At 70.6% G+C, this 224,210-nt stretch carries 209 protein-coding genes, 3 pseudogenes and 1 riboswitch (2 of these 213 cut by a window edge); of the genes and pseudogenes, 118 read left to right on the top strand and 94 right to left on the bottom strand.

Going from position 1 to position 224,210, the window contains the following annotated elements; genetic code table 11:
- Positions 1-146 carry the start of a phage tail protein gene (locus SLV14N_RS15155; RefSeq protein WP_018089559.1) on the bottom strand. It extends 379 nt beyond the left edge of the window, so 146 of the gene's 525 nt are visible here — the first part of the coding sequence; the start codon lies at positions 144-146; its stop codon lies off the left edge, out of view.
- A 47-nt stretch (positions 147-193) separates the two neighbouring features.
- On the bottom strand, positions 194-2,065 hold the full coding sequence (locus SLV14N_RS15150; protein ID WP_263269636.1) for a phage tail sheath C-terminal domain-containing protein: 1,872 nt from the start codon (positions 2,063-2,065) through the stop codon (positions 194-196).
- A gap of 774 nt (positions 2,066-2,839) precedes the next feature.
- Here SLV14N_RS15150 and sucC point away from each other — a divergent pair.
- Positions 2,840-4,015 carry an ADP-forming succinate--CoA ligase subunit beta gene (sucC, locus tag SLV14N_RS15145; protein WP_208681362.1) on the top strand — a complete coding sequence of 392 codons (1,176 nt, stop codon included), beginning with the start codon at positions 2,840-2,842 and terminating at the stop codon, positions 4,013-4,015.
- Between the two features lie 20 nt (positions 4,016-4,035).
- A complete protein-coding gene (gene sucD / locus SLV14N_RS15140; protein ID WP_127152651.1) occupies positions 4,036-4,920 on the top strand; it encodes a succinate--CoA ligase subunit alpha in 885 nt (294 codons plus the stop codon).
- A gap of 119 nt (positions 4,921-5,039) precedes the next feature.
- Here sucD and SLV14N_RS15135 read toward each other — a convergent pair whose 3' ends face one another.
- Positions 5,040-5,924 carry a hypothetical protein gene (locus SLV14N_RS15135; protein ID WP_263269635.1) on the bottom strand — a complete coding sequence of 295 codons (885 nt, stop codon included), beginning with the start codon at positions 5,922-5,924 and terminating at the stop codon, positions 5,040-5,042.
- A 99-nt stretch (positions 5,925-6,023) separates the two neighbouring features.
- On the opposite strand from SLV14N_RS15135, the gene SLV14N_RS15130 reads away from it, so the two are divergent.
- On the top strand, positions 6,024-7,739 hold the full coding sequence (locus SLV14N_RS15130) for a DUF6350 family protein (RefSeq protein ID WP_263269634.1): 1,716 nt from the start codon (positions 6,024-6,026) through the stop codon (positions 7,737-7,739).
- A gap of 51 nt (positions 7,740-7,790) precedes the next feature.
- On the opposite strand, the gene SLV14N_RS15125 is transcribed toward SLV14N_RS15130, so the two are convergent.
- Positions 7,791-8,678 carry a hypothetical protein gene (locus SLV14N_RS15125; RefSeq protein ID WP_263269633.1) on the bottom strand — a complete coding sequence of 296 codons (888 nt, stop codon included), beginning with the start codon at positions 8,676-8,678 and terminating at the stop codon, positions 7,791-7,793.
- A gap of 245 nt (positions 8,679-8,923) precedes the next feature.
- Here SLV14N_RS15125 and purN point away from each other — a divergent pair, with 245 nt between their 5' ends.
- Both purN and purH read left to right on the top strand, forming a co-directional pair.
- Positions 8,924-9,571, top strand: a complete 648-nt coding sequence (gene purN / locus SLV14N_RS15120; RefSeq protein WP_093637092.1) for a phosphoribosylglycinamide formyltransferase — start codon at positions 8,924-8,926, stop codon at positions 9,569-9,571.
- A complete protein-coding gene (gene purH, locus SLV14N_RS15115) occupies positions 9,568-11,127 on the top strand; it encodes a bifunctional phosphoribosylaminoimidazolecarboxamide formyltransferase/IMP cyclohydrolase (protein WP_208681359.1) in 1,560 nt (519 codons plus the stop codon). The genes purN and purH overlap by 4 nt, the downstream gene beginning before the upstream one ends.
- A gap of 105 nt (positions 11,128-11,232) precedes the next feature.
- On the opposite strand, the gene SLV14N_RS15110 is transcribed toward purH, so the two are convergent.
- The 5 genes from SLV14N_RS15110 to SLV14N_RS15090 all read right to left on the bottom strand — a co-directional run bounded on the left by SLV14N_RS15110 (position 11,233) and on the right by SLV14N_RS15090 (position 15,645).
- Complete coding sequence (locus SLV14N_RS15110) at positions 11,233-11,622, bottom strand: peptidase inhibitor family I36 protein (RefSeq protein ID WP_208681358.1); 390 nt, start codon at positions 11,620-11,622, stop codon at positions 11,233-11,235.
- Positions 11,623-11,720: 98 nt separating this feature from the next.
- On the bottom strand, positions 11,721-13,148 hold the full coding sequence (locus SLV14N_RS15105) for a protein kinase (protein WP_263269632.1): 1,428 nt from the start codon (positions 13,146-13,148) through the stop codon (positions 11,721-11,723).
- Positions 13,145-13,945 carry an FHA domain-containing protein gene (locus tag SLV14N_RS15100; protein WP_263269631.1) on the bottom strand — a complete coding sequence of 267 codons (801 nt, stop codon included), beginning with the start codon at positions 13,943-13,945 and terminating at the stop codon, positions 13,145-13,147. The genes SLV14N_RS15105 and SLV14N_RS15100 overlap by 4 nt, the downstream gene beginning before the upstream one ends.
- Before the next feature lie 172 nt (positions 13,946-14,117).
- Positions 14,118-14,690, bottom strand: coding sequence for a hypothetical protein (locus SLV14N_RS15095; protein ID WP_208681355.1), 573 nt, complete (start codon positions 14,688-14,690; stop codon positions 14,118-14,120).
- A 196-nt stretch (positions 14,691-14,886) separates the two neighbouring features.
- The gene (locus SLV14N_RS15090) at positions 14,887-15,645 is read right to left on the bottom strand and encodes an RDD family protein (RefSeq protein WP_263269630.1); all 759 of its coding nucleotides are present in this window, start codon (positions 15,643-15,645) and stop codon (positions 14,887-14,889) included.
- Positions 15,646-15,886: 241 nt separating this feature from the next.
- Between SLV14N_RS15090 and SLV14N_RS15085 the strand changes: the two genes are divergently transcribed.
- The 4 genes from SLV14N_RS15085 to SLV14N_RS15070 all read left to right on the top strand — a co-directional run bounded on the left by SLV14N_RS15085 (position 15,887) and on the right by SLV14N_RS15070 (position 20,234).
- Complete coding sequence (locus SLV14N_RS15085) at positions 15,887-16,741, top strand: bifunctional methylenetetrahydrofolate dehydrogenase/methenyltetrahydrofolate cyclohydrolase (RefSeq protein ID WP_127152657.1); 855 nt, start codon at positions 15,887-15,889, stop codon at positions 16,739-16,741.
- A gap of 66 nt (positions 16,742-16,807) precedes the next feature.
- Complete coding sequence (locus SLV14N_RS15080; RefSeq protein WP_208681352.1) at positions 16,808-17,236, top strand: DUF3017 domain-containing protein; 429 nt, start codon at positions 16,808-16,810, stop codon at positions 17,234-17,236.
- A 422-nt stretch (positions 17,237-17,658) separates the two neighbouring features.
- Positions 17,659-18,777 (top strand): XRE family transcriptional regulator, encoded by a 1,119-nt coding sequence (locus tag SLV14N_RS15075; protein WP_263269629.1) that lies wholly within the window; start codon positions 17,659-17,661, stop codon positions 18,775-18,777.
- A gap of 464 nt (positions 18,778-19,241) precedes the next feature.
- Entirely contained in the window at positions 19,242-20,234 is a 993-nt protein-coding gene (locus tag SLV14N_RS15070) for a malate dehydrogenase (protein WP_127152660.1), read from the top strand.
- A gap of 95 nt (positions 20,235-20,329) precedes the next feature.
- On the opposite strand, the gene SLV14N_RS15065 is transcribed toward SLV14N_RS15070, so the two are convergent.
- The gene (locus SLV14N_RS15065; RefSeq protein ID WP_208681350.1) at positions 20,330-20,692 is read right to left on the bottom strand and encodes a hypothetical protein; all 363 of its coding nucleotides are present in this window, start codon (positions 20,690-20,692) and stop codon (positions 20,330-20,332) included.
- 151 nt (positions 20,693-20,843) lie between these two features.
- Between SLV14N_RS15065 and SLV14N_RS15060 the strand changes: the two are divergent.
- Positions 20,844-21,590: pseudogene (locus SLV14N_RS15060) on the top strand (Scr1 family TA system antitoxin-like transcriptional regulator); the annotation flags it as partial.
- Between the two features lie 88 nt (positions 21,591-21,678).
- Positions 21,679-21,954 (top strand): DUF397 domain-containing protein, encoded by a 276-nt coding sequence (locus tag SLV14N_RS15055; RefSeq protein ID WP_259670300.1) that lies wholly within the window; start codon positions 21,679-21,681, stop codon positions 21,952-21,954.
- A gap of 80 nt (positions 21,955-22,034) precedes the next feature.
- On the opposite strand, the gene SLV14N_RS15050 is transcribed toward SLV14N_RS15055, so the two are convergent.
- Positions 22,035-23,159, bottom strand: a complete 1,125-nt coding sequence (locus SLV14N_RS15050) for a hypothetical protein (protein WP_263269628.1) — start codon at positions 23,157-23,159, stop codon at positions 22,035-22,037.
- Positions 23,160-23,559: 400 nt separating this feature from the next.
- Here SLV14N_RS15050 and SLV14N_RS15045 point away from each other — a divergent pair, with 400 nt between their 5' ends.
- Genes SLV14N_RS15045 through SLV14N_RS15035 form a run of 3 tightly spaced genes read left to right on the top strand, consistent with a single transcriptional unit; the run spans position 23,560 to position 26,799 of the window.
- Entirely contained in the window at positions 23,560-25,407 is a 1,848-nt protein-coding gene (locus tag SLV14N_RS15045) for a hypothetical protein (protein ID WP_208681348.1), read from the top strand.
- Positions 25,394-25,768 (top strand): hypothetical protein, encoded by a 375-nt coding sequence (locus tag SLV14N_RS15040; protein ID WP_127152665.1) that lies wholly within the window; start codon positions 25,394-25,396, stop codon positions 25,766-25,768. Before SLV14N_RS15045 ends, SLV14N_RS15040 begins: the two co-directional genes overlap by 14 nt.
- Before the next feature lie 2 nt (positions 25,769-25,770).
- Entirely contained in the window at positions 25,771-26,799 is a 1,029-nt protein-coding gene (locus SLV14N_RS15035) for a hypothetical protein (protein WP_208681347.1), read from the top strand.
- A 49-nt stretch (positions 26,800-26,848) separates the two neighbouring features.
- Here the strand turns inward: SLV14N_RS15035 and SLV14N_RS15030 are convergent, their stop codons facing one another.
- Together SLV14N_RS15030 and SLV14N_RS15025 are read right to left on the bottom strand one after the other, a co-directional pair.
- On the bottom strand, positions 26,849-27,058 hold the full coding sequence (locus SLV14N_RS15030; RefSeq protein ID WP_208681346.1) for a DUF5988 family protein: 210 nt from the start codon (positions 27,056-27,058) through the stop codon (positions 26,849-26,851).
- Between the two features lie 168 nt (positions 27,059-27,226).
- Complete coding sequence (locus SLV14N_RS15025) at positions 27,227-28,129, bottom strand: PD40 domain-containing protein (protein WP_208681345.1); 903 nt, start codon at positions 28,127-28,129, stop codon at positions 27,227-27,229.
- A gap of 291 nt (positions 28,130-28,420) precedes the next feature.
- Between SLV14N_RS15025 and SLV14N_RS15020 the strand changes: the two genes are divergently transcribed.
- Positions 28,421-28,999 carry a carboxymuconolactone decarboxylase family protein gene (locus SLV14N_RS15020; RefSeq protein WP_208681344.1) on the top strand — a complete coding sequence of 193 codons (579 nt, stop codon included), beginning with the start codon at positions 28,421-28,423 and terminating at the stop codon, positions 28,997-28,999.
- Between the two features lie 48 nt (positions 29,000-29,047).
- Here the strand turns inward: SLV14N_RS15020 and SLV14N_RS15015 are convergent, their stop codons facing one another.
- A complete protein-coding gene (locus SLV14N_RS15015; protein WP_259670298.1) occupies positions 29,048-29,620 on the bottom strand; it encodes a Uma2 family endonuclease in 573 nt (190 codons plus the stop codon).
- Positions 29,621-29,722: 102 nt separating this feature from the next.
- Complete coding sequence (locus SLV14N_RS15010) at positions 29,723-30,529, bottom strand: hypothetical protein (protein WP_263269627.1); 807 nt, start codon at positions 30,527-30,529, stop codon at positions 29,723-29,725.
- Positions 30,530-30,743: 214 nt separating this feature from the next.
- Here SLV14N_RS15010 and SLV14N_RS15005 point away from each other — a divergent pair, with 214 nt between their 5' ends.
- The 6 genes from SLV14N_RS15005 to SLV14N_RS14980 are packed head-to-tail and all read left to right on the top strand — an operon-like array spanning position 30,744 to position 38,132.
- Positions 30,744-32,246, top strand: coding sequence for an aldehyde dehydrogenase family protein (locus SLV14N_RS15005; protein WP_208681341.1), 1,503 nt, complete (start codon positions 30,744-30,746; stop codon positions 32,244-32,246).
- A gap of 55 nt (positions 32,247-32,301) precedes the next feature.
- Positions 32,302-33,843, top strand: coding sequence for a GMC family oxidoreductase (locus SLV14N_RS15000; protein ID WP_262040821.1), 1,542 nt, complete (start codon positions 32,302-32,304; stop codon positions 33,841-33,843).
- Complete coding sequence (locus tag SLV14N_RS14995; RefSeq protein ID WP_263269626.1) at positions 33,843-34,976, top strand: glycine betaine/L-proline ABC transporter ATP-binding protein; 1,134 nt, start codon at positions 33,843-33,845, stop codon at positions 34,974-34,976. The genes SLV14N_RS15000 and SLV14N_RS14995 overlap by 1 nt, the downstream gene beginning before the upstream one ends.
- Positions 34,976-35,146: a hypothetical protein gene (locus SLV14N_RS14990; RefSeq protein ID WP_164764680.1), complete on the top strand. Its 171-nt coding sequence runs from the start codon at positions 34,976-34,978 to the stop codon at positions 35,144-35,146. Before SLV14N_RS14995 ends, SLV14N_RS14990 begins: the two co-directional genes overlap by 1 nt.
- Positions 35,143-37,137 (top strand): proline/glycine betaine ABC transporter permease, encoded by a 1,995-nt coding sequence (locus SLV14N_RS14985; protein WP_263269625.1) that lies wholly within the window; start codon positions 35,143-35,145, stop codon positions 37,135-37,137. The genes SLV14N_RS14990 and SLV14N_RS14985 overlap by 4 nt, the downstream gene beginning before the upstream one ends.
- Positions 37,138-37,139: 2 nt before the next feature.
- The gene (locus tag SLV14N_RS14980) at positions 37,140-38,132 is read left to right on the top strand and encodes an ABC transporter substrate-binding protein (RefSeq protein WP_208681337.1); all 993 of its coding nucleotides are present in this window, start codon (positions 37,140-37,142) and stop codon (positions 38,130-38,132) included.
- Between the two features lie 177 nt (positions 38,133-38,309).
- Here the strand turns inward: SLV14N_RS14980 and SLV14N_RS14975 are convergent, their stop codons facing one another.
- Positions 38,310-39,506, bottom strand: a complete 1,197-nt coding sequence (locus SLV14N_RS14975; RefSeq protein ID WP_263273158.1) for an IS110 family transposase — start codon at positions 39,504-39,506, stop codon at positions 38,310-38,312.
- A 232-nt stretch (positions 39,507-39,738) separates the two neighbouring features.
- Between SLV14N_RS14975 and SLV14N_RS14970 the strand changes: the two genes are divergently transcribed.
- A complete protein-coding gene (locus tag SLV14N_RS14970; RefSeq protein ID WP_263269624.1) occupies positions 39,739-39,951 on the top strand; it encodes a hypothetical protein in 213 nt (70 codons plus the stop codon).
- Between the two features lie 56 nt (positions 39,952-40,007).
- Here SLV14N_RS14970 and SLV14N_RS14965 read toward each other — a convergent pair whose 3' ends face one another.
- Complete coding sequence (locus SLV14N_RS14965) at positions 40,008-40,652, bottom strand: zinc-binding dehydrogenase (protein ID WP_311044685.1); 645 nt, start codon at positions 40,650-40,652, stop codon at positions 40,008-40,010.
- Positions 40,653-40,755: 103 nt separating this feature from the next.
- Between SLV14N_RS14965 and SLV14N_RS14960 the strand changes: the two genes are divergently transcribed.
- Positions 40,756-41,079, top strand: a complete 324-nt coding sequence (locus SLV14N_RS14960) for a helix-turn-helix transcriptional regulator (protein WP_259670294.1) — start codon at positions 40,756-40,758, stop codon at positions 41,077-41,079.
- A gap of 299 nt (positions 41,080-41,378) precedes the next feature.
- Positions 41,379-42,539 (top strand): serine protease, encoded by a 1,161-nt coding sequence (locus SLV14N_RS14955; RefSeq protein ID WP_263269623.1) that lies wholly within the window; start codon positions 41,379-41,381, stop codon positions 42,537-42,539.
- 85 nt (positions 42,540-42,624) lie between these two features.
- On the opposite strand, the gene SLV14N_RS14950 is transcribed toward SLV14N_RS14955, so the two are convergent.
- Positions 42,625-44,052, bottom strand: coding sequence for a PLP-dependent aminotransferase family protein (locus tag SLV14N_RS14950; protein WP_263269622.1), 1,428 nt, complete (start codon positions 44,050-44,052; stop codon positions 42,625-42,627).
- 46 nt (positions 44,053-44,098) lie between these two features.
- Here SLV14N_RS14950 and SLV14N_RS14945 point away from each other — a divergent pair, with 46 nt between their 5' ends.
- Positions 44,099-44,680 (top strand): carboxymuconolactone decarboxylase family protein, encoded by a 582-nt coding sequence (locus SLV14N_RS14945; protein WP_263269621.1) that lies wholly within the window; start codon positions 44,099-44,101, stop codon positions 44,678-44,680.
- A 113-nt stretch (positions 44,681-44,793) separates the two neighbouring features.
- Here the strand turns inward: SLV14N_RS14945 and SLV14N_RS14940 are convergent, their stop codons facing one another.
- Together SLV14N_RS14940 and SLV14N_RS14935 are read right to left on the bottom strand one after the other, a co-directional pair.
- On the bottom strand, positions 44,794-45,525 hold the full coding sequence (locus SLV14N_RS14940) for an isocitrate lyase/phosphoenolpyruvate mutase family protein (protein ID WP_263269620.1): 732 nt from the start codon (positions 45,523-45,525) through the stop codon (positions 44,794-44,796).
- Positions 45,526-45,616: 91 nt separating this feature from the next.
- Entirely contained in the window at positions 45,617-46,150 is a 534-nt protein-coding gene (locus tag SLV14N_RS14935) for a carboxymuconolactone decarboxylase family protein (protein WP_263269619.1), read from the bottom strand.
- A gap of 47 nt (positions 46,151-46,197) precedes the next feature.
- On the opposite strand from SLV14N_RS14935, the gene SLV14N_RS14930 reads away from it, so the two are divergent.
- Positions 46,198-47,673, top strand: coding sequence for a PLP-dependent aminotransferase family protein (locus SLV14N_RS14930; protein ID WP_263269618.1), 1,476 nt, complete (start codon positions 46,198-46,200; stop codon positions 47,671-47,673).
- Between the two features lie 49 nt (positions 47,674-47,722).
- Here the strand turns inward: SLV14N_RS14930 and SLV14N_RS14925 are convergent, their stop codons facing one another.
- Entirely contained in the window at positions 47,723-48,262 is a 540-nt protein-coding gene (locus SLV14N_RS14925; RefSeq protein WP_208681331.1) for a GNAT family N-acetyltransferase, read from the bottom strand.
- A 644-nt stretch (positions 48,263-48,906) separates the two neighbouring features.
- On the opposite strand from SLV14N_RS14925, the gene SLV14N_RS14920 reads away from it, so the two are divergent.
- The 3 genes from SLV14N_RS14920 to SLV14N_RS14910 all read left to right on the top strand — a co-directional run bounded on the left by SLV14N_RS14920 (position 48,907) and on the right by SLV14N_RS14910 (position 57,440).
- Positions 48,907-55,641: an Ig-like domain-containing protein gene (locus tag SLV14N_RS14920; RefSeq protein ID WP_263269617.1), complete on the top strand. Its 6,735-nt coding sequence runs from the start codon at positions 48,907-48,909 to the stop codon at positions 55,639-55,641.
- 196 nt (positions 55,642-55,837) lie between these two features.
- The gene (locus SLV14N_RS14915) at positions 55,838-56,233 is read left to right on the top strand and encodes a hypothetical protein (protein WP_208681329.1); all 396 of its coding nucleotides are present in this window, start codon (positions 55,838-55,840) and stop codon (positions 56,231-56,233) included.
- 16 nt (positions 56,234-56,249) lie between these two features.
- Entirely contained in the window at positions 56,250-57,440 is a 1,191-nt protein-coding gene (locus SLV14N_RS14910; protein ID WP_263269616.1) for a glutathionylspermidine synthase family protein, read from the top strand.
- Positions 57,441-57,562: 122 nt separating this feature from the next.
- Here SLV14N_RS14910 and SLV14N_RS14905 read toward each other — a convergent pair whose 3' ends face one another.
- The 5 genes from SLV14N_RS14905 to SLV14N_RS14885 form a co-directional block, all read right to left on the bottom strand.
- Positions 57,563-57,745 (bottom strand): hypothetical protein, encoded by a 183-nt coding sequence (locus SLV14N_RS14905; protein WP_263269615.1) that lies wholly within the window; start codon positions 57,743-57,745, stop codon positions 57,563-57,565.
- A 328-nt stretch (positions 57,746-58,073) separates the two neighbouring features.
- Positions 58,074-58,919, bottom strand: a complete 846-nt coding sequence (locus SLV14N_RS14900) for a helix-turn-helix transcriptional regulator (RefSeq protein WP_208681326.1) — start codon at positions 58,917-58,919, stop codon at positions 58,074-58,076.
- A 25-nt stretch (positions 58,920-58,944) separates the two neighbouring features.
- A complete protein-coding gene (locus tag SLV14N_RS14895; RefSeq protein ID WP_208681325.1) occupies positions 58,945-59,457 on the bottom strand; it encodes a DUF6879 family protein in 513 nt (170 codons plus the stop codon).
- Complete coding sequence (locus SLV14N_RS14890) at positions 59,432-59,662, bottom strand: hypothetical protein (RefSeq protein ID WP_263269614.1); 231 nt, start codon at positions 59,660-59,662, stop codon at positions 59,432-59,434. Before SLV14N_RS14890 ends, SLV14N_RS14895 begins: the two co-directional genes overlap by 26 nt.
- A 188-nt stretch (positions 59,663-59,850) precedes the next feature.
- Positions 59,851-60,207 (bottom strand): hypothetical protein, encoded by a 357-nt coding sequence (locus tag SLV14N_RS14885; RefSeq protein ID WP_263269613.1) that lies wholly within the window; start codon positions 60,205-60,207, stop codon positions 59,851-59,853.
- 193 nt (positions 60,208-60,400) lie between these two features.
- Here SLV14N_RS14885 and SLV14N_RS14880 point away from each other — a divergent pair, with 193 nt between their 5' ends.
- Complete coding sequence (locus tag SLV14N_RS14880; protein ID WP_263269612.1) at positions 60,401-61,741, top strand: tetratricopeptide repeat protein; 1,341 nt, start codon at positions 60,401-60,403, stop codon at positions 61,739-61,741.
- A gap of 40 nt (positions 61,742-61,781) precedes the next feature.
- On the opposite strand, the gene rocD is transcribed toward SLV14N_RS14880, so the two are convergent.
- Positions 61,782-62,987 carry an ornithine--oxo-acid transaminase gene (gene rocD, locus SLV14N_RS14875; protein WP_208681321.1) on the bottom strand — a complete coding sequence of 402 codons (1,206 nt, stop codon included), beginning with the start codon at positions 62,985-62,987 and terminating at the stop codon, positions 61,782-61,784.
- Between the two features lie 129 nt (positions 62,988-63,116).
- Positions 63,117-63,208, top strand: a riboswitch (ZMP/ZTP riboswitch).
- 42 nt (positions 63,209-63,250) lie between these two features.
- Here rocD and glyA point away from each other — a divergent pair.
- Positions 63,251-64,537, top strand: coding sequence for a serine hydroxymethyltransferase (gene glyA, locus SLV14N_RS14870; protein ID WP_263269611.1), 1,287 nt, complete (start codon positions 63,251-63,253; stop codon positions 64,535-64,537).
- A gap of 75 nt (positions 64,538-64,612) precedes the next feature.
- Here the strand turns inward: glyA and SLV14N_RS14865 are convergent, their stop codons facing one another.
- Entirely contained in the window at positions 64,613-66,154 is a 1,542-nt protein-coding gene (locus tag SLV14N_RS14865) for a cytochrome P450 (protein WP_263269610.1), read from the bottom strand.
- Positions 66,155-66,534: 380 nt separating this feature from the next.
- Between SLV14N_RS14865 and trpS the strand changes: the two genes are divergently transcribed.
- The 3 genes from trpS (at position 66,535) to SLV14N_RS14850 (ending at position 69,711) form a co-directional block, all read left to right on the top strand.
- A complete protein-coding gene (trpS, locus tag SLV14N_RS14860; RefSeq protein ID WP_109892187.1) occupies positions 66,535-67,545 on the top strand; it encodes a tryptophan--tRNA ligase in 1,011 nt (336 codons plus the stop codon).
- A gap of 181 nt (positions 67,546-67,726) precedes the next feature.
- On the top strand, positions 67,727-68,311 hold the full coding sequence (locus SLV14N_RS14855) for a 2'-5' RNA ligase family protein (protein WP_208681319.1): 585 nt from the start codon (positions 67,727-67,729) through the stop codon (positions 68,309-68,311).
- 362 nt (positions 68,312-68,673) lie between these two features.
- Positions 68,674-69,711 carry a YihY/virulence factor BrkB family protein gene (locus SLV14N_RS14850; RefSeq protein ID WP_263269608.1) on the top strand — a complete coding sequence of 346 codons (1,038 nt, stop codon included), beginning with the start codon at positions 68,674-68,676 and terminating at the stop codon, positions 69,709-69,711.
- Positions 69,712-69,754: 43 nt separating this feature from the next.
- On the opposite strand, the gene SLV14N_RS14845 is transcribed toward SLV14N_RS14850, so the two are convergent.
- Positions 69,755-71,188 (bottom strand): D-alanyl-D-alanine carboxypeptidase family protein, encoded by a 1,434-nt coding sequence (locus tag SLV14N_RS14845; protein ID WP_263269606.1) that lies wholly within the window; start codon positions 71,186-71,188, stop codon positions 69,755-69,757.
- 10 nt (positions 71,189-71,198) lie between these two features.
- Here SLV14N_RS14845 and SLV14N_RS14840 point away from each other — a divergent pair, with 10 nt between their 5' ends.
- The 7 genes from SLV14N_RS14840 to SLV14N_RS14810 all read left to right on the top strand — a co-directional run bounded on the left by SLV14N_RS14840 (position 71,199) and on the right by SLV14N_RS14810 (position 78,325).
- Positions 71,199-71,489, top strand: coding sequence for an SCO4848 family membrane protein (locus SLV14N_RS14840; protein ID WP_208681317.1), 291 nt, complete (start codon positions 71,199-71,201; stop codon positions 71,487-71,489).
- Positions 71,490-71,513: 24 nt separating this feature from the next.
- On the top strand, positions 71,514-72,854 hold the full coding sequence (locus SLV14N_RS14835) for a metallophosphoesterase (protein ID WP_263269604.1): 1,341 nt from the start codon (positions 71,514-71,516) through the stop codon (positions 72,852-72,854).
- A gap of 216 nt (positions 72,855-73,070) precedes the next feature.
- Positions 73,071-73,382: a hypothetical protein gene (locus tag SLV14N_RS14830; RefSeq protein WP_208681315.1), complete on the top strand. Its 312-nt coding sequence runs from the start codon at positions 73,071-73,073 to the stop codon at positions 73,380-73,382.
- 69 nt (positions 73,383-73,451) lie between these two features.
- The gene (locus SLV14N_RS14825) at positions 73,452-74,879 is read left to right on the top strand and encodes a hypothetical protein (protein ID WP_263269602.1); all 1,428 of its coding nucleotides are present in this window, start codon (positions 73,452-73,454) and stop codon (positions 74,877-74,879) included.
- 146 nt (positions 74,880-75,025) lie between these two features.
- Positions 75,026-76,168, top strand: a complete 1,143-nt coding sequence (locus SLV14N_RS14820; protein WP_263269600.1) for a S8 family serine peptidase — start codon at positions 75,026-75,028, stop codon at positions 76,166-76,168.
- Positions 76,169-76,449: 281 nt separating this feature from the next.
- Positions 76,450-76,956, top strand: a complete 507-nt coding sequence (locus SLV14N_RS14815) for an FBP domain-containing protein (RefSeq protein ID WP_263269598.1) — start codon at positions 76,450-76,452, stop codon at positions 76,954-76,956.
- Between the two features lie 409 nt (positions 76,957-77,365).
- The gene (locus tag SLV14N_RS14810) at positions 77,366-78,325 is read left to right on the top strand and encodes a hypothetical protein (protein ID WP_263269596.1); all 960 of its coding nucleotides are present in this window, start codon (positions 77,366-77,368) and stop codon (positions 78,323-78,325) included.
- Positions 78,326-78,377: 52 nt separating this feature from the next.
- Here the strand turns inward: SLV14N_RS14810 and SLV14N_RS14805 are convergent, their stop codons facing one another.
- The 5 genes from SLV14N_RS14805 to SLV14N_RS14785 form a co-directional block, all read right to left on the bottom strand.
- The gene (locus SLV14N_RS14805; RefSeq protein WP_093637218.1) at positions 78,378-79,151 is read right to left on the bottom strand and encodes a succinate dehydrogenase iron-sulfur subunit; all 774 of its coding nucleotides are present in this window, start codon (positions 79,149-79,151) and stop codon (positions 78,378-78,380) included.
- Positions 79,151-80,905, bottom strand: coding sequence for a succinate dehydrogenase flavoprotein subunit (sdhA, locus tag SLV14N_RS14800; protein ID WP_208681311.1), 1,755 nt, complete (start codon positions 80,903-80,905; stop codon positions 79,151-79,153). Before sdhA ends, SLV14N_RS14805 begins: the two co-directional genes overlap by 1 nt.
- 20 nt (positions 80,906-80,925) lie before the next feature.
- Entirely contained in the window at positions 80,926-81,405 is a 480-nt protein-coding gene (locus tag SLV14N_RS14795) for a succinate dehydrogenase hydrophobic membrane anchor subunit (RefSeq protein ID WP_018089153.1), read from the bottom strand.
- Positions 81,406-81,411: 6 nt separating this feature from the next.
- On the bottom strand, positions 81,412-81,792 hold the full coding sequence (sdhC, locus tag SLV14N_RS14790; RefSeq protein WP_026169539.1) for a succinate dehydrogenase, cytochrome b556 subunit: 381 nt from the start codon (positions 81,790-81,792) through the stop codon (positions 81,412-81,414).
- Between the two features lie 204 nt (positions 81,793-81,996).
- Positions 81,997-82,524, bottom strand: coding sequence for a 2-oxo-4-hydroxy-4-carboxy-5-ureidoimidazoline decarboxylase (locus SLV14N_RS14785; protein WP_263273155.1), 528 nt, complete (start codon positions 82,522-82,524; stop codon positions 81,997-81,999).
- Between the two features lie 393 nt (positions 82,525-82,917).
- On the opposite strand from SLV14N_RS14785, the gene SLV14N_RS14780 reads away from it, so the two are divergent.
- From SLV14N_RS14780 to SLV14N_RS14770, 3 genes are all read left to right on the top strand, one after another.
- A complete protein-coding gene (locus SLV14N_RS14780) occupies positions 82,918-84,642 on the top strand; it encodes a glycoside hydrolase family 20 protein (protein ID WP_263269590.1) in 1,725 nt (574 codons plus the stop codon).
- 615 nt (positions 84,643-85,257) lie between these two features.
- Positions 85,258-86,034, top strand: a complete 777-nt coding sequence (locus SLV14N_RS14775; protein ID WP_263273153.1) for an RNA polymerase sigma factor — start codon at positions 85,258-85,260, stop codon at positions 86,032-86,034.
- Positions 86,034-87,080, top strand: a complete 1,047-nt coding sequence (locus SLV14N_RS14770; protein ID WP_263269588.1) for a hypothetical protein — start codon at positions 86,034-86,036, stop codon at positions 87,078-87,080. The genes SLV14N_RS14775 and SLV14N_RS14770 overlap by 1 nt, the downstream gene beginning before the upstream one ends.
- 258 nt (positions 87,081-87,338) lie before the next feature.
- On the opposite strand, the gene SLV14N_RS14765 is transcribed toward SLV14N_RS14770, so the two are convergent.
- On the bottom strand, positions 87,339-88,214 hold the full coding sequence (locus tag SLV14N_RS14765) for a L,D-transpeptidase family protein (RefSeq protein ID WP_263269586.1): 876 nt from the start codon (positions 88,212-88,214) through the stop codon (positions 87,339-87,341).
- A 137-nt stretch (positions 88,215-88,351) separates the two neighbouring features.
- Here SLV14N_RS14765 and SLV14N_RS14760 point away from each other — a divergent pair, with 137 nt between their 5' ends.
- Positions 88,352-89,950 carry a methylmalonyl-CoA mutase gene (locus SLV14N_RS14760; RefSeq protein WP_263269584.1) on the top strand — a complete coding sequence of 533 codons (1,599 nt, stop codon included), beginning with the start codon at positions 88,352-88,354 and terminating at the stop codon, positions 89,948-89,950.
- Positions 89,951-90,131: 181 nt separating this feature from the next.
- Entirely contained in the window at positions 90,132-90,344 is a 213-nt protein-coding gene (locus SLV14N_RS14755) for a hypothetical protein (protein WP_026169541.1), read from the top strand.
- 27 nt (positions 90,345-90,371) lie between these two features.
- Here SLV14N_RS14755 and SLV14N_RS14750 read toward each other — a convergent pair whose 3' ends face one another.
- On the bottom strand, positions 90,372-91,073 hold the full coding sequence (locus tag SLV14N_RS14750; protein WP_208681307.1) for a FadR/GntR family transcriptional regulator: 702 nt from the start codon (positions 91,071-91,073) through the stop codon (positions 90,372-90,374).
- A gap of 133 nt (positions 91,074-91,206) precedes the next feature.
- On the opposite strand from SLV14N_RS14750, the gene SLV14N_RS14745 reads away from it, so the two are divergent.
- Positions 91,207-91,725 (top strand): gluconokinase, encoded by a 519-nt coding sequence (locus tag SLV14N_RS14745; protein ID WP_208681306.1) that lies wholly within the window; start codon positions 91,207-91,209, stop codon positions 91,723-91,725.
- A gap of 77 nt (positions 91,726-91,802) precedes the next feature.
- Positions 91,803-93,200 (top strand): GntP family permease, encoded by a 1,398-nt coding sequence (locus SLV14N_RS14740; protein ID WP_263269581.1) that lies wholly within the window; start codon positions 91,803-91,805, stop codon positions 93,198-93,200.
- 192 nt (positions 93,201-93,392) lie between these two features.
- Here the strand turns inward: SLV14N_RS14740 and SLV14N_RS14735 are convergent, their stop codons facing one another.
- On the bottom strand, positions 93,393-94,958 hold the full coding sequence (locus SLV14N_RS14735) for an FAD-dependent monooxygenase (RefSeq protein WP_263269579.1): 1,566 nt from the start codon (positions 94,956-94,958) through the stop codon (positions 93,393-93,395).
- A 38-nt stretch (positions 94,959-94,996) separates the two neighbouring features.
- Between SLV14N_RS14735 and SLV14N_RS14730 the strand changes: the two genes are divergently transcribed.
- A complete protein-coding gene (locus SLV14N_RS14730; RefSeq protein WP_208681304.1) occupies positions 94,997-95,689 on the top strand; it encodes a TetR/AcrR family transcriptional regulator C-terminal domain-containing protein in 693 nt (230 codons plus the stop codon).
- 61 nt (positions 95,690-95,750) lie between these two features.
- Here SLV14N_RS14730 and SLV14N_RS14725 read toward each other — a convergent pair whose 3' ends face one another.
- From SLV14N_RS14725 to SLV14N_RS14715, 3 genes are read right to left on the bottom strand one after another with little or no spacing between them, the layout of a single operon-like run.
- Positions 95,751-96,905, bottom strand: a complete 1,155-nt coding sequence (locus tag SLV14N_RS14725; RefSeq protein WP_208681303.1) for an acyltransferase — start codon at positions 96,903-96,905, stop codon at positions 95,751-95,753.
- Entirely contained in the window at positions 96,902-98,257 is a 1,356-nt protein-coding gene (locus tag SLV14N_RS14720) for an alpha-2,8-polysialyltransferase family protein (RefSeq protein ID WP_208681302.1), read from the bottom strand. Before SLV14N_RS14720 ends, SLV14N_RS14725 begins: the two co-directional genes overlap by 4 nt.
- Positions 98,257-99,234: a glycosyltransferase family 2 protein gene (locus tag SLV14N_RS14715; protein WP_263269577.1), complete on the bottom strand. Its 978-nt coding sequence runs from the start codon at positions 99,232-99,234 to the stop codon at positions 98,257-98,259. Before SLV14N_RS14715 ends, SLV14N_RS14720 begins: the two co-directional genes overlap by 1 nt.
- A 187-nt stretch (positions 99,235-99,421) precedes the next feature.
- Here SLV14N_RS14715 and SLV14N_RS14710 point away from each other — a divergent pair, with 187 nt between their 5' ends.
- From SLV14N_RS14710 to SLV14N_RS14665, 10 genes are all read left to right on the top strand, one after another.
- Positions 99,422-100,762, top strand: coding sequence for a DUF6716 putative glycosyltransferase (locus SLV14N_RS14710; protein WP_317633706.1), 1,341 nt, complete (start codon positions 99,422-99,424; stop codon positions 100,760-100,762).
- Positions 100,763-100,794: 32 nt separating this feature from the next.
- Complete coding sequence (locus SLV14N_RS14705) at positions 100,795-102,087, top strand: acylneuraminate cytidylyltransferase (RefSeq protein WP_208681299.1); 1,293 nt, start codon at positions 100,795-100,797, stop codon at positions 102,085-102,087.
- Between the two features lie 54 nt (positions 102,088-102,141).
- Complete coding sequence (locus tag SLV14N_RS14700) at positions 102,142-103,068, top strand: N-acetylneuraminate synthase family protein (protein WP_093637278.1); 927 nt, start codon at positions 102,142-102,144, stop codon at positions 103,066-103,068.
- A 29-nt stretch (positions 103,069-103,097) separates the two neighbouring features.
- Positions 103,098-104,306, top strand: a complete 1,209-nt coding sequence (locus SLV14N_RS14695) for a hypothetical protein (RefSeq protein WP_208681298.1) — start codon at positions 103,098-103,100, stop codon at positions 104,304-104,306.
- Between the two features lie 151 nt (positions 104,307-104,457).
- The gene (locus tag SLV14N_RS14690; protein WP_263273151.1) at positions 104,458-105,717 is read left to right on the top strand and encodes an amidohydrolase; all 1,260 of its coding nucleotides are present in this window, start codon (positions 104,458-104,460) and stop codon (positions 105,715-105,717) included.
- Positions 105,718-106,029: 312 nt separating this feature from the next.
- Complete coding sequence (locus SLV14N_RS14685) at positions 106,030-107,061, top strand: BMP family protein (protein WP_208681291.1); 1,032 nt, start codon at positions 106,030-106,032, stop codon at positions 107,059-107,061.
- 219 nt (positions 107,062-107,280) lie between these two features.
- The gene (locus tag SLV14N_RS14680; RefSeq protein WP_263269573.1) at positions 107,281-108,867 is read left to right on the top strand and encodes an ABC transporter ATP-binding protein; all 1,587 of its coding nucleotides are present in this window, start codon (positions 107,281-107,283) and stop codon (positions 108,865-108,867) included.
- A gap of 23 nt (positions 108,868-108,890) precedes the next feature.
- Positions 108,891-110,024 carry an ABC transporter permease gene (locus SLV14N_RS14675; protein ID WP_159489089.1) on the top strand — a complete coding sequence of 378 codons (1,134 nt, stop codon included), beginning with the start codon at positions 108,891-108,893 and terminating at the stop codon, positions 110,022-110,024.
- Positions 110,021-111,301, top strand: coding sequence for an ABC transporter permease (locus SLV14N_RS14670; protein WP_208681289.1), 1,281 nt, complete (start codon positions 110,021-110,023; stop codon positions 111,299-111,301). The genes SLV14N_RS14675 and SLV14N_RS14670 overlap by 4 nt, the downstream gene beginning before the upstream one ends.
- Complete coding sequence (locus tag SLV14N_RS14665; RefSeq protein ID WP_263269571.1) at positions 111,298-111,717, top strand: cytidine deaminase; 420 nt, start codon at positions 111,298-111,300, stop codon at positions 111,715-111,717. Before SLV14N_RS14670 ends, SLV14N_RS14665 begins: the two co-directional genes overlap by 4 nt.
- A gap of 130 nt (positions 111,718-111,847) precedes the next feature.
- Here SLV14N_RS14665 and SLV14N_RS14660 read toward each other — a convergent pair whose 3' ends face one another.
- The 4 genes from SLV14N_RS14660 to SLV14N_RS14645 form a co-directional block, all read right to left on the bottom strand.
- A complete protein-coding gene (locus tag SLV14N_RS14660) occupies positions 111,848-112,294 on the bottom strand; it encodes a GNAT family N-acetyltransferase (protein ID WP_263269569.1) in 447 nt (148 codons plus the stop codon).
- A 123-nt stretch (positions 112,295-112,417) separates the two neighbouring features.
- Positions 112,418-112,945, bottom strand: coding sequence for a GNAT family N-acetyltransferase (locus SLV14N_RS14655; RefSeq protein WP_336298245.1), 528 nt, complete (start codon positions 112,943-112,945; stop codon positions 112,418-112,420).
- Positions 112,923-113,522 carry a class IV adenylate cyclase gene (gene cyaB / locus SLV14N_RS14650; protein ID WP_263269568.1) on the bottom strand — a complete coding sequence of 200 codons (600 nt, stop codon included), beginning with the start codon at positions 113,520-113,522 and terminating at the stop codon, positions 112,923-112,925. The genes SLV14N_RS14655 and cyaB overlap by 23 nt, the downstream gene beginning before the upstream one ends.
- A 15-nt stretch (positions 113,523-113,537) precedes the next feature.
- A complete protein-coding gene (locus tag SLV14N_RS14645; RefSeq protein ID WP_263269566.1) occupies positions 113,538-114,386 on the bottom strand; it encodes a helix-turn-helix domain-containing protein in 849 nt (282 codons plus the stop codon).
- Between the two features lie 488 nt (positions 114,387-114,874).
- Between SLV14N_RS14645 and SLV14N_RS14640 the strand changes: the two genes are divergently transcribed.
- The 3 genes from SLV14N_RS14640 (at position 114,875) to SLV14N_RS14630 (ending at position 116,611) form a co-directional block, all read left to right on the top strand.
- Positions 114,875-115,252 (top strand): hypothetical protein, encoded by a 378-nt coding sequence (locus SLV14N_RS14640; protein WP_263269565.1) that lies wholly within the window; start codon positions 114,875-114,877, stop codon positions 115,250-115,252.
- A 211-nt stretch (positions 115,253-115,463) separates the two neighbouring features.
- Positions 115,464-115,706, top strand: a complete 243-nt coding sequence (locus SLV14N_RS14635) for a hypothetical protein (protein ID WP_263269564.1) — start codon at positions 115,464-115,466, stop codon at positions 115,704-115,706.
- On the top strand, positions 115,706-116,611 hold the full coding sequence (locus SLV14N_RS14630; protein WP_263269562.1) for an MvdC/MvdD family ATP grasp protein: 906 nt from the start codon (positions 115,706-115,708) through the stop codon (positions 116,609-116,611). The genes SLV14N_RS14635 and SLV14N_RS14630 overlap by 1 nt, the downstream gene beginning before the upstream one ends.
- 122 nt (positions 116,612-116,733) lie before the next feature.
- On the opposite strand, the gene SLV14N_RS14625 is transcribed toward SLV14N_RS14630, so the two are convergent.
- Positions 116,734-117,033, bottom strand: a complete 300-nt coding sequence (locus SLV14N_RS14625; RefSeq protein WP_208681282.1) for a DUF6506 family protein — start codon at positions 117,031-117,033, stop codon at positions 116,734-116,736.
- 231 nt (positions 117,034-117,264) lie between these two features.
- Here SLV14N_RS14625 and SLV14N_RS14620 point away from each other — a divergent pair, with 231 nt between their 5' ends.
- From SLV14N_RS14620 to SLV14N_RS14610, 3 genes are all read left to right on the top strand, one after another.
- Complete coding sequence (locus tag SLV14N_RS14620; RefSeq protein WP_263269560.1) at positions 117,265-118,221, top strand: S41 family peptidase; 957 nt, start codon at positions 117,265-117,267, stop codon at positions 118,219-118,221.
- Between the two features lie 135 nt (positions 118,222-118,356).
- Positions 118,357-119,634 (top strand): thymidine phosphorylase, encoded by a 1,278-nt coding sequence (locus tag SLV14N_RS14615; RefSeq protein ID WP_263269558.1) that lies wholly within the window; start codon positions 118,357-118,359, stop codon positions 119,632-119,634.
- A gap of 97 nt (positions 119,635-119,731) precedes the next feature.
- On the top strand, positions 119,732-120,325 hold the full coding sequence (locus tag SLV14N_RS14610; RefSeq protein ID WP_208681279.1) for a Uma2 family endonuclease: 594 nt from the start codon (positions 119,732-119,734) through the stop codon (positions 120,323-120,325).
- 70 nt (positions 120,326-120,395) lie between these two features.
- Here SLV14N_RS14610 and SLV14N_RS14605 read toward each other — a convergent pair whose 3' ends face one another.
- Complete coding sequence (locus tag SLV14N_RS14605; protein ID WP_208681278.1) at positions 120,396-121,712, bottom strand: MFS transporter; 1,317 nt, start codon at positions 121,710-121,712, stop codon at positions 120,396-120,398.
- A gap of 95 nt (positions 121,713-121,807) precedes the next feature.
- On the opposite strand from SLV14N_RS14605, the gene SLV14N_RS14600 reads away from it, so the two are divergent.
- Positions 121,808-122,791, top strand: coding sequence for a LysR family transcriptional regulator (locus SLV14N_RS14600; RefSeq protein WP_202443589.1), 984 nt, complete (start codon positions 121,808-121,810; stop codon positions 122,789-122,791).
- Positions 122,792-122,956: 165 nt separating this feature from the next.
- Here the strand turns inward: SLV14N_RS14600 and SLV14N_RS14595 are convergent, their stop codons facing one another.
- Complete coding sequence (locus SLV14N_RS14595) at positions 122,957-123,772, bottom strand: alpha/beta hydrolase (RefSeq protein WP_208681277.1); 816 nt, start codon at positions 123,770-123,772, stop codon at positions 122,957-122,959.
- Between the two features lie 103 nt (positions 123,773-123,875).
- Between SLV14N_RS14595 and SLV14N_RS14590 the strand changes: the two genes are divergently transcribed.
- Complete coding sequence (locus SLV14N_RS14590; protein ID WP_208681276.1) at positions 123,876-125,036, top strand: adenosine deaminase; 1,161 nt, start codon at positions 123,876-123,878, stop codon at positions 125,034-125,036.
- Positions 125,037-125,177: 141 nt separating this feature from the next.
- Positions 125,178-125,450 carry a hypothetical protein gene (locus SLV14N_RS14585; RefSeq protein ID WP_127152735.1) on the top strand — a complete coding sequence of 91 codons (273 nt, stop codon included), beginning with the start codon at positions 125,178-125,180 and terminating at the stop codon, positions 125,448-125,450.
- A gap of 189 nt (positions 125,451-125,639) precedes the next feature.
- Here SLV14N_RS14585 and SLV14N_RS14580 read toward each other — a convergent pair whose 3' ends face one another.
- From SLV14N_RS14580 to afsQ1, 5 genes are all read right to left on the bottom strand, one after another.
- Entirely contained in the window at positions 125,640-125,852 is a 213-nt protein-coding gene (locus tag SLV14N_RS14580; protein WP_208681275.1) for a PspC domain-containing protein, read from the bottom strand.
- Positions 125,853-125,897: 45 nt separating this feature from the next.
- On the bottom strand, positions 125,898-126,413 hold the full coding sequence (locus tag SLV14N_RS14575; RefSeq protein ID WP_208687876.1) for a VanZ family protein: 516 nt from the start codon (positions 126,411-126,413) through the stop codon (positions 125,898-125,900).
- 105 nt (positions 126,414-126,518) lie between these two features.
- Positions 126,519-127,145 carry a hypothetical protein gene (locus SLV14N_RS14570; RefSeq protein ID WP_259670279.1) on the bottom strand — a complete coding sequence of 209 codons (627 nt, stop codon included), beginning with the start codon at positions 127,143-127,145 and terminating at the stop codon, positions 126,519-126,521.
- Positions 127,142-128,845, bottom strand: a complete 1,704-nt coding sequence (locus SLV14N_RS14565) for a HAMP domain-containing sensor histidine kinase (RefSeq protein WP_263273147.1) — start codon at positions 128,843-128,845, stop codon at positions 127,142-127,144. The genes SLV14N_RS14570 and SLV14N_RS14565 overlap by 4 nt, the downstream gene beginning before the upstream one ends.
- Before the next feature lie 86 nt (positions 128,846-128,931).
- Complete coding sequence (gene afsQ1 / locus SLV14N_RS14560) at positions 128,932-129,609, bottom strand: two-component system response regulator AfsQ1 (RefSeq protein ID WP_026169550.1); 678 nt, start codon at positions 129,607-129,609, stop codon at positions 128,932-128,934.
- 225 nt (positions 129,610-129,834) lie between these two features.
- On the opposite strand from afsQ1, the gene SLV14N_RS14555 reads away from it, so the two are divergent.
- Positions 129,835-130,632, top strand: a complete 798-nt coding sequence (locus SLV14N_RS14555) for a SigE family RNA polymerase sigma factor (protein ID WP_208681273.1) — start codon at positions 129,835-129,837, stop codon at positions 130,630-130,632.
- Positions 130,633-130,991: 359 nt separating this feature from the next.
- On the opposite strand, the gene SLV14N_RS14550 is transcribed toward SLV14N_RS14555, so the two are convergent.
- Positions 130,992-131,648 carry an ATP-binding protein gene (locus tag SLV14N_RS14550; protein WP_208681272.1) on the bottom strand — a complete coding sequence of 219 codons (657 nt, stop codon included), beginning with the start codon at positions 131,646-131,648 and terminating at the stop codon, positions 130,992-130,994.
- A 156-nt stretch (positions 131,649-131,804) separates the two neighbouring features.
- Here SLV14N_RS14550 and SLV14N_RS14545 point away from each other — a divergent pair, with 156 nt between their 5' ends.
- Complete coding sequence (locus SLV14N_RS14545; RefSeq protein ID WP_208681271.1) at positions 131,805-132,206, top strand: hypothetical protein; 402 nt, start codon at positions 131,805-131,807, stop codon at positions 132,204-132,206.
- Positions 132,207-132,340: 134 nt separating this feature from the next.
- On the opposite strand, the gene SLV14N_RS14540 is transcribed toward SLV14N_RS14545, so the two are convergent.
- Genes SLV14N_RS14540 through deoC form a run of 3 tightly spaced genes read right to left on the bottom strand, consistent with a single transcriptional unit; the run spans position 132,341 to position 135,636 of the window.
- Complete coding sequence (locus SLV14N_RS14540; protein ID WP_263269553.1) at positions 132,341-133,210, bottom strand: aldehyde dehydrogenase; 870 nt, start codon at positions 133,208-133,210, stop codon at positions 132,341-132,343.
- A complete protein-coding gene (locus SLV14N_RS14535; protein ID WP_263269551.1) occupies positions 133,203-134,633 on the bottom strand; it encodes an aldehyde dehydrogenase family protein in 1,431 nt (476 codons plus the stop codon). The genes SLV14N_RS14540 and SLV14N_RS14535 overlap by 8 nt, the downstream gene beginning before the upstream one ends.
- A gap of 7 nt (positions 134,634-134,640) precedes the next feature.
- Positions 134,641-135,636, bottom strand: a complete 996-nt coding sequence (gene deoC, locus SLV14N_RS14530; protein ID WP_208687874.1) for a deoxyribose-phosphate aldolase — start codon at positions 135,634-135,636, stop codon at positions 134,641-134,643.
- Between the two features lie 235 nt (positions 135,637-135,871).
- On the opposite strand from deoC, the gene SLV14N_RS14525 reads away from it, so the two are divergent.
- On the top strand, positions 135,872-136,495 hold the full coding sequence (locus SLV14N_RS14525) for a PH domain-containing protein (RefSeq protein ID WP_263269549.1): 624 nt from the start codon (positions 135,872-135,874) through the stop codon (positions 136,493-136,495).
- Positions 136,496-136,669: 174 nt separating this feature from the next.
- Here SLV14N_RS14525 and SLV14N_RS14520 read toward each other — a convergent pair whose 3' ends face one another.
- The 3 genes from SLV14N_RS14520 to SLV14N_RS14510 form a co-directional block, all read right to left on the bottom strand.
- On the bottom strand, positions 136,670-138,352 hold the full coding sequence (locus tag SLV14N_RS14520; RefSeq protein WP_263269547.1) for a phospho-sugar mutase: 1,683 nt from the start codon (positions 138,350-138,352) through the stop codon (positions 136,670-136,672).
- Positions 138,353-138,645: 293 nt separating this feature from the next.
- Positions 138,646-139,467, bottom strand: a complete 822-nt coding sequence (locus tag SLV14N_RS14515) for a purine-nucleoside phosphorylase (protein WP_018089217.1) — start codon at positions 139,465-139,467, stop codon at positions 138,646-138,648.
- A 155-nt stretch (positions 139,468-139,622) separates the two neighbouring features.
- Positions 139,623-140,060, bottom strand: a complete 438-nt coding sequence (locus tag SLV14N_RS14510; protein WP_018089218.1) for a gamma-glutamylcyclotransferase — start codon at positions 140,058-140,060, stop codon at positions 139,623-139,625.
- Positions 140,061-140,199: 139 nt separating this feature from the next.
- On the opposite strand from SLV14N_RS14510, the gene SLV14N_RS14505 reads away from it, so the two are divergent.
- A complete protein-coding gene (locus SLV14N_RS14505; RefSeq protein WP_127152744.1) occupies positions 140,200-141,645 on the top strand; it encodes an NAD(P)H-quinone dehydrogenase in 1,446 nt (481 codons plus the stop codon).
- 292 nt (positions 141,646-141,937) lie between these two features.
- A complete protein-coding gene (locus SLV14N_RS14500) occupies positions 141,938-142,924 on the top strand; it encodes a DeoR/GlpR family DNA-binding transcription regulator (protein WP_208681266.1) in 987 nt (328 codons plus the stop codon).
- A 91-nt stretch (positions 142,925-143,015) separates the two neighbouring features.
- On the opposite strand, the gene SLV14N_RS14495 is transcribed toward SLV14N_RS14500, so the two are convergent.
- Positions 143,016-143,570: a TetR/AcrR family transcriptional regulator gene (locus SLV14N_RS14495; RefSeq protein ID WP_093637338.1), complete on the bottom strand. Its 555-nt coding sequence runs from the start codon at positions 143,568-143,570 to the stop codon at positions 143,016-143,018.
- A 432-nt stretch (positions 143,571-144,002) separates the two neighbouring features.
- Here SLV14N_RS14495 and SLV14N_RS14490 point away from each other — a divergent pair, with 432 nt between their 5' ends.
- A complete protein-coding gene (locus SLV14N_RS14490; protein ID WP_263269545.1) occupies positions 144,003-145,187 on the top strand; it encodes an esterase family protein in 1,185 nt (394 codons plus the stop codon).
- A gap of 108 nt (positions 145,188-145,295) precedes the next feature.
- On the opposite strand, the gene SLV14N_RS14485 is transcribed toward SLV14N_RS14490, so the two are convergent.
- A complete protein-coding gene (locus SLV14N_RS14485) occupies positions 145,296-145,745 on the bottom strand; it encodes an SgcJ/EcaC family oxidoreductase (protein WP_263269543.1) in 450 nt (149 codons plus the stop codon).
- A 91-nt stretch (positions 145,746-145,836) separates the two neighbouring features.
- On the opposite strand from SLV14N_RS14485, the gene SLV14N_RS14480 reads away from it, so the two are divergent.
- A complete protein-coding gene (locus SLV14N_RS14480; RefSeq protein WP_208681263.1) occupies positions 145,837-146,325 on the top strand; it encodes a MarR family winged helix-turn-helix transcriptional regulator in 489 nt (162 codons plus the stop codon).
- A gap of 67 nt (positions 146,326-146,392) precedes the next feature.
- Here SLV14N_RS14480 and SLV14N_RS14475 read toward each other — a convergent pair whose 3' ends face one another.
- On the bottom strand, positions 146,393-148,162 hold the full coding sequence (locus tag SLV14N_RS14475) for a biotin carboxylase N-terminal domain-containing protein (protein ID WP_208681262.1): 1,770 nt from the start codon (positions 148,160-148,162) through the stop codon (positions 146,393-146,395).
- Between the two features lie 495 nt (positions 148,163-148,657).
- Here SLV14N_RS14475 and SLV14N_RS14470 point away from each other — a divergent pair, with 495 nt between their 5' ends.
- Positions 148,658-149,107 (top strand): hypothetical protein, encoded by a 450-nt coding sequence (locus SLV14N_RS14470; RefSeq protein ID WP_127155434.1) that lies wholly within the window; start codon positions 148,658-148,660, stop codon positions 149,105-149,107.
- A gap of 259 nt (positions 149,108-149,366) precedes the next feature.
- On the opposite strand, the gene SLV14N_RS14465 is transcribed toward SLV14N_RS14470, so the two are convergent.
- The 7 genes from SLV14N_RS14465 to SLV14N_RS14435 form a co-directional block, all read right to left on the bottom strand.
- Entirely contained in the window at positions 149,367-149,930 is a 564-nt protein-coding gene (locus tag SLV14N_RS14465) for a DJ-1/PfpI family protein (RefSeq protein WP_018089227.1), read from the bottom strand.
- A 51-nt stretch (positions 149,931-149,981) separates the two neighbouring features.
- The gene (locus SLV14N_RS14460) at positions 149,982-150,812 is read right to left on the bottom strand and encodes an MOSC domain-containing protein (RefSeq protein ID WP_208681261.1); all 831 of its coding nucleotides are present in this window, start codon (positions 150,810-150,812) and stop codon (positions 149,982-149,984) included.
- A gap of 99 nt (positions 150,813-150,911) precedes the next feature.
- Positions 150,912-151,523, bottom strand: a complete 612-nt coding sequence (locus tag SLV14N_RS14455) for a nucleoside triphosphate pyrophosphatase (protein ID WP_263269540.1) — start codon at positions 151,521-151,523, stop codon at positions 150,912-150,914.
- Between the two features lie 44 nt (positions 151,524-151,567).
- A complete protein-coding gene (locus SLV14N_RS14450; RefSeq protein ID WP_208681259.1) occupies positions 151,568-153,052 on the bottom strand; it encodes a penicillin-binding protein 2 in 1,485 nt (494 codons plus the stop codon).
- Between the two features lie 158 nt (positions 153,053-153,210).
- Entirely contained in the window at positions 153,211-153,339 is a 129-nt protein-coding gene (gene mmpB / locus SLV14N_RS14445) for a morphogenic membrane protein MmpB (RefSeq protein WP_018089231.1), read from the bottom strand.
- Between the two features lie 128 nt (positions 153,340-153,467).
- Positions 153,468-153,680, bottom strand: a complete 213-nt coding sequence (locus SLV14N_RS14440) for an acyl-CoA carboxylase epsilon subunit (RefSeq protein WP_018089232.1) — start codon at positions 153,678-153,680, stop codon at positions 153,468-153,470.
- 40 nt (positions 153,681-153,720) lie between these two features.
- Positions 153,721-155,310: an acyl-CoA carboxylase subunit beta gene (locus tag SLV14N_RS14435; protein ID WP_093637352.1), complete on the bottom strand. Its 1,590-nt coding sequence runs from the start codon at positions 155,308-155,310 to the stop codon at positions 153,721-153,723.
- Between the two features lie 131 nt (positions 155,311-155,441).
- On the opposite strand from SLV14N_RS14435, the gene SLV14N_RS14430 reads away from it, so the two are divergent.
- The 5 genes from SLV14N_RS14430 (at position 155,442) to hutH (ending at position 161,807) form a co-directional block, all read left to right on the top strand.
- Positions 155,442-156,380, top strand: a complete 939-nt coding sequence (locus tag SLV14N_RS14430) for a biotin--[acetyl-CoA-carboxylase] ligase (RefSeq protein ID WP_263269537.1) — start codon at positions 155,442-155,444, stop codon at positions 156,378-156,380.
- 217 nt (positions 156,381-156,597) lie between these two features.
- On the top strand, positions 156,598-157,752 hold the full coding sequence (locus SLV14N_RS14425) for an adenylate/guanylate cyclase domain-containing protein (protein WP_208681257.1): 1,155 nt from the start codon (positions 156,598-156,600) through the stop codon (positions 157,750-157,752).
- A gap of 180 nt (positions 157,753-157,932) precedes the next feature.
- A complete protein-coding gene (locus tag SLV14N_RS14420) occupies positions 157,933-158,733 on the top strand; it encodes an enoyl-CoA hydratase/isomerase family protein (RefSeq protein ID WP_208681256.1) in 801 nt (266 codons plus the stop codon).
- Between the two features lie 295 nt (positions 158,734-159,028).
- Positions 159,029-160,156 (top strand): diguanylate cyclase, encoded by a 1,128-nt coding sequence (locus SLV14N_RS14415; RefSeq protein WP_208687873.1) that lies wholly within the window; start codon positions 159,029-159,031, stop codon positions 160,154-160,156.
- Between the two features lie 106 nt (positions 160,157-160,262).
- On the top strand, positions 160,263-161,807 hold the full coding sequence (gene hutH, locus SLV14N_RS14410; protein ID WP_263269536.1) for a histidine ammonia-lyase: 1,545 nt from the start codon (positions 160,263-160,265) through the stop codon (positions 161,805-161,807).
- 25 nt (positions 161,808-161,832) lie between these two features.
- Here the strand turns inward: hutH and SLV14N_RS14405 are convergent, their stop codons facing one another.
- Positions 161,833-162,171 carry a hypothetical protein gene (locus SLV14N_RS14405; protein ID WP_208681254.1) on the bottom strand — a complete coding sequence of 113 codons (339 nt, stop codon included), beginning with the start codon at positions 162,169-162,171 and terminating at the stop codon, positions 161,833-161,835.
- A gap of 109 nt (positions 162,172-162,280) precedes the next feature.
- Here SLV14N_RS14405 and SLV14N_RS14400 point away from each other — a divergent pair, with 109 nt between their 5' ends.
- The 4 genes from SLV14N_RS14400 to SLV14N_RS14385 all read left to right on the top strand — a co-directional run bounded on the left by SLV14N_RS14400 (position 162,281) and on the right by SLV14N_RS14385 (position 166,607).
- Positions 162,281-162,619 carry a hypothetical protein gene (locus tag SLV14N_RS14400; RefSeq protein WP_259670277.1) on the top strand — a complete coding sequence of 113 codons (339 nt, stop codon included), beginning with the start codon at positions 162,281-162,283 and terminating at the stop codon, positions 162,617-162,619.
- 268 nt (positions 162,620-162,887) lie between these two features.
- Complete coding sequence (locus tag SLV14N_RS14395; protein ID WP_263273144.1) at positions 162,888-164,153, top strand: Ig-like domain-containing protein; 1,266 nt, start codon at positions 162,888-162,890, stop codon at positions 164,151-164,153.
- Between the two features lie 134 nt (positions 164,154-164,287).
- Positions 164,288-165,247, top strand: a complete 960-nt coding sequence (locus SLV14N_RS14390; protein WP_263269534.1) for a GNAT family N-acetyltransferase — start codon at positions 164,288-164,290, stop codon at positions 165,245-165,247.
- A gap of 85 nt (positions 165,248-165,332) precedes the next feature.
- Positions 165,333-166,607 (top strand): DUF2786 domain-containing protein, encoded by a 1,275-nt coding sequence (locus SLV14N_RS14385; protein ID WP_317633704.1) that lies wholly within the window; start codon positions 165,333-165,335, stop codon positions 166,605-166,607.
- A 66-nt stretch (positions 166,608-166,673) separates the two neighbouring features.
- On the opposite strand, the gene SLV14N_RS14380 is transcribed toward SLV14N_RS14385, so the two are convergent.
- Entirely contained in the window at positions 166,674-167,522 is an 849-nt protein-coding gene (locus SLV14N_RS14380; RefSeq protein ID WP_263269533.1) for a helix-turn-helix domain-containing protein, read from the bottom strand.
- 49 nt (positions 167,523-167,571) lie between these two features.
- On the opposite strand from SLV14N_RS14380, the gene SLV14N_RS14375 reads away from it, so the two are divergent.
- Complete coding sequence (locus SLV14N_RS14375; RefSeq protein WP_208681251.1) at positions 167,572-168,141, top strand: class I SAM-dependent methyltransferase; 570 nt, start codon at positions 167,572-167,574, stop codon at positions 168,139-168,141.
- 31 nt (positions 168,142-168,172) lie between these two features.
- Here the strand turns inward: SLV14N_RS14375 and SLV14N_RS14370 are convergent, their stop codons facing one another.
- Both SLV14N_RS14370 and SLV14N_RS14365 read right to left on the bottom strand, forming a co-directional pair.
- Complete coding sequence (locus SLV14N_RS14370) at positions 168,173-168,814, bottom strand: response regulator transcription factor (protein WP_263269532.1); 642 nt, start codon at positions 168,812-168,814, stop codon at positions 168,173-168,175.
- The gene (locus tag SLV14N_RS14365) at positions 168,811-170,139 is read right to left on the bottom strand and encodes a sensor histidine kinase (RefSeq protein WP_263269531.1); all 1,329 of its coding nucleotides are present in this window, start codon (positions 170,137-170,139) and stop codon (positions 168,811-168,813) included. The genes SLV14N_RS14370 and SLV14N_RS14365 overlap by 4 nt, the downstream gene beginning before the upstream one ends.
- Before the next feature lie 251 nt (positions 170,140-170,390).
- On the opposite strand from SLV14N_RS14365, the gene SLV14N_RS14360 reads away from it, so the two are divergent.
- Positions 170,391-170,945: a hypothetical protein gene (locus SLV14N_RS14360; RefSeq protein WP_263269530.1), complete on the top strand. Its 555-nt coding sequence runs from the start codon at positions 170,391-170,393 to the stop codon at positions 170,943-170,945.
- A 41-nt stretch (positions 170,946-170,986) separates the two neighbouring features.
- Here SLV14N_RS14360 and SLV14N_RS14355 read toward each other — a convergent pair whose 3' ends face one another.
- Positions 170,987-171,889 (bottom strand): phosphorothioated DNA-binding restriction endonuclease, encoded by a 903-nt coding sequence (locus tag SLV14N_RS14355; RefSeq protein WP_263269529.1) that lies wholly within the window; start codon positions 171,887-171,889, stop codon positions 170,987-170,989.
- Between the two features lie 156 nt (positions 171,890-172,045).
- Here SLV14N_RS14355 and SLV14N_RS14350 point away from each other — a divergent pair, with 156 nt between their 5' ends.
- The gene (locus tag SLV14N_RS14350; RefSeq protein WP_263269528.1) at positions 172,046-173,974 is read left to right on the top strand and encodes a sulfatase; all 1,929 of its coding nucleotides are present in this window, start codon (positions 172,046-172,048) and stop codon (positions 173,972-173,974) included.
- 246 nt (positions 173,975-174,220) lie between these two features.
- Positions 174,221-175,018 carry an alpha/beta fold hydrolase gene (locus tag SLV14N_RS14345; protein WP_208681246.1) on the top strand — a complete coding sequence of 266 codons (798 nt, stop codon included), beginning with the start codon at positions 174,221-174,223 and terminating at the stop codon, positions 175,016-175,018.
- A 61-nt stretch (positions 175,019-175,079) separates the two neighbouring features.
- Here the strand turns inward: SLV14N_RS14345 and SLV14N_RS14340 are convergent, their stop codons facing one another.
- The gene (locus tag SLV14N_RS14340; protein ID WP_208681245.1) at positions 175,080-175,814 is read right to left on the bottom strand and encodes an SDR family oxidoreductase; all 735 of its coding nucleotides are present in this window, start codon (positions 175,812-175,814) and stop codon (positions 175,080-175,082) included.
- On the opposite strand from SLV14N_RS14340, the gene SLV14N_RS14335 reads away from it, so the two are divergent.
- The gene (locus SLV14N_RS14335; protein ID WP_208681244.1) at positions 175,813-175,974 is read left to right on the top strand and encodes a hypothetical protein; all 162 of its coding nucleotides are present in this window, start codon (positions 175,813-175,815) and stop codon (positions 175,972-175,974) included. The genes SLV14N_RS14340 and SLV14N_RS14335 overlap by 2 nt on opposite strands.
- 118 nt (positions 175,975-176,092) lie before the next feature.
- Positions 176,093-176,911: a helix-turn-helix transcriptional regulator gene (locus SLV14N_RS14330; protein ID WP_263273140.1), complete on the top strand. Its 819-nt coding sequence runs from the start codon at positions 176,093-176,095 to the stop codon at positions 176,909-176,911.
- 191 nt (positions 176,912-177,102) lie between these two features.
- Here SLV14N_RS14330 and SLV14N_RS14325 read toward each other — a convergent pair.
- Both SLV14N_RS14325 and mgt read right to left on the bottom strand, forming a co-directional pair.
- Positions 177,103-177,573 (bottom strand): annotated as a pseudogene (locus SLV14N_RS14325) (nucleoside deaminase); the annotation flags it as partial.
- A 199-nt stretch (positions 177,574-177,772) separates the two neighbouring features.
- Positions 177,773-178,987 (bottom strand): macrolide-inactivating glycosyltransferase, encoded by a 1,215-nt coding sequence (mgt, locus tag SLV14N_RS14320; protein ID WP_263269527.1) that lies wholly within the window; start codon positions 178,985-178,987, stop codon positions 177,773-177,775.
- Positions 178,988-179,197: 210 nt separating this feature from the next.
- On the opposite strand from mgt, the gene SLV14N_RS14315 reads away from it, so the two are divergent.
- Together SLV14N_RS14315 and SLV14N_RS14310 are read left to right on the top strand one after the other, a co-directional pair.
- Positions 179,198-179,743: a DUF1707 domain-containing protein gene (locus SLV14N_RS14315; RefSeq protein ID WP_208681240.1), complete on the top strand. Its 546-nt coding sequence runs from the start codon at positions 179,198-179,200 to the stop codon at positions 179,741-179,743.
- Positions 179,744-179,956: 213 nt separating this feature from the next.
- Positions 179,957-180,856 carry a DUF4365 domain-containing protein gene (locus tag SLV14N_RS14310; protein WP_259670275.1) on the top strand — a complete coding sequence of 300 codons (900 nt, stop codon included), beginning with the start codon at positions 179,957-179,959 and terminating at the stop codon, positions 180,854-180,856.
- Between the two features lie 168 nt (positions 180,857-181,024).
- Here SLV14N_RS14310 and SLV14N_RS14305 read toward each other — a convergent pair whose 3' ends face one another.
- Positions 181,025-181,402, bottom strand: coding sequence for a DUF5958 family protein (locus tag SLV14N_RS14305; RefSeq protein ID WP_259670274.1), 378 nt, complete (start codon positions 181,400-181,402; stop codon positions 181,025-181,027).
- A 518-nt stretch (positions 181,403-181,920) separates the two neighbouring features.
- Here SLV14N_RS14305 and SLV14N_RS14300 point away from each other — a divergent pair.
- The 3 genes from SLV14N_RS14300 to SLV14N_RS14295 all read left to right on the top strand — a co-directional run bounded on the left by SLV14N_RS14300 (position 181,921) and on the right by SLV14N_RS14295 (position 183,252).
- The gene (locus SLV14N_RS14300; RefSeq protein WP_208681238.1) at positions 181,921-182,184 is read left to right on the top strand and encodes a hypothetical protein; all 264 of its coding nucleotides are present in this window, start codon (positions 181,921-181,923) and stop codon (positions 182,182-182,184) included.
- 323 nt (positions 182,185-182,507) lie between these two features.
- Complete coding sequence (locus SLV14N_RS38980; RefSeq protein ID WP_221174690.1) at positions 182,508-183,080, top strand: HNH endonuclease; 573 nt, start codon at positions 182,508-182,510, stop codon at positions 183,078-183,080.
- Positions 183,073-183,252 carry a hypothetical protein gene (locus tag SLV14N_RS14295; RefSeq protein ID WP_208681237.1) on the top strand — a complete coding sequence of 60 codons (180 nt, stop codon included), beginning with the start codon at positions 183,073-183,075 and terminating at the stop codon, positions 183,250-183,252. Before SLV14N_RS38980 ends, SLV14N_RS14295 begins: the two co-directional genes overlap by 8 nt.
- Before the next feature lie 148 nt (positions 183,253-183,400).
- On the opposite strand, the gene SLV14N_RS14290 is transcribed toward SLV14N_RS14295, so the two are convergent.
- Together SLV14N_RS14290 and SLV14N_RS14285 are read right to left on the bottom strand one after the other, a co-directional pair.
- Positions 183,401-183,682 (bottom strand): hypothetical protein, encoded by a 282-nt coding sequence (locus SLV14N_RS14290; protein ID WP_208681236.1) that lies wholly within the window; start codon positions 183,680-183,682, stop codon positions 183,401-183,403.
- A 273-nt stretch (positions 183,683-183,955) separates the two neighbouring features.
- Positions 183,956-184,201 carry a hypothetical protein gene (locus tag SLV14N_RS14285; protein WP_208681235.1) on the bottom strand — a complete coding sequence of 82 codons (246 nt, stop codon included), beginning with the start codon at positions 184,199-184,201 and terminating at the stop codon, positions 183,956-183,958.
- A gap of 340 nt (positions 184,202-184,541) precedes the next feature.
- Here SLV14N_RS14285 and SLV14N_RS14280 point away from each other — a divergent pair, with 340 nt between their 5' ends.
- Positions 184,542-185,285 carry a helix-turn-helix domain-containing protein gene (locus SLV14N_RS14280; RefSeq protein WP_208681234.1) on the top strand — a complete coding sequence of 248 codons (744 nt, stop codon included), beginning with the start codon at positions 184,542-184,544 and terminating at the stop codon, positions 185,283-185,285.
- Positions 185,286-185,288: 3 nt separating this feature from the next.
- Positions 185,289-185,759 (top strand): NUDIX domain-containing protein, encoded by a 471-nt coding sequence (locus SLV14N_RS14275; protein ID WP_208687868.1) that lies wholly within the window; start codon positions 185,289-185,291, stop codon positions 185,757-185,759.
- Between the two features lie 1,149 nt (positions 185,760-186,908).
- Here SLV14N_RS14275 and msrA read toward each other — a convergent pair.
- Together msrA and SLV14N_RS14265 are read right to left on the bottom strand one after the other, a co-directional pair.
- Complete coding sequence (gene msrA / locus SLV14N_RS14270; protein WP_208681233.1) at positions 186,909-187,574, bottom strand: peptide-methionine (S)-S-oxide reductase MsrA; 666 nt, start codon at positions 187,572-187,574, stop codon at positions 186,909-186,911.
- Between the two features lie 182 nt (positions 187,575-187,756).
- Positions 187,757-188,917 carry a hypothetical protein gene (locus tag SLV14N_RS14265; RefSeq protein WP_093637429.1) on the bottom strand — a complete coding sequence of 387 codons (1,161 nt, stop codon included), beginning with the start codon at positions 188,915-188,917 and terminating at the stop codon, positions 187,757-187,759.
- 202 nt (positions 188,918-189,119) lie between these two features.
- On the opposite strand from SLV14N_RS14265, the gene SLV14N_RS14260 reads away from it, so the two are divergent.
- Positions 189,120-190,280 carry a cystathionine gamma-synthase gene (locus SLV14N_RS14260; RefSeq protein WP_263269526.1) on the top strand — a complete coding sequence of 387 codons (1,161 nt, stop codon included), beginning with the start codon at positions 189,120-189,122 and terminating at the stop codon, positions 190,278-190,280.
- Positions 190,281-190,438: 158 nt separating this feature from the next.
- On the opposite strand, the pseudogene SLV14N_RS14255 reads toward SLV14N_RS14260, so the two are convergent.
- Positions 190,439-190,579: pseudogene (locus tag SLV14N_RS14255) on the bottom strand (RNA polymerase subunit sigma-70); the annotation flags it as partial.
- Positions 190,580-190,724: 145 nt separating this feature from the next.
- Positions 190,725-191,225: a MarR family winged helix-turn-helix transcriptional regulator gene (locus SLV14N_RS14250; protein WP_208681231.1), complete on the bottom strand. Its 501-nt coding sequence runs from the start codon at positions 191,223-191,225 to the stop codon at positions 190,725-190,727.
- Positions 191,226-191,536: 311 nt separating this feature from the next.
- Between SLV14N_RS14250 and ilvA the strand changes: the two genes are divergently transcribed.
- From ilvA to SLV14N_RS14235, 3 genes are all read left to right on the top strand, one after another.
- On the top strand, positions 191,537-192,742 hold the full coding sequence (gene ilvA / locus SLV14N_RS14245; RefSeq protein WP_208687867.1) for a threonine ammonia-lyase: 1,206 nt from the start codon (positions 191,537-191,539) through the stop codon (positions 192,740-192,742).
- A gap of 276 nt (positions 192,743-193,018) precedes the next feature.
- Entirely contained in the window at positions 193,019-194,110 is a 1,092-nt protein-coding gene (locus SLV14N_RS14240) for an ATP-binding cassette domain-containing protein (protein WP_263269525.1), read from the top strand.
- Complete coding sequence (locus SLV14N_RS14235; protein WP_263269524.1) at positions 194,107-194,985, top strand: ABC transporter permease; 879 nt, start codon at positions 194,107-194,109, stop codon at positions 194,983-194,985. Before SLV14N_RS14240 ends, SLV14N_RS14235 begins: the two co-directional genes overlap by 4 nt.
- Before the next feature lie 104 nt (positions 194,986-195,089).
- Here the strand turns inward: SLV14N_RS14235 and greA are convergent, their stop codons facing one another.
- Positions 195,090-195,587, bottom strand: coding sequence for a transcription elongation factor GreA (greA, locus tag SLV14N_RS14230; RefSeq protein ID WP_208681228.1), 498 nt, complete (start codon positions 195,585-195,587; stop codon positions 195,090-195,092).
- 331 nt (positions 195,588-195,918) lie between these two features.
- On the bottom strand, positions 195,919-196,329 hold the full coding sequence (locus SLV14N_RS14225; RefSeq protein WP_208681227.1) for a DUF4307 domain-containing protein: 411 nt from the start codon (positions 196,327-196,329) through the stop codon (positions 195,919-195,921).
- Between the two features lie 131 nt (positions 196,330-196,460).
- Here SLV14N_RS14225 and mca point away from each other — a divergent pair, with 131 nt between their 5' ends.
- Positions 196,461-197,333: a mycothiol conjugate amidase Mca gene (mca, locus tag SLV14N_RS14220; RefSeq protein WP_078885506.1), complete on the top strand. Its 873-nt coding sequence runs from the start codon at positions 196,461-196,463 to the stop codon at positions 197,331-197,333.
- A gap of 4 nt (positions 197,334-197,337) precedes the next feature.
- Positions 197,338-197,586 carry a hypothetical protein gene (locus tag SLV14N_RS14215; protein WP_208681226.1) on the top strand — a complete coding sequence of 83 codons (249 nt, stop codon included), beginning with the start codon at positions 197,338-197,340 and terminating at the stop codon, positions 197,584-197,586.
- 271 nt (positions 197,587-197,857) lie between these two features.
- On the opposite strand, the gene SLV14N_RS14210 is transcribed toward SLV14N_RS14215, so the two are convergent.
- Positions 197,858-201,139 carry a tetratricopeptide repeat protein gene (locus SLV14N_RS14210; RefSeq protein ID WP_208681225.1) on the bottom strand — a complete coding sequence of 1,094 codons (3,282 nt, stop codon included), beginning with the start codon at positions 201,137-201,139 and terminating at the stop codon, positions 197,858-197,860.
- A 146-nt stretch (positions 201,140-201,285) separates the two neighbouring features.
- Between SLV14N_RS14210 and SLV14N_RS14205 the strand changes: the two genes are divergently transcribed.
- The 4 genes from SLV14N_RS14205 to SLV14N_RS14190 all read left to right on the top strand — a co-directional run bounded on the left by SLV14N_RS14205 (position 201,286) and on the right by SLV14N_RS14190 (position 206,499).
- A complete protein-coding gene (locus tag SLV14N_RS14205; protein WP_208681224.1) occupies positions 201,286-203,328 on the top strand; it encodes a thioredoxin domain-containing protein in 2,043 nt (680 codons plus the stop codon).
- 115 nt (positions 203,329-203,443) lie between these two features.
- Positions 203,444-204,451, top strand: coding sequence for an NADP-dependent oxidoreductase (locus SLV14N_RS14200; RefSeq protein ID WP_208681223.1), 1,008 nt, complete (start codon positions 203,444-203,446; stop codon positions 204,449-204,451).
- A gap of 72 nt (positions 204,452-204,523) precedes the next feature.
- Positions 204,524-205,981, top strand: a complete 1,458-nt coding sequence (locus SLV14N_RS14195) for an amidase (protein ID WP_208681222.1) — start codon at positions 204,524-204,526, stop codon at positions 205,979-205,981.
- A gap of 23 nt (positions 205,982-206,004) precedes the next feature.
- On the top strand, positions 206,005-206,499 hold the full coding sequence (locus SLV14N_RS14190; protein ID WP_208681221.1) for a MerR family transcriptional regulator: 495 nt from the start codon (positions 206,005-206,007) through the stop codon (positions 206,497-206,499).
- Here the strand turns inward: SLV14N_RS14190 and SLV14N_RS14185 are convergent.
- Both SLV14N_RS14185 and SLV14N_RS14180 read right to left on the bottom strand, forming a co-directional pair.
- The gene (locus SLV14N_RS14185; RefSeq protein ID WP_208681220.1) at positions 206,489-207,115 is read right to left on the bottom strand and encodes a TetR/AcrR family transcriptional regulator; all 627 of its coding nucleotides are present in this window, start codon (positions 207,113-207,115) and stop codon (positions 206,489-206,491) included. The genes SLV14N_RS14190 and SLV14N_RS14185 overlap by 11 nt on opposite strands.
- Before the next feature lie 327 nt (positions 207,116-207,442).
- A complete protein-coding gene (locus tag SLV14N_RS14180) occupies positions 207,443-208,159 on the bottom strand; it encodes a hemolysin III family protein (RefSeq protein WP_208681219.1) in 717 nt (238 codons plus the stop codon).
- Between the two features lie 239 nt (positions 208,160-208,398).
- On the opposite strand from SLV14N_RS14180, the gene SLV14N_RS14175 reads away from it, so the two are divergent.
- Positions 208,399-210,240 (top strand): phosphoenolpyruvate carboxykinase (GTP), encoded by a 1,842-nt coding sequence (locus SLV14N_RS14175; protein WP_208681218.1) that lies wholly within the window; start codon positions 208,399-208,401, stop codon positions 210,238-210,240.
- A 300-nt stretch (positions 210,241-210,540) separates the two neighbouring features.
- Here the strand turns inward: SLV14N_RS14175 and SLV14N_RS14170 are convergent, their stop codons facing one another.
- Both SLV14N_RS14170 and SLV14N_RS14165 read right to left on the bottom strand, forming a co-directional pair.
- Positions 210,541-211,008 (bottom strand): hypothetical protein, encoded by a 468-nt coding sequence (locus tag SLV14N_RS14170; protein WP_208681217.1) that lies wholly within the window; start codon positions 211,006-211,008, stop codon positions 210,541-210,543.
- An 85-nt stretch (positions 211,009-211,093) separates the two neighbouring features.
- Positions 211,094-212,305, bottom strand: coding sequence for a pyridoxal phosphate-dependent aminotransferase (locus tag SLV14N_RS14165; RefSeq protein WP_018089282.1), 1,212 nt, complete (start codon positions 212,303-212,305; stop codon positions 211,094-211,096).
- Between the two features lie 162 nt (positions 212,306-212,467).
- On the opposite strand from SLV14N_RS14165, the gene SLV14N_RS14160 reads away from it, so the two are divergent.
- Positions 212,468-214,387 carry a P-loop NTPase fold protein gene (locus SLV14N_RS14160; RefSeq protein ID WP_208681216.1) on the top strand — a complete coding sequence of 640 codons (1,920 nt, stop codon included), beginning with the start codon at positions 212,468-212,470 and terminating at the stop codon, positions 214,385-214,387.
- A gap of 3 nt (positions 214,388-214,390) precedes the next feature.
- Here SLV14N_RS14160 and SLV14N_RS14155 read toward each other — a convergent pair whose 3' ends face one another.
- Together SLV14N_RS14155 and SLV14N_RS14150 are read right to left on the bottom strand one after the other, a co-directional pair.
- Complete coding sequence (locus SLV14N_RS14155; protein ID WP_208681215.1) at positions 214,391-216,058, bottom strand: amidohydrolase family protein; 1,668 nt, start codon at positions 216,056-216,058, stop codon at positions 214,391-214,393.
- Positions 216,059-216,252: 194 nt separating this feature from the next.
- The gene (locus SLV14N_RS14150; protein WP_208681214.1) at positions 216,253-217,542 is read right to left on the bottom strand and encodes an amino acid deaminase; all 1,290 of its coding nucleotides are present in this window, start codon (positions 217,540-217,542) and stop codon (positions 216,253-216,255) included.
- 175 nt (positions 217,543-217,717) lie between these two features.
- Between SLV14N_RS14150 and SLV14N_RS14145 the strand changes: the two genes are divergently transcribed.
- The 4 genes from SLV14N_RS14145 to SLV14N_RS14130 all read left to right on the top strand — a co-directional run bounded on the left by SLV14N_RS14145 (position 217,718) and on the right by SLV14N_RS14130 (position 221,770).
- On the top strand, positions 217,718-218,872 hold the full coding sequence (locus tag SLV14N_RS14145; RefSeq protein WP_263269523.1) for a sugar kinase: 1,155 nt from the start codon (positions 217,718-217,720) through the stop codon (positions 218,870-218,872).
- A gap of 73 nt (positions 218,873-218,945) precedes the next feature.
- Entirely contained in the window at positions 218,946-219,725 is a 780-nt protein-coding gene (locus SLV14N_RS14140) for an IclR family transcriptional regulator (RefSeq protein ID WP_208681212.1), read from the top strand.
- A 4-nt stretch (positions 219,726-219,729) separates the two neighbouring features.
- Positions 219,730-220,140 carry a RidA family protein gene (locus SLV14N_RS14135; protein ID WP_127152792.1) on the top strand — a complete coding sequence of 137 codons (411 nt, stop codon included), beginning with the start codon at positions 219,730-219,732 and terminating at the stop codon, positions 220,138-220,140.
- Positions 220,141-220,288: 148 nt separating this feature from the next.
- Positions 220,289-221,770, top strand: coding sequence for a GntP family permease (locus SLV14N_RS14130; protein ID WP_263269521.1), 1,482 nt, complete (start codon positions 220,289-220,291; stop codon positions 221,768-221,770).
- A 66-nt stretch (positions 221,771-221,836) separates the two neighbouring features.
- On the opposite strand, the gene SLV14N_RS14125 is transcribed toward SLV14N_RS14130, so the two are convergent.
- Positions 221,837-222,325 carry an ATP-binding protein gene (locus SLV14N_RS14125; RefSeq protein WP_263269520.1) on the bottom strand — a complete coding sequence of 163 codons (489 nt, stop codon included), beginning with the start codon at positions 222,323-222,325 and terminating at the stop codon, positions 221,837-221,839.
- Between the two features lie 267 nt (positions 222,326-222,592).
- Between SLV14N_RS14125 and SLV14N_RS14120 the strand changes: the two genes are divergently transcribed.
- From SLV14N_RS14120 to SLV14N_RS14105, 4 genes are all read left to right on the top strand, one after another.
- Positions 222,593-223,441 carry a helix-turn-helix transcriptional regulator gene (locus tag SLV14N_RS14120; RefSeq protein WP_263269519.1) on the top strand — a complete coding sequence of 283 codons (849 nt, stop codon included), beginning with the start codon at positions 222,593-222,595 and terminating at the stop codon, positions 223,439-223,441.
- 10 nt (positions 223,442-223,451) lie between these two features.
- Complete coding sequence (locus SLV14N_RS14115) at positions 223,452-223,643, top strand: hypothetical protein (RefSeq protein WP_263269518.1); 192 nt, start codon at positions 223,452-223,454, stop codon at positions 223,641-223,643.
- Between the two features lie 10 nt (positions 223,644-223,653).
- A complete protein-coding gene (locus tag SLV14N_RS14110; protein ID WP_263269517.1) occupies positions 223,654-223,845 on the top strand; it encodes a hypothetical protein in 192 nt (63 codons plus the stop codon).
- Positions 223,846-224,044: 199 nt separating this feature from the next.
- Positions 224,045-224,210, top strand: partial view of an ATP-binding cassette domain-containing protein gene (locus SLV14N_RS14105; protein WP_263269516.1) — the start only. 848 nt of this gene lie beyond the right edge of the window; the window shows 166 of its 1,014 coding nt (coding positions 1-166); its start codon is at positions 224,045-224,047; its stop codon lies beyond the right edge, outside the window.

The raw sequence follows: 224,210 nt of genomic DNA, 5'->3' as shown, positions 1-224,210 counted from the left end.
CCGTGCCGGTGCTTGACGACCTCGGTGGTGCGCTTCAGCGGGCTGATCTTGCTGATGCCCGCGACCGTACGACCGTCCCACAGGACCAGGAACTTGAAGTTCTTGTACGGGTCGAAGCGATGGGCGTTGATCTGAAACTCAGCCATCGGATTCCTTCACGTCCTCTGCGGTCACGTCCGGTGCCTGCGGGTGGTCAGACGTCGAACTGGCCGGCCATCTGCTGGATCTTGACGATCACGAACTCCGCGGGCTTGACCGGCGCGATGCCGACGACGACGTTGACGATGCCGCGGTCGATGTCCGCTTCGGTCGTGGTGTCCTTGTCGCACTTGACGAAGTACGCCTGGCGCGGGGTGCTGCCCTTGAACGCGCCCTTCTCGAAGAGCGAGTGCAGATACGCCGAGGCGTTGAGCCGGATCTGCTGCCACAGCTGCTCGGTGTTGGGCTCGAAGACCACCCACTGCAGACCGCGCAGCAGGCTCTCCTCCACATGCAGGGCGAGGCGCCGTACGGGCACGTACTTCCACTCGCTGTCCAGCGCGTCCGCGCCTTCGAGGGTGCGGGCGCCCCAGATCACCGGGCCGACCATCGGGAGGGTGCGCAGACAGTTCACCCCGAGCGGGTTGAGCAGGCCGTTCTCCCGGTCCGTCAGCCTGACCGACAGGGAGTGGACGCCGGCCAGCCGGGCCTCGGTGCCGGCCGGTGCCTTCCAGACGCCGCGCTCGCTGTCCGTACGGGCGATGACACCCGCGACGGCGCCGGACGGCGGGAAGGAGCGCAGCCGCCCGGTGAGCGGGTCGGTGAGCTGGAGGTGCGGGAAGTACAGGCCGGAGTGGTTGCTGCGGACGGGGGTGAAGGCGGCGATACCGGCGCGGGCGGCGTCCACACCGCTCCAGGCCGCGGGGGCGTCGACGAGCAGGAAGATCCGCCGCTCCCGGCACAGCCGCCCGGCCGCCGACAGCACCGTGATCATGTCCTCGGCGGACTCGTACGAGGCCAGCTCGGGCAGCGCCAGCAGATTGACGTCCGGGACCTCGCGCAGCGCCTGCAGACCGCTCTTGCGGGCCTCGCTGCCGATCAGGTCCCGCGGTCCGGGCGGCTCGCCGTCCTCGCCGCCGCACAGCGGGAAGACCGGCGGGTTGACGGAGGCCTCCAGGCCCAGGTCATTGGCGCATTCGCCGACGAACCGCACCACGTCGCAGGGGTCGGTGGACCCGGCCACGACCTGGATACGGCGGCCGAACGCGGTGACCTCGGCGCCCGCGAAGGCGTGCTTGCCCGGGGCGTCCGGCAGGGCGCGCAGCTTGTGCTCCAGCAGCAGCGCCAGCTCGGCGACCGTGCACGGCGGCTCCCCGTCGCAGTCCGGGTCGTAGAGGGTGAACTCCCGCTCCACCTCGCCGATCTTCACCGTCAACTCGACTTTCAGATCGGGGAGTTCGCGGTGGAAGGCCTTGGAGACGGTGCCGGAGGGGTCCGGGCGGCCCTCGCCGACGACCCGGACGCGGATCAGCGAGGAGCCCGCGTTGATCACCGTCTCGGCGAAGTGGCCGTGGCCGGCGTCCATGGACAGGCCGGCGAAGGACTCTCGGGCGGTGCCGTGGGCGTCCAGGACCTGGAGGTTGAAGGTCTCGCAGGGGGAGGGGTGGCCCGAAGCGCCCTCGGCGGGGGTGTCGTGGTCGACGGCCACCCGCAGGCCGGAGCCCCAGACGCCCGGCTCCTTGGCGTGCACCTCCAGTACGGGGCACTGACTGTGCCCCTCGGTGGACTCCAGGGTGACCTGGGCCTCCTTGCCGCTGTCGGCCTTGGTGACCCGGACGATCACGGCGACGGTGCCGCCGTTGCCGAAGAACTGGTGGACGGCGTACGCGACCGGGCTCTGCGAGGTCAGACCGCCGAAGCGGCGCTCGAAGTCGGCGAAGCTGGTGATCTGCACCGGCTGGTTGAGCGGTCCGCGCCGGGTGTGGCCGACGAAAGCGGTCACGGATGTGGTGACGGTGGTGATGCTGCGGATGCTGCTGGGAAGCTCTTCGACATAAACGCCGGGATAGGTCGTATGTGTCGGCATTCCCCCTCCAATCCCTTCGGGCACCGAGTGTGAGGACACCAAGAAATCGAGAAAGGGGGAGGGAGAGCGGATGCGGGAGGCCTCGCGGCCGCCCCTGCCCGCGGCCGCACATCCCCCCACTACTCATCAAGTTCCCCCGTCTGCACCCGGTGCAAAGCGATCTGCCGACCGACCTGCACGGGACCAAGCCCGAAGCTTGTGACTCCTGATGCGTAAGTATGCGTAAGTGCTCAACTGCTCAACACAGTGTCCGCAGACGGGAGTTGAAGGGTCAAGAGGCCTTTCCGGACAGCGCCTGCGGAGGTCCTGTGCGCGGGAGTCGCAGCTTCTTCCCAAACGGATTCCCGTGTCACCGGAACCGAAATCACCTGAGACGGGGCGCACGGGGGCGTACCGGGAGGGGATCGCGAACCTTGCGCGACGCCGGAGTGCACGGCGAGTGACAACGGGGTCGGCCCCCGGACGGGGCCCGGGGGTGCCTCCCGCCACATAAGCCCTCGGGACGGAGGAAAACCACCCGACAACATGCGGAAATCTCAGGGAGGCGTAACTTGGCCAAAAGATCTGTGATGGTAATCACCGCTGGAGTGTGATCTGCGATTTAGGGCCTCAGGTCCTGCGGCGATAACCTGCGGGACGGACATGCCGCGTATCCGGTCACCGTGTACGCCTCCCCTGTGACAGCGCCGTCACGTTGCCCTTCGCGGCACGCCCATCGCAGACAACGAACCGCGATCACTACGGCGATTCTGAGAAGACAAGGGACGGACGCGCGTGGACCTGTTCGAGTACCAGGCGAGGGACCTCTTCGCCAAGCACGGTGTACCGGTGCTGGCCGGTGAAGTCATCGACACGCCTGAGGCGGCCCGCGAGGCGACCGAGCGGCTGGGCGGCAAGTCTGTCGTCAAGGCCCAGGTGAAGGTCGGCGGCCGTGGCAAGGCCGGCGGCGTCAAGCTGGCCGGCACCCCGGATGAGGCCGTCGCCCGAGCGACGGACATCCTCGGCATGGACATCAAGGGCCACACGGTCCACAAGGTGATGATCGCCGAGACCGCGCCGGAGATCGTCGAGGAGTACTACGTCTCGTACCTCCTCGACCGCACCAACCGCACCTTCCTGGCCATGGCCTCCGTGGCCGGCGGCATGGACATCGAGGAAGTCGCGGCCACCCGCCCCGACGAGCTCGCCAAGGTCCCGGTCGACGCCAACGAGGGTGTCACCAAGGAGAAGGCCCAGGAGATCGTCGCCCAGGCGAAGTTCCCGGCCGAGGTGGCCGACAAGGTCGCCGACGTGCTGGTGACGCTGTGGAAGACCTTCATCGACGAGGACGCGCTCCTCGTCGAGGTCAACCCCCTGGCCAAGGTCGCCGGCGGCGAGGTCATCGCCCTCGACGGCAAGGTCTCCCTGGACGCCAACGCCGAGTTCCGCCAGCCGGAGCACGAGGCGCTGGAGGACAAGGACGCAGCCAACCCGCTTGAGGCTGCGGCCAAGGCCAAGGGTCTGAACTACGTCAAGCTCGACGGCCAGGTCGGCATCATCGGCAACGGTGCGGGTCTCGTCATGAGCACCCTGGACGTCGTCGCCTACGCCGGCGAGAAGCACGACAACGTCAAGCCCGCCAACTTCCTCGACATCGGTGGCGGCGCCTCCGCCGAGGTCATGGCGAACGGCCTGGAGATCATCCTCGGCGACCCGGACGTCAAGTCCGTGTTCGTCAACGTCTTCGGTGGCATCACCGCCTGTGACGAGGTCGCCAACGGCATCGTCCAGGCCCTTGAGCTGCTCAAGTCCAAGGGCGAGGACGTCAACAAGCCCCTGGTCGTGCGCCTCGACGGCAACAACGCGGAGCTCGGTCGCGAGATCCTGTCGAAGGCCAACCACCCGCTGGTGCAGCGTGTGGACACCATGGACGGCGCGGCCGACAAGGCCGCCGAGCTGGCTGCTAAGTAAAGGACGAGGACACAACAACCATGGCTATCTTCCTGACCAAGGAAAGCAAGGTCATCGTCCAGGGCATGACCGGTGCCACTGGCATGAAGCACACCAAGCTGATGCTCGGTGACGGCACCAACATCGTCGGCGGTGTGAACCCGCGCAAGGCCGGCACGAGCGTCGACTTCGAGGGCACCGAGGTACCCGTCTTCGGCTCCGTCGCCGAGGCGATGGAGAAGACCGGCGCCGACGTGTCCGTGCTCTTCGTGCCGCCGGCTTTCGCCAAGGCCGCCGTCGTCGAGGCGATCGACGCCGAGATCCCGCTCGCCGTCGTGATCACCGAGGGCATCGCGGTCCACGACTCCGCCGCCTTCTGGGCGTACGCGAAGGCCAAGGGCAACAAGACCCGGATCATCGGCCCGAACTGCCCCGGCCTGATCACCCCCGGCCAGTCCAACGCCGGCATCATCCCGGGCGACATCACCAAGCCCGGCCGCATCGGTCTGGTGTCGAAGTCCGGCACGCTGACCTACCAGATGATGTACGAGCTCCGTGACATCGGCTTCTCCTCGGCCGTCGGCATCGGTGGCGACCCGGTCATCGGCACCACGCACATCGACGCCCTGGAGGCGTTCGAGGCCGACCCCGACACCGACCTGATCGTGATGATCGGTGAGATCGGCGGCGACGCCGAGGAGCGTGCGGCCGACTTCATCAAGGCCAACGTCTCCAAGCCGGTCGTTGGCTACGTCGCGGGCTTCACCGCGCCCGAGGGCAAGACCATGGGCCACGCCGGCGCCATCGTCTCCGGCTCCTCCGGCACCGCCCAGGCGAAGAAGGAGGCCCTGGAGGCCGCCGGCGTCAAGGTCGGCAAGACCCCGTCGGAGACCGCGCGGCTGGCCCGCGAGATCCTCGGCGGCTGATTGCGCGACCGGCACCGCCGGACCCGTCCTGCGGCGCACTGCACCGGACGCGGGCCCGCACCCTCCGGGGTGCGGGCCCGCGGTCGTTCCGGGCGGGGCGCGCCCGCGTGCCGCACGCCTCAGCGGAGCTCGGGGGCCAGACGGGCCTCCCTGAGCCGCTTCCGTACGGCCGCGTTCCCCTGCTCCCGCGCCGCGCTTCTGCGCTCCCGTGCCGCGTTCCGCTGCTCCCGGGTGGCCGCGCCATGGTGCCGGGCCGGTGAGGCCCGGGTGTGCGGCGCGGTCGCCAGGGGCCGCTTCGGCGGCGGCGTCGAGTGGTCCGGGGCGAGGGCCATCATCACCAGCGTCACCAGCGCGAACAGCCCGGTCCCCCCGAAGGCCGCCCGGGTGGTCCGCCGGGCGCTGCGCTCGCTGCCGCTCCGTACGTGCTCCGCCGCGCGCGGCGTCACCTCCACCGCGGACAGCGGCCCGGAGAGCCGGTCCCGCAGGATCTCGCCCTGCCGCTCCGGCGGGTGCCCGTCGAGCCCCAGCTCCGGCAGCAGCGCGGCGATCCGCTCGCGCGCATGCGCCAGCCGCCCCGCCGTGGCCGGGGTGCTCGCCTCGATCTCGGCCGCGGTCGCGGCCGGCCCGAGCCCGACCCCGTCGTGCAGCAGCAGCACCCGGCGGTACGGGGCGGGCAGGCTCAGCAGGGCCGCCGGCAGCGCGCCGTCCGACGGCTCGGCGGCCTTCGACGGCTTCCGCGGTCCGCGGGCGGTGCGCAGCCCGGGACACAGCTGGTGCCACGGCGTCAGCGCGTACTCGTACACCGCCGCCCGCACCCACCCCGCCGGATCCGGATCCACCGCGACCTCCGGCCAGCGCTGCCAGGCCAGCCCGAACCCCCGCTCCACGGCCCGCCGGGCGAGCCACGGCCGCCCGGTGAGCAGATAGGCCTGCTGCATCAGCGCCGCCGCGTGCCGGGTGTGGAGATCGTCGAAGGCGGTGGCGGCCTGCTCGCGCTGGGTCATACAGAGCAGTGTGGAAAACCCGCACAACCGGCGCAGCGCGACACGTCGGGCATTTCGCCAGTACATGGCGGAAAGGTGTCTTGTTGGCAGCATGGCGGCGTGAGCCAGTTGATCGAGCGTGGCCCTACGTTGTCCTCGCACGGCCGGACCGCCGCACAGCGCTCCTCCGCGATCGGCGCGGCCTTCCTCGGCGGTGTGACGGCCGCCGGTCTCGGCCTCGGCGCGCTGACGGTCGCCGTGCTCCTGCTCTGGGTCGCCTCCCCCTACCCCGACAGCGGCCCCTCCCGGGCCCTGCATCTCGCCGCCGACCTGTGGCTGCTGGCGCACGGCGGCGACCTCGTACGCACCACCGCCCACTCCGGCGCCCCGGTCGCCGTGACCCCGCTGCTGCTCGCCGTCCTCCCGGTCTGGCTGCTCCACCGGGCCGCCCGCCACGCCCTGGCCACCTCGGTCGACGGTCCGCCCGGCCCGGTCCCGGCCACCGGCCGCGCCGCGGACCCCGCCCGGACGGTCGCCCCGCGCACCCTGCTGGGCGCGCTGCTCACCGGCTATCTGCTGATCGTGGCCGCCGCCTCGCTCTACGCCTCCGACGGACGCCTGCAGGCCGAGCCGCTCAGCGTGCTGCTGTGCGTACCGGCCACCACGGCCGCCACCCTCGCCGGCACGGCCTGGCGTCTCCTCCGTCACCCCGCCACCGAGCTGCTGCCCGCCAAGGTCCTGCAAGCCAGGTCCAGGGCGCCGCGCCGGCTGCGGGCCTTCCTCGGCGGCTCCCCGGTCGCCGCCGCCCGCCGGGGGACCGTCTGCCGGGCCGCCGGCGCCGCCCTCGGCGCACTGCTCGCCGCCGGCGGACTGCTCACCCTGCTCTCGCTCGGCCTGCACGCCGGCCGGGTGCACCACGACCTCCTCCAGCTGGCACCCGACTGGGCGGGCCGCGCCACGGTGCTGCTGCTCTGCCTCGCCCTGCTCCCGAACGCGGCGGTCTGGGGCGCCGCCTACGGCCTGGGGCCGGGTTTCACGGTGGGCGCGGGCAGCACGGTCGCCCCGCTGGGAACCTCGGCGCACCCCGCGCTGCCACAGCTGCCGCTGCTCAGCGGCCTGCCGGACGCCGGTCAGGGAAGCCCGCTGACCTGGGCGGTGGCCGTCGTCCCCGTGGCGGCGGGGGTGCTGCTCGCCCGTCAGGTGGCCCGTTCCGCGACCGCGCCGGGCTCCCCGGGCGCGCCCTGGTCCTGGTGGCCGACGGCATGTGTGGCGGCCCTGGGGGCCGGCGTCTGCGGCGTGCTCATGGCCGCACTCGCGGGCCTCGCCGGCGGCGCCCTGGGCACCGGCGCCCTCGCCGCCTTCGGCCCGAGCTGGTGGTGTACGGGCCTGGCGACCGTGGCCTGGACCGCCCTGACCGGCATCCCGGTCGCGGTCGCGCTCCGGTTCTGGTGGCTGCGCACCCCACGAGGGGAGACCGAGGCGGCCGGGCACGAGGCGGCCGGGCACGAGACGGCCGGGCCCGAGGCGGCCGGGCCCGAGACGGGGGCCACGAAGGGCGGGGGCGGCGATGCGGCGGACGGCGCGACGGGCGACAGCACGACGGGCGACGGCGTCACGGAGAGCGGCGCCCCGCAAAGCGGTGCCGCGCAGACCAGCGCCCCGGAGGACGGCGACGGCCTCAAGAAAGGCGGCCTCAAGAAGGGCGCCGGCCTCAAGAAAGACAGCGACGGTGCGGAGGCGCTGAGCGGTCTCGCCGCCGCCCGGTGCGGTGCGGTGGCGCCCGGTGGGGGCGCGGGGAACGGCGCGACCGGCCACGACGCAGCCGCAGACGCCTGACGGCCCAGCTCGGCCCGCCCCGCGTAGCGCTGCCCCGCGGAGCGCCGCCCCCTACTCCCGCGTGCTCAGCAGCGGCCGCAGCTCCTTGGGGAGCAGGTTCTCGCAGGACTTGCCGGCCGACTGCGTCAGGGCGTCGTTCACGCAGGTGAAGTAGTCGCGGTAGACGATCTGCACAGTGAAGGTCGCGGCCACCATCATCAGTGCCAGCGAAGCGGTCACCAGCCCCGCGATCGCGGAGGTGACCTGCGGCCGGGTGGAGCCGGGCGCGGACGGGGCGCCGCCGGGCCGGTCTCCCCGGTCGGGCTGGGCGCTGGGCGCGGGGCGGCCATCCATGGCGGCGGTGGTCGCCGCGGCGGAGGCCTTCGCGGGGGCCGGCTTGGCCCGCAGCGAGCTGATGCCCCAGTAGATCGCCAGCGCACTCAGCAGCAGGGCGACCTCCGGCAGGCTGAACAGCACGAAGAAGAACGACCACATGCCGGCGAGCAGCGCATAGCGCGCCCGGCGCTGCGCCGGGTCGGTGGGGTCCCAGCGCAGCCCGCCGGGTCCGCCGGGGCCGCCGGAACCACCGGGTCCGCCCTGCTGGCCGTTGCGGCCGCCGGGCCGGTTGCCGAAGCCGCCGCTCTGCCGGCCCGGCTGCCGGGGACTCCACTGGTTGCCCCAGCTGGGCGTCTGCTCGTCCTGCGGCTGCTCCTCGTCGCCGTCGCCGTCGCGGTCCTGGCCGGACCGGTGCGGTGCGGGGTGGCGCGGTCGCCATGCCTGGTCGGGGGTGCCGGCCGGTGGCGGTGCGAAGGGGTTGTCCTGCTCGGTGCCCGGGGTATCCGGGGTGCTGGGCTCCGGCGACGAGGACGACGACTTGCGCTCCCGCGGCAGCAGCACCACCCCGGGGGCGGTGGCGGGCAGAGGGAGCAGGAGGGCCGCGCGGCGGCGTCGGTCCGTCATCTGGAGTGCGTCTTCCCCTTGTCTCGTCCGCGCGCGGACCTCAGCGGCCGGCGCGCGGTTACCACGAACTGCATGCAGTCTTACGCCTGACGCTACCTCCCGTGCCCGCCCCCGTCCCGTGGGGGCCGCGCGGTGTGCCGGTATCGTTGCTGACGGTCGGCGCCTTCGTAGGGTTCCCCGGATCTGCGGTACCCGCAGTCTTGTACGACCACACAAAGCACGCGAGATCGGAAAAGAGCCCCGCCGTGGCTTCCTCCCCACCCCCCGCCCAGCCTGTTCGCCCCGCCCGCATCGTCGCCCTCGTCTCCGGTTCCGGGACGAACCTGCAGGCGCTGCTGGACGCCATCGCCGCGCAGGGCCCGGAGGCGTACGGGGCCGAGATCGTGGCCGTCGGCGCCGACCGGGGCGCCATCGCGGGCCTGGAGCGCGCCGCGTCCGCGGGGCTCCCGACGTTCATCTGCCGGGTCAAGGACTACGACAGCCGTGCGGACTGGGACGCGGCGCTCACCGAGGCGACCGCCGCGTACGAGCCCGATCTGGTGGTCTCGGCCGGCTTCATGAAGATCCTGGGCAAGGAGTTCCTCGCCCGCTTCGGCGGCCGCACCGTCAACACCCACCCGGCGCTGCTGCCGAGCTTTCCCGGTGCCCATGGCGTGCGCGATGCGCTCGCGTACGGCGCGAAGGTCACCGGATGCACCGTCCACTTCGTCGACGACGGTGTCGACACCGGACCGATCATCGCCCAGGGCGTGGTCGAGGTCCGGGACGAGGACGACGAATCCGCGCTGCATGAGCGCATCAAGGAAGTCGAGCGATCGCTGCTCGTCGAGGTCGTGGGGCATCTGGCCCGGCACGGCTACCGCATTGAGGGACGAAAGGTACGTATCTCGTGACCGCCACCGAAGGTACGAAGCGGCCCATCCGCCGCGCGCTGGTCAGCGTCTACGACAAGTCCGGGCTGGAGGAGCTGGCACAGGGTCTGCACGCGGCGGGCGTCCAGCTCGTCTCCACCGGATCGACGGCCGCGAAGATCGCCGCCGCCGGGGTGCCGGTCACCAAGGTCGAGGAGCTGACGGGTTTCCCCGAGTGCCTCGACGGCCGGGTCAAGACCCTGCACCCGAAGGTGCACGCCGGCATCCTGGCCGACCTCCGCCTGGAGGACCACCGGCAGCAGCTGTCCGACCTCGGGGTCGAGCCCTTCGACCTGGTGATCGTCAACCTCTACCCGTTCCGGGAGACCGTCGCCTCCGGCGCCACCCCCGACGAGTGTGTGGAGCAGATCGACATCGGCGGCCCCTCGATGGTCCGCGCCGCCGCCAAGAACCACCCGTCGGTCGCCATCGTCGTCAACCCCGCCCGTTACGGGGACGTCCTCAAGGCCGTCGCCGACGGCGGCTTCGGACTGGCCGAGCGCAAGCGGCTGGCCGCGGAGGCCTTCCAGCACACCGCGGCGTACGACGTGGCCGTCGCCTCCTGGTTCGTGGACGGCTATGCGGATGACGCGCCGTTCCCCGAGTTCCTCGGCGCCACCTACTCCCGCAAGAACGTCCTGCGTTACGGCGAGAACCCGCACCAGGGCGCCGCGCTGTACGTGGACGGCAGCGGCGGGCTCGCGGAGGCCGAGCAGCTGCACGGCAAGGAGATGTCGTACAACAACTACACGGACACCGACGCCGCGCGCCGGGCCGCGTACGACCACACCGAGCCCTGTGTCGCGATCATCAAGCACGCCAACCCCTGCGGTATCGCGGTCGCCGCGGATGTCGCCGAGGCGCACCGCAAGGCGCACGCCTGTGACCCGCTCTCCGCCTTCGGCGGCGTCATCGCCGTCAACCGCCCGGTCTCCGTGGCGATGGCCGAGCAGGTCGCCGACATCTTCACCGAGGTCATCGTGGCCCCCGGCTACGAGGACGGCGCGGTCGAGATCCTCGCCCGCAAGAAGAACATCCGCGTGCTGCGCTGCCCCGAAGCGCCGTCGAACCCCGTAGAGGTCAAGCCCGTTGACGGCGGCGCGCTGCTGCAGGTCACCGACCGGCTCCAGGCCGAGGGCGACGACCCGGCCAACTGGACGCTGGCCACCGGCCAGGCGCTGTCCGCCACCGAGCTCGCCGAGCTGGCCTTCGCCTGGAAGGCCTGCCGCGCGGTCAAGTCCAACGCGATCCTGCTCGCCAAGGACGGTGCCTCGGTCGGCGTCGGCATGGGCCAGGTCAACCGCGTCGACTCCGCGAAGCTCGCGGTCGAGCGGGCGGGCGAGGAGCGCGCGCAGGGTGCGTACGCCGCCTCGGACGCGTTCTTCCCGTTCCCGGACGGCCTGGAGATCCTGACGGCCGCCGGCATCAAGGCCGTGGTCCAGCCCGGCGGTTCGGTCCGTGACGAGCTGGTCGTCGAGGCCGCGAAGAAGGCGGGCGTGACGATGTACTTCACGGGCACCCGCCACTTCTTCCACTGATCACGTGAACGCTGGTCGGCTGACCGCGTAGCGGTGTGATCGCGTCAAACGGTGAGGCGCCTGCCCCGGTCGTCCGGGACAGGCGCCTCAGCGGTGTGGTGCGGCTCAGAAGTTGAGCCACTTCACGGAGCGGATGGGCGTCGGGGCGCGGAAGTTGCCCTTGGCCCCGTTGCGCAGGTTGAAGTGCCCGCCCCTGTAGTTGAACTTGGTGTAGGCCCGCACGTCGTCGTGGTAGCCCGCCTTGCCGTTGTTGATGTACGAGCGGAACCTCTGGGTGTTGCAGCGCCGCGACCCCCAGTGCGGGAAGTTGTCGGCACGGGAGCACCGGTCGCCGGTGAAGTTCCTGCCGGTGTAGAAGCAGATGTTGCCCTTGTGGCAGGGCTTTGCGGCGACGGTCTCCGTGCCGGACGGTGCTGCCGCCGCGGCCGGCACCGTGGCGAGAGTGCCGAGTGCGACCACCGCGGTCGCCCCCATCATTGCGATCTTGCGGATCATGACTGTGGTTCCCTCCGTTGTCTGCCACCCCCGTGATGGCATGTCCCCACCCTCCCGGCCCGCGCCGCACCCGGGTACCTCGGAAGTCTCAGGGTGCGTCAGCAGCGCTTGACCCACCGGTGGGAGCGCACCTTCGCCTGGCCGGTGGGCAGGTCCCCGCGGGAGAGCCGGCTGATGCAGCCCTCCTGGCCCCGGTAGTCGTCGCCGCGGTAGTACGAGACGGCCGTGAACCTGCCGTCGGTGCCGTTGTTGAACACCGAGCGCGGGGCCCTGGTGCCGCTCCAGGGGCAGGAGATGGTCCCGGTCCGCCAGTCCTCGTCGAGACCGAACCAGCTGCACATATCGCCTCCTCCGGCCGGTTCGGTGAAGAAGCAGGCGTAACCCTTCGCACAGCGGTCGTAGCCGGTGGGCGCCTGGCTCCGGGCGCCGGTGCCGAGAGTGGGGCCCAGCACCGCCGCGGTGACGGCGGCGGACGCGGCGATCAGCGCCAGGGCGCCGCCGGCCGCGGCCGCCGCCCGCCGTAAGCGGCGCCGCCGGGTGCGCGCCGTCCGGGTCGCGGGCCCGGTGCCCGCGGCCGCTTCGGTGCGGCGTACCAGCGAGCGCGCGTCGTGTGCGGCGCGCTCCTCGTGCGTACGGGCCAGACAGTCGCGGATGATCTCCCGCCAGGGATCGGGGAGTTGGGGCGACAGCCGCAGCCCTTCCCTGCCCTGTGCATAGCGCAGCACGGCCTCCCGGCGGACCGAGGGCGTGCCGCCGGGAAACGGAAAGGTGCCGGTCAGGACGAGGTGGGCGAGGATTCCGAAGGCCCAGACGTCGGCGCTGGGGCGGATGAGCTGGCCGCGCTCGCCGACCTCGGCCCACAGGAGTTCGGGCGGGGTGTAGTCGGGCGTGGAGAAGGCGGGGGAGTAGGCGTGGGTGCCCTCCATCTCGGCGGCGAGGTTGAAGTCGGCGAGCCGGACGGCGTCGTGCGCCACGTCGGGCGGCTCCCCGGCGACGGCGGCGCCCGTGGACATCAGCAGGACATTGCCGGGCTTGAGGTCGCCGTGGACCCAGCCCGCGCCGTGGAGTTGGGCCAGCCCCTCACAGATCTGGGCGAGCAGGGCACCGGCTCCGGGCGGCGGGCCCGCCGCCACGAGTGCGACGAGGGACAGCAGCGCCGCCAACGAACTCTCGGCGCGTTCGAGGACGAGGACGGTGGCGCCGTCGAGCTCGGGGCGGTCCGGGTCGTCGACGGTCAGTGCCTCGTACATTCTGATCAGCCGCGGGTGCTGGAGGCTGCGGTGCAGGGCGAGCTCGCGCTGGGCGAGGTCGCGCAGATGGTGGAGCTGGCGGGGGGTGCGGGTGCCGGTGGACAGGAACTTCAGGGCGGCCTCGGCCGGTTCGCCGTCCTCCGCCGCCCGCGCCGCGTACACGCTGCCGAACGCGCCCGAGGCGAGCGGTTCGCGTACCTCCCACCGGCCGATGCGGTAGCCGGCGGGTACGAGCGGCCCACGGGGGTCGTCCGCCCTCCCGGGTGTGCTCGTCATCGCGCGGACTCCCCGTCGGCCGCGCGCGGCGCGGGCCTCGCGGCCGTCGCCGGTCCGGCCTCCAGCACGTGCAGTTCGTCCTCCCGCACGAGGTCGAACCGCAGCGCGAGCGAGACCAGGGATTCCTTCTTGCCGTTCAGCCGCGGGCCGCCGTCGACGGCCTCCGGCGGCTGCTTGAGGCGCAGCTTGACCGCGAGATAGTCGATGTTCCACTGGACGGCGGCGCGCCCGGCGGCCGGCCAGACGGGCCGCAGCCGGTCGATGACCTGGTCGGCCGTGGGCAGCGGCGCATGCGGCTCGCCGCGCAGCCGCGGTTCGCACAGCGCGGCCAGCACCAGGAAGTAGCGCTTGGTGCGGTCGAGTGGGAAGGCGAGCGTGGTGGGCTCGCCGCTGACGTACGTGCCAGGGTCGGTGACCGGATCGAGGTAGTCGTGCCGTGGTGCCCACACGTCGAAGCTGAGCAGCTCGCCGGCCGCGGGCAGGACGAGGCGCGCGAACTCGAACGGGACGGGCGCACCGATCCGCCCCGGTGCGACCTTGATGTGCTCACCCGCGCCCTCGGGGTTCTCCACCACATAGGTCTGCTTGCTGCTCCGGTTGGTCAGCGCCCAGAAGGACCCGGTGGCCGCGATCTCCCCGGCCGTGCGCGAGACCCCGCTGTGCGGGATGGTCAGATGGCGGCGTCCGGCGGTCCGCTCGCCGCCCGTACGCCCGAACTCCAGGGTCTCGCCCGGCTCCAGCCGGATCTGCTCACCGGCCGCGCCGCACGACGCGGGTACCACGATGATGCTGAACATGCGCAATCCCTTCCCCCGAGAAAACCAGGGGAAGGCTAACGGCAGAGAGTGATCGTAATCTGCCTACTAGGGCTGTTTTGTGCCACGCTGTTGCCGTTTCAGGACCTGAACGACAAGGGCCCTCACGGCTCATGGCGGTGAGGGCCCTGCGGCGGGTGTGCACGTGCAGCGGTCAGTAACGCGGCCGGTTGAACCAGGCGTTGCCCTCGTCCTTGGAGACGAAGACCAGCACCAGGATGCCGAGGATCGTGTGCACCAGGCCTATCGGGAACGTGAACAGGCTCAGCATGATGTTGGCGACACCGAAGACGATGGTGCCGGTGCGGACCCCGCGGCCGCCGTTGGCGAACTGCGCGGCCAGCGTGATCGCGGCCGCCGTGAAGATCACGATGATCACGATCACCGCGATCAGCAGGCCCTTGCCGACGTTCATCGCCGTGATGTCGTCGGCGGCGGCGTACGGCGAGGCGTTGTGCGAGGCCTTGCTGACGCCGCCCAGCCCCATCACCGCGAGGACCAGGCCGATGAGGTTCAGCCCGGAGAGCACGAACAGCAGCACCCGGGCGGCCTTGACCCCGCCGGGCATCACCGTCGGGTACTGCATCTGCATACCGGGCATCCCGCCGCCGCCCGGGTAAGGGCCGTACGGTGACGGCGGTTGCGGCTGCTGGGGGTAGCCGTAGTTGGGCTGCTGGGGCTGCTGACCCGGCGGTGGACCGTAAGGGTTCTGGTTGGGGTAGCTCACGAGCGGCGTCCTTCAAGCGTCTTGAGCGGATATCAGCGATGTAAGGGACGGTAGGCCAACCGGCTTCCGTCGTGCTCCGCGGGGCGGGGGCCCGCTGTCCGTAAAGCCGCGAAGGCCCCGATCGCGCTGTTGCGAGGGGGCCTTCGGGGAGTGGTGCTCAGCGGGCCGGCCTTCTGCCGGCGGACCCGTGACCGGCCTACTGGGTCTTGACGACCACCGTGCCGACGATCTTGTCCGCGAACGTCTGGGACTTCTCGTCCCACAGCGGCCACCAGAAGCCGAGACCGCACAGCGGGCCGTCGAGGGCGTGGCACAGCTTGCGCACGAAGGCCATACCGAAGCCGATGGGCTGGCCGGTGGTCTCCTTGACCACACGGATGTTCAGCGCCTTCTTGCCCGGGGTCTGGCCCGTGGCGCCCTCCTTGACGAGGAGGAAGATGCCGGCGCCGAGGCCGATCAGGGCGGCGAGCACGGTGCAGATGATGGCGCCGGCCGGCGAGCCGCTGCTCTCCGAGGCGGCGTTGATCGCGTCCGTGTAGCACTGCTGGTCAGTGGGCGAACATGCCGAGGTGTCCGGGATCGACGAGGTCGCCGCGCTGGCGGACATGGCGATACCGACGATGTACAGGATCGTGGGGAGCAGTCCCGCGATCAGGTAGTCGATGAGGTAAGCGCCCACCCGGGCACCCCAGCTCGCGTAGCCGGTGGGCATGCCCATGCCAGGCATCGGCTGGCCGTAAGGGGTGGCCGCCTGCTGCGGGTAGCCGCCGTAACCCTGCTGCTGCGGGACGGCCTGCTGCTGCGGGTAGCCGTACGGCTGCTGCTGCTGCGGTGCCTGCTGGGGGTAGCCGTAGCCGGGCTGGCCCTGGGGCGGGACCGGGGGCTGCTGGCCGTACGGGCCCTGCGGTGCCTGCGGCTGCTGGCCGTAAGGGTTGTTCGGGTCACCAAAACTCACTGCTGTTTTCCTCCGTTGTGTCAGTCGGGGACGACGCGGCATGACTGGGAGGAAAAACAGGTTTCACTGGCCACCCCCCGACGAAGCCTGCGGCACTGCGCGTCAATAGTTCTAGTTGCGCATTCACTCTGTCCAGTCAAGGTTGCTCACTGTTGTGCAAGTGCAATGATCAATTCCGGCCACGGGGGCCCCGCATGCCCTGATTGGAACGTTGCCGCCCTCATCCGGGAGGATGGGGGGCATGACTGCCCAGATTCTGGATGGCAAGGCCACCGCAGCCGCTATCAAGTCCGAGCTCGCCACCCGCGTGGCCGCGCTGAAGGCCAAGGGCGTGCAGCCCGGCCTCGGCACCCTCCTGGTCGGCGACGACCCGGGCAGCCGCTGGTACGTCAACGGCAAGCACCGCGACTGCGCCCAGGTCGGCATCGCCTCGATCCAGCGCGAGCTGCCGGAGACCGCCACCCAGGAAGAGATCGAGGCGGTCGTACGGGAGCTGAACGAGGACCCCGCCTGCACCGGCTACATCGTCCAACTCCCGCTCCCCAAGGGCATCGACGCCAACCGCGTCCTGGAGCTGATGGATCCGGCCAAGGACGCCGACGGGCTGCACCCGATGAGCCTGGGCCGGCTGGTGCTCGGCATCGAGGGCCCACTGCCGTGCACCCCGTACGGCATCGTCCAGTTGCTGCGGCGCCACGAGGTCGAGATCAAGGGCGCCCATGTGGTGGTCGTCGGCCGTGGCATCACCATCGGCCGCCCGATGCCGCTGGTGCTGACCCGCAAGTCCGAGAACGCCACGGTGACCCAGTGCCACACCGGCACCCGTGATCTGTCCGCGCACCTCAAGCAGGCCGACATCATCGTCGCCGCGGCCGGTGTGCCGCACATCATCAAGCCCGAGGACGTCAAGCCCGGCGCGGCCGTCCTGGACGTCGGCGTCAGCCGTGACGAGGCCGGCAAGATCGTCGGCGATGTGCACCCGGGCGTCGCCGAGGTGGCCGGCTGGGTCGCCCCCAACCCGGGCGGTGTCGGCCCGATGACCCGCGCCCAGCTGCTGGTCAACGTCGTCGAGGCCGCCGAGCGCGCGGCCGGCTGACCGCGGCGGAACCTGAGACCCTTGTCTTCGACAGACGTATCCGGACACCGGAAGGGGCTGCCCGCCATGGGTGCCGAAGCGCATTCGGATGGAGCCTCCGAGCCGCAGCGCTCCTCGCGCCGCTTTCCGACGCTCACCCGCGACACGGCCCGGCCGGAAGGCGGTGGCCGCGCGGCCTCGGGCGGCTACCCCGCGCCCGCCCGGCAGTGGCCGCTGCTCAGCGTCATGGGCGGGGTCGCGGTCGGGCTGCTGCTCGTGGCGCTCGACGTGTTCCGTATCGGGACGATGGTGATCGGGCTCTCCCTGCTGGCCGGGGCGGTGCTGCGGTGGGCGCTGCCGTCGGTGGGGATGCTGGCCGTCCGCTCCCGCTTCACGGACATGGCGACGTACGGTCTGCTCGGCTTCGTGATCACGATGCTGTCGCTGATGGTGCAGCCCAAGCCGTGGATCCATATCCCGTTCCTGGACGACATCGTCCACTTCACGGTGCGCTAGGGGGGAGGACACCCCCGAGGGCCTGTCCTTCGGATCACGGCCCCTACGACGATGACGGCGGCCCGCCCCTCCCCTCGGGAGGAGGCGGGCCGCCGCCGTGCTGTGACGAAGTGCACTACCGGGCGTCTCTGTGCGGCGGGGGCGGGCCCACGGAGTGCTCCGCGGCATAGTGCCTGACCGGGGCTTATATTGACACCATCCTGGCCGGTTGTTGTCAGGATACGTACGGAAGTCGTCCGGACTCCGACGGAAATGCCACACTGCAGGGGTCACGGGCGCACGGAGGGGTGACGTATGCCCGAATGCTCCCGTGCGCCTGTGAAAGGGGATTGCCGTCCTGGCCGGGGGCGTCCCTACGGGGAGCAAGGAGGGCGGTCCGGGGGAGCCGCGCTCGGGCACGTGAGTGGGGATAGGGGGAGGCAATGCCTCGCTGGAAGGCGCTTCCGGAGGAACTGGATCCGCAGGTGCGGGAGTTCGCCGGTCAGCTGCGCAGGCTCGTGGACCGCAGCGGACTGAGTGTGGCCGCCGTCGCGGACGCCACGGGCTACAGCAAAACGTCCTGGGAGCGCTATCTCAACGGGCGGCTGCTGCCACCGCTGCGCGCCGTGGTCGCGCTCGCCGAGACGACCGGCGCACAGCCCGCCCACCTCACCACGCTGTGGGAGCTGGCCGAACGGGCCTGGAGCCGCGCGGAGATGCGGCAGGACGTCACCATGGAAGCGATCAGCGTGGCCCAGGCGCGAGCCGCGCTGGGGTGGGACACCGACCAGCCCGCGGCCGAACCCCCGGCGAAGGGCGCGAAGTCCGCGAAGAAGTCCGCGAAGTCCGCACCGGCCGCGGAGGCGCCCCGGACGGCAGCGCTGCCGCAGACCCCCCAACCACGGCGCACGGACCTCCCGTCGGCCGCGGACTTTCCCGAATGGGCGGCGGCAGCGGACCGGTCCCCGGCCGCTGCGACCCCGAGCCCGGCTGCCCGGCGCGGCCGCCGTGGCCGGACGGTCATGTTCGCCGTCGGTGCGGTCGGTGCGGCGCTGGTGGCCGGCGCCGCCGTACTGCTGCTGAACCCGGGCACCGACACGGCCAAGAAGGCGGCGCCCCGGCCCGCGGCCGCGCCGAAGCAGGCCCTGCCCGCCGGGGTGCGCTGCATCGGCGCCGGCTGCGTGGGCAAGGACCCGGAGGCGATGGGCTGCGGCGGGCAGCATGCCATCACCCCGTCCCGCGGAACGGCGGGCCGTGCGGTGATAGAGGTCCGCTACAGCAAGGTCTGCCACACCGCCTGGGCCCGGATCAGCCGTGCGGCACAGGGCGACCAGGCCACCCTCAGCGCCGGCGGCCACAGCGCCACGGCACGGGCCGAGCGGGACGGCGCCGCCTACACCCCGATGGTCGAGGTGACCGGCGACCCGGCGAAGGTCGCGGCCTGCGGGACGACCGTTGCCGGGGTGAAGGGCTGCTCCCGTCCGGTTCCGGCCACGCCCGCCGCAGCACCCGCCCCGTCGGCCGGAGCACCCACCCCGTCGGCCGGCACGCCGGTCCGCTAGCCGACGTCCCTGGCGCCGGCGGGCAACCGCCCCGGAGCGGGGCCCGCCCTGCCCGCCCAGAATGCCCGGGATCGCCGCCAGCGGAGGATGTCCGAAAGTCAGGGGGCATGCCCGCCGGGATCCCGGGCATGCGACGGATATCCCCCCACGGGTGTGGCACAACTCGGCGGCCGCCCGCACTCCCCCCTCCTTGAGCGGGCGGCCGCTGCCCCTTGCCCACGGGGCCCGCGCGCAGCGCACCCCGGAGGGCCCCGCAAGCGGCGTTGCGGACGGCCGTACGGACGTCCCGAGACACCCGGTGAGGTGTTCCACACCGGCCCGTCACCGGGCCCGGCCAGGGGTCCGATAGCCTGACGGCCGGGTCTCTCGATACCAAGAGACCTCGCTAGCTGGGCAGGGACACCCACCGCCACCCATGGTGGTCCAGGGGCTTGCCCCCGGAAAACACCGCGCAGGAGATCGCCATGACCCGCACTCCCGTCAATGTCACCGTCACCGGCGCAGCCGGCCAGATCGGTTACGCACTGCTCTTCCGCATCGCTTCCGGTCATCTGCTCGGCGCTGACGTGCCGGTCAAGCTGCGCCTTCTGGAGATCCCACAGGGTCTGAAGGCCGCCGAGGGCACCGCCATGGAGCTCGACGACTGCGCCTTCCCGCTGCTGCAGGGCATCGATATCTCCGACGACCCGAACGTGGCCTTCGACGGCGCGAACGTCGCGCTGCTCGTCGGCGCCCGCCCCCGTACGAAGGGCATGGAGCGCGGCGACCTCCTGGAGGCCAACGGCGGCATCTTCAAGCCGCAGGGCAAGGCCATCAACGACCACGCCGCGGACGACATCAAGGTCCTGGTCGTCGGCAACCCCGCCAACACCAACGCGCTGATCGCCCAGGCCGCCGCGCCGGACGTACCGGCCGAGCGCTTCACCGCGATGACCCGCCTGGACCACAACCGTGCGCTCTCGCAGCTCGCGAAGAAGACCGGCACCCCGGTCTCCGAGCTCCGCAAGCTGACGATCTGGGGCAACCACTCCGCCACCCAGTACCCCGACATCTTCCACGCCGAGGTCGCCGGCAAGAACGCCGCCGAGGTCGTCAACGACCAGAAGTGGCTGGCCGAGGACTTCATCCCGACCGTCGCCAAGCGCGGTGCGGCGATCATCGAGGCCCGTGGCGCCTCCTCCGCCGCCTCCGCCGCCAACGCGGCCATCGACCACGTCCACACCTGGGTCAACGGCACCGCCGACGGCGACTGGACCTCGATGGGTATCCCCTCGGACGGCTCCTACGGCGTCCCGGAGGGCCTGATCTCCTCCTTCCCCGTCACCACCAAGGACGGCAAGTACGAGATCGTCCAGGGCCTGGAGATCAACGACTTCTCCCGCGAGCGCATCAACGCGTCCGTGAAGGAGCTGGAGGAGGAGCGCGAGGCCGTCCGCGGTCTCGGCCTCCTCGGCTGACCCACCGCCGCGGCCGCCCCACGCGGCGGCACCGCAGCACCACCCGAGCCCGCACGGCCCACAACGGCCGTGCGGGCTCGGTCATATCGGCTCGGTCATGTGGGTTCGGCCCGCAGCTCCCTTTCATCGGCCTCTTGGCCACCGTCCGCCGCCACGGGCAGGCGCGCGCCCCGGCTGTCGGCGACGCGCAGCACGTCGCCGAAGGCCTGCGTAGTAGCCCGCAGCGCGAGCCGTAACGCGTGCTCCCCCGCCTTGCCGTCGTCCAGTACGGCCACCGCGCCCTTGAGCACATCGGCACCGTCACACAGCTGCTCCGCCTCGATCTCATCGGCCAGCCGGGACAGCACACCCCCGGCCCCGTCCGCCGACAAGAAGCACGGCTTCCCGCCCTCGCTCTCCCACGGCAGCAGACGCAGCCCCGGCACGGGCGCGGGCGCGGCATCCCGGTCGTAACTCATGCTCATGAACTCCCAGAAGTTGGTTGCGGCAAGAAGGCGGCGCAGTCGGCCGAACGACCCGTTACGTTGGGTGTGTTCAGCGTTGCGCCCCGTAGTGCGGGTCGCAACGTCAGACGCGTGACACTCACCATCTGGCACCAAGGGGGATGCGGTGAGCCGACGACGACGCAACGCCACGAGTGGACCGGCAGCCACCAATGCCGCCGTGTTCGGGGAGGTCTTGAAGCACTTCCGGGAGGCGGCCGGGTTCACGCAGGAGGAGTTGTCGAACAAGATCCCGTGCGACCGCTCGCAGGTGGCCCGCGTGGAGGCGGGCACGCGCGTACCGCAGGACACGTTCGCCAAGCAGTGCGACGAACTGCTGCGGACGGGCGGAGTGCTGCTGCGGTTATGGGGGCGGATCGACTGGTATCCGGAGGTGCAGCATCCGGACTGGTTCGAGCGGCGGGCGGAGATGGATGCGGAGGCGGTGGCGCTGCGGGAGTATCAAGAGCGGGTCTTCCCGGGGCTGTTGCAGACACCAGGCTACGCGCACGCGCTCTTCAGTCGCCGCAGCAAGAACGCTGATGAGATCGAGTCGCGTATCCGGGCCCGACTGAGCCGACAGCAACGCTTCCTGGCCGACCGTGGGCCGCTGTACCTAGCTGTGCTGGACGAGAGCTGTCTGCGCAACGCGGTGGGGAGCCCGGAGGTCATGCGTGACCAGTGCGCGCATCTGCTGAATGTCGGAGAGCGCACCAACATCCGTATCCAGGTGGCCCCGGCAGGTCGCTTCGGGCTCGCCCGCCCCCGCGGCTCCATGTCGCTGATCGAACTGGCCCACGAGCGATGGGTGTACTCGGAGTCGCTGGACCGCGGCCATTTCAACAATGATCCGGCCGTCTATGCCCGCCACACTCAGACCTATGATGTGCTCCGGGCGGATGCTCTGTCAGCCCCCGAATCCGCCGCTCTGATCGGCGACTTCATGGAAGGGTACGGGGACCATGAACAAGCACCAGCTGGGCACAGCGATATGGATCAAGAGCAGTTACAGCGACAACAACGGCGGCGACTGCATCGAAGTGGCGCTCACCTGGATGAAGAGCAGCTACAGCGACGACAACGGCGGCAACTGCATCGAAGTAGCCCCCGGTATCCCCGACGCCGTCCCCGTCCGTGACAGCAAGGACCCGCACGGTCCGGTGCTGGTCTTCCCGACGGGTGGCTGGTCGTCGTTCGTTGCGGCCCTCAAGAACGGGGAGTTCCCCGCGGCCGTCTGAGCGTCAGCCGCCTCCGGCCGGGCGCTGGGCCTGGCCGGAGGCGGTTGAGGCGGAGACTCACCTGTCGAGGGTGGAAGTCCTCAGGTAAGGGGCCTGCAGGCGCCAGGGGGCGGCGGGACCGGCTCATCCCTCTTCTCGTACATGACCGGATAGGTAACGGGGCTCGTCCCCTCAGCGCTCCACTGCAGAGGTCCGCTGGAGAATGTCCAGGTGCCCGTCACATCTCTCTGCTCCATTACGCGTTCGACCCACCCGTAATTTTGCGGCGATATCGGGTAATCCCAGCCCTCGGTTATGGTCTCCCAGTGGGTCCAGGTGTTCTGGTAGGAAGTCGCGATCGATGCCGTCATCTTGTTGACCACGCCCGCATCAACGCCAAATTCGGCCCCGACGGTGACAGTGGTCCCGAGACTTCTCTGCCAGCCGTCGTTCTTCGCTCGAGTGTAATGACCCGTGTCATCTTTTGTTTTACTGGTGTTGTGCCACGGACTGCTCACGCACTGTGCTTCGAGTTTGCGCGGTTCGCCGTACGATTTTGCCTCGTAGCTGCAACTGTTGGCGTCTGCCTCGCACCGCTTGAACGCCGCGGCCACCGCCTTCTGGTGGAAGAACGCGCTGTCCTGTGCAGTGGCTCCCAGGGTGAACTGCTGATTCACCCGGTTCGGCTGGCAGGTGTCCAGGCCGACGTCGCCGTTGTACCTGTGGTCGTCCAGGCATCGGTTGTCACTGGCGTTGACGAGGTAGTAGAGGTTGCCTTCACCGCCCTTGTTCACCGGTGCGAGGTACCAGTTCTGACTGTCCGACTTGGGGTCTTGGGCGTCCTTTGCGTTGCAATCGAACGCCTGCAGGAGGTACTCGGCCTTGTAGCGGGGGAAGCCCGGGTCCCTGGTGTACCGAAACTTGTCGACACACCTACCGGAGTTCTTGTTCTTGATGTGGAACGTGCCGTCCTGGTTGAAGTCGAGTTCCCAGGACGTGGGTGAGTCGCTCTTTCTCAGGTTGTAATCGAAGGTATCGCCCCAATGGTCGATGTACTTGCCCGGCGTCGACACGCTTTGGAGGGTCACCTCTGCGCTGTCGGCGCGGGCTGTCCCGGTGGCGAGCGGCGACGCGACAATCGCGAGGGACGAGGCACAAACTGCCAGCATCGTGGCGACCAGACGCAGTTCGGGTGCCGATCGGGTCTTCGGCGGTCTGGATGTCATGGGGTCCCCTATCTGGGATTCTTGCATCGACGAGTTCAGCCGCCTCGGAAATGCGCGCCGATCACAGGTCGGTCCATCTCTGCGATGCGATATCAGTGATGGTTTGAGGCGTTTTGATTATCGGCGGCACATCCCCGGTCGGGTACCTCTGCTTTGCCTATGGCGTCGATAGCCAAAAAGCTCTGACCGTGGGGCCTGGAGCGGATGCGTCGTCCTGTGCGGCCGGCCGCCCGGCCGCCGGCGCCCGCAGACCGCGCGGCAACCTTGCGTTATCGCGCTGACACGGAGTGCTCCGCTCCTTTATGCTGCGGGTTCTGCGCCGCCGCGGCCGAAAACGGCAGCCCGTCTGCCCAACAGGCCCGTGGCGATGGTTCGTTGGCGTTGCTTTTGGGGGAGACCGATGACTCGGACGGATGTGCCTGCGCAGCCCGGTGAACCGGACGGTCCACAGCGCTTACGGAAGACGACCGGCGGCTTCCCACCCCCGGCACAGCTCCCCGCGGTCCCGCCGGGGGCCAGCGAGGCCACCCGGCTGCTGTGCGCGGGCACTTACATGGACGACAGCTTCCGTGACGCGGTCATCGACGAGCTGTATGTCCACGAGGAGCGGTTCGCCGCGCCGTCTTTGGGCATCGACGCCGCCCGCGTAATGGCCCATGCGCTGCGCGCCCGGCGGCTCCAGCTCGGCTGGGCGGCCACGATCCTGCTGCTGTGGATCGTGGCCCTCCCGCTGTCCTACGGCCTCGCGGCGCTCTACGTCTTCCCCGTCGTCCTCATGGCGCTGGGCCGCGCCGTCCGCCGGGCGCCGGTCCCGCAGTGGCTGGCCCGCTATGTCTCCTTCGTCCTGCGCTGGTACGGCCGGCTGACGCTGGCCTTCCTGTGGCTGTCGCTGCTGGTGGCGGCGTTCGGCGGCGCGGTCGGTGTCCTGGGGGGCGGAGGGCCCTTCCCGGCACTGCTCCCGGACGTGTTCAACTCCCTTACCGGGGGCAGTTCGGACGGCTACGGCTCCGCCTATGACTCCGCCTATGGCGGGGGCTCCAGTACGGCGTACGAGGCGGGTGCCGTGCTCGGTGCCCTGTTCGGGGTGTGGGTCGCGCTGCTGCTGCCGCTGCTCGTGGCCGTGGTGGTCTGGCTGCAGGACGGGCAGTTCGCCCGGGTGCTGGCGCACGAACTGTCCAGGGAACGCTTCCCCGACGTCATGTCCGACCCCGCCGAGCGCTCCGAGGGCCTCCGCTTCCAGCGGCTGCGGGACCGGGTGCGGACCGAGCAGCACGGGCCGTTGGTGATGTACCGGGCCGCCGACCCGTTCTGCGGTGCCGGCTACCCGTACAAGACCTGGTCGCTGTCGGTGGAGCTGAACCCCCGCACCGACGGTGCCGCCGAACCGCTGGACAACAGCGCCATCCTGGCCCGGATCGTGCCGCTGGTGGCGGCGCTGCGGGTGCCGTCGCCGCACGGTTCGCCGGAGTTGGCGGCCGCGGTCCGGGACCGGCTGCGCGCGCTGGAGATCGACGAGTGTGTCTTCCTGCCGGCCGAGGGGCTGCCGACCCGGGCGGCGGCGCCGTACGCCCCGGAGGCGTTCGAGCAGCACCGGGCGCGTGCCGTGGAGGAAGGCGGCGAGACCCGGCGGCACTTCCTGCGCATCCGGGTCGGCGGCTGGAACGAGGGCGTGGTCACCACCGTCTTCGTCCGGGTGCACACCCAGGGCGGGATGCTGATGCTGGAGGTCGCGCCGCATGTGCTGTGGCCGCTGCGGCAGGCCTTCCAGGACGCCGACCGGCTCGCCCACCAGTACCGTCACCACCACCACTTCGGCAAGGCGGTGTGGGCGCTGGCCCGCACGCCCCGCTCCGCCGGACACGCCCTCGCCACGCTGGCCCGTGGCCTGTTGTCGGCCTGGCGGCTGGCCACCGCGGGGCATGGCGCGGCGCTGCCCGAGGGCCCCGGCGCCTCCGTACGCGAACTGGGCTCGTACGGGGAGTCCTCGCTCTTCCAGGACATGGATGTCGCCCGCTATCTGAAGACCATTCAGCAGCGGGTGGCGGCCGGGGTGACCACGGCACTGCGCGAGGCGGGCTATCAGACCGACGAGTTCGAGCAGCGGATCGTGCATGTCGCCGAGGGCGGCGTCTATGTCGAGTCCGCCCAGGGCGCCGTCGGTATCGGTGACCACAACACGATCACGAACAACGGCACCACCTCGCGTGGCGCCGGAGCGAAGGGAAGTGCCAAGCGTGGCAACGGCTGACGAACGCGGCAACGGGATCCACATCGGCAGCGTCCGGGGCGCCTTCGCCATCGGCAACCACAACACGGTGACCCACAACGAGGGCCAGGCCGTACCGGCGGGGGACCCGGCGCAGGAGGAGCTGCTGCGCGCCGTCCGCGCGCTGCGCGACGATCTGTCCCGGGCGGTGGAGAGCCCGCAGATCACGGCCCTGAGCGGGGAACTCGCCGAGACCGAGGCGGAGATCGCGGACAGCGGCGCGGCGGGCCCCGGCCGGCTGGCCCGGCTCCGTACGGCGCTCGCCGACGCCGGTGCCGTGGTGGGCCTGCTGGCCTCCGGTGCCGCGGTGAGCCAGGCGGTCGCGGCGCTGGCGGGAGGCTGACCATGAAGCGCGGCGGCCAGGCCCGCTGGAACGACGAGACCCAGAGCTGGGAGGACGGCACCCCACCCCCCGCGCCCTACACGGGCCCGATGCCGCCCCGGCCGTCCTTCACACCGTCGGTGGACGGGGCGGCTGCGAGGGGAGGCTCCGCGGCGGGCGGGACGTCGATGGGCGGGGCCACGACGGGCGGCCCCGCGACGGGTACCCCTCCATCCGCCACGCCCCCGACCACCCCGCCCCCGGCAGACGCCGCACCCCGCACCACGTACCCGTACCCGCACCCCAGCTCGTATCCCGGTGCCGGCGGCTTACCGGATCCCGCCACCGACCCGTTCCTCAACCCCGCATCGGGCGCGGCCGGATACGGGCCCGGTGTCCGGCGCCGCACGGCACTGGTCGCCGGTACGGCGGTGGTCGTGATCGCGGCGGCCATCGGCGGCGGCTATCTGCTCTGGGGCCACGGCGACGACCCGGCCGCCGCCCGCCCACCGGCCCGCACCAAGGCCTCCGCCCCGTCCGGCACGGCCACCTCGCCGTCCACCGGCGCCACGGACAGCACCGCGCCCGCCCCCACCCTCACCGACCTGCCCGACGGCTACCGCCTCGCCCACGACAAGAAGGGCTTCACCTTGGCGGTGCCCGGCACCTGGACGCGCAGCGAACGCAAGACCGGGGTGTTCTACACCGCCCCGGACGACCGTGGACTGGTGCAGATCTTCGAGATCACCGACCCCGAAATCACCCCGCGCGAGGCGTTGCGGCAGGCGTCGCAGGGCCTGTCCAGCAACCCTGGCTACGAAGAGATCAGCCTGGAGCCGCTGGGCTTCCCGGGGCCGGGCATAGACGCCAACCAACTGGTCTATGCCTATGACAGCAAGCGTCTCGGGACCCGCGTCAAGGTCGTCGACTGTGCCTTCACCGCCGCCGACGGCCGCCAGTTCGCCGTACTCGTCCTGGGCCCCGAGACCGACTGGCCGGAACAGGAGTACACCCAGCAGATCGCGCTACGGACCTTCGTTCCCCATACCTGAGCGGTCGGCACGGCATACCTGAGCGGCAGGCACGGTGCGCGGATCCCCGCTACCCGGGCAGCTCCGTGCGCTCCCACCACTCGTAGACGGGCAGTGTCCCCTCGGCGGTCTTCTGCTGCCGGTCGGTGGCCCGGAAGTGTTCATAGCCGTTACGGAACGGGATCTTCAGCTCGGTCCCGGGCGGATCGATCGGCACGATCCGCCCCGCGAGCTCCTCGGGGCCGCCTTCGAGCACTGCTTTCGCCGCTGTGTCAGCCATGCCTGCATTGTCTTCCGGGCCGCCGGTCACGGCCCCTCCGGTTCGGCAGCGCGGGTGACGGTCCGCCGACGGTGCTCGGCGGCCCCTGCGCACGGCCGGCCCGGCGGGACGCGTGTCCCACCGGACCGGCCGCGGTGTCATGGAGCGGCTACGTGTCGATCCGGTCGGCTACTTGCCGATCCAGTCGGTCAGGGTCCCGCCGGTGTCGGCGACGGCCCGGAGATGGGTGCCGTCCGCGTCGACCAGGTACAGGCGGCGGGTCGCGGTGGTGTCGTCCCAGCCGGAGAAGGCGATGCGGGTGCCGTCGGGGGAGTACACCGGGGTCCGGACGTCCGTGACGGAAGTGGCCCAGGTGCCGGAGTCGTAGAGGTCCGACTGCTCACCGGTCTCCGTGTCGACGGTCTTCAGGCCGGACGTTCCGCCGAAGACGAGGTGCCGGCCGTCGGGGGACCAGTCGGGCGGGGTCGACACGGCCTGGTGGTCAGTGCTGACCTGCCGGCTCTCCCGGGTGGCGAGATCCATGACGTACACATCCGTGCCGTACTCGGTGCCTTCGGGGCCCTCGTACGAGGTGGCGCGGAGGTAGGCGATACGGCTGCCGTCCGGCGAGAAGGTGGCGCGGAGCCCCGCGGAGGTCAGCGTCTCGCGCCCGGTTCCGTCGGCGTTGACCGACTCGATGCCGCGGGGGGTGTCGAAGACGACCCGCTTGCCGTTCGGAGCCCAGTCCGGATTGGCGATGTACACCTCCCCGGTCTCGCTTTCGACGCCCGGGGCCAGTACCCGCTGGTTGGCGCCGCTCGCCGTGGCCGTCACCAGGTCGGGGCGGTAGGTGCAGCCCTCGGCCTGCGGAACGCAGGTGTCGCCGTAGCGGATGTAGGCGATCTGGGAGCCGCTGGGGGAGTAGAGGCCGTCCAGACCGTCCGCGACGGTATGGGTGACCGCTCCGTCGGCGGGGTCCATTTCGACGGTCCGGCGCTGGTCGCCGGCCCGCTCGGACACCAGAAGCCGGGTCTCACCCAGGCTGCCGGAGCCGTCCGAGGTGAGGGGGGCCGCCGCGGATGCACTGCCCATGAGGGGCAGGCTCACCGCGGCAGCAAGAACGATGGGCAACGCAGTGCGTGAAATCCGCACGTACGCTCCTTCCGTGACGAGGCCGGGAGGCCTCGATGTACGTGAGCCCGAGGATTCGAACTCACATAGGAACAAGCGCCTGTGGGTGCAGAAACGTCACACCGTTCACAGGGCCCTCACGTGCCTCGCTGCCGCACCGCCCGTGTCACATCCCGCGGAGCCCGCTCGTCAACGTGGTGAAGGACGCCCTCTCCGGGGCGTCACAGCACACTGGAACGAGGAGGCACCGCCATGGCCCGGATCCCTCTCACGCCGCGGCGCACACTCACCCTGCGACTGGCCGAGTGGTACTCGCGGCGCGCATACGGCGAGGTGTTGCAGCCCGCACTGGCACTGGGCCACCACCCCAAGGTCCTTCGCTCCTACTTCTCCTTCGAGAGCAAGGTGGCGCGCTGGAAGGCACTGGACCCGAAGCTGAAGCTGCTGGCGGAGATGGCGTCGGCGGTGACGATCGGCTGCTCGTGGTGTGTGGACTTCGGACACTGGCACGCCGACCAGCTGGGGCTGCCGCTGGAGAAGGTCGGCAAGGTGCCCGACTGGCGGGCGCACGAGGAGTCCTTCACCGAGCTGGAGCGGCTGGTGATGGAGTACGCGGAGGCGATGACCGCCACGCCACCGGCCGTGACCGACGAGCTGGCCGAGAGCCTGCGCCGGCGGCTGGGCGACACGGCGTTCGTCGAGCTCACCACCATGGTGGCGGTGGAGAACCTGCGCTCCCGCATGAACAGCGCCCTGGGCCTGCGCAGCCAGGGATTCTCCGATGCCTGCGCCATCCCGCCGGGGAGCCGGACGGCCGACGGGGCGGTGTGAACGTACGGGCCGCCGCCGGTGCCCGTACGGCGTCGGCGGCTCCCGGGGTCAGTCGCGGGGGAAGTCGTCGGTGGCGAGGGTGAGGCCGACGACGGTGTCGGTGAGGTCGATCGGCTCGCCGTACGCGATCGTGAGGTCGAGCTTGTAGTCGCCGTCCTGGGGATGGGTGAAGACGCGACAGCGGCCGGTGTACGGATCGGCGATCAGGTAAACCGGGACTTCGGCGAGGGCGTAGGCCGTCTTCTTCGGGCCGTAGTCGTTCTTGCCGGTGCTCTGGGAAATCACCTCGGCGACGAACTCGATGTCCTGATAACGCGGGTGGCCCTTGTCGTTTTTAGTGGCGTTTTCGGCCAGCGCCACCACGTCGGAGGCGAACCCGTTCAGATAGCCGGGGAAGTCGATGCGCACGTCGGACAGCACGCGCTTTTTCGGATACCGCGTACGCAGATGTTCGACGATGTCCAGGATCGTCTCCCAGTGCGTGCCCCGCTGCGGCGCCATGTAGATGGTCCCCTCGACGATCTCAGCCTTGTAGCCCTCGGGGATGTGCATCTGCTCGAACATGTCGTCCAGCTCGCTGCTATTGGCCATCTCGGTCCTGTCGGTCAGCTCGATGGTCACCGTGCCGCTCCTCCCCGCCGCCCGCGCGTCGCGGACAGCCGCACGGTTCAACGATACGTATGTGCGAACGGTTACGTACCGCATGCGAGGGTCGCGTGTGCGTCATGCTCCCTGCGACCCCCGCAGCCGCTCCTCCAGCACCGAGATGTCGGCCGTGTCGCCGGGGGCCGGTGTCTTGGTGGAGACCGGGGTGTCGTAGTTGCTCAGGAGGATGGTGCCGGTCTGGTGGTCGACCTCGGCGGTGAGTTTGAGGGGGTAGTGCTTGCCGTCGATGGCCACGTAGAGGGTCTGGACGGCGCCCTGGGCCTTCTTGACCACCGGGAGGACGCGGGTGCCCTCGTGGGTGGTCGGGCGGCCCTTGGTGAGGGTGGGGGTGGCGGAGGGTGAGGGGGCGCCGGAGGGGGGTTCCTCGGGGGGTATCGCGGTCTTCTGGAATGCGGTGAGGTCGCAGGCCGCGGAGAGGTTGTGCAGGAAGGCGTCCTTGGTGGTGCCGTGCAGGAAGGTGTTCTTGTACTTGGCGGCGGCCTCGTTGCCCTCGTTCCCGGGCAGCTGGCTCTTCCAGAAGGCGGCGTCCGGCTTCATCCAGACCTGGTTGCCGCGCTTGACGAGCTCGACGCGGCCGAGCTCGCCCTTGCTGATGGCGCCGGTGCAGTTGCCGGCCTGGTCGAGGGTGAGGTCGAGTTTGGTGGGATCGGCACTGGTCTGGGTGCGCAACCGCAGCGATTTCGCGGCGACCAGTTGCTGGAGGGCGTCGTCGGAGATCTGCTGGGCCGATTTGTTCGCGAGGTCGCCCTCGCCGCCGTCCGGATCCTCGGCCGCCGCGGCGCCGGTGCAGGCGGGCCCGACGATCAGGGCCGCGCCGCAGGTCAGGGCTGCGGTGGCGGTGGCGGCACGCCGTCTGCTGGTCATCTGGGTACCTCCGGTCCCGAGGGAAAACACAGCCTGGGACATACGGCTATTCAGGGTACGTTCCGGGACATTCGGCCGCACATTCAGTGAGTCGAGTCACTTTCCATGAACGTTTGGGCATAGGTCCGCCGCTTCCGGGGAGGGGTCCACGTTGCTGGTGACGCCAGTGGTTGCACCAGTGGGAACGAGATCGGTAACCGGAAGGCAGAACGACGTGTCGTCAATCGAGACCATTCACGTAGACGGGGTGTGGCAGGCCGCCGCATCCGGCGCCACGCGGGAGGTCCTCGACCCCGCCGACGCGACGACGCTCCAGCTGGTGTCCGAGGGTGGTGCCGAGGACGCCGACGCGGCGGTCGCGGCCGCCCGCCGGGCCTTCGACGAGGGCGACTGGCCCCGTACTGCCGTCGCCGAGCGCTCCGCGCTGCTCCGCCGGGTCGCCGACCTGCTGCAGCGCGACCGCGAGGAGATCGCCCTCATCGAGAGCCGGGACACCGGCAAGACGCTGGAGGAGGGCCGGGTCGACGTCGATGACGTCACCAACGCCTTCCGGTACTTCGCCGATGTGGTGATGAACGAGAGCGGCGGCCGGGTCGTCGACGCCGGTTCGCCGGATGTGCACAGCGTGGTCGTGCACGAGCCGGTCGGTGTCTGCTCGCTCATCACGCCGTGGAACTACCCGCTGCTGCAGGCGAGTTGGAAGATCGCGCCGGCCCTCGCGGCCGGCAACACTTTTGTGATCAAGCCCAGCGAGGTCACCCCGCTGTCGACCGTGCACCTGGTCAAGCTGCTGGTCGAGGCCGGGCTGCCGGCCGGGGTCGCCAACATCGTCACCGGTGCGGGCCTGCCGGTGGGCCAGCGGCTCGCCGAGCACCCGGACGTCGACCTGTTCTCCTTCACCGGTGGTCTCGTCAGCGGGACGAAGGCGGGCGCGGCCGCGGTCTCCGGCGCCAAGAAGATCGCCCTGGAGCTGGGCGGCAAGAACCCCAATGTGGTCTTCGCCGACGCCTGCGCCACCGAGGAAGGCTTCGACACCGCTGTTGACCAGGCGCTGAACGCCGCGTTCATCCACAGCGGCCAGGTCTGCTCGGCCGGCGCCCGGCTGATCATCGAGGAGTCGGTGCGCGACCGCTTCGTCTCCGAGCTCGCCCGCCGCGCCGAGAAGATCAAGCTCGGCCGGGGCACCGAGGACGGTGTCGAGTGCGGTCCGCTGGTCTCCCAGCAGCAGCTCGACAAGGTCGAGGCCTATGTCGCCTCGGCGCTGGCCGAGGGCGCCCAGCTGCGCTGCGGCGGCGCCCGGCCCAAGCCGTCCGACGTCCGCCCGGCCACCGGCTACTTCTACGCGCCGACCGTGCTCGACGGCTGCCACCGCGAGATGAAGGTGATCCGCGAGGAGACCTTCGGCCCGATCCTGACGGTGGAGACCTTCACCACCGAGGACGAGGCCGTGGCGCTCGCCAACGACACCGAGTACGGCCTGGCCGGTGCCGTTTTCTCCGCTGACACCGCGCGCGCCCGCAGGGTCGCCGCCCGGCTGCGGCACGGCACGGTCTGGATCAACGACTACCACCCCTACCTCCCGCAGGCGGAGTGGGGCGGCTTCGGCAAGTCCGGGATCGGACGGGAATTGGGTCCCACGGGTCTGGACGAGTACCGCGAGAGCAAGCACATTTACGAAAACCTCCGGCCGGAGCCGGTGCGCTGGTTCGCGGGCTGACACCCGCCCCACAGCACCACCCGCACCACGCACGTTGTAAGAAGGAGCACCCCCAATGCCTGTGTATGACTATGTCGTAGTCGGCGGCGGCACCGCCGGTTCCGTCATCGCCTCCCGTCTCACCGAGGACCCGGACGTCACGGTCGCCGTCATCGAGGGCGGCCCCTCCGACATCGACCGCGAGGACGTCCTCACACTGCGCAAGTGGCTCGGCCTGCTCGGCGGCGACCTCGACTACGAGTACACGACCACCGAGCAGCCGCGCGGCAACTCGCACATCCTGCACAGCCGCGCCAAGGTGCTCGGCGGGTGCTCCTCCCACAACACCCTGATCTCCTTCAAGCCGCTGCCGTCCGACTGGGACGAGTGGGAAGCGGCGGGCGCGGCCGGCTGGGGCGCCAAGGAGATGGACCCGTACTTCGGCAAGCTGCGCAACAACATCGTGCGGGTGGCGAAGAAGGACCAGAACCAGATCGCGACGGACTGGATCGAGGCCACCAAGACCGCCCTCGGCGTGCCCGAGGTCGTCGGCTTCAACGACAAGCCCTTCGACGAGGGCGTCGGCTTCTTCGACCTCTCCTACCACCCGGAGAACAACAAGCGCTCCTCCGCTTCCGTCGCCTACCTCCACCCGCACATGGAGGCCGGTGACCGCCCCAACCTCCACCTGATGCTGGAGACCTGGGCCACCAAGCTGGAGCTGGACGGCACGACCGCCAAGGGCGTCCACGTCCGGACGAAGGACGGCGAGGAGGTCTACGTCGAGGCCGCCCGCGAGGTGCTGGTCTGCGCCGGTGCCGTCGACACCCCGCGGCTGCTGATGCACTCCGGCATCGGACCGAAGAAGGACCTGGAAGCGCTCGGACTGCCCTGTGTGCTCGATCTGCCGGGCGTCGGGGAGAACCTGATCGACCACCCCGAGTCGGTGATCGTCTGGGAGACCGAAGGGCCGATCCCGGGCAACTCCGCGATGGACTCCGACGCGGGCCTCTTCGTCAAGCGGGACCCGGAGCACAAGGGCCCCGACCTGATGTTCCACTTCTACCAGATCCCCTTCACCGACAACCCCGAGCGACTGGGCTACGAGCGCCCCGAGCACGGCGTGTCGATGACCCCGAACATCCCCAAGTCCCGCTCCCGCGGCCGCCTCTACCTCACCTCCGCGGACCCCGAGGCCAAGCCCGCCCTCGACTTCCGCTACTTCGAGGACGAGGACGACTACGACGGCAAGACCCTCGTCGACGGCATCAAGCTGGCCCGCAAGGTCGCCCAGGCCGAGCCCTTCGCCAAGTGGCTCAAGCGGGAGGTCTTCCCCGGCCCCGAGGTCACCGACGACGCGGAGATCAGTGAGCTGGTGCGCAAGGCGGCCCACACCGTCTACCACCCGGCGGGCACCTGCAAGATGGGCGCCGCGGACGACCAACTGGCGGTCGTCGACCCCGAGTTGAAGATCCGCGGGCTGTCCGGCATCCGGATCGCCGACGCCTCCGTCTTCCCGACGATGCCCGCCGTCAACCCGATGCTGGGCGTGCTCATGGTGGGGGAGAAGTGCGCTGAACTGCTCCATAAGGCTCCGACCCAAGGAGGTGATGCGTGATGGCTACCACCTCCGCCGGCGCATCCGAGATACCCAACGCCCGTACGCCCGAGGACACCTCCGCCACCGAGGCGTCCGACGGCCGTGAGGTCGTGTTCTCCGTCCGCAACCTCTGGAAGGTCTTCGGCCCCAAAGCCGAGCGCATCCCCGAGGACTCCTCGGTCGCGGAGCTGAGCGCCCAGGAACTGCGCGAGAAGACCGGCTGTGTGGCCGCCGTCCGCGATGTCTCCTTCGACGTCCACAAGGGCGAGGTCTTCGTCGTCATGGGCCTGTCGGGCTCCGGCAAGTCCACCCTCGTCCGGTGCCTGACCCGGCTGATCGAGCCGACCAGCGGCGCGCTGGAGATGGACGGCGAGGACGTCCGCGCCATGGACCGCGCCGCGCTGCGCGAACTGCGCCGCCGCCGCGCCGCCATGGTCTTCCAGCACTTCGGTCTGCTGCCGCACCGCACCGTCGTCGACAACGTCGCCTACGGCCTGGAGATCCAGGGCATGGGCAAGGCGGAGCGCCGCGAGAAGGCCAACGAGATGGTGGACAAGGTCGGCCTGGCCGGGATGGAGAAGCGCCGCCCCGGCCAGCTCTCCGGCGGTCAGCAGCAGCGCGTCGGCCTGGCCCGCGCGCTCGCCGTGGACCCCGAGGTCCTGCTCTTCGACGAGCCGTTCAGCGCGCTCGACCCGCTCATCCGGCGCGATATGCAGGAAGAGGTCGTCCGCCTGCACCGCGAGGAGGGCCGGACGATGGTCTTCATCACCCACGACCTGAGCGAGGCGCTGCGCCTGGGTGACCGGATCGCCCTGATGCGCGACGGGAAGATCGTCCAGCTCGGCACCCCCGAGGAGATCGTCGGCTCCCCGGCCGACGACTACGTCCGCGACTTCGTCCGGGACGTCCCCCGCGAGCAGGTGCTGACCGTGCGCCGCGCGATGCGCCCGGCCGAGGACGGCGAGGCCGACCAGGGCCCCGCGCTGAGCCCCGACACCCTGATCTCCGACGCCATCGAGGCGGTCGTCCGCTCCGGCGGTGCGGCCCGTGTCGTCGACGGCAAGCGCTGCCTGGGCATCGTCGACCACGCCTGTCTGCTGAACGTGGTCGCCCGGCTCGACAGCCCGCAGCACGACGAGGTGGCCGCCTGATGTACACCGCGACCACCCGCGACGGCGCCCTGCGCGCCGTCGGCTCCAGAGCTCCCGCCGCCACGCCCCGGACCCGGCTGCGCGCCTCCTGGCTGCGCCACTGGCGCGAGGCCCAGCGCTGCGCCGCGATGAACGTGCCCACCGGCACCGTGAAGCGGGGGCGCGCATGAGTGCCGTTCCTACGCAACCGACCTCTCAGCGGTACCTCGACACCGCCAAGCCCGCCCCGGTGCAGCAGCTGCTGCGCCGCCCCGGCCTCGGCAAGCTCCTGCTGCTCGCCGTCGCCGCGGCGGTCATCGTCCCGCTGCTGCACGCCAAGTTCGGCGCCGCCTGGCCGTCGTCGCTGACCATCGATGTCTCCGGCCCGCTCGGCAAGACCAGCGACTGGATCATCGACAACCGCGACAGCCACCCGCTGTTCGTCTACTTCCTCGGTCACCTCAGCAACGCCGTGGTGATCTCCGTGCGCGGTGTCTATCTGCTGCTGCTCGCGCTGGGCTGGACGGGTGTGACGGCCGGTGTGACGCTGATCGCCTGGCGCGTCGCCGGCGTCCGCATCGCCGCCACCGCGCTGATCTCCTTCCTGGTCAGCGGCCTGCTCGGCATGTGGGTCCCCACCATGCAGACGTTCGCGCTGATGGTCGTGGCGGTCGCCGTCTCGGTCGTGGTCGGCGCCCTGCTGGGCCTGGCGGCCGGCCTCTCCGACCGCCTGTTCAGGATCCTTCGCCCGGTCCTGGACACCATGCAGGTCCTGCCTGCCTTCGCCTACCTCCTCCCCGTCGTGCTGGTCTTCGGCATCGGCGTACCGGCCGCTCTCCTGGCCACCGTGATCTACGCGGCTCCGCCGATGGCGCGGCTCACCGCGCTCGGTCTGCGCGGCGCCGACCCGGGCGTCCTGGAGGCCGTCTCCTCGCTCGGCGCGACCGGCCGGCAGCGGCTGCTGACCGCCCGCCTGCCGCTGGCCCGCAAGGAACTCCTCCTCGGCGTCAACCAGACGATCATGATGGCGCTGGGCATGGTCGTGATCGCCTCGATGATCGGCGCCGCCGGTCTCGGTGACCGCGTCTACCAGGCGCTCGCCTCGGTCGACGTCGGCGCCGCGCTCGCCGCCGCCATTCCGATCGTGCTGCTGGCCATCGTCATGGACCGCACCACCGCGGCGGCCGGCGAACGGCTCGGCGCCGCCACCACCGCCACCGGCCCGAAGTGGCTGCGCGGCTGGCGGGCCTGGACCGGCATCGCCGTGGTCACCGCCGTCGTGGCCCTGGCCGGGCGGCTGAGCGGCTCGCTGGTCTGGCCGGGTGCCTGGGCGGTGGACGTCGCCCGACCCGTCAACGACTTCAAGGAGTGGATGGTCGACCACCTCTACTCCGGCATCCCGGTCATCGGCGGCACCGCCGACTGGGCCGCCCACTTCACCGACTGGGTCCTCAACCCGCTGCGCGACGGCCTGACCGCGCTGCCCTGGTACGGCACGCTGCTCATCGTCGCCGCGCTGGCCTGGCTCATCGGCACCTGGCGCACCGCCCTGACCGCCGTCCTCGCGATGGCCGCCATCGGCGTCCTGGGTGTCTGGAAGCCGTCGATGAACACCCTCTCCCAGGTCATCGCCGCCCTGGCGGTCACCCTGGTGGTGGGCTTCGGCATCGGCATCCTGGCGGCGGGCAGCAAGCGCTTCGAAGCGATCCTGCGCCCGGTCCTGGACGTCATGCAGACCATGCCGCAGTTCGTGTACCTGATCCCGGTCGTCGCGCTGTTCGCCGTGGGCCGCGCCCCGGCCGCCGCCGCGGCCGTGGTCTACGCCCTCCCGGCCGTCATCCGCATCACCACCCAGGGCCTGCGCCAGGTGGACCCCGCCGCCATGGAGTCCGCCCGTTCGCTGGGCGCCACCCGCTGGCAGATGCTGCGCCAGGTCCAGCTCCCGCTGGCCCGGCCCTCGCTGCTGCTGGCCGTCAACCAGGGCGTGGTCATGGTCCTCGCCGTCGTCATCATCGGCGGTCTGGTCGGCGGCGGTGCCCTCGGCTACGACGTCGTCACTGGCCTCGCCACCGGAGACCTGGCCCTCGGCCTGGTCGCGGGTGTGGCCATCGTGTGCCTGGGCCTGATGCTCGACCGGGTCACCCAGCCCACGGAACGCCGTACGGCGGGGAAGGGAGCCTGACCATGTCCCGTAAGCGAAGCATGATCATCGGGACGGCCGCGCTGGCCGGCACGGCGGTCCTCTCCCTCTCCCTGTCCGCCTGCGGCAAGGCCGACATGACCAAGCAGTCCTCGCCGTTCGCGGCGGCCAAGGGCTCCAAGTCGGTCACCCTGTCGACGCAGACCTGGGTCGGCGCCCAGTCCAATGTCGCGGTCGCCAAGTACCTTCTGGAGAAGAAGCTCGGCTACCACGTCGACACCGTCCAGGTGGACGAGATCCCCGCCTGGGACGCCCTCAGCCAGGGCCGGGTCGACGCGATCCTGGAGGACTGGGGCCACCCCGAGCAGGAACAGCGCTACGTCAAGGACAAGAAGACGATCACGGCGGGCGGCGGCAACGGCGTCACCGGCCACATCGGCTGGTACGTCCCCAAGTACTGGGCCGACAAGCACCCCGAGGTCAAGAGCTGGAAGAACCTCAACAAGTTCGCCAAGGAGCTCCGTACCTCGGAGAGCGGCAACAAGGGCCAGCTGATGGACGGTTCGCCGTCCTATGTCACCAATGACAAGGCGCTGGTGAAGAACCTCAAGCTCAACTACGAGGTCGTCTTCGCGGGCTCCGAGGCGGCGCAGATCACCCAGATCCAGCAGTTCGCCAAGGAGAAGAAGCCCTTCCTGACGTACTGGTACGAGCCGCAGTGGCTCTTCAACCAGGTACCGATGGTGGAGGTCAAGCTCCCCAAGTACACCGACGCCTGTGCGGAGAAGGGCACCAAGGATCCCCAGTCCATCGACTGCGCGTATCCGACCACGCCCCTCCAGAAGTACTTCAACACGGAGTTCGCCAAGAAGGGCGGCAGCGCCTCGGCGTTCCTGAAGAACTTCAAGTGGACCAAGGACGACCAGAACGAGGTCTCCGAGTCGATCGCCTCGGGCGGCCTGTCCGCCGACGAGGCGGCGAAGCGCTGGGTGGAGAAGCACCCGGAGGTCTGGAAGAAGTGGCTTCCTAAGAAGTAGCCGCCGCACGCAAGCGCGCAATCTCGCGGGCAGTCGCACACCGGGTGTGCGACTGCCCGCGAGCGCGTTCCGGGGCCGCACCCGTTCGGGTGGCGGGCGGCGAACCGCCGCACGGCGCGACGGCCGGCACAGAAGGCTGGGCAGCCGTCACCGACGAAAGGCTTCCCAATGCTGATGTCAAGCCGCTGCCGTGACAGGTGGTGTGGCTTGATAGCACGCTCCGTCACGAATCATGGCCCAGAGCACATTGACGCGACGGCGCGCGAGTGCCAGCAGCGCCTGCTTGTGCCCTTTCCCTTCAGCCCGTTTGCGCGCGTAGTACGCCTTCGAGGCCGGACAACTCTTCAGGCTCGACAGCGCGGAGAGATACATCGCGTTGAGCAGTCCGCGGTGGAAACGGCGGGGTCTGCGGAGGTTCCCGCTGACGCGGCCGGAGTCACGCGGGGCCGGTGCCAGGCCGGCGTAGCCGGCAAGCCGGTCGGCACTGCCGAACGCGTCCATGTCGCCGCCGGTGGCGGCGATGAACACCGCCCCCATCTGCTTGCCCATGCCGGGCAGGCTGAGGATCACCTCGGCGTGCGGGTGCTCGCGAAACCGGGCCTCGATCAGCGCATCGACTTCCGCGATCTCCTCATCGAGGGCCATCACCCCCTTCGCGAGGCGGACCACCATGGCGGCGGCCAGCTTCTCGCCGGGCAGGGACGTGTGCTGGGCCTCAGCGGCCTCCACCGCTGTCCTGGCGAGTGCGGCGGCACTGCGGACCTTGCGGTTGCGCAGCCATGTCTCGATGCGCTTCGCGCCTGCTCGGCGGATTGCCGCCGGGGTCTGGTAGCCCGTCAGCAGGACGACGGGCCCCTTGTTGGTCAGCTCCAGATTGCGTTCCAACGCCGGGAAGATTTTCAGCAGTTGGGCTCGCAGCCGGTTGATCTGGCGAGTGCGGTCGCACATCAGGTCGGTGCGGCGGGTGGTGAGCGTGTGCAGGTCCACGGCGATCTCGTCGCCGGGGCGCAGCAGGCCCAGGTCGCGGCGCATGCGGGCCTGGTCGGCGATGACGAAGGCGTCCTTGGCGTCGGTCTTGCCCTCGCCCCGGTAGGAGGCCGAGGCGCGGTGCACGGCCAGGCCGGTGAGGTAGGCCATCGGCTGGTCGTGGCCAAGCAGCAGCCCGATCAGCAGGGCCGCTCCGCCGTGGTTGAGGTCGACGGCCCACAACACGTCGGTGCCGAGGGCCAAAACGTCGCCGATCAGTTCCAGCAAGGCCGTCTCGTCGTTCAGGACCCGGCGGGACAGCAGACGTTCGCCGTCCGCGTTGATCACCACGCAGTGGTGATGCTCCTTGCCGATGTCCATTCCGGCCCATATTCGGGGCATGGTCACCTCCGCCAACACGTCGCACGTTCACAGCCCAGCAGACGACCTCGCCGACGTTGCCCTACACAGCGATCGAGTCGCATCTCCCAATTGGCGGTCGAGTCGTCGCGGGGCTCCGGGCGGCCAAGCCTTTCCGGCCATCTCGCGGCGCTGCCATGCCAGCCATACCCGGAGCCCCCGGGTCCCGCTGATCTTACGAGTGACCAGTTCGAACCCAAGACAAGAAAGTAGGGCCGTCATGCCGCTGCCGCCGAAATGCCCCACGCCCGACTGCGACGACTGGCTGTGGAAGGACACCGCCCACACCAACACCGACTGGGACAACTGGCGCTGGTGGTGCTGCCGTTGCCGCCATCAGTGGTACCCCACGGCGGAGCAGCTCCAGGAGTTCCGCTACGGAGCGAGCCGGCCCGCTGTGGCACACCGCGGCCCGCAACCGGCCCGCCGGTAGGCCGACTTTCGAGATTCATCGAACCTTCTGTGCCGGCTCGGAAGGACGTCTGCCCCTCAGCCCACCCGCAGCAGCAGCTTGCCGGTGCTCTGCCGACTGCCGATCAGCCGGTGCGCCTCGGCGGCCTCGGCGAGCGGGAACTCGGCGGTGACGGGAAGCTCCACGGTGCCCTCGGCGACCGTACGGAAGGCCCGTTCCGTCAACGCGCGCAGCGCCTCCGGTGCCGTCCCGGCCAGGCCCAGGACGGAGAACCCCGAGACCGTCCGTCCCTTCGGATACAGCTCGGGCTGACCCACCTGCCACGGCTCGGCGGAACTCGCGTTGCCGAACGAGACCAGGCGGCCGAAGACGGCCAGTGCGTCCAGGCTGCGCCGGAAGGTGTCGCCGCCGACGGGGTCCAGCGCCAGGTCGACACCCCGTCCGCGCGTGGCGCGGCGCACCTCCGCGTCGAAGTCCGGGCCCACGAACACCTCGTCGTAGCCGTACGTGCGCGCGTACTCGGCCTTCGCCTCCGCCGAGACGACGCCGTAGACGGCACCCGCCCCCGCCGCCTTCGCCAGCTGGCCCACGACCGTCCCGATCCCGCCCGCCGCGCCCTGCACCAGCACGGTCTCGCCCGCCCGCAGCCGGCCCACCTCGTGCACCAGGGCATGCGCGGTGGGCAGCACCGTCGGCAAGGTGGCCGCGATGCGCAAGCTCACGCCCTCCGGAAGCGGGAACACGGTCGCCGCGGCGGCGACGACGGTCTCCGCATACGCGCCACCGTCCGTCAGCGCCGCGACCTCCTGCCCCGGCCGCAGCCCCGTGACCGAGCCGGTGCACACCCACCCCGAAGACGTCCCCGTCGAGACCGCGCTCGCCGCGCTTGCCGATCCCGTACGGCTGCAGCTCGTACGTGAGTTGGCCGGGTCCGCGGCGTGGACGCACAGCTGCAGCAGCTTCCGCGTCCCGGTCGGCAGGGCGGCCCTCAGTCACCACTTCACCGTGCTGCGCGCCGCCGGCCTGGTGGAACAGCGCGACCAGGGCCCCAAGCGCCTCAACCGCCTGCGCCGCGAGGAGTTCGACGCCCGCTTCCCGGGCCTGCTCGACCTGGTGCTGCGCGAGGAGGACCCGGGCTCGCCGGCCTGAATCAGCGGCAGTCAAAACGCCGTACAGACCCCGAGCGCGAGTGCAGCGCGACCACCAACTCCGCGTCGTCCGGGGTGAATCGGCGCAGAGCGAGACGTTCCGTGCGGAGCAGGACCGGCGAAGCTGACATTGCGGTACGTCCCGTCCTCTCGTGCGCCGTACGGCCTGGCCCCTGGTTGCCCGGCGGTCGTGGCGTGACGGCATAGTAGGGCGCAGCCCGATGAGGGACATGACAATTAACGGCGGCAACGGCGCGCTGTGCGCTCGGCGCCGCCCCGTATCAGGGGGACTCCCGCTCCATGCCATCCATCCGCCGCTCCACCGCCGCGGCCGCGGCACTCGTCGCACTGCTCGCGGGCACCGCCACCGCCTGCGGCCCCGGCGACGACAAGGCCGCGGGCAGTTCGGCCGCCGATCAGAAGGACCAGGCGGACGGGGGCCTCAAGCTCCCCAAGGACATGCCGACCAGCCTGGACGACCTGAAGAAGTGGAAGGACGGCGGCTGGCAGAACTGGGACAAGTGGGCCCGCGATGCCTCGGATTTCGCCAATCCGATCATCAAGGACCACTGGAAGTCCGACCGGCTGGCCAAGGCGAAGACCTCGCCGGAGATCGGCGTGAAGGCCACCGGCGCGGGAGGCGAGTTCAACGGCACGGACCCAGAGCCGCAGCCGGTGACCGCCGAGCAGGTCGCCCGGCCGTACCACCAGCACATGGCCCCGGTGGGGAAGATCTTCTTCGACAGCCCGAAGGGCCCGATGGTCTGCTCCGGCACGATCGTCGAGGACCCGGCGCACCCCGGCAAGTCCAACCTGGTGTGGACCGCGGGCCACTGTGTGCACTCCGGCAAGAAGGGCGGCTGGATGCGCAACATCGTCTTCGTGCCGTCCTACAACGACAACGGTGTGCCGATGAACCAGGTCAACAGCACGCCCTCGCAGCAGATCACCCCGTACGGCCGGTTCTGGGCCGACTGGATCACCACGTCCGGTGAGTGGATCAACATGGGCAGCGAGGCGACCGGCAACGGCGGCTCCGCTTACGACTTCGCCGTGCTGCACGTCAAGCCGGAGAACGGCAGCGGCAAGTCGCTCCAGGAGACCGTGGGCAACGCCGCCCGCGTCTGGTTCAACGCCCCCGCCGCGAACCAGATCAGCTCGCTGGACGCCTTCGGCTACCCGGCGGGGCCGCCCTACGACGGCGCACGCATGATGAACTGCCCGGCCCGCCCCGGCCGCCTCGTCATGCAGCAGGGCACACCCGCCATGAACCGCATCGGCTGCACCATGACCGGCGGCACCTCCGGCGGCGGCTGGTTCGTCAACCGCGGCGGCAAGCTGACCCTGGTGTCCAACACCTCGATCAGCTCCAACGCCCACACCTGGCTGGCCGGCCCACACCTGGGCCCGGAGGCCCAGCGGGTCTTCGCCAACATCAGCCAGAAGTTCGCGAACCAGTAGGAGCCGCGGAGTCCGTAGGAGTCGCGGAGGCGGGTGCGGGGCGCATGCGTACGCCGCCCTGCTGCCACCGCCCCGCCCACGGCCCCTACCCCATAGGCGGCAGCGCCCGGCACAGCGCCTCCAAGGCGCTGGGGAAGGCGCTGTCGCTGGGCGTCGCATAGCCGACGACCAGGCCGTGGCGGGGCGCCATGGTGGCCTCCGGGTGGCGGTAGCCGGACAGGCCGTCGAGGGCCAGGCCCTGCCAACGCGCCGCGCGCAGGGCCGCGCGCTCGTCCGACTCGCCCGACCCGTCGGGGAGTTGGAGAACGGCATGCAGACCGGCGGCGATACCGGTGACGGTGAGGTGCGGGGCATGGGTGGCCACCGCGTCGATCAGCTGGTCGCGGCGTCGGCGGTAGCGCTGGCGCATCCGGCGGATGTGCCGGTCGTACGCGCCGTGGGTGAGGAACTCGGCGAGGGTGAGCTGATCGGTGACACCCGCCCAGGCCTCCCGCTCGCCCTTGGCCTCCAGTACGGCGTCGACGAGGCGGTCGGGAAGCACCATCCACCCCAGACGCAGCGCGGGGGAGAGGCTCTTGCTGACCGAGCCGATATGGAGGACGCGCTCCGGATCCAGGCCCTGGAGGGCGCCGACGGGCTTGCGGTCGTAACGGAATTCGCCGTCGTAGTCGTCTTCGAGGACGTAACCCCCGTTCTCCCTTGCCCAGTTGATGACCGCCGCACGGCGGTGGGGGTGCAGCGGCACACCGAGCGGAAACTGATGGGCGGGGGTGAGCAGCACCGCCTTCACCTTCGCGGTCGACCCCAACTCCGCGCTCTCCACACCCTGTTCGTCAATGCCGAGCGGATGGGTGCGGACACCGGCCGTGGTCAGCAGATGACGGTGGAACGGAAGGCCGTAGGACTCGACGGCGAGGGGGCCGAGGAGCACGGCGGGCAATAGCAGCCGTAGCGCGTGGGCGAAGCCGGAGCAGATCACGAGGCGTTCGGGGTCGGTGCGTACGCCGCGGGTGCGCGCCAGGTAGTCGGCGAGGGCGCGGCGCAGTTCGGGGCGGCCCCGTGGGTCGCCGGGGCCGAACGCGTCGTGCGGGGCGGCGGTCAGCGCGCGGCGGGCGGCGGCGAGCCAGGCGGTGCGCGGAAAGGACGCGGCGTCCGGCTGCCCCTGGAGGAGGTTGTGCGTGGGGCGGCTCTCCGGGGCGCGATGGGCCGGGGCCCGGGTGGGTGTCAGCGGCTTCGCGCGGTGGGCGACACGGGTGCCGGAGCCCTGGCGCGCGCTGAGCCAGCCCTCGGCGACCAGCTCGGCGTAGGCGTCGGCGACGGTGTTACGGGCGATGCCGAGATCGGCGGCGAGCGAGCGGTAGGGCGGCAGCCGGGTACCGGGGGCGAGACGTCCGGACCGTACCGAGTCCCGCAGCGCCCGGATGAGGACGGCGCGGCGGCTGCCGGGGCCGGTCAGCTCCAGATGCAGATCGGCGCCCAGACTCTCGGCAGGATTGACCCATGATTCCGGCATGGAAGTGCACCCTACAGCCGGTCGCCTGCCCTTCTAGATTCAAGACATGACGAACGAAGCGCAGCTCAACAAGGCACAGCTCGACGAGGAGAAGGAGGCGAAGGAGGCGAAGGAGGCGAAGGAGGCGAACGCGGTGGGCGAGGCGGTGGGCCGCAGCGTCCGGGTGAACTTCGCCAAGGCCGCCCCGAAGGCCTTCAAGGCCCTGATCGGCTTTGACGCCGCCGCCCGTGAGGGCCTCGACCCGGCCCTCGTGGAACTGGTCCAGATCCGTTCCTCCCAGCTCAACAAGTGCGCGTACTGCCTGCACATGCACACCACCGACGCCCGCAAGGCGTGGGGGCACCTCCCAGCGGTAGCTGGGGGAGAGAGCGAGGAACGCCTGCACATGGTCGCCGTCTGGCAGGAGGCGCCGCACTTCTTCACCGCGAAGGAGCAGGCCGCCCTCGCCCTCACCGAGGCCGTGACCCTGGTGGCCCAGGGCGGCGTACCGGACGCGGTCTACCAGCGGGCCGCCACCCACTTCGACGAGCCGGAACTGGCCCGCCTGCTGGCCCTGATCTTCACCATCAACACCTGGAACCGGCTCGCCCTCAGCACGGGGAAGGTGGCGGGGACGGACGAGCGGTAGCGGCAGAGGGGCGGGCGGTGCAGGGCCCTGCCGGCGCAGGGTCCTGCCGGTCCAGGGCGCCTCCTCTGCGGGCGCCCCGGACCCGGTTCAACCGCCCATACGAGGCTCGCGACTCAGCTCCCCGCCCCCAGCTCCTCCCGCAGTTGCTCCGCCATCCCCGCGACAGCCGCCATCGCCCGGTGGTGCAGTCCCGGGCCGAAGGTGATCCGGGCGGCGCCGAGGGTGCCGAGTTCGCGGGGGGAGGGGCCGTCGGGTGTCACCACGGCGTTGACGGGGAGGCCGATGCCGGTGGCCAAGTCGGCCAGTAGGGGCGGTGGGGCGAGGATGGGGTAGACGCAGTCGGCGCCGGCCTCGGCGTAGAGGCGGCCGCGGCGGACGGTCTCCTCCAGGCCCTGGGCGCCGTGCAGGTAGGTGTCGGTCCGGGCGTTGATCACCAGGGCGTCGCCTGCCTCGGCTCGTACCTGGGCCAGCCAGTCGGCCTGTTCCTGCGCGTCCCGCAGGGCGCCGGTGGTGTGGTCGGTGTCCTCCAGGTTGCAGCCCACGGCGCCGGCGTCCATGAGGCGGGCGACCAACTCCTTTGCGGAGAGGCCGTATCCGGCTTCCACGTCCGCCGAGACCGGGATGTCGACGGCGTGGGTGATGCGGGCGATGGCGGCGAACATTTCGTCGGCGGGGGTCTGGCCGTCCTCGTACCCGAGGGAGGCCGCGATGCCCGCGCTGGGGGTGGCCAGGGCCGGGAAGCCGGCGTCGGCGAAGACCTTGGCGCTCGCCACGTCCCAGGGGCCGGGGAGGACCAGGGGCAGGTCGGGGCCGTGGTGCAGGGCGCGCAGTACGGCGGCAGTCATGAGTCATCTCCTACGGGGGTACGGGCTGTGACATTGATCCGGTTCCAGGCGAGCCGGTAGAAGGGGAGCCGCGGGGTGGCCTCGGTCGTGGTCATGCCCGGCCCGGGGCCATGCGGGTGGAGACGCCGAAGCGGTTCCAGGCGTTGATGGTGGTGATCAGGGCGATGAGGTGGGCGAGTTCGGTGTCGCCGAAGTGGGCCGCGGCGCGGTCGTACACGGCGTCCGGGACGAAACCTTCGGTGAGGAGGGTGATCGCCTCGGTGAGGGCGAGGGCGGCCTGCTCCTCGTCGGTGTAGTGTCCGGCGGCCTCCTCCCAGGCGTTGAGGAGGTAGATGCGCTGCTCGGTCTCTCCGGTCTTACGGGCGTCCTTGATGTGCATATCGATGCAGAAGGCGCAGTGGTTGAGCTGCGACGCCCGGATCTTGACCAGGTCGACCAGCGCCGGGTCGAGCCCCTGCTTCGCCGCCGCATCCAGCGCGATCATGGCCTTGTAGACCTCCGGCGCGAGCTTTGCCCAAGGCAGCCGGGGGCCGTGTGCGTGCGCCGCTCCCTCTGCCGTCCCGGGGGCCGTGTCCGGTGTCGTCCGTGCGGTTGGTGTGGTTCGTGTTGTCGGTGTGGTCGTCATGGCTACGACGTTACGGCGGCAATGGCGCAGCTGTATGGTCCATTTCCATGGAGAATTCCTGGGCCACTTTTGGGCGTGATCTGCACCTGGACCTCACCGGCCCCGGCGGGCTGCGGGCCGCGCTGCTGCGTGCCCTGCGGGACGCCGTACGGTCCGGCCGGCTGGCCCCCGGCACCCGGCTCCCGTCCTCCCGCTCGCTGGCCGCCGACCTCGGCATCGCCCGTAACACCGTCGCCGACGCCTACGCCGAGCTGGTCGCCGAGGGCTGGCTCAGCGCCCGCCAGGGCTCCGGCACCCGCGTCGCATGGGGGCACCTCCCGGAGGGAGCCCGGGGGAGGGCCCTGCCGCCCGCCGCGCCCGCCGCCCGGCGCACCCGCGGTCCGGCCGGCCCCACCGACCGGCCGCGCTTCGACCTCACCCCGGGCACCCCCGACCTCTCCGCCTTCCCCCGCACAGCCTGGCTCACCGCCGCCCGCCGTGCGCTGACCACCGTCCCCAGCGAGGCCTTCGGCTACGGCACCCCGGAGGGCCGCCCCGAACTCCGCACCGTCCTCGCCGACTACCTCGCCCGCGCCCGAGGGGTCCGCGCCGACCCCGACCGCATCGTCATCTGCGCCGGCTTCATGCAGGGGCTGGCGCTGCTCAGCCGGGCGCTGGGCACCGGGCGGCTGGCCGTCGAGTCGTACGGCCTGGACTTCCACCGCGCCGTCATCACCCGCACCGGCCTGGGCACCGTCCCGCTCCCCGTCGATGAACGCGGTGCCCGCACCGAGGAACTGGCCGCGCTCGACGACGTCCGGGCGGCCCTGCTCACCCCCGCCCATCAGTTCCCCACCGGTGTACCGCTGCACCCCGAGCGCCGCGCCGCCGCCGTCAACTGGGCGCGGGCCACCGGGGGTTTCATCCTGGAGGACGACTACGACGGCGAGTTCCGCTACGACCGCCAGCCGGTCGGCGCCCTCCAGGGGCTGGACGCCGACCATGTCGTCTACCTGGGCACCGCGAGCAAGAGCCTCGCCCCCGCGCTGCGACTGTCCTGGATGGTGCTGCCGGACCGGCTGGTGGACCCGGTGCTCGCGCTCAAGGGCACCGGCGAATGGCAGTCCGGGGCGCTGGACCAGCTCACCCTGGCCGAGTTCCTGTCCTCGGGCGCCTACGACCGCCATCTGCGCGGAATGCGGCTGCGCTACCGGCGCCGCCGCGATCAGCTGGTGGCCGCCCTGGCCGACCGTGCGCCCCATGTCCATGTCTCGGGTATCGCCGCCGGTCTGCACGCCGTGCTGGAACTCCCTTCCGGCACCGAACAGTCCATCGTCCAGGCCGCCCGCTGGCAGGGCCTCGCCCTGGACGGCCTGAGCCGCTTCCACGACCCCGCCGCCCCACCGGCCTCTCGCGACGCCCTGGTGGTCTCCTACGGCACCCCGCCCGACCACTCCTTCGCCAACGCCCTGGACGCACTGCTCCGGGCACTGCCGCCGGCGTCGTCGGTGTCGCCGGGCCCGTCGGGAGACGAGGGGGAGTAGGGGGCGGACGGGGAGTGGGGAGTGGGGGAGTGGAGGAGTAGGGAAGCGGTCACAACTTCCGTACGAAGGAGACCCGGTCGAGCCCCGGCCCGTCGTAGTCGCCCTGCAGCGGGACGCCGTCGTCGTCGATCCGGTCGCCCGGCTCCAGCTGGAAGCCCATACGGGTGTGGTACGCGATGGAGTTGCGGTTGTTGGGGCTGGTGATGCAGCGGACCTGGGTACGGCCGGCCGCGCGGGCCGTGGTGAAGAAACGGTCGTAGAGGGCGCTGCCGATACCCTCCCGCCGGCCTTCCGGGCACACGCCCACGAAGTGGATGTACGCGGCCCTGGGGTCCGTCTGGGACAGAAAGCCGATCAGGAAGGCGTGCAGGGTGTGATCGGGCCGCTCGATCCAGAAGCTGGTGTCGGCGAAGTGCTGGAGGAAGAGGCGCGGGACGAGCAACTGGCGTTGCAGTGCGCCCGCTTCCCCGCCCAGGCCGTCCCACCAGCCGGCGAGGGCCTGCTGAAGCCGTGGGTGGTCAGCGGGGGCAGGGTGGCGCAACGTCAGATGTCCGGGCAGCTGTTCCAGAACCCGGGCGTGCTCCGTCATGGTCCGGCTCCTCCGTCCGAGGGTGACCTGGGCCCCGACGCCCCGGTCGTGTGCTGGCCAGCGTAGACGGCGGCCGGTCCGGCGACTGGCGAAAAGTCGTCCGTCGCGACGGCAACGTCCTTGCCGGAAGGGCCGGTTGAGGTGACAAAGGGAGTGGTCGGAGCGTCCGCCGGGCTTTGAGGGTGCGTTGCGAGGGCAAATCCAGTGAAGCGTCCGTGGGTTCCGTGCGCCCTTGCCCGCCTCCCGCGCCACAGGCAACTGCGCGGTTGTGCAACGGCGTTGGGGGTGGTGTCGCGACCGCTCGCGGCGGCGTCCCGTACTGACTGCACGTCACCAGTGCTGACGCCTGTCACATCCGCGCCCTGTGGCGCGCGCCCCGCCACGTCGTGAGCGCCATTTCACGCTGCGCCATTCAGGGTAAATGGGTGTGACGCCTATGGCGTGGCGGCATGATCGGCGCGCCTACTGATGCTATTGACCGGCGGGTTGCCTACCTGGCGGAGCACATTGGTATGCAGATGCGAATCGCCGTCGGCTGTCATTACCGAGCCCGCTCCCCAGGTTGATGCCCACTTCCCGCAGAAGTACAAGCTCCGCGGGGAGCTGAACGGCCCGCCAACACCCAGCAACCGGAGGGCCATCGCATGGCACCCACCTTTACTTTGGCGTTCGCAGCGCCAAATCCGGCTGTCTTCGGACAGCCGGTCACTTTGACCGCCACAGTCATCCCGCTAGGTCTGGGAACACCCACCGGCACCGTGACCTTCGTCGTCTCCGGCGGGCCCACTCTGACCGCCCCGCTCGTGGGTGGCACCGCGACCGTCACCACGAGCAGTATCCCCATCGGTTTCCATACCTTCACCGCGAACTACAACGGCAGCCCCCTGTTCTCGCCGTCCAGCGGCTTCGGGTCCATCAATGTGATCAAGGCGTCGACCACCACCGTGGTCACCTCGTCGCCGGACCCGTCGAACTTCGGGCAGACGGTCTCCATCACCGCCACCGTCACACCGGTCGCGCCCGGTTCGGGCACCCCGACCGGCACGGTCACCTTCGTCATCGCCGGTGGCGGGGGCGGCACACTGACCGCCCCACTCTCCGGCGGTTCGGCGACCGTCACCACCAGCAGTCTCAGTCCCGGCACCCATCTCATCACCGCGACGTACAGCGGCAGTGCGCAGTTCAATGCGTCGTCCGACACCGATACACACACGGTGCTGCAGGTCTTGGCACCGACGACCACCACGGTCACCTCGTCCCCCGACCCCTCGGTCTTCGGGCAGCCGGTGACCTTCACGGCCACCGTCGCCCCCGTCCCGCCCGGTTCGGGTACCCCGACCGGCACGGTGACCTTCGTCATCAGCGGCGGCCCGACGCTGACCGCAACGCTCTCGGGCGGTACGGCGAGCGTCACCACCAGCGGTCTCAGCGTGGGGCCACACACCGTGACCGCGACCTACAGCGGCAGCGGCAGCTTCGCGTCGTCGAGCGGTACGGACACCCAGACGGTCAACAAGGCCTCGACGACCACCACGGTCACCTCGGCGCCGGACCCGTCGGCGGTCGGCCAGCCGGTGACCTTCACGGCCACGGTCGCGCCGGTGGCACCGGGCGCGGGCACCCCGACCGGCACGGTCACCTTCGTCATCACGGGCGGCCCGACGCTGACCGCCACGCTCTCCGGCGGTACGGCGAGCGTCACCACCAGTGCCCTGTCCGCCGGTACGCATGCGGTCACCGCGACCTACAGCGGTGACGGCAACTTCAACTCCTCCGTCGGCACGGACAGTCACACGGTGGGGCAGGCCTCGACAACGACCACGGTCACCTCGGCGCCGGACCCGTCGGTGGTCGGCCAGACGGTGACCTTCACGGCGACGGTCGCTCCGGTGCCGCCGGGTGCGGGTACGCCGACCGGCACGGTCACCTTCGTCATCTCCGGTGGCCCGACGCTGACCGGGACACTGTCCGGAGGGGTGGCGAGCGTCAGCACCAGCGCGCTGGGCGCCGGCACGCACACGGTGACCGCGACGTACAGCGGTGACGCGAACTTCACGTCGTCGGTCGGTACGGACACCCAGACGGTGAACCAGGCGTCGACGACCACGACGGTCACTTCGTCGCCGGACCCGTCGGTGGTCGGTCAGTCGGTGACGTTCACGGCGACGGTTGCTCCGGTGCCGCCGGGTGCGGGTACGCCGACCGGCACGGTCACCTTCGTCATCTCCGGCGGCCCGACGCTGACCGGCACGCTGTCCGGTGGGACGGCGAGCGTCAGCACCAGCGCCTTGAGCGCCGGCACGCACACGGTCACGGCGACCTACAGCGGTGACGCGAACTTCACGTCGTCGGTCGGTACGGACACCCAGACCGTCAACCAGGCCTCGACCACCACCACGGTCACCTCGTTCCCCGACCCCTCCGTGACGGGCCAGACGGTCAACTTCACCGCCTTTGTGGGACCGGTGTTCCCCGGTGGCGGAGTCCCGACCGGAACCGTCGGCTTCGTCATCACCAACGGGGTTACCACGGTGACCCTCAGCGGCACCCTCGACGGCGCCGGCGTCGCGACCGTCAGTACCAACGGACTGGTCACGGCCGGCACTTACACCGTCACCGCGACCTACAGCGGAGACGCGAACTACACCGGCTCCAGTGACACCGACACCCAGACGGTGAACCCGGCATCGACGAACACGGTGGTGACGTCGTCGCCGGACCCGTCGGTGGTCGGGCAGCCGGTGACCTTCACCGCCACGGTCACGCCGGCCGCGCCGGGCGCGGGGACGCCGACCGGCACCGTCACGTTCGTCATCAGTGGTGGCCCGACGCTGACCGGCACCCTTTCCGGGGGTACGGCGAGCGTCACGACCAGTGCGCTGGGCGCCGGTACGCACACGGTGACGGCGACCTACAGCGGTGATGCCAACTTCAGCGGTTCGGTCGGTACGGACACCCAGACGGTCAACCAGGCGTCGACCACCACTACGGTCAGCTCGTCGCCGGATCCGTCGGTGGTCGGTCAGTCCGTGACCTTCACGGCCACGGTCGCGCCCGTGGCGCCGGGGGCGGGTACACCCACGGGGACGGTGACGTTCGTCATCAGTGGGGGCCCGACGCTGGTCGGCACGCTCTCCGGGGGTACGGCGAGCGTCAGCACCAGTGCGCTGGGCGCCGGTACGCATACGGTGACCGCGACCTACAGCGGTGATGCGAACTTCGCCGGCTCGACCGGTACGGACACCCAGACGGTGAACCAGGCATCGACGACCACCTCGGTCATCTCCGCGCCGGACCCGTCCGTGGTCGGTGAGCCGGTGACGTTCACGGCTACGGTCGCACCGGTCTCGCCGGGTGCGGGTGTCCCGACCGGGACGGTGACGTTCGTCGCGACGGATGGGGTCACTACGGTGACGCTGACCGGCACCCTCGTCGGCGGCACCACCAGTGTCGTGACCACCGGCCTGGTGACGGCGGGCCTTTACACCGTCACCGCCACCTACAGCGGCGACGCCAGTTTCACCGGTTCGGTCGGTACGGACACCCAGACGGTGGGCCAGGCGGCTACGACCACCTCGGTCATCTCGGCGCCGGACCCGTCGGTGTTCGGAGAGCCGGTGACCTTTACGGCCACCGTCTCACCGGTCCTGCCGGGTGCGGGCACCCCGACCGGGACGGTCACCTTCGTGATTTCCGGCGGTCCCACTCTCGTCGGGACGCTCTCGGGCGGTACGGCGAGCGTCACCACCAGCGCCTTGGCCGTGGGCACGCACACGGTCACCGCCACCTACAGCGGTGACCCCAACTTCACCGGTTCCGTCGGTGCGGACACCCAGACCGTGGTTCTGGCGTTGACGACCACCGCGGTGAGCACGACACCGGATCCGTCCGTGGTGGGCGAGTCGGTGACCTTCTCGGCCACCGTGGCGCCGGTCGCGCCCGGTGCGGGTGTCCCGACCGGGACGGTGACGTTCGTCGCGACGGATGGGGTCACTACGGTGACGCTGACCGGCACCCTCGCCGGCGGTACCACCAGTGTCACCACCAACGGGCTGGTGACGGCGGGCACTTACGCCGTCACGGCGACCTATGGAGGTGACGGCAACTTCACCGGCTCCATCGGTACGGACACCCAGACGGTGGGCCAGGCGGCTACGACCACCTCGGTCATCTCGGCGCCGGACCCGTCGGTGTTCGGAGAGCCGGTGACCTTCACGGCCACGGTCGCGCCGGTCTCGCCGGGGGCAGGTACCCCGACCGGCACGGTCACCTTCGCCATCAGTGGGGGCCCGACGCTGGTCGGCACGCTCTCGGGCGGCACGGCGAGCGTCACCACCAGCGCCTTGAGCGTCGGCAGCCACACGGTCACCGCGACCTACAGCGGCGACCCCAACTTCACCGGTTCCGTCGGTACGGACACCCAGACGGTGAACCAGGCATCGACGACCACCTCGGTCATCTCCGCGCCGGACCCGTCCGTGGTCGGTGAGCCGGTGACGTTCACCGCCACCGTCGCCCCGGTCTCGCCGGGCGCGGGTGTCCCGACGGGCACGGTCACCTTCGTTGCGACCGACGGGGTCACCACGGTGACGCTGACCGGCACGCTCAGTGGGGGCACCACCAGTGTCACCACCAACGGGCTGGTGACGGCGGGGCTTTACACCGTCACCGGGACCTACAGCGGTGACGCCGACTTCAGTGGTTCGGCCGGTACGGACACCCAGACGGTGGGCCAGGCCTCGACGACCACCTCGGTCTCCTCGGCGCCGGACCCGTCGGTGTTCGGAGAGCCGGTGACCTTCACGGCGACGGTCGCGCCGGTCGCACCGGGTGCGGGCACGCCGACCGGGACGGTCACCTTCGTGATTTCCGGTGGTCCCACTCTCGTCGGGACGCTCTCGGGCGGCACGGCGAGCGTCACCACCAGCGCGTTGGCCGTGGGCACGCACTCGGTCACCGCGACCTACAGCGGTGACCCCAACTTCACGGCATCGAGCGGTACGGACACCCAGACGGTGATCCTGGCGGCGACGACCACCGCGGTCTCGTCGTCCCCGGACCCGTCCGTGGTCGGTGAGCCGGTGACCTTCACCGCCACCGTCGCCCCGGTCTCGCCGGGCGCGGGCACCCCGACCGGCACCGTGACGTTCCTCGCCACCGATGGGGTCACCACGGTGACGCTGACCGGCACGCTCAGTGGGGGCACCACCAGTGTCACCACCAGCGGGCTGGTGACGGCGGGCGTTTACGCCGTCACGGCGACCTACAGCGGCGACGCCGGCTTCAGCGGCTCCGTCGGTGCGGACACCCAGACGGTGGGCCAGGCCTCGACGACCACGGCGCTGAGTTCGGCGCCGGACCCGTCCGTGGTCGGTGAGCCGGTGACCTTTACGGCCACCGTCACGCCGGTCGCGCCGGGGACAGGTACCCCCACCGGGGTGGTCACCTTCGTGATCACCGGTGGTCCCACTCTCGTCGGGACACTGGCGGGCGGTACGGCGAGCGTCACCACCAGTGCGCTGGGCGCCGGCACCCACACCGCTACGGCGACCTACAGCGGTGACCTCAACTTCACCGGCTCCAGCGACACGGACACCCAGACGGTGAATCAGGCGTCGACCTCCACTGCGGTGAGTACGGCGCCGGACCCGTCCGTGGTGGGCGAGTCGGTGACGTTCTCGGCCACCGTGGCGCCGGTCGCGCCCGGTGCGGGCACTCCGACCGGGGCGGTGACGTTCGTCGCCACCGATGGGGTCACCACGGTGACGCTGACCGGCACGCTCAGTGGGGGCACCACCAGTGTCACCACCAACGGGCTGGTGACGGCGGGGCTTTACACCGTCACCGGGACCTACAGCGGTGACGCCGACTTCAGTGGTTCGGCCGGTACGGACACCCAGACGGTGGGCCAGTCGTCGACCACCACCGCGGTGAGCTCGGCGCCGGACCCGTCCGTGGTCGGTGAGCCGGTGACCTTCACAGCCACCGTCTCCCCGGTCGCGCCGGGTGTGGGGACCCCGACCGGCACGGTCACCTTCGTGATCACTGGTGGTCCCACGCTCACCGCGACGCTCTCGGGCGGTACGGCGAGCGTCACCACCAGCGCCTTGAGCGCCGGTACGCACACGGTCACGGCGACATACAGCGGTGACTCCAACTTCACGACATCGAGCGGCACCGACACCCAGACGGTGAACCCGGCGTTGACGACCACCGCGGTGAGCACGACACCGGATCCGTCCGTGGTGGGCGAGTCGGTGACGTTCTCGGCCACCGTGGCGCCGGTCGCGCCCGGTGCGGGCACTCCGACCGGGACGGTGACCTTCGTCGCCACCGATGGGGTCACCACGGTGACGCTGACCGGCACGCTCAGTGGGGGCACCACCAGTGTCACCACCAGTGGGCTGGTGACGGCGGGCGCGTACGTCGTCACCGGGACCTACAGCGGCGACGCCGACTTCACCGGATCCACCGGTGTGGACACCCAGACGGTGGGCCAGGCCTTGACGACCACGGCGCTGAGTTCGGCGCCGGACCCGTCGGTGGTCGGTGAGCCGGTGACGTTCACGGCCACGGTCGCGCCGGTCTCGCCGGGGGCAGGTACCCCGACCGGGGTGGTCACCTTCGTGATCACCGGCGGTCCGACGCTGGTCGGCGTCCTCTCCGGGGGCACGGCCACCGTCTCGACCAACGTACTCGGAGTCGGCACCTTCCCGGTGACCGCGACCTACAGCGGTGACCTGAACTTCACCGGCTCCAGCGACACCGACACCCAGACCGTGGCCCAGGCATCCACGACCACCGCGGTCTCCTCGTTGCCGGACCCGTCGGTGATCGGGCAGCCGGTGACCTTCACGGCCACGGTCGCCCCGGTCTCACCGGGTGCGGGCGTCCCAACCGGCACGGTCACCTTCGTCATCGACGGTGGCGGGGGCGGCACGCTGACCGGCACCGTCGCCGGAGGCGTGGTCACCGTCACCACCAGCACCCTCGACGCGGGGCTGCACAACGTCACCGCGACCTACAACGGTGACGCCAACTTCAGCACCTCCAGCGGAACCGACACCCAGACCGTCAACCAGGCATCCACCCTCACCACCGTCAGCTCGTTCCCCGACCCGTCCGTCTCCGGCGGTACGGTCACGATCTTCGCGTTCGTGGTGGCGCAGCCTCCGGGCAGCGGCGTCCCGACCGGGACGGTCACCTTCACCGTCACCGATGGCGTGACCACGGTGACCCTGACCGGAACGGTCGACGGCACCGGTGTAGCCGCCGTCAGCACCCCGCTGACCACCGGCAACTACACCATCACCGGGGTCTACTCCGGTGACACCAACTTCACCGGCTCCAGCGACACCGACACCCAGACCGTCATCTGACCAACCGTCCCTTCTCACCGCACACGCAACACCGTCGGGCCGTCCTCACGAGGGCGGCCCGACGCCTGTCTGCTCCCGGTCTGTCGTCCCCCGGCCCGTTTGTGCCGGCGCCATACGGCCCCTCGTTTGCGACGGGCCCACCGGTGGCGTTTACGCTGTCCGTGCTCAGACAAATGTTCACGGGGGAAGGCACGACATGGCGGAGAAAGCACGCCGGCGGCTGCGGTCGAGCACGGTCATTCTGGGAAGCATGGGCGCGCTCGCCGCTGCCCTGACGTCCTGCGGTTCCGAGCCCGACAAGCGCTGCGTCGACCGCAACAGCTACGACACGCTCAACGGCTATCGCATCGTCGACTCCAAGAAATGCTCGGCAAGCGGAAGTTCGTCCTCCGGAAGCAGCGGTTCCAGCAGCGGCGGATACGGAAAGAGCGGCCGCGGCAAGCAGTCCGTCGACGGCCAGTGGTACTACGCCCCGGACAACTCCGGCGGCAAATACGCCGACAACGGCACCTTCAGCAAGAGCACGGCCGTCAACCGCGGCGGCTTCGGCTGCTCGGGCTCGGGCGGCCGGCACGGCTCCTCCGGCGGCTGAGCGGGCGACGCACGGCATGGAACGCCACACCATCGACCCGCGCCCCGGCTGGCAGCAGACCGTCGAGGCGCAGGGCCTGATCTACCCGCTGACCCGATACCCGGACGACTCGCTGCGCCCGTACTGGGACGAGAGCGCGTACTACTCCTTCACCCTCCCCGAGGTCGAGGCCTTGGAGGAGGTCGTCGAGGAGCTGCACGGCATGTGCCTGGCCGCGGCCGCGCACATCGTCGACCAGGACCGCTTCGCCGACCTCGGCATCGAGGACCCGCGGCTGGCCAAGCTGATCGCCGAGTCCTGGCGCCGCCGCGAGGAACTCCCCTCCCTCTACGGGCGGTTCGACCTGCACTACGACGGCAGCGGTCCGGCCAAGATGCTGGAGTACAACGCCGATACTCCGACCTCGCTGGTCGAGGCCGCCAGCCCCCAGTGGTTCTGGATGGAGGAGCGCTTTCCCGGCGCCGACCAGTGGAACTCGCTCCACGAGCGGCTGGTGGCGGCCTGGAAGCGGCAGGCCCCGCTGCTGCCGCCCGGCGCACCGCTGCACTTCGCGCACTCGGCGGGCGACGAGCTGGGCGAGGATCTGATGACCGTCGCCTATCTGGAGGAGACGGCGCAGCAGGCGGGCCTGGAGACGGTCGCCATCTCGATGGAGGACATCGGCTGGGACCGGCTGTCGGGCCGCTTCGTCGACCAGCGGCTGCGCTTCATGCGGGCCTGTTTCAAGCTCTACCCGTGGGAGTGGCTGGCCACCGACGACTTCGGCCCGTACGTCCTGGACAGCCTCGACAACGGCGGCGGCACCGGCTCCACCCTCTGGATCGAGCCCGCCTGGAAGATGCTGCTCTCCAACAAGGCGCTGCTGGCGATCCTGTGGGAGCTGTATCCGGGGCATCCGAATCTGCTGCCCGCCTACCTCGACGGGCCGCGCGAGCTGGCGCACACCCGTGGTTACGTCGCCAAGCCGCTGCTCGGCCGGGAGGGTGCCGGTGTCACCCTGCACGAGCCGGGCGCCGAACCGGTGCTGCGCGGGCCCGACGACCCCTGCTGCTACCAGGAGCTGGCCCCCCTGCCGGACTTCGACGGCAACCGGGTCGTGCTCGGTGCCTGGGTCGTCGAGGACGAGGCGGCGGGGCTCGGCATCCGGGAGTCGGCGGGCCTGGTCACCGATGAGTACGCGCGGTTCTTGCCGCATGTGATCCGCTGAACCCGCCGAGGGATCCGCTCGGGCGCCCCTGCGGGGGGGGGACAGCAGCAAGCCTCGCCCGGTGCACCGGGCGGGGCTTGCGAGACCGGCCAGTGAGGATGGAGAGCCCTCGGTATTCGCGACTACGTGTTGTCGCTGTCCCCGCCACCGGGCTGCGGGTCGCGGGGTGCCTCCGGGGGCATGGGCCCGCCGTCGTGCTTGCCGCCGTCCGCCTCCATGTCGGCCGGGTGCCGGAAGGGGACTCCGCGCCACCCTTCAGCATCGGCCGTGCGCGTCTCGTACGTCTCAACGGCTGCGACGCTCATCTACCAACCTCCTCTTCCATGAGGGGCCATGCCGCCGTACCGTCGAGGCATGGCCCGTAGGGCCGCAGGGGATTCCCTGCGGTGCTCACCCGCCCCGGCCGCTCGACCTGTCCGGGTATTCCGCAGCCGGGGCGGGAGTCTTGATACCGGCTATCGCCGCACACACTTGGCACAGCCACACGCCGGGCCCTTCTTCAGGTCCAGCGTTCCGCCGGATAGCGCCCGCCAGTGCTCGGGCTGCCGGCGTCCCTCCGACGCTTTCCGTACGGCGACAAGCTAGGAATGCTGAAGAGTTGACCTCAACGAATTTGCGCGAACTTGCGCGCACTCACCCCAGAGAATCGATCGCTGCTGTGATCAGAGTCCGTGCCGGAGCCCCGTAGACGGCCAGTTCGGCGAGGCCCGCGAAGGTGTGGGCGTACATGCTGATTTCGTGCGGCTGCGTGATGGTGAGAAAGGCAGACACCAGCTCAACGCTGACTTGGGCTTCATCGAAGATCCAGAAGTCCTCCACCGGCCACAGCGCGGTACGGTCCGCGTGCAGCGGGATCACCCCGAGGCTGATGTGGGGCAGCGCAGCCAGAGACAACAGGTGCCCAAGCTGACCTGCCATCGTCGCAGCGCCGCCGATCCGGTGGCGAAGTGCGCTCTCCTCCAAGATCACAGCGAAGCGGCGCGGCCCTTCGTACAGGATGCGCTGCTTGTCCACGCGGACTCGGACAGCTTCCTCCAGGTCGTCGGGAAGCGCCCGCCGGTCACGAATCGCCCTGAGGAGTGCCTCAATGTACGCACGCGTCTGGAAGGGCCCCGGGATCAGCCACGACGAGTAGGCGCGGAAGTGCCGCGTTCGTTCCCACAATGGGAGAACCGACTCCTGTGCACGGCGGAGTCCGGAGCGTTCCATGCGCCGCCACTCGATATACGCACCATCGATATTGCGTGCGGTGGCGATCAGATCGGCCGTCTGTCCCTCCGCTCCACAGTGCAGCGCCCACACCCGCAGATCATCGTCAGACGGCCCGGTACGGCCGTTCTCAATGCGGCTGCACTTGCTCTCATGCCAGCGGGCCCGGGCGGCCAACTCCCGGGCTGTCAGCCCCGAATCCTTGCGAATCTCGCGCAGGCGCTTGCCAAGGGCCTCTCGGGCCTGCTGGATGCTGGACGACGACGTCACGATCGAGTCTTCCGAGTGCGTACTGTCAGACTGGCCGGTACTCCTCGTGGGGAGTCGCCCGTTCCCAGATCGCTTCAAACGCGGATACGCAGACGTGGACCACACCGGGGTCGGTCACCAGCTCTTCACCGGTCATCTCCCCGTCACCGTTGAAGTGATTGAACAGCACCGACGAACGGTCGAAGACCCAGCAGTCGTTGCCCGGCAACAGCAACGATGAGGCTTGCCGACGGGGGAGCCAGCGCACCGACTCTCCGGCCTTGACGTTGTGTCCACCGGTGAGCGCGTGCTCGTACCGGATGTAGGCGGATACGGGTTCCGAGACGACCCGCGCTCGGCGCACCTCCACGCCACGGGCCACCGAAGCCGAGACAAGATCGATCCACCACGGCCATCGCTTGGCGGGGTCGAAGTGGTTGCCGGCGATCCACTCCTGGTACGCCTCGTCCAGCGCGTATGCGTCCCTGGCCTCGAAGTGCCACGCGGTGTGCTGGGCCGACCGGAACAGCTCCTCAAACGTCGACTCCGCCGTCGTCACCGTTCACCTCCGGGAAGAACTGCATCATGCGCTTCGGGAACTCGAACACGGTCTCATGGCTGGGAACGTCCATCTGCGCCAGGCGCTCGGGGTCCGTGACCCGCCACCCTTGCAGGACATAGTTTCCGCTCTCATCGTCCAGGTACACAGTCGGGGAGCCGTTGTTCGGACTCTCGGGGTCCTTGCCCAGCCGGTGCAAAGCCATGGTGTCCTCCGTCGCCTCGGGTGACGATCAACATGTCCGAGCTTGTGCCTGAGCCGCCGCGGCGCGCCAGCGACTTGCACGAACTTCTAAGCATTGACCGATGCCAGCCCGGTCGCGCCCCTGCACACCCCAGAGCAGCTCCGCCGCCAAGGCCCCTGCTCCGAGGCGTGCGCTGACAGGTACCCGCCTCATCCGGACGTCTCCGCCGGAAGCCGGGGCCCTTCGCCTTCGGCATCGTCCGGGGCGTCGTGGCCGAGGGCGGTCAAGCGCCCGCCCCGGCTCTCGGCCACCCTGCGCACATCGGCAAGGGTTGCGGTTAATTCAACGGCCAGCAGGTGCAGTTCCCCGGGCGTCCACGCCCGTCCGGCAAGCATGCGGCGGGCTTCGTCGATGAGATCGTCGGCGGAGCTGAGCTGCTCCTCCTCGATCCGGTCGGCGATGCGGGAGACATATCCGGTCCCGTCGCCTGCCAGGAAGCACGGCTTCCCGTCCGGGCCGGTCCACGGCAGCAGCCGGACGAAGACCCTCGCTGTAGCGTTGGGCATGTCGTCAACTCCCTTGTAGTTGAGGGCCGCGCCCCCGGGCCGTCCACCACGGTCGCGGGGGTCCTCTTTGCCTGGAGTGAGGAGGGCCTTCCTCGCTCTGGGCAACCGCTCCGCTACGCCCAGCGGTACGGTGGCAGTGGAAGCGGCTTTTAAGAGCTTTAAACGCTCGCGCACATCGGGGAGTTGAGGGCTAGTGGGCACTCGGGAACCGATCCGGCACCTTGAACGGCTCTACCGGCAAACCGGCTGGACGCTGCGGCAGTTCGTCCAGGCCGTGAACCGCATCGGCACCGAGCGAGGAACCCCGCTCAAGTACCGCGAGCCGTCGGCCCATCAGTGGCGCCAAGGGCACCTGCCGAAGGAGCAGGCCAGACCGCTGATCGTGGAGGCCCTGGCGCGGAAGCTGGGACGTCCGGTCACGCATGCGGAGGCTGGATTCCCCGCACCGGTCAGTAGCTCGCACGCCACTCCGGGCACGGTTGAAGGGCTGATCGATCTCGGTAGGGGAGATATGGACCCCTCGCGCCGCGGCGTTCTCGGTATAGGGCTCTTTTCCGTTGCGCTGACCGTTCCCAACTGGCCGGACGTAGTCGGACGGATGGAAGCCGTTCAAACCGGCCGAACTCCGCGCATCGGTATGCCGGAAGTTGACACGGTCATCGCCATGACCGAACGGATCTCGGAACTCGACGACCAATGCGGTGGACGCCACGCCCGCCCCATGGCTGCGGCTTTCCTCGTCAATACCGTGGCCCCGTACCTGCGGGCTGAGGCGCCGGAATCGGTACGCAAGGCAATGCTGTCGGCAGCCTCCGACCTGTGCTATCTCACCGGATACATGGCTGTGGATGAGGGGGTGGAGGGGCTGGGGCAGAAGTATTACCTGAAGGCACTGGAACTGGCCGGCGCCGCTGAGGACCACCTCACGTATTGCACGACACTGCGGGGTATGAGTGTGCAGGCAGTTGACCTGGGGCACGGCCGTGAAGCCATGCGACTGGCCGATGCTGCTGCCGCTGCCTCTCCGCAGGCGGGCCCGCGTATGCTCGCCTTCCTTGCGGGCCAGCAGGCACACGCCGCTGCGCAAACAGGAGACCGCCACAAGGCACTGGCGCACCTCAACGAGGCCGAAATTTCCATGGAAAAGGCTGAGGCGCGAGCGAAAGCCTTCGGGTCCTATGACCCCTCATCTCTGCACTACCACATCAGCCATGTTCGCCATGAGCTGGGAGACCTTCCCGGAGCCGTTGCGGCGATGCGTGAATCGGACAGGTTGTGCTACGACATCTACCGCCGGTCCCGGGTGAAGGAACGGGCCACACTCGCCGAATTCCAACTTGAGGTGGGGCACCTGGAAGCGGCTTGTGCGACATGGAATGAAGCGCTGGACGAATATCCCCTGGTGCAAAGCGGGCGGGTCGACCGGCGCATGGGGAAGATGTTCAAGCTCATCCGCCCCCACCTCAAGAACCACGCCGCCCGGGAACTCCACGAACGTGCCCGGCTCGTCACCCCAGCCTCAATCCTGGCCTAGGAGGCCGGCACATGAGAGCAGCCCGCGTCCGGCCTCCGTCTCATCCCTCCAGCACGCCCCGCAGCTGGCCGAGCCCCCAGTCCAGGTCCTCCTTGCTGATGACCAGCGGGGGCGCGAGCCGGATCGTCGAGCCATGGGTGTCCTTGACCAGCACCCCGCGCGCCAGCAGCTGTTCGGAGATCTCCCGTCCCGTGCCGTGCGACGGGTTGATGTCCACACCGGCCCACAGTCCGCGGCCGCGCACCGCGTCCACCGCGCCGCCGCCCACCAGCAGCCCCAGCTCGCTGTGCAGATGTTCGCCCAGTTCCACGGCCTGCTGCTGGAATTCACCGGTCCGCAGCATCGCCATGACCTCCAGCGCCACCGCGCAGGCGAGCGGGTTCCCGCCGAACGTCGAGCCGTGCTCGCCGGGTGCGAAGACGCCCAGCACCTCGCGGGAGGAGACCACCGCCGACACCGGCACCACACCGCCGCCCAGCGCCTTGCCCAGCACGTACATGTCGGGCACCACGCCCTCGTGCTCACAGGCGAAGGTCCGGCCGGTGCGGCCCAGCCCCGACTGGATCTCATCGGCGATGAACAGCACGTTCCGGCTGCGGGTCAGCTCCCGTACGCCCGCCAGATAGCCCGGCGGCGGCACCAGCACGCCCGCCTCGCCCTGGATCGGCTCCAGCAGCACCGCGACCGTGTCGGCGTCGACGGCGGCCTCCAGCGCGGCCAGATCGCCGTACGGGACGATCTCGAAACCGGGGGTGTACGGGCCGAAGTCGGCGCGCGCCTCGGGGTCGGTGGAGAAGGAGACGATGGTGGTCGTCCGGCCGTGGAAGTTGTTGTCCGCGACGATGATCTTCGCCCGGCCGTCCGGGACGCCCTTGACCTTGTAGCCCCACTTACGGGCCGTCTTCACCGCGGTCTCGACCGCCTCGGCGCCGGTGTTCATCGGGAGCACCAGCTCCATCCCGCACAGCTCCGCCAGCTGGGTGCAGAAATCGGCGAACCGGTCGTGGTGGAAGGCGCGTGAGGTGAGCGTGACCCGCTCCAGCTGCGCCGTGGCCGCGTCGAGCAGCCGGCGGTTGCCGTGCCCGAAGTTCAGCGCGGAGTACCCGGCGAGCATGTCCAGGTAGCGGCGGCCCTCCACATCCGTCACCCAGGCACCCTCGGCGGTGGCCACGACGACGGGCAGCGGATGGTAGGTGTGCGCGCTGTGGGCTTCGGCGGCGGCGATGCCGCGTTCCGTGGACGTCACCGGTGGCTCCGTTCGGTAGGCCGTGCGGGCGCGGGCACTGCCGCGTCCCTCTCCATTGTTGCGCTCGCCCGGAGCGCCCGGCCTGCGAAGATCCGCCGGACAGGGCCCTGGGGGTGTCTTAGACTCTGCGTTGCGCACTGCGACTGGCGTACGGGGAAGCAACCTCGAGGAAGCGGTGCGCGGCAACCATCACGAGGTGCCGCCCCGCCTGGGCACCCCGGGACCACGACCGGCAACACCGATCGACCGCCCCGGAGGACGCCATGTCACAGCCCCATGTCTCACAGCCCCTTTCGCATCCCGCGCTGAGCGCCGCCGACCCCGAACTGGCCGCGCTGGTCGGCGCCGAGGAGCAGCTCCAGGCCGACACGCTGCGACTGATCCCCAGCGAGAACTACGTCTCCGCCGCCGTCCTGGAAGCCACCGGCACCGTCCTGCAGAACAAGTACAGCGAGGGGTACGCGGGCCGTCGCTACTACGAAGGCCAGCAGAACATCGACCGCGTCGAGACGCTGGCCGTCGAGCGGGCCAAGGCCGTCTTCGGCGTGGAACACGCCAACGTCCAGCCGTACTCCGGCTCGCCCGCCAACCTCGCCGCCTACCTGGCCTTCGCCGAGCCCGGCGACGCCGTGCTGGGCATGGCGCTGCCGATGGGCGGGCACCTCACGCACGGCTGGGGCGTCTCGGCGACCGGTACGTGGTTCCGCGGGGTGCAGTACGGCGTACGCCCGGAGAGCGCGCTGATCGACTTCGACGAGGTGCGCGACCTCGCCCGCAAGGAACGCCCGAAGATCATCTTCTGTGGCGGTACCGCCGTCCCCCGCACCATCGACTTCGCCGCCTTCGGCGAGATCGCCCGCGAGGTGGATGCCGTCCTCGTCGCCGATATCGCGCATATCGCCGGGCTGATCGCGGGCGGCGCCCACCCCTCGCCGGTGCCGCACGCGGACGTCATCTCGACCACCACCCACAAGACCCTGCGCGGCCCGCGCGGCGCGATGCTGATGTCCCGGGCGAGCCACGCCAAGGCCGTCGACAAGGCCGTCTTCCCCGGTCTGCAGGGCGGCCCGCACAACCACACCACCGCCGCCATCGCGGTGGCGCTGCGCGAGGCGGCCGCCCCGTCCTTCCGTGACTACGCGCATGCCGTCGTCGCCAACGCCAAGGCGCTCGCCGAGGCGCTGCTGGCCCGCGGCTACGACCTGGTCTCCGGCGGCACCGACAACCACCTGGTGCTGATCGACCTCACCTCGAAGGACGTCCCGGGCAAGGTCGCCGCGAAGGCGCTGGACCGGGCCGGCATCGTCGTCAACTACAACACCGTCCCCTTCGACCCGCGTAAGCCCTTCGACCCCTCCGGCATCCGCATCGGCACCCCGTCCCTCACTTCCCGCGGACTGGGCACGGAGCGGATGCCGCTGGTCGCCGAGTGGATCGACCGCAGCGTCCAGGCCGCGGCGAAGGGCGACGAGGAGGCGCTGGCGGTGATCCGTACGGAGGTGGCCGAGCTCATGGCGGCCTACCCGGCACCGGGACTGCCGACGGCCTGAGGCCCGCGGAGTACCGGGGCCCCATCCGCCCCGTCCGCACCTTCTGCCCCGTCCGCACCTTCCGCCCCGCCCGGCTCACCGTCCCGCCCGGCTCCCCGGCTCACCGGCTCCCCGGCCGTGATCAGCCGGTGAGCCGGTGAGCCGGACCGGCAGGACATGGGTGCTGTTGCCGATGAAGCTCTGGTGCGGCGGCAGCTCCGCGTCCGGGACGGCGAGGTCCAGCGCCGGATAGCGGGTGAAGAGCGCCTCCAGGGCGACGGTCGCCTCCAGCCGGGCCAGCGGCGCGCCCAGGCAGTAGTGCGGCCCGTGGCCGAACGAGAGATGCCGGGCGGCGGGCCGCCGGGTGACGTCGAACCGGTCCGCGTCGGGGCCGTACGCCTCCGGGTCCCGGCCGGCCGCGGAGTAGGAGGCCAGCATCGGGGTGCCACGCGGCACGACCGTGCCGCCGAGCTCCAGGTCCCGGACCGGGTAGCGGAAAGGGAAGTGGGCGACCGGGCTGTCGTGGCGCAGCGTCTCCTCGACCACGTCGTCCCACGTCGCCCGCCCGGCCCGGACCAGCTCCAGCTGCTCGCGGCCGGTGCACAGGGCCCGCACCGCGTTGGTGATCAGATTGAGCGTGGTCTCGTGTCCGGCGACGATCATCAGCAGCAGGGTGCCGACCAGCTCGCGTGCGCTCAGCCGGTCGCCGTCCTCCTCCTGGGCGGCGATCAGCGCGCTGGTCAGATCGTCCCCGGGGTCCGCCCGCCGGGCCTCGACGACCTGCCCGAGGACGGCGGTGATCTCACGGTTGGCCGCCTGCACCTCGTCCGCCGTGCCGGTCGTCCCCACGATCAGGTTCGACAGCTCGTGCAGCCGGTCGCGCAACGCGGCGTCCACGCCCAGCAGTTCGCAGATCACGCTCATCGGCAGCGGATAGGCGAAGTGCCGGCGCAGATCCACCGTGCCGTCGGCCGCGGCGGCGCCCGGCAGCCCGTCCAGCAGCCCGGCCGTCAGCTCCACCACCCGGGGCCGCAGGGCCGCCACCCGCCACGGGGTGAACACCTTGGTCACCAGTCCGCGCAGCCGCCGGTGGTCAGCGCCGTCGGCCGTGGTCATCCCGTCGACGGTGGCGAAGGTGGTCAGCGGCCAGCCGGGCGGCACGGTGCCGTCGTGCAGGGCCGCGAAATGGCAGGCGTTCTTGGCGACTTCGGGGTGCGCGAGAACCTCGCGCAGCACCGCATGGCGGGTGACGGCGACCGCCGGCACCTCCCCGGGCAGCAGGACGGGAACCACCGCCCCGGCCTCCCGCAGCAGCGCATCGGCCGCCGCCCGGCCGGCGCCGCCGGGGGCGAGCCGGTGCGGCGCCCCTTCGGAGGCGTGCGCGGGACAGAAGGTGCCGGGCGGGGGTGAGGGCGCGGGTACGGGTACGGGACGGCGGGCGCCGGCCGTCGGCTGCACGTCGGGCGCCGACTGCTCGCCAGTCGCCGGGCCGGTGATCGACTGCTCGTCGGTCATCGGCTGTCCGTCGCCGGTCATCGTCGGTCCGTCGCCGGTCTTCGGCTGTCCGTCGCCGGTCTTCGGCTGTCCGCCGTCGGCCATCGTCGGTCCGTCGTCGCTCTTCGGCCGTCCGTCGGTCATCGGCAGTCCTCACAGATCGGGCGGAAGATCCGGGGCGGTGCACGGGCCCATGAGCGCGGACCACGGTGCCGGGGCGGCGTACGGCGCTGCCACGAGGCGGTGCTGCCACGAGGCGGTGCTGCCACGCGGCCACGACAGGGCCACGATTCCAGCTCCCGGCCGCCCCGAACAGGCCGCCCCGAACAGGCCGCCCCGAACAGGCCGCCGCGGCGCGGACGGCAGCGGCCCGCCGGAGGGGCCGCCGCGCCACGGCCCGCCGGGCCCGTCGCCGCACACGCCACCACACGCAGTTGCCCCCTTGCCGACCTGAGACAATCAGTGGCATGGCTCTCGATCGCCCGCCCGTCGCCCACCACCACCCCCAGGGGAATGGCTCCGCCATGCAGCAACGTCCGCGTGTGCTCTCCGGCATTCAGCCCACCGCCGGCTCCTTCCACCTCGGCAATTACCTCGGTGCGGTACGCCAGTGGGTGGCGCTGCAGGAGTCTCACGACGCCTTCTACATGGTGGTCGACCTGCATGCGATCACCGTCCCGCAGGACCCGGCGGAACTGCGCAGCAACACCCGGATCGCGGCCGCCCAGCTGCTGGCCGCCGGTCTCGACCCGGAGCGCTGCACGCTCTTCGTCCAGAGCCATGTGCCCGAGCACGCCCAGCTCGGCTGGGTCATGAACTGCCTCACCGGCTTCGGCGAGGCGTCCCGGATGACCCAGTTCAAGGACAAGGCCGCCAAGCAGGGCGCCGACCGCACCTCCGTAGGCCTGTTCACGTACCCGATCCTGCAGATCGCCGACATCCTGCTCTACCAGGCCCACCAGGTCCCGGTCGGCGAGGATCAGCGCCAGCACATCGAGCTGACCCGCGACCTCGCCGAGCGCTTCAACAGCCGCTACGGCGACACCTTCACGATGCCCGCGCCGTACATCCTCAAGGAGACGGCGAAGATCTACGACCTTCAGGACCCGTCGGCCAAGATGAGCAAGTCGGCCGCCAGCCCCAAGGGCCTGATCAACCTCCTCGACGAGCCGAAGGTCTCCGCGAAGAAGGTCAAGAGCGCGGTCACGGACACCGACACGGTGATCCGCTACGACGCCGAGAACAAGCCCGGCGTCTCCAACCTCCTCACCATCTACTCCACCCTCACCGGCACCTCGATCCCGGAGCTGGAGCAGAAGTACGAGGGCAAGATGTACGGCGCTCTCAAGACCGACCTCGCCGAGGTGATGGTCGATTTCGTCACACCGTTCCGGGACCGTACGCAGGAATATCTGGACGACCCCGAGACGCTGGACGCGATCCTGGCCAAGGGTGCGGAGAAGGCCCGCGCGGTGGCCGCCGAGACCCTCGCCACCACCTATGACCGGCTCGGATTCCTGCCGGCCAAGCACTGACGCCATCCGTCCGCGCGGTGGGCCACGGCCGGCCGCGCGGACCCCGCCGAGCCAGGGGCCCCGCCCGTGGGCCCCTTGTCCGCTCGCAACAGGACCGAGGACGCTCCCCGCGAAGGGCGCGCACCCGGCACACTAAGAGGGTGCGCGAGCGCGCCGCACACACGTCAGGAGGGAGAACGCAGTGGGGACCGTAACGCTGGGCGTTTCGATCGCGGTCCCGGAGCCTTACGGCAGCTTCCTCCAGCGGAAGCGCGAGAGCTTCGGGGACCCTGCCGCACCCGGCATCCCCACGCATATCACCCTCCTCCCGCCGACGGAGGTACGGACCGAGGCGCTGCCCGCCATCGAGCGCCACCTCGCCGAGGTCGCGGCCGGCTGCCGCCCCTTCCCGCTCCGGCTGGAAGGCACCGGGACCTTCCGCCCGCTCTCCCCGGTCGTCTACGTGAAGGTCACCGACGGGGTGGCGGGCTGCACCGCCCTCCAGGCCCGGATCCGCGCCGCCTCCGGCCCCTGCGCCCGCGAGCTGCAGTTTCCGTACCACCCGCATGTGACCATCGCCCACGGCATCACCGAAGAGGCCATGGACCGCGCCCAGGCCGGGCTCCGGGACTTCACCGCGACCTGGACGATCGGTGGCTTCGCCCTCTACGAGCAGGGCGCGGACGCGGTGTGGCGGCTGGAGCGGGAGTACCCCTTCGGACCGCAGACGGCCGGCGTTCCCCGCCAGGCCGCCGATCTCTCCCGCCCACCGGCACCGTCCTGCTGACGGCCGCCGCCCGACCTCGGCGCGGCAGCCGCCCATGGGAGCCCTGCCGCCCCTGGTGCCTCTCGGGCCCCTGACGCGCATCGGGCCTCAGCCGCCCCTCGGCTCTGCCACCCTTCGCCGCTCTGCCGCCCTTCGCAGCTCTGCTGCCCGTCGCCGCTCTGCCGCCCCTCGGACCCCCGCCCGGGAGCCGCGCGGCACCGGCACCTTGCCCGGCCAATCCATTCCCGGCCCGCGATGGCCGTACGGCACGTATGAGTGCGCGCGATTCCGGGGTACCCGGACGCTAGTGTTCCGGATCAGCCGGAGCGCCGGCCGCCACATCCTGCCCGGCCCGGCGGTCGACAGGGCACGAGGGGAATGCCATGGACTGGTTGAGCAAACTCCCGGTGATCGGACCGGCCGTCAGTTGGCTGATGACCACACACCTCTGGCGCGCCTACGAACGCATGCTCCGGGTGCACTGGACCAGGCTCGCCGCCGCGATCACCTTCACCAGCTTCGTCGCGCTCTTCCCGCTGCTCACCGTCGCCGCCGCGATCGGCGCCGCGCTGCTCAGCGACGCCCGGCTGCACTCCCTGGAGAACAAGCTCGCCGAGCAGCTCCCCGGCCTCTCGGACCGGCTCGACATCGCCGGACTCGTCGCCCACGCGACCACCGTCGGCCTGGTCGCCGGTGCCGCGCTGCTGCTCACCGGCATCGGCTGGGTCGAATCGCTGCGCGACTGTCTGCGCGCCGTATGGGAGAAGCCCGACGAGGAGACCAACTTCTTCCTGGGCAAGCTCCGGGACGGTGCGCTGCTGCTCGGGGTGGGCGGCGTCGCCGTGCTCTCCCTGGCCTGTTCGACCTTCGCGTCCGCCGCGGTGGGCAAGGCGGCCGAGGCGATCGGTCTGCCGGAGGGCGGTATCGGCAGCGTCCTGCTCTCCGTCGCCGGTTTCGTCATCGCCGTCCTGGCGGACTTCCTGCTGCTCGCCTACATACTGACCAGGCTCCCCGGCGTCCATCCGCCGCGCCGTGCCGTCGTGGTCGCCGGCCTCCTCGGCGCCATCGGCTTCGAACTGCTGAAGCTGCTGCTCAGCAGCTATCTCCAGGGCGTCGCCTCACGCAGCATGTACGGCGCCTTCGGCACCCCGATCGCCCTGCTGCTGTGGATCAACTTCACCGCGAAGCTGCTGGTGTACTGCGCCTCGTGGACAGCCACGGACGGCGAGCGGCACGGGGAGGACGACGAACTCAAGGTGCCGGAGGGGCCGGAGGGGCCGGGGGGACCTGACGGGCCGAAGCGGCCGGAGCAACTGGAAGGGCCGGAGGGGCCGGACGGGCCGGAGAAGCGGGAAGGCCCGGAGAAGCGGGAAGGCCTGGAGAAGCGGGAAGGCCCGGAGCACCCCAGGGCGGCGGCCTAGACCCCGCCCCGGCCCATCTCCCCTCCGCCTCCGGTCACTTACCTCACTTACCGGACCGGCGCCCCCGCACCAGCTCCGGCAGCGGCCAGCGGCGGTGCACGGCGAACGCCCCGACGACGAGCAGTGCCATGGCCGCGGCGGTGAGGCCCACCGCCGTCCAGACGCCGCTCCTGCCGCTGGCGCTGTCCAGCGCGGCCTGGGTGCTCTGCTCCGCGCCGTCGCCCTTGCCCTTGGCGCCCTCGGTGCCGGTGCCGTCGTCCTCGCTCCTGGGGCCGACGAGCCGGCCGACCGGCTCCACCTTGTCGGCCGCCGCGAAGCCCCAGTCGAGCAGCTTGGCGGCCTCCTTGTAGGCCTCGTTGTGCTCCTTCTTCGCCGGGTTCATGACCGTGACCAGGAGCTTGCGGTCGCCGCGCTGGGCGACACCGGTGAAGGTCGACCCCGCATTGGTCGTCGAGCCGTTCTTCACCCCAGCGATGCCCGGATACGGCTTCATGTCGTAATCGCCGCTCAGCAGCCGGTTGGTATTCTGGATGCCGAACGTCGCCCGCTTGCCGTCCTTGCCCTTCTCACCGGGGAACTGCGCACTGGCCGTCGAGCAGTACTCGCGGAAGTCGGGGTTCTGCAGGCCCGACCGGGCGAACAGGCTCAGGTCGTACGCGCTGGAGACCTGGCCCGGCGCGTCATAGCCGTCCGGGGTCACGACGTGCGTGTCCTGGGCGTTGAGCTCCTTCGCGTGCCGCTGCATCTGCGCGACGGTGGCCTTGGTCCCGCCGTTCATCGCCGACAGCGTGTGCACCGCGTCGTTGCCGGACCGCAGGAAGACCCCCAGCCACAGGTCGCGGACCGAATAGCTCAGGTTCTCCTTTATCCCGACGAGGCTGCTGCCGTCGCCCATCCCCGCGAGGTCGGCGGGCTTGACCGTGTGTTTCTGGTCCTTGGGGAACTTCGGCAGCACCGTGTCGGCGAACAGCATCTTCAGCGTGCTGGCCGGTGCCAGTCGCCAGTGCGGGTTCTTGGCGGCCAGCACCTTGCCGGACTCGGCGTCGGACACGATCCACGAACGGGCCGTCAGCGTGTCCGGGCCCGGCAGCTTCGGCGCGCCGGGCTTCAGGGCCACCTGGACGCCGGGCGTCCCCAGCCGGTCCCCGCCGATCTGCGACATCTTCGCCGGCGGCTTGGGAGCCTTGGGCTCCTTGGGCTCCTTGGGGTCGGCGTGGGCGGTGCCGGCCAGGAGCGGGGTGGCCAGCAGTCCGGCGGAGGCCAGTGCGGCGACGGTGCGCAGGGGGAAGCCGTGACGTGCCGCACGCTCGGCACTGCCGGTCGTGGCCGAAGCATTCGGGGCGGTCGGGTCGGAGGAAGCCGTGGAAGCACAGAAGGTCGTCGGCACGTCGGTGAAGGTACCCGCCTTTTCCCGGGACCCCGACAGCACCCCACGGAAGAGTGCCCCTGCCGACCGCCGGATGGAGCCGCTGCCCATACTGGGAGGTATGAAGCTCTCTCGCCCCGTGTCCTGGTTCCTGCTCGCCTTCGGGGTGTGGAGCTGGTTCATCTGGATCACTTTCGTCAAAAACCTCTGGAAGGACGGGAGCGGTCTCGCCTTCGACGATGCGGGTGACCCGACCGCCTACTTCTGGGTCCATCTGCTGCTCGCAGTGGCTTCCTTTCTCTTGGGGACGGTGATCGGGGTGATCGGGTTCCGTGGCGTACGGGCCTTGCGCCGCGAGGCCGCGGACCGTACGCCCGAGCAGCCCTCCGCCCCCTCCTCGTCCGGCTCCTGAACCACGGGCACGGGGAGAGACGCCGTGATCTTCGCCCTGATCGTGGTCCCGGTCCTCGGACTGTTCTTCGGCGTGCACCGCTACCTGTGGTGCCGGCTCGTCCGTGACACCACCACCCCGGGGAGCCGGCTTCGCCGCACCGGCACCGTCGCGGCCTTCGTCCTCCCCCTGTTCACCCCCGCGGCCCTGCTGTCCGCCCGCGCCGGCACCCCCTTCCCCCTCCAGCAGGCCCTCGCCTGGCCCGGCTACCTCTGGCTGGCCCTGGTGCTCTACCTCACCCTGGCGCTGCTGGTGGGCGAAGTGGTCCGGGCGGTGTGCCTGCGAGCCGTACGCGCCCGCGAGCGCACGGAACCGGACCCGTTGTCGTCCCCCGCCCACGGGCCCGAGCCCCGCGCCCAGACCCCACCACCGACTCCGGAACCCACCCCCGACCCGCATTCCACCCTGCCCCCATCCCCATCCCCATCCCCATCCCCCTTCCCCTCCTCGGCTCCCACGCTTCTCCCGCCCCGCACCCCCGCCCTGCCGCCGCTCGCGACCCCGCCCCGCCGCCTCTTCCTCGCCCGGGCTGTCGCCGCCGGCGCCTCCCTCGCCGCCACGGCCGCCGTCGGATACGGCACCGCCACGACCCTCCGCGGACCGGTGATCAAGCGCGTCACGATCCCGCTGGCCAAACTGCCGCGCGCCGCCCACGGATTCCGGATCGCCGTGGTCAGCGATATCCACCTCGGCCCGGTCCTCGGCCGCGCTCACACCCGGCGCGTCGTCGAGACCATCAACCGCACCCGCCCCGACCTGGTGGCCATCGTCGGCGACCTGGTCGACGGCAACGTAGCCGACCTCGCCCCGGCGGCCGAGCCGCTGCGCGAACTGCAATCCCGGTACGGGTCCTATTTCGTCACCGGAAATCACGAGTATTACTCCGGCGCCGACCAATGGATCGACCACGTACGGGAATTGGGCATTCACCCCCTGGAGAATGCCCGCACCGAACTCCCCGGCTTCGACCTCGCCGGCATCAACGACGTCGGGGGCCAGACCGAAAACGCCGGCCCCGACTACGACCAGGCCCTCAGTGACCGGGACCCCGCCCGCGCCGTCGTCCTGATGGCCCACCAGCCGGTCACCATCCACGACTCCGTCCGCTACGACGTCGACCTCCAGCTCTCCGGCCACACCCACGGCGGCCAGATGTGGCCCTTCACCTACATCGCCGACGCCACCAACCCCACCATCGCCGGCCTGGAACGCTACGGCGACACCCAGCTCTACGTCTCCCGCGGCGCAGGCACGTGGGGACCACCGGTACGGCTGGGGGCCCCACCCGACGTCACCGTGGTCGAACTCGCTTCCCTTCGCGCTTAGATCGCTGCGTCGGACAACATGCGGAGGGGTTGCGCCGCGAAGGTAACAACCCCTCTACAAAGTGCGGCGCAATCCTGCGCTAAATCGGACAGATCCCGACTTTCGATCTTGCAACACAGGGGTGCAACTCCCTAGTATTTATTGACTTTACGTTGTCCTTACCGTGACGGCTGTGCGGGCGCGTGAGGGGGACGAGCGGGGAACGGGGAGGACGTCATGGGCAAGCACTTCAAGGTTGATCTGGACGAGCTGGACGGCGTCGTGCGCCAGCTTCGGCACCTTCAGCACGACATGAATGAAACCGGCCAGAGCGTCGAGTACGGCACGAACGTTCCGAAGTCGGCATTCGGGGTCAACTTCGGCGAAGCGGAGGAAGTCTCCCACGCCCATGACCGCATGCAGACGTATCTGAAGGACGTCGTCAAGGCACTCCAGGACCTCACCCACAAGTTCGGCGAAAAGACGGAATCGAGCCGCGGTGCTTACGAGGACCAGGATCACGAGACCAAGGTCTCGATGAACGGCTGACCTTCCAGGGCGACGTAGGGATGAGGACGAGAGGGATGACGATGAACGGGGGCCGCTGTGGTTAGCGCCATGGAGGAGAACGACAGCCGAAAGATGCGTGAGAAGCAGGAGAAGGAGGCAGAGCAGCGCGACCGGGCAAACAAGCTGAAGTCGTTCCAGAACGAGCGGCTGACCCCGCACTCTCCTTCCGACTTCCATCACCACGGCATCGACGCGCTCCGCAAGATGATCGAGAACGCCAAGCCGGAGACGCTCGAGACGGCCGGCGACCACTGGCGCAAGTCCGCCGATCTGCTCGGCGGGCAGGACGGACACGGCGGCGTCCGTAAGAAGTTCATGGACGCCGTCGATCACGCGACGGCGCACTGGGAGGGCTCGGCGGCCGACGCGTTCCGCAAGGAAGCCATCAAGGTGCTCGGCAAGATCGACAGGACGTACCGGCATGCCCGGAAGGCTGAGGCGTCGTTGATCGGCTCACGTGAGTCGGGCCCGCATGTCGGCCTCGCCCACAATCTCCGCCAGGCGATGACCGCCATGTCGAAGATCCATGACCCGGGTAAGTGGGACCGCTTCAAAGACGACAGCGGCGACGACGCCCAGTTCCACCGGGACATGGCGAACCCGAAGATGGACGCCCGCCAGGCGCTGGAGCTCAACCGGGACAAGCTGTCCCTGACCAAGGAGCGCCAGGTCGAGGCCGTCATCGTGATGGATGAGCTGGCGGACCACTACAAGGGACGCACCAAGATCTGGGTCGAGGACGGCGACGACGGCCTCCACGGCGACTGGCCGAAGGAGCCCTCGAACACCCCGCATCCGCCGCCGGTTCGGATGCCTGACACGGCCGACAGGTACCACCCGGACCCGTCGTCGGTCACCACGCATCAGCCCAACGGCGCGGGCGGTGGAGCGGTCCCGTCCGGATTCGACGGTCCCAAGGTCAGCCGTCCGGACCTCCCGGTCCAGACCGGGCTCGACAGCGTGCAGGGCGGCACCATGACCCCGCCCTCGGCTTCCGGTGGGCACCACGGTGCCCCTTCCGGTGGCGGACATGGCGTGGTCGGTGGTCCCGGCGGAGGCCCGGGCGGCGGGATGCCGCCGGGTCCCATGGGTATACCGGGGGGTGCCCTGCGGTCTGGCGGTGGGCGCGGTGCGCCTGGTGCCGGAGGTATGCGCGGAGGCATGCCGGGCGGCGCGGGTGCGGCAGGCGGCGCCAAGGGCGGCAAGGCCGGCGTGGCCGGACGCAGTGGTGCACAGGCGCGTACACGTGGCGGCATGGTCGGCAAGCCGGGGGGCCCCGCCGGCGGCGCCAAGCAGGGCGGCTCGGGGCTGCACCGCAGCCGAGGAGGCCAGCAGGCGGGCATGGGTGCCGCTGGAGCCAAGGGCAAGGACAAGAAGGAGAAGGAGCGCACCACTGGTCAGCGCCCCGACTACCTGGTCGAGGACGAAGAGACGTGGACTCCGCAACGTAATGTGGCGCCCCGCGTCATCGAGTAGGACACCGGCACCGTCATTCGGCGACTGGTGAGGAGTAGCCCCGCGCCCCGAGGGTGCGGGGCTTCTCTTCTGATGGAACACTGCCGCCCGGACAGCACAGCGAGAAGGAGCCAAGCATGAGGGTCACCCGAACACTGCGCGCGACGGTGGGTGCCGCGCTGACCGGCGCGCTGCTCATCACCGCGAGTGGTACCGCCTCCGCAGATCAAACACGCAAGGATCTGTGGCCGTTGGAAGCGTTCGGGGCCGAGCAGCTGTGGAAGGAGGCCACCGGTAAGGGCGTGACGGTGGCTGTGCTCGACACCGGTTTTCGGCAGACCCATCAAGATCTGAAGGGCCAGTTCCTTCCCGGGCCGGATTTCGGGAAGGCGACTCAGGAGGCGGGGGCCAAAGACCTCAAGCCGGGTGAGAACGTCCTCGACCACGGTACCGGCATGGCGGCGATCATCGCGGGCCACGGCCACGGTCCGGGGGGCTCCGAGGGCGTCAAGGGGCTGGCACCCGACGCCAAGATCCTTCCCGTGCCGGAGTACAAGAACTCTGGGTTGGCCACTCGCTGGGCCGCGGACCATGGCGCTGACGTCATCAATATGTCCTACACCGAGGGGCGTTCGGCTGACACCTGCGAATCCATCCACTACGCCATTTCAAAGGGCGCCGTGGTGGTAGCCGGTATGGGCAACGAATCTGCGACCGAGAAGAACTATCCGGTGGGCTGCCCAGGTGTGATCGGTGTCGGTGCGGTCGATCAATACGGCAAATCGGCAGAGTTCAACAACTACAACTCCGATATGGATCTGCTCGCGCCTGGGGTGAAGGTCCCGGCCGCGACGGGCAAGAGCGACTCGAGCTACCACACTGAGAACGGCAACTCGGGTTCGACCGCCTACGTCTCCGCCGCAGCCGCCCTCCTCAAGGAGAAGTACCCCAACCTCACACCCGGCCAGATCGCCAACCGTCTGGTGAAGACGGCCGGCCTGCCCCAGGACCAGAAGGGCCTCAAGCTCCCGGACGCGCACTACGGCTACGGCTTCATCCAGCCCGGCCCCGCCCTGCGGAAGGACATCCCCGCAGGCGCCAAGGAGGGCCCGCTGCCGATGCCGAAGGGCAAGGCGTCATCGCAGCTGGACGCCGGCGCGCAGGACGCCGACCCGCCCATGGGCGGCAAGCAGGCGCTCATGCTCTACGGCGGTATCGGGCTCGGCGTGCTCCTCGTCCTTGGCATCATCATCGCCGTCGTGTTCGCCGCCCGCCGCCGCAAGAACCCTGGTCCCCAGGCCTGGGGCTGAGCGCAGCCTGGTCCACCCCCTGCGGGGATGGACCGCACAACGAGCCGTGTCCGGATGCATACCGGACACGGCTCGTTCCGTACCCGTACCTGTCGTTCGTGCGAAGGGAGAAGGCCACGGGACGACCCGGTCGTGGATGGTGAAGCCGGGGCGTGAGGTCGAGGCGGAAACGGTAGCGGGGCCGTGCCGGGTGCCGTGCCGGTGGGGTGGCGCTCTCGACCTTGCAGGGCGGCAAAAAATCGGGCGACACCGTTCCGGGCCCGCTGTTACCTTCCCACCCCATGGACCCCGTAGGTGAAAAAGCAATACGTGCCTCGTTCGTCAACTGCTCGAAGGGGGAGGCGAGCAGGATCCATCTGCCCGTGGGGATGGGCGAACTCCCCTGGCATGACCTGGACTTCTTGGGGTGGCGGGATCCGGGGGCGCCGGACCGGAGTTATCTGGTGGCGCCGCGGGGCGACGGGATCATCGGGGTGACGTTGCGGGTGCCGCAGGGGGTGCGGCGGAGCTTCACCAAGACGACGGTGTGTTCGGTCTGTGTGACCGGGCATCCCGGGTCCGGCGTCAGCCTGCTCGCCGCGCGCCGGGCCGGGCCGCTGGGGCGGCAGGGGAACACCGTCGGGACGTATCTGTGTGCCGACCTCGCCTGTTCCCTCTACGTCCGGGGGCGTAAGCGGTCCCAGCTCGCCGGACGGAATGAGGAGACGCTGCCGCTGGAGGAGCGGATCGCGCGTACCGTGCGGAACCTGGAGGGGTTCCTGGACAAGGTTCTTGAGGGGGAGCGGTAGCGGCGCGGGTGCGGAGTCGGGGCGACGACGGAATCGAGGGGCGGAGGGGGAGCGGGTAGTCGCTCCCCCTCCGCCCTGAGCGGACCGCGTCGGCCGCGCGCTCCCCGTCCCTCACAACCCAGTTCTCCTACGGTGTCGTGGAACGGCAGGTGTTATCAACTTGCGCCAGAGATAGCGGAGTTGAGTGAGCGGCGGGCCGCGCTCGCAGCGTATGTGCAGGTCATGCGGGTGCGCCAGGCGGAGGACGAGGCGCCGGCGGGGAGGGCGCTGCGGTCGGACCGAGCGGTCCGGGGGAAGGCTTCCCGCGGGACGGGAGGCTACCCGCGGGTTTCGGTTGCGGCAGTCCACCCGCCGGACAGATCCTCGTGGCACGCCGCTCGGGGAGGCGGCGCAGAACCAGGGGGACGACGTGCTGCGAGTGCACTTCACCGCGCAGGATCTGGCGCGTACGAGGGTGGCCGAAGGGGCCGACCCGTTATGGGAGACGGTGCTGAGCCTGCACGCCCTGCGGGAGAACCGGGCCGAACCGGCGCTGGCCGCCTGGCGGCAGCATGCCGTACGGCACGGGCCGGGGCCGCTGCGGACCCTGCTGCCGCTGGTGCCACGGCACGGCTACTTCCCGGACTTCCTCACGCCGTTCGCGGGCCTGGACGGGGTCGAGCCGGGGCTGGAGGCCGTGATGAGCACCCCGCGCCGGCGGCTGCGGTCCGAGCTGGTGCTGCTGTCGGGGCACCGGGCGCTGCCGGGCTGGTCGCGCGGGATCGCGGACGGTGAGCCGGCCGCCTTGCGCCATCTGGCGCGCAGTCTGCGGATGTACCACCACCGGGCGGTGGCGCCGAGCTGGCCGCGGATCGCCGAACGCGTCGGCATCGACCGGGCGTTGCGCAGGCATGCTTTGGCGCAGTCCGGGGCGGAGGCGATGCTGCGGACGTTCGGGCCGGTGATGCGCTGGCGGCCGCCGGTGCTGGAGGTCGGCTATCCGGTGGAGCGGGACCTGTACCTGGAAGGGCGGGGGCTGGTGTTCGTCCCGTCGTACTTCTGCCGTGGGGTGCCGGTGGCGCTGGTGGACGAAGCCCTGCCGCCGGTGCTCGTGTACCCGGCGAGGGAGAAGGTGGGCGCCCATGCCGAAGGGCCCCGCCTCCGGGGGTACGGAGGCGAGGCCCTTCGGGAGGTGCCGGCGCTTCTAGGGGGGTGTCTCCCCGATCTCCGTGGGCCTGCGGCGCCTGGCACCGCACCTCGCGGCGTTGTCGGATCGTCCCCGTACGCCCAGTACGGGGACGATCCTCCGCCTTGCGATGCACGGCACCAGACGCCGCAGGCTGATCCACGGAGATCGAGGAGACACCCCCTAGGGCCTCTCCGACCCTGACCTGTCGGACAGGCCCTCGGAGGCAGGGTCGGGACCCGGATCGCCGCTGGGCTCAGAAGCGGCGGGTGATCAGCGCCCGCTTGACTTCCTGGATGGCCTTGGTGACCTCGATACCGCGCGGGCAGGCGTCCGTGCAGTTGAAGGTCGTCCGGCAGCGCCAGACGCCGTCCTTGTCGTTGAGGATTTCGAGCCGCTGCTCGCCGCCCTCGTCACGCGAGTCGAAGATGAAGCGGTGCGCGTTGACGATCGCCGCCGGGCCGAAGTACTGGCCGTCGTTCCAGAACACCGGGCAGGAGCTGGTGCAGGCGGCGCAGAGGATGCACTTCGTCGTGTCGTCGAAGCGCTCGCGGTCCTCGGCGGACTGCCGGCGCTCACGGGTCGGCTCGTTGCCGGTCGTGATGAGGAAGGGCATCACATCGCGGTACGCCTGGAAGAAGGGCTCCATGTCGACGACAAGGTCCTTCATCACCGTGAGGCCCTTGATGGCCTCGACCGTGATCGGCTTCTCCGGGTTGATGTCCTTGATCAGCGTCTTGCAGGCGAGACGGTTGCGGCCGTTGATGCGCATGGCGTCCGAGCCGCAGATGCCGTGGGCGCAGGAACGACGGAAGGTCAGCGACCCGTCCAGCTCCCACTTGATCTTGTGGAGGGCGTCCAGGACGCGCTCCTTGGGGTCGATCTGCAGCTGGAAGTCCTCCCAGCTGGCGTCCTCCGAGACCTCCGGGTTGAACCGGCGGATCCGGAAGGTGACCGTGATCAGGTGCGAAGCGCCGGCCTCGGCCGTGTCCGCAGCAGCGGAGTCCTTGTCGAGAGTCGGGGTGCTCATCAGTACTTACGCTCCATCGGCTGGTAGCGGGTCTGCACGACCGGCTTGTAGTCGAGGCGGATCGACTCGACGCCGTCTGCGCCCACCTCGCGGTACGCCATGGTGTGCCGCATGAAGTTGACGTCGTCGCGGTTGGGGTAGTCCTCGCGGTAGTGGCCGCCGCGGGACTCCTTGCGGGCCAGCGCGGACACGGCCATGACCTCGGCCAGGTCGAGGAGGTTGCCCAGCTCGATGGCCTCCAGCAGGTCGGTGTTGAACCGCTTGCCCTTGTCCTGGATGGACACGTTCAGGTAGCGCTCGCGCAGCTCGCCGATCTTCTCGACCGCGGACTTGATCGTCTGCTCGGTGCGGAACACCATCACATTGGCGTCCATGGTCTCCTGGAGCTCCTTGCGGATCTCGGTGATCCGCTCGCTGCCCGTGGAGTTGCGCAGCCGCTCGACCTGGTCGACGACCTGCTTCGCCGGGTCCTCGGGGAGCTCGACGAACTCGGCGGTGGCCGAGTACTCCGCCGCCGCGATGCCGGCCCGGCGCCCGAAGACGTTGATGTCCAGGAGCGAGTTGGTGCCCAGGCGGTTGGCACCGTGCACGGAGACACAGGCCACCTCGCCGGCGGCGTACAGACCCGGGACGACGGTGGTGTTGTCCGCCAGGACCTCACCCTCGACGTTCGTCGGGATGCCGCCCATGGCGTAGTGCGCGGTCGGCTGGATCGGGATCGGGTCCGTGTAGGGCTCGATACCGAGGTAGGTCCGCGCGAACTCGGTGATGTCCGGGAGCTTGGCGTCCAGCTGCTCCGGCGGCAGGTGGGTCAGGTCCAGGAAGACGTGGTCGCCCTCGGGACCGCAGCCGCGGCCCTCGCGGATCTCCGTGTAGATGGAGCGCGAGACGACGTCACGCGAGGCGAGGTCCTTCATGACGGGCGCGTACTTCTCCATGAAGCGCTCGCCGTCCTTGTTGCGAAGGATGCCGCCCTCGCCGCGCGCACCCTCGGTCAGGAGGATGCCCATGCGCCAGATGCCCGTCGGGTGGAACTGGAAGAACTCCATGTCCTCCAGCGGCAGCCCGCGGCGGTAGGCCGCGGCCTGGCCGTCACCGGTCAGGGTGTGCGCGTTGGAGGTCACCTTGAAGAACTTGCCGGTGCCGCCGGACGCGAAGATGATCGCCTTCGCCTGGAAGACGTGGATCTCGCCGGTGGCCAGCTCGTACGCGACGACGCCCGCGGACTTCTTGACGCCGTCGACGTCCTGGAGCAGCAGGTCGAGCACGTAGAACTCGTTGAAGAACTCCACGCCCTCCTTGACGCAGTTCTGGTACAGCGTCTGGAGGATCATGTGGCCGGTGCGGTCCGAGGCGTAGCAGGACCGGCGGACCGGGGCCTCACCGTGGTTACGGGAGTGACCGCCGAAGCGGCGCTGGTCGATCGTGCCGTCCGGCGTGCGGTTGAACGGCAGGCCCATCTTCTCCAGGTCGAGGACCGAGTCGATGGCCTCCTTCGCGAGGATCTCGGCGGCGTCCTGGTCGACCAGGTAGTCGCCACCCTTGATCGTGTCGAAGGTGTGCCACTCCCAGTTGTCTTCCTCGACGTTCGCGAGGGCCGCGGCCATACCGCCCTGGGCGGCGCCGGTGTGGGAGCGGGTCGGGTAGAGCTTCGTCAGGACCGCGGTGCGGCTGCGCTTCGTCGACTCGATGGCCGCGCGCATGCCCGCGCCGCCGGCGCCGACGATGACGGTGTCGTACTTGTGGATCTTCATGGTTCCAGTCAGCCCCGGCTTCAGGAGATGTTCGGGTCGAAGGTGAAGATCACCAGCGTGCCCAGAAGGACGGTGAACACCGTCGCGGTGTACAGCAGCATCTTCAGCCAGAAGCGGGTGTTGTCCCGCTGCGCGTAGTCGTTGATGACCGTACGCAGGCCGTTGGCGCCGTGCAGCATGGCCAGCCACAGCATCAGCAGGTCCCAGACCTGCCAGAAGGGCGAGGCCCAGCGGCCGGCCACGAACGCGAAGCCGATCTTGGAGACGCCGCCGTCGAGGACCAGCTGGATCAGCAGGTGGCCCAGGACCAGGACGACCAGCACGATGCCGGACAGCCGCATGAACAGCCAGCCGTACAGCTCGAAGTTCGTACGGGTCGACTTCGGGGTCTTGCCGGTGCGCTTGCGCGGCGGCTCGATGACCGGAGCGGGGTTGTCCACGTCGTAGAGCGTGACGTTGTCCGCCGCGGGGGCCCCTGCGGAGGTGGTTTCAGCAGACATCTCGCGTCAGCTCCCGAACAGCGTGCGCAGGGTGTGCTGCAGCACGGGGTAGAAGGCACCGGCCATCAGTACGGCCCAGATACCGACAACGGTCCACAGCAGCTGCTTTTGGTACTTCGGGCCCTTCGACCAGAAGTCCACGGCGATGACCCGGAGGCCGTTGAGCGCGTGGAAGAGGATGGCGGCCACGAGGCCGTACTCCATCACGTTGACGATCGGCGTCTTGTAGGTCGCAACGACGTCGTCGTACGCCTCGGGGGAGACGCGTACGAGTGCGGTGTCGAGGACGTGAACGAACAGGAAGAAGAAGATGAGGACGCCGGTGACTCGATGAGCCACCCAGGACCACATGCCTTCCCGGCCGCGGTACAGCGTTCCAGCCGGCACGGAAAAACCCTCCGGGAGCGGGGATTGGGGCCAGCCGGCTTCTCTGTCGGTCGGGCCCGGCCGGGTACGGTCCACCGGCCCTGGCCATCGTAGCGACGTGTTGTCGGTTCCTTGCGCCGGGGTCCTTAGGTGTGATCAAACAGGCACCAACGGGCTATCACACAAGCACGAACCGGAATGTTCCAGGTCACATGCCGCGATCCGTCACGGGCCGGAGGTCGTGAGCCGGGTCAGCCGTCCGCGGGTCAGCCTGCGCAGTTCGTCCGCGGCGACCGCCCGCTCCTCGTCCGGTTCATGGCCCAGCCGGGTGCGGATCCCGGACAGCACCTGGTCGAGCAGCTCCTCGTCGCGATAGCCGTCCAGGCAGATCACGAAGACATGGCGGAAGCGCCGCTCGTACTCGGCGTGCGCGGCGCGCAGCGCGGTGTGGGCGGCCAGGGTGCCGGGGCCGCGGGCGCCGACGAGCGGCTGGGAGGAGAACGACTCCTCGGCGAGCGCCTCGTCCAGCTCGGCCGCGGTCAGGTCGTAACAGGCCTCGTCGGCGGCGGCGAGCAGGGACTCCCGGTCCGGGTACGGGCGGTGCGCGGCGACCCGCTCGGCCCAGCGGCGGCTGCCGCAGCAGCTCAGGAGCACGGCCAGGACGTCTTCCCTGGTGAGGGCGTTGAAGCGGGCGAGCCCGAGGCCCTCGGCGCGGGGGTGCGGTAGCGCGGCGCCGCGGACCCGCGAAGATATGCCGCGCCGCGGGGGCTGCAGCGTCGTCGGCCGGGCGGCCGGGGTGTCACCGGACAGCGTGGGCTCCTCGGACGGATGCGAATAGGTCGGTTCGACAGGTGCGGGACGGACGACTGAAGGAAGCTGGGGGAGAAGCGGACCGAAGCCGGGACGCGGACGACGCGGCGGCGGGTATGGCGGTGGTGCGTGTGCGACGACACCCCGGCGGTATCCGGAGGTTCCGGGAGAGCCCTGAAGGGGGTGACGAAGGAGACGCCACGCTAACGACGCTTGGCGACCACTGTCCGACGGATGCGCGAATTTCACCCGGATGGGAGAGCTTTCGCGCCTTCCCTGGACGACCGGCTCCGCACACCTGGCAATGCCTTCGCCCCGAAAAGTGAGGATTGCACGATGTCGAACCCGATGCGGCCGCCGCGCGCCCCGCGGCCCTCGGCCTCCCCGCGCCCCGTCACGAGGCCGATGACGGGCAAGGGCCCGGCGGCCCGGTCCGCGCTGCCGGCCGCGGCGCTCGCCGGTGCCCTGCTGCTCGCCGGCTGCTCCGACGCCGCGGACACCGAGCCGCCCGGGAGCACCAGCGCCAAGATGAACCCCACCTCCGCCGCCACCCCGACCTGGGCGCCGGTGACCGGGACGCCGCAGGTCATCCCCGCCGTCCGCGACTTCCGCCGGGCCGACGGCCCCGGCTGGCGGCCCACCGAGGGGGCCCGGGTGGTCGTACCGGCCGGCGAGAAGAGCAATGTCGCCGACGAGGCCCAGCGGATGGCCCGCGACCTCGGCGGGCTGACCGTCGTCTACGGCGACCAGACCGTACGGCCCGGCGACATCGAGGTGAAGCTGACGGGCAAGAACGGTGCGGACCAGGCGAACAATGTGCCCGTCCAGGGCGCCGCCGACGAGGCCTACACGCTCACCGCCGAGGGCACCCGGCTCACTCTCACGGCCCCCACCGACGCCGGAATTTTCTACGGCACCCGCACCGTCAAGCAGGCGGTGCGCGCCGCCGGCGGGCTTCCCGAGGGCACCATCCAGGACCGTCCGGGCCGTCCGCAGCGCGGTATGTCACTGGACAACGCCCGTAAGCCCTTCACCCAGGACTGGATCGAGGCCCGGCTCAGGGAGATCGCCGACCTCAAGCTCAACCAGTTCCAGCTGCACTTCTCCGACGACCAGGGCTTCCGCATCCAGAGCGACACCCACCCCGAGGTCGTCTCCGCCGACCATCTCACCAAGGCCCAGATCCGCCAGATCATCGCGCTCGCGCGCAGTCTGCACATCTCCGTCATCCCGGAACTCGACTCACCGGGCCACCTGGGCGCCGTGCTCAAGTCCCATCCCGACCTGCTGCTGCGCCGCGCATCGGGCAGCGTGGTCCCCGGTGCGATCGATATCTCCAACCCCAAGGCGGCCCCGCTGATCGACTCGCTGCTGAAGGAAATGAGCGAGCTGTTCACCAACCCCAAGGGCGCGCCCGCCTACTGGCACCTGGGCGGCGATGAGTACCAGGCCCTGCTGTCGTCCACCCCGTCGACCACGTATCCGCAGCTCACCCGGGCCGCACGGCAGAAGTACGGACCCAACGGCACCCTCGAGGACCTGGCGACCGGCTGGCTCAACGACCGGCAGAAGACCGTGGAGGCGAAGGGCAAGAACCGGATCGAGGCCTGGAACGACGGATTCTTCTCCAGCCCGCGGGTGTCCGCCGACAAGAACCGGATGGTCGACTACTGGACCGGCAAGGAGGCCGGGCACCGTGACCCCTCGGGATTCCTGCGCGAGGGCCGCAACGTCATGAACTTCAACGACGAGTACCTCTACTACGTGCTCGGCGAGCCCAACCAGTTCGTCTACCCGACCGGCCAGCGGATCTACGAGAGCTGGACCCCGCTGGTGATCCGCGGCACCGGGGCGGTGGCGGTGCCCGCGAGCATGACCGGTCCGGACCGGATCCCCGGGGCGCGCTTCGCGATCTGGTGCGACCGGGCACAGGCGCAGACCGCCCCGCAGGTGGCGGCCGGTATCCGGCTGCCGCTGGCGGCGCTGGCGCAGAAGACCTGGGACCCGCGGACGCCCGCCCTGTCCTGGACGGGCTTCAAGGCGCTGGCCAACCGGGTGTGAGAGCAGGCCCGGTAAGAAACGGGTGAGAGAACCCGGTGAGAGAACCGGGTGAGCGAACGAGGACGGCCGGGGCCGCCACCCCCCACAGGAGAGGCCCCGGCCGTCGTTCGCGAAGGGCCGGTGAAGGCCCCCTATCCGGTACAGCGCCAGACGCCGCGAAAGCGTCACACGGGGTACGGGCAGGGGTACGGCTAGTGGTCTGGACGCGGGCCCGATCAGGCCCGTAACGTGCGGATCCGCGCCGGTGGGCGCACTGTTCACGCCGCTTGCCGCGGCCGCAAAAGCCGACCTTGCCGGGGGTTCCAGATGGGTTCGAGCGCGCACTTCACCGGTGCGCTGGCCGCTGTGTGCTCCCGCGCTCCGGGCCCCGCCGGAGCGGGCGGTGCGCCCCTCCCGAGTACGGGGCGCGGCGGCTCACGGGTTACGGTCAGCAGGAACATCCCGGTTACCGGGGGTTTCCGGCCGACCGTGGCCGGCGGCGGGCGGTAGCCGGCACAGCTCCGACGCCGCCGGCGGGGCCGGGCCGGTGACGTGGCCGGGTGAAGCGACGATGCAGCAAGGACCGGGCGGCGGACATTCCGCGTGCGACAGGATGGACCCGTGCGAGGGGACGACATTCAGCCGGACGACCGTCGGCTGACGGTGGCCGTGCAGGCGGCGCAGGGTGGCGACGAGGCGGCGTTCCGTACCGTCTACCGCGCCGTACATCCCCGACTCCTGGGGTATGTGCGGACCTTGGTGGGCGAACCGGACGTAGAGGACGTCACCTCCGAAGCCTGGCTCCAGATCACCCGTGACCTCGCCCGCTTCAGCGGCGACGCCGACCGCTTCCGCGGCTGGGCCGCCCGTATCGCCCGCAACCGCGCCCTCGACCACATCCGGATGCGCGGCCGCCGCCCGGCGATCGGCGGCGACGAAAGTGAACTGGCCGACACCCCCGCTGTGTCCGACACCGCGGGCGAAGCACTCGAAGCACTGGGCACCGGCCGCACCATGCGGCTGATAGCCCGGCTGCCGCAGGACCAGGCCGAGGCCGTGGTGCTCCGGGTGGTGGTCGGGCTCGACGCCAAGAGCGCCGCGGAAGTGCTCGGCAAACGGGCCGGCGCGGTGCGCACCGCCGCACACCGCGGGCTGCGGCGGCTCGCCGAGCTCCTCGGCGAGGAGCCGGGAGCCGGCCCGGGCGGACGGCAGGACAGCAGTCAGGACGGCGGCGAAGACGGCGCCGACCAGCAAGAAGGCGCCCCCTCCGGCCGGCCCTCAGTCGGCCCGCGCCGAGGTGGTGGAACGGTGAGTGGGGTGCCCGTACAGGGCAGAAGGCGCCGCGACGGCGTGGCGGAATCGTACGTACCAGGTGTGACGGAAACGGCCGCACGAACGCAGAAGGACATGTGATGGCCGACGACCGGTACAACTGGCTCGACAAGGACACCGCGGAGCGATTGCTGCGCGGTGAACAGGTCAGCGCCCGGCACGGTGACGGCGCACGCGAACTCGAACAGCTCCTGCAGGCCGCCTCCGCGGTCGGCGCCAAGACGCCCGGCACCGCCGAACTCCCCGGTGAAGAGGCCGCCGTCGCCGCGTTCCGGCAGGCCGCCCGCAGCGGCGCCGGCGCACGCGACCGCCCCGCCGATGAACCGTTCCCGGCTATGCGCACCGCACACACCACCGGCCTCGCCGAACGCGCCCGCCTCGGCCGCCCCTTCCGGCGCGGCTTCGCCGTCGCGCTCGCCGCCTGCGCCATCGGCGGCGTCGCCGTCGGCGCCGGCACCGGCGTGCTGCCCAGCCCCTTCCGGGGCGGCGAACCCTCACCCGCCTCCAGCGTCTCCGCCGCCGAAAGCCCCGGCCCGCTCGACACCCGCGAGCCCGGCGCCCAGACCGACGGCACCACGGGGCACACCCCCGACGCCTCCCCCGGCGGGGAATCAACCGGCCCCACCGGAACCCCCGCACCCGGCAGCAGCCCCGGCGCCACCGAGCGCCCCGGCCGCGGCACCCCCAGCGGCGGCACCGGACGCGACGACAAGCCCGGCGGCGACGGCACCCGGCCGCCCGGCCGGGGCGACACGAAGAACGTGCTGCTCGCCCTGTGCCAGAACTACGAGTCCGGCAAACGCGACGGCATGGACCGCGACACCCTGCGACGCCTCGAACGCAAGGCCGGCGGCCCGGAGAAGGTGCACCTCTTCTGCCGCGCCTACCTGGCGCGCTACCAGGACGGCGGCAGCACGGGCAGCGACGACGGCTTCGGCGGCGGCACGGGCGACTCCGGCGGCACCGGACAGAGCGGCGGCTCGGGCGGCGACGAGGACGACGACGAGCACCCCTCCCAGACACCCGGCACCACCCCCGGCCCCGGCGCGACCGCCCCGGCCCCCACGCCCTCGGCGACCACCACGGACCCCGGGCACGCCGTCCCGAGCACAACCGCCACCCCGTAGGTGTGACGTTTTTTGAACCGGTGACGCAGTACTGAATGAAGCCGACTGGTCATCGGCTGCGCGAAGAGCCGGGGTTCCCCCCGTACCCACGGCTCAGCGCATCTGGCGCGGGCGGGGCACGTTCCCCCGGCCCTGCCCGCGCCCCCTTTTTGCGCCTAAGCCGGCGCGCGCTCTCGCGGAGGTGGATCCGTGGGTGGGGGTGCCTCAATTTTCGCTTCGGTCAAAGCGTGGGGCTGGGCCCGATGGATGGTGTGCGGGTCAGCGGTGGACGACCACCTTGGTGCCCCCCTTCACCGTGGCGAACAGGGCGGCGATCTTTTTCTTGTCGCGGACGTTGACGCAGCCGTGGGAGGCGCCGCGGTAGCCGTGGGCGGCGAAATCCGCTGAGTAGTGGACGGCCTGGCCGCCGCTGAAGAACATCGCGTAGGGCATGGCCGTGTGGAAGAGCGTCGAGACGTGGTGGCGGCTCTTGAAGGTGATGTGGAAGGTGCCCTCGCGGGTGGGGGTGTACTGCGAGCCGAAGCGGACATCCATCGCCGAGACGATCCGGCCGTTGACCACCCAGGTGAGCGTATTGCTCCGCTTGCTGATGCAGATCACCCTGCCCCGCATGCAGCGCGGATCGGGGGTGCCGACCGGCCGGGTGGTGGGCGGGTGGAGCTCCGCGTGTGACGGCCGGCGGGTCTGTGAGCGCAGTGCGCGCCAGGCCGCGGGCTGCACGGTGCCCGTACGGGGCAGGCCCTGCCGCCGCTGGAAGGCGCGGACCGCGGAGGCGGTGACCGAGGCGTAATAGCCCGTCGGGGTGCGGTCGAACAGGCCCAGCTGGGCCAGCCGCGCCTGGAGTTCGCGGACCTGTGCGCCGCGCGAGCCCGGCGCCATCAGCGGCCTGGGGGCCGCGGGTGTGTGGTGGGCGGTGCGCGGGGGATGTGGCTTGGTGGTGTGCCGGGCGTGCGCGGGGGGCGGGTGAGAGCCGAGCGGTGGGGGAGCGGGAGTGGTGGGGGCGTAGCGGGTGCCCTTGCTGTCCGGGGAACCGGCCCCGGTGACCGTCACGGGGCGGCAGCCCACCGCGAGCGCCGCCACCACCAGCACCGCGGCCACCGCCGGCGCCGTACGTCTTCCCCTGCTCCGCTGCATGCGCAACCCCCGGATCTCGGCGGCCCGACCGGCCATCGGTGACTCTTCCCAGTGCTGCGGGGCGGCGAACCTGCGGGCATGCTGTCAGCAAGGCGTAAACCCGGACGAACCGGTCACCCAATGGGAGGCGTACACCCATGGCGCACGAGTCGGGCAGTGTGCGGTACAACGAGAGCGGTCTGCCCATCGAGCCTGTGTACGGGCCGGAGGCGCTGGACGGCTGGGACCCGGAGCGCAGGCTCGGCGTGCCCGGCCTCTACCCCTTCACCCGGGGGGTCTATCCGTCGATGTACACCGGGCGGCCGTGGACGATGCGGCAGTACGCCGGCTTCGGAACCGCGCGCGAATCCAACGCCCGCTACCGGCAGCTGATCGCCCACGGCACGACGGGGCTCTCGGTCGCCTTCGACCTGCCGACCCAGATGGGCCATGACTCCGACACCCCGATCGCCTCCGGCGAGGTCGGCAAGGTCGGGGTGGCCATCGACTCCGTCGAGGACATGCGGGTGCTGCTGGGCGGCATCCCGCTGGACAAGGTGTCGACGTCGATGACGATCAACGCACCCGCCGCGCTGCTGCTGCTCCTCTACCAACTGGTGGGGGAGGAGGAAGGGGTGGCGGCCGGTCAGCTGAACGGGACCATCCAGAACGATGTGCTCAAGGAGTACATCGCGCGGGGCACCTATATCTTCCCGCCGCAGCCGTCGCTGCGGCTGACCGCGGACATCTTCCAGTACTGCCGGGCCGAGATCCCCCGCTGGAACACCATCTCCATCTCCGGCTATCACATGGCCGAGGCGGGTGCCTCGCCCGCACAGGAGATCGCCTTCACGCTCGCCAACGGCATCGCCTATGTGCGTACGGCCGTGGCCGCCGGGATGGACGTGGACGACTTCGCGCCCCGGCTGTCGTTCTTCTTCGTGTCCCGCACCACGCTGCTCGAAGAGGTCGCCAAGTTCCGTGCCGCGCGCCGGATCTGGGCCCGGGTGATGCGGGAGGAGTTCGGTGCGAAGAACCCCAAGTCGATGATGCTGCGGTTCCACACCCAGACCGCGGGCGTGCAGCTCACCGCCCAGCAGCCGGAGGTGAACCTCGCCCGGGTCACCGTCCAGGGGCTCGCCGCCGTGCTCGGCGGCACCCAGTCGCTGCACACCAACTCCTTCGACGAGGCGATCGCCCTGCCCACGGACAAGTCGGCCCGGCTCGCGCTGCGGACCCAGCAGGTGCTGGCGTACGAGACCGATGTGACCGCCACCGTCGACCCGTTCGCCGGGTCCTACGCCGTCGAGTCGATGACGGACGACGTGGCGGAGGCGGCCGTGGCGCTGATGCGGCGGGTCGAGGACATGGGCGGTGCGGTGGCCGCCATCGAGCGGGGCTTCCAGAAGGAGGAGATCGAGCGCAACGCCTACCGCATCGCGCAGGAGACGGACGCCGGCGAGCGGGTCGTGGTCGGCGTCAACCGCTTCCAGCTGGACGAGGAGGAGCCCTACGAGCCGCTGCGGGTCGACCCCGCGATCGAGGCCCAGCAGGTCGAACGGCTCGCCACCCTGCGGGCCCGCCGCAACCAGCGCACGGTCTCCGCGGCTCTGGGAGATCTCCAGAAGGCCGCCGAGGGCACGGACAACGTCCTCTATCCGATGCGCGAGGCACTGCGTGCGCGGGCGACGGTGGGCGAGGTGTGCGATGCGCTGCGGGGGGTGTGGGGGACGTATGTGCCGACGGACGCGTTCTGAGTGGGCAGTTGGGGCAGTTGGGGCTGATGGCGGTGCGCGGGGGAGGTGGCGGTGGCGGTGACAGCGGCGGGTTCCGGTGGGTGGCGGGGTCGGTTGCTGATGCCCGGCGGGTGGCGTGGCCGTTCGCGGTGCGGGTGCGGGAGCTTGTGACCGGTGAGCTGACCTGCGTCACACTGGTGCCATGTCGTCACCCCGCCGCGCGTGCCCCATCTGCACCCGAGAGATCGCCGTTGTCGGCGGCCGTTTCGCCCGCCATGACCCGCCCGGCCGGCGGACGGTGCTGGAGCTGATCTCCTGCCCGGGGTCGCGCAGGATGGCGCCGATGATGGCGCCGGCGGAGAAGCTGTTCGACCCGGAGGAGCCGCCGATCCCGGGGCAGCAGCCGCTGTTCTGAACGGGGGCGCGCCGCCCGCGCGGTCAACTACGGTGCGAGGACGTCCAGTTCGGCCATGGCGCCGGCGGTGATCTCGCGGGTCAGGGATTCCGCCCGCGCCGCGTCGCCGGTGCGGACGGCTTCCGCGACCTGCACATGGAGCGTGACGGCGGCCGGGTCGGGGTCGGTGAACATCACATGGTGCTGGGTGCGGCCGGTCAGGACGGCGGCGACCACATCGCCGAGCCGGGCGAACATCTCATTGCCGGAGGCGGTCAGCACCACTCGGTGGAAGGCCATGTCGTGGACGAGGTAGGCGTCGAGCTGCTGGCCGCGTGAGGTGGCGACCATGCCCATCGCCTCTTCGGTGAGCCGGGCGCACTGCTCGGGGGTGGCGTGCTGGGCGGCCAGGCCCGCGGCGACCGGTTCGACGGCCGAGCGGAGCACGGTCAGCGAGCGCAGCTGGCGCGGGCGGTCGCGGCCGGCCAGTCGCCAGCCGATCACCCGCGGGTCGTAGACGTTCCACTCCTCGGTGGGCCGGACAGTCACCCCCACCCGGCGCCGGGAGGCGACCAGCTGCATGGATTCCAGTACCCGGATCGCCTCGCGGATGACCGTGCGTGAGACGTCGAAGCGCTGCTCCAGCTCGTCCGTACGCAAGACCGTGCCCGGAGGGTAGTCGCCCGCAGTGATCGCGGGTCCGAGGGACTCCAGCACCCGTGCGTGCAGTCCCTTCCCCTCGTTTTCCATGGGCCAAGCCTACGTTCCCGGCCCCTCGGCCAATTAAGTATGACGTTTGCATCACGGGCTCTTGAATACGTCGTACCTAATGGGTTTCAGTGGGGCCCGCACGAGGTCGATGAAGACAGCGAGGTACCACGGGATGAGCACCCCCGACGTGATCGTCGTGATGGGCGTGGCCGGCACCGGCAAGACCACGATCGGCCCGTTGGTGGCCGGCGCACTGGGCGTCCCGTACGCCGAGGGTGACGACTTCCATCCGCCGGCCAACATCGCCAAGATGTCGGCGGGCATCCCGCTGAACGACGACGACCGGGGCCCCTGGCTGGATGCCATAGGAGCCTGGGCCCGCGAGCGGGCCGGGCGCGGCGGGGTGGTCAGCAGCTCCGCGCTCAAGCGCGCCTATCGCGACCGGCTGCGTGCCGTCGCCCCCGGCATCGTCCTGCTGCACCTCACCGGTGAGCGCGCGCTGATCGAGGAGCGGATGGCCGAGCGCAAGGGCCACTTCATGCCGACCGTGCTGCTGGACTCCCAGTTCGCCACGCTCGAACCGCCCGGGGCCGACGAGGCCGGTGTCACCGTCGATGTGGCCGGCACCCCGGAGGAGATCGCCGGGCGGGCGGTGGCCGCACTGCGCGCGAGGGACGCGGCGGACGGCTAGGACGCCCCCCTCACCCGAACTCCCCCCACAGGTAACGCAGCACCCCCTTCCCCCTCCGTCCAACCAAGGGAATCGCCGTGACACATCTCAGCGTCGAGATGCTCGCAGCGGACGCGGCCGAGCCGATCACCACGGCCGGTCACGCGCAGCTGGGCATCGCCATCCTGGCCGGCATAGCCGTCATCGTCCTGCTCATCACCAAGTTCAAGCTGCATGCCTTTCTGGCGCTGATCATCGGTTCGCTGGTGCTCGGCGCGGTGGCCGGCGCTTCGCTCGACAAGACCATCACCAGCTTCTCGGCGGGCCTGGGGACGACGGTCGCGGGTACCGGTGTACTGATCGCGCTCGGTGCCGTCCTCGGGCGGCTGCTGGCCGACTCCGGCGGTGCGGACCAGATCGTCGACACGATCCTGGCGAAGGCGAGCCGGAAGGCGATGCCCTGGGCGATGGTGCTGATCGCCGGGATCGTCGGGCTGCCGATCTTCTTCGAGGTCGGCATCGTGCTGCTGATCCCGGTGGTGCTGCTGGTCGCCAAGCGCGGCAACTTCTCGCTGATGCGCATCGGCATCCCGGCGCTGGCCGGACTGTCCGTCATGCACGGGCTGATACCCCCGCACCCGGGGCCGCTCGTGGCGATCGACGCGGTCGGCGCGAACCTCGGGGTCACGCTCGCGCTCGGAGTGGTCGTCGCCATCCCGACCATGATCATCGCCGGTCCGGTCTTCTCCCGTTACGCGGCCCGCTGGGTCGACATCCAGCCGCCGGAGAATCTGGTGCCCGAGCGCACCTCCGACGACCTGGAGAAGCGGCCCGGCTTCGGGATCACCGTGGCCACCGTGCTGCTGCCGGTGGTGATGATGCTGGCCAAGGCGCTGGTGGACATCGTCATCGACAACCCGGAGCACACCGTCCAGCGGGTTTTCGATGTCGTGGGCTCGCCGCTGATCGCGCTGCTCACCGCCGTCCTCGTCGCGATGTTCACGCTCGGGCGGGCAGCCGGTTTCACCCGGGGCCGGATCGCCGCCACCGTCGAGAAGTCGCTCGGCCCGATCGCCGGGGTGCTGCTGATCGTCGGCGCGGGCGGCGGCTTCAAGCAGACGCTGGTGGACGCCGGCGTCGGCCAGATGATCCTGGACATCTCCAAGGGCTGGAACATCTCCACGCTGCTGCTGGCCTGGCTGATCGCGGTCACCATCCGGCTCGCGACCGGCTCCGCGACCGTCGCCACCATCTCCGCCGCCGGACTGGTCGCCCCGCTCGCCGCGGAGATGAGCACCCCTCATGCCGCGCTGCTGGTGCTGGCCATCGGCTCCGGCTCGCTGTTCTTCAGCCATGTCAACGACGCCGGGTTCTGGCTGGTCAAGGAGTACTTCGGGATGAACGTCGGCCAGACGCTGAAGACCTGGTCGGTGATGGAGACGCTGATCTCGGTGGTCGGGATCGTCTGCGTGCTCCTGCTGTCGCTGGTCCTATAGGGGGCCTAGGGCCCGGTCCGTCGGACCGCTGTTCTTTCCGGGCGGGTCACCGCCCCGGGCGCCTCACCCCCCCTCAGGCGCCCGTCCCGGCACGAGGCCGTACGAGCGGATTCCCCGCTGGTACGGCCTCGTGCGCACCCGGGTGGGTCTTCGCCTGAGGGCGGGCCGGCCCGCCGAGCCGGCCCGCGGTGGTCACCGGGCCGCCCGCGCCGTGCCCGCGCCGAGGTACGTCCCGAGGGCCGCGCTGACCCGGGCCGTGGCGTCCTCGGCCGGTGTGGCGAGGGCGAGATAGCCGTCGGGGCGGATGAGGAGGACGGCGGGGCCGCTGCCGTAGGCGTCGCGGACATGGCCGTCGGTGTCGAGCAGATCGGGGGACGGGCCGCCGACGCGGACGACGCGCAGCAGCGCCGGATCGGCCGGGAGGGCGGTGTCGTCGAGGTCGGTCGCGCCGAGGGTGAGCAGGGTGAAGTGCGGGCCCCGGAAGGCGTCGAAGAGCCGGGTGGGCCGGCCGTCGGCCGTGGTGCACGGGGCGTCGGGGGCCCGCTCGCCGGCGGCGGGCACGCCCTCGGCGAGGTCCGTGCGCAGCTCCCTCGTCAGCGGGCTGTCGGGGTAGCCGATGTCGAGCTGGTGCAGGTCCCGGCCGCGGCGCAGGGAGCCGGAGCGGTGCAGCCGGGTGCTGGTGTCGAGGATGCGCGCGGCGATCGGCCGGCGCTCGGTCTCGTAGCTGTCGAGCAGGGTGTCGGGGGCGCCGTGCCGCAGTACCTGGCCGAGCTTCCAGCCGAGGTTGTAGGCGTCCTGGACGCTGGTGTTCAACCCCTGGCCGCCTGCCGGGGAGTGGATGTGCGCGGCATCGCCGGCCAGGAAGACCCGGCCGTCGCGGAAGGCGTCGGCCATGCCCGCCCTGGGGCGGTAGAGGGAGGACCACAGGACCTCGCGGATCTGCTCGGCGGCGAGGTGGGTGTGGGCAGCGAGCAGGGCGCGGACCGCCTCGGGCGAGGTGTCCGTCGTGCCGCCGGCGACGACGAAGGTCTGGAAGTAGTCGGTACCGGCGAGGGGGAGGAGGGCGACGAACCCGTTGTCCGGCAGGTTCCAGCGGTGCCAGTGGTCCCGGTCCAGGCCGTCCACCCGGACATCGGCGAGCACCGCGGCGCCGGCCGGCAGCGACGGGCCGCTCATCCCGATGCCCAGCGCCCGGCGTACGGTGCTGCGTCCGCCGTCGGCAGCGACCAGATAGGCGGCGCGCACGCTGTGCTCCACCCCGTCGGCGCCGCGCAGACGGGCCGTCACCCCGTCGGAGTCCTGGGTGAAGGCGGTGAGTTCGGTGCCGAGGAGCACCCCGCCACCGAGCTCCTGGAGGCGCGCGAGCAGCAGCTCCTGATTGCGGAACTGCGGCACCATCAGGCCGTTCGAGTAGGGCACGGCGGGTGTCGGGTCGACCCGCTCGATCATCTCGCTGATCTCGACGATCCGGCCCTTCTCCCAGCGGGCCGTCTTCGGGTAGAGCCCGCCGGCCGCCTGTATGGCCGCCAGCACGCCGAGGTCGTCGTAGACCTCCTGGGTGCGCGGCTGCAGACCGGTGCCGCGGGCGCCGCGCGAGAGCTGCTCCTGCCGCTCGACGAGCAGCGCGCGCACTCCGCGCCGGGCGAGGTCGATGCCGAGGGCGAGGCCGGTCGGGCCGGCGCCGGCGATCAGTACGTCGACGGTGGTGGGGAGGTCGTCCATCACACCCGCCGCGTCCTTAACGTTGTTAAGTTCCATGATTCCGAGGGTGGCTTTAACGGTGTTAAGTTGTCAACATGGTTTCGCGCATCGACCGGAAACAGGTCGTCGACACCGCTCTGCGGCTGCTGAACGAGGTCGGCCTCGACGGGCTCACCCTGCGGCGTATCGCCAAGGAGCTGAACGTCCAGGCACCCGCGCTCTACTGGCATTTCAAGAACAAGCAGGAACTGCTGGACGAGATGGCCACCGAGATGTTCCGGCGGATGGCCGCGTCGCTGGAGTGGGAAGGGGCCGAGGGGGCCGGACAGGGCCACTCCTGGCAGGAGACCCTCCTCGTCGCCTGCCGGGGGCTGCGCCGTGAGCTGCTCGGCTACCGCGACGGCGGCAAGGTCTTCAGCGGTACCCGGATGACCGACGACAGCTATGCCGGGCCGCTGGACGGCCTGCTCCGCAGCCTCACGGATGTGGGCTTCACCGTGCGCGAGGCGGCCCAGGGGTGGTGGACCGCCTACAACTACACCGTCGGCCTGGTGATCGAGGAGCAGTCGGTCTACCCGGACCCCGGTGAGCCGGAGGGCCGCGACCCCGAGGCCCGCGATCCGGCCTACGACGTGGAACTGCGCGCGGAGAAGATCGGCGCGGGTTATCCGCTCGCGGCGATCGCCGGCGAGGAGATGTTCGGCGACCTCGACCGGAGCTTCGAGGCCGGACTGCGCATCATCGTCGCCGGGATCGAGGCCACGGCCGGCCAGGAGCGCCGGAGCTGAACCGGGGGACGGTCCCGGCGCGGGTCGGTCGACCGGTCAACCGTGCAGGCCGGCCGACCGGTCACCGACGCGGGTCGATGGACCGCTTCAGAACGGGCGTGAGCGGGCGCTCTATGAAGCGGTGCAGCAACCAGGCGAGCAGCAGCATCAGGCCCACGGTCAGCAACAGCGTCGCGTACGAGGGCAGCCCGACACCGTGGTGCAGCGCCCGCACCACGACCCAGCCCAGGTGCTCGTGCACGAGGTAGAAGGGGTAGGTCAGCGCACCGGCGACGGTCAGCCAGCGCCAGTTCGCCCACCGCAGCTTGCCCAGTGCCACCGCCGCGACGAGGGCGAAGCCGAGGGTGACGACGGCGACGATGCCGGCCGTCGAGCGGTAGGAGAAACCGTCGGCCGACGCCGAGTGCCACAGTCTGGCGACCGCGTAATGCTGCCCGATCAGCCAGCTGACCAGCACTATCGCCCAGGCGATCGGGTCGCGGGCGCCATAGCGGTGCAGCAGGTACAGACCGATGCCGCCGATGAAGAACGGGGCGTACTCGGGCATCAGGACGGTGTCGAGGATGGGCTCGTGGGCGGTCTGGGCGAGTGCGGCGGCCAGCGTCCAGCCCGCGCAGAAGAGCACCACGCGGCCGCGGGTGGCGCCGGGCAGGACGACACAGAGCGCGAAGAGCGCGTAGAAGCGCATCTCCGCCCAGAGCGTCCAGCACACCCCCAGCACCCGATCCACGCCCAACGGCTGCTGCAGCATGGTCAGATTGGTCAGTACGTCGCTCGGTGACAGCGCCTTGTAGGCGACCCAGGGGAGCGCGAAGACCGCGGTGACCAAGAGGATCGCGACCCAGTACGCCGGATAGAGACGGGAGACCCGCGAGGCGATGAAGGCCCGCAGCGTCCGCCCCCAGCCGCTGAGGCAGATCACAAAGCCGCTGATCACGAAGAAGATCTGGACGCCCAGACAGCCATAGGCGAACAGCGGTGCCGCGGTGGGGAACTGCCCGGCCGGTGAACCGCCCCAGGCCTGCGCTATCTCGCCGTCGCGCCCCCCGTAGTGGTACGCGGCGACCATCAGCGCGGCGAGCAGCCGCAGCCCGTCGAGGGCGCGCAGCCGCGAGGCACCGGTGCGGCTGCGCCCCCGTATGGCGGGCTGCGGTGCGGGGGTGACGAGATCCGGCGCGGCGGGCGGTGCGCCGGTCGTCAGCTGGGTGGTGGTCATCCGAACGCGGCCCGCTTCTTCAGCCGCCGCTGCACCGCACGCGCCCGGCGCGCGACCCTGCGGACGGTGGCATTGCGCGGAATGAACGACAGCTGCGACGGGATCGCCCCGGGCAGCGCCAGCGCCGTCAGCCGGCGGCGCTTGAAGTAGCGCCGGGTGTGGATGTCGAGGTGAGCCGCGAGATAGCGCTCGGCGGACGGCCGCAGCTGCGGATAGATCTGGTGCTGCATCGCATAGCCGACCGCGCTGACCAGGCCCTCGACGCTCTCGGCGGTGGCATGGGCCCGAGGGCGCTCGCTGAGGTCACCCAGGTCCGGCACCAGCGCGTCCACGATCGTGACCGGCATCCGGTTGCTGTTCTGATACGGCGTCAGCCGCTCCAGCAGCAGTCCGGTGCCGGTCCGCGCGGTCGGCAGCCCGTAGAAGGTGGCGGCCGTCAGCAGCGCGGTGGAGAAGCAGCCGACGACCAGCGCGGGCCGCATCCGCTGGTAGAGCACCTCGGCCAGCACCGGGCTGTCCAGCACGGTCAGCGCGATGTCCAGCTTCTCGGCCTCCCGCTCCAGCAGCCGCGACCAGCGGGCCGGCGCGGACGGATGCGGTTTGAAGACGATCTCGCGGTGGCCGCGCTCGACGGCGCCGCGCACCATCCGCACATGCAGCTCCTCTTCCTCCTCGGGAGTGAGGATGCCCAGCGCGGAGAGGTACTGGCCGAGCAGCAGCGCCGCCCCTTCCGGGACCTCCAACCTGCCACTGGCGTCGGAGAGTTCGGAGAGCACCTTGGTGAAGGCGTCGGTGGGCACGGTCTGCGGCTCGACGTCGAACTCGGTGAGCAGCAGCGGCGTCAGGCCCGGCACCAGGTCCAGATGCAGCAGCCGGTTGATCCGGGTGCCGATCAGCGGATCGAGCTTGTTGCGGGTGGGGCCGTAGCTCATCAGACCATCGGCGTAGACATCGATCGGCGCGTCGGGGAACAGCTGGGCGAGCGCCAGCGCCGGGTTGACCTGGATGGACTCCACGACCAGCTCGACGCGGTCGTCACCCAGGCCCCACAGCAGCCGCAGATGCCGCTCCCACAGCGGGACATCGTCCGAGCGCGGCGACCAGCCGCCGGGGTGGAACGGGCTGATCGTCTCGTTCCACGACAGCACCCGGTCGAAGCGGCCGCGCAGCCGCGCGAAGCCCGGCATGGTGTCCAGCGACGCGGCGGTCTCCGGGTTCGTCGCGTTGTTGCTGAGCAGCAGCAGCCGGCGGTCGGCCGGGGCGAAACAGTCGGCGTCCAGCGCCGCGGCGAGGGTCGCCGCGCCATAGAGGGTGGACGCCATGAAGATCTGGGTACGCGGTCGGGTGGACATCAGGCGGCGACCTCCGCCGGGACAGGGCGACGGCGCAGCCGCCGCAGCCGGGACGCGCGCTGCACATCCATCGAATCCAGGGCTTCCTTCAGTACGTCCTGCGGCATACGTTTCATGGCCGCGGCACTCATCGTTCGCAATTTACGGGCGACCTGCGGTTCGAACCGTTCGATCGAACCGAGGTGGTGGGAAATGATCGCGCAATAAGTGCGCACCGCCTTTGGCAGCAGAAGATCCGCAGCACGGTCCTGCGCCGTTTCTTCGATCACCTGATCGAAGGCACGAATGAAGTCCAATTGCCGCACATCACCGATCTGGGTCAGGGAAGATGCCACGCCCCGCCGGTAGAAAACACCGAGCAATCCGACCACCGCCATGGACTTCGCCTCGCGGTGCAGCCGCCAGATCCACGGCCGGTCCTCCGCGGTGCGCAGCCCGTCCTTGAAATGCAGTACCCCGTCGTCCAGCAGCCGGCGGTGGTACATCCCGGCCCAGGCGAACGCGTAGTCGACGGAGGTGGAGCGGTCGGCGGGCAGGATCACCTCGCGCGGGTCCATCACCACCCCGCGCCGGCCGTGCGGGACCCGGTGGACGCTGCGCGCGCGGGCGGTGCACTGGACATGGTCGGTACGGACGAAATCACACCCCAACTCTTCGATCGTGGAGAGAAGTTGGGGGTAATAGCCGGGAGCGAGCCAGTCGTCGCCGTCCAGGAAGGTGACGTACTCGCCGCGGGCCTCGTCCAGACCGGTGTTGCGGGCGGTGGCCAGGCCGCCGTTCTGGCTGTGCCGCAGCAGTCTGGCGCCCGGCAGCTCACGCTCGGCGCGCGCGAGAATCTCCGGGGTCTCGTCGCGCGAACAGTCGTCGACGAGCAGGAATTCAAAGTCCTCGCGGGCATTGGCCGCCAGGCTTTTCAGGGTGTCGGGCGCGTATGTCTGCACGTTGTAGAACGGCACGATGACGGAGAGCTTAACCACCCTGGTGACGTTAGGTGCGCAGACGGCATTCGTCTTTACCGGGTGCGGACCTCAAGGTGAACGAAGAATGGCGGGATGGTTAACCAGGCCGACTATCGGGCCGGTTAGCCATTCGTCGACCCGCTGTTAACCCTTTGTTGCGGCCCAGTTGGCCCGTCCAACGGAATGCCTTCCTAGCGTCTTGGACGTGCCATCACGTACCAACTCTTCGCCGCGGGTCGCCGTACTCGCCGACTCGGATACCCGGTGGAAATGGGGCGCTTTGACAGCGTACCGAATCCAATCGGACATCCGGCTCGACGGCTACCTTCTCCGCGGCCGCGCCACTCCCACGGTCCGCCAGCTCGACGAGGTCGGCGCCCGTGCGGAATCGCTGCGCGAAATCAGGGGCGTCGACTTCCTGGCGCGGATGCAGGACGGCGTCCGGTCCCTCGACCGTACGCGCTACGACGTCGTCGTGCTGGCCTGTGTAGGCGGAGCGGTGCAAGCGATGCTGCACGGCCTGGCCCACGCCTGGCGCGGCGCCGCCACCCGCCCCGTCGTCGTCACCGGCTATGTCGGGGTCGTCTACGAGAAGCTCGCCGACGGGCTGCTGCTGCGGCACGGCGCGGATGTCGTCCTCGCCAACTCCCGGCACGACGCGGACCGTTTCCGCGCGGTGTACCGAGGGGTCGGCGCCGACGACAGCAGTGTCGTCGAATGCGCCCTGCCGTTCCTCGGCGGCGCGCGCTACACCGGCGCGCACACCCCCTACACCGTGGTGTTCGCCGCCCAGCCCTCCGTCCCGGACAGCCGCGCCGACCGCACCTACCTGCTGCGCCGGGCGGTCGAGCACGCCCGCCGGCACCCGGACCGGGAGGTGCTGATCAAGCTCCGCAGCAAGCCGGGCGAGCACACCACCCACATCGAGGAACTGCCCTACCAGAAGCTCGCCGCCAAGGCCCCCGGCGGACTCCCCGCCAACTGCCGCCTGGTGTACGGCAACATGGGCGAGGTCCTGGACCGCACCGACCTGATGGTGACGGTCAGCTCGACCGCCGCCCTGGAGTCGCTGCACCGCGGCATCCCCACCGCCGTCCTCACCGACCTCGGCATCCGCGAGGTCCTCGGCAACCACCACTTCCTCGGCTCCGGCTGCCTGGCCTCCTGGGACGAGCTGGACGCCGGGCACCGCCCGGAGCCGGACCCGGAGTGGCTCGCCCGCCAGGGAGTCGCCGCCGAAGGCGACTACGAGCAGGCCTTCGACGTGGCCCGCGCCCGGGTCACCTCGCTGCGCACCGCCGACCGGCTGCCGCCGCTCACCCCCTACTACACAGCCCGCACCGCCCCCGGCTACCTCCCCGGCATCCTCGCCCGGCACGGCCTGGACCCGCACGGCGAGCCGGTCGCCGGCCACGCGGACGCCCCCGAGGAGACCGGCGGACTGCGCCGGGTCGCCCGCGAAACGGTCCGCGAGGCCGCCCGCGGCGCCTATCGCCACGGCGTCCAGCGCGTCGCCCCCGCCATCCGCCGCTGGGGGCAGCTGTGACCACCCAGGCCAGCTCCCGGAAGGAGCCCGACATGCCGCCGAACCCGCAGAGCAGCCCGCCCACCGTGGTTGCCGTCATCCCCGCCCGCGGCGGATCCAAGGGCGTGCCCGCCAAGAACCTCGCCGCCGTCGGGGGAGTGCCCCTGGTGGCCCGTGCGGTCCGCGAGTGCCGTGCCGCCCGCCTGGTCACCGATGTCGTGGTGTCCACCGACGACGCCGGGATCGCGGCCGCGGCCCGCGGCGCCGGAGCGGTCGTCATACGGCGCCCCGGCGACATCGCGGGCGACACCGCCACCAGCGAGGCCGCCGTCCTGCACGCCATGGACGCCTACGAGGCCGAGCAGGGCGCCCGGGTCGACGCGGTGCTGCTGGTCCAGTGCACCAGCCCCTTCATCGTCCGCGAGGACATCGACGGGGTCGCCGCCGCGGTCGTCGAGGGCGGCGCCGACAGCGCGCTGACCGTGGCACCGTTCCACGGCTTCGTCTGGCGGGACGCGGCTGACGACGCGGGCCTGGGCACGGCGGACACCGCAAGCCCGGCCGCCGCCACGCTCCCCGCACAGTCCACCGCCACCGCCCCGGCCACCGTCACCACCACGGGCGGCTACGGCGTCAACCACGACAAGTCCTTCCGGCCGCGCCGCCAGGACCGCCCCCAGGACCTGCTGGAGACCGGCGCCGCCTACGCCATGGACGCGGCCGGCTTCCGCACCAGCGGCCACCGCTTCTTCGGGCGCACCGAACTCGTGCGCACCGACCCGGCCCGGGTGCTGGAGATCGACGATCCGCACGACCTGGCCCGCGCCCGTGCGCTGGCCCCGCTGCTGGACGCCCCGCGGCCCGGCGCCCTGCCCACCATGGACGACATCGACGCCGTCGTCCTCGACTTCGACGGCACCCAGACCGACGACCGGGTGCTGATCGACGCCGACGGACGGGAGATCGTCGCGGTCCACCGCGGCGACGGCCTCGGCATCGCCGCCCTGCGCAGGGCGGAGCTGAAGCTGCTGATCCTGTCCTCGGAGACCAACCCGGTCGTCGCCGCACGGGCCCGCAAGCTGCAGGTGCCCGTCCTGCACGGCATCGACCGCAAGGACCTCGCCCTCAAGCAGTGGTGCGAGGAAGCGGGCATCGCGCCCGAGCGCGTGCTCTACGTCGGCAACGACGTCAACGACCTCCCGTGCTTCGACCTCGTCGGCTGGCCCGTGGCCGTCGCCGGGGCGCACGACGTGGTGCGCGGCGCGGCCCGCGCCGTCACCGCGACGCCCGGAGGCAGCGGCGCGATCCGAGAGATCGCCGGCTGGCTCCTGGGCCCGTCCCTGTAACCCACCAGACCCCACCCCCGCACACCCCCTTATCAACGCGAAGGAACCCTCCCCATGAGCAGCAACTCCCGCCTCCGCACCCTCGGCTCCCGCGAGGCCGGCCCCGGCCGCCCCGTCTACGTCACCGGCGAGATCGGCATCAACCACAACGGCGACCTGGAGAACGCGTTCGCGCTGATCGACGCCGCCGCCGACGCCGGCTGTGACGCGGTGAAGTTCCAGAAGCGGACCCCGGAGATCTGCACCCCGCGCGACCAGTGGGACATCGAGCGCGACACCCCCTGGGGCCGGATGACCTACATCGACTACCGCCACCGTGTGGAGTTCGACGAGGACGGCTACCGCGCCATCGACGAGTACTGCAAGAAGCGCGGCATCGCCTGGTTCGCCTCCCCGTGGGACGTCGAGTCCGTCGCCTTCCTGGAGAAGTTCGACGTGCCCTGCTACAAGGTCGCCTCCGCCTCGCTCACCGACGACGACCTGCTGCGCGCCATGCGCGCCACCGGCCGCACCGTCATCCTCTCCACGGGCATGTCCACCCCCAAGCAGATCCGGCACGCCGTCGAGGTCCTGGGCAGCGAGAACATCCTGCTCTGCCACGCCACGAGCACCTACCCGGCCAAGGCCGAGGAGCTCAACCTGCGCATGATCAACACCCTGCAGGACGAGTACCCGAACGTCCCGATCGGCTACAGCGGCCACGAGACCGGTCTGCAGACCACCCTCGCCGCGGTCGCCCTCGGCGCCACCTTCGTCGAGCGCCACATCACCCTCGACCGCGCCATGTGGGGCTCCGACCAGGCCGCCTCCGTCGAGCCCGGCGGCCTGTCCCGCCTGGTCCGCGACATCCGCACCATCGAGGAGTCCCTCGGTGACGGCGTCAAGAAGGTCTACGAGAGCGAGCTCGGCCCGATGAAGAAGCTGCGCCGCGTCACCGGCGTGGTGGCCGAGGCCGAGGCCGCCGAGCCGGCCGCCGTCTGACGGCCCCGGCCGACGAACCGACGGGAGCCATGGTGAGCTCACCTGAAGGGACCCGCGCCGTGCCCGGCACGCCCGGCGCCGAGGTTCCGCCCCCGGAGACGACGGGTTCTCCCGCCCGTCGTCTCCGGGGGGTGCCGCGGCAGCGCCGGACCGCACGCTCCGGTGCGCCGCGTGCGGCAGCCCGGGACACCGACACCCTCGCGTTCGTCGAGAGCCCGGTGCAGCTGCTGAACGTCCTGGAATGGGCGCACACGGCACAGGCCGCCGAGCTCACCGTCGTCGTGCTCTCCCCGCACGACCCGATGACCCGCGGCCAGCTGCGGCGGATGGCCGAACTCGCCCGCGACGAAGGCCATACGGTGCGCTGGGAGGAGGCCCGCGGTGGTCCGACCGCGCCGATGCGCACCATCGGCGGCCTCACCCCGCTGCTGCGCCGCGCCCGCCGCGTGGTCATCGGCGACCCGTTCTCCCGCTACGTCCAGCTGCTGCTCTCCCTCGCCAGGGCGCGCGATCTGGTCGTGGTCGACGACGGCACCGCCACCATGGAGTTCATCTCCCAACTCGCCCGCGGTGAACGGCTGGTGCGCTGGCACCGCAACGGCAGCGGACGCGGTGCGCGGGACCTGGTCTTCGCGCCGTTCTCGGCCACCGCCCGGCGCCGGCTCACCCCGGCGCCCGAGGGCGGCCGGCGCACCGTCGGCCTGTTCAGCTCGATGCCCGTCGAGGCACCGCCGGGCGTCGAGGTCACCACCAACGAGTTCGCCTGGACCCGCGGCCGCTTCGGCCCGCCCCGGCTCACCCGCGCCGCCGATATCGTCGGCACCTCGCTGGTGGAGACCGGAGTCGTCGACGCCGACCGCTACCTGTCCGCGGTCCGCACCCTGGCCCGTACGCACGGCGCCACCCGCTACTTCGCACACCGCAAGGAGAGCACCGAAAAGCTGCACCGCCTCGTGGCCGAGACCGGCCTGGAGATCGTACGGCCCGATCTGCCCCTCGAACTGATCGCCCGCCGCGGCCCCATCGGAGGGCTGATCGTCAGCTTCCCCTCCACCGTGGTGCACACCCTGCCGCTGGCGCTGCTGGGTACGGAGGTCAAGGTCGCGGTCTGCGACATCGATCCGGAGTGGCTGACGGCCAACGCCTCACCGCGGGCCCAGGGTTTCCTCGACGGGGTCACCGGCACCGCCCGCGACGTGCAGCGACTGCCGTTCACCCAGCGGATGGCCACCGGCTGAAGGAGAGCGGGAAGCCTTACTGCATACCCGTCGCATAAACCGTCCATGCGCCGAGCGGCCTAGATTTTCTTCCCCTAACGGGCTGAACTTTTGTTGATCGAAGGACAGTTGCCCCATCGGGACCCGTAACCTTCCACAGGTGAACCACGTGATGTCCCGAGATGTCAGCGCCGTCCGTACCCCCGCCGGGGATCTGCTCCCCGGCGCCCTTCCCGAGCCGCTGCGCGCCGAACTCAGCGCCTTCCGACGCGACTTGCACCGGCATCCCGAACTCGGCAACCAGGAGTTCCGGACCACCGCGGCGCTCAAGGAGCGGCTGGAGCGGGCCGGTCTGCGGCCCCGGGTACTGGCCACCGGCACCGGCCTGGTGTGTGACATCGGCACACGGGACGCCACGGCGGACGGACGGGCCGTCGCGGCCGCCCCCGACCGCCCCCTGCTGGCACTGCGCGCGGACATCGACGCGCTGCCCATCCCGGACACCAAGACCGTCGACTACGCCTCGACGGTCGCCGGCCGCGCGCACGCCTGCGGCCATGACGTGCACACCGTCGTCGTCCTCGGCGCCGGTCTGGTCCTGGCCGAGCTGGCCCGCGCCGGCGCCCTGCCGCGCCCCGTGCGGCTGCTCTTCCAGCCCGCCGAGGAGGTGCTGCCCGGCGGCGCCTCCGACGCGATCGAGTCCGGCGCCCTGGACGGCGTCGGCCGGATCCTCGCCGTCCACTGCGACCCGCGCGTCGACGCCGGCCGCATCGGGCTCCGTACGGGAGCGATCACCTCGGCCTGCGACCGGCTGGAGGTCGAGCTGGACGGCCCCGGCGGCCACACCGCCCGCCCGCACCTGACCACCGACATGGTCACCGCCGCGTCCCGGGTCGCCCTGGACGTACCGGCGCTGCTGGCCCGCCGGGTCGATGCCCGCGCCGGCCTGGCCGTCACCTGGGGCCGGCTGGCCTCCGGCCACGCCTGCAACGTCATCCCGCAGCACGCCGAACTCTCCGGCACGGTCCGCTGTCTCGATCTCGACGCCTGGCGGCAGGCTCCGGACCTGGTCCATGCGGCGATCGACGAGGTCGCCGCGCTGCACGGCGCGAAGTCGCAGATCACCTACGTCCGCGGGGTGCCGCCGGTGGTCAACGAGCCGGTCACCGTCCAGCTGCTGCACTCCGCGATGGCCGCCCGCCGCGGCGAGGGCGCCATCGAGGACACCGAGCAGTCCCTGGGCGGCGAGGACTTCTCCTGGTACCTCGAACACGTCCCCGGCGCCATGGCCCGCCTCGGCGTCCACCCGCCCGCCGACCCCACGCACCGGGATCTGCACCGCGGCGACTTCGACGTGGACGAACAGGCGATCAAGGTGGGCGTGGAGCTCTTCACGGCGGCGGCGCTGCTGGACGGGGATCTTCCGGACTGATCGCCGAGCGTCCGGGCGGCGTTGTGCCGCGGGACGGCGGGCCCGGACCGCGGCGCCGGCGGGGCCACCGCCGCCTTGACGCCCCGGTCCACCCCCATAAAGCAGCCCACTGCCCGTAAAGCCCGCATATCGGCCCGTTTCGGCATCTTGCCGGGACGGGCTTCGCATATCGCCCGCGCGTGTTTCGTTCAGGTGCCCTACGCCTCGAATCGATAACGTCCACGCAGTGGAGGGTTTTGCGCCAGGTCTACGCGCGTTAATCTCCCGACAAGCCAGCGCCAATGGGGGCGCTTAGAGCGAAGGGAAGGCCCCGTGCGTCGGGTCATCAGGATTGCCGCCGCGGCCACCGCCACCGCGGTCCTCGCGCTCACCGCCACTGCGTGCGGTCAGAGCTTTGCCGAGGCCAACCGCGCCAAACACGCGGGGGTCGGGTTGGCCTTCGACATCGGCGGCCGGGACGACCACTCGTTCAACGAGGCGGCCGCCCGCGGTGCGGAGAACGCGACCAAGAAGCTGGGCGTCAACGTCAAGATGCTCACCGCCAAGAACGGCGAGACCGAGGCGGACCGCGAGCAGCGGCTCACCTCCTTCGCCGAGGCCGGCTACAACCCGGTCATCGGCGTCGGCTTCGCCTACAGCCAGTCCGTGCAGAACGTGGCCAAGGACTTCCCCGACACCACCTTCGGTGTCGTGGACGCCGTGCCGGAGGGCAAGAACGTCGATGCGATGGTCTTCGCCGAGCACGAGGGCTCGTATCTGGCGGGCGTCGCGGCCGCGCTGAAGAGCAAGACCCACAAGGTGGGCTTCATCGGTGGCGTGAACAACGCGCTGATCCAGAAGTTCCAGGCCGGCTTCGAGCAGGGGGTCCGCGACACCGACCCGAAGGCCAAGGTCACCTCGCAGTACCTGTACCCCAACAACGACAAGGGGTTCAACGACCCGGCCGCCGCCAAGGCCAAGGCCGGCGGCATGCTCGACAGCGGTGTCGATGTGATCTACACGGCGGCCGGGCAGTCGGGCGCCGGGACCATCGAGGCGGTCAGCAAGGCCAAGGGCGCCTGGGCGATCGGCGTGGACTCGGACCAGTACCAGCAGCCGGGCCTGGCCCGCTACAAGGACCGGATCCTCACCTCGGTCGTGAAGAACGTCGATGTGGCCGTGTTCGACCTGATCAAGAGCGCCGAGGACGGCAAGCCGCTGACCGGCATCCACGCCTACGACCTCAAGCACAGCGGGGTGTCGCTCGCGACCTCGGGCGGGTTCATCAAGGACATCCAGCCGCAGATCGACGCGGCCCGGAAGAAGATCATCGAGGGCAAGGTGAAGGTCAAGGAGACGCCGTAGCCCGGGACCACCGCCGCCCCGGGGCGCCGCAGCGCCGGACCCCCGGGGGCGAGCCCCCGTCCCCCTTGTGACCTTCCGGTCCCTGACTTTCCGTCCTTTCCGCTCCTTCATCCCTGAGGGGAGTGCGCCATCAACGCAGCATCCACGAGCAGCGGTCCCGCCGTCCCGGACGCCCCCGCTGTAGAACTCCGCGGAATCACCAAAAGGTTCCCCGGCGTCGTGGCCAACCACGACATCCATCTCACCGTGCGCCGCGGCACCGTCCACGCCCTGTGCGGCGAGAACGGTGCCGGCAAGTCCACCCTGATGAAGATCCTTTACGGCATGCAGAAGCCGGACGAGGGCACCATCGCGCTGGGCGGCGAGCAGGTCACCCTGCACACCCCGGGCGACGCCATCGCCCGCGGCATCGGCATGGTGCACCAGCACTTCATGCTCGCCGACAACCTCACCGTCCTGGAGAACACCGTTCTCGGCGCGGAGAAGCTGCACGGCATCGGTGCCGGCGCCCGCGCGAAGATAAAGGAGATCTCGGACGCGTACGGGCTGAACATCCGGCCCGACGTCCTGGTCGAGGACCTCGGTGTCGCCGACCGCCAGCGGGTGGAGATCCTCAAGGTCCTCTACCGCGGCGCCCGCACCCTCATCCTCGACGAGCCGACCGCCGTCCTGGTCCCGCAGGAGGTCGACGCGCTCTTCGACAACCTGCGCGAGCTCAAGTCCGAGGGCCTGACCGTCATCTTCATCTCGCACAAGCTGGGCGAGGTGCTCTCGGTCGCCGACGACATCACCGTCATACGGCGCGGCACCACCGTGGCCTCGGTCGAACCGTCCGGGACCACCCCCAAGCAGCTGGCCGAGCTGATGGTCGGCAGCGAACTGCCGTCCCCCGAGACCCGCGAATCGACGGTCACGGACGAGGAGATGCTCCGCGTCAGCGACGTCCACCTCTCCGCGACCGACTCCGACGGAGTGGTCCGCACCGTACTGGACGGCATCTCCTTCACCATCCACAAGGGCGAGGTACTGGGCGTCGCCGGTGTCGAGGGCAACGGCCAGGCCGAGCTGGTCGAGGCCGTCATGGGCACCCGCCGCCCCGACCGCGGCACCCTGACCCTGGACGGCAAGGACCTGTCCGGGGCCTCCACCCGCGCCCGGCGCGAGGGCGGCATCGGCTACATCCCCGAGGACCGCCACCGCCACGGCCTGCTGCTGGAAGCCCCGCTGTGGGAGAACCGCATCCTGGGCCATGTCACCGAGCGCCCCAACAGCAAGGGCAAGCTCCTCGACCTCCCCGGCGCCCGCAGGGACACCGCGCGCATCGTCGAGGAGTACGACGTGCGCACCCCCGGCATCGAGGTCACCGCGTCCTCGCTCTCCGGCGGCAACCAGCAGAAGCTGATCGTCGGCCGGGAGATGAGCCACCACCCCAAGCTGCTGATCGCCGCCCACCCCACCCGCGGGGTCGACGTCGGTGCGCAGGCGCAGATCTGGGAACAGATCCGCGAGGCGCGCCGCGAGGGCCTGGCGGTGCTGCTGATCTCTGCCGACCTGGACGAGCTGATCGGGCTGTCCGACACCCTGCGGGTGATGTACCGGGGCCGGCTGGTCGCGGACGCGGACCCCGCCGTCATCACCCCGGAGGAGTTGGGCTCCGCCATGACCGGTGCCGCCAGAGGCCACCTCAGCGCGTCGGACGACGGTGTGCCGGAAGACGGTGCGCCGGACGAGGGTGCGCCGGACGAGGGTGCGCCGGACGAGGGTGCGTCGCACGACGCCGGTGAGCAGGAGGGGGACGAGCAGTGAGCACCTCCACCAAGAACCCCGCCGTGGACGCCATCGCCAAGAGCGCCACCCGCGACAAGGTGATCCTGGCGATCGCCGCGCCCGTCCTGGCCATCGTCGCCGCGATAGTGATCTCGTCCCTGGTCTTCCTGGCGTCGGGGGAGAACCCCTTCCGCGCCTACGGGATCATGGCCGATTACGGTCACTACAGCGACAGCCAGGTCTGGATCATCAACAAGGCGGTGCCGTACTACCTTTCGGCGCTGGCGGTCGCCATCGGCTTCCGCATGAACCTCTTCAACATCGGCGTCGACGGCCAGTACCGCCTGGCGGCCTTCGCGGCCGCCGCGGTCGGCGGCGCCATCGCCCTCCCCGGTGCGATCCAGATCATCCTCCTCATCGTCATCGCGATGCTGGTCGGCGCGATCTGGTCCGGTATCGCCGGTCTCCTCAAGACCACCCGCGGCGTCAGCGAAGTGATCACTACGATCATGCTGAACGCCATCGCCGCGTCGATCATCGGCTACTTCCTGCAGGACGGCCGCCTCGCCATCAAGGACGGCAACCTCCTCCACACCAAGTTCCTGCCGGAATCCAGCCACTTCTTCTCCTTCCCGACCCACCCCAAGCCCGTATACGGCTTCGTGGTGATCGCGATCCTGGCCGGTGCGCTGTACTGGTTCGGGATCAACCGCACCCGCTTCGGCTTCGACCTGCGCGCCGTGGGCGCCTCCGAGCCGGCCGCCGAGGCCAGCGGCGTCAGCGTCAAGCGCATGGTCATCAGCAGCATGCTGCTGTCCGGCGCCGCGGCCGGTCTGGTCGGCATGCCGACCCTGCTCGGCGAGTCCTTCCAGTACGGCACGGACTTCCCGGCCGGTATCGGCTTCACCGGTATCGCCATCGCGCTGCTCGGCCGCAACCACCCCATCGGCATGGCCTTCGGCGCCCTGCTGTGGGCCTTCCTCGACCGCACCGGCTCCCGGCTGGAGTTCGAGGGGTACGCCCAGGAAATCGTCGGCGTCATCCAGGGCGTCATCGTCCTGTGCGTGGTCATCGCCTACGAGATCGTGCGCCGCTACGGGCTGAACCTGCAGCAGCGCAAGGTCGGCGAGGAGCTGGCCGTTTTGTCCCGCACGACAAACTCTGACAAGAGCGACAAGCCGGAGGTGTCGGCGTGAGTACGGACCTCAAGACCGCGACGAAGCTCGCGGTCCCCGGGAAGGGGGGCCGGCGCAAGCTGACTTACCCCTGGATCCTGCTGATCATCGCCATCGGCCTGGTCGCCGTCTCCGCCCTCCGGGCCATCACCGGCACCGCGGACCTCACCTCCACCGGCCAGTTCGGCGCCGCACTGAGCGCCGCCGTGCCGATCGGCCTGGCGGGCCTGGGCGGACTGTGGTCCGAGCGGGCCGGCGTGGTCAACATCGGCCTCGAAGGCATGATGATGCTCGGCTCGTTCGCGGCCGGCTGGGTCGGCTGGCAGCACGGCCCCTGGGCGGCCGCCGCGGCCGGCATCATCGGCGGCGCGCTCGGCGGTCTGATCCACGCCGTCGCCACCGTGACCTTCGGCGTCGACCACATCGTCTCCGGTGTCGCGGTCAACATCCTGGCGCTCGGTGCCACCCAGTACCTGGCCACGCTGTGGTTCGGCCAGGAGGGCAGCGCGGCCATGGCGGCCGGCGGCAACGACAAGCAGTCCCCGCCGATGCCCGACATGCCGACGTTCACCGTCCCCGGCCTGTCCGACTGGCTGAACTCCCTGGAGGGCCACCACTGGTTCCTGGTCTCCGACGTCGCCGGCATCCTCGGCGCGGCGGTCACCAACGTCTCCTGGCTGACCCTGCTCACCATCGCCCTGTTCGTCGGCACCTTCTACGTGCTCTGGCGCTCCTCGTTCGGACTGCGGCTGCGCTCCTGCGGCGAGGCCCCCATCTCGGCCGAGACCCTGGGCGTCAACGTCTACTCGTACAAGTACGCGGCGGTGCTGGTCTCCGGAGCCCTGGCCGGCCTCGGCGGTGCCTTCCTCTCCATCGGGGTGCACTTCTACCAGGACGGCCAGACCGGCGGCCGAGGCTACATCGGTCTCGCCACGATGATCTTCGGCAACTGGCGGCCGGGCGGCGTCGCGATGGGCGCGGGCCTGTTCGGCTTCATGGACGCCATGCAGCTGCGCAGCGGCGGCCCGACCGTCCACGCCCTGCTGCTGGGCCTGGCCGCACTCCTCGCCGTCCTCGCCCTGTTCCGTCTGCGAGCCGCCAAGCGCACCCAGGCCGTGGTCGCCGGCATAGCCGCCGCCGTCCTGGTCATCTGGTACGCCCTGGCCGACACCGTTCCGCTCGAACTGGTCGAGGCGAGCCCCTACATCGCCACCCTGCTGGTACTCGCCCTCTTCTCCCAGCGGCTGCGGCCGCCGAAGGCGAACGGCAAGCCCTACCGCCGAGGACAAGGCACATGACACCACCGGTGCCGGTCGACTGGACCGCACTGCGCGCGCAGGCCCGGGACGCGATGTCCCGGGCCTACGCCCCGTATTCCGGCTACCCCGTAGGCGCCGCCGCCCTGGTGGACGACGGCCGCACCATCACCGGCTGCAATGTGGAGAACGCCTCCTACGGCCTCTCCCTCTGCGCCGAATGCGGCCTGGTCTCAGAACTGTTCGCGGGCCGGGCCGACAACGGCGGCCCCGCCCCGCGGCTGACCGCCTTCACCTGCGTGGACGGGGCGGGCGACCTGCTCGTCCCCTGCGGCCGCTGCCGCCAACTCCTGTGGGAACACGGCGGTCCGGAGCTTCTGGTCGACACGGCTGCGGGCGTTCGGCCGCTGTCGGAGCTGCTTCCGGACGCGTTCGGGGCGGGGCATTTGAGGGGGTGACGGGGAGCGGTGGGCAGTGGCTCCATCCCCGCCACCCACCGCCCCCGGCACCACCTGCTCGACCGTCGCCCCGCTGGAAGGCCCGAACGCTCCCGAAGCGTCAGGACCGGGCAATGCGCAGCCAGAGGCGTCAGGACCGGGCAAGACGCAGGTCGATCCAGGGAATGCTGTCCCCCGGCAACAGATAGCGCTCGGTCTCGACAAACCCGTGCTTCCGCGCGAATCGCAGCCCGTCCTCGTTGGAGGACAGGACCACGGTCTCGATCACTTCGGCACCCAGCTCCCGCGCCCGGCTGAGCCCGCGCGCATAGAGCTCCTCCCCGAACCCCTGACCACGATGAGCTTCGAGCACGCGGGCGATCACGGTCACCGTCAGCGTGTCATCGGCAGGCGGGCGCACCGTGCTGCATCCGATGAGTTCGTCACCGGCATACGCGACCTCCAAGTGGTGCTGCTGTGCCCGCTCCCGCACCTCCTCCAGCGAAAGCAGATGGGTAGGAATGATCGTGTTGTGGACGTACTGCCAGTCCTTGAGGGCGTCGTCGCCCTCCGGCTGCTGAATACGAAGATCCGCCATTGCAGCAGAAGACCCGAGTCCCTTCCGCACGTCAACTCCGTTTACCGCGCCCCGAACCACCGATGCCGGCCGCGCTAACCGCTACACAGCGGTGCGCGCACGCCTAACGGAGCTGGCGGACCATCACATCAAGGAGAGGCGCGCTTCCCAGGGGTGAGCCTGACCCACCTTGCGGTATCCCCAGGATCGATAGGCCGCTTGAGCTGCCTCGGCTTCTGGTAGCGAATTGAGCAGTACGCGCTCTTCGTTGCCTTCTGCCAGTACCGCCTCTTGAAGCCGCCGACCGACTCCGAGGCGGCGCCAGGGCGCCCGCACCGCGAACTCCATGAGACCGAAGGTGCGTTGGCCATCCTCCCGTCTGAGTTCATCCGAGACGGGAGTGTTCATCCGGTCCCACCAGTCGGTCTTGGCGCTGAGCGGATAGCCGTACGCGATGCCGACCGGTTCACCCTCGCCAGTACGGGCAAAAGCGGCACGGAAGGTGGACTTGCGGACCTGGGAGCGAAATCGGCGAAAGGTCGCCTCCACCGATTCCGGGGTTTCCTCGTACGGTTCCTCAGCGAACACCTCGGCGTAGACACGCCTGAACGCGGGCTCGGCCCGCGCGGCGGCGGGGCCGTCCAAGGCCTCAACGGTGATCGTTTCTGACACGGTCAATTGAGGCTTCCTCTCTGGCGCGCCGGGCCACTACTGCGTCTGTGTAGAGTTCTGTCGTGAAGTCGTCTACGCCGATTCCGAGTTCACTCATGACAGACCGGACGTCGTCAAGCGCTGATGAGAGTTCCTTCTCTTCCGGGACCATGGTCTCTACTTCCAGAAAGGTTCCTTCGATCTCCGGAACCTGGACCAGTGTGGCGAGCATGCTGCGCCCACGCGTCGTGAACTCGTAGTTCCTGCACTGCTTCTGGAATGCGATTGCCGGCACATATCTGAGTCCGCGCAACATGGCGTGAACGGCCTCCGGGTTGTCCACACGCGTCTCGTGTTCTGGCTTCGATCCGGACTCCGAATCAACCCGGGGGCACTTGTACGTAAGAACAGAGTGTGTCGAGGTGGGCCCGTGGATCGTACGGACTCGCAATTCTTGATCTCGCGCGGCGATACTCCCCGACTGGTCGTCATAGTAGGTGTCCTGATAGACCTCGACCCGCCCCTCCGCCATGCGTTCAAGCTTCCCCATGACGTACTCAGGGTCATGGACACGCGCTTTTAGCTCTGCCTCGATCAACGCACGATCCTCCGTTCAGACGGTACGGACTCCTGTTTCAATCATGGATGCGAACATTCGCTGAAACCCTCGATGCAGCGGGCCGTGTGGGGTCTCCATGATCCTGTACGTAGCCGATTCATGCCCTTCCCAGCCGGAATCGAAGGCTGAGACAAACAGAGTTTCGTCCAGCCTGATAATGCGCCATGTTGGGCGAATTTGATAGCGATATACTTGCAGGTCGCAATCGCTCGACAGCTCGCGCAATCGAGCCTCGGCCAGCTTGACGCCCCCGGAGAGCGATTCGGCCGATTCCCCGATTTCCGCCGCGCGCACGGTAAGGGCGGTCGATTCAGGATCAAGCAGCAAAACGCGAAGTTGCGGCGCCTGCCCTTCCGGTCGAGTAAGTGACGGTCGAAGTAGGGAATCCTTCAGGCCGACAAGGCCGAGTCCGCGTACGGCAAGGACATCGACCTGTCGAGCCGACGCGGCAAGTTGACGGATGTCTTGGGATGCGGCGGCTTGAGTGGCGTACACCCGGACGACTTCCGGAAAGGCGGCCAGATCGAACGCCTGCCCGCCGCTGCGCGTGTCGCGCGCCGATGCGAGGCCGAGCAAATGCCGGGCGCAGTCAGGCATGTTCAGCCCGTCCGCGATCCGCTCGAATACGTCAAGGCGCGTGATCTCTCGTCGTCCGTTGATGACCTCGTTCACCCGAGCCTGTGTCATGGCTACGGCCATAGCAATCCTGGACTGGCTCGCACCGCCGTATTGCTGGACGCGGCGGAACACCGCACCCATGTTGCGATCTCGTAGGGCTTCGCGGATTTCCGCCCGCTGCCATGCCCACTCGGGCAATTCGATCGGTACGAGTGCCGTCGGCATGATCCTCCCCCGGTATCGCGGTGGGATGAAGAGCCATCCCACGGTGAGATTACCGCTCGGATATGGGCCCATGCCGTCCTTCGCTGAATCATGACCAGACGAGTACGACAGACCCCCGCGGCCGTGGCGACGGCCCGGGGGCTTGGCCATCAACCCCGGGAGGTTGACGACGTGACCCAAAATATCGCGAGACTGGTCGCACCGCTGCTGCGGCTGTTACTGCCCGCACGAGGGCGTCACCGGTCCTTCGACTGTCTGCCCACCGTTAGGTGTAGGGATGCGCAGACCCTGGTGCTTGCCCGTGTGCCCGGCGGAAGGGAGGAGCTGTTGCGGGGCGAGGACGCGGCCCTTATCCGGCCGTACGCCCTCACTGCGGAGGAGTGGCAGAAACGGCGGTTGGAGTACGGGCGGCGACGGGGGCCGTTGTTCGCGACATACGGCACTGAAGCCGGCCCGCGCTGGCTGCACGGCCTCAAGGCGGCAGGCTGATGAGTCCAACCGACACCATCCGGCTCCTGCCCTGGTCGAGCCCGGACGGGAAGCCGTGCTTCCTCGCAGGCGATGGGAACGGCTACGTATCCCGGCTCGCCGACGAGATGGAGGAGGCGCAGCTCGACTCCGCAGCCGAACTCGGCGAAGAGGCGCACCGCATCCTCGCGGGCCGGGCGTGGACACCAGGCGAAATCCACCTGCTGGCCCTGGAATTGGCCAGCTCCCTCGCCAACGTACGTCGGGTCGCGGAGAGCCGAGGTGCGCGCCTGCCCGTGCCGGACGATGACGGCCCCAAGGCCGATGAAGGCCCCGGTGACCAGGACATCAATGACGAGGGCAGCGGGCTACAGCTTCCGGCAGAGGCGTTCGGATGATCCGGGCACGGTGTGCGGGCGTGCCGTCACGGCTGCGCACCGAAGTTCATCCATTGAAGTCCGCCCACCCCACCACCGAAATCCACCCACCGAGAGACATCGAAGAGAAGGGAAGGTAATGCCCACCACAGTTGACGAGCGCCCGCCTGCCAAGCCATTAATCGACGCCCCGGACCTACGGCTCCCGCTGAGCACCGACGGGGCCGCGTCCATGCCGGAGCTGTCGGACCACGAGGGACCGGCGCCGTTCGCGTTCCGGTTCCTCACGCCCGTCCCGGCCACGGGCGGCATTCTGCCGAGCGATGTCGAGTACGACGAGGAGTCCCAGACCGGCGTCCACGAGAATCTGCCGCCGGGCGTCTACATGACCAAGAACCCGCCGAAGACCTACGGGCCGACGGCGCCCACGGGCCAGATGGACGCGCCGGACGACCCCGGACCGAGCGACGACTGATGACAGGCGCCGGACACGTTCTCATCCTGGCGGGTCGCTTCGACCCGACCTGTGATCTGATGGTTGAGGAGCTGAACCGGCGCGCCGTGCCCGTCTTCCGGGCCGATATGGCCGAGTTCCCGCTGAGGCTCACGCTTGCCGCGAGCCTCAGCGGGAACCGCTGGCACGGCACGCTGGCCCACGACCGCCGCACGCTCGACCTCGCCTCGGTACGCTCCGTCTACTACCGTCGCCCGACCCGCCCGAAGTTTCCTGAGCAGATGGCCGGCGAAGCTCGCAAGGTTGCGGAGACCGAGGCCCGTTGGGGCATCGCCACGGCCTCCGTACGACGCATCCCACCCTCCTGGTTGGAACGTTGCCGCGTCGGCGGCATCCTGGTCGTCCCCCTCAAAGGCACGCTCGCCGGCGGAATGATCGCCCGGCTCACGAAGCTGCCGGACGGCACGGCGGCCGGCCGCATCCTGCACACACCCGCCGCCTTCATGCCGCTCAAGACCGGCACCGAAGCTGAGGGGCAGGTGCCCGAAATCCCCGACCGCCCATGTCGTGATGCCGGGCTCTCCGGGCGGGTGCTGGATGACTGGACGTTCTCGTTCTTCGCCCAGCTCCACATGCCCCGCGGTCTCATCCGCACGTACGGCCGGAGCGACGACGGCCTGCACGTCACGACGCTGTACGACCCTGCGGGCGGCTCAGCCACTCGTATCGAGGACATGGCTGAGGGGACGCCGCTGGTGACCTCCACCGGACCGCACGACCTGTGGACGCCGATCGAGGCGGCCCATCGGCGATGGCGGCAGCTCCACCGGCCACGACGTGAGTGGTTCAGCATCGAAGCGACCCCGGCTGAGCAGACCGTGACCTATACGGCGCCGGACGGCCGGGTCCACCGCTGGACGATCTAGGGGGAGACACCCCCTGGGCCCGCCTGAGTGCGGCGACGATGCTGACAGCGTGGGGAAGTGCGCGCGGCCTGCCCTACGAGGGCCCCGGGCCGCCTCCTTCGGAGGGAAGGAGGCGGCACACGTCAGGAGAAAATCGTGTGCACCTGATCGACCGCTTCGGGCCCGTAGCCCACCACGCCCACGGGGACCGCGCCGTCGATCGCCTCGATGACACGCCCGGCCCATACTGGGCCGAACCCCCCGCACAATTCGATGAGTTGCACCCCCTCAGCCACCAGGCGGCGCGCGACCTCGATGCCCTCCTCGGGCTTCTCCACCCCGACGAACACACTGCGGCACGTACCCGTGTCCACGGCGCTGACATCGCCACCTGCCGCGCTGCCGTCCGCCGTGTAGATGAACCCCCAGTGCGTGAGCGCCATGCGTATCGACCTCCTGTGATCGTCCGGGCCACCAGCCAAGCAGAATTGGGGCGGAAATGGCCTGGATCGGAGATGATCCGTGAGTGATCCGCGCCGCACAGCGGAGGCCCGCACCGTCCGCGCACAACAACGCCGACCACACTCGCGCGTGACCGTCCGACAGGCCCTGGCTCCGACGCGTCGAAGACCGCGGGATCTTGTCCGAAACAGGGGGCTAGTGAAATGGGTGAAATGTCCGTAGTGGCTCCGTCCGGGGAAACGTCACCGGCGCGGGACTACCTGGAGGCCGTTCTGGATCTGCTGGAGGAACACGCGCTCAACCGCGACCGGTTGGACTGGGCGCGGGTACGGCGGGATGCGGAGGCGCAGATCGCGGACGCGACCGCGACGGAACAGGCCTACGGGGCCATTGACGCTGTGCTCGACCTGCTGGGGGATCCGCACACCTTCTTCCTCCGCCCTCAGGACGCCGAGGAGGTGCGCGACCAGGAGGCCGCGCCGGCCGGGCCCGTGCCCACCGGGCGCCTGATCGGCGGGGGTTTCGCGCACCTCATCGTCCCGGAGGCCGACGGGGGAATGGAGGCGGAGGGGCGGTACATACGAGAAGGGGCCGCCGCCGTACGCGACCTGGACCGTCACCACCCGAAGGGCTGGGTCGTGGACCTGCGCGGCAATACCGGCGGCTCGATGTACCCCATGCTCACGGTGCTCGCTCCGCTGCTCGGACACGGGCACCTGGGATCCTTCGTCGACGCCGCGGGCGAGGTGTCCGGACGCTGGCTGCTCCGGGACGGTGTGGTGTACGTGGACGACGAGGCGCTCTCGGCGGCCCCCCACCCGTATCCGCTGGCCGAACCCGAGCCGCCCGTCGCGGTCCTCATCGACGGAAGGACCATGAGCGCCGGAGAAGCCACCCTCATCGCGTTCCTCGGCATGCCGCGGGTACGGACCTTCGGGGCGCCCACTGCCGGACTGGCGACCGGGAACGCCGCCATCGACCTGACCGATGGCGCCGTTCTCGTTCTCACGGTGGCCCGCGAGGCCGATCGGACCGGCCGCCTCTACGGCAACGCGCCCATCGCCCCGGACCGGCCCACGCCCGGGGACGCCGACGCGCTCACCGACGCCGTGGTGTGGCTACGGTCCGTCCGGACCCCGTCCCCAGGGGGGAACCGGGCGAACGGATGAGGCCGTCAGCCGGGCCGACTGCTCCGGGGCGTCAAGGGACGCGCACCGCCCGTGGGTGACCGACCCCCGGCCCTCCCTGGCCACCCCGGCATCTATGCGTGTAGAACGTACCTACCCGTTCGAAAGGAACCGTCCATGGACGCCATCTCCGTCATCCGCACCAAGCGCGACCGCGGTGAGCTGACCCCCGATCAGATCGACTGGGTCATCGACGCCTACACCCGCGGCGAGGTCGCCCATGAGCAGATGTCGTCCCTGGCGATGGCGATCTTCCTCAACGGTATGAACCGCACGGAGATCGCCCGCTGGACGGCCGCGATGATCGCCTCCGGCGAGCGGATGGACTTCTCCTCCCTGCCCCGCCCCACCGCCGACAAGCACTCCACCGGTGGCGTCGGTGACAAGATCACTCTGCCGCTCGCCCCGCTCGTCGCCGCCTGCGGTGCCGCCGTCCCGCAGCTCTCCGGCCGGGGCCTCGGCCACACCGGTGGCACCCTCGACAAGCTCGAAGCCATCCCGGGCTGGCGCGCGACGCTCTCCAACGAGGAGATGCTGAACGTCCTGCGCGACGTCGGCTCCGTGATCTGTGCCGCGGGTGATGGCCTCGCGCCCGCCGACAAGAAGCTCTACGCGCTTCGCGATGTCACCGGCACCGTCGAGTCGATCCCCCTCATCGCCTCCTCGATCATGTCCAAGAAGATCGCCGAGGGCACCGGTTCCCTCGTCCTGGACGTCAAGGTCGGCTCCGGCGCCTTCATGAAGGACCTCGACAACGCCCGCGAACTGGCCTCCACGATGGTCGAGTTGGGCACCGACCACGGGGTGAGGACCGTCGCGCTGCTCACCGACATGGCCACCCCGCTCGGCCTGACCGCCGGCAACGCCCTCGAAGTCCGGGAATCCGTCGAGGTATTGGCCGGTGGTGGCCCGCAGGACGTCGTCGAGCTGACCCTGGCGCTGGCCCGCGAGATGCTCGACGCGGCCGGCCTCAAGGACGCCGACCCGGCCAAGGCGCTGGCCGACGGCTCCGCCATGGACCACTGGCGCCGCATGATCAGCGCCCAGGGCGGCGACCCCGACGCGGCCCTCCCCGTGGCCCGCGAACAGCATGTCGTCACCGCCTCTTCCTCCGGCATCCTCACCACCCTCGACGCCTACGCCGTCGGCCTCGCCGCCTGGCGCCTGGGCGCCGGCCGCGCCCGTAAGGAGGACCCGGTCCAGGCCGGCGCGGGTGTGGAGCTGCACGCCAAGCCCGGGGACACCGTCACCGCGGGCCAGCCCCTGCTGACCCTGCACACCGACACCCCGGAGAAGTTCCCCTACGCCCTGGAGGCCCTGGACGGCGGCGTACTCGTCGGCCCCGAGGGCGCGGCCTTCGCCACCACTCCGGTGGTGCTGGAACGTATCGCCTGACCTGGGGTTTTCTCGTATGGGTGAACGGGATCGGTGGACCTGTGCCGGTCCCGTTCGGCATGCTGGGATCGGTGACGTACCGATAGAGGAGACCGCCATGAGCGCACTCACCGTCGACCACACCTCGGGTAACAGCTCCGAGTGGGACGACCTCGTCCGTATCTGGGAGCAGGCGGACGCACCCGAGGGCTGGAAGGTGGAGATCATCGAGGGGATCGTCACCATGTCGCCGCCGCCCGACAACATCCACAACTTCATCGCTGTGAAGGTCCAGCGTCGTCTGTACTCCGTGCTCCCGGAGGACTGGGACGTCTACCAGACCCTCGGCACGGGGATTCCGCTCCGCAAGGGCCTGTATATCCCGGACCTCGCCGTGGTGCCGGATGATGTTGTGCTCGACAAGTCCGGTGAATACGTCCAGGCATCCGAAGCAAAGCTGATCGTCGAAGTCACCTCGAAGTCCAACGCGAGCAACGACCGGATCGCGAAGGCGGCGGGGTACGCACGAGCTGGCGTCCCGCTCTATCTGCTGGTCGACCGATGGGCTCCCGCCGGTCCGGCTATCACGCTCTACGGCGAGCCAACGGGCGATGTCTATCGTGTGCTCCAGGCCGTGAAGTTCGGCGATGAGCTGGTGCTTCCCGCACCCTTCGGTCTCACCCTGGACACGGGCATCTTCCCCGTCGACTGACGACGAACAACGACGAAGAGCCCGCCCCACCAGGACAGGTGGCAGGGCGGGCCCTTCGGACTGAGGGTGGCTACGCGGCCTTTTCCAGGTGGAGGAGGCGGCGTTCGGCCACGGCCTTGCGGGTGGCGTAGAGGGTGATCGAGGCGGCGCCGAGCATCGCGGCGAGGCCGAGGAGGACGGTGCCCTCCCAGCCGACGGCGTGGAAGGCAGCGGCGCCGAGCGCGCCGCCCAGGCTGCTGCCGACGTAGTACGCGCACTGGTACAGCGCCGACGCCTGGGCGCGCGCCGTCTTGGCGGTGCGGCTCACCGAGGACGAGGCAACGGCGTGGCCCGCGAAGAAGCCCGCGGTGATCAGGATGAGGCCGGCCAGCACCGCGGCGACGGAGTCGGCGAGGGAGAGCAGCAGACCCGTCGAGGTGGTGCCGACGGCCAGGTACAGGGCGCCGCGGCGGCCCACCCGGGCGACCAGCTGGCCGGCCGCGGCCGAGGAGACCGTACCGACCAGGTAGACCACGAAGATCGAACCGACAATGCCCTGCGGGAGGTTGAACGGCTCGGAGACCAGGCGGTAGCCGATGACCGTGTAGACCGCGCCGAAGACCGTCATGAACAGCCCGCCGATGGCGTAGAGACGGCGGAGCAGAGGGTCGGCGAGGTGGTTGCCGAGCGTACGGGCCAGGGCCCGCGGGCCCACCGAACGGGGCGCGAAATGCCGGGCCTTGGGGACCAGCAGCCGGAACGTCACCGCGCACACGACAGCCAGCACACCCACCGCGGCGAGCGCCGCCCGCCAGCCCCAGGCCTGGGCGACCCAGCCGGTCACGATCCGGCCGGACATCCCGCCGATGCTGTTGCCCGCCACGAACAGCCCGATGGCCGCCACCAGCGCCTTGGCGCGCACCTCCTCGGCCAGGAAGGCCATCGCGGAGGCCGGCAGTCCGGCGAGTGCGACGCCCTGGATGCCGCGCAGCGCGATCAGCGCACCGAGCGACGGGGCGAACGGCACCAGCATCGCGATCAGCGCGGCCACCGAGAGGGACACCGTCATCAGCGTGCGCCGGCCGAAGCGCTCGGAGACCGCGCTCAGCGGGATCACGCCGAGCGCCAGGCCGAAGGTCGCCGCGGATACGGTCCAGCTCGCCTGGTCCGGACTCACCCCGAGGTCACCGGAGATCGCGGGCAGCAGCGCCTGCGTGGAGTAGAGGAGGGCGAAAGTGGCCACTCCGGCGGCGAAGAGGGCGAAGCTCATCCGGCGGTAGCCGGGGCCGCCCGGCCGCAGCTTGCCCGCTTCGGGGTCGGGCGCGGCGGCGGTAGAGGAGTCAGGGGACGACTGGGGAGAGGCGGCCGCACGGTCGGTGACGGACGCCCCGGTATCAGCGGGAGGCATGTTTCGAAAGTAAGCCTCTGTGTTTCATGCGTCCAATGCATGGAAACGGCATAATCGATGCTGTGGCACATGATCGCAGGTCGCAAGGGCCGCTGTTGCAAGGTCGCAACAGAAAAGACACCGCCGGTTCGGGCCGGGCCGGGGTGGACACGGGGGAGGTGGCCGAACTCGGCGCCGACTCGTGGGCGGTGACCCTCGCCCCGCGGCTCGCCCAGTTCACCGCCGTCGCCCGGCACGAACACGTCACCCGCGCCGCGCAGGAGCTCGGGATGCCGCAGCCGACGCTCAGCCGGGCCATCGTCCGCCTGGAGGAGGACCTCGGCGTCGCCCTCTTCGCCCGGCACGGCCGCACCCTCTCCCTCACCCCGGCGGGCCGCGCCTTCCTCGCCTCCACCGAACGGGCGCTCACGGACCTGGAGCGGGCGACGGAGTCCGTACGGGCCGATGTCGACCCCGCGGCCGGGAAGGTGGCGTTCGGCTTTCTGCACACCCTCGGGTCGGAGACCGTGCCCGGTCTGATCCGCAGCTTCCGCGCCGACCATCCGCGCGTCCGCTTCCAGCTCGTCCAGAACTACGGCGAGGCCATGATCGAGCGGCTGCGGGCCGGCGATCTCGATCTGTGTCTGACCTCGCCGGTGCCCGACTACCCGGACCTGGTCGCCCGGCGGCTCGACGAGCAGAAGCTGCGCCTGGTCGTCCCGGACGACCATCCGCTGGCCGCCCGCAAGCGGATCCGGCTCGCGGAGGCCGCCGGCGAACTGTTCGTGACCCTCGAACCGGGCTACGGGCTGCGCCGGATCACCGACGCGCTGTGCGCCGAGGCGGGTTTCACGCCGAGGGTCGCGTTCGAGGGGGAGGAGGCCGAGACGCTGCGCGGACTGGTCGCGGCCGGGCTGGGCGTGGCCCTGCTGCCGCCGCCGGCCGTCCCCCGCCCCGGCGTCGCCGAGCTGACCGTGACGGCACCGCGCGCGGTCCGCGAGATCGGCGTCGCCTGGCTGGACGGCCATCCGGACACCCCGCCGGTGGCCGCGTTCAAGAAGTTCCTGCTGAGCCGGCGGGGGCGGCTGCTGCCCAGGTGACGATCGCCGTCGCATGGGGCCCATGGTGTGTTCAGTGCCGCGGTGAGGCCCCGACCGGCCCGCGGCCAGGTGACGGGCGCGACTGGCCGGGGCCTGCGGCGGTCGGGGCGGCAGCGATGCCCGGCGCCCGCCGCCGGAGGACGGTGGTGCCGGGGCCCGCTGCGTTCAGTGCCGCAGTGACGCCCCGAAGCCCGCTGCCAGCGGCATCCGCAGGCCCAGCGGCGGCGGTGCGGCCAGTGCGTCCTTCACCGGTCTGGCATAGCCCCGGGCGAACAGCGAGCCGAGCATGAAGTCGGCGGCCAGGGCGAGGACTTCGGCACGGTGCTGATGCAGCGAATGGCCGTCGGAGTGCACCTCGAAGCGGCAGATGTCGCGGTTGACCTTCTTGGCGCGCTCGGCATAGCGGTACGACAGATCCGGGTCGGTGCGCTCGTCGTTGGTGCCGTGGATGAGCAGGACCTGCCGGCCGATGAGCTGTTTCACCGGATCGGGCGGTGCGCCGTCCGGGTGCGGGTCGGGCAGCCAAGGGGCGATTGCCAGCACGGAGTTGACGGCGGGGTGCCCCGCGGCGTGCAGGGCGGCGCGGGCGCCCATGCCCGTACCCACGAGGCAGACCGGGACATCGCCGTAGCGGCGGACCACCTCCTCCAGGGCCCAGTCCGCGTCCCGCGCCGGATGGGCCTCGGTCCCGTTCCAGCCGCTGCAGCGGTAGCGCACGACATGGGCCGTCAGACCTTCAGGGCGTCCCGCCTTCGCCAGCCGGACCGCCAGTGGGCGCACCGCCAGTGCCGCCACCGGCGACGGGCGCCGCACGCCGGTCGGTCCGCCACCGGGCAGTAAAAGCGCGACCCCGCTCACCTCCCGGCCGGTGCCGCGCCGGCCGCCCCTCCACCGGAGCGCTTCCCGTGCCCCTTCCTTGCCGGCCGTTCCCAGCGGTTTTCCCAGCCGGGCCTCACGCACCGGCAGCGCTTGCTGAGCCATGACCAGAACGATGGCAGAAGGAGGCGTGCCCGCCACCCCGTGGACGGGTCACTGTTGCGTATCGTTCGATGAGATCTACGCGCGTAGGGGCTAGAGTGCCGAGATGACGAGCGAGACCACCACCCAGCCGACCAGTGAACAGATCCGCCGCGCCCCCAAGGTGCTGCTCCACGATCACCTCGACGGCGGCCTGCGCCCCGCCACCGTCGTCGAGCTGGCCCGTGAGAACGGCTACGAGGGACTGCCCGAAACCGACCCGGACAAGCTCGGGATCTGGTTCCGTGAGGCCAGTGACTCCGGCTCGCTCGAGCGCTACCTGGAGACCTTCGCCCACACCTGCGCCGTCATGCAGACCCGCGACGCACTGGCCCGGGTGGCCGCCGAGTGCGCCGAGGACCTGGCCGCCGACGGTGTGGTCTACGCCGAGGTCAGGTACGCGCCCGAGCAGCACCTGGAGCAGGGTCTGACCCTCGAAGAGGTCGTCGAGGCGGTCAACGAGGGCTTCCGCGAGGGCGAGCGCCGGGCCCGCGAGAACGGCCACCGCATCCGCGTCGGGGCGCTGCTCACCGCCATGCGGCACGCCGCCCGCGCCCTGGAGATCGCCGAACTCGCCAACCGCTACCGGGACACCGGCGTCGTCGGCTTCGACATCGCGGGCGCCGAAGCCGGCTACCCGCCCACCCGCCACCTCGACGCCTTCGAGTACCTCAAGCGGGAGAACAACCACTTCACCATCCACGCCGGTGAGGCCTTCGGTCTGCCGTCGATCTGGCAGGCCCTCCAGTGGTGCGGCGCCGACCGCCTCGGCCACGGCGTCCGGATCATCGACGACATCGAGGTCGCCGACGACGGCTCGGTCAAGCTCGGCCGGCTCGCCTCGTACGTGCGGGACAAGCGCATCCCGCTGGAGATGTGCCCGACCTCCAACCTCCAGACCGGCGCCGCCCCCTCCTACGCCGAGCACCCCATCGGCCTGCTGCGCCGGCTGCAGTTCCGGCTCACGGTCAACACCGACAACCGGCTGATGAGTCACACGAGCATGTCCGAGGAATTCGAGCACCTGGTCAAGACATTTCGATACACGCTCGATGACATGCAGTGGTTTACAGTCAATGCGATGAAATCAGCGTTCATTCCTTTCGATGAACGTCTGGCCATGATCAATGACGTCATCAAGCCCGGTTACGCGGAACTCCGGGCCGAATGGCTGTTCCGTCCGGGGACCACAACGTCCCCTGTGAGCAGTCCTTCTGACCCTGCGTAAGGGGTGGCGCGAGCCTATAGCGCAACGGCCGGTGGAATGTCCACCGGCCGTTTTTTCTTTCGTCGTGGCTGTTTGCGGGGCCGGTTGCCGCCTCAGTAGGTTGATTTGCCGGTCAAGCCCCCATCATGAGGACGTAATTCGATGAAGCAGGGAACCATCAAGACTCTCGGTACCGTCGCGCTCGGTGCCGCTTTCGCCGTCACCGCCGCGGGCGTCGCCAGCGCGGCCCCGCTCGACACCACCGGGGTGCTGAAGAGCCTGCCGGTGAAGGACGCCACCAAGACCGTCTCCGGGCTCACCAAGGCCAAGGCGACCGGCAACGACGTCAAGACCAAGGTCAACTCCCAGGGCAACAAGCTGCTGGGCGGCCTGCCGACCAACGCCGTCACCAAGACCCTCCCCCTGGGTGGCTGATCCCGCCACGCGGCTCGTCCCCTAGGGACGCGTCATGCGCCGTGCCCCGGCCGAACGCCTCGTGCGTACGGCCGGGGCATCGTCGTGTGCCGGCGGGAAACCGGGCGGCGCGGGGCCGGTTCGACAGCCGCGCCGGGCTGCGGGGTGGCCTGCCGGGCAGCCTGCGGGGTGGCCTGCCGGGCGGCGCGGTCACCAGGCGGCGGCGCCGGTGGCGGCCTTCTCCTCCGAGGGGAGGAATATCCACAGCGCCAGGTAGACCAGGAACTGCGGGCCGGGCAGCAGACACGACACCACGAAGAGCACGCGCATCGTCGTCGGCGTCATACCGAAGCGACGGGCCAGGCCCGCGCACACTCCGGCGATCATTCGGTTGTTGCGGGGGCGGACCAGTGCGGCGGCCATGATGCGGGCTCCTTTGCGACTCGGTGGGGCGTTTGCCCCGATGTCTCAAAGGTAGGTCCGGCTGCCGGAGAGAGCATCAGCCTGCGGGGCCAGTCCGACCCTGGGGATTCTCGGGGTTACCTCCCCGAGATCCCCGTACCGGCGACGCAGCCGGCGCCTGGCCCCGGGGACCACCGTCAGGTGCGCCAGGGCCACTCCGAGCGAGCCGAGCAGCACCGAGTCGATGTCCGGGACCCGGCCGGGCACCCCTGACTGCAGCAGCTCGATGGCCAGCGCGATCATCGCCCCGGCGAACACGGTGCGGGTCAGGGACACCAGCGGAGAAACGTTCAGCCGGCCCGCTGAGAGGGGCAGCAGCACGCCCAGCGGCGCCAGCAGCAGCACCGAGCCGCCCAGATGCTGGATGGCGTCCCACGAAGGGCCGGTCGCCAGCTCGGCCTGGATCGTCGCCAGCGGTTCGAGGTTCGTGGCGGACACCCAGGGCACCGTGCGAGGACGCAACGTCAGCCAGCCGACGATCAGCAGATGCGCCACAAGGAGGAGAAGTCCGGTGACGCGCATACGGGGGACGGCGGTGGTGCCGGGGCCATGACGCTGCACAAAGGCCAGGACGCGACCGGCGGTGGCTGTGGTTCCGCCCAATTGCGCCCGTCTTGGCCCGCCGGGTCAGCCCTCTTCCGACAACGGGTCTCCCCAGCCGGTGTTCTCCGCGATGTCCGGATTGGCCAGCACCTCCGCGGAGCAGTCGTAGCGGTGCGCCGTATCGTCGCCCGGTCCGCCCAGTACCGCCGCATGGGTCCGGCCCAGCGCCGGGCTCGCGCCGTAGGTGCACACCAGCTGGGCCAGTGCGAACGACGGCAGATCGTCCGGCCGGATGCTCAGCCGCAGCGCATCCGCGGGATCGCCCGCGCGCGGCGCCGTGACCTTCAGGTCCTGGGGCAGCGCGCTGCTGAAGCCGGCCCGGTCCTCGTCGGACGACGGCTGCCGCTGCAGCTCCTTCAGCAGCGCACGGGCGGTCGGCAGCCGAGGTTCGGCGCTCGCCGTGTTCTTGGGCAGCGACACCGTCCGCTCCACCTGGGCCAGCGCCGAGCCGCACACCAGATAGACGGTGGCCTGGGCCCCGCCGGGCGGGTTGGGCGCCGGGTCGCTCGCCGGGGCCTTGCAGCTCACCCGCGAGGGCGCGCCGCCCGCATCGACCGGTACCGAGGTGCCCCGGATCCCGCAGCCCGCGGCGGCGAGCGTGAGCGCCACCACAGCGGCGGTGCGCCGCCCCGTCCGCCTGATCGGCGTCATCGCCCGTCCTCCGTGCCCTCGTCATCCGGGCGGGCCGTGCCGCCGTCCCTCCGGTCGCCGTCCGTCAGCGGCGCGGCGTCCATCGGCAGCCGCAGTGTGAAGACCGCGCCGCCTTCGGGGAGGTTGGCCGCGGTGATCTCCCCGCCGTGGATATGTGCGTTCTCCAGCGCGATCGACAGGCCCAGACCGCTGCCTTCCGAGCGCGGCCGGGAGGCGCTCGCCTTGTAGAAGCGGTCGAAGACATGCGGAAGGACTTCTTCCGGGATGCCGGGGCCGTGATCCCGTACACGGATCACCAGCGTGCCGCCCCCGGGCCGCTCCGCGCCCGCCTCCGGTTCGGACCGCCTCGGCCCCTCGTCCTCCGTACCGGCCTCCGGTCCGCCGGACGCGTCGGCCGCGGCCGGGACGCCGGCGACGGCCGTGCTGCCCGTCAGGCCGCCCGCACCGTCACCCGCCGCGTCCTCGGTGTGGACCGAGACCCGCACCGGTGAGCCGCCGTGCTTGAGGGCGTTGCCGATCAGATTCGCCAGGATCACATCGAGCCGCCGCGGGTCCAGACGGGCCACGATGCCGCGGTCCGCGTCCAGCTCGACCGCGTCCAGCCAGGCCCGGGCGTCGATACACGCGGTCACCTGGTCCGCGACATCGACATCGTCCAGCACCAGCCGGGCCGTCCCCGCGTCGAAGCGGGTGACCTCCATCAGGTTCTCCACGAGGTCGTTCAGCCGCCGGGTCTCGCCGACCACCAGCTGCACGGCCGGCGCGATCATCGGGTCGAGGGAGTCCGCCTCCTCCTCCAGCACCTCGGAGACCGCGGTGATCGCGGTCAGCGGCGTCCGCAGCTCGTGCGACATATCGGCGACGAACCGCCGGGACGCCGCCTCGCGCCCGCTCAGCTCCTCGACCCGCTGCTCCAGACGCTCCGCCGTACGGTTGAACGTCCGGGACAGATCGGCCAGTTCGTCCGTGCCGGTCACCCGCAGCCGGGTGTCCAGCCGCCCCTCGCCCAGCTGCCGCGCCGCATGCCCCAGCCGCTGTACGGGCCGCAGCACGGTCGTCGCCGCGGCCTGCGCCAGCAGCGCCGAGCCGACCAGCGCGAGCGCGGTCGCGATCCCCAGCGACCAGGCCAGCGAGTTGAGGTCCTGCCGCTCGGTGGCCAGTGACTTCATCATGTAGCCGGTGGGCCCGCCGCCGATCACCTTCGCGCCGGCGACGAGGTAGGGGGCGTCCCCGACCTCCTTGCGCTGCCAGTACAGATGGTGCGGATAGCGGTTGGACTCGTCGACCGGGCGCACCTCGTCGACCGCGGTACGCAGCGACACGGGCACGCTGTTCAGCGTCAGCAGATTCTTGTTCGTGGTGGCCGCGCAGGCCTTGCCCTCGCGGTCGACCCCTATCAACAGCACCGCGTAGTCCTGCGGCCCGGCCGCCATCTGCCGCGCCGCGTCCTGCAGTTCGGCACAGCGCGGACGCAGCGGAAGGGACCGCGTACTGTCCTCCAGCGACTTGCGGAAGTCGTTGAGGACGGCGTTCTGGGTGCGCTCCAGAACGGTGTTGCGATTGAGCCAGTACGCGATGCCCGACGCCGAGACCGCCGCCGTCAGCGCCACCAGCGCGAAGACCACGACCAGCCGCAGCCGCAGACTGGTCCAGCGCAGCAGCCCCGACGCACGGCGCAGCCCGCGCAGCACCCGCTGCATCCGCCGGCCGGCCGAGGGTGCGGCCGTGTCCCCGGCCTCGCCGCCCGCGCCGTCCTTCGTCGCACCGCCGCCCGCGGAACGTTCCCTCACTGCGGCGAATCCAGCCGGTAGCCGACGCCGCGGACCGTACGGATCAGGGTCGGCGAGGACGGCACGTCCTCCACCTTCGCCCGCAGCCGCTGCACACACGCGTCCACCAGGCGCGAGTCGCCGAGGTAGTCGTGCTCCCACACCAGCCGCAGCAGCTGCTGCCGGGACAGCGCCTGACCGGGCCGGCGGCTCAGCTCCAGCAGCAACCGCAGTTCGGTCGGTGTCAGTTGCAGATCCTCGCCGTTCTTGGTGACCGTCATCGCCGACCGGTCGATCACCAGCGAGCCGAACGTCGCCGAATCACTGGACTCCCGCTCGCCCCGGCGCAGCACGGCCCGGATCCGGGCGTCCAGCACCCGGCCCTGGACCGGTTTGACGACATAGTCGTCGGCGCCGGACTCCAGCCCCACCACGACGTCGATGTCATCGTTACGCGCGGTGAGCAGGATGATGGGCAGCTGGTCCGTACGCCTGATCCGCCGGCACACCTCGAAGCCGTCGATGCCCGGCAGCATCACATCCAGCACGATCAGGTCCGGGCGCTGCTCACGCAGCAGCTTCAGGCCGTCCTCGCCCGTCGCCGCGGTCACCACACGGTGACCCTGGCGGGACAGCGAGAGTTCGAGGGCCGTGCGGATGGCGTCGTCGTCCTCGATCAGCAACAGGAAAGGCACTCAGCCATTCTGGCCCATGGGACGCCGGGACATCGACCAGTGGTGCTCTCGTACACAAGGCCCACGCGCGTGAGGCCCTCGCGACGCGCCGCACCGGGGCCTGTGACAGGCCTGTGACAGTCGACGGACAACGCGATGAAACTGGCTTGGCAGTCTTTTGGGCACCGGGAGAGATCAACAACCCGGACACACCGAACGAGCTGGCTCTACGACGGGGGGCGCGAGATGAACACACTGCACGGCACCACTTCCAGCGCAGTTATCACGCGACTCCACGATGTCGTCCGGTCCGGCGAGAAGGCCGGTGCCGTGCGGGGATGCACCCGCGGCACCGCGCGTCAGCGGCCGCCCTTCATGGTGGCCATCGACGCGACGACGGTGGAACTCAACCGTGGGCACGGGGGCAATGCCGCCCACGGGGGAGAAAACGGGGGAAACACCGGGGGAGCGGAGTACGGGGAGGCCACGGGGGAACGGCGTTCCCCGGCGGAGACGGCGGAGGCCGAAGCGGCCTTCACCGCCTACGTCCAGGAGCGCCGGGCCTCCCTGTACGCCACCGCCTACCACCTGACCGGCGACCGCTACGAGGCCGAGGACCTGCTGCAGAGCGCGCTGTTCTCGACCTACCGGGCGTGGGACCGGATCAGTGACAAGGCGGCGCTCGGCGGCTATCTGCGCCGGACCATGACCAATCTGCACATCAGTGCCTGGCGCCGGCGCAAGCTCAACGAGTACCCGACCGAGGAGCTGCCGGAGACGGCCGGCGACGTGGACGCGATGCGCGGCACCGAGCTGCGCGCCGTGCTGTGGCAGGCGCTGGTCCGGCTGCCCGAGACGCAGCGCACGATGCTGGTGCTGCGCTACTACGAGGGCCGTACGGACCCGGAGATCGCGGACATTCTCAACATCAGTGTCGGCACGGTGAAGTCGAGCATCTGGCGTGCCCTGCGCCGGCTGCGTGAGGACGAGGTCCTCAGCTTCGGCCGTGACGAGGAGGAGTCCTTCGGCGAGCTGGTGGCCTGAGGACCCCGGGGGGGAGCCCGAGGGGGACCAGGGGGAACGCCCGAGGGGGGAACGGGGATACGGGGGAACCGGCCGAAGCGGAGTGATCCACGGAGGCCGGACGTATCGGGGGATACGGGGGAAGTACGGGGGAGCAGGGGGGATCACGGGGGAGAGAAAAGCGGGTTCGGACGGCCGGGGGGTCTGTCCGAGCCCGCTCCTTCGTGTGTGCCTCCGCATGCAGCTCGCGCGCCCGCGCCACCCCGACCCGCGGATGCGGCACCGGCTTCCGTGAACCGGTCGCCGCCCGTCTGCCCGTCCGCCCGCCGGTCGCCGCCCGTCCGCGCGCCGCCCGTCCGCCCGCCGGTCGCCGCCGCGCGTCAGGAACGTACGGCCGCCTCCACCGTGTCCGGTGCCCCCGCGGCCGATATGCGGGCCAGCGCCTCCGGCTTGGCACAGGGGTGCGCGCCCAGGGCGGTGTGCCGGGCGACGACCGAGCGTTCTTCGCGCAGCAGCCGCAGTCCGCGGCGTACGAGATACGGGGCGGACTTGCGGCCCTCGCGCAGATCCCGCGCCAGCCGCCGGCGGAAGGTGGTGGTGGGCCGGCCGCGCAGACACAGCGCATCGGCCAGCAGCCCCGCGGCCCGGCAGTCCGCGATGACCTCGGCCGCGAAGATGCCCTCCGCGATGAACAGCGGGGCGCCGCCGAGGTCGAGACGCGTGGCGCCGACCCGGGCGCTGGCCGCGATGTCGTAGACCGGGACGTCGGCACGCCCCGTACGGCACAGCGCGTCGATGGCCGCGAGGGCGGCGCCGGCGTCCCAGGACAGCGGTGCGTCCCAGTCGGCGCCGCCGCCGTCGGGCAGTTGCGGCAGTGTCGGGTCCGTCCCCTCCTTGTAGAAGTCGTCGAGGTTCAGGACGGGGAGGCCGCTGCGCATGGCCAGGGAGGTCTTCCCGGAGCCCGACGGGCCGGTCAGCAGAACGACCCGGATGGGGAGCGTGGGGGAGGACGGCGTGTTGCACGAGTGGGAGCTCACGGGCACCCATTGTCGCGTATTGCGCCGTGTGGGGTACCCCTGGCGCGCGAGGTGGATCGGCCCCCGCAGCTCAACTACGCTACGCAGTCAATTGATTACCCGAATGCTGTGGCTCGTACAGCACTTCGACCCCTTCGATCCACAGGCAGGTGGCACATGCCCTCCCATGCGCGTCCCAAGCCCAGCCGTGTTCCCCGCACGTTGCTGCGGGCCGGACTGGTGATCTCCGCGGCCGGTGCCGCGCTCGCGGCGGGCGGTGCGGCCACGGCGAGCGCGGCCCCGGCCGCCGCGGACCGCGGCACCGACACCGGTGCCGCGGCCTCCGGACTGACCGGCGCACTGCTGCACTCCGCGGCCGGCGGCCTCGGCCCGGTCAAGAACCTCCAGCTGGACCCGCTGGCCAACACCTCCGTCGACCCGCTCGCCAATGCCGTGAGCACCCAGATCGCCGACTTCAAGCCGGTGGGCACCGAGCTGCTGACCGGCACCCTCTCGAACGGTGCCGCGCTCAAGGACCTGCCGCTGGTCGGGCAGGTGACGAGGGTGCTGCCGGGGTGACGGGGCCCCGTTGAGGAGTTCGGCGACATGTCCGGCCCCGTGTGCCGGCGCCACAACAGTGCGGGGCCCCGCCACGAAGGAGAGGCCCCGCACTGTCGTTCGTTCCGCGGACGCCGCCAGGACGCCGGTGCGCTCTAGACGCCCATCGGATGCCAGACCGTCTTCGTCTCCAGGAACGTCAGCAGACGGCCGGTGCCGGGGTCGGCGGTCCAGTTCACCGCCGACGGGCGGAGCACCCGCTTGAGGTTGTCGGCCGCGGCCGTCTCCAGGTCCTTCGCCAACGCGTCGTCCGCGCCCGCCAGATCGAGGGCGTTGACGTCCTGGTGGGCGGCGAGCGGGGCCGCCAGTTCCGCGGTGCGGCCGGAGAGGATGTTGACCACGCCGCCCGGGAGGTCGGAGGTGGCGAGCACCTCGGCCAGGGAGAGGGCGGGCAGCGGAGCGTTCTCGGCGGCCGCCACGACCACCGTGTTGCCGGTGACGATCGCCGGGGCGATCACCGAGACCAGGCCGAGGAAGGACGAGTCCTGGGGGGCCAGGACCGCGACCACGCCGGTCGGCTCGGGGGAGGAGAGGTTGAAGTACGGACCGGCCACGGGGTTGGCGCCGCCGGCGATCTGGGCGACCTTGTCGGACCAGCCCGCGTACCAGACCCAGCGGTCGATCGCCGCGTCCACCTGGGCCGTGGCCTTCGCCTTCGACAGCCCCTCGGCGGCGGCGACCTCGGCGACGAACTGGTCGCGGCGGCCCTCCAGCATCTCGGCGATGCGGTAGAGGATCTGGCCGCGGTTGTAGGCCGTGGCGCCGGACCAGCCGGCGAACGCCTTACGGGCGGCGACCACCGCGTCCCGGGCGTCCTTGCGGGAGGCCAGCGGGGCGTTGGCGAGCCATGTGCCCTTGGAGTCGGTCACCTCGTACACCCGCCCGCTCTCGGACCGGGGGAACTTGCCCCCGACGTACAGCTTGTAGGTCTTGAAGACGGAGAGTCGGCCAGTCAGCTCAGACATTGAGGTACGCCTCCAGACCGTGCCGGCCGCCCTCGCGGCCGTAGCCCGACTCCTGGTAGCCGCCGAAGGGCGAGGCCGGGTCGAACTTGTTGAACGTGTTGGACCAGATGACGCCCGCGCGGAGCTTGTTCGCCATCCACAGCATCCGCGAGCCCTTCTCCGTCCAGATGCCGGCGGAGAGGCCGTAGGGGGTGTTGTTGGCCTTCTCCACGGCCTCGGCCGGGGTGCGGAAGGTCAGCACGGACAGCACCGGGCCGAAGATCTCCTCGCGGGCGATGCGGTGCGCCTGGGTGACGCCGGTGAACAGCGTCGGGGCGAACCAGTAGCCGGTGGTGGGGAGTTCGCAGGAGGGTGACCAGCGCTCGGCGCCCTCGGCCTCGCCCGCGTCGGCCAGCGCGGTGATCCGGGCCAGCTGCTCGGCGGAGTTGATGGCGCCGATGTCGGTGTTCTTGTCGAGCGGGTCGCCCACGCGCAGGGTCTGCATCCGGCGCTTGAGGGCGTGCAGCAGCTCGTCCTGGACGGACTCCTGGACCAGGAGGCGGGAGCCCGCGCAGCAGACGTGGCCCTGGTTGAAGAAGATGCCGTTGACGATGCCCTCGACGGCCTGGTCGAGCGGTGCGTCGTCGAAGACGATGTTCGCCGCCTTGCCGCCGAGCTCCAGGGTCACCTTCTTGTCCGTGCCGGCGACCGTACGGGCGATGGCCTTGCCGACCTCGGTGGAGCCGGTGAAGGCCACCTTGTTGATGTCGGGGTGGGCTACCAGAGCCGCGCCCGTGGAGCCCTCGCCGGTCAGGATGTTGACGACGCCCTTGGGCAGGCCCGCCTGGCGGCAGATGTCCGCGAAGAACAGGGCGGAGAGCGGGGTCGTCTCGGCGGGCTTGAGGACGACCGTGTTGCCGGTCGCCAGCGCCGGGGCGATCTTCCACGCGAGCATCAGCAGCGGGAAGTTCCACGGGATGACCTGGCCCGCGACGCCCAGGGGCCGAGGGTTCGGGCCGTAGCCCGCGTGGTCGAGCTTGTCGGCCCAGCCCGCGTAGTAGAAGAAGTGCGCGGCGACCAGCGGCAGGTCGGCGTCCCGGGACTCGCGGATCGGCTTGCCGTTGTCCAGCGACTCCAGCACGGCCAGCTCGCGCGAGCGCTCCTGGAGGAGCCGGGCGATCCGGAAGAGGTACTTGGCCCGCTCGGCGCCGGGCAGCGCGGACCACTTCTCGAAGGCCTTACGGGCGGCCTTCACGGCGCGGTCGACATCGTCGGCGCTGGCCTGGGCGACCTCGGAGAGGACCTCCTCGGACGACGGGGAGACGGTCTTGAAGACCTTGCCGTCGGAGGCCGGGGCGAACTCGCCGTCGATGAACAGGCCGTAGGACGGCGCGATGTCGACGACCGCGCGGGACTCGGGTGCGGGTGCGTAATCGAAGGTCATGGGAGCCTCAGTCCACCGTGACGTAGTCGGGGCCGGAGTAGCGGCCGGTGCTGAGCTTCTGGCGCTGCATCAGCAGGTCGTTCAGGAGGCTGGAGGCGCCGAAGCGGAACCAGTCGGCGGTCAGCCAGGGCTCACCGAGCGTCTCGTTGACCATCACCAGGTACTTGAGCGCGTCCTTGGTCGTACGGATACCGCCGGCCGGCTTCACCCCGACCTGGACGCCCGTCGTGGTGTGGAAGTCACGGACCGCCTCCAGCATGAGGAGGGTGACCGGCGGGGTGGCGTTGACGGCGACCTTGCCGGTCGAGGTCTTGATGAAGTCGGCGCCCGCGAGCATCGCCAGCCAGGAGACCCGGCGGACGTTGTCGTACGTCTGGAGCTCACCGGTCTCGAAGATGACCTTGAGGTGGGCGGCCGTCCCATCGGGCCGCGCGCAGGCCTCCTTGACGGCCTTGATCTCCTCGAAGACGTCCATGTAGCGGCCGGAGAGGAAGGCGCCCCGGTCGATCACCATGTCGATCTCGTCGGCGCCGGCCGCGACCGCGTCACGGGTGTCCGCCAGCTTGACCGGCAGCGCGGCGCGGCCCGCGGGGAAGGCGGTGGCGACGGACGCGACATGGACACCGGAGTCGCCGAGCGCCTCCTTGGCCGTCGCGACCATGTCCGGGTAGACGCAGATCGCCGCGACCTTGGGGCTGGTGCGGTCGGTGGGGTCGGGGTGGACGCCCTTGGCGCACAGCGCCCGGACCTTGCCCGGGGTGTCCGCGCCTTCGAGGGTCGTCAGGTCGATCATCGAGATGGCGAGATCGATGGCGTACGCCTTCGCCGTCGTCTTGATCGAGCGGGTGCCGAGGGTGGCGGCGCGGGCCTCGAGGCCGACCGCGTCGACGCCGGGGAGGCCGTGGAGGAAGCGGCGCAGCGCACCGTCGTCGGCGGTCACGTCCGCCATTGACGCCAGACGCCCCGCGGCTTCCTTGCCGTATGCGGGAACAGTGATGGGCATGGTCACGAGGGGAGCATATCTACGCGCGTAGCGCCATGTCATCCCCCTCGGCCGTCCGAATCCGGCCGGGCGGGCGGGGCATCCGGCCGCCCGGACGCGGCCGATTTCGGCAACATGCCCGGTGGCGGCCGCCTGTCGAGGGCGCAGCCGGGGGTCCGGACGCACCCGCACCCCGCGCCCGAATGATGCCGTAACGCAATGTCCGGCATCCGGACGGTCAGGCAGAATCGGCCTCATGACGAGCCAGGACCGCACCACCCCGCCTCAGCAGCAGTACGCGGAGCGCAGCTACCGCTCGCCCGCGGCCCTCGTCGGCGGCGCACTGCTCCTTCTGCTCGGACTCTGGCTCGGCGGCGACGCACTGCTGCGGGGCGTCGTGCACACCAAGCTCACGGCGCTGTTCGCGCTGCTCCTCGGGGTGCCGCTGGTGATCGCCTTCACCCTGCGGCCGCAGGTCAGGGCGGGCGAGGACCGGCTGACGGTGCGTAATCCGTTCCGTACGATCACGCTGCCGTGGGGCGCGGTGGAGGACCTGCGGGCGGCGTTCTCCGCCGAGGTGTTCACCAGCGGCGGCAAGTACCAGCTGTGGGCCGTCCCGGTCTCGCTGCGGCAGCGCAAGAAGGTCAGCCGCCAGGCGGCGCGGGGCTCCGCGCCCCGGCCCCGTTTCGGGCTGAACGCCGACGCCGGCCCGGTGCCGCGCGCCATGGCCGACCAGACCCTCGACGAGCTGCGCGAGATCAAGGAACGCGCCGCCCACCGCGAGAGCGCCCAGGGCGAGCCGGTGGTGCGCTGGTCGTACGAGATCCTCGCGCCGATGGCGGTGGGCGCGGTGGGGCTGGCGGTGATGGTGGCGCTGTAGGCGTCCTGGGGCTGCGGCCCGTAGTGGGAGCCCGGGAGTTGAGCACGCCCCAGGGTTGTTTCCCCGCCGCCCACCCCGGTGTTGTTGTTTCCCCGCCGCCCACCCCCCTTCGGGGGGTGGGCGGGTAGGGCGGGTAGGGAGGGGTGGGCGGGTGGGGAGAGGAGGGCCCTGGGCTCAGATCCCCGCCGCCTCCGACAGATCCGCCTTGATCGACGCCAGCGTCGTGTCGGCCTTCGTACGGGCCTCGGGCAGGGCCTCGGCCGAGGCCACCGGGACCACGACCTCCAGGTAGCACTTGAGCTTGGGCTCGGTGCCGCTGGGGCGGACCACCACGCGGGCGGCCTCGATCCCGGCCTCCGGCGAACCGGACAGGTAGTAGCGCAGCCCGTCGGTCGGCGGCAGCGTCTCCGTGCCCCGGTTCAGATCGTCGGCGCGGGTCACGCTCAGGCCCGCCAGCGCGGTCGGCGGCTGCGCGCGCAGCCTGTGCATGGCGTCGGCGATCAGCGACAGGTCCTCGACGCGGACCGAGAGCTGGTCGGTGGAGTGCAGCCCGAATTCCAGGGCGAGGTCGTCGAGCAGATCGGTGAGGGTGCGCCCGGACTGCTTGAGTTCCGCGGCCAGCTCGGTGATCAGCAGGGCCGCGGTGATGCCGTCCTTGTCGCGGACGCCCTCGGGATCGACGCAGTAGCCGAGCGCCTCCTCGAAGGCGTACCGCAGACCGTCCACCCGGGCCAGCCACTTGAAGCCGGTCAGCGTCTCCTCGTACGGCAGCGAGGCGGCGGCCGCGATACGCGACATCAGCTGGGAGGAGACGATGGTCGTCGCGAAGGTGCCGGACGCCCGCTTGCTCACCAGGTGGGCGGCGAGCAGTGCGCCGACCTCGTCGCCGCGCAGCATCCGCCAGCCGTCCGGAGTGCCGGGAGCGGGGACGGCGACGGCGCAGCGGTCCGCGTCGGGGTCGTTGGCGATCACGATGTCGACGCCGGCAGCGCCCCGTTCGCGGGCGGTGGCGAACGCGAGGTCCATCGCGCCCGGCTCCTCCGGGTTGGGAAACGCGACCGTCGGGAAGTCCGGGTCCGGCTCGGCCTGTTCCGCGACGACCGTCGGTGCCGGGAACCCGGCCCGGGCGAAGGCGGCGACGAGAGTGTCCCGGCCGACGCCGTGCATCGGCGTGTAGACGACCTTGGTGTCCCGGGGGGAGCCCGGGGTCAGCACCGCGTCCGTGCGCGCCAGATAGGCGTCCAGGACCGTCTCGTCGAGGGTTTCCCAGCCGGACTCCGGGCGCGGGACGTCGGCCAGGGAGCGGACCGCGGCGATCTCGGCGGCGATCTCGCCGTCAGCGGGCGGCACGATCTGGGAGCCGTCGCCCAGGTAGACCTTGTAGCCGTTGTCGCGCGGCGGGTTGTGGCTGGCGGTGACCTCGACCCCGGCCACCGCGCCCAGGTGCCTTATCGCGAAGGCCAGGACGGGGGTGGGCAGCGGGCGCGGCAGCACCGCGGCGCGCAGGCCGGCGCCGACCATCACGGCCGCCGTGTCGCGGGCGAAGTCGGCGCTCTTGTGGCGTGCGTCATAGCCGATGACCACCAGGCCCGAGCCGTCACCCTGCGCCTTGAGGTACGCGGCGAGGCCGGCCGCGGCCCGGATGACCACGGAGCGGTTCATCCGCATCGGGCCCGCGCCCAGCTCACCGCGCAGCCCGGCGGTGCCGAACTGGAGGGTGCCGGCGAAACGGGCGGCGAGCTCGTCGGTGTCCTCGGCTTCGATGAGCTTGGACAGCTCGTCCCGGGTCTCTGGGTCGGGGTCCTCGGCCAGCCAGGCCTGGGCCCGGTGGATCAGCTCCGCGGGATCGGTAGCCACGTGATGCTCCTGACGGTGGATGCGGGTGGGGGCGCGCTGAGGACAGCTGGGGAGGGCGGGCCCTCTCGGCTCGTCACGCATACCCCGTACGCGCGTAAGGGGAGCCGCAGAACCGGCCAATGCCACTGGATGGCAGCGCGCGGGGGAGGGCCGCGCCGCACGGCGGGGACCGGCGGGCAGGCGGCGGGACCGGTGCGGCGGTGACGGCGGCGGGGCGGCCCGGCGGGTGGGGTGCACCCGCCGTGGCCGTCTGCCGTCGTCGTCCGGGCGCGGCGCCGTGGCGCCGCGGTGTCTCAGAGCTTGCCGAGCACCTGGGCGAGCAGGCTGCCCATCCGGGTCGCGGAGTCGCGGCCGGCCTGCAGCACCTCTTCGTGGTTGAGCGGCTCGCCCGTCATGCCGGCGGCGAGGTTCGTCACCAGCGACAGGCCGAGCACCTCGGCGCCGGCCTCGCGCGCCGCGATGGCCTCCAGGACCGTGGACATCCCGACCAGGTCGGCGCCCAGGGTCCGGATCATCTTGATTTCGGCCGGGGTCTCGTAGTGCGGGCCGGGGAACTGGGCGTAGACGCCCTCCTCCAGGCTCGGGTCGACCTCCTTGCACAGCGCGCGCAGCCGCGGCGAGTACAGATCCGTCAGGTCGACGAAGTTCGCGCCGACGATCGGGGAGGTGGCGGTCAGGTTGAGGTGGTCGCTGATGAGGACCGGCTGGCCGGGGCGCATGCCCTCGCGCAGACCACCGCACCCGTTGGTGAGCACGACGGTCTTGCAGCCGGCCGCGACGGCGGTGCGGACACCGTGCGCGACCGCGGCGACCCCGCGGCCTTCGTAGTAGTGGGTACGGCCCAGGAAGACCAGCGCCCGCTTCGCACCGACCTGGTACGAGCGGATCGTGCCGCCGTGTCCGGCGACGGCCGGCGCCGGGAAGCCGGGCAGCTCGGTGACGGGGAATTCGTGCTCGGGCGCGCCCAGGGCCTCGGCGGCCGGAGCCCAGCCGGAGCCCATCACCAGGGCGACGTCATGGGTCTCGGCGCCGGTCAGCTCACGCAGACGGGCGGCGGCGTCGGCGGCGGCACCCTGCGGGTCGCGCGCGATGTCCGGAGTAACAGATGCGTTCACGCGGACGAGGGTAGCCGGTATTCCCCTACGCGCGTAGATGTCGCTGCTCACGGTGCTGGGATCGGATGGTTGTGGCATCTGCCAAAAGCAGGTCCCCGGGCGCGTCGCGGCACCCGTACGGCGGCGTGCCCGCCGCGGCCGGCCCGTGCCGCCCGTCAGCAGGGCCGCTTGCGCAGCTCCATCACATAGTCGTGCGGCGCGCCGGCCGACTCCGCGGCATCCGCGATCTCGCCCAGATAGCGGGCCGACGGCAGACCGCCCTCGTAGCCGTTGAGGACATAGATCCACGCCGCCTCGTCGCCGTCGAGGGTGTGCACCCGCACCCGCATCCGGCGGTAGATGTCCATGCCGACGCCCTCCCAGCGGTCCATGGACTCCTCGTCCATGGGCGCGATGTCGTAGAGCGCGACGAAGAGCTGGGAGGCGGGGGCTTCGACGACCGTCGCCAGCGCGCCTTCCCAGCCCATCTGCTCGCCGCCGAAGGTGAGCCGCCAGCCGTTGAGCCAGCCGGTGCCGCGCAGCGGCGAGTGCGGTGCGCGGCGGGACATCAGCCGCGCGTCGAGGTTGCCGGCGTACGCGGCGTAGAGCGACATGGTTCCGAGGGTACGGGAGGTTGCCCTTCGGGCTCGTGGTACCGGAGGTTCGGACGGTAGCCCAGGTGGAGCGCGCTCCGGTGCCCGTCAGGGACGGAGGACGCCCCCGGGCGAGAGCGACGTAGGGGCGTGCGGGACAATGGAGTACGTGACTCGGATCGTGATCATCGGTGGCGGACCCGGCGGATACGAAGCTGCCCTGGTGGCGGCTTCTCTCGGCGCGGAGGTGACCGTCGTCGACTGCGACGGTCTGGGCGGGGCGTCGGTGCTGACCGACTGCGTGCCGTCGAAGACTCTTATCGCCACGGCCGAGGTGATGACGACCTTCGACTCCTCGTACGAAGAGCTCGGCATCATCGTCGAGGACGACACTCCGCACGTGGACCGGCCCGCCCGGGTCGTCGGCGTCGACCTCGGCAAGGTCAACCGACGGGTCAAGCGTCTCGCGCTCGCCCAGTCGCATGACATCACCGCGTCCGTGACCCGCGCCGGCGGCCGGGTCATGCGCGGTCGCGGGCGGCTGGAGCCCGGCCAGGCGCCGGACGGCTCCCGCAAGGTGACGGTCACCGCCGCCGACGGCACCTCCGAGGGGCTGATCGCGGACGCGGTGCTGATCGCCACCGGCGCGCACCCCCGTGAGATCCCGGACGCGCTCCCCGACGGTGAGCGGATCCTGAACTGGACGCAGGTCTACGACCTCGACGAGCTGCCCGAAGAGCTGATCGTGGTCGGCTCCGGTGTCACCGGTGCCGAGTTCGCCGGCGCCTACCAGGCGCTCGGCTCCCGCGTCACCCTCGTCTCCTCCCGCGACCGCGTGCTGCCGGGCGAGGACCCGGACGCCGCCGCCGTCCTGGAGGACGTCTTCCGCCGCCGCGGCATGAACGTCATGTCGCGCTCCCGGGCCCAGTCCGCCAAACGGGTCGGCGACCGCGTCGAGGTCACCCTGGCCGACGGCCGCACGATCTCCGGTACGCACTGCCTGATGGCGGTCGGCTCCATCCCCAACACCGAGGGCATCGGCCTGGAAGCGGCCGGCGTCAAGCTCAAGGACTCCGGCCACATCTGGACCGACAAGGTCTCCCGCACCTCCGCCCAGGGCGTGTACGCGGCCGGCGACTGCACCGGCATCTTCGCGCTGGCGTCCGTCGCCGCCATGCAGGGCCGGATCGCGATGTACCACTTCCTCGGTGACGCGGTCACCCCGCTGAACCTCAAGACGGTCTCCGCGAACGTCTTCACCGACCCGGAGATCGCCACTGTCGGCTACTCCCAGGCCGACGTCGACAGCGGCCGGATCGACGCCCGGGTCGTGAAGCTCCCGCTGCTGCGCAACCCGCGCGCCAAGATGCAGGGCATCCGCGACGGCTTCGTGAAGCTGTTCTGCCGCCCCGGCACCGGCATCGTCGTCGGCGGTGTGGTCGTCTCGCCGCGCGCCAGTGAGCTGATCCATCCCATCTCGATCGCGGTCGACAACAATCTGACCGTCGAGCAGATCGCCAATGCCTTCACGGTCTACCCGTCGCTGTCCGGCTCGATCGCCGAGGTCGCCCGCCAGCTGCACACGCGCAAGGCCGCCAGCGAGTAACCGGTGTGCGGCAACCGGCGGACGGCCGCGGTCGATTGTTTGTGCCACCGGTGAGCACTTGGGATGAAACGTGCCTGCAGCGGGCAGGTGCCGGACCGCTGCCCCAGGGTGGCCGTCGTCCGGGCCGTCGGGGCGCCTGACCAGGCGCCAAGCCGGTCGTCCCGCCCGGGAGTTCGACATCCGCACGACATATGCATACCGCATACCACGTCACGCTCCGCAGCGTGAGCAACTTCCGTTAATTGGTGCAACCTGCTGAAAACAGACGGTCGTTGGCGTTACTGTCAGTTTCGTGTTCGCTGCAGAACGTCGCCAATTGATCCTTGAAATGGTGCGCGCCAATGGAGCCGTATCGCTCCGGGAGCTCGCCCGCGTCGTCCAGACCTCCGAAGTAACCGTACGGCGGGACGTGCGGGCGCTGGAGGCAGAGGGACTGCTCGACCGCCGGCACGGCGGTGCGGTCCTGCCGGGAGGCTTTACCCGCGAATCAGGATTCCCACAGAAATCCCATCTAGCGACCGCGGAGAAGACGGCCATCGCCGATCTCGCGGCCGGCTTCGTCGAAGAGGGCGAGGCCATCGTCGTCGGCGCGGGAACGACCACGCAGGAGCTGGCCCGCCGGCTCGCCCGCGTCCCCGGTCTGACCGTCGTCACCAACTCCCTTCTGGTCGCCCAGGCGTTGGCCCATGCCAACCGCGTCGAGGTCGTGATGACCGGCGGCACCCTGCGCGGCTCCAACTATGCGCTGGTCGGCAGCGGTGCCGAACAGTCCCTCCAGGGCCTGCGGGTGTCCCGCGCCTTCCTGTCGGGCAGCGGTCTGACCGCGGAGCGCGGTCTGTCCACCTCCAACATGCTCTCCGCCAGTGTCGACCGGGCGCTGGTGCAGGCGGCGGGGGAGGTGGTGGTGCTCGCCGACCACACCAAGCTCGGCTCCGACACGATGTTCCAGACCGTGCCGACGGATGTGATCACGCGTCTGGTCACGGACGAGCCGCCGGGTCATGACGACCGCGCCGCCACGGAGCTGCAGGCGCTGGCCGATCAGGGCGTGCAGATCGCCGTCGCCAACGGCTCGGGCGTGGGCCACGGGCCGGGGCAGCCGGGGATGGAGGGTGGCCCGGGGGACCGCAGAGGGCCCCGGCGGGACGTCCCGCTCCCGGGCCAGCGGCGTAGCCATCCGCCGGGCGGCGGGGCCGGCGGTCCACAGCTCCGCTCGGCCCCGTCCCTGAGTGAGTCCTCCGGCGGCCGGGTCGCCGATCTGGCGCCACGGCGGCGCTGAACGCAGAAGTCGGGGGCGCGCCACCGGGGCGCGCCGACCCGGCGCGGAGGTGCCCGTCGGGCCTCTCCGACCCTGATACGCCGGACACCCCCTAGTGGTTCTCCCCCTTCAGCCCGCGCAGGGTGAGCGTCAGCAGCCGGTCGGCGAGCTTGGGGTCGTCCGGGGACTCCTCGACGGCCAGCGCGATGCCGTTGGTCAGCTGCATCAGATCGCTGATGCTCACATCCGGGCGTACGGCCCCGGCCTGCTGGGCGCGGGTCAGCAGCGCATCGCCGGCCTCCCGCATCGGCACGCTGCACCGCCGCATCCCCGAGCTGTCGTCCGCGGATGCCGTCATCAGTGCCCGTGACAGCCCGCGGTAGGTGGTGGCGTGGGTGATGATCGCGCGCAGCCATTCGACCAGCGCGGCGCACGGCTGCGGCGCGTCGGCCAGCTCCCTGGCGTGGGTCAGCAGGGCGTCGACCTCCCCCTGGAAGACCGCGCCCATCAGGGCGGTCCGGTTGGGGAAGTGCCGGTAGAGGGTGCCGATGCCGACGCCGGCGCGGCGCGCGATGTCCTCCAGCGAGGTGTCCGTGCCGTGTTCGGTGAAGGCCGTACGGGCCTCGGTCAGCAGCCGCTCGTAGTTGCGGCGGGCATCGGCCCGCATGGGGCGTACGTCAGGCGTCCGCGCAGGTGCGGTCGCCGCCGGGCCCGTCGTCTGCGGCTGCCCTGCCGTCTCGGTCGCCATCGCCGTCCTCCCTCGACCCGGCCGGTTGCGGCCCGGTGGCTCCAGGATGCCATTGCGTACACGGGCGGCTGCCCCGGTCCCTGGGCCAGGGCTTGTCGGAGGGGGCCTCCGAGTGGGGGGAACGGTCCCGCCGCGCCCGCCCGGTGGCCGTCCGGCAGAGCTGGGATGAAGTCCCGGCATCCCCCGGTGGTCGTGCGACCGAACACCTCGCCGTCCCCGCAACGCCGCGCCTCCAAGGGCCATCAAACCAGGCGCAATGAGGTCTTCCGGGGGTCGTCCGGAGGCCCGGGAAGACGCCGTGACCGGCCGCCGGGGAAGCGGGCGCGGCGCGGGACATCTGGGGAAAACGTCATGGGACTGACCAGCCGATCGCTGTTGTACGCCGTGGCCGCGGTCGCCGTGGTCTGTGTGGGCCTCACGCTCTGGCTGTGGCCGCGGTTCGCCGGGCGCGGGCCGCGGGCGCTGCTGGGGCGGCTCGGCTCGATCTTCGCGACCCAGCTGACCATCGTGGCGGCGCTCGGCCTGGTGGTGAACACCAACTTCCAGTTCTACGCCTCGTGGCACGAGCTGCTCGGGCTGTACGACGACGCACCGGCCGCCGTCGGCAAATGGGGCGACCAGGGATCGGCCGGGCCCGTCGGTGACCCGTCGAAGGGACTGGTGCAGACCTCGGGGCCGGAGGGCCTGGACAAGGTGCACGGGCTGCCGAAGGGGGCGCCGGAGCAGGCCGGCAAGGTCGAGACCGTACGGATCGTCGGGAAGCGGACCCGGGCCGTGAACCCGGCGTACGTCTATCTGCCGCCGCAGTACTTCCAGCCCCAGTACGCCCGCCAGCGGTTCCCCGTCATCGTCGCGCTCAGCGGCTACCCCGGCGGCACCTTCCTGCTCGGTCAGCATCTGCGGCTGCCGCAGACCGCCGGCGGGCTGATCCGGGCCGGCCGGATGCAGCCGACGGTCATCGTGATGCTGCGGCCCACCATCGCCCCGCCCCGCGACACCCAGTGCGTCGATGTGCCGGGCGGACCGCAGGCCGAGACGTTCTTCGCGCGCGATGTGCCGGACGCCCTCAAGTCGCACTACCGCGTCGGTCACGACCCCGGCGGCTGGGGCCTTCTGGGCTACTCCTCGGGCGGCAGCTGCGCCCTCCAGCTCACCATGCGGCACGACCGTACGTACACCGCGGCGGCCGCCCTGTCGCCCGACTACAAGGTCAGCAACGACGCCACGAGCGGCAACCTCTTCGGCGAGGGACGCGACCGGGTGCGCCGCCGTCAGGAGCACGACCTGATGTGGCGTCTGGAGCATCTGCCCGCGCCCCGGGTGAACGTCCTGGTGGGCACCAGCCGTACCGGCGAGAAGAACTATCCGGCGGCCAAGGCCTTCCTCGCCGCCGTCAAACCACCGATGAAGGCGGACTCCGTCATCCTCGACCACGGCAGCCACAACTTCGCCACCTGGCGCCGTGAACTGCCCGCCGCGCTCCAGTGGATGGGCAGGTCACTGAGCTTCCCGGAGGACGTGGTGGGGAACTCCTAGCCGGAGATTTCCCGGCGGCCGGGCCTGCGCTCCACACAGCGGGCCCTTGCGAAGAAGGCGCCACGTGCGGTTCTCCCGAGCCGTGCGCGCTCTTCCTCGGCCGGCCGGTCACTTCTGGGATGCCGGGACGAGACCGGGAGCGCTCTTGAAGGAGAGGGTCTCCATCAGGGGCTTGCGCTTGGTGTTGTGGAAGGCGGCGATGCGCCACTGGCCGTCCGGGCCCCGGACGAGGGTGTAGGTCTGGATCTTGGTCAGTTTCTTCGGCCGGCTGCCCTTGTGGCTGTCGCCGCGTCCGGTGACCACGGCGGTGTCCGGGCCGTAGAAGCGGACGTCCAGGATCTCATCGGCGAGCTGTGTGCCCTTGAGGAATGTGGCGAACAGCGTCCGGTGGCTTTCGGTGATGTCGCGGCGGCCGCGGTAGTACGTGCCGACGAAGGTGACGTAGGTGGCGTCCTGGGTGAAGAGCGCACCGTACGCGTCGGCGTCGTGGCGTCGCCAGGCGTCGATGAGCGAGGCGATCACTGTGGTGACGGCATTCCGGTCGTCCGTGGTGGGCATGAGATCCTCCAGGTAGTTACACTCATGCAGATATTGCGGTGGAGCATTATCTGCATGCGTGCAGCTATTTCTGCAAGGGGTACCCAGGGACATGGCAGAACCAACACCGGCCGAACAGCACCTGATCTTCCGTCAGTACCTCGACGCCGTGGGACTCCACGGCATGGCCGGGGCGGAGGCGGTGGGGCTCACCGCCTCCGAGTGGTACGCGCTCAGCCAGATCGCCCTGGAAGGCACGCTCACCTCCGGAGGACTGGCCGCGCGCACCGGCCTCACCACCGGGGCCACCACCCGTCTCATCGACCGCCTGGAGCGAGCCGGATTCGTCCGCCGGGCCGCTGATCCGGCCGATCGGCGGAAGGTGGTCATCGAGCCCGTGACCGACTCCCTCGACCGCGTCGAAGACGTGGTCGGACCTGCCCGGCGCCGGATCGCCGAGGTCCTCGCCCGGTACACCCCGGAAGAACGCGCCGTCCTCTTCGATTACTTCACCCATGCCGCCCCCGCCTTCCGGGCGGCCACCGAAGAACTCCGGGAGGCGGCGGCGCACCGTCGCCGGCCGGCGCCCCGCGCCCGCTGAACACGCGCGAGGGGCCCCCGGCGGTGATGCCGGGAGCCCCTCGTCCGTCGGGCGGAGCGCCGTCGGGTCAGTCCTTGATCTCGCAGATCACTGCGCCGGACGTGAGGGCGGCGCCGACCTCGGCGGTCAGGCCCTTGATGGTGCCGGAGCGGTGGGCGTTGAGCGGCTGCTCCATCTTCATGGCCTCCAGGACGACGACCAGCTCGCCCTCGGTGACCTGCTGGCCCTCCTCGACGGCGACCTTGACGATGGTGCCCTGCATCGGGGAGGCCAGTGCGTCGCCGGAGGCGGCGCCGCCGGACTTCTTGGCGGCCTTGCGCTTCGGCTTGGCGCCGCCGGCGACCGCGGCCCGGGCCAGCGGCATGCCCAGCGAGGACGGCAGCGAGACCTCCAGGCGCTTGCCGCCGACCTCGACGACGACCGTCTCGCGGCTGTCGGCCTCGGCCTCGTCCGCGCCTGGGGCGGCGAACGGGGCGATCTCGTTGACGAACTCCGTCTCGATCCAGCGGGTGTGGACCGTGAACGGGCCGGCGGAGCCGGTGAGTTCGGGGGCGAACGCCGGGTCCTGGACGACCGTGCGGTGGAAGGGGATGGCGGTGGCCATGCCCTCGACGGTGAACTCCGCCAGCGCACGGGCGGCGCGCTGCAGTGCCTGCTGGCGGGTGGCGCCGGTGACGATCAGCTTGGCGAGGAGGGAGTCCCAGGCGGGGCCGATGACCGAGCCGGACTCGACGCCCGCGTCCAGGCGGACGCCCGGACCGGCCGGCGCGTCGAACGTGGTGACCGTGCCGGGGGCCGGGAGGAAGTTGCGGCCCGGGTCCTCACCGTTGATCCGGAACTCGAAGGAGTGGCCGCGGACCTCCGGGTCGTCGTAGCCGAGCTTCTCGCCGTCCGCGATCCGGAACATCTCACGGACCAGGTCGAGGCCGGTGACCTCCTCGGTGACCGGGTGCTCGACCTGCAGGCGGGTGTTGACCTCCAGGAAGGAGATCGTGCCGTCCTGCCCGACGAGGAATTCGCAGGTGCCGGCGCCCTCGTAGCCGGCCTCCTTGAGGATGGCCTTGGAGGCACGGTACAGCTCGGCGTTCTGCTCCTGCGTCAGGAACGGGGCCGGGGCCTCCTCCACCAGCTTCTGGTGGCGGCGCTGCAGCGAGCAGTCACGGGTCGAGACCACGACGACGTTGCCGTGCTTGTCGGCCAGGCACTGGGTCTCGACGTGCCGCGGGCGGTCCAGGTAACGCTCCACGAAGCACTCGCCGCGGCCGAACGCGGCGACCGCCTCGCGCACCGCGGAGTCATACAGCTCCGGAACCTCTTCGAGGGTACGGGCCACCTTCAGACCGCGGCCGCCGCCACCGAAGGCCGCCTTGATCGCGATGGGCAGGCCGTGCTCCTTGGCGAAGGCCACGACCTCCTCCGAGCCGGAGACCGGGTCGGGCGTGCCGGCGACCAGCGGCGCACCGGCACGCTGGGCGATGTGCCGCGCGGCGACCTTGTCGCCGAGGTCACGGATGGCCTGCGGGGGCGGGCCGATCCACGTCAGCCCGGCGTCCAGGACGGCCTGCGCGAACTCCGCGTTCTCCGACAGGAAGCCGTACCCGGGGTGGATGGCGTCCGCGCCCGAATCGGCGGCGGCAGCCAGGACCTTGGCGATGTCCAGGTAACTGGTGGCAGGAGTGTCACCGCCCAAGGCGTACGCCTCGTCTGCCGCGCGTACGTGCAGTGCGTCCCGGTCGGGGTCGGCGTAGACGGCTACGCTGCCGATCCCCGCGTCCCGGCAAGCACGGGCAACGCGAACAGCGATTTCGCCACGGTTGGCGATGAGCACCTTGCGCACGATGGGTCCTTCCTTGGCGCTTCGCCGCATCTATTGGATGCCGCGATTTTAGGGACTGGCGACACCGCGTGCCGACCCGTTCCCTGGGGTGAGCTTGCCCACACGGAGTGTGCTCGGGGCGCCAGTGAGGAACCTAAGTCCCCTGGTATCCCAGGGTAGGCCCGGATTCCTGGGCTCCGGCTCGCGACCTGGTGTGGCTTAGGTCTCGAACTTTGGACGTCCAGCGGATCGTCAATTCTTTGTGGAGTCCCTACGAATGGGCGAAGGAAACTTTGCGGTCCGCTCCGTCCGTCGGCGCGCCGACGGTCTCGTGTCCGCAGTCGTCCCTGCCTACCCGTGCACAACCCTTGCCCCAGCTATTACCCATTAGTAGCGTGCCCGATGTCTTCTGTACTCGCGGTAACCGGGGTAACGGCGGCAACAGGCGCCCACATGGCGCATCGGGCGGGACAACGGCGGAAGTGGGTGGACGGGGTGAGGGTGGCACGACGGCCGGTGGCCTTGGCCGCGGCGGTGGTACTGATCCTTGAGGCGTTCGGGATCGTGCTGCTCAACTGGATTCTGAGCATCGTCGTGGACCGGCAGCAGATGTCCCTGGCCGGTCTGCAGCCCCGCGCGATGTCCACCGGCTCCTGGGTGGCCGGCATTCTCTTCGGCCTCTACCTGCTGTTCTGCGCCGTCGTGCTGCTCCGCAGCGCCCTGCGCGACCGCGCACCCGGCGGTTTCACCCGTATCGCCCTCATCGGCTGCGCGGTGGTGCACGGCATCCTGGGCGCCTTCTCCGTCGGCCTGGTCGGCTGGGTCGCCTTCCTCGCGATGATGGTCGTGCTGGGGCTGCTGGTGCTGACACTGATGGCGTACAACGAGGGCCTTACGGGGGATGCGCAGGGAAACGCGGAAAACACCCCGAACGGCGCACCGCCGGTGGCCCCCACCTCCGCCTGACCCCTCGCTTCCCGCCCGACGGCCGGGTCCGCCGCTCCCCGTCCGGGCCCGAACTCCCCGTCCCCCGGGGCCGATCGACTCCCCCGGGGCCTACGACACGCCCGGGCAGGCTCGTCGCGCGATGCCGTAGGACGGGGATGGCGGGCATGCCCGCATCGGTTGCGGGTGCGCAGGGCCGGGCGCACGGGAGCACGACAGATCCCTACGCGGTGTTGCGGGGGCTGGATGACGAAGCGTCCGCCCTCCCCGCCCCCGGCCGCTACTTCACCGGCGCATGCTCCCGCAGCACCTCCAGGAACGCGCGCATCCACTCGGGGTGGTCGTTCCAGGCGCGGGCCGAGACGACCTTGCCGTCGACCACCGCCGCGCCGTCGACGAAGGTGCCGCCGCCCATCTCCACGTCCGGTGCGCAGGCCGGGTAGGCGGAGGTGCGGCGGCCCTTGAGGACGCCCAGCGGGGCCAGGGAGATGGCGGCGTGGCAGATGTGGGCGACGGGCTTGTCGGCGTCGAAGAAGTGGGTGACGACGCGTCGGTAGTCGGCGTCGTTGCGGAGGTACTCGGGTGCCCGGCCGCCGGGGAGCACCAGCGCCGCGTAGTCGGCCGGATCGACCTCGGACAGGGCGAGGTCGGACGGCCAGGAGTGGCCCTCGCGCTCCACGTAGGTGTCGAAGTTGTCGACGAAGTCATGGACGACGAACTGGAGCTTCTTGCGGGAGGGGGCCGCGATCCGGGGCTCGTACCCCTCCTCCAGCAGCCGCTGGTAGGGGTAGAAGAACTCCAGGTCCTCGGTGGCGTCACCGGCGACGATCAGGATCTTCGGCATGGTGCGGACTCCTCACGATGGTGTCGATCGGGGCGATCGAGTCGTTTCGGATCAATCGGTTCCCCACTCGGTGACCTCGAATGCGTCGCCCACCGCCACCTTCCCGGTCGCCAGCACCGAGAACTTGGATCCGAACGCCACCCCGCCCTCGGGCACCCGCCGGTACGAGGCGAGTGTGCGCAGTGGTTCGGGGCCCGCTTTGCCGCCCGTCCGCTGGTCGACGAGGGTGACCGCGCAGCGGACCGCGAGTTTGGTGAACCCCAGCTCGCCGCCGCCGACCGTGACCCTGCGCACCCGGTCCTCGGTCTGCGGTGCGTCCCAGCCGTCCACCACGAGGTTGGGCCGGAACCGGTCCATCGGGACCGGCGGGCGGCCGGCGGTGGCGATCCGGCGGTTGAGGTCGTCGAAGGAGGCCAGGGAGAGGACGTGCAGGGCGCTGCTGTCGGCGAAGCCGGAGGTGCCGGGGGTGAGCCCGTCGGTCACCCGGTCGTGCTCCGGCGGTACCCGCACCAGCCGGCTCTCGGCGCCCAGCACCTCGGACAGCCACCCGGCCGCCCGGTCCCCCTGGTCGACCGCGCGGTACGGCTCACCGAACATCTCGACCTCGGACCGGGCCGTCGAGCCGGTGCCGAGGTCGATGTCCAGGCGGAGCGGGGCGCTGTCCGGCGCGTGCAGGGTGAGGTGCGCGCCGTCGGCGCTGACCTCCGGCCGGATCACCGCCAGCCGGGGGTCCTTGCGCTGGCTCCGGAAGACGCCGCCGGGGCCGACGACCAGGAAGCTGCGGTCGTGGGGGAGGCCGGCCGGGGTGAGCTCCGCCTCGGCCGCCGGAACGCCCGCGCAGCCCTTGATGGGGTAGCTGATCAGCTCGACAACTGTTGCCATGCGGGCAGCGTAGGCGCCGGACGCCGGCGCGTCCCCGGCTTTACCGCGGCGTGGGCGGTCCGGACCGCGGCGTGGGCCGCCCGGCGCCGGGAGGGCCGCTCAGGTCCACAGTTCGGTGATCGCGACGTCCAGGTCGGCGAGCAGCCGGCGCAGCAGCGGCAGGGAGAGGCCGATGACATTGCCGGGGTCGCCGTCGATGCCGTCGATGAAGGGGGCGGAGCGGCCGTCGAGGGTGAAGGCGCCGGCGACGAAGAGCGGTTCGCCGCTCTCGACATAGGCGGCGATCTCCTCGTCGGTCGGCTCGCCGAAGCGGACCGTGGTCGAGGCGGTCGCGGCCACCCGGCGGCCGTTCGCGGTGTCGATGACGCAGTGGCCGGTCTGCAGGATGCCGGAGCGGCCGCGCATGGACTTCCAGCGGGCGGTGGCGTCCTCGGCGTCGGCGGGCTTGCCGAGCGCCCGCCCGTCCAGCTCCAGGACCGAGTCACAGCCGACGACCAGGGCGCCGGCGGCCTCCGGGCGGGCGGCGACCACCTCGGCCTTCGCCTCGGCCAGCACCCGGGCCAGCTCACCGGGCGTGGCAGCGGGGAGCGCCTCCTCGTCGACGCCGCTGACGATGACCTCGGGGGCCAGCCCGGCCTGGTGCAGCAGGGCCAGCCGGGCGGGGGACTGGGAGGCGAGGACGAGACGGCGGGGGCGGGACTCTTCGGTCATGCCCGCCATCGTACGGAGCCCCGGTCGCCGGGGCTCCGCCCGGACTACTTCTTGAGCACGGCCTCCATGACCGACTTCGCGATCGGCCCGCCCAGCTTGCCGCCGGCGATCTCCGACCGGGGGATGTCCATGTCCTTGGGGTCGACGAAGACGGCGACCGCGACCGGGGAGCTGCCGTCGCTCTGCTTGGCGTAGGAGACGAACCAGGCGTAGGGGCGTTCGTCGTTGACGTTCGCGCCGTGCTGGGCGGTGCCGGTCTTGCCGCCGACGGTCACCCCGTCGATCGCGGCCTTCTCGGCGGTGCCCTCGTTGACGGTGTACTCCATCATCTCCTGCACCTTCTTCGCGGTGTCGGCGGAGACGGCCTGGGACATCATCTTCGGCTCGATCTTCTCGACCGTCGACAGGTCGGAGCCGCGCACCTCGTCGACGAGGTGCGGCATCATCACCTTGCCGTCGTTGGCGAGGCCGGCGGCCACCATCGCCATCTGCATCGGTGTGCTGGTGAGGCTGCCCTGGCCCATCCCGGTCAGCGCGGTCTGCGGCTTGTCGAGCGTCTTCGGGTAGAGGCTCTTGGTGGCCAGCAGGTCCCCGAGGTCCTCGTCGTAGACATTGGCGTTGAAGCCGAACTTCTCGGCGGTCTCGCGCATCTTGTCCTTGCCGACCTTCAGCGCGGTGTCGAGGAAGACGTTGTTGCACGACCACTGCATACCGGTCTTCAGCGAGGCCTTGTCACAGGGAGCGCCCGCGACATCGTTCCCGATCTTCGTGGTGCTCTGCGGCAGCTGGTACGGGGCGGGCGCATCCGAGGACGCGTTGATGTCGGAGACCACGCCGTGCTCCAGGGCCGCCGCCGCGGTGAGGACCTTGAAGGTCGAGCCGGGGGCGTAGGTCTCGCGCAGTGCCCGGTTGCTCAGCGGCTTGGACTTGTCGGCGTCCAGCTCCTTGAACTTTTGGCCCTCGGCGTTGGAGATGCCGGTGAAGGCCGACGGGTCGTAGGAGGGAGTGGAGGCGAGGGCGAGGACCCGGCCGTCGCGCGGGTCGAGCGCGACCACCGCGCCCTTGGCGTTGAGGTCGGTCAGACCCTTGTACGCGGCCTTCTGGGCCTTGGGGTCGATGGTGGTGATCACATCGCCGCCGCGCGGCTTCTCGCCGGTCAGGATGTCCTGGGCGTTCTTGAGGGCGAGCCGGTCGTCCTTGCCGCTGAGCACCTTGTTGTAGATGCCCTCCAGGAAGGACGTCCCCTGGGCCTGTGAGGCGAACCCGGTGACCGGTGCGTACATCGGGCCGTTCTTGTACGTCCGCTTGTACTTGAAGTCACCGGAGGTGGCCACCGAGCCGGTGACCGGCTTGCCGCCGACGATGATGTTGCCGCGCGGGTAGGAGAACGCCTCGATCTTGACACGGCGGTTGTTCGGGTCGTTGGAGAGTTCCTCGCCCTGGACGAACTGGACCCATGTCACGCGGACCAGCAGGGCGAGTACCAGCACCCCGCAGAAGACGGCTATGTGCCTCAGCGGCCTGTTCATCGCTCTCCCACTTCCGTCCGGCTGCCGCCCGGGCGGCCGAAGGCCCGAATTGCGCTGTCGAGAGGGAAAGACACGAAATCGGCGGAGGCGGTTGCAGTCGGGAAGTGTGAGCGTCGCCTCTCCGTACGCGGGAACAGCGATACCGCGTACGGGAACGGCTACTTCCCCGCGAGCAGGACCATCAGCACCACCGCGGCCACGGCCAGCACGATGCCCATCCGGCGGAGCTTGGCCTGCACATCGCGCAGCTCCTCAGGAGGCTCATCGGGCGGATCTGACCACAGCATGTATCGATCCTGTGCCCATGACGACCTGTGGCGCCTGAGTACGCGTACTCAGGCGCCACGGCGCAAGGGACTAGTCAATGCACTATGCACCGACCCGGCGGCCCCGACGGCCACCCGATGTCAACCGGTCAATGCGGCCAGTAACTCGTCCGCCAGGCCCGCGGCCCCGGATGCGGCATACGGGCCCGTGCCGGAACCGTGGACGCGGGGTCCGACCACTCGGTGCCGCGGTCCTTCTTTCCGGGCGCGACGGCAGCGGCGGCCGCCGCGCGGGCCTGGACCACCGCCAGTGCGGCGGCCAGCTCCTCAGGGGTCGGATTGCCCCGTACGACCTTGATCATCGAGAACGGCTCCCTTCGCTGGTTCCGCTGGTTCTGCCGGTCAGAGCGGGATGTTGCCGTGCTTCTTCGGCGGCAGCGCCTCGCGCTTGTTCCGCAGCGTGCGCAGCCCGCGGACGATGTGCCGGCGCGTCTCGGACGGCATGATCACCGCGTCGACATAGCCGCGCTCGGCCGCGACGTACGGGTTGAGCAGGGTGTCCTCGTACTCCTGGATCAGCTCCTGGCGCCGCTCGTCCTGCGCGGCCGGGTCCTCGATCGCGGCCAGCGTGCGGCGGTGCAGGATGTTGACCGCGCCCTGTGCGCCCATGACGGCGATCTGTGCGGTCGGCCAGGCCAGGTTGAGGTCCGCACCCAGGTGCTTGGAGCCCATGACGTCGTACGCGCCGCCGAACGCCTTGCGCGTGATGACCGTGATCAGCGGGACCGTGGCCTCCGCGTACGCAAAGATCAGCTTGGCTCCGCGCCGGATGATCCCGTCGTACTCCTGGTCCGTCCCCGGAAGGAAGCCGGGCACGTCCACGAAGGTGATCACCGGGATGTTGTAGGCGTCGCAGGTCCGCACGAACCGCGCGGCCTTCTCGCTCGCCTTGATGTCCAGGCAGCCGGCGAACTGCATCGGCTGGTTGGCGACGATGCCCACCGAATGGCCCTCGACCCGCCCGAAGCCGGTCAGGATGTTCGGCGCGAACAGCGCCTGGGTCTCCAGGAATTCGTGGTCGTCCAGGACGTGCTCGATCGCGACATGCATGTCGTACGGCTGGTTCGCCGAATCCGGGATCAGGGCGTCCAGCTCGCGGTCGACGTCCGAGGTCTCCAGGTCCGCCTCCTCCGGGAAGGCGGGCGGCTCGGAGAGGTTGTTGGACGGCAGGTAGGACAGCAGGCCCTTGACGTAGTCGATGGCGTCCTTCTCGTCACCCGCCATGTGGTGCGCCACGCCCGAGGTGGTGTTGTGCGTACGCGCACCCCCCAGCTCCTCGAAGCCGACGTCCTCACCCGTGACCGTCTTGATGACGTCGGGGCCGGTGATGAACATGTGCGAGGTCTGGTCGACCATGACCGTGAAGTCGGTGATGGCGGGGGAGTACACCGCACCACCCGCACAGGGACCGACGATCAGCGAGATCTGCGGGACCACACCCGACGCATGCACATTGCGCCGGAAGATCTCCGCGAACAGACCGAGGGCGACCACGCCCTCCTGAATCCGGGCCCCGCCGCCGTCATTGATCCCGACGACCGGGCACCCGTTCTTCAGCGCGAAGTCCATCACCTTGACGATCTTCTCGCCGTAGACCTCACCCAGCGACCCGCCGAAGATCGTGAAGTCCTGCGAATAGACGCAGACCGGGCGTCCGTCGACGGTGCCGTAACCGGTGACGACACCGTCCCCGTACGGACGGTTCTTCTCGATTCCGAAGTTGGTCGAGCGGTGCCGTGCGAACTCGTCCAGCTCGACGAACGAGCCCTCGTCCAGCAGCAGATCGATGCGCTCACGCGCCGTCAACTTCCCCTTCGCATGCTGCTTTTCCACTGCACGGGCGGAACCGGCATGCGTGGCTTCTTCGACCCGTCGCTGCAGGTCCGCCAGTTTGCCCGCGGTGGTGTGGATGTTTGCTTCCGGCTCGGACATCGGGATGCGGCTCCTGCTCGTCCTGGACTGGTGCTCGTACTGAGGGTGGTACGGGTTTGGCTACCGATTCGTAGCGTATCCGCGGGACTGCTCAGCGGCACTGCGTCGTTGACCACACCTAGGCTGGTCCCATGACGCCTCAACCACCGGAAAACCGGGACAAAGATGCCGGCCGCTGGAGCGACCTGAGCCGCCCCCCGCTGAACGCCGCGGCACTGCGCCGGGCCCTGGTGCGCCCCGGCGCGCTCTGGACCGCCCTGGACGTCGTCCCCGCCACCGGCTCCACCAACACCGACCTGGCGACCCGGGCGGCCGAGGGTGAGGCCGAGGGCGCCGTTCTGGTGGCCGAGGAGCAGTCCTCCGGCCGGGGCCGCCTCGACCGCGTCTGGTCGGCGCCCCCGCGCTCCGGCCTCTTCTTCTCCGTCTACCTCACGCCCCGCGTCTCCGTGGAACGCTGGGGCTGGCTCCCGCTGCTCGCCGGAGTCGCCACCGCCACCGCCCTCTCCCAGACGGCCGGTATCGACACGGCCCTCAAGTGGCCCAACGACATCCTGGTGACCTCCCCCGAGGACTCCGGCGGCGCCGGCCCGGAGGGAGCCGCCGCAGGTGAACGCAAGGTGGGCGGCATCCTCGCCGAGCGCGCCGGCCCCGGCGTCGTCATCGGCATCGGCCTCAATGTCTCCCTCACCGCCGACGAACTCCCGGTGCCCACCGCCGGCTCCCTGGCTCTGGCCGGCGCCCGCACCACCGACCGCGACCCGCTGCTGCGCGCGGTCCTCCGCTCGCTGGAGCGCTGGTACACCGACTGGCAGTCCGCCGACGGTGACCCCGTCGCCAGCCGCCTCCAGGAGACCTATGCGGCCGGCTGCGCCACCCTGGGCCGCTCCGTACGCGCCGAACTCCCCGGCGGCACCGACCTCACCGGCGAGGCCGTGGCCATCGACGGCGACGGGCGCCTGGTCCTGGCCACCGCGAACGGCGTACAGCAGCCGGTGGGCGCCGGCGACATCGTCCATCTGCGCCCCGCGACGCCCCGGCGGGCCGAAGGTGATGACTCCCCGGAACCGTGAGGACGAGCCGCGCACTCCTGGCCCGGTCACCCGGGCCACCCCTGTACCACGTACCCCGCCGCGCCGACGTGTCCCCGCCTCTTCCTTGGTCAGAGCCGACATGTGAGAGTGAGCCAGAGCACACCTGCCGTATCGTTGAGGCGGTCCGCCAGGGAGCGGACCACCGGCGAGCAGTGATCGGAAGGGCAGTGCGCAGGGATCGGACAGGGAGCGGCCGGTGACCGCCGACGACTCGGGCGCCACCCCGCGCGACATGGACACCGACGACGATGCGGTGCGCGACGCCCCCGCCGGCGACCCCCCAGGGGTCGGGGACGAGGGCGACGAGAACAACATCGCCGTCCGCCTCGAACAACTCATCCTCGGCGCCGACCGCCGCTACACGCCGTTCCAGGCGGCCCGCGGCGCCGGCGTCTCCATGGATCTCGCGGCCCGCTTCTGGCGGGCCATGGGCTTCGCCGACATCGGCCAGGTCAAGGCCCTGACCGAGGCCGATGTGCTGGCCCTGCGCCGCCTCGCCGGTCTCGTCGAGGCCGGTCTGCTCAGCGAGGCCATGGCCATCCAGGTCGCCCGTTCCACGGGCCAGACCACGGCCCGTCTGGCCGACTGGCAGATCGACTCCTTCCTGGAGGGCCTCACCGAGCCCCAGGACTCCGGCCTGACCCGTACAGAGATCACCTATCCGCTGGTCGAGCTGCTGCTCCCCGAGCTGGAGGAGTTCCTCGTCTACGTCTGGCGGCGCCAGCTCGCCGCCGCCACCGGCCGGGTCGTCCGGGCCCAGGACGACGCCGAAATGGTCGACCGCCGCCTCGCCGTCGGCTTCGCCGACCTGGTGGGCTTCACCCGGCTGACCCGCCGCCTGGAGGAGGAGGAACTGGGCGAGCTGGTGGAGGCGTTCGAGACCACCTGCTCGGACCTGGTGGCCGCGCACGGCGGCCGGCTGATCAAGACCCTCGGTGACGAGGTCCTCTTCGCCGCCGACGACGCCGGTATCGCGGCCGAGATCGGGCTGCGGCTGATCGAGACGATGGCCCACGACGAGACGATGCCGGAGCTGCGGGTCGGCATCGCCTTCGGCACGGTCACGACCCGGATGGGCGATGTGTTCGGTACGACCGTCAACCTCGCCAGCCGCCTCACGTCGATAGCGCCGAAGGACACCGTGCTGGTGGACCAGGCGTTCGCCGAGGAGCTGGGCCGGATCGGTGACGCTCCGGTCTCCGAGGCCGACGCCGCGGCGGCGGAGAAGGCGGCCGAGGAGGGCACCGGCGCCCCGCCCCCGACGTACCGCTTCGCCCTCCAGCCGATGTGGCAGCGGCCGGTGCGAGGCCTGGGCGTCGTCGAGCCGTGGCTGCTGAGCCGCCGCGACTGACGAAGGGCCGACAGCGCACGCCATCGACTGCGCGCGCCACCGGCGGGCGGCCAACGACCACGCACGCCGGTACCGGGCCGCGTCCCGCCCGTCCACAGCCGCAAACCCGTCCTGTTGCTCCGGGCTCCCACCTGACATGATCCCCACGTCAGGTCAACGACCGTTAACAGGGAGGGCTGCATGCAACGGCAACGGTTCGGTGCGGACGGCTGGGTCGCCATCGAGCGGCACGGCTTCGTGGCGGAGCTGATCATGGACCGCCCCAAGGCCATGAACGCCGTGTCGACGGCCATGGCCGACAGCCTGGTGCAGGCCTGCGCCGAGCTGACCGCGGACCGCTCCGTACGGGCGGTGGTCCTCAGCTCCACCCATGAGCGGGCGTTCTGCGTGGGCGCCGACCTCAAGGAGCGCAACTCCTTCACGGACGCGGACCTGATGCGCCAGCGCCCGCACACCCGCGCCGCCTACACGGGCGTACTGGAACTGCCGATGCCCACCATTGCCGCGGTGCACGGCTTCGCGCTCGGCGGTGGCTTCGAACTGGCGCTGGCCTGCGATCTGATCGTCGCCGACGGTACGGCCCTGGTCGGCCTGCCGGAGGTGTCGGTGGGGGTCATTCCGGGCGGCGGGGGCACCCAGCTGCTGCCGCGCCGGGTGGGCGCGGCACGGGCGGCCGAGCTGGTGTTCACCGCGCGGCGGGTGCCGGCGCCCGAGGCCGCGGAGCTGGGGCTGGTCGACCAGCTGGCGGCGGACGGGCAGGACCGGGCCGAGGCGCTGGAGCTGGCGGCCCGGATCGCCCGTAATTCGCCGGTCGGCCTGCGGGCCGCCAAGCGCGCCATGCGGCTGGGTCACGGACTGGATCTGCGGGCCGGTCTGGAGGTGGAGGACGGCGCATGGCGCAGTGTGGCCTTCTCCGGGGACCGGGCGGAGGGCGTGGCGGCCTTCAACGAGAAGCGGGATCCGGAGTGGCCCGGAGAGTGAATCGGGCAGTGAATCGGGCGGTGCGCGGGCGGGGCGGCCGCCTGCCCACCGTGCGTTCCCGTGGACCTCTGTACGGTCACGCTCCGTAATGCCCCCGGTCGCCTCCCCTCCTCGACCTCCCGACCAGGAACGACGCGCATCACGCCCGGGTGTCGATCCCGCACGGAAAGGGGCGAAAGGGGTTAAACATTCCTACGCTGTAGTACAGAGCGTGCTCACGGTGACGGAATGCGAGGATCCGGTGACGGGCGAGGGCGATGCGAGGCTGCGGGCCGTGGTGGAGCTGGCGCAGGCGATGGCTGCCGCGCACACGCCGCGCGAATCGGCGCACGCCGCGGCGCTGGGGGTGCGCCAGGCCCTGGGCGGCTCCTTCGCGGCGATCTCGAAATGGGAGCGCGAGCTGGGGAAGCTGCGGGTGCTGGTCAATACGGGCGAACTCGCCGAGGGCGAGGAGGAGTTCCCGGATGACGAGAGCTACCCCGTCCATGAGTTCCCGGAGATCGTCGGCTTTCTGCACGAGCAGTGGGCGGGCGGCGGCGAGCCCAGCGCCTGGGTGGAGACCGCCGAGGGGCCGCGCGCCGGCCCGGCGCCCGGAGCGGCGGAGGAGGGCTCGGCCGGGGATGGCGGCGGCAACCGTCAGCGGATGGCCGCGCTGCGCCGCCGCGGCCGTGGCTGCTGTGTGGTCGCGCCGATCGTGCTGCACGGCCGGGCCTGGGGCGAGCTGTATGTCGCACGGCGTACGGGGGAGCCGGTCTTCGGCCGGGCCGACGCCGACTTCGCGAGTGTGCTCGCCGCCGTGACGGCCGCCGGGATCGCACAGACCGAGCGGCTGGCGGAGGCCCGCCGGCTGGCCTTCACCGATGCGCTGACCGGCCTCGCCAACCGCCGCGCCGTCGATATGCGGCTGGACGAGGCGCTGGAGCTGCACCGCAGGGACGAGGTGGTGGTCAGTCTGGTGGTGTGCGACCTCAACGGGCTGAAGCGGGTGAACGACTCACGCGGTCATGCGGTCGGCGACCGCCTGCTGGAGCGCTTCGGCTCGGTGCTCTCGCTGTGCGGCGCGATGCTGCCGGGCACGCTCGTCGCCCGGCTCGGCGGCGATGAGTTCTGTCTGCTGGCGGTGGGGCCGCCGGCCGACGAGGTGGTCAAGGTGGCCGGTGAACTGTGCGACCGGGCAGGGGAGTTGGACCTCGGCGAGGGGGTCGCGGTCGGGGTCGCCTCGACCGGCGATCCGATCGGCCCGGTGCGCAGTGCCCGCCGGCTCTTCCGGCTCGCGGACGCCGCGCAGTACAAGGCCAAGGCGGCGCGGTCGGGTGAGCCGGTGATCGCCGGGCGGCACGGCGGCAAGGACGACCCGGTCGTCCGGCTCGCGGACGCCCCCGACCGGCGGTCGGGGCCGGAGCGCCGGCGCTTCCGGAGGTGAGGAGGTCTGCCCGTGTGGGGACGTGGGTCCGTTGCGAAGATCGGTAAGGGGTGATCCCGAAATCCGGTGGTGACATCCGGCGATTCAGTCTCTAGGGTGCCTGAATATGGATATGCACACTGTGGTGCTGGGGACGTCCGGCACGACCGCACAGGACGTCATCGCGGTGGCTCGCGGCGCGGCCCGGATCGAGCTGTCCGAGGAAGCCCTCGCGGCCGTCGCCACCTCCCGCGCCTTCATCGACGAACTCGCCGCCAAGCCCGACCCGGTCTACGGCGTCTCCACCGGCTTCGGTGCCCTCGCCGTACGCCACATCAGCCCCGAGCTGCGCGTGCAGCTCCAGCGCAACATCGTCCGCTCGCACGCGGCCGGTATGGGCCCGCGGGTCGAGCGGGAGGTCGTCCGCGCGCTGATGTTCCTGCGGCTGAAGACGCTCGCCTCCGGGCACACCGGCGTCCGCCCGCTCGTCGTCGAGACGATGGCCGCCCTCCTCAACGCCGGCATCACACCCGTCGTCCACGAATACGGCTCGCTCGGCTGCTCCGGCGACCTGGCGCCGCTCTCGCACTGCGCGCTGGCGCTGATGGGCGAGGGCGACGCGGAGGGGCCCGACGGTGTCGTACGGCCGGCCGCTGAGCTGCTGGCCGCGCACGGTATCGAACCCGTCGAACTGCGCGAGAAGGAGGGCCTGGCCCTCCTCAACGGCACCGACGGCATGCTCGGCATGCTCGTGATGGCCTGCGCCGACCTCGCCCGGCTGTTCACCTCGGCGGACATCACCGCGGCCCTCTCCCTGGAGGCGCTGCTCGGCACGGACAAGGTCCTCGCGCCCGAGCTGCACGCCATCCGCCCGCACCCCGGGCAGGCCGCCTCGGCCGCCAACATGGCCAAGGTCCTGGCCGGTTCGGGCTTCACCGGTCACCACCAGGACGATGCCCCGCGCGTCCAGGACGCCTACTCCATCCGCTGTGCCCCGCAGGTCGCCGGCGCCGGCCGGGACACCCTCGGCCACGCCCGGCTCGTCGCGGACCGCGAACTGGCCGCCGCGGTCGACAACCCGGTGGTGCTGCCGGACGGCCGGGTCGAGTCCAACGGCAACTTCCACGGCGCGCCGGTCGCCTACGTCCTGGACTTCCTGGCCATCGCCGCGGCCGACCTCGGCTCGATCGCCGAGCGCCGCACCGACCGCCTCCTGGACAAGAACCGTTCGCACGGGCTGCCCGCCTTCCTGGCCGGTGACCCGGGCGTCGACTCCGGCCTGATGATCGCCCAGTACACCCAGGCCGCGCTGGTCAGCGAGCTGAAGCGGCTGGCCGCGCCGGCGTCGGTGGACTCCATCCCGTCCTCCGCGATGCAGGAGGACCATGTCTCGATGGGCTGGTCGGCGGCGCGCAAGCTGCGCACCGCGGTCGACAACCTGACCCGGATCATCGCCGTCGAGCTCTATGCGGCGACCCGCGCCATCGAGATGCGCGAGGGCCTGACGCCCGCCCCCGCCACCCGCGCCGTACTGGACGCCGTGCGCGGTGCGGGCATCCAGGGGCCGGGCGAGGACCGCTTCCTGGCGCCTGACCTGGAGAGCGCCTATGCGTTCGTACGGGGCGGGAAGCTGGTGGCGGCCGCGGAGTCGGTCACGGGCGCGCTGGTGTAACGGCTGCCGACGAGGCCGTCCGGTCTCAGACGGCCTCGTCGCGGGTGCGGTGGACGGAGTAGCCGACCAGGCCGGCGCCGAGCGCGAGACAGACGGCGCCGCCGATCACGTACGGCGTGGTGTCCGGGCTGCCGGTGTCGGCGAGGAAGTGCGGGGTGCCGGCGTGGCCCTCGGTGCCGGTTCCGGTGCCGGCCGCCGTACCGCGGTCGGCCAGGCCCGGCGCGGCCGGTGCGGACGCCGCCCGCAGGGCGGAATCTGCCGCTCCGTCATGCCCCGCGGTCGCCTGGGCTGAGGGCACGAACCACAGGGCGAACAGCACCGATCCCGCGGCTGCGGCGGTCAGCAGTGGTCGTCGTGCGGTCACGGAAGCGATCCCCCTTGTGGGTTCGGCAAATTGGCCGTTGACCGCAGATGTTAGTGACCGCCGCGGGTCGCGGGGAAGTCAGGAGCCGTCCATGCCTAACCTCCGTGCTATGAGCAATGGTGAGACATCACGTTTTGTGCGCCTTCATGTCGAATTGATCATGGAGGTCGCCGACGCCCGCCGGCTGACCGGCGCCGCCGTCGATCACATCGGCGCGGACCCCTCGCTGCCCGACGAGGAGCGCAGACAGTCGCTGGAGACGGTCCGGGAGGACCCGGCGGAGGCGCTGGCCCATCTGATCGACCCGTTCGACCTCGTCACCAAGGTGCCGGGCACCGAACTCGCACAGGCCTCCTGGAGCAGCGAGGAGCTGACCGACTACGACCCGGATGCCGAGTGGGACGCGGCGGAGTGGGATCTGGCGGATGACGCGGACGGGGAGGGCTGACCGGCACCCCCGATGGCCACGGCCCCCGTACGGCTGCCCGCCGTGCGGGGGCCGACTACGTGGCCGGTGCGCCGTCGCTCCATGTCACCGTATGACCGGTCCGGGCCATAAGTGGCCTTCCCCACACTTTGTGGACGCATGGAACGGGCGAAACGGAAAAGGCGTTCACATGGCGTCGGCCGGAATGCCAGCGTCCATATGAGCCAGCGTTCAGTTGGCTGCTCGCTCGGGGAATCGTGCGAAATCGGTAGCAATGGAGATGCGTGTGATAACGGACAGCAAGCGCCGGAAGGGCCTCATAGCCAGCGCCACGCTGCTCGGGGGCGTACTCACGCTTGCGGCGTGTGGTGGCAGCAGTGCGGCCGACCGAGATGACGGCGGTGCTGACGCCACCTGGCACGAGAACAGCCGGCAGGTGGACGAGGCGGCCGCGAAGGACGCCTCCGACGCCAGGATCACGATCCAACCGGAGGATGGCGCCACCGACACGGGTCTCAACAGTGACGCGAAGATCACGGTCAGCGACGGAAAGCTGACCGACGTCACCATGACCTCGGCCGAGTCCAAGGAGCCGGTCGGCGGCACGTTCGCCGCCGACGGCAGCTCCTGGAAACCGAAGCAGCCCCTGGACCGCTCGACGAAGTACAAGGTCACCGCGCACGCCGTGGACTCCCAGGGGCGTACCGCGGTGGAGAACTCCAGCTTCACCACCGTCGCCCCGGCGAACAGCTTCATCGGGAACTTCACGCCGGAGGACGGCTCGACCGTCGGCGTCGGAATGCCGGTGTCGATCAACTTCGACAAGCCGGTCAAGAACAAGGCGGACGTCGAGTCCGCGATCAAGGTGGCGTCGAGCAGCAACCAGAAGGTCGTCGGCCACTGGTTCAACGACAAGCGGCTGGACTTCCGCCCCGAGAAGTACTGGAAGGCGAACTCCGAGGTCACCCTGGAGCTCGGCCTGGACGGCGTCGAGGCCTCGCCGGGCGTCAAGGGCATCCAGAACAAGACCGTCAGCTTCCGCGTCGGCCACTCGCAGATCAGCACCGTCGACACCAAGGCGCACACGATGACCGTGGTGCGCGACGGCCGGACCCTCAAGACCATCCCGATCTCCGCCGGCAGCAAGGAGAACGCCACCTACAACGGCAAGATGGTCATCTCCGAGCGGTTCAAGCAGACCCGGATGAACGGCTCGACCGTCGGCTTCAAGAAGCACAACGGCAAGGGCGAGTACGACATCCCCGACGTGCCGCACGCGATGCGCCTGACCGACTCCGGCACCTTCATCCACGGCAACTACTGGGGCAAGGGCATCTTCGGCAAGGCCAACACCAGCCATGGCTGCATCGGCCTGGAGGACGCCAAGGGCGCCAAGGACTCCAAGACGGACGGCGCCTGGTTCTTCGACCACTCGCGGACCGGTGACGTGGTCGACGTCGTCAACTCCCCCGACCGGAGCGTCAAGCCGGACAACGGTCTGAACGGCTGGAACATGGACTGGTCGCAGTGGGTGGCCGGCAGCGCGGTGCAGTGACGGCCCGGTGAGACGGCCGTGCCCGGCACGCCCGGCCGGCACCTGACATGACCGCTCACCGCACGGAGTGACCGACGCCCGGCGGCGCCGAAAACAAGGCGCGCCGGGCGTCGTTGCTGCGTACGGTCCGCCGTATGGACATCGACCCCGACGCCTGGTTCGCCGTGCTCGCCGCCGCCGCCCACGCCCACGACCGGCCGGGCGGCCCCGCCCCCGAACGGGCCGCCGAGACCGGCCGGCTGCGCATCCCCTCCCTGCACAGCCGGGCCGTCCCCGTCACGCTGCCGGCCCCCGACGGCGCCACCGGCTACGCGGGCGTCGCCCTGCTCCGCCTCCACGACACCGCGGAGAACGCCGGCACCGCCTTCCTCGACACCCTGACGGTCCACCCCGCCCACCGCGGCCGCGGGGCGGGCCGGGCGCTGTGGGAGACGGTCCGCGCGAGGCCGGCCGCCGAGGGCCGCAGCTCGGTGAGCGCGCTGGTCGGGAGGGGCGGCGCGGGCGAGAGGTTTGCCGTGGCCCAGGGCGCGGAGTGCGCGCTGCCGCTGGTGGCCTCCGTACAGGAGGTGCGGACCGCCCCCACCACGGCCTCCGGCGTCCCGCTGCCCGCCGGCTATCGCTTCGCCGTCTGGAGCGGTGTCGTCCCCGACGCCCATGCCGCCGCGCACGCCCGCGCCCATGACGCCATGCAGGACGCCCCGACCGGTGACCTGGACGAACGGCACGACCCCTGGGACGCCGAGCGGATACGGGCCGCGGCCCGCGTCGTCCTGGACCGTGGCGGGGTGCTGCTGACCGTGGCCGCCCTCGCGGAGGCCGACGGTGCCGTGGCCGGCTACACCGAACTCGTCCTGCCCACACCGGCATCCGTACGGGCTGTGCAGTACGACACCGTCGTCGTGCCCGCCCACCGCGGCCATGGCCTCGGCCGGGCCGTCAAGCTGCGGATGCTGGAGTACCTGCGCGCCGAGCGGCCGGGCGTACGGGAGATCGTCACGACGGTCGCGGACGAGAACGCCCCGATGCGGGCGGTCAATGCGGCGCTCGGCTACCGGGCGGAGAGCAGCCTCGGCCTCTACCAAGTGCGGCTCTGAAGCCGGGCCCCCGGCCCCGCGCCCCGGCCCCGCCCGCCTCCGGCCTCCCGGGAGGGGGCGGCCGGGCCCTCCGTACAGTGAACGGGTGAATGAGCGCGGAGGAAAAGGGCGCGGCGGGCCGTCGCCGTCGGCCGGTGAACTGGTCGGGCAGGTGCTCGGCAGCGTCCGCTACGCGCCGGACGGCGAGCAGGCCGAGGACGCCCTGGAGACGGGCGCCTCGATGCTGGCAGCGGCCGAGGCCGGCCCGGAGGCGGTGAGCGCCGCGGTGGTCGAGGCCGCCGTGGCGGGCGTGCGGCAGTGCTGGGCGGGCGGCTGGCACCCCGCCGACCTGGTGCGGATCGTACGGCGCGAGACCTCCGGCACCGCCCTGGTGGCGCTGGTCGTCGACGCCATCGCGGCCGAGGCGGCCCGGCCGCCGGCCCCCCGCCCGGCTCCGGACCCCCGCCGGTCCGAGCAGCTGCGGCACCTCGGCGCCGAGGTCTGGTGGCCCGCCGACACCGGCTACCTCGACGCCCTGGCCCGGCGCCGCCGCGCCTCCCGCTTCGAGACGGTGTACGAGGTGCTGGCGGCGCTGCGGGTACTCGCCCGGCTGCCCCGCATCACCCCGCTGCCGGCCCCGCCGCAGGCCGGCGCCCGGAGCGGACCCGCCGACGCCGCCGCGACCCGTGCCCTCGGGCGGATCCGCGGTCTGCTCGCCAAGGCCGAGGCGACCGACTATGCCGAGGAGGCCGAGGCGCTGTCCGCCAAGGCGCAGGAGCTGATGGCCCGGCACAGCATCGACGAGGCGCTCCTCGACCGCGCGGACGGCTCCCCGGGAGGTCGGACCGACGGCCCGTCAGCGGTCCGTATCGGCATCGAGGGCCCGTACGAACAGGCCAAGGCGCTGCTGCTCGACGCGGTCGCGGCGGCCAACCGCTGCCAGGCCGTCTGGGCCGCCGACGTCGGCTTCTCCACCCTCATCGGCTTCGCACCCGACCTGGAGGCGGCCGAGATGCTCTACACCTCGCTGCTCCTCCAGGCGACCACCGCGATGAACCGGGCGGGCGACCTGCACCACGCCCGCGGCCGCTCCCGCCGCACCCGGGACTTCCGCCAGACCTTCCTCGTCGGGTACGCCGACCGCATCCGCGACCGGCTCGCGGCGGCCACCGCTGCCGCCACGGCCGCCGCCACCGCCGAGTCCGCCCCCACGGCCCCCGACCTCCTCCCGGTCCTCGCCGCCCGCGCCCTCGCCGTCGAGCAGACCACCGGCGCCCTCTTCCCCGACACCGCCCCGGTCCGCCTCCGCGGCGTCCGCGACGCCGATGGCTGGCACCAGGGCAGAGCGGCGGCGGACCGGGCACGGCTGGGGGAGGGGTGACGGTGGGAGGGGTGACGGTGCGGACGACGGTGGGAGGGTCATACGCCTAGGGGCGAAGTACGCGCCCTACGGGGCGAAGTACGCGCCCGGCGGCACTCCGACCGCCCGCCGGAAGGCCGCGACGAAGGCGCTCGGGGAGGCATAGCCCACCCGCGCCGCCACCGCCGCGACCGTGGCGCCGCCGGCCAGCAGCGGCATCGCCGCCTGCAGCCGGACCCGGGTGCGCCACTGCCCGTACGGCATACCGGTGTCGGTCACGAACGCCCGGGCCAGCGTCCGGCCGCTCGCGCCCACCCGGGTGCCCCACTCCGCCAGCGTCCGCCCGTCGGACGGGTCGGCGCGCAGCGCCTCCGCGACCCGGCGCGCGCGTGGGTCGTGCGGCATCGGCGCCTGCACCGTGGCCACCGACACCGGCCGCAGCTGATCGAGGACCACGGCCTCGGCCCGTTCGCGGGCCGCCGGGTCCAGTGCGCCGTCCGACAGATACGAGATCAGCTCGCGCAGCAGCGGTGAGACGCCGACGACGGTGGGCGCGGACCAGCCGACCGGGCAGCGGTCCGGGAGGAAATACAGGCTCCGGAAGAGCGCCGGGCCCGCGGCGCCGGTGGCGTGCGGGGTTCCGGCCGGGATCCACAGCGCCATGGACGGGGGCAGCACCCAGGTGGTGCCGGTGGCCCGTACGGCCAGAACTCCCCGTCGCGCCCAGGCCAGTTGATGGTGCTCATGACGATGGCGTGCGAACCACTGCCCCCGGCCCATCGCAAAGCTCCCGACGACGACCGCCGCCCCGGCGGGCGGCCCCGGCGGCGCCACCTGCCCGCCCGGCTCGTCGAGCGCGTCCGGCCGCTCGTGCCCGTCCGGTCGTTCGCGCGCGTCCGGCCGCCGCTCACCGCTGTCCGTCCTGCGATACAACATGTCCCCCTGTCGCGTGGTGGTCACCGCGGCCGCTTTCTAGGCTCGCCGCATGACCATGAATCGCTATCACCAGTGGTTGTGCAACTCCCGGATGTGGGCCCGCGCGGTGGAACGGGACCTGCTGCCCTGGGCCCTCGAAGACGTACAACTGGGCGCCGAAACCCTGGAGATCGGGCCCGGTTACGGTGCCACGACGCGGGTGCTGGAGCGCCGGGCCGGCGGCCGGCTGAGCGTCCTCGAAGTCGACGGGGGGTCGGCGGAGCGACTGCGTGCGGAGTACGGCGACCGGATCGAGGTCGTGCAGGGCGACGGCTGTGCGATGCCGCTGCCGGACGGCCGCTTCGACGCCGTCGTCTGCTTCACGATGCTGCACCATGTGCCGTCGCCGCGGCAGCAGGACCAGCTCTTCGCGGAGGCGTTCCGGGTGCTCCGGCCGGGCGGCATCTTCGCGGGCTGCGACGGCCGGGCCAGCCGCGGCTTCCGCCTCATCCATCTGTGGGACACCTACGTCCCGGTGCCGCCCGGGACGCTCCCGGACCGGCTGCGCGCGGCCGGTTTCCGCACCCCCGACATCAGCCTGAGACACGACTACTTCCGCTTCCGCGCCGTCCGCCCGTGAGCGCGCGGCACCGTCCGCCCCGGTGCCGGGGCTACGCCAGCAAGCCGCGCTCCAGCGCCGTGATCACGGCCGCGGTCCGGTCCGACACCTCCAGCTTCTTGAACGCACGCAGGAGATGGGTCTTGACCGTCGCCTCACCGATGAACAGCTGCCGGCCGATCTCGGCATTGGTCAGGCCCTGGCTGACCAGCCGCAGCACCTCGCACTCCCGGCCGGACAGCAGCGGCGCCTCCACCGCCCGCGCCCGGAACAGCTTGGGGGCCAGCGAAGGCGTCAGCACGGTCGCCCCCCGCGCCGCACCGTGCACGGCGTCGATCAGCTCGGCCCGGGAACTGCCCTTGAGGAGATAGCCGGCCGCGCCCGCCTCCACGGCGCGCAGGATGTCGGAGTCGTCCTCGTAGGTGGTGACGATGACGACCTTGGTGTGTGGCGACCGCCGCAGGATGTGTCCGGTGGCGGCGACCCCGTCCATCGCCCCCATCCGCAGATCGAGCAGTACGAGGTCCGGCGCCAGCCGTTCCGTCAGCGCCGCGGCCTCCTCACCGGAGCCCGCCTGCCCCACGACCTCGATGCCCGGGTCGGATTCGAGCATGGCGCACAGGCCCTCGCGGACGACGGGATGATCGTCCGCGAGCAGCACCCGCACCGCCGCCGCGTTCTCCACGTCCGTCATCCTCCGCCTCCGCCATCCGCCGCCTCCGTAAGCTGCTTCGCCGTTTCGGACCGCGGCGCCGACGGCCCGGCCGGCCGTCCCGCCGCCCCGTCCAAGGGCACCTTCACCTCGACGGCGGTGCCCGCTCCCCGCCCGCTCACCACGCTCATCACACCACCGATCTCCGCCACCCGGGCCGCCATTCCGCGCAGCCCGAAGCCACTGTCCTCGTCCCCACTGCCGCCCCCGTCCGCACCGGCCTCCGCCGCCCCGCGCTCCGCCTCCGACGCGTCGAACCCCTTGCCGTCATCGGTGACCCGCAGCCCGACCTGGCCCTCGCCGTACCGCAGCACCAGGTCCACCGCACGGGCGTCGGCGTGCTTGCGCACATTGGTGCCGGCCTCCTGCGCGGCCCGCAGCAGGACGACATTGACGGCCATCGGCAGCGGACACTCGTCCCCCTCCACGGCGAACCGCGCCAGCAGCCCGGTCTGCGCGGCCAGCCCGTCCGCCTGCCGCCGCAGCGCCTGCGCCAGGGAACTCTCCTGCAGCGAAGCGGGTGTCCGGTCGGCGACGAAGGCACGGGCCTCCGCCAGGCTCTCCGTGGCCATCCGCCCGACCAGCGCAAGGTGTTTCCGGGCGACGGCGGGGGCGCCCTCCACCTCCGCTTCGGCGGCCTGCACCAGGCTGATGATGCTGGTCAGGCTCTGCGCCAGGGTGTCGTGGATCTCCCGCGCGAGCCGCTCGCGCTCGGCGGAGATCCCGGCCTGGTGCGACAGCCGGGCCACCTGCTCACGGTTGCGCCGCAGCTCCTCGATCAGTTCGGCGTGCTCCCTGTTCTGCCGTACCACCCGCTTGATCCACAGCCCGAGGAGCACGGACAGGGCGATCCCCAGCAGCGACGCCAGCAGCACGAACAGCATGAGCGGGGCCGTGGCGCCGCCCTGCAGCCACAGCATCGTCACGGGGAGGAGATTGCCCAGCACACCGGCCACGACGGCCGGCCGGGCCGCCAGGCTCATCATCAGCATCGGGACGATCGCGAACAGGGCGAACGCACTCGTCAGATCGACCGCGGTGGCGAGCCCGAACAGCACGAAGAGGCCGCCGGCGAAGACACCGTTGCGCCGGTCGCTCTCATGGCGGAGCATCAACGGCCGCCCGATTCCCGCGTACCAGGGCACGATCAGCGTCAGTGCGCCGATGGCGATCAGCCGCGCGGTCTGCGGCACGGCGGAGGTGAACACCAGCCCCGTGGTGACCAGATAGCAGATCACGAAGTAGCTGTCCCACAGCCCGAACCAACGCACCCGAGCCTCGGGTGCGCGCCGCGCCTCACGCGTCACCGTGTCCCCCTGAATCCGAACGGCCCCCACAGGGGCGCAAGGTGCCGCCGTGCCACCGCCTCACAGTCCTATCACCCTCCCCTTACGCCTCCCGCGGCGCTGTCCACCGACCGGTGGACAGCCGAATCCACCGGCCGGTCGTACCCCCACAACCACCCGCCGCCATAACGTCGTTGACGGCGGTGGGCGAACAACGCAGAGACCGCCGGAGCAACAGACCTCGCAGCATTGCGGAAAGGCCCCGGATTTCCATGAGTCACCTGAGTCAGTTCGTCCTCGCGCTGATTGCCGGCGCGTCCATTCTCACCATCATTCTGGCGACCGACCTGGGCCGCCGCCGAGTCACCAATATGCGCATGCTGCGCTCCGTGATCGCGATCGCCATCATTATCGCGGTCTTCGTCCACTCGCTCCCGACCGCGGGCAACGCCCTGTCGTTCCAGCTCATCGGCGTCGGAGTGGGCGTGATCTGCGGACTGGTCGCCGGCGCCCTGCTCCCCGCCCACCGCGGCACCGACGGCCAGATCTACACCACCGGCGGATTCGGATACGCCCTCGTCTGGATCGTCATCTCCAGCGCCCGCGTCCTTTTCGCCTATGGCGCCGAGCACTGGTTCGCCGAGGGCCTGATCCGCTTCAGCATCGAAAATGAGCTCAGCGGTCCGGACGTTTATGCAAATGCCTTTGTCTTCATGTCCCTTGCCATGGTTCTCACCCGCACCGCGGTACTGGTCGCCAAGCGCCGCCGCATTCGCCTCACGCCCGCCGAACCGGCCCGCACGGAAGAACAGCCGGCCGCGGTCTGACGACCAGGGCGCGCCGCCCGGCCCGGCCCGCACCGTTCCGGTCAGGCCCGCTCGGCCAGGCGCGCCTCACCGCGGAACACCTGCGCCGTATGCCAGCGGACGTGCTCGGGGGCAACCCGGGCACTTCCCCGTTGCGGCCCGATGAGCGCCTGTCCGGCGAGGGCGAGCACCTGCGTACGCGCCGCGGCGCCGTGGGCCACGAACTCCTGGGAGACGGCGATCCGCCGACCGGAGTCCAGGCCGAGCACACCCCGGTCGAACAGCTTGTGGTGCAGCGAGCACAGGCACAGGCAGTTGGCTAGTTCGTCCGGCCCCTGGAAGGCCCACCACTGGACATGTGCGGCTTCCAGGCCGACCGGCACCCGGCCGATCGACCCGTCGAACCCGCAGAAGGCACAGCGGTACTCGTAGGCCACCAGCACCTGTCGGCGCAGCTCGGCCGCGCGCCGCCGCTCGGGCGCCGGGCCGGCGGTGCGCGGTGCCACCTCCGCCGGATCGAGGTCGAGTCCGACGGCGGCGGCGATGTCCGAATGGATCGACGGCGGAAAGTGGCTGTCCAGCAGCAGCTGCGCCAACTGCCCGAGCAGCGCCGGTTCCGTGGACAGCGCGGCCCGCAGCCCCGGAACCAGCTGCCCCCGCGCCCCGCTCTCCCGCAACACCCGGACCCCCGTGCCCGGACTCGGCTCCCCGGCGTCGGTACGTACCTCCCAGACACCGTCACTGACGAGATGGTGGAACGGGTACGCGGGCGACGTCCGGTTCGCTGGACCGTAGTCCTGCAGCAGTTCCTGCAGGTCACGCTCGATGTCCGAGTAGCGCATCGAGCGGTCGGGCTGCCGCTGGAACCGCCCCAACGCATAGAGCAGCAAAAGGGGTTTGTGCGGTGCCCGTGTCCCGTTCTGCGTCCATTGACGCAGATTTCCCACCCGCTCGATCCACTCCATGACAGGCGACTGTAGGGCGGGTGGTGACCCATCACCCAAGCGGGACCTTGATGATTGAACGCGAAGCCGTCGGCCGGACGTACAGATAACGGCGGCCGAATCCCTGGTTCCGGTCCGCCGTGCCACCACCGCGCCTCGCACGGAAGGACCTTCGGGTTGCCGCACTCCACGCGCTTTCGCCAGCCGCCGAACAAGAAGAAGGCAACCACGACGGACGACCTGCCGCCGGACAGCCCTCCGGAGCGGACGCCGGACGACACCGGCGGCGACATCGCGGCCGACACCGGCGCCGACACCGACACCGACACCGCGGACGACACCGGCGCCGACACCGACACCGATGCGACGACCGGCTCCCTCAGCGCCGCCGCCGCGGGCTCCACCAGTGACGCCGCCCCGGACGAAGACGTCGTGCGCGCCGGCTGGCGGAACCGGTACCCGGCCGTGGCGCGGACCGTGGCGTCGGCGGTGACGGTCGCGGCCGCCGTACTCGTGCTCGTCGCGCTCCTGCTGCCGAACCAGCTCAGCCGCCTCACGCCCGGTGAGTTCCTGCGCATCCCGGTGGAGGGGATCTTCGGGGCGGCCCTGCTGCTGCTCCTGCCGCCGAAGGCGCGGCGGGTGGCGGCCGTCGTCGCCGGGGTGGGGCTCGGCCTGCGGACCCTGCTGAACTGCCTCGACATGGGCTTCTACTCGGTGCTCGCGCGGCCCTTCGACCCGGTGCTGGACTGGATCCTGTTCGACGACGCCGAGTCGTTCCTCAGGGACTCGATAGGCCAGGCGGGCGCGACCGCCGCGGTGATCGGCGTCGTGGTCCTCGTGCTCGGCCTGCTCGTCCTCATGACGCTGGCGGTCGTCCGGCTCAGCCGCCTCATGGTCCGGCACAGCGCCGTGGCGACCCGTACCACCCTCGTGCTCGGGACCGTCTGGATCACCTGCGCGGCGCTCGGCGTACAGCTCGCCGGTGTGCCGGTCGCTTCCACGAACACCGCCGACCTCGTCCAGGACAGCGCCCAGCGGCTGCGGGCGAGCCTGGCCGACCAGCGGGTGTTCGCCAAGCAGGCGAATGTCGACGCCTTCCGTGACACCCCGCCCGACCAGCTCCTGACCGGGCTGCGCGGCAAGGACGTCATCTTCACCTTCATCGAGAGCTACGGCCGCAGTGCGATCGCGGACCCGGCGATGGCGTCGCAGATCGACGCGGTGCTCAAGGACGGGACCAAGCGGCTGCACAAGGCCGGGTTCGCCTCCCGGAGCGCCTGGCTCACCTCACCGACGGCGGGCGGCGGCAGCTGGCTGGCCCACTCCACCTTCATGTCCGGCCTGTGGATCAATAACCAGCAGCGCTACCGCACCGTCACCTCCAGCGACCGCATGCCCCTCACCGACGCCTTCAAGCGCTCCGGCGCCTGGCGGACGTCCGGCATCATGCCGGGCGTCACCCGCTCCTGGCCGGAGGGCAAGTTCTACGGCCTCGACCACGTCTACGACACCCACCATCTCGGCTACAAGGGCCCGCAGTTCAGCTGGTCGCGGGTGCCCGACCAATACAGTCTGTCGGCCTTTGAACGCCTGGAGCACGGCAAGCGCCACGGCAAGCCGCTGATGTCGGAGATCATCCTCGTCTCCAGCCACAACCCCTGGGCGCCCATCCCCAAGATGATCGGCTGGGACGAACTGGGCGACGGCTCGGTCTACCACGGCATCCAGAAGGCGGGTAAGGACCCCAAGGAGGTGTGGAAGGACCCCGCGCAGGTGCGCACCGAGTACCGCCGCGCCATCGAGTACTCGCTGCACAGCCTCATCTCGTACATGGAGAAGTACGGCAACAAGAACACCGTGCTCGTCTTCCTGGGCGACCACCAGCCCGTCCCGACCGTCACCGGCGAGAACGCGAGCCGGGACGTGCCGGTCGCGCTCGTCGCCCACGACCCCGCCGTACTGGACCGGATCTCCGGCTGGGGCTGGCAGAAGGGCCTGAAGCCCGGCCCGAAGACCCCGGTCTGGCGTATGGACACCTTCCGCGACCGCTTTCTGACCGCCTACGGCCCCAAGCCGGGCGCGACCCCGCCCCGGCCGGCCCACTGACCGCCGGGGTCCTGGACGCCGCGGCGGTCACACCGCCGCGGTGAGCCCGTTGAGCATGCGGCCGAGAAGGCGGTCGAAAACGGCGTCGGGTGCCGAGTCATGGCTCGGCACCGCCAGGGCCTGCGAACGGGGCGACGGGACGTGCCTGCCGGACACCCGCCCTGACGAGGGGAACGGGGTGCCGTGGCCGAGTTCCGGTGGCTACCCTCATCTCTCCAACGACCTTGACCGCAGGGGGAGAAGACTGTGCGCAACGCCGTCGTGACGCCCGGGGGTGACCGGATCCGCTGGGTGGAGCTGCCGGGTCAGGAGCCTCCCCGCGTCTACGTCCATGGCCTGGGCGCCACATCACCCGCCTACTTCGCGGAGATCGCGGTCCACCCCATGCTGGCCGGCCCCCGCTCACTCCTGATCGACTTGCTCGGTCACGGCCTCAGCGACCGCCCGACGGGCTTCGACTACACCCTCGACTCGCACGCCGACGCACTCGCGAACGCCCTGACCTCCGCGGGCGTCACCGGCGCTGAGCTGATCGCGCACAGCATGGGCGGCTCGGTGGCCATCGTCCTGGCCGCCAGGCACCCGCACCTGGTCTCCCGCCTGGTCCTGATCGACGCCAACCTCGACCCGCTCCCGCGCCGGCCCGGCTCCGGCGGCAGCAGCGGCATCGCCGCCTACTCCGAGCAGGCGTTCCTGGAGGGCGGCTGGGAAGAAGTCCGGGACCGGGTCGGTCCGCACTGGTGGGCCACCATGCGCCTGGCCGGCCGTGAGGCCCTGCACCGCAGCGCGGTGCACCTCATCCGCGGCAGCGTCCCCACCATGCGCGAACTCCTGCTGGACCTGGAAATTCCCCGTACCTATCTGCTGCCCGAAGCCGACGGCCCACTCCCGGGTGCCGACGCGCTCGCCGCGGCGGGGGTGGCCGTGGTGGCGATCCCGGACTGCGGGCACAACATCATGCTGGACAATCCGGAAGCGTTCGCCCAGGCCACCGCGGCCGCGTGCGCGGACCGGGAAGCATGCCCGGACCGCCATGCGGAGTGAGACGGCCGGCGTCGGGCAGAGCGGAGCAGGATACCGGGGGAGCGGAAGGGGAGGGCAGGGGTCACCTCTGGGCAGTGGGCCGTACGACGATCTCGTTCACGTCCACCGTGGCGGGCTGTTCGATGGCGAACGCGATGGCGCGGGCAATCGCATCGGGCGGTATGGCGAGGTCGCGCATCTTCGTGATCTCCGCCCTGACCCGGCTGTTGCTGGACGCCTCGGCAAAGCCGGTGGCGATCACGCCGGGCGAAACGGTGGTCACCCGCAGGGAATCCCCGGCCTCCTGACGCAACCCTTCACAGATCGCCCGGACCGCGAACTTGGTACCCGCGTACACCGCCATGCTGGGCACGACGCGAAAGGCGGCCGTCGAGGCGGTGGTGACGAAGTGCCCGGCGCCCTGCGCACGGAACACCGGCAGCGCGGCGGCGACACCGTGCAGCACACCCTTCACATTGACATCCACCATGTGGTCCCACTCCTCGACGCGCAGATCATCGAGCGGCGAGATCGTGCCGACCCCGGCGTTGCTGACCAGCACGTCGAGCCGGCCGAAGCGCTCACCGGCCAGCGCGACCAGGGCGTGCAGGTCCTCCCGCCGCGTCACATCGGTGCGGATCTGCACGGCGACGCCACCCGCCTCCTCGATCCGGGCCACCAGCGCCGCCAGCCGCTCGGCCCGCCGCGCACCGAGAACCAGCCGCGCACCGCGCTCGGCGAGCAGCAGCGCAGCCGCCTCGCCAATACCGCTGCTGGCTCCCGTAATCGCCACCACTTTCCCTTCGATTCCGGACATGAGGACCGACTTCCTTTCCTTCTCGGCACGAGGGGCTGAGGCCCGGGGCCAGCGGCTCGTCGGCTCGCCCCGGGGCCAGCGGCTCGCCGGCTCGTCGACCCGTGGACCGGCGTCGAAGCCGCTGCACCCCGCACGGCCGGGCATCGCCATGACCGTGTGAGGCCGCCGGCAAGGTCACCGAGGCGTTGGCCCCTGCTCTCACGTAGGAGTCTCCGGGAGCCTTAACCTGGTATCCAGAATCCACTTATTCTGGAACTGAAGGTGCCATGCCACTGCCCATGTCACTGCAGCCGGACCAACGCCGTCAGCTGGGTGCCTTCCTGCGCAGCCGGAGGGCGCGCCTCACCCCGGCCGAGGTCGGCCTCCCGCAGACCGCCCGCCGTCGCACACCGGGCCTGTGCCGGGAGGAATTGGCACTGCTGGCCGGGATCAGCGCCACCTGGTACACGTACCTGGAGCAAGGGCGGGAGATCCGCGCCTCCGAACAGGTGCTGACCGCCCTGGCCGAGGCGCTGCGGCTCGACCGGCACGAGCGCGCCCATCTCCTCCAGCTCGCCGGCCACACGACCGCGGACGAACCCGAGGAACGCGAGCCGCTCACGCCCGAGGCGGCAGCCGTACCGCTGCTGCTCCAGCCGAACCCTGCGTACATCATCGGCGGCAACTACGACGTACTCAGTCACAACCGGGCGGCCGAAGCACTCTTCCCCCGCCTCATCGACAACGAGACGAAGCGCCCGCCCAACTTCCTCCGCTGGGTGTTCCTCGAACCGGTGGCCCGCGATGTCGTCGTCGACTGGGAACCCGAGGCCCGCGCTCTCCTCGCCCGCCTCCGGACCCAGTCCGGACGCCACCCCACCGACCCGCGATACACCCGCCTGATCGACGAGTTGAACGAGCACAGCCCGGAAGCGCGGACGTGGTGGCACCAGTACGAGGTCCAGGCCCGGCACAGCGGACACAAACGCCTGCGCCACCCGCAACGCGGCCCGGTCGAGTACGCCTACACCGCCTTCCACCTGGCCGAACAGCGGGAACAGACGCTGGTGGTCTATGTCGAACGTGAACGTGGACGTGGACGTGAACAGCGCGGCTAGGCAGTACAGCTCGTCCTGCCGGGCCATCGGTGCAGACCGCCGGCGGCTGCCACCCCGGCATCGCCCGGCACACACCCGTCACGAGAGCGGATGAACGGGTCAGGGGGCGGAGAAGCCCGCCGCACGAGGATGCATCGGCGATGCATCGGCGATGCAGCCGACGGCCCTTGATGAGGCCGTGGCGGGTCAGATGCGCGGTGCAAGCGGCGATGCAGGTCGCGTACCTGCTCCGCGAGGCCGGGGACCGGGCCCTCCACCACGAGGTCGGGAACGATTTCCCTGATCGGGAGGGTGCGCACGGGAGGGGCGGGAACCCCCAGCTCGGCCAGCCAGGCCGCCAGTTGCTCGGAAGAGCTCACGTACACGATGCGCCCCAGCCCGACCCAGCCGTGCGCGGCGGCGCACATCGGGCAGTGCTCGCCGGAGGTGTAGACGGTCGCCGCCGCCCGTTCCTCGGGGGACATGTTCGCCGCGGCCCAGCGCGCCAGCTCGAACTCCGGGTGGCGGGTCCGGTCGCCCGAGGCCACCCGGTTGTGGTCCTCGGCGAGGACGGCTCCGTCCGCGGCGACGAGCACGGACCCGAACGGTTCGTCGCCCGCTTCCAGAGCCTCGGTGGCCAGCTCCACGCAGCGGCGCAGATACCGCAGTTCAGCCTCGTCCACGACAGTGCCCCCAGCGTGTGATCTCCAGGGGATGCTAAACCTTCGATTCACCCGACACGCCCGAATCAGATGCGCTGCGGAAATCCGGATGCGCTGCGGAAATCCGGATGTGATGTGGAGATCACGGGGGCTGGTGGGGACCCAGCAGCCCCCGTAGCCCCCGCCGGGTACTCGCCCAGCTGCGCGGCGGCCGGCGCCGTCACTCAGCAGCGGGCAGTTCGGCCTCGATGAGGTCGACGGCCCGTCGGGTTCCGCCCTCGGTGGCCATCTCCCCCTGGATGGCCGCGAGACGGCGCCTCACCTCCGGGTCGTCGACGAGCGCGAGCACCGCCGCGCGAAGGGTGGCGGCGTCCGCCTGCTCCATCGGTACGTGGCGCGCCACGCCGAGCCCCTCGAGCATGTCCGCGTTGCCGAACTGGTCGACGGCCTGCGGGACGGCCACCATGGGCGTGGCGGTGGCCAGCCCCTCCTGGCTGCCACCCGCGCCGGCGTGCGTGATGAAGGCATCGGCCTTCTTCAGAATCGCCAACTGCGGTACCCATTGCCGAACTTCAACGTTCCCCGGAACATCCCCGAGCTCCTCGGCAGTGACATGTTTGCCCACCTGGAGCACGACATGCCAGCCCGGCAGGTCACCGAACGCCTTGACGCACTCACGGTAGAAACCGGGCTCCTTGGTGAAGGACGAGCCGAGCGAGACCAGCAGCACCCGCTCGGCGTCCGCGGGCCGCTCCCAGTCCCCCTGCGCGGCGCGGTCCCCTTGGCAGGCGCCGACAAAGGAGTGCACCTTCTCGTCGACCTTGTCGGCATTCGGCTGCAGCGCCTTCGGGATGAGCACGATCGACCGCGCGGGGCGACCGACGAACGGGTCAGGATGCCGGCTGATCCCATTCTCCGTAAGCCAGTTGGTGAACTTCGCGTAGTACGCCCTGCCGCGCTCGGTCGCCCTGGGCTCCGCCCACATCGGCTCGGCGACCTCCTCCTCGTACCCCTCCCACGCGACGAGGTTCGGCGAGAGGGAAACCGCGGGCACGCCCCACCGGTGGGCCAGGACGCGCGCCGGATACGAGGTGATGTCATGCAGCACAAGATCCGGCTCATCCCCTCGATAGGCCTCGATGAGCTGCGGCAGCACCTGGATCGCGTCGTCGAGAAACGGCTCGACGTTGTCGAGCAGCGTGGTTCCCCACGCCGACGGGTCGTCGTCGGGCGACGGCAGCGTCGTGCGGTACAGCACCGGCTCGGCGCCCGTCTCGGCGACCTTCTCCTCGAAGAGGTGCGGAATCGCGTACGTGACACGGTGCCCACGCGCAACGAGCTCACGGATCACTTCGAGACTCGGATTCACGTGCCCGTGGGCAGCGATGGAGAACATGGCGATATGGGCACGTTTTGTGCGTTCCGGAGTCGTCATGACCCCACAGTAAACGAGACGAAACGTCTCGTGCAACCACTTTCCTGACGCCGCTCACGAACGCAGGCACACACGCCCTCGCGCACAACCCCGCCGCGCGCCAACGGACTTGGAAGCGTGCATCTGAGTCACGCCAACAGTTGCGTACGACTATCGTCACCGGTCAGTGCCGTACCGCTGTACCGCTGCTGTCACTGCTAGGAGAATGGGATGACGTCCTCCATGCCTCAAGACATGTCGTCGCGGATCTCTGATGACGATCGCGACACAGCCATCGAACGTCTCCAGGAGGCATTCGCCCAGGGGTACGTCAACCAGGAAGAGATGGACGAGCGTCTGCAGGCGGCGCTCACCGCCAAGACGCACGGCGATTTGGTGCCGGTCCTGGATTCGCTGCCCGACAAGGACACGGGTCCGACCGTCGAGATAGAGGCCCGCGGCGGACGGATCCAGCGGGGCGGTGGGTGGCGGGTGCCCCGCGCCTTCAAGATCGAGTCCGAGTTCGGCAAGGTAGAGCTGGACTTGTCCCAGGCCATCATCGAACACCCGGTGATCGATATCGAATTGCGGCTTGAGTATGGCCGGGCCCGGATCGTCCTTCCGCGCGATGCGACAGTGGACTACGAGGAACTGAGCGCAGAGTGGAAGCAGCCGGTCTACAAGGCCCGTCGACGCAGCGGCACGGGCGGCCCGCACATCCGGATCTCCGGGGCCATGGGCTACGGCCGGTTGAAGCTCAGGCACCGGGGGCGCTGATTTGCTCAGCCGCCCGCACGGAATCAATCTGAGCGGGAGGGCGAAGGCCGACGGGTCTTGACCCGCACATGATGCTCACAACATGGCTTGGCCATCGAGCAGTTGGCTGCCTTGAGCGTCAACGGGCGCGCGGGACGGGTCTGAGCAGGGCGCGCGCCCAGCTGGTCTTCATCGGCAGTAGCTCCAGTCGGACTCGCAGGCCAGGATGGACACATGATGCATCGCAAGCCGTCCGCCAAAGTAGCCAGCATTGGCGTGACGCAGACACAGCTCGCAGTCGAGGTCGGGCTGGGTTGGCTGTTCCGTGAGCAGCCAACAGAGGACTACGGCATCGACGCGCATGTCGAAGTCGTTGACGCAGAGCTGGTCAGAGGCCGACTGCTTGCCTTGCAGATCAAGAGCGGCTCCAGCTGGTTCAGCGAACAAGGGCCAGGCGGTTGGTGGTTCCGGCCAGATGCTGAACACGTACAATATTGGATAAATCACTCATTGCCTGTCGCGGTAGTGCTTTACCACCCAGAGGAGGAGTGCTGCTACTGGCAGTTAGTCAACCGCGAGACACTCATCGAAACTCGTCGTGGGAGCTGGAAATTGCTGGTTCCTGAGGCCCAAGTCCTCGACAAGAGCGCCAGGGCTGCACTCAGCCAGGCCGCCGAGGGTGACCCCTACACGCTCCGCATTCGCGAACTACAGCTTGCACGACCGTGGATGAGGATGTTGGTCGAGGGCATGCGACTAGTGATCGACATCGAGGAATGGGTCAACAAGACTTCGGGCCGAGGCGCAATTGCCCTGGGTGTAGACAACGAAGACGGTAACGATCCTGAGCAACTTGTCAGCTGGAATGTGTTTCTAGGGCTGTCCAGCTACGTCGAAGTAGTTCCGAAGATGTTCGCTTGGGCAAATGTAGGCCAGCACGCCGAAACCTACGATAACGCCGACTACAGTGATTATCCGTACGACCGTGATGATTGGGGTGCCTTGCACCCATACATGAACCCCTCCGGCGAGGTCGACTTCTACCGGCTGGAGCTGACGCTGAATGAGCTGGGTCGAGCCTTCCTGCTGGTCGATCAGTTCGCCTCGGAAGGGCCAAGGCAGTTGACTGCGTAGAGAACGCAGCGCGCTCCGCAAAGCTGGGCCGTCTCTGGGCCGTCCGAGGGTGTCGACAGTAGCCAAGGGCGACCAGCAACGACCACTAGGCGCGCAGTCTCACCGCTCCTGAACAGGGAAAACCCAGCTCACCAAGATCCCCGGCAAACCCCAGGGCAAGAAGTCATCTCAGGTTGCTTCCCGTGGCGGATCCGGCAGGTTGTGCCACGCGTGACCACATCCCCCAGCGCAGTACAGCGTCCGTCTGCGGGTGTCCGCGATGCTGAAGAGGGCGACGAGCAGGCGGAAGGACTTGGTGAGTTCGTAGGCCGGAAGTGCTTCCATTCCGAAGCGCCACTTCGTGAGCATCACCGCCGGCGTGTGAGTGGGTCGGATGCCGGAAAGCGCGATGCTCTCCGGCACGTCCTCCTCGCAGGCGCGGGCCTGCCCGCAGAACAGCGCCAGCGCGTGCAAGACCTTGCGTTGGTCATCCTCTGAGAGCCCCTCGAACCACTCGACGCCCTCGGCCACCGGTCTGAGCCCCTGTGCGAGTTCGTTCAGGACCACTTCGTGTGCGTACAACACAGACTCCCACCCTCATGGTTCAGACCGACGGTACGCGCACGGCCACCCGTGCCTTCAGACCGTTGCAGCAGGTGCGAGGCAATTAGCCCGAGGCAGCGCCCTGCCCCAGGCCGGTGGTGGCTCCCGTGGCGCACGCGCGCCTGAAGGGTCGGCGCACCCGCCATCGTGGCTGACTGTCGCCGGCTGAGGTCTGTGCCACAGCCATCCCAGATGCAGCGATCAATGGGATTGGCCAATGGGTGCTTTCGCTTTCGTACCAGCGAGCGTCGAGTGCTCTGAAGGCTCCTCATCGGGCCAAGTCATCTCGTGAGGGAGCGCTAGCGTTGGGCGCGAGATGACGCCGCATCGTCAAGGAATTGAGCAGTTCAGAGCCACATTCGGCGTCCTTCGAAGAGGTCCACATCTGAGCGGGAAGCATCAATCTCGGTGAGAACATTCACTGTCGCCGATAGTTGAGTACTCTCATGGGCTTACAGGAATCGCCTAACGAGGGGGTAAGAGTGGTTACCGAGGACCCCAAAGGGACGCCTCGTTCCCTGCGGATCAGTTTTGAGTTTCAGATCCCGCGAGGGCTGCGGTCCAACGTCCGCGACGCAAGCGTTCAGCGTGCGTTGGATACAATCGCGGATCGCGTCATCGGCCTCGCGGAAACGCTAGTTCCGTGGGCCGCACAGGTGGTCGTGAGGAAACAGTGGGTCTACAACTGGACCGACTATGGCGAGACCATCGCGCTTCCCGAAACCGACAAGAACAGCCTGCCGTAGAGCGCTTCGCCAAACCGCCGACCCCACGCGCCCAAAATGCGTGATCTCTACACCGCAACGGCTCCGAAGGCTTCTGGCATCCACAGCTGACATCAACGACGCCAGGCGGAGGCGTACACCAGCACCCCTGTCCGGCCGTCGCACCAGTCGCTGACCGCAGTCAGAGCGCGCTCGGATCGAACTCCTAAAGCGGTGTTCATGCACGTATTCGGGCCGTGCCTGTGGGTCGGGAACGGTCCGAATGCGTCCGCCACGACCGCGGGTGCCGTTGTCAGTGGCTAGTGGCATGCTCTTGCTGCTCTGAGAAACGCAGAGGGGGCGGCATGTCCATGCCGAGCAAGTGGGAGATTGCACAGTTTTGGGAGAAAGGTCGGAACCGCGATGAGTTCGCTCCGCATCTGTCTCTTGTTGAACCATGCTGCTTCGCATGCGGATGGTTCTCCGAACGCTGGGAGGAGAAGACTCCTCGGGCTCGCTGGCGTCGCGCCCGCCTAGAACGAGCCCACATAGTGCCTCGAAGCCTCGGCGGTTCAGATGCCGCCGACAATCTGCTTCTACTCTGCCGGCCATGCCATGAGGACTCGCCTGACTGGGCCGACCCACGGCAGATGGCCCGCTGGATCGCGACTAGGGGGGAGCGGCCAAGCAAAGAGGTGGAGACTTTCCAGGCATGGTTTGCTGCTGCCAGTGAGGCACCAGAGTTCAGGGATGCCGTTGCCTCTGTTGCCACGGAGCAGAACGCGCAAGAGCGAGTGATGGATCTCCTTCAGGGCCTAATGGCGCAAGCGGGAACGCACTTCGCTGTTGGGATCAGCCCGGGCACCCGTGTCGCTGTACTTCGGTCAGCTGCCGAGCGAATCCGCAGTTGGGACGAGCATGGAAGGTCAGATGGCTGACGAGCTCGTGCAGGACTGGGACGACGAGGCTGAGTATCACGCGGCGGTTGGCCGTTCCTGGCTCGTGATCGTCGTCGCGCTGGTGTGCGTCGGGGTTGTGATCGGTGTCGCGCTCGTTGGCGTGTTCGGAGTCTTCGGGGCGTCCGAGGTGTTGTCGATCATCTCCGGCTGACATCAACAGTGGCGGACGCCGGGAGACCCGAGCGGTGCACCGTGGCCCCGGGGGCGTACGGCACACAGGCCTCGGCAGGCGGCTGGGTGAATTTCAAAGCAGGTGTCGTAAAGGCGGCGCGCACAGCCCTTTCAGTAGCTTCGATTGCCTAAGCTCCGGCCCTTCGCCACCTGAGCGCTTGCTTTCGCGCTGCGTTGGCCAGGGCTAGCGCAGCCTCCACAGGAAGCGACAGTCGGAGTACTCCCGAACCATCAGTTGTTGTCGATGCCGCCGACAGGACCTCGGTCGTGTCGATGCCCGCCTCATCCATCGCGCCCTTCAGCTCCGTCGCAGCGTCCACCGCGCTCCGCCAGCCGGCCACGTAGTCCACTCCGCGTACCCACATCCAGCCGTCCGGTTCCAGAGCCTCGCCGTCGAAGTTCGGATCCATCGGATCGTGCTGCACAGAACGTCACTCCCAGGAGCAGTAGTTGATTACCTGGGCAGGCCACCCGCCGGTCAACGGGCATGACTGCGGCCCCAGTACCATCGGCACCGGGGTCCGCGAGGGCTCCGGACCGGACCACCCCGGATGCTGTCCAGGCGAGGGGTGGTCCGGTCTCACATGTCTTGGGTCAGCCGTTGTCAGGGGTGCTGATGACGACAAGCGGCACGACTATCGCCGCCCAGAAGGCAACGATCAGAACGCTGAATAATCGCTGTTTCACAGGCACTCACCGTCCGTTGGCGTCATGCGCCAGAAACGTGTGACGGTCTCGCGGTACCCGCGGTGCGAGGGGTGCTGGCCGGTATGTGAGAAGGCCCAGTCGCGTGCCGTCTCGAATTCTTCCGAGGGGTCTGCTGCGGCGTCGCAGGACATGCACTCCAACTCGTGCACCATCTCGGGGGCTTCCGGAGCGGTCTCCGGTTCCATCGTCCATCTGAGATAGCGGAAGACGGACCTGGTCACAGCCCACTCCTGCTGTGAGCGTTGAGTTCTGCCACTTGTGAGCTCAGATCTTCACAGGACCCGATCGGACGTAGATCCTCTGGACGTGCGTCCCATTCGATCCCACCTTGGGGCGGACGTAGTTGTACGTGCGACCACCTGAAGTCCATGACCCGGCCGATTCGGCCGCTCCTGGTGTCCAGCGTCAAAGTGCCCAACGCAGGGGCTTTCTTGTCGCTCATGCAAGGAGGATCACGGCGACGCCCAGGACGTAGGAACCTCGCCCAAAACCCATTTCGGGACGTCCCGGAGGAGGTAGAACGCCCCTAGCAACGTCCCAACTTCCAGGGAGAGACTGCGGATGCCGAACGAGAGGCTTCGAGCCGCCATGGCAGCCGGAGGGTGGACCCATGCCACCCTCGCAGCCAGGGCTCAGGTGGACCCCAAGTCCGTGGAGCGATGGGCCAACTTGGGCCGGACCCCGCGACGGGCGACGGCCCTGCTGGCGGCTGAGACGTTAGGAGAAGACGTGCATGCACTTTGGCCGGCGCTCAGGCAAGCACGCTCTGCCCGCGCTGTCAGCTCCGAGCTGGTCGCGTTGTACGACCAGCGCGCGGACGTTCCCGTATCCACGTTCACGGACATGCTGGCGGAGGCCCGCGAGAACATCGACGTACTCGTCTATGCGGCGGTCTTCCTGCACGAGGGGTTTCCCCGCCTGAACGATCTGCTCCGTGAGCGCGCCGCCGAAGGGTGCTCTGTACGCATCGCGTTGGGTGATGCGGAGAGCGAGAACGTGCGGCAGCGCGGCGAGGAGGAACGGTTCGGGCACGGCATCGAATCGCGTTGCCGGCTGGCCCTCATGCACTACCGGCCGCTCCTCGGGGTACCCGGAGTCGAGATCCGGACCCACGGAACCACGCTGTACAACTCCATCTACCGGGCGGACGATCAGCTCCTGGCCAATGCCCATGTCTGGGGCGTGAACGCCTATGGGGCACCGGTATGGCACCTTCGTCGCAACGGGGATGGTGGAATCTTCGACACCTACGCCCAGAGCTTCGACGCGGTCTGGACGACGGCGAAGCCTGTACCCGAGGAGTGAACCCTGTCGCGTACCGAGTATTACGACGATCCCGATGCCCCCGAGCCCAACAGTCTCGTCGTTGCCGCTTCAGCAGTGGTGACCGACGACGAGGGCCGCATCCTGCTCCAGCGGCGCCGGGACAACGACCTCTGGGCCCTGCCCGGCGGTGGCATGGAGATGACCGACTCCCTTCCCGGCACCGCGGTCCGGGAGGTCAAGGAGGAGACCGGGCTGGATGTGGAGATCACGGGGCTGGTGGGGACGTACACCGATCCCCGTCACGTGATCGCCTACACGGACGGGGAGGTACGGCGGCAGTTCAACGTGTGCTTCACGGCACGCATCATCGGGGGGCGGCTCGCTATCTCGGACGAGTCGACGGAGCTCCGTTTCGTCCACTCCGACGAGATTGGCGATCTCCCGATGCACCACACGCAGGAGCTGCGTATTCGACACTTCCTGGAGCGTCAGGAGCGCCCCTACCTGGGGTGACGACTCCGAGGTCAGTCCCTGGCCGGAGCCATGCCCATCTGGCAGCTTACGCTCGTCCCTAACGGGGTGTGTTGCCCCGTGATTGGCTCGGCCGGTCAGTGGATGACGACGCCTGGGACAAGGGCGACGAGGCCGGAGACAAAGCTCCCTACGCCTGCGAGCGTGACGATGATGGCCTTGCCGTCCGAGAACAGGCCTGAGCAGAAGGCGCGTAGCTGGCGCCGGAGGACCAACCCTTTAAGCTTCTCCCAGCGGTGCTGGCGGACCTGCGGACATCCCATGAGAAGCCCCGAAGCGTTGTTCCGGCAGCCGTCATCGCGCCCTCGGACCGGAGCACCACACGTAACAGGGGCTCGGAAGAAGCACCACGCGGTAGTGACTGCTGAAAGCACGATCACCACGACTGGTCCTGCCGCATGGTTGATCCACGCGGCGATCAGCAGAAGGCCACTTAGGACCCCCCACCACTTGCCCAGACCACCTAGCCCTTTTCCTGCTGCCCCCGAGGTTGCCATGGCCTGCATTTTGGTGGGTCTGCTCCCGCCGTCTGTACGGTGCTGCCCTTCCTTGGCCGGAAAGCGGCGTAAGTAGGCGGATGCGTGCTGGTTGCGGGATTTGCCTGGCTATGTCATCCGTGCCAAGCGGGGCGTTAGTCCGTACGCCCTGTTCCGGCCGAGATTCCCAAGGTCAGTCCTCGATGGGCCGATCCCCGCCGGACACGAGCCCCAGTCGCCTTCGGACGGGGCACTTAGCTTGACCCCCGTCTCCCCGATCCCGCAGTACCCCGCCAGGTTCTTGTCCAAGTACTGCTGGTGCGTGCCTCACTTGCTCATCGTTCGATGAAGCGGGAGTCGGGCCATGCGGTGATCGGTTCGTCGGAGACTGAGTACCTCTCCAGGAGGGAGAGGTAGTCGCCCTCGGATGACTCCGGCCGAGTGCGGGGCGTCGTACCAGGCATCAACGGCCGGATTGTCATGCGACGGCGCAGGAGCCGCCGCCGTACGGTCCACGTCCAGATCGACCGTCACGCAGCCGCAGCCACACCTCCCACCACCCGTGTGTGGAATCTGGGCCAGCAGGGCGCTGCTCACTAGATCCGGGCCGGCCAGCAGCGCCCGCAGAGTCATCGTCGCTTGCGACGACAGTTGCTCAGCCATCCGCCCTGGCCACGCCGATCGGGCAAGAGACCCCCGTCCCCCCGATCCCGCAGTACCCCGCCGGGTTTTTGTCCAAGTACTGCTGGTGATAGCCCTCCGCCGGGTAGAAGGGGCGGCCCGTGGCGGGGAGGATTTCGGTGGTGATGTCGTTGTGGCCGGCGTTGTGGAGGACGGGGCGGTAGGCGTCGCGGGAGGCTTCGGCGGAGTGCTGTTGGGCGGGGGAGTGGGTGTAGATGGCGGAGCGGTACTGGGTGCCGACGTCGTTGCCCTGGCGGAAGCCCTGGGTGGGGTCGTGGGACTCCCAGAAGAGCTTCAGGAGGGACGTGTAGGGGACCACTGCCGGGTCGTAGACGACGCGGACGGCCTCGGTGTGGCCGGTGTGGCCGCTGCAGACCTCTTCGTAGGTGGGGTTCGGGGTGTGGCCGCCCTGGTAGCCGACGAGGGTGGTCCAGACGCCCTCGGCCTGCCAGAACTTCCGCTCGGCGCCCCAGAAGCAGCCCAGCCCGAAGTCGGCGATCTCCAGGCCGTCCGGGTACGGGCCGAGCAGCGGGTTGTCGAGGACGGTGTGCCGGCCGGGGACGGCGAAAGCCCGCTCGGGGCGGCCTTCGAGCGCCTCCTCCGGGGTGGGGAGGTGGTTCTTGAAGCGGGAGAACAGCATGTGGATCAGTCTCCTGGGAGGGCGAGCGGGCGAGCGGGCGAGCGGACCGAGGGTGCGCGTTGATGGGTGTGCATTGATGGGCGTGCATTGACGGGAACGTCGGGGAGCCGGGAGGCATTCCGGCTCCAGCTGCCTCCGGGATCCGGCCTCCGGGTCCGGCCTCCGGGGTCTGACCTCCGGGGTCAGCTCCCGGGTGGCGGAAAGCCCGCGGAGGTGCCGCCGAGCTGTTCCCAGCCGGCGATGGCCAGGGCGCGGTAGGCGGCGTACTCGGCGGCGGGGCTGCGGCCGTAGGACCAGGGGACGGCGCCCACGTGGCCGTCGACGAGGCGGAGCTGTTCCATGGCCTCGGCGTAGCGCTCGGCGCGTACGAGGAACCAGACCAGGAGATGGCGGACGTGCGGTGCCATGGGGTGGTCGGCGGGCGCCTCGCGGAGCGCGAAGTGGGCGCCCTCTATCGCGCGCTCGACGACGGCGCTCTGGTAGAGGCTGCGGACCATGTTGGCCTCGGGGAGGTGCTCGTAGACCGCGAAGAGGGGGAGGGCCGGGAGCAGCGTCCCCTTGGGGGCGGCGGCCGCTGCGCGCTCGGCGAACGCCTCGGCCTGTTCGCGGGAGCCGTGCCACTTCTGCGACCAGTAGGGGAGCGCGGCGAGGTGGGCGCCCATGTGCTGCGGGGCGCGCTGGGCGACCTTGGTCCAGAGCTCCTCGTAGTCGGCGGGGCGGTCGTGCAGGCCGCGGGCGATCGCCAGCTCGGTGATGTACGGGACCGGGCTGCCGGGGGCCAGCAGCGCCGCTTCCCGGCAGACCGTCCGGGCCTCTTCCAGGATCATGCGGAAGTCCTGGGAGCCCGGGTCGCGCAGCGCCTGGACGACGAGGAACTGTGCGTGCGTCTGGGCGCCGCCGGGGTCCTTGGGGGCCTCCGAGCGCCAGGTGCGCAGCCAGATCCCGCCGGTCCGTCCGCCGTCGCCGTACCCGGGGGCGGTACCGCGCCGCTGCTGCTCCGACGCCTCCTCCGCGGCCAGCTCGAAGGCGGCGGCGCCGGCCAGTGTCTGCACCCGCTGCCAGCGGCGCTCCCAGTCGTCGCCGGTGGACTTCAGCAGCTCGGCGGCCGGGCGCCAGTCGTGTGTCCGGCGCATCTCGGCGAGCGCGTCGGCCAGTTCCTGGTCCGGACCGGGCAGGCGGACGTCCAGCTCCTCCAGCGGTACGAAGCCGTAGCCGGCCATCGGGTCGGAGGCCACCACCAGGCCCTGCCGGGTGTGCTGCACGGCCCGTCGGCGTCGCATCCAGGGCAGGAAGACGAGGCCGCCGAGCGCGAGCGCGGCGAAGAGAACCAGCAGAGCGTCCATGAGCGGTGTCCTGTACCTGAAATTCTTGTAACGGCTGCCTGGGGGCGGAGCGGGCGGGGCGGAGACGTGGGCGGAGGGCGGTGGGCGGTGTGGGGCGGGCGGACTACGGGAACCAGTGTGCGGATCCTCGTATGTATCCACTATCCAGCCAACCAGAAAGTTCCGGAAAGTTCGGTTGCGCGGACGACTACCCTCGGCAGGCATGAGCGAACAGCGCGAAGAGCGCCACCAGCATTTTGAAACCCTTGCCATCCACGCAGGTCAGGAGCCTGATGAGGCGACCGGTGCGGTGGTACCTCCCATCTACCAGGTATCCACGTACAAGCAGGACGGCGTGGGTGGGCTCCGCGGCGGCTACGAGTACAGCCGCAGCGCCAACCCGACCCGTACCGCACTGGAAGAGAACCTCGCCGCCCTGGATGGCGGCCGCCGCGGCCTCGCCTTCGCCTCCGGCCTCGCTGCCGAGGACTGCCTGCTGCGCACCCTGCTGACCCCCGGCGACCATGTCGTCATCCCCAATGACGCCTACGGCGGTACGTTCCGTCTCATCTCGAAGGTCGTCGAGCGCTGGGGCGTGGAGTGGTCGGTGGCCGACACCTCCGACCCGCAGGCCGTACGTGCCGCACTGCGGCCCCGTACGAAGGCGATCTGGGTGGAGACGCCCAGCAACCCGCTGCTCGGCATCAGCGACATCTCGGCGCTCGCCGCGGTCGCCCGGGACGCCGGGGTCAAGCTCGTCGTCGACAACACCTTTGCCAGCCCCTACCTGCAGCAGCCTCTCGCCCTCGGTGCGGACGTGGTGGTCTACTCCACGACCAAGTACATGGGCGGCCACTCGGACGTGGTCGGCGGCGCGCTGGTCGTCAACGACGACACCCTCGGTGAGGAACTCGCCTACCACCAGAACGCGATGGGCGCGGTCTCCGGACCGTTCGACGCCTGGCTGGTGATGCGCGGCATCAAGACGCTCGCCGTCCGTATGGACCGGCACAGCGCCAACGCGGAGCGGATCGCGGAGCTGCTGAGCTCCCACAACAAGGTGACCCAGGTGTACTACCCGGGGCTGGCCGAGCACCCGGGCCACGAGGTGGCCACCAAGCAGATGCGGTCCTACGGCGGCATGGTGTCGTTCCGGGTCGCGGGCGGCGAGCAGGAAGCGGTGGAGGTCTGCAACCGGGCCAAGCTGTTCACTCTCGGTGAGTCGCTGGGCGGCGTCGAGTCGCTGATCGAGCACCCGGGGCGGATGACGCACGCCTCGACGGCCGGGTCGCTGCTGGAGGTCCCCGCCGACCTGGTGCGCCTCTCGGTCGGCATCGAGTCCGTCGACGACCTGCTGGCCGACCTCGCCCAGGCGTTGGGCTGACGGGACGGGGTCGCCGGACCTGTCGTTCACCACCCCTCCGTGCGAGGGGTGGTGTGGGCCGGCGGGTGCCACGGCCGGGCCGTGACCGCCCGGGCGGGGGGCGTCGGTGGGAGGAGCGCGCGCAGCAGGCCGAGGCGCCGTGCGCGCCTGTGGCCGATCACCAACTCCTCGGCGGCCGGGGCGGGCCGGGAGGCGGGCTCGCCGGTCAGCAGGGTGGCGGTAGGCAGCAGCCGGCCCGCCACGAACCGCTCGAACTCCCGGGCGTGGCGGCGCTCCTGCGCCGGCCGCCGCTCTCGCACCGCGCTTCCCGTATGCCGGACACCCGACCTCCTCGGCTCCTACGGCACGGCAGTGCGGCAGGCCGCCGGTCAAGAGGGGTGACGGGCCGGGCAGTCAGCGGGGCGGAGCCGGCGGGCAGCCGGCGGGACGCGAGGTGCGCAGGCGTCAGGACGTCGGGCCGACCGGCGTCAAGGACGCGGTGATGTCGGCGAGGGAGGCGTTGAAGCGGGTCAGGAGGGTGGTGAAGGCGGTGCGCTCCTCCTCGGACCACTGCTCCGTCACCAGGGCCATCAGCGCACGGCGCGAGGTGCGTACCTCGTCCAGCCGCGCGCGCCCGCGCTCGGACAGCTGGAGCACCACGGCGCGACCGTCCTCGGGGTGGGTGGCGCGGCTGACCAGACCGGAGTCGACCAGGGGGGCGACCTGCCGGGTGACCGTCGAGGAGTCGATGCCCATACCGGCGGCCAGGGCCTTGACGCCCATCGGGCCTTCCTGGTCCAGGCGGTTGAGCAGCAGATACGCGGCGCGGTCCATGGAGTTGCGCGCCTGCCCGACGCCGCCGAGCCGGCTCTGTTCTGCGCGGCGGGCGAAGACGGCCACTTGGTGCTGCAGCGCGTCGAGGAGAGCGGGGTCGGTGTGGGTCGTCATGTCCGAAGTGGTGGGCATGGCCGGGAGCTCGCTTCGATGGATGTGCGAATGGATGGGGGACAGCGTACGCGGACCCGGCGCGGAGCGTACCTGCGCTGTCCATTCCGATAACGGTCCGTAGCGTCCGGGCGGCCGTACGGGGCACGGCCGCGCAGCTGCCCGCACCACGGCACCTGATCGCCATTCGGGCAGAAAAGGCTCCTCGGTGGGCGAACTGCAAGACTGGCGATATGGCCGACCACACGCCGCGTACGCCGCCCGGGACCGACCTCCCCCAAGCTCTTGAGGAGCAGGGCGGTGCCCCCATCGCGCTTCCCGCCGAGGGGCCGATGGCCGCGATCACGGTTGACGACATCCGGGCGGCGCACAAGATGCTCTCCGGTGTCTCCCGGGCCACCGCGATGGAGGGCAGCCGCTATCTGTCCGGGCTGGTCGGCGCGCCCGTGCACCTCAAGTGCGAGAACCTCCAGCGCACCGGCTCCTTCAAGATCCGTGGCGCGTACGTACGGATCGCCGGGCTCTCGGCGCAGGAGCGGGCGGCCGGTGTGGTGGCCGCGAGCGCGGGCAACCATGCGCAGGGGGTGGCGCTCGCGGCGTCCCTGCTGGGGGTGCGCTCAACGGTGTTCATGCCGGTCGGAGCCCCGTTGCCGAAGGTCGCCGCGACCCGTGAATACGGGGCGGAGGTGCGGCTGCAGGGCCATGTGGTGGACGAGACGCTGGCCGCCGCCCAGGACCACGCGCGCGAGACCGGCGCGGTCTTCATCCACCCCTTCGACCATCACGACATCATCGCCGGGCAGGGCACGGTCGGCCTGGAGATCCTCGAACAGTGCCCGGAGGTACGGACCATCGTCGTCGGGGTCGGCGGCGGCGGGCTGGTGGCCGGGATCGCGCTCGCGGTGAAGGCGCTGCGGCCGGATGTGAAGGTTGTCGGGGTGCAGGCGGCGGGTGCGGCCTGCTATCCGCCGTCGCTGGCGGCCGGGCGTCCGGTGGCGATCGAGGGGCTGTCGACGATGGCGGACGGCATCAAGGTCGGGCGGCCCGGCGAGGTGACCTTCGGGATGGTCGAGGAGCTGGTGGACGAGGTCCGTACGGTCACCGAGGACCAGCTCTCCAGTGCGCTGCTGCTGTGCCTGGAGCGGGCGAAGCTGGTGGTGGAGCCGGCCGGGGCGAGCCCGGTGGCGGCGCTGCTCGCCGATCCGGAGTCCTTCGAGGGGCCGGTGGTCGCGGTGCTGTCCGGCGGCAATGTCGATCCGCTGCTGATGCAGCGCATCCTGCGGCACGGTATGGCGGCCGGCGGGCGCTATCTCTCGCTGCGGCTGCGGCTGACGGACCGGCCGGGGGCGCTGGCGACGCTGCTGGGGGTGCTGTCGGTGGCCGATGCGAACGTCCTCGATGTGGGCCATGTGCGCACGGATCCGCGGCTCGGTCTGACCGAGGTCGAGGTGGAGCTGCATCTGGAGACCAAGGGGCCGGCGCACTGCGACGAACTGCGCGCGGCGCTGCACGAGGCGGGGTACGTCGTCGCCGAGTGAGGCCTGCGCCAAAGGCGCGGAAAAGGGATGGGGCCATGGGGCGCCACGGGTATACCGTGGCGCCCCACACGCGTCGGCGCGCGTCCGTTCCCCTCCACCGGTGCGCGGGAAAACTGAAATATCTATCGCGATGTATCGCGTTTGCGCGCTAGTATCGCGGCTGCGGGGTGCCGGTACGTCATGGCGTTCCGTTGCGGACAAATGCCCACAGAGCAGGCATAGAACGCCAACCGTAATATTCGACCTGGAACTGACCCAAGTCATGGGAGTACCCCTATGCCAGGCGCCATTTACGCCGAAGGTCTGGTGAAGACCTTCGGCGACGTGAGGGCACTGGACGGCGTCGACCTCGACGTCCCCGAAGGAACAGTCCTCGGAATGCTCGGCCCCAACGGTGCCGGCAAGACCACCGCCGTACGGGTCCTGACGACCCTCCTCCAGCCCGACCGGGGCAAGGCGGTGGTCGCCGGGATCGATGTTCTTGCACACCCCGACACAGTGCGGCGCTCCATAGGCCTGTCCGGCCAATTCGCCGCCGTCGACGAGTACTTGACCGGCCGCGAGAACCTGATAATGGTCGGCCAGCTCTACCAGATGAGTGGGCGCGACGCCAAGCGGCGAGCCGCTGAACTGCTGGAACGCTTCCATCTCGGCGATGCCGCGGACCGCACCGCCAAGACCTACTCCGGCGGTATGCGCCGCCGGCTCGACCTCGCGGCCGCACTCGTCTTCAGCCCGCCCGTGATGTTCATGGACGAGCCGACCACCGGACTGGACCCCCGTAACCGCCAGGGTCTGTGGGAGGTCATACAGGAGCTGGTCGCCGGCGGTACGACCCTGCTGCTCACCACGCAGTATCTGGAGGAGGCCGACCGCCTCGCCCATGACATCTGCGTCGTCGACCATGGCAAGGTCATCGCCCGCGGCACCTCCGACCAGCTCAAGGCGCGCACCGGCGGCGAGCGCGTCGAGGTCGTGGTGCACGCCCCCGAGCACCTCACCGTCGCCGACGAGGTCCTGCGCGGTTTCGGCAAGGGCGAGGGCACCGTCGATCCGCACATCCGCAAGCTCACGATCCCGGTGACGGGCGGCGCCAAGCTGCTCGCAGAGGTCATCCGCGAACTCGATCTCCGCGGTGTGGAGATAGATGACATCGGGCTGCGCCGCCCGACCCTCGACGATGTGTTCATCTCGCTGACCGGCCATGCCGCCGAGACCGCGGACGGCAACGGCGCCGACGGCGGCAAGGAGGGCGGCGGTGCTGTCGGGCGGCAGAAGAAGGGCAGGAAGGCCGGACCGGACGGGACAGGTGCGGCGGCCGATGCCGTGGACGCGGACCCGACGACCGACAAGGAGGGCGTGAAGTGACCACGGTGACCGAAGCGGCCGGCGGCGCCCCCGTCCGGACCCCGCAGCCACGCGGCGGATTCAGCCGCTCCGTACGCGACTCCCTGGTGGTCGCCAAGCGCAATCTGATCCGGATGATCCGCATCCCCGAAGTGGTGATCTTCGGGCTCATCCAGCCGATCATGTTCGTGGTGCTGTTCACCTATGTCTTCGGCGGTTCCATCAACATCCCCGGCGCCCCGGTGGGCGACGCCCAGGCGTATCGCGAGTTCCTGATGGCCGGGATCTTCGCGCAGACGGTCACCTTCGCCACGGCGGGGGCCGGTGCGGGTATCGCCGATGACATGCACAAGGGCCTCATCGACCGGTTCCGGTCGCTGCCGATGTCCCGGGGCGCGGTGCTCACCGGCCGGACCCTCGCCGACCTCGTGCAGACCGCGCTGACGCTGGTGGTGCTGGCGATCGTCGCGCTGCTTATCGGCTGGCGCACCCACGAGAGCCTCGCCGAAGTGCTGGCCGGCTTCGCGCTGCTGCTCCTGCTCGGCTACGCCTTCTCCTGGATCGGCGCGCTCATCGGCCTCACGGTGCGCACGCCCGAGGCGGCCACGTCGGGCGGGCTGATCTGGCTCTTCCCGCTGACCTTCATCTCGAACGCGTTCGTGCCGGTCAACGGCATGCCGGCGTTTCTGCAGCATGTCGCGGAGTGGAACCCGTTCAGTGCGACGGTGGCCGCCGCCCGGGAGCTGTTCGGCAACACCAGCGACCGGGTGCCGAACTCGGTGACCGGTGCCTGGCCGATGGAGCACCCCGTGGTGGCCTCGGTGATCTGGTCCGTGCTGATCATCGCGGTCTTCCGGACGCTGGCCGTCCGCAAGTACCGGTCGGCCGCGGCCTGAGCCGCCCCGGGACGGCCTTTCGGCCCACGGATCCGGCGTACGACACGGGAAGCGGCCCGGAGCATCGCGCTCCGGGCCGCTTCGCCGTCTGCGGTGTCTCGGACTCAGCCGGTGTACGGCTTGGCGTCGAGGATCTTGACGGTCGCCGTCTTGCCGTTGGGGAGCTCGTACTCCGCCTGGGCGCCGACCTTCTTGCCGTTCACGCCGGTGCCCAGCGGCGACTGGGGGGAGTAGGTCTCGATGTCCGAGCTCGCGTACTCCCGGGAGGCCAGGAGGAACGACAGCGTGTCGTCCGGGTCCCCGTCGAACGCGATGGTGACGACCATGCCGGGAGCGACGACGCCGGTCGCGGCAGGGGCCTCGCCGACCTTGGCGGTCTGCAGCAGCTGGGTGAGCTGGCGGACACGCAGTTCCTGCTTGCCCTGCTCTTCCTTGGCCGCGTGGTACCCGGCGTTCTCCTTCAGGTCACCTTCCTCGCGGGCCGCCGCGATCTTTTCGGTGATCTCGGCGCGTGCGGGACCAGACAGGTGCTCCAGCTCGGCCTTGAGCTGGTCATACGCCTCCTGGGTCAGCCAGGTGACGTTCTCGCTGGTCTGGGTCACAGGTGCTCCTCGTCGGTACTGGGGATAAATCAAACGCCCTACCAGGAAGGTTTGCGCCTTCACAGGTGGGCGAAACCACGAGCCTAACAATTCCGGCACAAAACGGGGAAGAGGAAATTCACAGCGACCGCGCAGGAGCGCATCATCCCTGCTCAGAGGCGGTCCCGACACGCCTGATGCCTGCCGTGACCGGTGAGGCGGGTGGGACGGAGCGTGCGGTTGACCCGATGTGCGGGCGGGTGGCCGGTGCGTGTGCGCGGTGGCCCGTGGGGCCGGGCGGCAGGCGGTGGCGGTGGCTCGTGGGGCCGGGCGGCAGGCGGTGGCGGTGGGGTCAGCGGGCGCCGGACGCCGTACAGCCGACGAGCACGGCGTTGGTCGCCCGCTTCGTCGTCCGCACCGTGACCTCGGTGTCCACCTGGCCCGAGCGCTGGTCGACGGTGATGTCCTTGCGGCCGACCTCGGAGCCGTCCTCGGCCTGGGAGCGGAGCGTGCACACACCCGTGGTGCCGGTGTCCTTGACGACCTCCAGATGGACCTTGACGGCGTGGTCGGAGACCGCGTCCCAGCCGATCACGCGGCCACTGAGGTCCTGGTCCGAGATGTAGGAGATACCGGACCAGCCGATCACGCCCAGCAGTGCGGCACCGAGCACCGCGCCGATGATCTTGAGCTTACGGTCCGCGCGCTCATCCGCGGAGCGGCCGTAGCGTCCGTCGGGGAGCCCTTCGCGCACCGCGGTCATGATCAGTCCTCCTGGGTACGGGGACCTGATCCATGAACCCCCGGGGGGTCCCCGCCCCTGGGAATACAGCGCCCCCTCGCTTCGGTCACTATAGGAGGCATCTTCTCCGGCCCTTCATTGAGGATCGAGTCTTGACTGAGCAGCTGCGATTGATGGCGGTTCACGCCCACCCCGACGACGAGTCGAGCAAGGGTGCGGCCACCATGGCCAAGTACGTGTCCGAGGGGGTGGACGTGCTGGTCGCCACCTGCACAGGCGGTGAGCGAGGATCCATCCTCAACCCCAAGCTCCAGGGCGATCCGTACATCGAGGAGAACATCCACGAGGTACGGAAGAAGGAAATGGACGAGGCCCGGGAGATCCTGGGCGTCAAGCAGGAGTGGCTGGGTTTTGTCGACTCCGGGCTGCCCGAGGGCGACCCGCTGCCGCCGCTGCCCGACGGCTGCTTCGCACTGCAGGATGTCGAGGCGGCGGCCGAGCCCCTCGTACGCCTGATCCGGACGTTCAAGCCGCAGGTCATCACGACCTACGACGAGAACGGCGGTTATCCCCACCCGGACCACATCATGACCCACAAGATCACGATGGTGGCCTTCGAGGCGGCCGGCGACCCGGAGAAGTACCCGGAGGCCGGTGAGCCCTGGCAGCCCCAGAAGCTCTACTACAACCAGGGCTTCAACCGCCCCCGTACGGTCGCGCTGCACGAGGCGCTGCTGGCGCGCGGGATGGACTCGCCCTACGGCGAGTGGCTGGAGCGCTGGAAGCAGTTCGAGCAGCGGGAGCGCACGCTGACCACCTATGTCCCGTGCGATGAATTCTTCGAGATCCGTGACAAGGCGCTGATCGCCCACGCCACCCAGATCGACCCCGACGGCGGGTGGTTCCGGGTGCCGATGGACATTCAGCGCGAGGTCTGGCCGACGGAGGAGTACGAGCTCGCGAAGTCGCTCGTGGACACTTCCCTCCCCGAGGACGACCTCTTCGCGGGCATCCGCAACAATTGACCCCATGATGAGCGCGACCAGCACCCTCGCCCTGACGCACTTCGTCACCCTTGCCGACAGCTTCGACAAGAACAAGGTGACCCCCGGCGTCCTCGGCTTCATCGTCTTCGCGGTCATCGGCGGCGCCGTGTGGCTGCTGATGAAGTCCATGAACAAGCACATGAAGAAGGTGGATTTCGAGGAGCCGGACGGCGGCGAGGCAGGCACCACCGCCTCCGCCGCCGCACCGGCCACCGAGCCGAAGACCAGCTGACGGCGGGGCCGCCGGCCCCGCCGCGAGGACCGCTCGGCCCACGGAGCCGGCCGCTCCGTGCGGACCGGGTGGTCCATGGAGACCGGGTGGCGGTCGACGGCCGGCCGATGGCCAAGGCCGGCTGACCGGCCCGGCGGCTCGTCGGTCCGAGCGGCCGGCGAGCCGGGCCCGGGTGCCCGAGGGCGTGTCCGCCCTCGGGGCACCATCGGTGTGCGGACGGCGGGGGAGAGCCCGGCGTGCATGACGGCGCCCGCCCCGGCCCGCTCCGCCGTCACTCCGTGCCGGACGGGGCGATCAGCACTCCCATGACCTCGCGCGCATGGCGGTTCGGCACCATGCCCAGCCGCCATGCCTGCCACCCCGACTCCGGCTCCACCCCGCGGTCCAGCAGCAGCGCGAACGCCTCCGCGCAGTCCTCCAGCTTGGAATCGCGGGCCGCATGCTTCTCCCGGACCAGCTGCGCCAGCTCCTCCTGGGCGACGGCCGCGCCCACCACGGAGCCACCGGGCGAGGCGAGCGGCAGCAGCGTGCAGCGCAGGAACCGCGCCCAGTCCTCGCCGCGCCGGTCGCCGTAGCCGGCGAAGAGCCGCGCCGCCTCGTCGGCCAGCTCCAGCGCCTGCGCCGCCCGGCCGTTGCCGGCGTCGATGATCAGCAACTCCAGGCAGGACCACGCCTCCCCGTGCGGCACCCCGATCCGCTGGAAGTCCTTACGGGCGTCCTGCAGCAGCTGCCGGGCGAAGCCGCTGTTGCGCAGCGAGCCGGTCTGCTCGGCCCGCAGATCACGGGTGACCCGCCCCGAATGGTGCCGGGCGCAGGCGAGACCGTAGGCGTCCTGCATCCGGCTGAACATCGTCCGGGACCGCTCCAGCTGCCGCAGCGCCGCATCGTGTTCCCCGCGCTCCTCCAGCGCCTGGCCCAGGTAGTACATCGTCCAGGCCTCACCGCGGGCGTCCTCGTGCTGATGGTGCAGCGGCAGCGCCTGCCGCAGCTGGTCCACCGCGGGCCCCGGATCGCCGTCCACCAGCCGGGCGCGCGCCAGCTGCGTCATCGCCCAGGCCTCGCCGCGCTCGTCGTGGGTACGGCCGTAGAGCTCCATCGCCGCCTGCAGGGCGCGCTCCGCTGCCGGCACATCGCCCCTGCGCAGATGCACCTGGCCGAGCTGGAAGTGCGCCCAGGCCTGGCCGTGCACGCTCTCGCTCTCCTCGTGGAGCTCCAGCGCCTCATGGAGCATGGTGAGGGCCTCGGCGATCTGTGCGCGGTCCCGCTCCACCGCCGCCAGGGCGTGCAGCGTCCACGCCCGGTCGCCGTGCATATCGGCGCCGGACTGCAGCTCCAGCGCCTCCCGGAGCTTGGCCGAGGCCTCGGTGAGATTGCCCTGCTGCTGGAGCGTGATGCCCAGATCGCGCAGCGCACGGGCGGCGCCCGCCGGATGCTGCGCCTCGAAATACAGATCGACCACCGACGACAGGGTGGTGCGCGCCTTGTCCAGCTCGCCGAGCTGCCGGGCCGCCACACCCGTGCGCCACTGCACCGAGCGGACCAGCAGCCCCTGCCCGACGGCCCGGGTCAGTTCGCTCAGCTCGCCCAGCCGGTAGAGATCGCCGCGCAGCAGGCAGTAGTCGGCCAGTGCGCCCAGCAGATGCGAGACCGCCGCCTGGTCCACGCCGTGGTCGGCATGGCGCAGCGCGGACGTGATGAAGCTGGTCTCGTCGTCCAGCCACTGCAGGGCCGCGTCCAGGGAGGTGAAGCCGTGCGAGCCGAAGCGGTCGGCACGGGTGGAGGTGCGGCCGTCGACCAGCCGGATGACGGAGTCGGCCAGCTCCGCATAGCCGCGGATCAGCCGCTCCTGGGCCGCGCCGCGCTCGCCCGGCTCCTCCTCGTCCACCAGCCGGTCGTGCGCGAAGCGGTGCACCAGGGCATGCAGGCGGTAGCGCTCGCCGCGGACATGCTCGATCAGCCCCGCGCGGGCCAGCGTCGTCAGCTGACGCTCCGCCTCGGCCTGTTCGACGCCCAGCAGCGCCGCCGAGGCCGCCGCCCCCAGGCTCGCCCGGCCCACCAGCGCCAGCCGGCGCAGTAGCCGCCGGGCCGCCTCGGACTGGTCGGAGTAGCGCAGCCACAGCGCACGCTCCACCGGCGACCGCCGCTCATGGGCCGCCAGGTCCGTGGCCAGCGCGGTGGCGGTGCGCGCACCGAGCGAGGAGCCCGCCACCCGCAGCGCCAGCGGCAGCCCCGCGCACAGCCCGGAGATCTCCTCGATCGCCCGTGAGTCGTAGGGGCCCGCCGCGTCCGGGCCCTCACTGCCGCCCGCGGTAGTGGCCCGCAGCAGTTCTTCGGTGCCCGCGGCGTCCAGCGGTCCCACCGGCAGCTGATGCACCCATGCCTGGAGGTCCTCGGGCAGCTCCAGCGGTGTACGGGAGGTGACCAGCACCAGGCTGTCGGACCGCTCCGGCACCAGCGTGCGCACCTGCTCCGCATCCGCGGCGTCGTCCAGCAGCACCGTCACCGGCAGACCGGTCAGATGGTGGTGATACAGCTCGGTGAGCCGCTTGACCTGCTGATCCTGGGACGGCCGCTCGCGGAACAGCAGCTGCTCGCGGGGCGCGCCCAGCCGGTTGAGCAGATGCAGCAGCGCGTCCCGGGTCGGCAGCGGCACTTCCCCGGGGGTGTCACTGCGCAGATCCACCACACACGCGCCGCGGAACTGATCACGCAGCTGATGGGTGGCCCGCACCGCCAGCGCCGTCCGGCCCGACCCCGGCTCGCCGTGCAGCACCACCACCGTCGGCTTGGTTTCCGTGCTCGCACGGGCCGCATGCACCCACTGGGCGATCTGTGTCAGCTCCGCCCGGCGTCCGGCGAACGGGCCGTCCGGACGCGGTAGTTGGGCGAACGAATGCTCCAGTACGGACCGCTGGCGGGCCGCCGCGCTGCGGTCAGCGCCGCGCAACTGCGGACCACGGGTGGCCGTCGCGGCGGCCGGCTTGGACGCCGTGCCGCTGCCGCGGGCCGCCGCCGTCAGCATCCGCTGCTGGTCCAGAAAGGGCCGGATGCCCCGCACCTCCAGTGCGGTCAGCCACTGCAGCCGCAGCTGCTGGGCGCCACCCGGCTGGCCGAGCCTCCCGGCCTCCTGGTGCGCCGCAGGCCAGTGGCCCGCGGTCAGCTTCACGACCGTGGCCGCCGCCCCCGCGACCACCACGGCGGCGCCCGCGCCCAGCGCGGCGGCCGCGCCCGTGCCGTACGCCAGGTCCGCACCGCAGGCCGCCACCGCCGCCGCGGCCGTCGCCACCGCGGGGGTCCCCAGCTCCTTGCGGGTCAGCCGCCGGCCCAGCGAGGGCTGGCCGGCGGCCGCCTCGTCCAGCGCCCGGACGTACGCGGTGTACTCCTCGGCGGCGCTGCCCGACAGCTCCTCCAGCGCCGAGCGCGCCCTGCTGAGCAGCGTGTCCCCGTCGAGCCGCCCGCCCGAGCGCCGCACCTCTTCCTCGATCGCCCTGGTCAACAGCGCTTCCGCTTCCGCCCGGTGGCCGTCGCGCAGCACAGCCAGTGAGCCCGGCATGCCATCCCCCTCCAGCAGTTCCAGCAGTCTCCGGCGGTGATCGTCGCCGCACGCTCAGTGTTCCGCGTCCGCACGAATTCCGGCAGGGCTGTGGACAACTCCCTCCGCTCCCGGCTCACCGGTCCCCGTTGGGAGAGGATGGACCCATGCCGAACCGCCTGGCTCATGAGACTTCCCCGTATCTGCTCCAGCACGCCGACAACCCCGTCGACTGGTGGCCGTGGTCCGCCGCCGCGTTCGAGGAGGCCCGGCGGCGTGGGGTGCCGGTGCTGCTCAGCGTCGGCTACAGCTCGTGCCACTGGTGCCATGTGATGGCGCACGAAAGCTTCGAGGACCCGGCCACCGCCGCGCTGCTCAACGAGCACTTCGTGTCCGTCAAGGTCGACCGCGAGGAGCGCCCGGACGTCGACGCCGTCTACATGGAGGCCGTGCAGGCCGCCACCGGCCAGGGCGGCTGGCCCATGACCGTCTTCCTCACCCCGGACGCCGAGCCCTTCTACTTCGGTACGTACTTCCCGCCCGAGCCCCGCCACGGCATGCCGTCGTTCGGGCAGATCCTCGACGGCGTACGCAGTGCCTGGGCCGACCGCCGCGACGAGGTCGGCGAGGTCGCGGGCCGGATCGTCGCCGACCTCGCCGGACGGTCCCTGACCGAATCGCTGCCCGCGGACCGGCGGCCGCCGCGCCCCGAGGAGCTGCACGGCGCCCTGATGGGCCTGACCCGCGAATTCGACGCGGTGCACGGCGGATTCGGCGGCGCGCCCAAGTTCCCGCCGTCCATGGTGCTGGAATTCCTGCTCCGCCACCACGCCCGCACCGGCTCCGAAGGAGCCCTGGAAATGGTGCAGGCGACCTGCGCGGCGATGGCCCGCGGCGGCATCTACGACCAGCTCGGCGGCGGTTTCGCGCGTTATGCGGTGGACGCCACCTGGACCGTGCCGCACTTCGAGAAGATGCTCTACGACAACGCCCTGCTGTGCCGGACCTACGCCCATCTGTGGCGGTCCACCGGCTCGGACCTGGCCCGCCGGATCGCCGTCGGGACCGCCGACTTCATGGTCCGCGAACTCCGTACCGAACAGGGCGGTTTCGCCTCCGCACTGGACGCGGACAGCGATGACGGCTCGGGCACCGGCAAGCATGTCGAGGGCGCCTACTACGTCTGGACACCCGGGCAGCTGCGCGCCGTACTGGGCGACGAGGACGCGGAATTCGCCGCCACCACCTTCGGCGTCACCGAGGAGGGCACCTTCGAGGAGGGCGCCTCGGTCCTCCAACTCCCGGACACCGAAGGCCCGGTGGACGCCGAGCGGGTGGCCTCCGTCAAGCGGCGGCTGCTCGCGGCGCGGGAGGAGCGGCCGCGCCCCGGCCGCGACGACAAGGTCGTCGCCTCCTGGAACGGGCTGGCCATCGCCGCGCTCGCCGAAACCGGTGCCTACTTCGACCGGCCGGATCTGATCCAGGCCGCCACCGACGCCGCCGACCTGCTGGTCCGCGTCCACATGGACTGGCACGCCCGGCTGCACCGCACCTCCCGCGACGGCACCCCCGGCGCCAACTCCGGTGTCCTGGAGGACTACGCCGATGTCGCGGAGGGTTTCCTCACCCTGGCCTCGGTCACCGGGGAGGGCGTGTGGGTGGAGTTCGCGGGCTTCTTCCTGGACACCGTGCTGCTCCAGTTCAGCACCGAGGACGGCGCGCTCTACGACACCGCGGCCGACGCCGAGGCGCTGATCCGCCGCCCCCAGGACCCGACCGACAACGCGACGCCCTCCGGCTGGACCGCGGCGGCCGGAGCCCTGCTCTCGTATGCGGCGCTCACCGGCAGCAACCTCCACCGGGACGCCGCGGAGCGGGCCCTGGGCATCGTCACCGCGCTCGGCGGCCGGGTCCCGCGCTTCATCGGATGGGGTCTGGCCGTCGCCGAGGCCGCACTGGACGGGCCGCGCGAGGTCGCGGTCGTCGGCCCGCAGGGCGATCCGGCCACCGTGGCGCTGCACCGCGCCGCGCTGCTCGGCACCGCCCCCGGGGCGGCCGTCGCGCTGGGCGCCCCCGGGGCCGACGAGGTACCGCTCCTCCAGGACCGCCCTCTGGTCGACGGCCGGCCGGCCGCCTATGTCTGCCGCCACTTCACCTGCGAGCGGCCGACGACCGACCCGGAGGAGCTGACGGAGCGACTCCGGGGATGAGCCGCAGGCCCCTGGGACGCCCGGATCGGCGGGCCGTCCCAGGGGCCCCGCCGCCGGTCCTAGGACCAGCGACGGAGTTGCCCTTGACGTGCGCGTCAAGTTCTAGCCTCGGCGCATGACACACCGCACACACCGCGAAGTCCGCCTGACCACCCGCCCCCAGGGGCCGGTCACCGATGACCTCTTCGAGATCGTGGAGGTGCCGGTCCCGGAACCCGGACCCGGCCAGGTGCTGGTACGCAACACCGTGATGGGCGTCGCCGCCGTGATGCGCACGCTGATGGACGAGAACAACGTCGTGCCGGTGCCCGCCTATGAGGTCGGCGAGCCGCTGAACGGGCCCGCCCTCGGCGAGGTGGTCGCCGCCCCGGGGACCGACCTCACGCCAGGCGACCTGGTGGAACACCGCCTCGGCTGGCGCGAATACGCCCTGCTGGACGCCGACGGCGTACACCGGCGCGACCCCGCCCTGATGCCCGACCCGGCCGCCTACCTCTCCCAGGGGGCCACCGCCTGGATGGGCATCGTGCGCGGTGCCGAAGTGCGCCCCGGGGACACGGTCTTCGTCACCGGGGCGGCCGGTGGCGTGGGCTCCCTGGCCGGTCAGATCGCCCGGCTGCGCGGCGCCGCCCGGGTGATCGGCAGCACCGGGTCGCAGGAGAAGGCGGAACGGCTCATCAAGGAATTCGGCTATGACGCGGTGGTGATCCGCGGCGCCGGCCCCATCGAGGAGCAGCTGCGTGCGGCGGCCCCGGAAGGCATCGACGCGCTCTTCGACAACGTGGGCGGCGAACAGCTGGGGGCCGCCATCGCCGTCGCCAACACGGGTGCCCGGCTCGCCCTCGTAGGGGCGTTGTCCAGCCAGCTGTCCGAGGACGGCAAGCCTCATACGACCGAGATCGACACCCTCTCGCTGCTCGCCCGCAACATCACCCTGCGCGGTGTCGCCCTGCACGCGCACATGGATCTGATCCCCGAGTGGAACCAGCGGTTCGGCGAGGGGCTGCGCGACGGCACCCTCACCTTCCCGCACTCCCGGCTGCACGGCATCGAGCAGGCGCCGCGGGCACTGCGCGAACTGACCGAGGGACGCCATCTGGGCGCCGTACTCGTGGAGTTGTGAGCAGGGGCGCCGGGAGAGCGCGGGCGGAGTGAGGAAACCACCGCTGTCAGACGCCGGTTGTAGCCTCGCAGCGTGACGACCTTGCTCGGGAAGCGATCCCTTGTCCAGGAAGCCGCGGCGCTACGGGCCGGCACGGACGACCCCGTCGACGCGGTCATCCGCTCGTGCGACCGTATCGACACCGTCGATCCGCAGGTGCGGGCCTTCGTGCCCGAGGACGGGCGGCGTACCCGGCTCCTGGAGGCGGCGCGGCGGACTGCCGCCGATGTGCGGGACCCCGCCGGCCGGCCCGCCCTCCATGGCGTCCTCGTGGGCATCAAGGACATCGTGCAGGTCGACGGGTTGCCCACCCGCGCGGGCTCGGCGCTGCCGTCCGAGGTGCTCGGCGGCTCCCAGGCCGCCGTCGTCGACCGGCTGTGCGCCGCCGGTGCGCTGATCGCGGGCAAGACCGTGACCGCGGAGTTCGCCGTCACGGCCCCGGGCCCGACCCGCAATCCGCACAACCCGGCGCATACGCCCGGCGGTTCAAGCAGCGGTTCGGCGGCCGCGGTCGCCGCCGGGATGGTGCCGCTGGCCATCGGGACACAGACCGTGGGCTCGATGATCCGGCCCGCCGCATACTGCGGAGTGGTCGGCTTCAAGCCGAGCTACGGGCGGATACCGGTCGACGGGGTGATCCCCAACGCCACGAGTTTCGACACCCTGGGCTGCTACGCCACGGATGTGGCGGGTGTCGCCCTGGCGGCGTCGGTGCTGGTCGACGGGTGGCGAGGGGGGCACCCGCTGAACGAAGCCGGCCGGAGTGCCCGGTGGAGGAACCCGGCGGGGCGCGGGCCGCGCCCGGTGCTGGGCGTGCCGTCCGGCCCCTACCTGGAGCGCGCCGGCGACGAGGCCCTGCGCGCCTTCGAGGAGCAGCGGGAGCTGCTGCGGGCCGCCGGGTACGCCGTCCACGAGGTGCCGGTGATGGACGACTTCGAGCAGATCGTGGAGCAGCTGCGCACGATGAACCGCTATGAAGTGGCGCGGGCGCACCAGGAATGGTTCACCCGCTTCGGCGACCGCTATCGCCAGGAGACCACGGCGGCCATCCGGGAGGGCCGGACGATCGGCGACGCCGCCTACGAGGCGGCCCGGGCACGGCGCAGCGCCTTTCGCGCACGGCTCGCGGCGGACCGCGCCGCGGCCGGTATCGATCTGTGGATCGCCCCGTCGGCCACCGGGCCGGCGCCCGCCGGACTCACCACCACCGGCGCCTCGATCATGTGCCTGCCGTGGAGCAACGCCGGGCTGCCGTCCGTCAGCCTGCCCGCGGGGCACGCCGCCAACGGGCTGCCGATGGGACTCCAGCTCATCGGCGGATCCGGCGCGGACGAAGACCTGCTCCACGGGGCGGCAGGCATCGAGCACGTACTCAACGAGGACATGCTCAACAGGGGCGGGCGGAACACGGCCGTGCCCAACCAGAGCGCACGGAACGTCGGCGGCCCACGGAGTGCGGGCCGGCGTCCGGGCCCGGAACGGGCGGACTGAGTACGGCGACGAAGGAGGGGGAGATGCGCATCGGGGACGCCGCGGCGGCTGCCGGAATGACACCGCGGGCGCTGCGCTACTACGAACAGCAGGGGCTGGTGACGGCCCGTAGGACACCGTCCGGCCATCGGGTGTACGACGAGGAGGACATCCGGCGGCTGCGGGCGGTGCGCGAACTCCGGGACGCGGGGCTGACGGTCGGGGACGTACGGGCCTTCGCCCATCTGCTGCGCAGGGTGCCGGCCGACGAGGTGCCGGACCTGCTCTCCCAAGAACCCCGTCTGGGCCGCTGTTCGGCCGTGGAGACGGTGGCCCGGCGCCGGCTCGCCGACCTGGATGCCCGTATCGCGCGGTTGTTGCACCTCCGGGCGCGACTCGCGGCGCGCCTGGGCGAACCGGAGGCCGAGGCGACGGAGCCGGCCGCACCGGACGGCACGGTACGCGCGGGGGCGGACAGCGGCGCGCTCTTCCGGCTGGAGGACGCGCGTGCCCCGGACGCCCCCGCCGTCAGAGCGTGAGGCCCCGCGCCAGCACATCCATCGTCTGGTCGATCAGCGCCTCCAGTTCGGCGCTCTCGCCGCCCTCGACCCAGTTCAGCATCGCCTCCTGGAGCGCGGCCAGGATCGCCGCGCTGATCACCCGAAGCTCCAGATCGTCGGCGGGGCGGCCGGTGCGCTCCGCCAGCACGGCGCTGATCAACGCGGCGTCCCGGGCGGTGTTCTCGGCCGTACGGCCCCGGATCGCGGGTACTTCACGGATCAGCCGGATGCGCTGGACGAGTTCGCCGCGGTCGGCAGCGGCGATCTCGCGCAGCGCCTCGACCGTGACCCGCCGCATCGACTCGACCATGGGCTCGTCCGCGGGACGGGCCCGCAGCCCGGCCTCCAGCGCGGTGTCGTACTCGTCGGTGAGCACGATGTCTTCCTTGGTCGGGAAGTAGCGGAAGACCGTGCTCGGTGAGACATCGGCGGCCTCGGCGATCTGGTCGATGGGGGTCGCGTCGTACCCCTGCTCCTCGAAGAGCCGGTAGGCGGCCCGCCGGATCGCCTGCCGGGTCTGGATCTTCTTCCGCTCCCGCAGCCCGATCTTCGGTGTCCCGGGCGGCGTGGTGGCAGAGGTACGTGCGGAGACCATGCGCAGCATTGTCAGGCATCAGGTGTCCCGGAGGCCACGGCCGGGCCCAACCCCCGTACGGCGCCCCGTACGAGGGCGGAAACGGCCGTCGGCACCGCCGCGGAAATTCCACGGCCTTGACTGTCAGTGGGGTGTGTCACGCTGTGGCGTGGGAATGGTCACTGTGAGTGAGATGCAGGGGATGGGTGGAGGTGTCCCGTGAAGGTCCCGGTTCTGCGGAGACCCCGGTTCTGCGAAGGTCCCGATACGGCGCATGGCCGCGGCCGGGAAGGCCGCGGCCATGGGGCGCGGGGGATCGGGGGCGCCGGCCACTCGGGCCGGGGTGCCTCAGGCGTGCGTGTAGGCCACCAGGGAGATACCGACGTAGTGCACGACGAAGGCCGCCAGGGTGAAGGAGTGGAAGACCTCGTGGAAGCCGAACCACCGAGGTGAGGGGTTGGGGCGCTTGAGCCCGTAGATGACGCCGCCGGCGCTGTAGAGCAGTCCGCCGACGATGACCAGGACGAGGACGGCGACGCCGCCGGTGTGCAGGAAGTCGGGCAGGAAAAAGACGGCGGCCCAGCCCATGGCGATGTAGCAGGGGGTGTAGAGCCAGCGTGGAGCGCCGACCCAGAAGACCCGGAAGATGATCCCGGCCAGTGCGGCCGCCCAGACCGCCCAGAGCAGCGTCTGTCCGCGGGAGCCGGGCATGAGCAGCATCGTCAGCGGCGTATAGGTGCCCGCGATGATCAGGAAGATATTGGCGTGATCGAGCCGGCGCAGTACGCCGTCGGCGCGCGGTCCCCAATTGCCGCGGTGGTAGAGGGCGCTGACCCCGAAGAGCAGGCAGGCGGTCAGGGTGTAGATGGCGCAGGCCAGGCGGCCACGGGGGCTGTCGGCGAGGGCGGTGAGTATGACGCCGGAGAGGAGTACGGCGGGGAACATTCCGGCGTGCAGCCAGCCGCGGAGTCTGGGTTTGAGGGGTGCGGCCACGGCGGCGACCGCCGCGATCGCGTGCGGAGCGGAGGAGGTCTGGCTCTCGGCGGCGTCGGGCGCGGAAGTCATGGCGCAATGCTACCTACGCGACCGTAAGTTACGGATTCATGCCGAAGTGGTGACGGTCACGAAGGCGCCCTCTGGACAGAACCCCATAACGGTCGGATGATCAAATGAGTGCGGTCGGCACCGGATGAGCGGTCACGAAGCATCCGGGTCGCAGCCCCCAAGGGGTAGACATCTAAAGAAGCGGATTTTCCCGGTCAAATCGGGCATAAATTCGTCCACACCCTCATCTAGGAGCGATCGTGGCGCGCGACAACGCGGCTCCCCCCGTCCTCACCCGTCACCAGGAGCTCATCTCCTGGGTCGACGAGATCGCAGCGATCACCCAGCCCGACCGGGTCGTCTGGTGTGACGGCTCGGAGGCGGAGTACGAGCGTCTGTGCGAGGAGCTCGTCGACAAGGGCACGTTCAAGAAGCTCGACCCGATCAAGCGCCCCAACTCGTACTACGCGGCCTCCGACCCCTCGGACGTGGCGCGGGTCGAGGACCGCACCTTCATCTGCTCCGCGAAGGAACAGGACGCCGGCCCCACCAACCACTGGAAGGACCCCGCCGAAATGCGGGCCATCTTTACCGGTGGAGACAGCAGCTTCGCTGGTGAGCAGGGCATCTTCCGCGGTGCGATGCGCGGCCGGACGATGTATGTCGTCCCGTTCTGTATGGGCCCGCTCGGCTCCCCGCTCTCCGCGATCGGCGTGGAGATCACCGACTCCGCCTATGTCGCGGTCTCGATGCGCACCATGACGCGCATGGGGCAGCCGGTCCTCGACGAACTCGGCGAGGACGGCTTCTTCGTCAAGGCGGTGCACTCCCTGGGCGCGCCCCTGGCCGAGGGCGAGGCCGACGTGCCGTGGCCGTGCAACTCCACCAAGTACATCTCGCACTTCCCCGAGGACCGCGAGATCTGGTCCTACGGCTCCGGCTACGGCGGCAACGCCCTGCTCGGCAAGAAGTGCTACGCGCTGCGTATCGCCTCCGTCATGGCGCGTGACGAGGGCTGGCTCGCCGAGCACATGCTGATCCTCAAGCTCACCCCGCCGCAGGGCGAGCCCAAGTACGTCGCCGCCGCCTTCCCGAGCGCCTGCGGCAAGACCAACCTCGCGATGCTGGAGCCGACGATCTCCGGCTGGACCGTAGAGACCATCGGTGACGACATCGCCTGGATGCGCTTCGGCGAGGACGGCCGCCTCTACGCCATCAACCCCGAGGCCGGCTTCTTCGGTGTCGCGCCCGGCACCGGCGAGCACACCAACGCCAACGCCATGAAGACGATGTGGGGCAACTCCGTCTTCACCAATGTCGCGCTCACCGACGACGGCGATGTCTGGTGGGAGGGCATGACCGAGGAGAAGCCCGCCCATCTGACCGACTGGAAGGGCAACGACTGGACCCCGGAGTCCGAGACCCCGGCCGCCCACCCCAACGCCCGCTTCACCGTCCCGGCCGGCCAGTGCCCGATCATCGCGCCCGAGTGGGAGGACCCCAAGGGCGTGCCGATCTCGGCGATCCTCTTCGGCGGCCGTCGCGCCAGCGCGGTGCCGCTGGTGACCGAGTCGCTGACCTGGCAGCACGGTGTCTTCCTGGGCGCCAATGTCGCCAGCGAGAAGACCGCCGCGGCCGAGGGCAAGGTCGGCGAGCTGCGCCGGGACCCGTTCGCCATGCTGCCGTTCTGCGGTTACAACATGGGCGACTACATGGGTCACTGGGTCAAGGTCGGTGCCGACAAGGACCAGTCCAAGCTGCCGAAGATCTACTACGTCAACTGGTTCCGCAAGGACGACAAGGGCCGCTTCGTGTGGCCGGGCTTCGGCGAGAACGGCCGGGTGCTCAAGTGGATCGTCGAGCGGCTGGAGGGCAAGGCCGAGGGCGTCGAGACCGCCATCGGTGTGCTGCCCACGAAGGAGGCGCTGGACACCGAGGGCCTCGACCTCGACGACGCCGACCTCGACTTCCTGCTCACCGTCGACAAGGACGTGTGGCGCGAGGAGGCGGCGCTGATCCCCGAGCACCTCAACACCTTCGGTGACCACACGCCGAAGGAGCTGTGGGACGAGTACCGCGCACTGGTCCAGCGGCTCGGCTAGTCACCGCCGCGCACACCGACCGGGCCGGGGCCCCGCACATGAGGTGCGGGGCCCCGGCTCGTGGGTGCCCGCCCCGCACGCGTCCGCCCGTACGGGCCCGCCTCATGTTCCCCGTCCGTAGCCGGAGTTCGGGCCGGCCGGGCATGGCGCTCGCGCTGAGTGACCGGGCGGCGGCACGGACCGTGCGCGTGAAGAGATGCCGGCCGGTTGGGCCGGTGGAGTGACGCGGGCGGGCGGCTCCGGGCCGCGGGGTACCGTCCGCCCCGGGCTCAGGCCGCGGGGTCCCGTCCGCCCCCGGCCTCAGGCCGTGGCGAGGTCCCGGTCCCGCAGTGCCGCGGTGTGGGCCTCCATCCGCTCCGCCGCCAGGTTCATGGCCGCGGAGTCGCCCCGGGAGGTGGCGACCGCCAGGGCGTTCCCGGCCAGGGTGTGGGCGCGCTGCTGGAGGGCCTCGATCCGGGCCGGGGCGCCGCCGTCGGTGGGCTCGGCGCGCAGCGGATAGTGGCCGCCGCTCAGCCGCGCGACCTGCTCGGCGATGCGCTCGGCGGCGGAAGCCAGCGCGGCACCGTCCAGCGCGGCGCCGGCCGGCCCGGTCTCCTGTGCGCCGCCGTCCGTCCGCGTCGCCAGCGCATGCAGCTCATCGGTGACGGTGAGCAGGGCGGTCAGCTGGCCGGCGAGCCGGATGTCCAGCTCCTGTTCGCGTGAGCGGTGCGGGATCTCCGGGGCGGCGGCCATGGTGTGGACCGACTTGGTGCGGATCGGTTCGTACATGGGACGGCCTCCTGAAAACGTCTAGGAGACCATCCTAGCTTAGACACTGTCTAAAGTTATGGCGCGTACAGAAAATTGCTCCGGGTCAGTACTGTCCGTAACCGTCGAGGAAGGAGCCGATCCGGGTGACGGCATCCGCCAGGTCGTCCTTGCTGGGCAGTGTGACCAGGCGGAAGTGATCGGGCTCCGGCCAGTTGAAGCCGGTGCCGTGCACGATCATGATCTTCTCCTCGCGCAGCAGATCGAGCACCATCTGCCGGTCGTCCTTGACCTTGTAGACCTTGGGATCCAGCCGCGGGAAGGCGTACAGCGCGCCCTTGGGCTTGACGCAGCTGACCCCGGGAATCTGTGTCAGCAGCTCGTACGCCGTGTCGCGCTGCTCCAGCAGCCGGCCGCCGGGCAGCACCAGATCGTTGATCGACTGACGGCCGCCGAGCGCGGTGGCGACCGCGTGCTGGGCCGGCATGTTGGCGCACAGCCGCATGTTGGCGAGGATCGTCAGCCCCTCGATGTACGAGGAGGCGTGCGCCTTCGGGCCGCAGACCGCCATCCAGCCGCTGCGGTAGCCCGCCACCCGGTACGACTTGGACAGCCCGTTGAAGGTCAGGGTCAGCAGGTCGGGGGCGAGTGAGGCGAAGGGGGTGTGGGTGACGCCGTCGTAGAGGATCTTGTCGTAGATCTCGTCGGCGCAGACGATCAGGTTGTGCCGGCGGGCGATCTCCGCGATACCGCGCAGCAGCTCGTCGTCGTACACGGCACCCGTGGGGTTGTTCGGGTTGATGACGACGATGGCCTTGGTGCGGTCGGTGACCTTGCGCTCGATGTCGGCGAGGTCCGGCATCCAGTCCGCCTGCTCATCGCAGCGGTAGTGCACGGCCGTGCCACCGGAGAGCGAGACGGACGCCGTCCACAGCGGATAGTCCGGGGCCGGGACCAGCACCTCGTCCCCGTCGTCCAGCAGGGCCTGCATCGACATCTGGATCAGCTCGGAGACGCCGTTGCCCAGGTAGATGTCGTCGACGGAGAGGTCGATGCCCTGCGTCTGGTAGTGCTGCATCACCGCGCGGCGGGCGGAGAGCAGGCCCTTGGCGTCCCCGTAGCCGTGCGCCGTCCCGACCGTGCGGAGGATGTCCTCCAGGATCTCGGGCGGGCACTCGAAGCCGAACGCTGCCGGGTTTCCGGTGTTGAGCTTGAGGATGCGGTGACCCGCCGCCTCCAGCCGCATGGCCTCCTCAAGCACCGGGCCACGGATCTCGTAGCAGACGTTGGAGAGCTTCGTTGACTGGATCACCTGCATGTCCGCCACCTTACGGGCGTGTTTCGGTGGCCGCCCGGTGTTTTTCCCCACGTTGATCAGCCGACGGTGTGGACTTCCTCACGCCCGGTGACGGAGTGGGGGTGTGGTGCCGGTTCCGCGGGGGCCCCACGGGCGGGGGCATGCGCCGCTACGCTCCGACACATGCCCACCTCGGCACCGTTACCCCAGGCCGCACCGCCGTCTGCCGCACGTCCGTCGGCCGCACCCCCGTCACCCGGTCCGTTCGCGCTGCTCAACGATGAGCCGGTGGCCGAGTCCGGTGCGGATCTGCTCGGCGCCGGCCGGGCCGCCCGCCGCCTCGCCGGGCTCCTGGTCGCCTCCCGTGACTCCACCCCCTTCACCCTCGCCGTCGACGCCGGCTGGGGCATGGGCAAGAGCAGCCTGATGCGGCTGGTCGACGCGGAGCTGGCGCAGGCCCCCGAGGTGCACACCGTCTGGTACAACGCCTGGACCTCGACCGGCGCCGACGCGCTGGAAGGGCTGATCAAGTCCGTACTGATGCGGTTCGACCGGCGGGTGCTGCGGCGCGGACTGCAGCGGATCTCCGAGCGGCGCGCACTGCTGCGGGCCGTACGGTCCGTGCTGACGGTCGCAGCCGGGCCGCTCGGGGTGGCCGGCCTGGTCGACGAGCTGTGGCGCAGCCTGTCCGTCAACTCCCAGGCCCGCAACGAGATGCGCGGGGCGATCGGGGAACTGGTGCAGGAGTGGTCGCAGACCGACGACTTCCGGCCGCGCCGGCTCCTGGTCGTCTTCATCGACGACCTCGACCGCTGTTCGGAGGAGACGGTGCTCGCCGTCTGCGAGGCGGTCAAGGTCTATCTGGACGTGCCGGGGCTGGAGTTCGTCATCGGCTGCGACCGTTCGGCGCTGGCGCCCAACGGGCTGTTACGTGATCTGTCGCCCGCCGCTTCGGCGTTCATGGAAAAAATCTTCCAGACCAGCTATCGCATTCCGGTCCCCGACCAGCAGGGTGTCCGGGAGTACATCGACCGGTGCGCCCGCGCCGTCGGCATTGACCAGCTCCTGGACGAGCGGCTGACCACCCTGCTCGCGGAGCGCTCGGCCCGCAATCCGCGCCGCATCAAGCGTCTGGTGAACGGCTTCGTGCTGGAGGCGACGCTCAATCCGATGTGGGAGGACTTCCCGCCCGAGGCGGTGGTCAGGACGTTGCTGCTGCAGTATTTCTACCCCGACTTCTACCGGATGGTGGCCGGTGCCCCGGGGGCCGGTGTGGGCGATGTGATCGCCGAGTTCCGTACCTACCAGCAGGTGCGCCGGCTGCTGCGGACACCGCAATCGGTTCCCGAGGCGGAGCTGCCCCGGGTGAACCGCTTTCTCCGCGAGCACGACCTGCCGGAACAGGACCTGAGGACCGCACGGGGCGAGACCCTGAGCCGGCTGGAGCGCCAACTGCCCAGCGGTTTCCCGGAGATGGTGTCCGACCAGGAGTTCACCTCGCTGATCGAGGGGCTGGTGGCGCTGCCCCGCTCCGACGAGCTGCTGCGGCGGTTGCGCGAAGGGGCCTCGCTCCCGGCTCCGGTGCAGGCGGAGCCCGCCCCGTATGCCCAGGCGCGTCCGCCTCAGGGGCAGCTGTACGGCACGGTGTCGCCGGACCGGACCGCGGCACCCCGCGCGGATGGCCAGGTGCTGAGTGGTGTGCACATCCTGTGGGTGGACGACCGCCCGCGGAACAACGAGTCCCTGATCGCCGCCTTCAGGGCGGCGGGCGCGGCGGTGCGGATCGCCGAGGATTCCGCAGCCGCGGACGCCGCGATCGCCGTCGAACGGCCGACGCTGATCATCTCCGACATCGACCGGGGCGGCAATCCGCGGGAGGGCCTGGAGCACATCGCACGCCTGCGGCACGACGGCCGCTACGACGGCTACGTCGTCTTCTACGCGGGCCGTGTCACTCCGGAACGTATGGCGCTGGCCAAGGAGTTGCAGGCGTATCTGACGAGCGATGGGTCCGAGATCGAGCGGCTGGTCCGGCGCGCGGCCAAGGGGAAGCGGCCTCGGAGCATGACGCTGGTGGAGGGCGGGTGGGTCCCCTCCATCTGACGATCAGCCCCGACCAGGTGTCCGCCGTACCGCCCGCCCCGCCAGCACATCCGTCCGCCGCCCGTCCTCCATCACGAACCGGCCGTCGATCAGTACATGCGGGATGCCGGTGGGCAGGGTGCGCGGCGCGTCGAAGGTGGAGCCGGCGGCGACCGTTTCCGGGTCGAAGAGGACCAGGTCGGCACGGTGGCCCTCGCGTACCAGGCCGCGGTCGGGGAGCCGCAGCCGGGCGGCCGGACGGGCCGTCAGATGCGCGACACACTCCTCCAGCGACAGCACCCCCAGCTCGCGGACGTACCTGCCGAGGTACTGGGGGAAGGTGCCGTACGCGCGCGGATGCGGCTTGTCGCCCTGGAGGATGCCGTCGCTGCCGCCGGTGTGGACCCGGTGGCGCATGATCCGGCGGACGTTGTCCTCGTGGCCGACGTGCTGCAGGATCGTCGAGCCGAGGCGGTCCTCGATCAGCAGTCGGCGGGCGGTCTGCCACGGCTCCTCACCGCGCTCCACGGCACTACGGGCGACGGTCTTGCCGACGTGGTCCGCCAGTGCGGGGTGCGAGACACCGGAGATCTCGATGGTGTCCCACTCGATGGGCACCCCGTGACAGCCGTCGGCGCCCTCCACCTCCATGACGTGCCGGATGCGGGCGGCCGTCGCCTCGTCCCGGAGGCGAGCCATGATCACCCCGGGACCGCCCTCGCTCGCCCAGCTCGGCAGCATGGCGACCAGGGTCGTACAGCCGGGGGTGTACGGATAGGTGTCCAGGGTGAGGTCCGCGCCGGCGTCCAGCGCGCGGTCCAGGAGCGCGAGCAGCTCGGGCGCGCGGCCCTCGTTGACGCCGAAGTTCATGGTGGCGTGCGCCAGATGCAGCGCACAGCCGGCCTCCCGGGTGAGGGCCACCATCTCCTCGTAGGCCTGGAGGGCTCCGGCGCCGTAGGAGCGGTGGTGCGGGCAGTAGTAGCCGTCGTAGCGGGCCACCACCCGGCACAGTTCGGTCAGTTCGGCGTCGGAGGCGTACATACCGGGGGTGTAGGTCAGACCGGAGGACAGCCCGACCGCGCCCTGTTCCAGGCCCTCGGCGACGAGCTGCCGCATCCGCGCCAGCTCGTCGGCGGTGGCCGCGCGGTCGTCCCAGCCGACGGCGAGCATCCGTACGGTGCCCTGCGGGACGAGATAGGCCGCGTTGACGGCGATGCCCTGGCCGTCGAAGCCGTGGTCGAGGCGGTCGAGGTAGCCGCCGACGGTGCGCCAGCTGAAGTCGAGGGAGGTGTCCCCGGGCGCTCCCCCACTCTCGGCTTCGCTCGAGCGGGAGGTACCCCCACCGTTCCAGCCGGCGATCTGGGCGCGGACCTCGGCGAGGGTGCGGTCGTCGACCGGCGCGTACGACAGACCGTCCTGGCCGAGGACTTCGAGGGTGACGCCCTGGGCGGCCTTCGCCTCGTGCCCGGGGTCCCGCAGCAAAGCGAGGTCGCTGTGCGCGTGCATATCGATGAAGCCGGGGGAGAGGGCGAGTCCCTGGCCCTCCACCACACGGGCGGCGCCCGGACGCGGGCCCCCGTCCGACTCGCGGTGGATTTCGGCGATCCGGCCGCCGGACAGGGCGACATCGGCGCGGTAGGACGGACCGCCGGACCCGTCGATGACGCGTACGTCGCGGAACACGGTGTCCATGGTGAAGCCTGCCTCTCTCGGTGCCTCGGCGGCTCGCTGTCTCAGCGCCTCGGTACCCAGGGGACGTGCGGTCGCAGGGGCGTGGGGCCGGCGGCGCGCGCCGCGGGGGATCGGCGCGCACCGCCGGCGGTCCGGGGGCGGGCGCGGAGCTCCGGCCCGGGGGGCCGGGCGGGGCCAGGGGCGGCCCCGCCCGGCTAGAAGAAGGTACGGATGAAGTCGGTGACCGTGCCGTCCTGCTCGACGAGGGGGATCAGCTGCCACTTGTCGAAGATGGTGCAGGGGTGCGACAGCCCGAGGCCGACCCAGTCGCCGACCTCCAGATCGCCGGCGCGCTCGGTGGCGACCCAGGCGTGCTGGTCGGACAGCTTGGTGACGGTGAGGCCGTCCGCCGGCCGTTCGGTGCCGTCCCGGCCGGACCGGACGACCTGGGCCTGCGGCAGATCCAGGTCGTGCGCCGCATCGCGCTTGCCCGCGTTGAGGAACGCCTGCTCGGGCGTGGGACGGGAGACGACCTGTGCCCAGAGTCGGAAGGCGGGGTGCAGGGCGCCCTCGTCCGGGACGCGGTTGAAGGGGGTGAGGCGGCGGTAGTGGGCGTCGTCGTGCGAGACGTATGCGCCCGAGCGCAGCAGCTTGAGGACGGGGGCCGACAGCGCAGGGAGGTCCGCGAAGACCTCGGCGACCGCGTCGAACCAGGCACTGCCGCCGGCGCTGACCACGATCTGGTCGAGGTCGGCGAACCGGCCCGCCTTGTCGAACTCCACGGCCAGCGCGACCAGTCGGCGCAGATAGGCGGTCACCCGCTCCGGGGTGGCCTCGGGCACCTCGCCCTCGTAGCCGGCGACGCCCACCAGGCGCAGGGTGTCCACGCCCGCGATGGCATCGGCGAGTTCCAGGCACTCGGTCTCGGTGCGGACGCCGGTCCGCGCGCCCTCCCCGGCGCACAGTTCGATGACCACATCCACCGGGCGGGTGGCTCCGGCCTCCCGCAGTGTGCGGTCCATCAGCTCGATGCCGCGCAGCGAGTCGACGTAACAGATGAGGTGGAAGCCGGGGTCGTCGGTGAGTTCGGCGGCGAGCCAGCGCAGCGCGGCCGGGTCCACGACCTGGTTGGCGAGGAAGATCTTCTGGATGCCGAAGGCGCGGTAGACGCGGACCTGGTGGGGGACGGCGGCGGTGATGCCCCAGGCGCCGTGCTCCAGTTGGCGGGCGAAGAGCTGCGGGGCCATGCAGGTCTTGCCGTGCGGGGCGAAGGCGAGACCGTGCCGGTCGGCGTAGGTCTCCATCAGGGCGAGGTTGTGCTCGACCGACTCGGCGGAGAGGGCGAGGACGGGGGTGGTGAAACCGCCGTCGAAGAGGTTGCGGCGCTCGGCCGCCAGCTCCCGGACGGTCAGCCCTTCGGCGTCCGGCGGGAGCGCCTTGAAGCGGTGATCGACCCGTTCGTCCGCGAGTCCCTTGAGTCCCTGCGCGAGCCGTTCGCCGGCCATGGGGCCTCCTCAAAAGATCATGTTGCACCATCTGCAACGCTCATTGCGCGTATCGCTAACCGCTGTCTAACATCCGCAGCATTGCCCGGTCAATGGTGGGAAACGCGGCGGGAAACGGCCGGAACACCGAGGCTCCCGGCCCGGCACGCACCGCAGCGAAGGAGCGCAACCGATCGTGATCCAGCCCCCGGACGTCAGCGGCTCCACCGGCCCGGACGGCGCGCCCGTCCCGGTCGTCGATGTCGTCTGCCTCGGCGAGTCCATGGTCACCTTCCTGCCCCGTCTCCCCGGGCGGCTCGCCGACGTCCCCTCCTTCGACCGCGACATCGGCGGCGCCGAATCCAACGTCGCCTGCACCCTCGCCCGCACCGGTCACACCACCCGCTGGATCTCCCGGGTCGGCACCGACGGCTTCGGCGACCACCTCCTGACCGCCATCGCCGACTGCGGCGTCGACGTCGCCCATGTCCGGCGCGACCCGCTGCGCCCCACCGGCGTCTACTTCCGCACCGCCGGCGACCGCGCCACCGACACCCACGAAGTCGCCTACTACCGCGCCGGATCCGCCGCCTCCGCCATGACGGCGGACGGCCTGGACCCGGCCGCCCTCCGCGCCGGCCGGATCCTGCATCTGTCCGGCATCACGGCGGCGCTGTCCGCGGACTGCCTCGGCCTGCTGCGGGAGCTGACCGCCCGCCGCCCCGGCCGCCCGCTGCTCTCCTTCGACGTCAACTACCGGCCGGGGCTGTGGCGCGACCCCGCACAGGCCCGGGTACTGCTCGACCTCGCGCGCGGCGCGGACCTCGTGTTCGTGGGCGACGACGAGGCCCGGGACGCCTGGGGCCTGCACGGCCCCCGGGCCATCAGCCGCGCACTGCCGGAACCGCAGCTCCTGGTCGTCAAGCAGGGCAAGGCCGGAGCCACCGTCTTCCGGCGTACGGGAGGGCCGGACTTCCGGCGTACGGGAGGGCCGGACTTCCGGTGTACGGGAGAGCCGGGCGGACACCACGACGACGACACCGCCACCTCCGTCCCCGCCCTGAACGTCGACCCGGTGGCAGCCACCGGCGCCGGCGACGCCTTCGCCGCCGGTTTCCTCTCCGCCACCCTCCGCGGCCTCCCGGACCGCGACCGCCTCCGGCACGGCCATCTGTGGGCCGCCGCCGCCCTCACCGTCCCCGGCGATCTCGCCACCCCGCCGAGCCGGCCGCACGCCGACCGCTTGGCCGCCCTCGACGACACGGCCTGGGGGAGACTGCACCTCGGTCCCGGCTGGACCGACGCCGACGTATCCGGCCGCAGGGCCGACGAGGAGGTACCTACCCAGTGAACGAGCGATGCGAGACAACCACCGAGAGGCGCGCGCCGGGCGAGGGCGACGCCGGGCGGAGCGAGGTGCCGGTATGAGTCAGACCGTCGACCGCGCGCTGAGCATTCTGCCGCTGCTCGCCGAGGGGCCCGCCGACCTGGGCCAGGTCGCCGACCGGCTCGGTGTCCACAAGTCCACCGCCCTCCGGCTGCTGCGCACCCTCCACGAACACGGCTTCGTCTACCGCCAGTCCGACCAGCGCTACCGCCTCGGCGCCCGGCTCTTCGCCCTCGCCCAGCAGGCCGTCGAAAGCCTCGACGTACGCGAGATCGCCCACCCCCACCTCGTCGAACTCAACGAGAAATGCGGACACACCGTCCACCTCGCGGTCCACGAGGAGAACGAGGTCCTCTACATCGACAAGGTGGAGAGCCGCTACCCGGTCCGGATGTACTCGCGGATCGGCAAACCCGTCGCGATCACCGTCGCCGCGGTCGCCAAGCTGCTCCTCGCCGACCTCCCCGAACCCGAGCGCCGCGCCCTCGCCGAGAAGCTCGACTACCCCCACTACACGTCCCGTTCGACCCCTCACGCCACGGCGTTCCTCGCCGAGCTGGCCAAGGTCCGCGAACAGGGATGGGCCACCGACCTCGGTGGCCACGAGGAGTCCATCAACTGCGTCGCGGCGCCCGTCCGCGGCGCGGACGGGCGCCTGGTCGCCGCCATGTCGGTCTCCGCACCGAATGTCGTCGTCAGCGCCGAGGAACTCCTCAGCCTGCTCCCGCTGGTCCGCCGCACCGCCGACGCCATCAGCCGGGAGTACTCCGGAACCGCCATCCCCCCGTCATCCACTGGTCCCGTACAGGAAGCCTGACACCATGACCGAGAAGACCGCGCTCACCCCGGCCACCCACACCACCCCGCCCGCGAAGTTCTCCCACGGCGTCAAGAAGGGCAACATCCTCCAGGTCGCGGGCCAGGTCGGCTTCCTCCCGGCCGTCGAGGGCCAGGCCCCCACCCCGGCCGGTCCCACGCTGCGCGAGCAGACCCTGCAGACCCTCGCCAACGTCAAGGCCATCCTCGAAGAGGGCGGCGCCAGTTGGGACGACGCGATGATGATCCGCGTCTACCTCACCGACGTGGCGCACTTCGCCGAGATGAACGAGATCTACAACGCCTACTTCGAGGAGCAGGGCCTCAAGGAGGCCCCCGCTGCCCGCACCACCGTCTACGTCGGTCTGCCCAAGGGGCTCCTCATCGAGATCGACGCCCTCGCCGTCCTGAGCTGAGCCACCCGCTGCGCCCTTAGCGAGCCACCCGCTGTGCCTTTAGTACGTCCGCACCATCCGCCGCACGGCAGGGCACCCCGTACCGACGGGGCGCCCTGCCGCGGTCCGCCCTACCTGGAAAACCTCTGCCTGCCAACGGAGTGCCCCCATGTACCTCGCCGCCACGACCGCCGCCCCGGCCCCTCCGCCACCACCCCACACCGGTGGCCTGCTCGCCCTGATACCGGGCACCGCGGGCCTTCTGACGGTCGCCGCCCTGGGCATCGCCCTGCTCCTCGTCCTGATCATCAAGGTTCGGCTGCAGCCGTTCGTCGCGCTGCTGACCGTCTCCATCGCGGTGGGCCTGGCCGCCGGGCTCTCGGTCACCGAACTCTTCGGCACGGTCCAGAAGTCCGACGCCGTCTCGCTGATCGAGACCGGTATGGGCGGCATCCTCGGGCATGTCGCCATCATCATCGGCCTGGGCACCATGCTCGGCGCGATCCTCGAAGTCTCCGGCGGCGCCGAGGTGTTGAGCACCCGGCTGCTCCGCCTCTTCGGCGAGAAGCGCGAACCCCTCGCCATGGGCCTGACCGGCCTGATCTTCGGCATCCCGGTCTTCTTCGACGTCGGCATCTTCGTCCTCGCCCCGATCGTCTACGCGGCGGCGAAGCGGAGTGGCAAGTCCATCCTCCTCTACTGCATGCCGCTCCTCGCCGGCCTGTCCATGACGCATGCCTTCCTGCCGCCGCACCCCGGCCCGGTCGCCGCCGCCGGCCTCTTCAAGGTCGACCTGGGCTGGATCATCCTCATGGGCGTCATCTGCGGCATCCCGGCGGTGCTCGCCGCCTGGGGCTACGCCGCCTGGATCGGCAAGCGCCTCTTCGTCGACGTACCGCAGGACATGGTGGAGGCCGCCGACGAGGCCAGGGCCGCGGTCACCCGGGAAAAGGCCGCAGCGGGCCTCACGACACACGAGGAGCCGGTCTCCCTCGGCACCGTCCTCACCATCATCGGCACCCCGCTGCTCCTCATCCTCCTGGCGACCTTCTCCTCCATCGCCCTGGCCCCCTCGGCCGGCCGCTCGGTGATCGAGTTCTTCGGCCACCCCTTCGTGGCGCTGTCGATCGCCCTGCTGATGTCGTACTGCCTGCTGGGTCTCCGCCGCGGCTGGTCCCGCAGGTCCCTGGAGACCGTCTCCACCGCGTCGTTGAAGCCGGTGGGCAACATCATCCTGGTCGTCGGCGCCGGCGGTGTCTTCGGCGCCGTCCTCAAGGGCAGCGGCGTCGCCACCGCCCTCTCCGACACCTTCCACCACGTCGGCCTCCCCGTCATCGTCCTCGCCTACCTCCTCTCCCTCGTCCTCCGCGTCGCCCAGGGCTCCGCCACGGTCGCCATCGTCACCACGGCCGGCATCGTCGTCCCCCTCGTCGAGGGCCAGGGCCTGTCCCCGGCCCAACTGGCCCTGATCATCATGGCGATCTCGGCGGGGTCGATCTTTGCCTCGCATGTGAATGATGGGGGCTTCTGGATGGTGAGCAAGTACTTCGGCATCTCGGAGCGCGACACCCTCAAGTCCTGGACGGTGCTGGAATCGGTGCTGTCGGTGGCGGGGTTCGCGGTGGCGGCGCTGGTGAGCCTGGCGGTGTAGGCGCGGGTGGGGACATCCCGTCCCTGCGCGCCCATGGGGCGCCCGGCATCGGGCGCCCCCTCGGCGTCACGCCGCGTGCCCGTACTCCCGTGCCCCTTCGCGCGGCAGTACGGCCCACAACCGGGTCCCGTCGCCGGGCTCCTGGGACGCCCCGAACCCCCACTCACCGTCGCAGGCGTGCATCACACAGGCCAGCAGCAGGAGCAGGGACCGCCGCCTGCCGTCGCAGGCCGCCGCGAGACGGCGGTGGGTGTGGCGCGGGTGCCCGTCGTAGAGGCTGATGCGCAGCGCGTCGTCGCGATAGCGCAGCGACAGGTAGACGCTGTCGGACGGCGTGAACAGGCAGGCGCAGGCCGCGAGTTCGCCGATCACCTGGATCGCGGCGGCGGTCACGTCGTCCAGGCCGTGCGCCTCCAGGATCGTACGGGCGGCAGAGCGTGCGACGGCCGGACTGGCGAGCGCGGCGGGAAGCGTGAGGCTGTAGGCAAGGTTTTCCGGCACGCGAGGTGTGCGGGTGTCGACGGGGTGCGGGCAGATGGACACGGCTTCGGGCATGACAACTCCCTGTTCCACACGGGTGATTGATGACACGGCAGCCAGTGGCTTGTCTCCCTGACGCGGGCCCGCCTCTCCCAGGGGAGGAGGTCGCGGGCAGGCTCGCGCGATGCGCTTCCGACTGCATGGAGCGTAAGCGTTGCGTTACTGACTGTAGGGCAGGGTGGGTTAAATTTGCCACTCCGTCGGGAGTTTTCTGACCTTTGGTAGTTCCTCTAGCCAGTAAGACGGCAGACTTCTCAACATCACGAAGTCGGAGGGAACTTCATGGCGCAGAGGACAACGCCGACCGAACGCCAGCAGCGGCTGGGCGCCGAACTCCGGAAGCTGCGGACGACGGCAGGCATGTCCGCCGAGTACGCCGCCGGGCTGTTGGGCATCGACCGGAGCAGGCTCTCCAATATGGAGGCGGGTCTGCGCCCCATCAGCCCGGAGCGGCTACGCACTCTGGCCTGCAACTGTGACTGCCGCGACGAGAAGTATGTCGACGCGCTTGCGGCCATGACCCAGCCCAGCCGGGGCTGGTGGGAGAAGTACCGCGGCAGTCTCCCTGCCGGGCTGCTGGATATTGCCGAGTTCGAGTGGCACGCCGTACACATGCGTACCGCGCACACGGTGCACATCCCGGGCCTGCTACAGACCGGCGACCACGCCACCACGATCTTCCGCGTGGGCGTCCCTCCCATGCCGGAGCACGAGATTGCGCTGCGGGTTGCCCACCGGATGGAACGCAGGCAAGTGCTGGACGGCGATGACCCGTGCGAATACCTCGGCATCGTCCATGAGGCCGCCCTGCGGATGCAGTTCGGGGGCCGGGTGATCGCCCTCGCCCAGTTGAAGCACCTCCTCGCCATGTCCGAGCGCGACAACGTGACCTTGCGTGTCATTCCCTTCGAAGCCGGTGAGTTCCCGGGTGCCGGGCAGACCGTGATCTATGCGGAAGGCGTGGTGCCACAACTGGATGCCGTGCAGGTCGACAGCACGCATGGACCTGAGTTCCTCCACCTGGAGGCGCAGTTGACCCGGTACCGGTCCCAGTTGGACGGAATGGAACGGGTTAGCCTCTCTCCCGACCGTTCGCGCGACTTCATCCAGAGCATCGTGCGTCAACTGTGAGGGGCACTCCATGGCCGACATTCGCTGGGAAGAGCCGTTCTGCGCCGAGGGCTCGGCCTGCTTCCGCATAGGTACCGACGAAGACGGCAATGCCTACATCGCGGTAGGAGGCGCCGAGGACGCTTACGTGACCGACAGTCGTGAAGCCCTCCGCGCTCTGATCCACGAGATAAAGGCCGGTAAGGCAGACCACTTGCTCTAGGGAGGCCACCATGCGAGACATCAACTGGGAAGAACCCTTCTGCGGCGAAGGCAACAACTGCTTCCGCATAGGTACCGATGACCAGGGCAACGCCTACATCGCCGTGGCCGGTGCCGAGGACACCTACGTGACCGATACCGGCGAAGCCCTCCGCACCCTCATCCGTGACATCAAGGCCGGCAAGGCCGACCACCTGCTCTAGGACGCCGCGGCACTGAGTTCGCGGTGGCCGTCGGGCCCGCTCCGGTGGCGGAGATTCTGGTTGCAGCCGTTCGCACGCCCTTGCTAGCGTCGGCTGCGACATCTCACCGTAGGGTTCCGCCCTCGCCATTCAGCCTCCTTGTGTCCGGTGACACCAGGAAGGTGGGAGTCACACCAGGTTCTGACAAGGGTGTGCGGCGATGGTTGCGGTTCGGCGAGCAGAGACGGCTTTGGAAGCCGTTGATCTGGTCAAGGCCTACTCGGCAGGCAGGAACAAACCCCCGGTCACCGCGTTGCGGGGGCTGAGCTTTTCCGCTGCTAAGGGGACCGTTTTCGGGCTGCTCGGCCCGAACGGGGCAGGCAAGT

Origin of the sequence: Streptomyces sp. Je 1-4 4N24, assembly GCF_026239515.1 — a bacterium.
Lineage (GTDB): Bacteria > Actinomycetota > Actinomycetes > Streptomycetales > Streptomycetaceae > Streptomyces > Streptomyces nigrescens.
This window is presented reverse-complemented; position numbering and strand designations above follow the sequence as displayed.

What these genes read in the sequence shown, in the direction of transcription:
- SLV14N_RS15150 (WP_263269636.1), bottom strand. Translation starts at nt 2,065, where the DNA reads ATGCCGACACATACGACCTATCCCGGCGTTTATGTCGAAGAGCTTCCC.
- sucD (WP_127152651.1), top strand. Translation starts at nt 4,036, where the DNA reads ATGGCTATCTTCCTGACCAAGGAAAGCAAGGTCATCGTCCAGGGCATG.
- SLV14N_RS15135 (WP_263269635.1), bottom strand. Translation starts at nt 5,924, where the DNA reads ATGACCCAGCGCGAGCAGGCCGCCACCGCCTTCGACGATCTCCACACC.
- SLV14N_RS15125 (WP_263269633.1), bottom strand. Translation starts at nt 8,678, where the DNA reads ATGACGGACCGACGCCGCCGCGCGGCCCTCCTGCTCCCTCTGCCCGCC.
- SLV14N_RS15110 (WP_208681358.1), bottom strand. Translation starts at nt 11,622, where the DNA reads ATGATCCGCAAGATCGCAATGATGGGGGCGACCGCGGTGGTCGCACTC.
- SLV14N_RS15105 (WP_263269632.1), bottom strand. Translation starts at nt 13,148, where the DNA reads ATGACGAGCACACCCGGGAGGGCGGACGACCCCCGTGGGCCGCTCGTA.
- SLV14N_RS15100 (WP_263269631.1), bottom strand. Translation starts at nt 13,945, where the DNA reads ATGTTCAGCATCATCGTGGTACCCGCGTCGTGCGGCGCGGCCGGTGAG.
- SLV14N_RS15085 (WP_127152657.1), top strand. Translation starts at nt 15,887, where the DNA reads ATGACTGCCCAGATTCTGGATGGCAAGGCCACCGCAGCCGCTATCAAG.
- SLV14N_RS15080 (WP_208681352.1), top strand. Translation starts at nt 16,808, where the DNA reads ATGGGTGCCGAAGCGCATTCGGATGGAGCCTCCGAGCCGCAGCGCTCC.
- SLV14N_RS15075 (WP_263269629.1), top strand. Translation starts at nt 17,659, where the DNA reads ATGCCTCGCTGGAAGGCGCTTCCGGAGGAACTGGATCCGCAGGTGCGG.
- SLV14N_RS15070 (WP_127152660.1), top strand. Translation starts at nt 19,242, where the DNA reads ATGACCCGCACTCCCGTCAATGTCACCGTCACCGGCGCAGCCGGCCAG.
- SLV14N_RS15065 (WP_208681350.1), bottom strand. Translation starts at nt 20,692, where the DNA reads ATGAGTTACGACCGGGATGCCGCGCCCGCGCCCGTGCCGGGGCTGCGT.
- SLV14N_RS15055 (WP_259670300.1), top strand. Translation starts at nt 21,679, where the DNA reads ATGAACAAGCACCAGCTGGGCACAGCGATATGGATCAAGAGCAGTTAC.
- SLV14N_RS15050 (WP_263269628.1), bottom strand. Translation starts at nt 23,159, where the DNA reads ATGACATCCAGACCGCCGAAGACCCGATCGGCACCCGAACTGCGTCTG.
- SLV14N_RS15045 (WP_208681348.1), top strand. Translation starts at nt 23,560, where the DNA reads ATGACTCGGACGGATGTGCCTGCGCAGCCCGGTGAACCGGACGGTCCA.
- SLV14N_RS15035 (WP_208681347.1), top strand. Translation starts at nt 25,771, where the DNA reads ATGAAGCGCGGCGGCCAGGCCCGCTGGAACGACGAGACCCAGAGCTGG.
- SLV14N_RS15030 (WP_208681346.1), bottom strand. Translation starts at nt 27,058, where the DNA reads ATGGCTGACACAGCGGCGAAAGCAGTGCTCGAAGGCGGCCCCGAGGAG.
- SLV14N_RS15025 (WP_208681345.1), bottom strand. Translation starts at nt 28,129, where the DNA reads ATGGGCAGTGCATCCGCGGCGGCCCCCCTCACCTCGGACGGCTCCGGC.
- SLV14N_RS15020 (WP_208681344.1), top strand. Translation starts at nt 28,421, where the DNA reads ATGGCCCGGATCCCTCTCACGCCGCGGCGCACACTCACCCTGCGACTG.
- SLV14N_RS15010 (WP_263269627.1), bottom strand. Translation starts at nt 30,529, where the DNA reads ATGACCAGCAGACGGCGTGCCGCCACCGCCACCGCAGCCCTGACCTGC.
- SLV14N_RS15000 (WP_262040821.1), top strand. Translation starts at nt 32,302, where the DNA reads ATGCCTGTGTATGACTATGTCGTAGTCGGCGGCGGCACCGCCGGTTCC.
- SLV14N_RS14995 (WP_263269626.1), top strand. Translation starts at nt 33,843, where the DNA reads ATGGCTACCACCTCCGCCGGCGCATCCGAGATACCCAACGCCCGTACG.
- SLV14N_RS14990 (WP_164764680.1), top strand. Translation starts at nt 34,976, where the DNA reads ATGTACACCGCGACCACCCGCGACGGCGCCCTGCGCGCCGTCGGCTCC.
- SLV14N_RS14985 (WP_263269625.1), top strand. Translation starts at nt 35,143, where the DNA reads ATGAGTGCCGTTCCTACGCAACCGACCTCTCAGCGGTACCTCGACACC.
- SLV14N_RS14980 (WP_208681337.1), top strand. Translation starts at nt 37,140, where the DNA reads ATGTCCCGTAAGCGAAGCATGATCATCGGGACGGCCGCGCTGGCCGGC.
- SLV14N_RS14970 (WP_263269624.1), top strand. Translation starts at nt 39,739, where the DNA reads ATGCCGCTGCCGCCGAAATGCCCCACGCCCGACTGCGACGACTGGCTG.
- SLV14N_RS14955 (WP_263269623.1), top strand. Translation starts at nt 41,379, where the DNA reads ATGCCATCCATCCGCCGCTCCACCGCCGCGGCCGCGGCACTCGTCGCA.
- SLV14N_RS14950 (WP_263269622.1), bottom strand. Translation starts at nt 44,052, where the DNA reads ATGCCGGAATCATGGGTCAATCCTGCCGAGAGTCTGGGCGCCGATCTG.
- SLV14N_RS14945 (WP_263269621.1), top strand. Translation starts at nt 44,099, where the DNA reads ATGACGAACGAAGCGCAGCTCAACAAGGCACAGCTCGACGAGGAGAAG.
- SLV14N_RS14940 (WP_263269620.1), bottom strand. Translation starts at nt 45,525, where the DNA reads ATGACTGCCGCCGTACTGCGCGCCCTGCACCACGGCCCCGACCTGCCC.
- SLV14N_RS14935 (WP_263269619.1), bottom strand. Translation starts at nt 46,150, where the DNA reads ATGACGACCACACCGACAACACGAACCACACCAACCGCACGGACGACA.
- SLV14N_RS14930 (WP_263269618.1), top strand. Translation starts at nt 46,198, where the DNA reads ATGGAGAATTCCTGGGCCACTTTTGGGCGTGATCTGCACCTGGACCTC.
- SLV14N_RS14925 (WP_208681331.1), bottom strand. Translation starts at nt 48,262, where the DNA reads ATGACGGAGCACGCCCGGGTTCTGGAACAGCTGCCCGGACATCTGACG.
- SLV14N_RS14920 (WP_263269617.1), top strand. Translation starts at nt 48,907, where the DNA reads ATGGCACCCACCTTTACTTTGGCGTTCGCAGCGCCAAATCCGGCTGTC.
- SLV14N_RS14915 (WP_208681329.1), top strand. Translation starts at nt 55,838, where the DNA reads ATGGCGGAGAAAGCACGCCGGCGGCTGCGGTCGAGCACGGTCATTCTG.
- SLV14N_RS14910 (WP_263269616.1), top strand. Translation starts at nt 56,250, where the DNA reads ATGGAACGCCACACCATCGACCCGCGCCCCGGCTGGCAGCAGACCGTC.
- SLV14N_RS14905 (WP_263269615.1), bottom strand. Translation starts at nt 57,745, where the DNA reads ATGAGCGTCGCAGCCGTTGAGACGTACGAGACGCGCACGGCCGATGCT.
- SLV14N_RS14890 (WP_263269614.1), bottom strand. Translation starts at nt 59,662, where the DNA reads ATGGCTTTGCACCGGCTGGGCAAGGACCCCGAGAGTCCGAACAACGGC.
- SLV14N_RS14885 (WP_263269613.1), bottom strand. Translation starts at nt 60,207, where the DNA reads ATGCCCAACGCTACAGCGAGGGTCTTCGTCCGGCTGCTGCCGTGGACC.
- glyA (WP_263269611.1), top strand. Translation starts at nt 63,251, where the DNA reads ATGTCACAGCCCCATGTCTCACAGCCCCTTTCGCATCCCGCGCTGAGC.
- SLV14N_RS14865 (WP_263269610.1), bottom strand. Translation starts at nt 66,154, where the DNA reads ATGACCGACGGACGGCCGAAGAGCGACGACGGACCGACGATGGCCGAC.
- trpS (WP_109892187.1), top strand. Translation starts at nt 66,535, where the DNA reads ATGCAGCAACGTCCGCGTGTGCTCTCCGGCATTCAGCCCACCGCCGGC.
- SLV14N_RS14850 (WP_263269608.1), top strand. Translation starts at nt 68,674, where the DNA reads ATGGACTGGTTGAGCAAACTCCCGGTGATCGGACCGGCCGTCAGTTGG.
- SLV14N_RS14845 (WP_263269606.1), bottom strand. Translation starts at nt 71,188, where the DNA reads ATGGGCAGCGGCTCCATCCGGCGGTCGGCAGGGGCACTCTTCCGTGGG.
- SLV14N_RS14840 (WP_208681317.1), top strand. Translation starts at nt 71,199, where the DNA reads ATGAAGCTCTCTCGCCCCGTGTCCTGGTTCCTGCTCGCCTTCGGGGTG.
- SLV14N_RS14830 (WP_208681315.1), top strand. Translation starts at nt 73,071, where the DNA reads ATGGGCAAGCACTTCAAGGTTGATCTGGACGAGCTGGACGGCGTCGTG.
- SLV14N_RS14825 (WP_263269602.1), top strand. Translation starts at nt 73,452, where the DNA reads ATGGAGGAGAACGACAGCCGAAAGATGCGTGAGAAGCAGGAGAAGGAG.
- SLV14N_RS14815 (WP_263269598.1), top strand. Translation starts at nt 76,450, where the DNA reads ATGGACCCCGTAGGTGAAAAAGCAATACGTGCCTCGTTCGTCAACTGC.
- SLV14N_RS14805 (WP_093637218.1), bottom strand. Translation starts at nt 79,151, where the DNA reads ATGAGCACCCCGACTCTCGACAAGGACTCCGCTGCTGCGGACACGGCC.
- sdhA (WP_208681311.1), bottom strand. Translation starts at nt 80,905, where the DNA reads ATGAAGATCCACAAGTACGACACCGTCATCGTCGGCGCCGGCGGCGCG.
- SLV14N_RS14795 (WP_018089153.1), bottom strand. Translation starts at nt 81,405, where the DNA reads ATGTCTGCTGAAACCACCTCCGCAGGGGCCCCCGCGGCGGACAACGTC.
- SLV14N_RS14780 (WP_263269590.1), top strand. Translation starts at nt 82,918, where the DNA reads ATGTCGAACCCGATGCGGCCGCCGCGCGCCCCGCGGCCCTCGGCCTCC.
- SLV14N_RS14770 (WP_263269588.1), top strand. Translation starts at nt 86,034, where the DNA reads ATGGCCGACGACCGGTACAACTGGCTCGACAAGGACACCGCGGAGCGA.
- SLV14N_RS14765 (WP_263269586.1), bottom strand. Translation starts at nt 88,214, where the DNA reads ATGCAGCGGAGCAGGGGAAGACGTACGGCGCCGGCGGTGGCCGCGGTG.
- SLV14N_RS14760 (WP_263269584.1), top strand. Translation starts at nt 88,352, where the DNA reads ATGGCGCACGAGTCGGGCAGTGTGCGGTACAACGAGAGCGGTCTGCCC.
- SLV14N_RS14755 (WP_026169541.1), top strand. Translation starts at nt 90,132, where the DNA reads ATGTCGTCACCCCGCCGCGCGTGCCCCATCTGCACCCGAGAGATCGCC.
- SLV14N_RS14750 (WP_208681307.1), bottom strand. Translation starts at nt 91,073, where the DNA reads ATGGAAAACGAGGGGAAGGGACTGCACGCACGGGTGCTGGAGTCCCTC.
- SLV14N_RS14745 (WP_208681306.1), top strand. Translation starts at nt 91,207, where the DNA reads ATGAGCACCCCCGACGTGATCGTCGTGATGGGCGTGGCCGGCACCGGC.
- SLV14N_RS14735 (WP_263269579.1), bottom strand. Translation starts at nt 94,958, where the DNA reads ATGGAACTTAACAACGTTAAGGACGCGGCGGGTGTGATGGACGACCTC.
- SLV14N_RS14730 (WP_208681304.1), top strand. Translation starts at nt 94,997, where the DNA reads ATGGTTTCGCGCATCGACCGGAAACAGGTCGTCGACACCGCTCTGCGG.
- SLV14N_RS14725 (WP_208681303.1), bottom strand. Translation starts at nt 96,905, where the DNA reads ATGACCACCACCCAGCTGACGACCGGCGCACCGCCCGCCGCGCCGGAT.
- SLV14N_RS14720 (WP_208681302.1), bottom strand. Translation starts at nt 98,257, where the DNA reads ATGTCCACCCGACCGCGTACCCAGATCTTCATGGCGTCCACCCTCTAT.
- SLV14N_RS14705 (WP_208681299.1), top strand. Translation starts at nt 100,795, where the DNA reads ATGCCGCCGAACCCGCAGAGCAGCCCGCCCACCGTGGTTGCCGTCATC.
- SLV14N_RS14700 (WP_093637278.1), top strand. Translation starts at nt 102,142, where the DNA reads ATGAGCAGCAACTCCCGCCTCCGCACCCTCGGCTCCCGCGAGGCCGGC.
- SLV14N_RS14695 (WP_208681298.1), top strand. Translation starts at nt 103,098, where the DNA reads ATGGTGAGCTCACCTGAAGGGACCCGCGCCGTGCCCGGCACGCCCGGC.
- SLV14N_RS14690 (WP_263273151.1), top strand. Translation starts at nt 104,458, where the DNA reads ATGTCCCGAGATGTCAGCGCCGTCCGTACCCCCGCCGGGGATCTGCTC.
- SLV14N_RS14665 (WP_263269571.1), top strand. Translation starts at nt 111,298, where the DNA reads ATGACACCACCGGTGCCGGTCGACTGGACCGCACTGCGCGCGCAGGCC.
- SLV14N_RS14660 (WP_263269569.1), bottom strand. Translation starts at nt 112,294, where the DNA reads ATGGCGGATCTTCGTATTCAGCAGCCGGAGGGCGACGACGCCCTCAAG.
- SLV14N_RS14645 (WP_263269566.1), bottom strand. Translation starts at nt 114,386, where the DNA reads ATGCCGACGGCACTCGTACCGATCGAATTGCCCGAGTGGGCATGGCAG.
- SLV14N_RS14640 (WP_263269565.1), top strand. Translation starts at nt 114,875, where the DNA reads ATGAGTCCAACCGACACCATCCGGCTCCTGCCCTGGTCGAGCCCGGAC.
- SLV14N_RS14635 (WP_263269564.1), top strand. Translation starts at nt 115,464, where the DNA reads ATGCCGGAGCTGTCGGACCACGAGGGACCGGCGCCGTTCGCGTTCCGG.
- SLV14N_RS14630 (WP_263269562.1), top strand. Translation starts at nt 115,706, where the DNA reads ATGACAGGCGCCGGACACGTTCTCATCCTGGCGGGTCGCTTCGACCCG.
- SLV14N_RS14625 (WP_208681282.1), bottom strand. Translation starts at nt 117,033, where the DNA reads ATGGCGCTCACGCACTGGGGGTTCATCTACACGGCGGACGGCAGCGCG.
- SLV14N_RS14620 (WP_263269560.1), top strand. Translation starts at nt 117,265, where the DNA reads ATGTCCGTAGTGGCTCCGTCCGGGGAAACGTCACCGGCGCGGGACTAC.
- SLV14N_RS14615 (WP_263269558.1), top strand. Translation starts at nt 118,357, where the DNA reads ATGGACGCCATCTCCGTCATCCGCACCAAGCGCGACCGCGGTGAGCTG.
- SLV14N_RS14610 (WP_208681279.1), top strand. Translation starts at nt 119,732, where the DNA reads ATGAGCGCACTCACCGTCGACCACACCTCGGGTAACAGCTCCGAGTGG.
- SLV14N_RS14605 (WP_208681278.1), bottom strand. Translation starts at nt 121,712, where the DNA reads ATGCCTCCCGCTGATACCGGGGCGTCCGTCACCGACCGTGCGGCCGCC.
- SLV14N_RS14595 (WP_208681277.1), bottom strand. Translation starts at nt 123,772, where the DNA reads ATGGCTCAGCAAGCGCTGCCGGTGCGTGAGGCCCGGCTGGGAAAACCG.
- SLV14N_RS14590 (WP_208681276.1), top strand. Translation starts at nt 123,876, where the DNA reads ATGACGAGCGAGACCACCACCCAGCCGACCAGTGAACAGATCCGCCGC.
- SLV14N_RS14585 (WP_127152735.1), top strand. Translation starts at nt 125,178, where the DNA reads ATGAAGCAGGGAACCATCAAGACTCTCGGTACCGTCGCGCTCGGTGCC.
- SLV14N_RS14580 (WP_208681275.1), bottom strand. Translation starts at nt 125,852, where the DNA reads ATGGCCGCCGCACTGGTCCGCCCCCGCAACAACCGAATGATCGCCGGA.
- SLV14N_RS14575 (WP_208687876.1), bottom strand. Translation starts at nt 126,413, where the DNA reads ATGCGCGTCACCGGACTTCTCCTCCTTGTGGCGCATCTGCTGATCGTC.
- SLV14N_RS14570 (WP_259670279.1), bottom strand. Translation starts at nt 127,145, where the DNA reads ATGACGCCGATCAGGCGGACGGGGCGGCGCACCGCCGCTGTGGTGGCG.
- SLV14N_RS14565 (WP_263273147.1), bottom strand. Translation starts at nt 128,845, where the DNA reads ATGCAGCGGGTGCTGCGCGGGCTGCGCCGTGCGTCGGGGCTGCTGCGC.
- SLV14N_RS14555 (WP_208681273.1), top strand. Translation starts at nt 129,835, where the DNA reads ATGAACACACTGCACGGCACCACTTCCAGCGCAGTTATCACGCGACTC.
- SLV14N_RS14545 (WP_208681271.1), top strand. Translation starts at nt 131,805, where the DNA reads ATGCCCTCCCATGCGCGTCCCAAGCCCAGCCGTGTTCCCCGCACGTTG.
- SLV14N_RS14540 (WP_263269553.1), bottom strand. Translation starts at nt 133,210, where the DNA reads ATGTCTGAGCTGACTGGCCGACTCTCCGTCTTCAAGACCTACAAGCTG.
- SLV14N_RS14535 (WP_263269551.1), bottom strand. Translation starts at nt 134,633, where the DNA reads ATGACCTTCGATTACGCACCCGCACCCGAGTCCCGCGCGGTCGTCGAC.
- deoC (WP_208687874.1), bottom strand. Translation starts at nt 135,636, where the DNA reads ATGCCCATCACTGTTCCCGCATACGGCAAGGAAGCCGCGGGGCGTCTG.
- SLV14N_RS14525 (WP_263269549.1), top strand. Translation starts at nt 135,872, where the DNA reads ATGACGAGCCAGGACCGCACCACCCCGCCTCAGCAGCAGTACGCGGAG.
- SLV14N_RS14510 (WP_018089218.1), bottom strand. Translation starts at nt 140,060, where the DNA reads ATGTCGCTCTACGCCGCGTACGCCGGCAACCTCGACGCGCGGCTGATG.
- SLV14N_RS14505 (WP_127152744.1), top strand. Translation starts at nt 140,200, where the DNA reads ATGGAGTACGTGACTCGGATCGTGATCATCGGTGGCGGACCCGGCGGA.
- SLV14N_RS14495 (WP_093637338.1), bottom strand. Translation starts at nt 143,570, where the DNA reads ATGCGGGCCGATGCCCGCCGCAACTACGAGCGGCTGCTGACCGAGGCC.
- SLV14N_RS14490 (WP_263269545.1), top strand. Translation starts at nt 144,003, where the DNA reads ATGGGACTGACCAGCCGATCGCTGTTGTACGCCGTGGCCGCGGTCGCC.
- SLV14N_RS14485 (WP_263269543.1), bottom strand. Translation starts at nt 145,745, where the DNA reads ATGCCCACCACGGACGACCGGAATGCCGTCACCACAGTGATCGCCTCG.
- SLV14N_RS14480 (WP_208681263.1), top strand. Translation starts at nt 145,837, where the DNA reads ATGGCAGAACCAACACCGGCCGAACAGCACCTGATCTTCCGTCAGTAC.
- SLV14N_RS14465 (WP_018089227.1), bottom strand. Translation starts at nt 149,930, where the DNA reads ATGCCGAAGATCCTGATCGTCGCCGGTGACGCCACCGAGGACCTGGAG.
- SLV14N_RS14460 (WP_208681261.1), bottom strand. Translation starts at nt 150,812, where the DNA reads ATGGCAACAGTTGTCGAGCTGATCAGCTACCCCATCAAGGGCTGCGCG.
- SLV14N_RS14455 (WP_263269540.1), bottom strand. Translation starts at nt 151,523, where the DNA reads ATGACCGAAGAGTCCCGCCCCCGCCGTCTCGTCCTCGCCTCCCAGTCC.
- SLV14N_RS14450 (WP_208681259.1), bottom strand. Translation starts at nt 153,052, where the DNA reads ATGAACAGGCCGCTGAGGCACATAGCCGTCTTCTGCGGGGTGCTGGTA.
- mmpB (WP_018089231.1), bottom strand. Translation starts at nt 153,339, where the DNA reads ATGCTGTGGTCAGATCCGCCCGATGAGCCTCCTGAGGAGCTGCGCGAT.
- SLV14N_RS14440 (WP_018089232.1), bottom strand. Translation starts at nt 153,680, where the DNA reads ATGATCAAGGTCGTACGGGGCAATCCGACCCCTGAGGAGCTGGCCGCC.
- SLV14N_RS14435 (WP_093637352.1), bottom strand. Translation starts at nt 155,310, where the DNA reads ATGTCCGAGCCGGAAGCAAACATCCACACCACCGCGGGCAAACTGGCG.
- SLV14N_RS14430 (WP_263269537.1), top strand. Translation starts at nt 155,442, where the DNA reads ATGACGCCTCAACCACCGGAAAACCGGGACAAAGATGCCGGCCGCTGG.
- SLV14N_RS14420 (WP_208681256.1), top strand. Translation starts at nt 157,933, where the DNA reads ATGCAACGGCAACGGTTCGGTGCGGACGGCTGGGTCGCCATCGAGCGG.
- SLV14N_RS14415 (WP_208687873.1), top strand. Translation starts at nt 159,029, where the DNA reads ATGGCTGCCGCGCACACGCCGCGCGAATCGGCGCACGCCGCGGCGCTG.
- hutH (WP_263269536.1), top strand. Translation starts at nt 160,263, where the DNA reads ATGGATATGCACACTGTGGTGCTGGGGACGTCCGGCACGACCGCACAG.
- SLV14N_RS14400 (WP_259670277.1), top strand. Translation starts at nt 162,281, where the DNA reads ATGAGCAATGGTGAGACATCACGTTTTGTGCGCCTTCATGTCGAATTG.
- SLV14N_RS14390 (WP_263269534.1), top strand. Translation starts at nt 164,288, where the DNA reads ATGGACATCGACCCCGACGCCTGGTTCGCCGTGCTCGCCGCCGCCGCC.
- SLV14N_RS14380 (WP_263269533.1), bottom strand. Translation starts at nt 167,522, where the DNA reads ATGTTGTATCGCAGGACGGACAGCGGTGAGCGGCGGCCGGACGCGCGC.
- SLV14N_RS14375 (WP_208681251.1), top strand. Translation starts at nt 167,572, where the DNA reads ATGACCATGAATCGCTATCACCAGTGGTTGTGCAACTCCCGGATGTGG.
- SLV14N_RS14370 (WP_263269532.1), bottom strand. Translation starts at nt 168,814, where the DNA reads ATGACGGACGTGGAGAACGCGGCGGCGGTGCGGGTGCTGCTCGCGGAC.
- SLV14N_RS14360 (WP_263269530.1), top strand. Translation starts at nt 170,391, where the DNA reads ATGAGTCACCTGAGTCAGTTCGTCCTCGCGCTGATTGCCGGCGCGTCC.
- SLV14N_RS14355 (WP_263269529.1), bottom strand. Translation starts at nt 171,889, where the DNA reads ATGGAGTGGATCGAGCGGGTGGGAAATCTGCGTCAATGGACGCAGAAC.
- SLV14N_RS14335 (WP_208681244.1), top strand. Translation starts at nt 175,813, where the DNA reads ATGAGGACCGACTTCCTTTCCTTCTCGGCACGAGGGGCTGAGGCCCGG.
- SLV14N_RS14340 (WP_208681245.1), bottom strand. Translation starts at nt 175,814, where the DNA reads ATGTCCGGAATCGAAGGGAAAGTGGTGGCGATTACGGGAGCCAGCAGC.
- SLV14N_RS14330 (WP_263273140.1), top strand. Translation starts at nt 176,093, where the DNA reads ATGTCACTGCAGCCGGACCAACGCCGTCAGCTGGGTGCCTTCCTGCGC.
- mgt (WP_263269527.1), bottom strand. Translation starts at nt 178,987, where the DNA reads ATGACGACTCCGGAACGCACAAAACGTGCCCATATCGCCATGTTCTCC.
- SLV14N_RS14315 (WP_208681240.1), top strand. Translation starts at nt 179,198, where the DNA reads ATGACGTCCTCCATGCCTCAAGACATGTCGTCGCGGATCTCTGATGAC.
- SLV14N_RS14310 (WP_259670275.1), top strand. Translation starts at nt 179,957, where the DNA reads ATGATGCATCGCAAGCCGTCCGCCAAAGTAGCCAGCATTGGCGTGACG.
- SLV14N_RS38980 (WP_221174690.1), top strand. Translation starts at nt 182,508, where the DNA reads ATGTCCATGCCGAGCAAGTGGGAGATTGCACAGTTTTGGGAGAAAGGT.
- SLV14N_RS14295 (WP_208681237.1), top strand. Translation starts at nt 183,073, where the DNA reads ATGGCTGACGAGCTCGTGCAGGACTGGGACGACGAGGCTGAGTATCAC.
- SLV14N_RS14290 (WP_208681236.1), bottom strand. Translation starts at nt 183,682, where the DNA reads ATGGATCCGAACTTCGACGGCGAGGCTCTGGAACCGGACGGCTGGATG.
- SLV14N_RS14280 (WP_208681234.1), top strand. Translation starts at nt 184,542, where the DNA reads ATGCCGAACGAGAGGCTTCGAGCCGCCATGGCAGCCGGAGGGTGGACC.
- msrA (WP_208681233.1), bottom strand. Translation starts at nt 187,574, where the DNA reads ATGCTGTTCTCCCGCTTCAAGAACCACCTCCCCACCCCGGAGGAGGCG.
- SLV14N_RS14265 (WP_093637429.1), bottom strand. Translation starts at nt 188,917, where the DNA reads ATGGACGCTCTGCTGGTTCTCTTCGCCGCGCTCGCGCTCGGCGGCCTC.
- SLV14N_RS14260 (WP_263269526.1), top strand. Translation starts at nt 189,120, where the DNA reads ATGAGCGAACAGCGCGAAGAGCGCCACCAGCATTTTGAAACCCTTGCC.
- SLV14N_RS14250 (WP_208681231.1), bottom strand. Translation starts at nt 191,225, where the DNA reads ATGCCCACCACTTCGGACATGACGACCCACACCGACCCCGCTCTCCTC.
- ilvA (WP_208687867.1), top strand. Translation starts at nt 191,537, where the DNA reads ATGGCCGCGATCACGGTTGACGACATCCGGGCGGCGCACAAGATGCTC.
- SLV14N_RS14240 (WP_263269525.1), top strand. Translation starts at nt 193,019, where the DNA reads ATGCCAGGCGCCATTTACGCCGAAGGTCTGGTGAAGACCTTCGGCGAC.
- SLV14N_RS14225 (WP_208681227.1), bottom strand. Translation starts at nt 196,329, where the DNA reads ATGACCGCGGTGCGCGAAGGGCTCCCCGACGGACGCTACGGCCGCTCC.
- SLV14N_RS14215 (WP_208681226.1), top strand. Translation starts at nt 197,338, where the DNA reads ATGATGAGCGCGACCAGCACCCTCGCCCTGACGCACTTCGTCACCCTT.
- SLV14N_RS14210 (WP_208681225.1), bottom strand. Translation starts at nt 201,139, where the DNA reads ATGCCGGGCTCACTGGCTGTGCTGCGCGACGGCCACCGGGCGGAAGCG.
- SLV14N_RS14205 (WP_208681224.1), top strand. Translation starts at nt 201,286, where the DNA reads ATGCCGAACCGCCTGGCTCATGAGACTTCCCCGTATCTGCTCCAGCAC.
- SLV14N_RS14200 (WP_208681223.1), top strand. Translation starts at nt 203,444, where the DNA reads ATGACACACCGCACACACCGCGAAGTCCGCCTGACCACCCGCCCCCAG.
- SLV14N_RS14190 (WP_208681221.1), top strand. Translation starts at nt 206,005, where the DNA reads ATGCGCATCGGGGACGCCGCGGCGGCTGCCGGAATGACACCGCGGGCG.
- SLV14N_RS14185 (WP_208681220.1), bottom strand. Translation starts at nt 207,115, where the DNA reads ATGGTCTCCGCACGTACCTCTGCCACCACGCCGCCCGGGACACCGAAG.
- SLV14N_RS14180 (WP_208681219.1), bottom strand. Translation starts at nt 208,159, where the DNA reads ATGACTTCCGCGCCCGACGCCGCCGAGAGCCAGACCTCCTCCGCTCCG.
- SLV14N_RS14170 (WP_208681217.1), bottom strand. Translation starts at nt 211,008, where the DNA reads ATGTACGAACCGATCCGCACCAAGTCGGTCCACACCATGGCCGCCGCC.
- SLV14N_RS14165 (WP_018089282.1), bottom strand. Translation starts at nt 212,305, where the DNA reads ATGCAGGTGATCCAGTCAACGAAGCTCTCCAACGTCTGCTACGAGATC.
- SLV14N_RS14160 (WP_208681216.1), top strand. Translation starts at nt 212,468, where the DNA reads ATGCCCACCTCGGCACCGTTACCCCAGGCCGCACCGCCGTCTGCCGCA.
- SLV14N_RS14155 (WP_208681215.1), bottom strand. Translation starts at nt 216,058, where the DNA reads ATGGACACCGTGTTCCGCGACGTACGCGTCATCGACGGGTCCGGCGGT.
- SLV14N_RS14150 (WP_208681214.1), bottom strand. Translation starts at nt 217,542, where the DNA reads ATGGCCGGCGAACGGCTCGCGCAGGGACTCAAGGGACTCGCGGACGAA.
- SLV14N_RS14140 (WP_208681212.1), top strand. Translation starts at nt 218,946, where the DNA reads ATGAGTCAGACCGTCGACCGCGCGCTGAGCATTCTGCCGCTGCTCGCC.
- SLV14N_RS14135 (WP_127152792.1), top strand. Translation starts at nt 219,730, where the DNA reads ATGACCGAGAAGACCGCGCTCACCCCGGCCACCCACACCACCCCGCCC.
- SLV14N_RS14130 (WP_263269521.1), top strand. Translation starts at nt 220,289, where the DNA reads ATGTACCTCGCCGCCACGACCGCCGCCCCGGCCCCTCCGCCACCACCC.
- SLV14N_RS14125 (WP_263269520.1), bottom strand. Translation starts at nt 222,325, where the DNA reads ATGCCCGAAGCCGTGTCCATCTGCCCGCACCCCGTCGACACCCGCACA.
- SLV14N_RS14120 (WP_263269519.1), top strand. Translation starts at nt 222,593, where the DNA reads ATGGCGCAGAGGACAACGCCGACCGAACGCCAGCAGCGGCTGGGCGCC.
- SLV14N_RS14115 (WP_263269518.1), top strand. Translation starts at nt 223,452, where the DNA reads ATGGCCGACATTCGCTGGGAAGAGCCGTTCTGCGCCGAGGGCTCGGCC.
- SLV14N_RS14110 (WP_263269517.1), top strand. Translation starts at nt 223,654, where the DNA reads ATGCGAGACATCAACTGGGAAGAACCCTTCTGCGGCGAAGGCAACAAC.